The organism is Streptomyces griseochromogenes (assembly GCF_001542625.1).
Classification (GTDB): Bacteria; Actinomycetota; Actinomycetes; order Streptomycetales; family Streptomycetaceae; genus Streptomyces; species Streptomyces griseochromogenes.
Genome location: NZ_CP016279.1, coordinates 4340299 through 4569436 on the forward strand (window position 1 = coordinate 4340299; position 229138 = coordinate 4569436).

General features: G+C 69.8%; 188 protein-coding genes, 27 pseudogenes and 1 riboswitch (2 of these 216 running past the window's edge). Of the genes and pseudogenes, 105 read left to right on the plus strand and 110 right to left on the minus strand.

Annotated elements, in window-relative coordinates; translation table 11 throughout:
* Positions 1 to 883: the 5' portion of a LysR family transcriptional regulator gene (locus AVL59_RS18400; RefSeq protein WP_067305596.1), read on the minus strand. The gene continues 119 nt to the left of window position 1, outside the view; only the first 883 of its 1002 coding nucleotides appear in the window; the start codon lies at positions 881 to 883; its stop codon lies off the left edge, out of view.
* Between the two features lie 130 nt (positions 884 to 1013).
* On the opposite strand from AVL59_RS18400, the gene bla reads away from it, so the two are divergent.
* A complete protein-coding gene (gene bla / locus AVL59_RS18405) occupies positions 1014 to 1931 on the plus strand; it encodes a class A beta-lactamase (RefSeq protein WP_067305598.1) in 918 nt (305 codons plus the stop codon).
* Between the two features lie 176 nt (positions 1932 to 2107).
* A pseudogene (locus AVL59_RS48270) lies at positions 2108 to 2746 on the plus strand (hypothetical protein); the annotation flags it as partial.
* Positions 2747 to 2982: 236 nt separating this feature from the next.
* Here AVL59_RS48270 and AVL59_RS52200 read toward each other — a convergent pair.
* Positions 2983 to 3077, minus strand: a pseudogene (locus AVL59_RS52200).
* Positions 3055 to 3759 carry an amidohydrolase family protein gene (locus AVL59_RS56425; protein ID WP_107407370.1) on the minus strand — a complete coding sequence of 235 codons (705 nt, stop codon included), beginning with the start codon at positions 3757 to 3759 and terminating at the stop codon, positions 3055 to 3057. The pseudogene AVL59_RS52200 and the gene AVL59_RS56425 overlap by 23 nt, the downstream one beginning before the upstream one ends.
* Before the next feature lie 11 nt (positions 3760 to 3770).
* On the opposite strand from AVL59_RS56425, the pseudogene AVL59_RS54360 reads away from it, so the two are divergent.
* The 3 genes and pseudogenes from AVL59_RS54360 to AVL59_RS18425 all read left to right on the plus strand — a co-directional run.
* A pseudogene (locus tag AVL59_RS54360) lies at positions 3771 to 4211 on the plus strand (ATP-binding protein); the annotation flags it as partial.
* A 724-nt stretch (positions 4212 to 4935) separates the two neighbouring features.
* Positions 4936 to 5292, plus strand: a complete 357-nt coding sequence (locus AVL59_RS18420; RefSeq protein ID WP_067305604.1) for a DUF1330 domain-containing protein — start codon at positions 4936 to 4938, stop codon at positions 5290 to 5292.
* 76 nt (positions 5293 to 5368) lie between these two features.
* Complete coding sequence (locus tag AVL59_RS18425; RefSeq protein ID WP_067317428.1) at positions 5369 to 5557, plus strand: hypothetical protein; 189 nt, start codon at positions 5369 to 5371, stop codon at positions 5555 to 5557.
* Between the two features lie 22 nt (positions 5558 to 5579).
* Here AVL59_RS18425 and AVL59_RS18430 read toward each other — a convergent pair whose 3' ends face one another.
* From AVL59_RS18430 to AVL59_RS18460, 7 genes and pseudogenes are all read right to left on the minus strand, one after another.
* On the minus strand, positions 5580 to 7148 hold the full coding sequence (locus tag AVL59_RS18430) for a N,N-dimethylformamidase beta subunit family domain-containing protein (protein WP_237281541.1): 1569 nt from the start codon (positions 7146 to 7148) through the stop codon (positions 5580 to 5582).
* Positions 7149 to 7415: 267 nt separating this feature from the next.
* Complete coding sequence (locus tag AVL59_RS18435; RefSeq protein WP_067305606.1) at positions 7416 to 8414, minus strand: phosphotransferase; 999 nt, start codon at positions 8412 to 8414, stop codon at positions 7416 to 7418.
* Positions 8415 to 8524: 110 nt separating this feature from the next.
* Complete coding sequence (locus AVL59_RS18440; protein ID WP_237281542.1) at positions 8525 to 10327, minus strand: phospholipase C; 1803 nt, start codon at positions 10325 to 10327, stop codon at positions 8525 to 8527.
* Positions 10328 to 10530: 203 nt separating this feature from the next.
* Complete coding sequence (gene efeB / locus AVL59_RS18445) at positions 10531 to 11745, minus strand: iron uptake transporter deferrochelatase/peroxidase subunit (RefSeq protein ID WP_067305611.1); 1215 nt, start codon at positions 11743 to 11745, stop codon at positions 10531 to 10533.
* The gene (locus AVL59_RS18450) at positions 11742 to 12938 is read right to left on the minus strand and encodes an EfeM/EfeO family lipoprotein (RefSeq protein ID WP_067305613.1); all 1197 of its coding nucleotides are present in this window, start codon (positions 12936 to 12938) and stop codon (positions 11742 to 11744) included. Before AVL59_RS18450 ends, efeB begins: the two co-directional genes overlap by 4 nt.
* 199 nt (positions 12939 to 13137) lie before the next feature.
* Positions 13138 to 13953, minus strand: a pseudogene (locus AVL59_RS18455) (ThuA domain-containing protein); the annotation flags it as partial.
* 154 nt (positions 13954 to 14107) lie between these two features.
* Positions 14108 to 14869 (minus strand): polysaccharide deacetylase family protein, encoded by a 762-nt coding sequence (locus tag AVL59_RS18460; RefSeq protein WP_067305615.1) that lies wholly within the window; start codon positions 14867 to 14869, stop codon positions 14108 to 14110.
* Between the two features lie 965 nt (positions 14870 to 15834).
* On the opposite strand from AVL59_RS18460, the gene AVL59_RS18465 reads away from it, so the two are divergent.
* Positions 15835 to 17085, plus strand: a complete 1251-nt coding sequence (locus AVL59_RS18465) for a glycoside hydrolase family protein (protein ID WP_099053081.1) — start codon at positions 15835 to 15837, stop codon at positions 17083 to 17085.
* Here AVL59_RS18465 and AVL59_RS18470 read toward each other — a convergent pair.
* From AVL59_RS18470 to AVL59_RS18480, 3 genes are all read right to left on the minus strand, one after another.
* Entirely contained in the window at positions 17075 to 17473 is a 399-nt protein-coding gene (locus AVL59_RS18470; RefSeq protein ID WP_067305617.1) for an Imm7 family immunity protein, read from the minus strand. The two genes, AVL59_RS18465 and AVL59_RS18470, sit on opposite strands and share 11 nt — an antisense overlap.
* Before the next feature lie 38 nt (positions 17474 to 17511).
* On the minus strand, positions 17512 to 17901 hold the full coding sequence (locus tag AVL59_RS18475) for a RidA family protein (RefSeq protein WP_067305619.1): 390 nt from the start codon (positions 17899 to 17901) through the stop codon (positions 17512 to 17514).
* A gap of 396 nt (positions 17902 to 18297) precedes the next feature.
* A complete protein-coding gene (locus AVL59_RS18480; protein WP_067317435.1) occupies positions 18298 to 19068 on the minus strand; it encodes an isoprenyl transferase in 771 nt (256 codons plus the stop codon).
* Between the two features lie 102 nt (positions 19069 to 19170).
* On the opposite strand from AVL59_RS18480, the gene AVL59_RS18485 reads away from it, so the two are divergent.
* Positions 19171 to 20130, plus strand: a complete 960-nt coding sequence (locus tag AVL59_RS18485; protein ID WP_237281543.1) for a TAXI family TRAP transporter solute-binding subunit — start codon at positions 19171 to 19173, stop codon at positions 20128 to 20130.
* Between the two features lie 4 nt (positions 20131 to 20134).
* On the opposite strand, the gene AVL59_RS18490 is transcribed toward AVL59_RS18485, so the two are convergent.
* The 4 genes from AVL59_RS18490 to AVL59_RS18505 all read right to left on the minus strand — a co-directional run bounded on the left by AVL59_RS18490 (position 20135) and on the right by AVL59_RS18505 (position 24478).
* Positions 20135 to 21502, minus strand: a complete 1368-nt coding sequence (locus AVL59_RS18490) for a sensor histidine kinase (RefSeq protein WP_067305621.1) — start codon at positions 21500 to 21502, stop codon at positions 20135 to 20137.
* A complete protein-coding gene (locus AVL59_RS18495) occupies positions 21499 to 22209 on the minus strand; it encodes a response regulator transcription factor (RefSeq protein ID WP_067305623.1) in 711 nt (236 codons plus the stop codon). Before AVL59_RS18495 ends, AVL59_RS18490 begins: the two co-directional genes overlap by 4 nt.
* 70 nt (positions 22210 to 22279) lie before the next feature.
* On the minus strand, positions 22280 to 23659 hold the full coding sequence (locus AVL59_RS18500) for an MFS transporter (RefSeq protein ID WP_079146771.1): 1380 nt from the start codon (positions 23657 to 23659) through the stop codon (positions 22280 to 22282).
* A 219-nt stretch (positions 23660 to 23878) separates the two neighbouring features.
* The gene (locus AVL59_RS18505) at positions 23879 to 24478 is read right to left on the minus strand and encodes a TetR/AcrR family transcriptional regulator (RefSeq protein ID WP_067305626.1); all 600 of its coding nucleotides are present in this window, start codon (positions 24476 to 24478) and stop codon (positions 23879 to 23881) included.
* Between the two features lie 113 nt (positions 24479 to 24591).
* Between AVL59_RS18505 and AVL59_RS18510 the strand changes: the two genes are divergently transcribed.
* A complete protein-coding gene (locus AVL59_RS18510) occupies positions 24592 to 25440 on the plus strand; it encodes an alpha/beta fold hydrolase (protein WP_067305629.1) in 849 nt (282 codons plus the stop codon).
* A 28-nt stretch (positions 25441 to 25468) separates the two neighbouring features.
* Here AVL59_RS18510 and AVL59_RS18515 read toward each other — a convergent pair whose 3' ends face one another.
* Complete coding sequence (locus AVL59_RS18515; protein ID WP_067305632.1) at positions 25469 to 26218, minus strand: GNAT family N-acetyltransferase; 750 nt, start codon at positions 26216 to 26218, stop codon at positions 25469 to 25471.
* A 284-nt stretch (positions 26219 to 26502) separates the two neighbouring features.
* Positions 26503 to 26994, minus strand: coding sequence for a carboxymuconolactone decarboxylase family protein (locus tag AVL59_RS18520; RefSeq protein WP_067305635.1), 492 nt, complete (start codon positions 26992 to 26994; stop codon positions 26503 to 26505).
* A gap of 82 nt (positions 26995 to 27076) precedes the next feature.
* On the opposite strand from AVL59_RS18520, the gene AVL59_RS18525 reads away from it, so the two are divergent.
* On the plus strand, positions 27077 to 28057 hold the full coding sequence (locus tag AVL59_RS18525) for a pirin family protein (RefSeq protein ID WP_067317441.1): 981 nt from the start codon (positions 27077 to 27079) through the stop codon (positions 28055 to 28057).
* A 148-nt stretch (positions 28058 to 28205) separates the two neighbouring features.
* Here AVL59_RS18525 and AVL59_RS18530 read toward each other — a convergent pair.
* Positions 28206 to 29003: pseudogene (locus tag AVL59_RS18530) on the minus strand (FAD-dependent oxidoreductase); the annotation flags it as partial.
* Between the two features lie 2 nt (positions 29004 to 29005).
* On the opposite strand from AVL59_RS18530, the pseudogene AVL59_RS54365 reads away from it, so the two are divergent.
* Positions 29006 to 29581 (plus strand): annotated as a pseudogene (locus AVL59_RS54365) (TetR/AcrR family transcriptional regulator C-terminal domain-containing protein); the annotation flags it as partial.
* Between the two features lie 29 nt (positions 29582 to 29610).
* Positions 29611 to 30039 carry a DUF6234 family protein gene (locus tag AVL59_RS18540; RefSeq protein WP_067305641.1) on the plus strand — a complete coding sequence of 143 codons (429 nt, stop codon included), beginning with the start codon at positions 29611 to 29613 and terminating at the stop codon, positions 30037 to 30039.
* Positions 30040 to 30226: 187 nt separating this feature from the next.
* On the opposite strand, the gene AVL59_RS18545 is transcribed toward AVL59_RS18540, so the two are convergent.
* Positions 30227 to 31225 (minus strand): LysR family transcriptional regulator, encoded by a 999-nt coding sequence (locus tag AVL59_RS18545; protein ID WP_099053082.1) that lies wholly within the window; start codon positions 31223 to 31225, stop codon positions 30227 to 30229.
* Between the two features lie 62 nt (positions 31226 to 31287).
* Between AVL59_RS18545 and AVL59_RS18550 the strand changes: the two genes are divergently transcribed.
* Positions 31288 to 32196: an alpha/beta hydrolase gene (locus AVL59_RS18550; RefSeq protein WP_067305647.1), complete on the plus strand. Its 909-nt coding sequence runs from the start codon at positions 31288 to 31290 to the stop codon at positions 32194 to 32196.
* 94 nt (positions 32197 to 32290) lie between these two features.
* On the opposite strand, the gene AVL59_RS18555 is transcribed toward AVL59_RS18550, so the two are convergent.
* Positions 32291 to 32593 carry a hypothetical protein gene (locus AVL59_RS18555; protein WP_067305650.1) on the minus strand — a complete coding sequence of 101 codons (303 nt, stop codon included), beginning with the start codon at positions 32591 to 32593 and terminating at the stop codon, positions 32291 to 32293.
* A gap of 165 nt (positions 32594 to 32758) precedes the next feature.
* Positions 32759 to 34024, minus strand: coding sequence for a serine hydrolase domain-containing protein (locus AVL59_RS18560; protein WP_079146775.1), 1266 nt, complete (start codon positions 34022 to 34024; stop codon positions 32759 to 32761).
* Between the two features lie 218 nt (positions 34025 to 34242).
* On the opposite strand from AVL59_RS18560, the gene AVL59_RS18565 reads away from it, so the two are divergent.
* Both AVL59_RS18565 and AVL59_RS18570 read left to right on the plus strand, forming a co-directional pair.
* Positions 34243 to 35541: a sensor histidine kinase gene (locus tag AVL59_RS18565; RefSeq protein WP_079146776.1), complete on the plus strand. Its 1299-nt coding sequence runs from the start codon at positions 34243 to 34245 to the stop codon at positions 35539 to 35541.
* Positions 35526 to 36170: a LuxR C-terminal-related transcriptional regulator gene (locus AVL59_RS18570; protein ID WP_067305653.1), complete on the plus strand. Its 645-nt coding sequence runs from the start codon at positions 35526 to 35528 to the stop codon at positions 36168 to 36170. Before AVL59_RS18565 ends, AVL59_RS18570 begins: the two co-directional genes overlap by 16 nt.
* Before the next feature lie 193 nt (positions 36171 to 36363).
* Here the strand turns inward: AVL59_RS18570 and AVL59_RS54370 are convergent, their stop codons facing one another.
* Both AVL59_RS54370 and AVL59_RS55595 read right to left on the minus strand, forming a co-directional pair.
* Positions 36364 to 36522 (minus strand): hypothetical protein, encoded by a 159-nt coding sequence (locus AVL59_RS54370; RefSeq protein WP_237281971.1) that lies wholly within the window; start codon positions 36520 to 36522, stop codon positions 36364 to 36366.
* Positions 36523 to 36561: 39 nt separating this feature from the next.
* Positions 36562 to 36666, minus strand: a pseudogene (locus tag AVL59_RS55595) (MarR family transcriptional regulator); the annotation flags it as partial.
* Between the two features lie 13 nt (positions 36667 to 36679).
* Between AVL59_RS55595 and AVL59_RS48285 the strand changes: the two are divergent.
* Entirely contained in the window at positions 36680 to 37006 is a 327-nt protein-coding gene (locus AVL59_RS48285) for a hypothetical protein (protein ID WP_167549286.1), read from the plus strand.
* Here the strand turns inward: AVL59_RS48285 and AVL59_RS18580 are convergent.
* The gene (locus tag AVL59_RS18580) at positions 36983 to 37579 is read right to left on the minus strand and encodes a TetR/AcrR family transcriptional regulator (protein WP_067317445.1); all 597 of its coding nucleotides are present in this window, start codon (positions 37577 to 37579) and stop codon (positions 36983 to 36985) included. The two genes, AVL59_RS48285 and AVL59_RS18580, sit on opposite strands and share 24 nt — an antisense overlap.
* Positions 37580 to 37738: 159 nt before the next feature.
* Between AVL59_RS18580 and AVL59_RS18585 the strand changes: the two genes are divergently transcribed.
* The gene (locus tag AVL59_RS18585; protein WP_067305655.1) at positions 37739 to 38704 is read left to right on the plus strand and encodes an alpha/beta hydrolase family protein; all 966 of its coding nucleotides are present in this window, start codon (positions 37739 to 37741) and stop codon (positions 38702 to 38704) included.
* A 210-nt stretch (positions 38705 to 38914) separates the two neighbouring features.
* A complete protein-coding gene (locus tag AVL59_RS18590) occupies positions 38915 to 39826 on the plus strand; it encodes an SDR family oxidoreductase (protein WP_067305657.1) in 912 nt (303 codons plus the stop codon).
* A gap of 208 nt (positions 39827 to 40034) precedes the next feature.
* On the opposite strand, the gene AVL59_RS56430 is transcribed toward AVL59_RS18590, so the two are convergent.
* From AVL59_RS56430 to AVL59_RS18625, 8 genes and pseudogenes are all read right to left on the minus strand, one after another.
* A complete protein-coding gene (locus AVL59_RS56430) occupies positions 40035 to 40214 on the minus strand; it encodes a nitrilase-related carbon-nitrogen hydrolase (protein ID WP_067305660.1) in 180 nt (59 codons plus the stop codon).
* Positions 40215 to 40226: 12 nt separating this feature from the next.
* A pseudogene (locus AVL59_RS56435) lies at positions 40227 to 40397 on the minus strand (carbon-nitrogen family hydrolase); the annotation flags it as partial.
* 820 nt (positions 40398 to 41217) lie between these two features.
* Positions 41218 to 41730, minus strand: coding sequence for a DUF2231 domain-containing protein (locus tag AVL59_RS18600; protein WP_067305662.1), 513 nt, complete (start codon positions 41728 to 41730; stop codon positions 41218 to 41220).
* 379 nt (positions 41731 to 42109) lie between these two features.
* Complete coding sequence (locus AVL59_RS18605; RefSeq protein WP_067305665.1) at positions 42110 to 43474, minus strand: carotenoid oxygenase family protein; 1365 nt, start codon at positions 43472 to 43474, stop codon at positions 42110 to 42112.
* Positions 43475 to 43508: 34 nt separating this feature from the next.
* Complete coding sequence (locus AVL59_RS18610) at positions 43509 to 43949, minus strand: SRPBCC family protein (protein WP_067305668.1); 441 nt, start codon at positions 43947 to 43949, stop codon at positions 43509 to 43511.
* 75 nt (positions 43950 to 44024) lie between these two features.
* Complete coding sequence (locus tag AVL59_RS18615) at positions 44025 to 45437, minus strand: MFS transporter (protein WP_067305670.1); 1413 nt, start codon at positions 45435 to 45437, stop codon at positions 44025 to 44027.
* Between the two features lie 179 nt (positions 45438 to 45616).
* On the minus strand, positions 45617 to 47614 hold the full coding sequence (locus tag AVL59_RS18620; protein WP_208870398.1) for a DnaA/Hda family protein: 1998 nt from the start codon (positions 47612 to 47614) through the stop codon (positions 45617 to 45619).
* 598 nt (positions 47615 to 48212) lie between these two features.
* Positions 48213 to 49448 carry a cytochrome P450, cyclodipeptide synthase-associated gene (locus AVL59_RS18625; protein WP_067305672.1) on the minus strand — a complete coding sequence of 412 codons (1236 nt, stop codon included), beginning with the start codon at positions 49446 to 49448 and terminating at the stop codon, positions 48213 to 48215.
* 884 nt (positions 49449 to 50332) lie between these two features.
* Here AVL59_RS18625 and AVL59_RS18630 point away from each other — a divergent pair.
* From AVL59_RS18630 to AVL59_RS51390, 3 genes and pseudogenes are all read left to right on the plus strand, one after another.
* Positions 50333 to 50824, plus strand: coding sequence for a GNAT family N-acetyltransferase (locus tag AVL59_RS18630; protein ID WP_067305675.1), 492 nt, complete (start codon positions 50333 to 50335; stop codon positions 50822 to 50824).
* A gap of 730 nt (positions 50825 to 51554) precedes the next feature.
* Positions 51555 to 52799: an alpha/beta hydrolase family protein gene (locus AVL59_RS18635; RefSeq protein ID WP_067305677.1), complete on the plus strand. Its 1245-nt coding sequence runs from the start codon at positions 51555 to 51557 to the stop codon at positions 52797 to 52799.
* Between the two features lie 77 nt (positions 52800 to 52876).
* Positions 52877 to 53061, plus strand: a pseudogene (locus AVL59_RS51390) (IS5/IS1182 family transposase); the annotation flags it as partial.
* Between the two features lie 439 nt (positions 53062 to 53500).
* Here AVL59_RS51390 and AVL59_RS18640 read toward each other — a convergent pair.
* Complete coding sequence (locus AVL59_RS18640; RefSeq protein WP_067305679.1) at positions 53501 to 54241, minus strand: SDR family NAD(P)-dependent oxidoreductase; 741 nt, start codon at positions 54239 to 54241, stop codon at positions 53501 to 53503.
* A 282-nt stretch (positions 54242 to 54523) separates the two neighbouring features.
* Between AVL59_RS18640 and AVL59_RS18645 the strand changes: the two genes are divergently transcribed.
* Positions 54524 to 55063, plus strand: a complete 540-nt coding sequence (locus tag AVL59_RS18645) for a hypothetical protein (protein WP_067305681.1) — start codon at positions 54524 to 54526, stop codon at positions 55061 to 55063.
* A gap of 181 nt (positions 55064 to 55244) precedes the next feature.
* Here AVL59_RS18645 and AVL59_RS18650 read toward each other — a convergent pair whose 3' ends face one another.
* Positions 55245 to 55667 carry a winged helix-turn-helix transcriptional regulator gene (locus AVL59_RS18650; protein ID WP_067305684.1) on the minus strand — a complete coding sequence of 141 codons (423 nt, stop codon included), beginning with the start codon at positions 55665 to 55667 and terminating at the stop codon, positions 55245 to 55247.
* Between the two features lie 88 nt (positions 55668 to 55755).
* On the opposite strand from AVL59_RS18650, the gene AVL59_RS18655 reads away from it, so the two are divergent.
* Together AVL59_RS18655 and AVL59_RS48295 are read left to right on the plus strand one after the other, a co-directional pair.
* The gene (locus tag AVL59_RS18655; protein ID WP_067317449.1) at positions 55756 to 56577 is read left to right on the plus strand and encodes an NAD(P)H-binding protein; all 822 of its coding nucleotides are present in this window, start codon (positions 55756 to 55758) and stop codon (positions 56575 to 56577) included.
* Between the two features lie 156 nt (positions 56578 to 56733).
* Positions 56734 to 56874: pseudogene (locus AVL59_RS48295) on the plus strand (IS481 family transposase); the annotation flags it as partial.
* A 162-nt stretch (positions 56875 to 57036) separates the two neighbouring features.
* Here AVL59_RS48295 and AVL59_RS18660 read toward each other — a convergent pair.
* On the minus strand, positions 57037 to 57219 hold the full coding sequence (locus AVL59_RS18660) for a hypothetical protein (RefSeq protein WP_079146779.1): 183 nt from the start codon (positions 57217 to 57219) through the stop codon (positions 57037 to 57039).
* 195 nt (positions 57220 to 57414) lie between these two features.
* A pseudogene (locus tag AVL59_RS54380) lies at positions 57415 to 58254 on the minus strand (sensor histidine kinase); the annotation flags it as partial.
* A gap of 998 nt (positions 58255 to 59252) precedes the next feature.
* Between AVL59_RS54380 and AVL59_RS18670 the strand changes: the two are divergent.
* Positions 59253 to 59453, plus strand: coding sequence for a hypothetical protein (locus AVL59_RS18670; RefSeq protein WP_159399947.1), 201 nt, complete (start codon positions 59253 to 59255; stop codon positions 59451 to 59453).
* A 590-nt stretch (positions 59454 to 60043) separates the two neighbouring features.
* Here the strand turns inward: AVL59_RS18670 and AVL59_RS18675 are convergent.
* Positions 60044 to 60634: a hypothetical protein gene (locus AVL59_RS18675; protein ID WP_067317451.1), complete on the minus strand. Its 591-nt coding sequence runs from the start codon at positions 60632 to 60634 to the stop codon at positions 60044 to 60046.
* A gap of 87 nt (positions 60635 to 60721) precedes the next feature.
* Between AVL59_RS18675 and AVL59_RS54385 the strand changes: the two are divergent.
* Positions 60722 to 61087 (plus strand): annotated as a pseudogene (locus AVL59_RS54385) (hypothetical protein); the annotation flags it as partial.
* Between the two features lie 26 nt (positions 61088 to 61113).
* Positions 61114 to 61857 (plus strand): methyltransferase domain-containing protein, encoded by a 744-nt coding sequence (locus AVL59_RS18685; protein WP_067317453.1) that lies wholly within the window; start codon positions 61114 to 61116, stop codon positions 61855 to 61857.
* A gap of 136 nt (positions 61858 to 61993) precedes the next feature.
* Here AVL59_RS18685 and AVL59_RS18690 read toward each other — a convergent pair whose 3' ends face one another.
* Positions 61994 to 62836 carry a polyphosphate polymerase domain-containing protein gene (locus AVL59_RS18690; RefSeq protein ID WP_067305697.1) on the minus strand — a complete coding sequence of 281 codons (843 nt, stop codon included), beginning with the start codon at positions 62834 to 62836 and terminating at the stop codon, positions 61994 to 61996.
* The gene (locus AVL59_RS18695; protein ID WP_067305699.1) at positions 62833 to 63468 is read right to left on the minus strand and encodes a DUF4956 domain-containing protein; all 636 of its coding nucleotides are present in this window, start codon (positions 63466 to 63468) and stop codon (positions 62833 to 62835) included. The genes AVL59_RS18690 and AVL59_RS18695 overlap by 4 nt, the downstream gene beginning before the upstream one ends.
* Before the next feature lie 661 nt (positions 63469 to 64129).
* On the opposite strand from AVL59_RS18695, the gene AVL59_RS52210 reads away from it, so the two are divergent.
* Positions 64130 to 64465 carry a hypothetical protein gene (locus AVL59_RS52210; protein WP_159399948.1) on the plus strand — a complete coding sequence of 112 codons (336 nt, stop codon included), beginning with the start codon at positions 64130 to 64132 and terminating at the stop codon, positions 64463 to 64465.
* A gap of 524 nt (positions 64466 to 64989) precedes the next feature.
* Here AVL59_RS52210 and AVL59_RS18700 read toward each other — a convergent pair.
* Complete coding sequence (locus AVL59_RS18700) at positions 64990 to 65343, minus strand: VOC family protein (protein ID WP_067305702.1); 354 nt, start codon at positions 65341 to 65343, stop codon at positions 64990 to 64992.
* Positions 65344 to 65410: 67 nt separating this feature from the next.
* Between AVL59_RS18700 and AVL59_RS54390 the strand changes: the two are divergent.
* Positions 65411 to 65832: pseudogene (locus AVL59_RS54390) on the plus strand (NAD(P)H-dependent glycerol-3-phosphate dehydrogenase); the annotation flags it as partial.
* A 292-nt stretch (positions 65833 to 66124) separates the two neighbouring features.
* Here AVL59_RS54390 and AVL59_RS18710 read toward each other — a convergent pair.
* On the minus strand, positions 66125 to 66643 hold the full coding sequence (locus tag AVL59_RS18710; protein WP_308281811.1) for a hypothetical protein: 519 nt from the start codon (positions 66641 to 66643) through the stop codon (positions 66125 to 66127).
* A gap of 756 nt (positions 66644 to 67399) precedes the next feature.
* Between AVL59_RS18710 and AVL59_RS18715 the strand changes: the two genes are divergently transcribed.
* Both AVL59_RS18715 and AVL59_RS54395 read left to right on the plus strand, forming a co-directional pair.
* Entirely contained in the window at positions 67400 to 68089 is a 690-nt protein-coding gene (locus AVL59_RS18715) for a DUF6159 family protein (protein ID WP_159399949.1), read from the plus strand.
* A 10-nt stretch (positions 68090 to 68099) separates the two neighbouring features.
* Positions 68100 to 68231: pseudogene (locus AVL59_RS54395) on the plus strand (IS630 family transposase); the annotation flags it as partial.
* A 22-nt stretch (positions 68232 to 68253) separates the two neighbouring features.
* Here the strand turns inward: AVL59_RS54395 and AVL59_RS18720 are convergent.
* Entirely contained in the window at positions 68254 to 68793 is a 540-nt protein-coding gene (locus tag AVL59_RS18720) for a GNAT family N-acetyltransferase (protein WP_067317455.1), read from the minus strand.
* A gap of 284 nt (positions 68794 to 69077) precedes the next feature.
* Between AVL59_RS18720 and AVL59_RS18725 the strand changes: the two genes are divergently transcribed.
* On the plus strand, positions 69078 to 70304 hold the full coding sequence (locus tag AVL59_RS18725) for a PP2C family protein-serine/threonine phosphatase (RefSeq protein ID WP_067305709.1): 1227 nt from the start codon (positions 69078 to 69080) through the stop codon (positions 70302 to 70304).
* A 768-nt stretch (positions 70305 to 71072) separates the two neighbouring features.
* Here the strand turns inward: AVL59_RS18725 and AVL59_RS18730 are convergent.
* The 3 genes from AVL59_RS18730 to AVL59_RS18740 all read right to left on the minus strand — a co-directional run bounded on the left by AVL59_RS18730 (position 71073) and on the right by AVL59_RS18740 (position 73552).
* Positions 71073 to 72047, minus strand: a complete 975-nt coding sequence (locus AVL59_RS18730; protein ID WP_067305712.1) for a helix-turn-helix domain-containing protein — start codon at positions 72045 to 72047, stop codon at positions 71073 to 71075.
* Positions 72048 to 72329: 282 nt separating this feature from the next.
* Positions 72330 to 72554, minus strand: coding sequence for a translation initiation factor IF-1 (gene infA, locus AVL59_RS18735; protein ID WP_067305715.1), 225 nt, complete (start codon positions 72552 to 72554; stop codon positions 72330 to 72332).
* Between the two features lie 200 nt (positions 72555 to 72754).
* Entirely contained in the window at positions 72755 to 73552 is a 798-nt protein-coding gene (locus AVL59_RS18740) for a GNAT family N-acetyltransferase (protein ID WP_067305718.1), read from the minus strand.
* 345 nt (positions 73553 to 73897) lie between these two features.
* Between AVL59_RS18740 and AVL59_RS18745 the strand changes: the two genes are divergently transcribed.
* The 3 genes and pseudogenes from AVL59_RS18745 to AVL59_RS48325 form a co-directional block, all read left to right on the plus strand.
* Positions 73898 to 74482: a DinB family protein gene (locus AVL59_RS18745; RefSeq protein WP_067305721.1), complete on the plus strand. Its 585-nt coding sequence runs from the start codon at positions 73898 to 73900 to the stop codon at positions 74480 to 74482.
* 45 nt (positions 74483 to 74527) lie between these two features.
* A pseudogene (locus AVL59_RS48315) lies at positions 74528 to 75172 on the plus strand (IS5 family transposase).
* A gap of 704 nt (positions 75173 to 75876) precedes the next feature.
* Positions 75877 to 76218 (plus strand): annotated as a pseudogene (locus AVL59_RS48325) (transposase); the annotation flags it as partial.
* A 22-nt stretch (positions 76219 to 76240) separates the two neighbouring features.
* Here AVL59_RS48325 and AVL59_RS18760 read toward each other — a convergent pair.
* On the minus strand, positions 76241 to 77497 hold the full coding sequence (locus AVL59_RS18760; RefSeq protein WP_099053293.1) for an IS110 family RNA-guided transposase: 1257 nt from the start codon (positions 77495 to 77497) through the stop codon (positions 76241 to 76243).
* A 454-nt stretch (positions 77498 to 77951) separates the two neighbouring features.
* On the opposite strand from AVL59_RS18760, the pseudogene AVL59_RS18765 reads away from it, so the two are divergent.
* A pseudogene (locus AVL59_RS18765) lies at positions 77952 to 78416 on the plus strand (IS5 family transposase); the annotation flags it as partial.
* 5 nt (positions 78417 to 78421) lie between these two features.
* On the opposite strand, the gene AVL59_RS56030 reads toward AVL59_RS18765, so the two are convergent.
* From AVL59_RS56030 to AVL59_RS48335, 4 genes and pseudogenes are all read right to left on the minus strand, one after another.
* Complete coding sequence (locus tag AVL59_RS56030; protein WP_308281819.1) at positions 78422 to 78856, minus strand: Rossmann-fold NAD(P)-binding domain-containing protein; 435 nt, start codon at positions 78854 to 78856, stop codon at positions 78422 to 78424.
* Between the two features lie 101 nt (positions 78857 to 78957).
* Positions 78958 to 79293, minus strand: a pseudogene (locus tag AVL59_RS56035) (SDR family oxidoreductase); the annotation flags it as partial.
* A gap of 301 nt (positions 79294 to 79594) precedes the next feature.
* Positions 79595 to 79837: pseudogene (locus tag AVL59_RS48330) on the minus strand (IS701 family transposase); the annotation flags it as partial.
* Positions 79838 to 79876: 39 nt separating this feature from the next.
* Positions 79877 to 80190, minus strand: a pseudogene (locus AVL59_RS48335) (SDR family oxidoreductase); the annotation flags it as partial.
* A gap of 47 nt (positions 80191 to 80237) precedes the next feature.
* Here AVL59_RS48335 and AVL59_RS18780 point away from each other — a divergent pair.
* Positions 80238 to 80792 (plus strand): TetR/AcrR family transcriptional regulator, encoded by a 555-nt coding sequence (locus AVL59_RS18780; RefSeq protein ID WP_237281544.1) that lies wholly within the window; start codon positions 80238 to 80240, stop codon positions 80790 to 80792.
* Between the two features lie 69 nt (positions 80793 to 80861).
* Here the strand turns inward: AVL59_RS18780 and AVL59_RS18785 are convergent, their stop codons facing one another.
* Positions 80862 to 81584 (minus strand): TetR/AcrR family transcriptional regulator, encoded by a 723-nt coding sequence (locus AVL59_RS18785; protein WP_067305734.1) that lies wholly within the window; start codon positions 81582 to 81584, stop codon positions 80862 to 80864.
* A gap of 56 nt (positions 81585 to 81640) precedes the next feature.
* On the opposite strand from AVL59_RS18785, the gene AVL59_RS18790 reads away from it, so the two are divergent.
* Positions 81641 to 83263 (plus strand): FAD-dependent monooxygenase, encoded by a 1623-nt coding sequence (locus AVL59_RS18790; protein WP_237281545.1) that lies wholly within the window; start codon positions 81641 to 81643, stop codon positions 83261 to 83263.
* 404 nt (positions 83264 to 83667) lie between these two features.
* Here AVL59_RS18790 and AVL59_RS18795 read toward each other — a convergent pair whose 3' ends face one another.
* Positions 83668 to 83997: a hypothetical protein gene (locus AVL59_RS18795; RefSeq protein ID WP_237281546.1), complete on the minus strand. Its 330-nt coding sequence runs from the start codon at positions 83995 to 83997 to the stop codon at positions 83668 to 83670.
* Positions 83998 to 84505: 508 nt separating this feature from the next.
* Here AVL59_RS18795 and AVL59_RS18800 point away from each other — a divergent pair.
* Complete coding sequence (locus AVL59_RS18800) at positions 84506 to 85579, plus strand: sugar ABC transporter substrate-binding protein (protein WP_237281884.1); 1074 nt, start codon at positions 84506 to 84508, stop codon at positions 85577 to 85579.
* Between the two features lie 143 nt (positions 85580 to 85722).
* Here AVL59_RS18800 and AVL59_RS18805 read toward each other — a convergent pair whose 3' ends face one another.
* From AVL59_RS18805 to AVL59_RS18815, 3 genes are read right to left on the minus strand one after another with little or no spacing between them, the layout of a single operon-like run.
* Positions 85723 to 86685, minus strand: a complete 963-nt coding sequence (locus AVL59_RS18805; protein ID WP_067305743.1) for an antibiotic biosynthesis monooxygenase — start codon at positions 86683 to 86685, stop codon at positions 85723 to 85725.
* A gap of 5 nt (positions 86686 to 86690) precedes the next feature.
* Positions 86691 to 89408 (minus strand): molybdopterin-dependent oxidoreductase, encoded by a 2718-nt coding sequence (locus tag AVL59_RS18810; RefSeq protein ID WP_067305745.1) that lies wholly within the window; start codon positions 89406 to 89408, stop codon positions 86691 to 86693.
* Complete coding sequence (locus AVL59_RS18815; RefSeq protein ID WP_067305748.1) at positions 89405 to 90232, minus strand: FAD binding domain-containing protein; 828 nt, start codon at positions 90230 to 90232, stop codon at positions 89405 to 89407. Before AVL59_RS18815 ends, AVL59_RS18810 begins: the two co-directional genes overlap by 4 nt.
* Positions 90233 to 90696: 464 nt before the next feature.
* Here AVL59_RS18815 and AVL59_RS18820 point away from each other — a divergent pair, with 464 nt between their 5' ends.
* Complete coding sequence (locus tag AVL59_RS18820; protein WP_257785124.1) at positions 90697 to 90945, plus strand: NAD(P)-binding domain-containing protein; 249 nt, start codon at positions 90697 to 90699, stop codon at positions 90943 to 90945.
* A 124-nt stretch (positions 90946 to 91069) separates the two neighbouring features.
* On the opposite strand, the gene AVL59_RS18825 is transcribed toward AVL59_RS18820, so the two are convergent.
* The gene (locus tag AVL59_RS18825) at positions 91070 to 91651 is read right to left on the minus strand and encodes a hypothetical protein (RefSeq protein WP_067317458.1); all 582 of its coding nucleotides are present in this window, start codon (positions 91649 to 91651) and stop codon (positions 91070 to 91072) included.
* 449 nt (positions 91652 to 92100) lie between these two features.
* The gene (locus AVL59_RS18830; RefSeq protein ID WP_067305751.1) at positions 92101 to 93576 is read right to left on the minus strand and encodes a hypothetical protein; all 1476 of its coding nucleotides are present in this window, start codon (positions 93574 to 93576) and stop codon (positions 92101 to 92103) included.
* Between the two features lie 342 nt (positions 93577 to 93918).
* Between AVL59_RS18830 and AVL59_RS18835 the strand changes: the two genes are divergently transcribed.
* The 3 genes from AVL59_RS18835 to AVL59_RS18845 all read left to right on the plus strand — a co-directional run bounded on the left by AVL59_RS18835 (position 93919) and on the right by AVL59_RS18845 (position 97523).
* Positions 93919 to 94446: an RICIN domain-containing protein gene (locus tag AVL59_RS18835; protein ID WP_067305754.1), complete on the plus strand. Its 528-nt coding sequence runs from the start codon at positions 93919 to 93921 to the stop codon at positions 94444 to 94446.
* A gap of 177 nt (positions 94447 to 94623) precedes the next feature.
* Complete coding sequence (locus AVL59_RS18840; protein WP_079146784.1) at positions 94624 to 95535, plus strand: leucine-rich repeat domain-containing protein; 912 nt, start codon at positions 94624 to 94626, stop codon at positions 95533 to 95535.
* Positions 95532 to 97523 (plus strand): hypothetical protein, encoded by a 1992-nt coding sequence (locus tag AVL59_RS18845; RefSeq protein ID WP_067305759.1) that lies wholly within the window; start codon positions 95532 to 95534, stop codon positions 97521 to 97523. The genes AVL59_RS18840 and AVL59_RS18845 overlap by 4 nt, the downstream gene beginning before the upstream one ends.
* A gap of 159 nt (positions 97524 to 97682) precedes the next feature.
* Here the strand turns inward: AVL59_RS18845 and AVL59_RS18850 are convergent, their stop codons facing one another.
* Positions 97683 to 98768 (minus strand): helix-turn-helix domain-containing protein, encoded by a 1086-nt coding sequence (locus AVL59_RS18850; RefSeq protein ID WP_067305761.1) that lies wholly within the window; start codon positions 98766 to 98768, stop codon positions 97683 to 97685.
* A gap of 100 nt (positions 98769 to 98868) precedes the next feature.
* On the opposite strand from AVL59_RS18850, the gene AVL59_RS18855 reads away from it, so the two are divergent.
* Positions 98869 to 100059 carry an MFS transporter gene (locus AVL59_RS18855; RefSeq protein WP_208870399.1) on the plus strand — a complete coding sequence of 397 codons (1191 nt, stop codon included), beginning with the start codon at positions 98869 to 98871 and terminating at the stop codon, positions 100057 to 100059.
* 229 nt (positions 100060 to 100288) lie between these two features.
* On the opposite strand, the gene AVL59_RS18860 is transcribed toward AVL59_RS18855, so the two are convergent.
* Positions 100289 to 101500 carry an FAD-dependent monooxygenase gene (locus AVL59_RS18860; RefSeq protein ID WP_067317462.1) on the minus strand — a complete coding sequence of 404 codons (1212 nt, stop codon included), beginning with the start codon at positions 101498 to 101500 and terminating at the stop codon, positions 100289 to 100291.
* A gap of 178 nt (positions 101501 to 101678) precedes the next feature.
* Between AVL59_RS18860 and AVL59_RS18865 the strand changes: the two genes are divergently transcribed.
* Complete coding sequence (locus tag AVL59_RS18865) at positions 101679 to 102641, plus strand: TetR/AcrR family transcriptional regulator C-terminal domain-containing protein (RefSeq protein ID WP_067305764.1); 963 nt, start codon at positions 101679 to 101681, stop codon at positions 102639 to 102641.
* Positions 102642 to 102710: 69 nt separating this feature from the next.
* Here AVL59_RS18865 and AVL59_RS18870 read toward each other — a convergent pair whose 3' ends face one another.
* Positions 102711 to 102923, minus strand: a complete 213-nt coding sequence (locus AVL59_RS18870) for a hypothetical protein (protein ID WP_067305767.1) — start codon at positions 102921 to 102923, stop codon at positions 102711 to 102713.
* 326 nt (positions 102924 to 103249) lie between these two features.
* Complete coding sequence (locus tag AVL59_RS18875; RefSeq protein WP_067305769.1) at positions 103250 to 104128, minus strand: GNAT family N-acetyltransferase; 879 nt, start codon at positions 104126 to 104128, stop codon at positions 103250 to 103252.
* Between the two features lie 845 nt (positions 104129 to 104973).
* Here AVL59_RS18875 and AVL59_RS18885 point away from each other — a divergent pair.
* From AVL59_RS18885 to AVL59_RS18890, 3 genes are all read left to right on the plus strand, one after another.
* Complete coding sequence (locus AVL59_RS18885) at positions 104974 to 105672, plus strand: restriction endonuclease (protein ID WP_067305774.1); 699 nt, start codon at positions 104974 to 104976, stop codon at positions 105670 to 105672.
* 158 nt (positions 105673 to 105830) lie between these two features.
* Complete coding sequence (locus tag AVL59_RS52215) at positions 105831 to 105971, plus strand: hypothetical protein (protein ID WP_159399950.1); 141 nt, start codon at positions 105831 to 105833, stop codon at positions 105969 to 105971.
* A 483-nt stretch (positions 105972 to 106454) separates the two neighbouring features.
* Positions 106455 to 107111 carry a hypothetical protein gene (locus tag AVL59_RS18890; RefSeq protein ID WP_067305777.1) on the plus strand — a complete coding sequence of 219 codons (657 nt, stop codon included), beginning with the start codon at positions 106455 to 106457 and terminating at the stop codon, positions 107109 to 107111.
* Between the two features lie 580 nt (positions 107112 to 107691).
* On the opposite strand, the gene AVL59_RS18895 is transcribed toward AVL59_RS18890, so the two are convergent.
* A complete protein-coding gene (locus tag AVL59_RS18895) occupies positions 107692 to 108672 on the minus strand; it encodes a GlxA family transcriptional regulator (RefSeq protein ID WP_067305780.1) in 981 nt (326 codons plus the stop codon).
* A 128-nt stretch (positions 108673 to 108800) separates the two neighbouring features.
* On the opposite strand from AVL59_RS18895, the gene AVL59_RS18900 reads away from it, so the two are divergent.
* Positions 108801 to 109760 carry an NADP-dependent oxidoreductase gene (locus AVL59_RS18900; RefSeq protein ID WP_067305783.1) on the plus strand — a complete coding sequence of 320 codons (960 nt, stop codon included), beginning with the start codon at positions 108801 to 108803 and terminating at the stop codon, positions 109758 to 109760.
* Between the two features lie 160 nt (positions 109761 to 109920).
* Here the strand turns inward: AVL59_RS18900 and AVL59_RS18905 are convergent, their stop codons facing one another.
* From AVL59_RS18905 to AVL59_RS18915, 3 genes are all read right to left on the minus strand, one after another.
* Complete coding sequence (locus tag AVL59_RS18905; RefSeq protein ID WP_067305785.1) at positions 109921 to 110478, minus strand: hypothetical protein; 558 nt, start codon at positions 110476 to 110478, stop codon at positions 109921 to 109923.
* A gap of 13 nt (positions 110479 to 110491) precedes the next feature.
* Positions 110492 to 111004, minus strand: coding sequence for a hypothetical protein (locus tag AVL59_RS18910; protein ID WP_067305788.1), 513 nt, complete (start codon positions 111002 to 111004; stop codon positions 110492 to 110494).
* A gap of 750 nt (positions 111005 to 111754) precedes the next feature.
* On the minus strand, positions 111755 to 113143 hold the full coding sequence (locus AVL59_RS18915) for an MFS transporter (RefSeq protein ID WP_237281548.1): 1389 nt from the start codon (positions 113141 to 113143) through the stop codon (positions 111755 to 111757).
* A 107-nt stretch (positions 113144 to 113250) separates the two neighbouring features.
* Here AVL59_RS18915 and AVL59_RS18920 point away from each other — a divergent pair, with 107 nt between their 5' ends.
* A complete protein-coding gene (locus AVL59_RS18920) occupies positions 113251 to 113871 on the plus strand; it encodes a helix-turn-helix domain-containing protein (RefSeq protein ID WP_067305791.1) in 621 nt (206 codons plus the stop codon).
* 97 nt (positions 113872 to 113968) lie between these two features.
* Here the strand turns inward: AVL59_RS18920 and AVL59_RS48355 are convergent.
* Both AVL59_RS48355 and AVL59_RS18925 read right to left on the minus strand, forming a co-directional pair.
* Positions 113969 to 114199, minus strand: a pseudogene (locus AVL59_RS48355) (transposase); the annotation flags it as partial.
* Between the two features lie 92 nt (positions 114200 to 114291).
* On the minus strand, positions 114292 to 114834 hold the full coding sequence (locus AVL59_RS18925) for a MarR family winged helix-turn-helix transcriptional regulator (protein ID WP_372450362.1): 543 nt from the start codon (positions 114832 to 114834) through the stop codon (positions 114292 to 114294).
* 23 nt (positions 114835 to 114857) lie between these two features.
* Here AVL59_RS18925 and AVL59_RS18930 point away from each other — a divergent pair, with 23 nt between their 5' ends.
* The 3 genes and pseudogenes from AVL59_RS18930 (at position 114858) to AVL59_RS18940 (ending at position 118169) form a co-directional block, all read left to right on the plus strand.
* Positions 114858 to 115367 (plus strand): carboxymuconolactone decarboxylase family protein, encoded by a 510-nt coding sequence (locus AVL59_RS18930; RefSeq protein WP_067305796.1) that lies wholly within the window; start codon positions 114858 to 114860, stop codon positions 115365 to 115367.
* A 585-nt stretch (positions 115368 to 115952) separates the two neighbouring features.
* A pseudogene (locus AVL59_RS48365) lies at positions 115953 to 116413 on the plus strand (transposase); the annotation flags it as partial.
* A 226-nt stretch (positions 116414 to 116639) separates the two neighbouring features.
* Entirely contained in the window at positions 116640 to 118169 is a 1530-nt protein-coding gene (locus tag AVL59_RS18940) for a hypothetical protein (protein WP_067305799.1), read from the plus strand.
* Positions 118170 to 118750: 581 nt separating this feature from the next.
* Here the strand turns inward: AVL59_RS18940 and AVL59_RS18945 are convergent.
* On the minus strand, positions 118751 to 119140 hold the full coding sequence (locus AVL59_RS18945; protein WP_067305801.1) for a MerR family transcriptional regulator: 390 nt from the start codon (positions 119138 to 119140) through the stop codon (positions 118751 to 118753).
* Between the two features lie 116 nt (positions 119141 to 119256).
* Between AVL59_RS18945 and AVL59_RS18950 the strand changes: the two genes are divergently transcribed.
* A complete protein-coding gene (locus AVL59_RS18950) occupies positions 119257 to 120330 on the plus strand; it encodes an alkene reductase (RefSeq protein WP_067305804.1) in 1074 nt (357 codons plus the stop codon).
* Between the two features lie 350 nt (positions 120331 to 120680).
* Here AVL59_RS18950 and AVL59_RS18955 read toward each other — a convergent pair whose 3' ends face one another.
* Positions 120681 to 121595 carry a LysR family transcriptional regulator gene (locus AVL59_RS18955; RefSeq protein ID WP_067305807.1) on the minus strand — a complete coding sequence of 305 codons (915 nt, stop codon included), beginning with the start codon at positions 121593 to 121595 and terminating at the stop codon, positions 120681 to 120683.
* Positions 121596 to 121714: 119 nt separating this feature from the next.
* On the opposite strand from AVL59_RS18955, the pseudogene AVL59_RS18960 reads away from it, so the two are divergent.
* Positions 121715 to 122528 (plus strand): annotated as a pseudogene (locus tag AVL59_RS18960) (inositol monophosphatase family protein).
* 56 nt (positions 122529 to 122584) lie between these two features.
* Positions 122585 to 123232 (plus strand): NADPH-dependent F420 reductase, encoded by a 648-nt coding sequence (locus AVL59_RS18965; RefSeq protein WP_067305810.1) that lies wholly within the window; start codon positions 122585 to 122587, stop codon positions 123230 to 123232.
* A 514-nt stretch (positions 123233 to 123746) separates the two neighbouring features.
* On the opposite strand, the gene AVL59_RS18970 is transcribed toward AVL59_RS18965, so the two are convergent.
* Positions 123747 to 124130: an AQJ64_40280 family protein gene (locus AVL59_RS18970; protein ID WP_067317465.1), complete on the minus strand. Its 384-nt coding sequence runs from the start codon at positions 124128 to 124130 to the stop codon at positions 123747 to 123749.
* Positions 124131 to 124520: 390 nt separating this feature from the next.
* On the opposite strand from AVL59_RS18970, the gene AVL59_RS18975 reads away from it, so the two are divergent.
* From AVL59_RS18975 to AVL59_RS18985, 3 genes are all read left to right on the plus strand, one after another.
* On the plus strand, positions 124521 to 125003 hold the full coding sequence (locus tag AVL59_RS18975) for a WapI family immunity protein (protein ID WP_067305812.1): 483 nt from the start codon (positions 124521 to 124523) through the stop codon (positions 125001 to 125003).
* Between the two features lie 334 nt (positions 125004 to 125337).
* The gene (locus AVL59_RS18980) at positions 125338 to 125772 is read left to right on the plus strand and encodes a peptidoglycan-binding domain-containing protein (protein ID WP_067305815.1); all 435 of its coding nucleotides are present in this window, start codon (positions 125338 to 125340) and stop codon (positions 125770 to 125772) included.
* Positions 125773 to 125989: 217 nt separating this feature from the next.
* Positions 125990 to 126322: a hypothetical protein gene (locus AVL59_RS18985; protein ID WP_067305818.1), complete on the plus strand. Its 333-nt coding sequence runs from the start codon at positions 125990 to 125992 to the stop codon at positions 126320 to 126322.
* 26 nt (positions 126323 to 126348) lie between these two features.
* Here AVL59_RS18985 and AVL59_RS18990 read toward each other — a convergent pair whose 3' ends face one another.
* On the minus strand, positions 126349 to 126813 hold the full coding sequence (locus AVL59_RS18990; protein WP_067305821.1) for a hypothetical protein: 465 nt from the start codon (positions 126811 to 126813) through the stop codon (positions 126349 to 126351).
* A 188-nt stretch (positions 126814 to 127001) separates the two neighbouring features.
* On the opposite strand from AVL59_RS18990, the gene AVL59_RS18995 reads away from it, so the two are divergent.
* From AVL59_RS18995 to AVL59_RS19015, 5 genes are all read left to right on the plus strand, one after another.
* Positions 127002 to 128018, plus strand: a complete 1017-nt coding sequence (locus AVL59_RS18995) for an MsnO8 family LLM class oxidoreductase (RefSeq protein WP_067305823.1) — start codon at positions 127002 to 127004, stop codon at positions 128016 to 128018.
* 147 nt (positions 128019 to 128165) lie between these two features.
* Positions 128166 to 129107, plus strand: coding sequence for a YhjD/YihY/BrkB family envelope integrity protein (locus AVL59_RS19000; RefSeq protein ID WP_079146785.1), 942 nt, complete (start codon positions 128166 to 128168; stop codon positions 129105 to 129107).
* 440 nt (positions 129108 to 129547) lie between these two features.
* The gene (locus AVL59_RS19005; RefSeq protein WP_067305826.1) at positions 129548 to 129775 is read left to right on the plus strand and encodes a ferredoxin; all 228 of its coding nucleotides are present in this window, start codon (positions 129548 to 129550) and stop codon (positions 129773 to 129775) included.
* On the plus strand, positions 129772 to 131163 hold the full coding sequence (locus AVL59_RS19010) for an NAD(P)/FAD-dependent oxidoreductase (protein WP_067305829.1): 1392 nt from the start codon (positions 129772 to 129774) through the stop codon (positions 131161 to 131163). The genes AVL59_RS19005 and AVL59_RS19010 overlap by 4 nt, the downstream gene beginning before the upstream one ends.
* A 13-nt stretch (positions 131164 to 131176) precedes the next feature.
* Positions 131177 to 132397, plus strand: a complete 1221-nt coding sequence (locus AVL59_RS19015; RefSeq protein ID WP_067305831.1) for a cytochrome P450 — start codon at positions 131177 to 131179, stop codon at positions 132395 to 132397.
* A 112-nt stretch (positions 132398 to 132509) separates the two neighbouring features.
* Here the strand turns inward: AVL59_RS19015 and AVL59_RS19020 are convergent, their stop codons facing one another.
* Positions 132510 to 133484, minus strand: a complete 975-nt coding sequence (locus tag AVL59_RS19020) for a 2-hydroxyacid dehydrogenase (RefSeq protein WP_067305833.1) — start codon at positions 133482 to 133484, stop codon at positions 132510 to 132512.
* Positions 133485 to 133673: 189 nt separating this feature from the next.
* Here AVL59_RS19020 and AVL59_RS19025 point away from each other — a divergent pair, with 189 nt between their 5' ends.
* Both AVL59_RS19025 and AVL59_RS19030 read left to right on the plus strand, forming a co-directional pair.
* Positions 133674 to 134162 carry a gluconokinase gene (locus AVL59_RS19025; RefSeq protein WP_067317469.1) on the plus strand — a complete coding sequence of 163 codons (489 nt, stop codon included), beginning with the start codon at positions 133674 to 133676 and terminating at the stop codon, positions 134160 to 134162.
* Positions 134163 to 134185: 23 nt separating this feature from the next.
* Positions 134186 to 135136 (plus strand): DUF389 domain-containing protein, encoded by a 951-nt coding sequence (locus AVL59_RS19030; RefSeq protein ID WP_067305836.1) that lies wholly within the window; start codon positions 134186 to 134188, stop codon positions 135134 to 135136.
* Between the two features lie 29 nt (positions 135137 to 135165).
* Here the strand turns inward: AVL59_RS19030 and AVL59_RS19035 are convergent, their stop codons facing one another.
* The 7 genes and pseudogenes from AVL59_RS19035 to AVL59_RS19065 form a co-directional block, all read right to left on the minus strand.
* On the minus strand, positions 135166 to 136191 hold the full coding sequence (locus AVL59_RS19035) for a cytochrome d ubiquinol oxidase subunit II (protein ID WP_067317470.1): 1026 nt from the start codon (positions 136189 to 136191) through the stop codon (positions 135166 to 135168).
* An 11-nt stretch (positions 136192 to 136202) separates the two neighbouring features.
* Positions 136203 to 137669, minus strand: a complete 1467-nt coding sequence (locus tag AVL59_RS19040; protein WP_067305839.1) for a cytochrome ubiquinol oxidase subunit I — start codon at positions 137667 to 137669, stop codon at positions 136203 to 136205.
* A gap of 36 nt (positions 137670 to 137705) precedes the next feature.
* On the minus strand, positions 137706 to 138545 hold the full coding sequence (locus AVL59_RS19045; protein WP_237281550.1) for an SDR family oxidoreductase: 840 nt from the start codon (positions 138543 to 138545) through the stop codon (positions 137706 to 137708).
* A 210-nt stretch (positions 138546 to 138755) separates the two neighbouring features.
* Positions 138756 to 140579 carry a glycoside hydrolase family 15 protein gene (locus AVL59_RS19050; protein ID WP_067305842.1) on the minus strand — a complete coding sequence of 608 codons (1824 nt, stop codon included), beginning with the start codon at positions 140577 to 140579 and terminating at the stop codon, positions 138756 to 138758.
* A gap of 25 nt (positions 140580 to 140604) precedes the next feature.
* A pseudogene (locus AVL59_RS19055) lies at positions 140605 to 141279 on the minus strand (DUF2252 family protein); the annotation flags it as partial.
* A 32-nt stretch (positions 141280 to 141311) separates the two neighbouring features.
* Positions 141312 to 142898, minus strand: a complete 1587-nt coding sequence (locus AVL59_RS19060) for a GMC oxidoreductase (protein WP_067317473.1) — start codon at positions 142896 to 142898, stop codon at positions 141312 to 141314.
* 276 nt (positions 142899 to 143174) lie between these two features.
* On the minus strand, positions 143175 to 144107 hold the full coding sequence (locus tag AVL59_RS19065) for a cyclase family protein (protein ID WP_208870400.1): 933 nt from the start codon (positions 144105 to 144107) through the stop codon (positions 143175 to 143177).
* A gap of 442 nt (positions 144108 to 144549) precedes the next feature.
* A riboswitch (cyclic di-AMP (ydaO/yuaA leader) is annotated at positions 144550 to 144720 on the plus strand.
* 8 nt (positions 144721 to 144728) lie between these two features.
* Between AVL59_RS19065 and AVL59_RS19070 the strand changes: the two genes are divergently transcribed.
* From AVL59_RS19070 to AVL59_RS19085, 4 genes are all read left to right on the plus strand, one after another.
* Positions 144729 to 145946 carry a C40 family peptidase gene (locus AVL59_RS19070; RefSeq protein ID WP_067305845.1) on the plus strand — a complete coding sequence of 406 codons (1218 nt, stop codon included), beginning with the start codon at positions 144729 to 144731 and terminating at the stop codon, positions 145944 to 145946.
* Positions 145947 to 146465: 519 nt separating this feature from the next.
* A complete protein-coding gene (locus tag AVL59_RS19075; protein ID WP_237281551.1) occupies positions 146466 to 150098 on the plus strand; it encodes a hypothetical protein in 3633 nt (1210 codons plus the stop codon).
* A gap of 2 nt (positions 150099 to 150100) precedes the next feature.
* Positions 150101 to 154243, plus strand: a complete 4143-nt coding sequence (locus tag AVL59_RS19080; protein WP_067305850.1) for a hypothetical protein — start codon at positions 150101 to 150103, stop codon at positions 154241 to 154243.
* Between the two features lie 113 nt (positions 154244 to 154356).
* Positions 154357 to 154647: a hypothetical protein gene (locus tag AVL59_RS19085; protein WP_067305852.1), complete on the plus strand. Its 291-nt coding sequence runs from the start codon at positions 154357 to 154359 to the stop codon at positions 154645 to 154647.
* A 70-nt stretch (positions 154648 to 154717) separates the two neighbouring features.
* On the opposite strand, the gene AVL59_RS19090 is transcribed toward AVL59_RS19085, so the two are convergent.
* On the minus strand, positions 154718 to 155167 hold the full coding sequence (locus tag AVL59_RS19090; RefSeq protein ID WP_067305854.1) for an Lrp/AsnC family transcriptional regulator: 450 nt from the start codon (positions 155165 to 155167) through the stop codon (positions 154718 to 154720).
* A gap of 120 nt (positions 155168 to 155287) precedes the next feature.
* On the opposite strand from AVL59_RS19090, the gene AVL59_RS19095 reads away from it, so the two are divergent.
* Positions 155288 to 155731, plus strand: coding sequence for a hypothetical protein (locus tag AVL59_RS19095; RefSeq protein WP_067305856.1), 444 nt, complete (start codon positions 155288 to 155290; stop codon positions 155729 to 155731).
* 8 nt (positions 155732 to 155739) lie between these two features.
* On the plus strand, positions 155740 to 155979 hold the full coding sequence (locus AVL59_RS19100; protein ID WP_159399951.1) for a hypothetical protein: 240 nt from the start codon (positions 155740 to 155742) through the stop codon (positions 155977 to 155979).
* A 51-nt stretch (positions 155980 to 156030) separates the two neighbouring features.
* Here AVL59_RS19100 and AVL59_RS19105 read toward each other — a convergent pair whose 3' ends face one another.
* Positions 156031 to 157047: an AraC-like ligand-binding domain-containing protein gene (locus tag AVL59_RS19105; RefSeq protein ID WP_067305862.1), complete on the minus strand. Its 1017-nt coding sequence runs from the start codon at positions 157045 to 157047 to the stop codon at positions 156031 to 156033.
* Positions 157048 to 157635: 588 nt separating this feature from the next.
* Between AVL59_RS19105 and AVL59_RS56440 the strand changes: the two are divergent.
* From AVL59_RS56440 to AVL59_RS55600, 4 genes and pseudogenes are all read left to right on the plus strand, one after another.
* Positions 157636 to 157905: pseudogene (locus AVL59_RS56440) on the plus strand (MerR family transcriptional regulator); the annotation flags it as partial.
* 515 nt (positions 157906 to 158420) lie between these two features.
* Positions 158421 to 160061 carry an MFS transporter gene (locus tag AVL59_RS19115; RefSeq protein WP_067305865.1) on the plus strand — a complete coding sequence of 547 codons (1641 nt, stop codon included), beginning with the start codon at positions 158421 to 158423 and terminating at the stop codon, positions 160059 to 160061.
* A 180-nt stretch (positions 160062 to 160241) separates the two neighbouring features.
* On the plus strand, positions 160242 to 161204 hold the full coding sequence (locus tag AVL59_RS19120) for a hypothetical protein (RefSeq protein WP_208870401.1): 963 nt from the start codon (positions 160242 to 160244) through the stop codon (positions 161202 to 161204).
* A 135-nt stretch (positions 161205 to 161339) separates the two neighbouring features.
* Entirely contained in the window at positions 161340 to 161474 is a 135-nt protein-coding gene (locus tag AVL59_RS55600) for a hypothetical protein (protein ID WP_257785087.1), read from the plus strand.
* Here AVL59_RS55600 and AVL59_RS19125 read toward each other — a convergent pair.
* A complete protein-coding gene (locus tag AVL59_RS19125; RefSeq protein WP_208870402.1) occupies positions 161471 to 162358 on the minus strand; it encodes a maleylpyruvate isomerase N-terminal domain-containing protein in 888 nt (295 codons plus the stop codon). The genes AVL59_RS55600 and AVL59_RS19125 overlap by 4 nt on opposite strands.
* 180 nt (positions 162359 to 162538) lie before the next feature.
* Between AVL59_RS19125 and AVL59_RS19130 the strand changes: the two genes are divergently transcribed.
* The 7 genes from AVL59_RS19130 (at position 162539) to AVL59_RS19160 (ending at position 169727) form a co-directional block, all read left to right on the plus strand.
* On the plus strand, positions 162539 to 163840 hold the full coding sequence (locus AVL59_RS19130) for an ABC1 kinase family protein (protein WP_067305868.1): 1302 nt from the start codon (positions 162539 to 162541) through the stop codon (positions 163838 to 163840).
* Between the two features lie 16 nt (positions 163841 to 163856).
* Positions 163857 to 164483 carry a carboxymuconolactone decarboxylase family protein gene (locus AVL59_RS19135; protein ID WP_067305871.1) on the plus strand — a complete coding sequence of 209 codons (627 nt, stop codon included), beginning with the start codon at positions 163857 to 163859 and terminating at the stop codon, positions 164481 to 164483.
* A gap of 13 nt (positions 164484 to 164496) precedes the next feature.
* Positions 164497 to 165375 carry an SDR family NAD(P)-dependent oxidoreductase gene (locus AVL59_RS19140; RefSeq protein WP_067305874.1) on the plus strand — a complete coding sequence of 293 codons (879 nt, stop codon included), beginning with the start codon at positions 164497 to 164499 and terminating at the stop codon, positions 165373 to 165375.
* Positions 165376 to 165533: 158 nt separating this feature from the next.
* Complete coding sequence (locus AVL59_RS19145; RefSeq protein ID WP_067305877.1) at positions 165534 to 166790, plus strand: styrene monooxygenase/indole monooxygenase family protein; 1257 nt, start codon at positions 165534 to 165536, stop codon at positions 166788 to 166790.
* A gap of 66 nt (positions 166791 to 166856) precedes the next feature.
* The gene (locus tag AVL59_RS19150) at positions 166857 to 167495 is read left to right on the plus strand and encodes a winged helix-turn-helix transcriptional regulator (RefSeq protein ID WP_067305879.1); all 639 of its coding nucleotides are present in this window, start codon (positions 166857 to 166859) and stop codon (positions 167493 to 167495) included.
* A gap of 194 nt (positions 167496 to 167689) precedes the next feature.
* The gene (locus AVL59_RS19155) at positions 167690 to 169138 is read left to right on the plus strand and encodes an MFS transporter (RefSeq protein WP_067305882.1); all 1449 of its coding nucleotides are present in this window, start codon (positions 167690 to 167692) and stop codon (positions 169136 to 169138) included.
* 175 nt (positions 169139 to 169313) lie between these two features.
* Positions 169314 to 169727, plus strand: coding sequence for an SgcJ/EcaC family oxidoreductase (locus AVL59_RS19160; RefSeq protein ID WP_079146789.1), 414 nt, complete (start codon positions 169314 to 169316; stop codon positions 169725 to 169727).
* A gap of 197 nt (positions 169728 to 169924) precedes the next feature.
* On the opposite strand, the gene asnB is transcribed toward AVL59_RS19160, so the two are convergent.
* Genes asnB through AVL59_RS19175 form a run of 3 tightly spaced genes read right to left on the minus strand, consistent with a single transcriptional unit; the run spans position 169925 to position 174212 of the window.
* Entirely contained in the window at positions 169925 to 171760 is a 1836-nt protein-coding gene (gene asnB, locus AVL59_RS19165) for an asparagine synthase (glutamine-hydrolyzing) (RefSeq protein ID WP_067305888.1), read from the minus strand.
* Positions 171761 to 171815: 55 nt separating this feature from the next.
* Complete coding sequence (locus tag AVL59_RS19170) at positions 171816 to 173366, minus strand: GMC family oxidoreductase (protein ID WP_067305891.1); 1551 nt, start codon at positions 173364 to 173366, stop codon at positions 171816 to 171818.
* A 9-nt stretch (positions 173367 to 173375) separates the two neighbouring features.
* The gene (locus AVL59_RS19175; protein WP_067305893.1) at positions 173376 to 174212 is read right to left on the minus strand and encodes an SAM-dependent methyltransferase; all 837 of its coding nucleotides are present in this window, start codon (positions 174210 to 174212) and stop codon (positions 173376 to 173378) included.
* 251 nt (positions 174213 to 174463) lie between these two features.
* Between AVL59_RS19175 and AVL59_RS19180 the strand changes: the two genes are divergently transcribed.
* Positions 174464 to 176005, plus strand: coding sequence for a GMC family oxidoreductase (locus AVL59_RS19180; RefSeq protein WP_067305896.1), 1542 nt, complete (start codon positions 174464 to 174466; stop codon positions 176003 to 176005).
* A 66-nt stretch (positions 176006 to 176071) separates the two neighbouring features.
* On the opposite strand, the gene AVL59_RS19185 is transcribed toward AVL59_RS19180, so the two are convergent.
* From AVL59_RS19185 to AVL59_RS19195, 3 genes are all read right to left on the minus strand, one after another.
* Positions 176072 to 177352: a cytochrome P450 gene (locus AVL59_RS19185; RefSeq protein WP_079146791.1), complete on the minus strand. Its 1281-nt coding sequence runs from the start codon at positions 177350 to 177352 to the stop codon at positions 176072 to 176074.
* Between the two features lie 83 nt (positions 177353 to 177435).
* Positions 177436 to 178419, minus strand: coding sequence for a DUF1702 family protein (locus AVL59_RS19190; protein WP_067305901.1), 984 nt, complete (start codon positions 178417 to 178419; stop codon positions 177436 to 177438).
* Positions 178420 to 178520: 101 nt separating this feature from the next.
* A complete protein-coding gene (locus tag AVL59_RS19195) occupies positions 178521 to 179318 on the minus strand; it encodes a helix-turn-helix transcriptional regulator (protein WP_237281552.1) in 798 nt (265 codons plus the stop codon).
* 805 nt (positions 179319 to 180123) lie between these two features.
* Here AVL59_RS19195 and AVL59_RS55605 point away from each other — a divergent pair.
* Positions 180124 to 180255: a hypothetical protein gene (locus AVL59_RS55605; RefSeq protein WP_257785088.1), complete on the plus strand. Its 132-nt coding sequence runs from the start codon at positions 180124 to 180126 to the stop codon at positions 180253 to 180255.
* 9 nt (positions 180256 to 180264) lie between these two features.
* On the opposite strand, the gene AVL59_RS19200 is transcribed toward AVL59_RS55605, so the two are convergent.
* Positions 180265 to 180906, minus strand: a complete 642-nt coding sequence (locus AVL59_RS19200) for a TetR/AcrR family transcriptional regulator (protein ID WP_067305906.1) — start codon at positions 180904 to 180906, stop codon at positions 180265 to 180267.
* Positions 180907 to 180975: 69 nt separating this feature from the next.
* Here AVL59_RS19200 and AVL59_RS19205 point away from each other — a divergent pair, with 69 nt between their 5' ends.
* The 8 genes from AVL59_RS19205 (at position 180976) to AVL59_RS19240 (ending at position 196371) form a co-directional block, all read left to right on the plus strand.
* Positions 180976 to 182316, plus strand: a complete 1341-nt coding sequence (locus AVL59_RS19205; RefSeq protein ID WP_067305908.1) for a carotenoid oxygenase family protein — start codon at positions 180976 to 180978, stop codon at positions 182314 to 182316.
* A gap of 105 nt (positions 182317 to 182421) precedes the next feature.
* On the plus strand, positions 182422 to 184047 hold the full coding sequence (locus AVL59_RS19210) for an MFS transporter (protein ID WP_067305910.1): 1626 nt from the start codon (positions 182422 to 182424) through the stop codon (positions 184045 to 184047).
* Between the two features lie 428 nt (positions 184048 to 184475).
* Positions 184476 to 186314 carry an NAD(P)/FAD-dependent oxidoreductase gene (locus AVL59_RS19215; RefSeq protein WP_159399952.1) on the plus strand — a complete coding sequence of 613 codons (1839 nt, stop codon included), beginning with the start codon at positions 184476 to 184478 and terminating at the stop codon, positions 186312 to 186314.
* A 156-nt stretch (positions 186315 to 186470) separates the two neighbouring features.
* On the plus strand, positions 186471 to 188453 hold the full coding sequence (locus AVL59_RS19220) for an ASPIC/UnbV domain-containing protein (RefSeq protein ID WP_237281553.1): 1983 nt from the start codon (positions 186471 to 186473) through the stop codon (positions 188451 to 188453).
* Positions 188450 to 189475, plus strand: a complete 1026-nt coding sequence (locus AVL59_RS19225; RefSeq protein WP_067305915.1) for an enediyne biosynthesis protein — start codon at positions 188450 to 188452, stop codon at positions 189473 to 189475. Before AVL59_RS19220 ends, AVL59_RS19225 begins: the two co-directional genes overlap by 4 nt.
* A complete protein-coding gene (locus AVL59_RS19230; protein ID WP_067305917.1) occupies positions 189472 to 195309 on the plus strand; it encodes a type I polyketide synthase in 5838 nt (1945 codons plus the stop codon). The genes AVL59_RS19225 and AVL59_RS19230 overlap by 4 nt, the downstream gene beginning before the upstream one ends.
* Complete coding sequence (locus tag AVL59_RS19235; RefSeq protein ID WP_067305919.1) at positions 195306 to 195788, plus strand: acyl-CoA thioesterase; 483 nt, start codon at positions 195306 to 195308, stop codon at positions 195786 to 195788. Before AVL59_RS19230 ends, AVL59_RS19235 begins: the two co-directional genes overlap by 4 nt.
* Before the next feature lie 4 nt (positions 195789 to 195792).
* On the plus strand, positions 195793 to 196371 hold the full coding sequence (locus AVL59_RS19240; protein ID WP_079146795.1) for a flavin reductase family protein: 579 nt from the start codon (positions 195793 to 195795) through the stop codon (positions 196369 to 196371).
* A gap of 49 nt (positions 196372 to 196420) precedes the next feature.
* Here the strand turns inward: AVL59_RS19240 and AVL59_RS19245 are convergent, their stop codons facing one another.
* Together AVL59_RS19245 and AVL59_RS19250 are read right to left on the minus strand one after the other, a co-directional pair.
* A complete protein-coding gene (locus AVL59_RS19245; RefSeq protein WP_067305921.1) occupies positions 196421 to 197413 on the minus strand; it encodes an NADPH:quinone oxidoreductase family protein in 993 nt (330 codons plus the stop codon).
* Between the two features lie 551 nt (positions 197414 to 197964).
* A complete protein-coding gene (locus AVL59_RS19250) occupies positions 197965 to 199302 on the minus strand; it encodes a cation:proton antiporter (protein WP_067305924.1) in 1338 nt (445 codons plus the stop codon).
* Between the two features lie 252 nt (positions 199303 to 199554).
* On the opposite strand from AVL59_RS19250, the gene AVL59_RS19255 reads away from it, so the two are divergent.
* From AVL59_RS19255 to AVL59_RS19270, 4 genes are all read left to right on the plus strand, one after another.
* Positions 199555 to 199851: an inositol monophosphatase family protein gene (locus AVL59_RS19255; RefSeq protein WP_237281554.1), complete on the plus strand. Its 297-nt coding sequence runs from the start codon at positions 199555 to 199557 to the stop codon at positions 199849 to 199851.
* Positions 199848 to 200402, plus strand: coding sequence for an HD domain-containing protein (locus tag AVL59_RS19260; protein WP_067305927.1), 555 nt, complete (start codon positions 199848 to 199850; stop codon positions 200400 to 200402). The genes AVL59_RS19255 and AVL59_RS19260 overlap by 4 nt, the downstream gene beginning before the upstream one ends.
* A gap of 112 nt (positions 200403 to 200514) precedes the next feature.
* On the plus strand, positions 200515 to 200718 hold the full coding sequence (locus AVL59_RS19265; RefSeq protein WP_067305929.1) for an MmyB family transcriptional regulator: 204 nt from the start codon (positions 200515 to 200517) through the stop codon (positions 200716 to 200718).
* 122 nt (positions 200719 to 200840) lie between these two features.
* Positions 200841 to 201149 (plus strand): hypothetical protein, encoded by a 309-nt coding sequence (locus tag AVL59_RS19270; RefSeq protein ID WP_159399953.1) that lies wholly within the window; start codon positions 200841 to 200843, stop codon positions 201147 to 201149.
* Positions 201150 to 201284: 135 nt separating this feature from the next.
* Here the strand turns inward: AVL59_RS19270 and AVL59_RS19275 are convergent, their stop codons facing one another.
* From AVL59_RS19275 to AVL59_RS19280, 3 genes and pseudogenes are all read right to left on the minus strand, one after another.
* The gene (locus AVL59_RS19275; RefSeq protein WP_067305935.1) at positions 201285 to 202229 is read right to left on the minus strand and encodes an MBL fold metallo-hydrolase; all 945 of its coding nucleotides are present in this window, start codon (positions 202227 to 202229) and stop codon (positions 201285 to 201287) included.
* A gap of 267 nt (positions 202230 to 202496) precedes the next feature.
* A pseudogene (locus AVL59_RS52220) lies at positions 202497 to 202591 on the minus strand.
* An 85-nt stretch (positions 202592 to 202676) separates the two neighbouring features.
* Positions 202677 to 203654: a quinone oxidoreductase family protein gene (locus AVL59_RS19280; RefSeq protein ID WP_067317484.1), complete on the minus strand. Its 978-nt coding sequence runs from the start codon at positions 203652 to 203654 to the stop codon at positions 202677 to 202679.
* Positions 203655 to 203792: 138 nt separating this feature from the next.
* Here AVL59_RS19280 and AVL59_RS19285 point away from each other — a divergent pair, with 138 nt between their 5' ends.
* Positions 203793 to 204137, plus strand: a complete 345-nt coding sequence (locus AVL59_RS19285) for an ArsR/SmtB family transcription factor (protein WP_067305938.1) — start codon at positions 203793 to 203795, stop codon at positions 204135 to 204137.
* A 287-nt stretch (positions 204138 to 204424) separates the two neighbouring features.
* On the opposite strand, the gene AVL59_RS19290 is transcribed toward AVL59_RS19285, so the two are convergent.
* Together AVL59_RS19290 and AVL59_RS19295 are read right to left on the minus strand one after the other, a co-directional pair.
* The gene (locus tag AVL59_RS19290; protein WP_067305941.1) at positions 204425 to 205231 is read right to left on the minus strand and encodes an alpha/beta fold hydrolase; all 807 of its coding nucleotides are present in this window, start codon (positions 205229 to 205231) and stop codon (positions 204425 to 204427) included.
* A gap of 31 nt (positions 205232 to 205262) precedes the next feature.
* Positions 205263 to 206213 carry a LysR family transcriptional regulator gene (locus AVL59_RS19295; RefSeq protein ID WP_067317486.1) on the minus strand — a complete coding sequence of 317 codons (951 nt, stop codon included), beginning with the start codon at positions 206211 to 206213 and terminating at the stop codon, positions 205263 to 205265.
* 129 nt (positions 206214 to 206342) lie between these two features.
* On the opposite strand from AVL59_RS19295, the gene AVL59_RS19300 reads away from it, so the two are divergent.
* Positions 206343 to 207545: an acyl-CoA dehydrogenase family protein gene (locus AVL59_RS19300; protein ID WP_067305944.1), complete on the plus strand. Its 1203-nt coding sequence runs from the start codon at positions 206343 to 206345 to the stop codon at positions 207543 to 207545.
* Positions 207546 to 207806: 261 nt separating this feature from the next.
* Here the strand turns inward: AVL59_RS19300 and AVL59_RS19305 are convergent, their stop codons facing one another.
* Positions 207807 to 208175 (minus strand): winged helix-turn-helix transcriptional regulator, encoded by a 369-nt coding sequence (locus AVL59_RS19305; protein WP_067305946.1) that lies wholly within the window; start codon positions 208173 to 208175, stop codon positions 207807 to 207809.
* 120 nt (positions 208176 to 208295) lie between these two features.
* On the opposite strand from AVL59_RS19305, the gene AVL59_RS19310 reads away from it, so the two are divergent.
* Positions 208296 to 208946: an FMN-dependent NADH-azoreductase gene (locus AVL59_RS19310; protein WP_067305949.1), complete on the plus strand. Its 651-nt coding sequence runs from the start codon at positions 208296 to 208298 to the stop codon at positions 208944 to 208946.
* A gap of 521 nt (positions 208947 to 209467) precedes the next feature.
* Here the strand turns inward: AVL59_RS19310 and sbnA are convergent.
* The 5 genes from sbnA to AVL59_RS19335 are packed head-to-tail and all read right to left on the minus strand — an operon-like array spanning position 209468 to position 218504.
* Positions 209468 to 210493 (minus strand): 2,3-diaminopropionate biosynthesis protein SbnA, encoded by a 1026-nt coding sequence (gene sbnA / locus AVL59_RS19315; RefSeq protein ID WP_067305952.1) that lies wholly within the window; start codon positions 210491 to 210493, stop codon positions 209468 to 209470.
* Between the two features lie 37 nt (positions 210494 to 210530).
* Positions 210531 to 211601: a 2,3-diaminopropionate biosynthesis protein SbnB gene (gene sbnB, locus AVL59_RS19320; RefSeq protein ID WP_067305955.1), complete on the minus strand. Its 1071-nt coding sequence runs from the start codon at positions 211599 to 211601 to the stop codon at positions 210531 to 210533.
* The gene (locus AVL59_RS19325) at positions 211598 to 212602 is read right to left on the minus strand and encodes a TauD/TfdA family dioxygenase (protein WP_067305958.1); all 1005 of its coding nucleotides are present in this window, start codon (positions 212600 to 212602) and stop codon (positions 211598 to 211600) included. Before AVL59_RS19325 ends, sbnB begins: the two co-directional genes overlap by 4 nt.
* A 42-nt stretch (positions 212603 to 212644) precedes the next feature.
* Positions 212645 to 215896, minus strand: coding sequence for a non-ribosomal peptide synthetase (locus AVL59_RS19330; protein WP_067305961.1), 3252 nt, complete (start codon positions 215894 to 215896; stop codon positions 212645 to 212647).
* 13 nt (positions 215897 to 215909) lie between these two features.
* A complete protein-coding gene (locus AVL59_RS19335) occupies positions 215910 to 218504 on the minus strand; it encodes a Pls/PosA family non-ribosomal peptide synthetase (protein WP_067305964.1) in 2595 nt (864 codons plus the stop codon).
* Positions 218505 to 218844: 340 nt separating this feature from the next.
* On the opposite strand from AVL59_RS19335, the gene AVL59_RS19340 reads away from it, so the two are divergent.
* Together AVL59_RS19340 and AVL59_RS19345 are read left to right on the plus strand one after the other, a co-directional pair.
* On the plus strand, positions 218845 to 219135 hold the full coding sequence (locus tag AVL59_RS19340) for a DUF6400 family protein (protein WP_067305967.1): 291 nt from the start codon (positions 218845 to 218847) through the stop codon (positions 219133 to 219135).
* Positions 219122 to 219355 carry a hypothetical protein gene (locus tag AVL59_RS19345; RefSeq protein ID WP_067317487.1) on the plus strand — a complete coding sequence of 78 codons (234 nt, stop codon included), beginning with the start codon at positions 219122 to 219124 and terminating at the stop codon, positions 219353 to 219355. The genes AVL59_RS19340 and AVL59_RS19345 overlap by 14 nt, the downstream gene beginning before the upstream one ends.
* An 18-nt stretch (positions 219356 to 219373) precedes the next feature.
* On the opposite strand, the gene AVL59_RS19350 is transcribed toward AVL59_RS19345, so the two are convergent.
* The 3 genes from AVL59_RS19350 to AVL59_RS19360 all read right to left on the minus strand — a co-directional run bounded on the left by AVL59_RS19350 (position 219374) and on the right by AVL59_RS19360 (position 222119).
* Positions 219374 to 220198, minus strand: a complete 825-nt coding sequence (locus AVL59_RS19350) for a maleylpyruvate isomerase family mycothiol-dependent enzyme (protein WP_067305970.1) — start codon at positions 220196 to 220198, stop codon at positions 219374 to 219376.
* Positions 220199 to 220304: 106 nt separating this feature from the next.
* Positions 220305 to 220883: an AMIN-like domain-containing (lipo)protein gene (locus AVL59_RS19355; protein WP_067305973.1), complete on the minus strand. Its 579-nt coding sequence runs from the start codon at positions 220881 to 220883 to the stop codon at positions 220305 to 220307.
* Positions 220884 to 221045: 162 nt separating this feature from the next.
* Positions 221046 to 222119, minus strand: coding sequence for an NAD(+)/NADH kinase (locus tag AVL59_RS19360; protein ID WP_067305976.1), 1074 nt, complete (start codon positions 222117 to 222119; stop codon positions 221046 to 221048).
* 247 nt (positions 222120 to 222366) lie between these two features.
* Here AVL59_RS19360 and AVL59_RS19365 point away from each other — a divergent pair, with 247 nt between their 5' ends.
* Positions 222367 to 223074 (plus strand): DUF4232 domain-containing protein, encoded by a 708-nt coding sequence (locus AVL59_RS19365; RefSeq protein WP_067305979.1) that lies wholly within the window; start codon positions 222367 to 222369, stop codon positions 223072 to 223074.
* A gap of 46 nt (positions 223075 to 223120) precedes the next feature.
* Here AVL59_RS19365 and AVL59_RS19370 read toward each other — a convergent pair whose 3' ends face one another.
* Positions 223121 to 223942 (minus strand): serine hydrolase, encoded by an 822-nt coding sequence (locus tag AVL59_RS19370; RefSeq protein WP_237281555.1) that lies wholly within the window; start codon positions 223940 to 223942, stop codon positions 223121 to 223123.
* 321 nt (positions 223943 to 224263) lie between these two features.
* On the opposite strand from AVL59_RS19370, the gene AVL59_RS19375 reads away from it, so the two are divergent.
* The 3 genes and pseudogenes from AVL59_RS19375 (at position 224264) to AVL59_RS19385 (ending at position 227493) form a co-directional block, all read left to right on the plus strand.
* Positions 224264 to 225715: a purine-cytosine permease family protein gene (locus AVL59_RS19375; RefSeq protein ID WP_208870403.1), complete on the plus strand. Its 1452-nt coding sequence runs from the start codon at positions 224264 to 224266 to the stop codon at positions 225713 to 225715.
* 251 nt (positions 225716 to 225966) lie between these two features.
* A pseudogene (locus AVL59_RS54410) lies at positions 225967 to 226269 on the plus strand (alpha/beta hydrolase fold domain-containing protein); the annotation flags it as partial.
* A 333-nt stretch (positions 226270 to 226602) separates the two neighbouring features.
* Positions 226603 to 227493, plus strand: a complete 891-nt coding sequence (locus AVL59_RS19385) for an NmrA/HSCARG family protein (RefSeq protein ID WP_067305987.1) — start codon at positions 226603 to 226605, stop codon at positions 227491 to 227493.
* A gap of 431 nt (positions 227494 to 227924) precedes the next feature.
* On the opposite strand, the gene AVL59_RS19395 is transcribed toward AVL59_RS19385, so the two are convergent.
* The gene (locus tag AVL59_RS19395) at positions 227925 to 228716 is read right to left on the minus strand and encodes a YihY/virulence factor BrkB family protein (protein ID WP_067305993.1); all 792 of its coding nucleotides are present in this window, start codon (positions 228714 to 228716) and stop codon (positions 227925 to 227927) included.
* Positions 228717 to 228882: 166 nt separating this feature from the next.
* Positions 228883 to 229138 carry the 3' portion of an Lrp/AsnC family transcriptional regulator gene (locus AVL59_RS19400; protein WP_067305996.1) on the minus strand. It continues 203 nt past the right edge of the window, so the window shows 256 of its 459 coding nt (coding positions 204-459); its start codon lies off the right edge, out of view — the gene reads right to left on this strand; the stop codon is at positions 228883 to 228885.

The window sequence follows — 229138 nt, forward strand, 5'->3', positions numbered from 1 at the left end:
GCACGTCCACCGCGCCCCGCTGCCGCGGTGTCCCGCGCACGTCGTAGCCACGGTGCAGCGAGACATCGGCAAGCGGCGCCCACCTCGCGCCGTGCTGCCGTGCGAACGGCTCGGCACACAAGAGCACCGACCGGCCGGCCAGGGTCTCGGCGAGCGCGGTGGCCGCCGGTCCGGCCGACCGGATCAGCCCTTCGGGCAGCCCGGACCGAGCGGCGGCACGCGCCAGCCTGTCGTACGCGTACGGCACTTCGTCCTCCGCCGGGACCAGGAGCGGCAGAGCGGTGGGAAGGCCACCGCTCGCGGCCCGGCTCCGGCGCGGCCGCAGGTCCTCCAAGTGCACCGCCCGCCCTCGGCTCGTGCGGGCCCCGGCGTGCGCCGGCCGCGGTTCGTCGGGCGGCGGCGCCGACGCCAGGCCGAGCGGGACCCGCAGCGCGGCTTGCTCCGGGGCGACACGCACCAGCGCGTAGGCGAGCGAACCGTCGGCCAGCCCGGCCTCCCGTTCCTCCGGCGGCAGTTCGCGTACGCCGAGCGTGATCCCGCGTTCGGCACCGGAGCGGATCACGCGCGCCAGCGCCGCAGGAGCGCAGTCCGCGGGCACCCCGACGGCAAGCACCCGCGCCTGCCGGGCCGAGCGGGCGGCCCGGCCCAGCCGCTCGGCCCGGTCCAGCACGTCCCGCGCGTACGGAAGCAGCAGCATGCCGAACTCGGTCGTCGAGACCTGCCGCCGCGACCGGTCGAACAGCGGGCCCCCGAAGTGCGCCTCCAGCGTCTTGATACGGCGGCTGAGGAGCGGCTGGGCGATCCCGAGCCGCTCGGCGGCACGCGAAAAGCTCGACTCGTCGACGGTGGCGACGTATGCCTCCAGGTGCGCGAGGAGATCCATCCAGCAGTCATATCAATAAGTTATGGCGTCTTCAAAGTTCACTCTTGGACATGGATGGAGTCCTCCTGTTTCGCTGTCCCCGTCGAAGATCCACCAAGCCGACGACGGACGACCTGGGAGAACTCCGCACATGACCAATGCCACCTCGCTGCCGCGCCGCCGCCTGTTCAAGGCCGGTCTCGCCCTCACCACCACTGCCGCCGCCACGGCCGCCGGCATCGCCCCCGCCACGGCGGACCGGCGCCCCGAAACGGCCGATCCACACCCCGAGTTGAGCGATCTGGAACAGCGCTACGGCGCGCGTCTGGGCGTATACGCCCGGAACGTGCGCACCGGCCGGACCGTGGCGTATCGCGCGGGGGAGCGGTTCGCGATGTGCTCGACTTTCAAGGCGTTCGCGGCCGCGGCCGTCCTGGGCGGCCACGGTGACTGCGCGCCGCTGGACAATATCGTCCACTATCCGCCGAGGGACATCCTGGCGAACTCGCCGAAGACCGAGGAACACCTCGCCACCGGCATGTCCGTGGGCGATCTGTGCGCGGCCGCGATCCAGTACAGCGACAACGCGGCCGGCAACCTGCTGCTGCGCCAGATCGGCGGGCCGGACGGCCTCACCCGGTTCTTCCGGTCGCTCGGCGACCGGGTGAGCCGGCTCGACCGGTGGGAGCCCGAGCTGAACACCGCCGTCCCCGGTGACCCGCGCGACACCACGACCCCGCAGGCGATCGGCCGCGGCTTCGAGCGGCTGACGCTGGGGCGGGCACTGGACGACACCGACCGCGCACGGTTCATCGGCTGGCTGAAGGGCAACACCACCAGCGTCAAGCGGTTCCGCGCAGGGCTCCCGCAGGGCTGGGTCCTCGGCGACAAGACGGGTACCGGCGACTACGCGAGCGCCCACGACATCGGCGTCGCCTGGACGACCCGGAACACGCCGGTCCTGCTGGCCGTCCTGTCCGCCAAGGCGGCCAAGGACGCGACCGTGGACGACGCGCTGATCGCCGAAACGGCACGCGTGCTGGCGCGCACCCTCGCGCCCGGCGAGTAGACCGGAAGCCCTGTCGGTTCAGCGGGCTGAATTCCGATCAAGTATGCAGTAATTGACGCGCGCATGGCATCTCTCTACGGTTGAAACCAGCCATCGCGTGCGCCAGCCTGCTCGTCGGCGTACCCGCCACCCTGTCCGGCACCACGGCGCAGGCCGCCGCCGCACCCCCTGCCCTGGGGGGAGTGAATCCCGCGGCCGCGGCCTCCGTCCTGTACGTCTCCCCGAGCGGCACCGGCAGCGCGTCCGGCACCCGGTCGAACCCGACGACGCTCACCTCGGCGATCAGCCGTATCGCCGCCGGGGGGACGATCTACCTGCGCGGCGGCACCTACGCCTACACGAAGACCGTCACCATCCCGGTGGGCGGCAACGGCACCTCCGGCGCCCTCCGACAACCTCGTCGTCAGCGCCGAGTCGCACGACAACGCCGACTCCGACGGCGAGGACGCCGACGGCTTCGCCGCGAAGCCCACCGTCGGCACCGCCGACGTCTTCCGCCACGACGTCTCCCACCACGACATCGACGACCGCCGGGACCTCTACACCAAGTCCGACATCGGCGCCATCGGCCCGGTGACCATCGAGAACTCCCTCTCCTGCCACAACGGCACGTCGTCCGGCACTGCATCGCCTACCGCAACGGCCACCACGGGTTCACCTACAACAGCGACCCCGGCACGATGACCGTCTCCCACAACGTCGGTGTCGACAACGCCGAGCGCAACTACTCGTTCGACACCGGTACGTCGGTGTTCCGGAGCGACGCCTCGTGCCGGTTCTCCGTCAGCGGGTCGAACGACAAGACCGCCGGTGACCTTCGGGGGAAGGTCGTCACGCCATAGCCGCCGCTCGCGGAGCGGCACCAGGAGACCCGCTCGACCCCTCGCGGTGGCGTCGGCGTAGTGCTTCCATGGAAGTGGCGGAAAGTACGTCTATCCGACGCGGGGAAGCGGCCGCATCGATCGGCCGCGCACCGCGCAATCAGGATCCGCGAGAAGCGGATGTACTTTCCGCCACCGGCGTGCGCCTTCCGGTGCGCTCGTCCATCGGGCGGAGAGGGCAGGATTCGAACCTGCGTGGGCCTTGTGGGGCCCGACCTTGAGGCGTGCTCGCTGGTCCCCGATCAGCCACTCCGGGCACCTCTCCCTGCTCCCGGCTTCCGGTTTCCCGTGCCGTTCACAGGTATGAGAGTGCCGGGAGGCGCTGACGGGGTGCTGATGCGCCGCTGACCAGGTCTCCGTCGGGCGGCCCGGTGCACCACGTGGCCGTCGGTCACCGTCAACGTGACCGGCGCGTCCGTCAGTTCGTCGCACGGCGCGTGCACCGGGTCGACGGGCAACGCGGCCAGGTCGGCACGGTGGCCGGATGCGATGCGGCCGGTGATGCCCGCTGCACCGGCCGCCCCGCCCGCGTGACCGGTGCAGCGTTCAAGCGCCTGCGACGCCGTGAGCCCCGGCCGCCGCGCCGCTGCGCCCTTCGGACGGCGGGCCGTCGCCGGCACGGCCCGTGCGTCGTAGTGCGCGACGGGCCGGTTCGAGCCGAGGATGTGCGTCGCCCCGGCTCGCCCAGGTCCCGTAGCGGTCAGGCCCGGTCGGCCCGGTCGGAGCCCGGGCGCGACCACTCGTCGGTGCCGTCGTCGAGGGTGTGGCCGGCGTACGGCGGTTGGAGAGGCGGACACATCCAACTCCACGAATCGGGGCAGGAGTTCGTCGGGAGCCGTCTCGACGTGCTCGAACCGGTGGGCCCCGCGCCCGCCCGGCCAGAGCGTGGCGGACGCCGCGCGGACCGCCGTCCGGGTTGCCAAGCCGGCACCCGCCGTCCCTACCATCGGTTATGGCGATGCCCGTCGGTCATGCCGGGCCCGGGTTGCGTGGTCGTAGCCGCGAGTGCGAGGCGCTGGACCGTCTGGTGGAGGGGGTTCGGGCGGGCCGGAGTTCGGTGCTGGTCCTGCGTGGCGAGCCCGGAGTGGGCAAGACGGCCCTGTTGGACTACACGCGTGAGCGGGCGGCTGGGTGCGGCATCGCCCAGGTAGGCGGCGTGGAGTCCGAAATGGAACTCGCCTTCGCGGGGCTGCACCAGCTGTGCGCGCCGATGCTGGATCGATTGGAGGGCCTGCCGGGCCCGCAGCGGGAGGCGCTGCAGGTCGCGTTCGGGCTGCGCGCGGCGGGCGTGCCGAACCGGTTCCTGGTGGGGCTGGCGGTCCTGACGCTGCTGTCGGAGGCGACCGCACAGCAGCCGCTGGTGTGTCTGGTGGACGACGCCCAGCGGCTGGACCGGGCGTCGGTGCAGGCTCTGGCGTTCGCGGCGCGGCGTCTGCCGGCCGACCCGGTGGCCGTGGTCTTCGCCGTGCGGGAGCCGAGCGAGGACCGCGAGCTGCGCGGACTGCCGGAGCTGGTGGTCGAGGGGCTGGGTGATGCGGACGCGCGCCTGTTGTTGGCGTCGGTGATCCATGGGCGGTTGGACGAGCGGGTGCGGGAGCGGATCGTGGCCGAGGCGCGGGGGGATCCACTGGCGCTGCTGGAGCTGTCCGGGGAACTGACGCCGACGGAATTCGCCGGCGGGTTCGGACTTCCCGGTTCGGGGCCGGTGACCGGGCTGATCGAGGGGGGCTTCATCCGGCGGCTTGAATCGGTGCCGCACGTGACGCGCCTGGTGCTGGTGCTGGTGCTGGCGGCCGCCGACCCGTCGGGCGACGGGGCCCTGCTGTGGCGGGCGGCAGGACGGCTGGGGATCGACGCCGACGCGGGTTCGCCGGCGGAGGAGGCCGGGCTGATCGAGTTCGGGGCCCGGGTGAGGTTCCGCCACCCGCTGGTGCGGTCGGCGGTCTACCGGACGGCTCCCCTGCCCGAGCGGCGGGCGGTGCATCGGGCGCTGGCCGAGGCCTCGGCACCGTCGGCACGGCGGCGGCGATCGCCGACGCCGTCCACCACGCGACCGGCGGCCGTGTCCGGGACCTGCCGATCACCCTCGACAAGTTGCTGTGCCACGAACCGGAGGGATCATCATGAGCACGTATCTGATCAACCACCTGCGCATACCCGGCGACATCCCCAACGAGGCGGGCCTGTCGTACCTGGAGCAGGTCGAAGCGACCGCGAAGCCCTACGGCGGCAAGTGGCTCGCCAACGGCGAGGTCACGGTGGTGGAGGGGGCCTGGCCGGGTCTCGTCGTCCTCATGGAATTCCCGGACCGCACCGCCGCCCGGCAGTGGTACGACTCGGCCGCCTATCAGGACATCCGGCCCCTGCGTACCAACAACTCGATCTCCGACATCGTGCTGATCGACAGCCTCCCGCCGGACTACACCGTCAAGGGCTTCGCCCAGCAGGTCCGAGCGGCCGTTTCCCAGTACCGCAAGTAACATGATCACCTAGTTCCGGGTATACCAGTCAGTCAACTCGGCGCGTCCTGGAGACGCGCCCTGCCCGGAGATGTCCATGTCTTCTCTCGACGATGCGTTGGAAAACGCGCGTTTCACCTACGAGCAGCACGTGCGTACGTGCCGCCAGTGCCATGCCGATGCCGCGCCCTGTGCCGTGGCCAAGCACCTCCTGCGGATCTACAACCTCGCCCGCCGGGACCGGATGCGTGCCACGGGAGGCCAGGCACCGACCGCCGGCCCGTGACAGCGGAGCCCGGCCGGCATGCTCAGACCGTGCCGCCGTACACCTCCCGCACGTTCGCACGGGCCGCTGGAGCGTGCCGGCCCGCCGGGCCCCGCGCGAAGGTGCGCAGCAGGTTCTCCGTGGTACGGGTGACGAACCTGCGCGTACGGGCGTCCATGCCGTGGTCGCGGCCGAGTTCGTGCGTGCCGGCCACCAGGCCCTCCACCCAGCGCATCGTGCCGGTCGCGAAGACGCCCGCGCCGCCGGGCGCGGTGTAGTACGCGGAGTCGCTGTGGCTGGGCCGGCCGGCGCACGCCACGGGCGAGTGCGCGGTGATCTCCAGCGGGCCCGGGGTCGGGGAGGCGGGCGTGACCCGGTCGTACTCGACGCCGACGAGATGCGCGAAGCTGTCGCCCGCGCGTACGCCGGTGCCGTCGTACAGCCAGTGATCCGCGGCGTGGACGACATAGGGGGCGTCGACCGGATAGCCCTCGTAGAGCACGCCGGTGAGGGAGGACTCCGGATCGGCGGCGGGCGGGCTGCGGAAGTCGGTGGTCACCAGGTCGGGGTTGGACGAGTAGTACGGGTCGGAACGGTAGGCCGTCTTGTAGCAGACCACCGTGCGCTCGCGCGCCCCCTTGCCGTCCTCCAGCCGGACACGGCGGAAACAGCTGTTCGCGCCGAGGAAGGCGATGTTCACGCCGGCGTCCCGGGCCCGGGTGATGTGCGCCCGCTGCTCGGGCGTCCAGTACTCGTCGTGCCCCAGACAGACGACGGTACGCGCTCCGTACAGCACCGAGGGGTCACGGTGGATGTCGACGCCGGTGGTGTACGCGAGCGGGATGCCCAGGCGCTCGGCCAGCACCACCAGCGCCCGTTCGTAGACCAGGAACTTCTGGGCGCCGTCGCCGTCGTAGGGGCGGTCGAAGCTGACCGCGAGCGACCGCGTGGCATAGGCGCCCGAGGAGCCCGCGTAGAGGCTGTAGCCGCCCCAGCGGTTGTAGGCCTGCCAGGTGGCCGGGGCGTGCAGCAGGACCGTGCGGCCCGCACCCTCGGCGGAGCGGACGATCAGCGGGATGTGCCGCTGATGGCCGGTGTCCGACTCCAGACGCAGCAGGTACGCGCCCTCCGGCCATCCGGTGGTGTCCAGGGGCAGCGTCGCAGGCCAGTCGGCGCGCACCGTACGGGTGGCGGACAGCAGGCGCGGGGGCGGCTGGGCGCGGCCGGGTATGGAGGGTGACGTCCATATGCGGCGGGCCTGCTTTCCGCCGTACCAGCCGATACGGAACGCCGAGACCTGGAACGAGGCCGCGGTGGTCGACACATGCAGGCTGCACGCCTGGCCCGGCCGTACGCTCACCTGGTCGGTGTAGCCGGTGACCGCGTCCACCGCGCCCGAGGAGCGGATGCACCAGTCTTCGGTGCCCGGCGCGTCCCGCTCGGCCTCCGGCCGCAGCCGCCCGCCGTCGGTGCCGAGAGGGTGGAGGGCCACACGGTGCGGCCCGGGCGTACAGGCGGCGGCGCCCAGGCCCGCGCCCGCGCACAGGGTCAGGAAACCCCGGCGGGCCAGGACGCGGCCGTGCAGGGGTGGATCGCCGTGGGCTGGGGTCACTGCGCCTCCTGGATCCGCCCCTGTTCATGCCGCGTCCAGGCTCCCGATGCCGCTCCGCCCGCCGCAACCGCACCATGGCTCCGCGGCGAGGCGCGGGCAGGGGCCGGGCCCGGCGGGACACGACGACGAGGGCTCAGCGGCCCGGCAGCCGGAGGTTGTGCCGAACGAGTGAGGCCGCCGTACTCCGCACCGACCTGCGGAACCGCGTGGCTCCCGGCGCCGGCAGCGGGTCCCGAAGGCACCGTCCGGGCCTCGGCCCACGGTCCTTCAGGCCGGGGGCTCCTCGAACAGTTCGAGCAGGGACTGAGCGCTCTCGGTGGCCAGGAGAGCGCCGTGCGCCGCCGGGAAGAGGCGGCCCCAGGCGCGGGCTCGCCCCAGGGCGCTCAGACGCCACGCGAGCCGCACCGCACGCCGGAGTTCCGCCGCCGTGCGGCCGGCTCCCGTCCACGGCTCCAAGTAGGCGTCGCGCAGGCGCGGCAGCACGCCGGGCCCGTACCGGTCGCAGGCCTTCAGGGCCGTGACCCGAAGGCTGCAGAACGGATGCGAGACGGCGGCGTCGCCCCAGTCGAAGAAGGTGTACCGGTCTGGTTCCGGACGGAACAGCTGCCCGTCGTGCAGATCCGAGTGGTCGAGGGAGTCGGGGATGCCCAGGGCCGCGAGTTCGCCGCACCAGGCCACGAGGCGGGGCCGGAGGGCCGAGAGCCGCGCGCGTTCGTCCGGTAGCACCGCTTCGTTCTCCGTGAGCAGCTTGTCGAAGACCTCGGGCAGGTCCGGGGTCCGGGCGCTCGGGACACCCAGCCGCTCGATGTCCCGCGCGTGCGGGACCAAGGCGCACTGCATGCTCGCGTACTGGCCCAGAAGGCTCTCCCAGGCGCGCGGTTCGACCGCCGTCCGCTCCAGCACGGTCCGGAAGAGGTCACCCCCGTCGGGCAGCAACGACCAGCCGCGCTCGGCGTCGACCGCCAGCGGCCGCAGGACGTGCTCCGGCACCCAGCGGGCCAACGCCTCGGTCAGCGCGCCCTCGAAGCCGCTGGCCGGCGGATTCGCCTTGAACCAGACGGCTCCCCGGCCCGCCACGGGCACCCGCATCAGGACGGACCACGGCCGCAGCCGTACCCACGGCGCCCCTGTCGCCCGCAGACCGTGCGCGGCGAGCCGGCCGTGCACCCAGTCGAACGCCGCGCTCCGCCAGGACTCCCGCTCCCAGGGAGTCACCGCGTGCGGGTAGCGGCCGCGGTCCACGCTGAGCGATGCGTCATGTCCCATCACGCCATCCCAGCAGCATGACCTCGGCAGGACCAGCCGTTTTCCGACGCCACGGAGCAACGCGTACGCCCCCGGACGCGGTCCGGGGGCGTTGGCGGTCAGCGGTGCGGTCAGGCGTGCTGCCTGCGGCGCATCGTCAGGTACGTGCCCGTGACGCCGGCGGCCAGCAGGGCACCCACGCCGAGGCTGAGCGGCAGGACCGGGAGCCCCGAAGTGCCGGTGGAGGCGGCGGTGTTCTGCATCGCCGGGCCGGGGGTGATGCTCGTGGCCACCGCGGCGACGTGCTTGATCGGGCCGACGGACTTCACCGAACCGTCGGAGTTCAGCAGCACCTGCTTGTTGTTCGGGTGCCGGAAGTCGAACATGCCCGCCAGCGAGCCTGCCGACGCGTCGAAGGAGTGGTCGCCGATGCGGCCGGTGTGCCAGTTGTCCTCGATGAACCGGGTGAGGGACGCCTGGTCGGTCTGGGTGTGGTCGACCTTGTTGACCTTGCTGTAGGGCGAGATCACGAGCAGCGGCTGGCGGGTGCCGGGGCCGCAGCGATCGGCGTAACCGCCGGCGGCCTTCGGGCCGTTCTGGCAGGCCGGGCTGTCGGTGGCCTTGCCGTTGGAGCCGACCGAGGTGTCCTTCGAGCCGTTGCGCGGGGCGGCATAGGCGTGGTCGTACCAGCCGTCGGAGTCGTCATAGGCGACGACGATCGCGGTCGACTTCCACTGCGGCGAGCTCTGGATCGCGTTGATCTGCTTGACGAGGAAGTGCTGCTCGTCGAGCGGGTCGGAGTAGCCGGCGTGGCCGTCCTGGTACTCACCGGCCTTCACGAAGCTGACGGCCGGGAGCTTGCCCGCCTTGGCGGCGGCGGTGAAGTCGGTCAGGTCGTAGTTGTGGTTGGCCTGCCCGTTGTGGCCGATCTCGGAGACGCTCTTCGGCGGCAGGTGGTGCGGGTTGGCCGTCGACTCGTAGTACGAGAACGGGTTGTGGTGCGGGCTGTAGTCGGCCACGGCCGCGCCGCCCACGTTGGTGTGCGTGATGTCGCACTTGGCGTACGAGCCTGACGTGCCGTTCCACGCGGCCGACGGACGGAAGCCGCCCTGGAACCAGCCCCAGCTCACCTTCTTCGCGTTGAGCAGGTCACCGATGTTCCTGCCCTGCAGGGCCGCCAGTGCGTTGGTGCTGGTGTGGTCCTTGCCGGAGCAGTCGTCGAAGGCCGGGTCGGGGTCGTTGATCACCGTGCCCACGCCCTTCGCGTCGGGCGACTTGACCGCGTACGGGTCGGGGGTCGCCGTCTTCTTGCCTGTGGCCGGGTCGACGGAGATGACGCCGTGCGTGTTGCCGGAGATCAGGTTGAGGGCGCCGGGCGTGGACGGGCCGTAGTTCGAGCTGTAGGAACGGTCGCCCAGGGAGTAGTGCTGGGCGTAGTTCCACAGCGCGGTGACGGTGTTGCCGTCGTAGTAGTCCATCGCCAGGCCGGGCTCACCGAACAGGCCGCCGCTGCACTTGTCGACCTCGGTGTTCTGGACGAACTGGTCGGCCTTGCCGCCGTTGTAGGCGTACTGCTCCGGGCCGTAGGAGTGGTTCTGGTCGCAGGTCATCGCCTGCGCCGGAGACAGCCGCTTCGGCGCGTACTGGTTGGGGTTGTGCTTCAGCAGCCCGGCATGCGCGAGGGTGTCGATGTCCTTCGGGGTGTTCTTCGACGCCTTGAACTTCGTCCCGTCGCTGTTGGCGGCCTTCGGGTACGTGGCGAAGTAGTGGTCGAAGGAGATGTTCTCGTCGAAGAGCACGACGACGTGCTTGATCGGCGTCGTGGTCGAGGAGTGCCCGCCCGGCGCCCCGGCGGGCGCTGCCGCCCAACCGGGCGCGTTGCTGCCGAGCACGGTGAGCGCCGCGGCTCCCGCGAGCGCTCCCAGGCTCCGCATCGCGGCTCGTCTTCCCCTGCTTGCCATGGTGGTTTACCCTCCGGACAGAACGTCTGTGCGTCGTACGAGCACGGATGCTGCGCCCGTCGCGGGGCGCGACGGCGGAGCCATGATGACCTGCGAGTGAACACCGAGTCAGGGATGTTGGGGCAAAACTTGACGGTGTGTTGACCCTTTCCGCCCGCCGACTTGTCCGGACAGGCTCAGGCGAGCAGGGCCCGCCCGTACCAGTCCGACGCGTCCCGTACGCCGGGCAGCGCGAAGAAGTAGCCGCCGCCGAACGGGCTGATGTAGTCGGTCAGCGGCTCGCCCGCCAGCCGGCGCTGCACGGTCTCGAACTGCCGGGCCAGGTCCTGCTGGTAGCAGCAGAACAGCAGCCCCATGTCGAGGTTGCCGTTGGCGTCCATGCCGCGGTCGTAGTTGTAGGCGCGGCGCAGGATGCGCTGGTCCGCGGTGGCGGACGTACGCGGGTTGGCGAGGCGTATGTGGGCGTCCAGCGGGATGACGTCGCCCTTGGGATCGTCGGCGTACCGGGGGGTGTCGTGTTCGTGGTCGCCGTCCAGCGGCGCGCCCGAGAAGCGGGCACGGCCGAACATGCGCTCCTGCTCGCCCAGCGAGACCCGGTCCCAGAACTCCACCAGCATCCGGATCAGCCGGACGACCTGGTAGCTGCCGCCGACCGCCCAGTCCGGCTCGCCCATGCCCCTGCCCACCCACACCAGGCGGTCCATGTCGCGGGCACTGGCGGTGTCCGGGTTGGCGGTGCCGTCCTTGAACCCCATCAGGTTGCGCGCGGTGCCGGAGGGCCGGGGCGGGCTGGTGAAGCCGTCGAGGCGCCAGCGGACCTGCAGGCCGCCCCGGGTGTGCCGGGCGATGTCGCGCAGCGCGTGCAGGGTGGTGTCCGGGTCGTCGGCGTGCAGTTGGAGGCTGAGGTCGCCGTGGCACCAGTCGGCCCGCAGGTCGTCGTCCGGGAAGGCGGGCATCGCGGTCAGCCGGCGGGGTCTGCGGGCGGTCAGCCCGAACCGGTCGTCGAAGAGGGAGGCGCCCACACCGACGGTCACGGCCAGCCGTCCGGAGGGCAGCCGGTCGCCGAGGATGCCCGAGTCCGCGGGCGGCCCGGTGATGCCCACGGGGGACGGCGTCCCGCCCGAGGTCAGGAAACGGGCCCGGTCGGAGAGGGTGCGCAACAGGTCGGCCAGGTCCGCGCGGTGCTCCGCCGTCACGTCGAAGGAGACGAACACGCTGGTCCGCCGCGGGGACGCGATCACGGACGCCTGGTGGATTCCGTGGAAGGGGGCGACGGCCGCCGTGGGGGCTGCCGGGGCGGCGGCACCGGTGGCGAGTCCGGCGCCGGCGAGCGCGGCACCCCGCAGGAACCGGCGTCTGCCCACTCCGTCCGTCCGGTCGTCGCCGCTCATGCCGTCCTCCGGGGGTCACACAGGGTCGCCACCGACGCGAGCCGCTCCACCAGGTCCCCGAAGACCGAGTCGACGCGTTCGCGTCGGTCGCGGGGGAGGGCGGACAGCGCGGTCCAGCCCTCGCCGTGACGGAACCCGTCGAGCGTGTGCTGTGCGCTGCCCAGGTCCTCGTCCAGGCCGGACAGGTCGGCGTACCGGGTGGTGAGCAGGGGCCGCAGCCGGGACAGCACCTCCCGGGTGCCGTCGAGGTTGGCGCGGGCGGTGGCGAGGTTGCTGCCGCTGCCGTAGTCGGTCCGGCCGGTCAGCTCGAACTGCACGGTGTTCTCCAGGATCTCGTGTGCGCGCAGACCGAGCTGGGCCGGATCCATACGGGACTGCGACCAGCTGTCCCGCAGTCCGGTCACCGCCTTGACCAGCGCCGCCGCCGGCGCGCGCAGCCGGTCGGCGGACTGTCCGTGCCACAGCCCGTACTCGATGCGGTGGAAGCCGGTGAAGCCCTTGTCTCCGACCCCGTCGGGCAGTCCCGCGTCCGTGCCGTTGATCTGCCCGTCCGCGTCCCCGAACGCGTCGTACGCCGCTCCCAGGCGCTCGTACTCCAGATGGGCCGGCAGCCAGGCCGCGCGGGCGCCGGCGAGGTCGCCGCGGTCGACGGCCCGCCGCAGCTCCGCCGTCAGCCGGACCACCTCGTCGAGACCGCCGCCGACCCACTTCTGATAGGCGAGCGCCGGCGGGATGAGGTCGTGCTCGGTGACGGGGGCCGCCCCCGGGCCGCGCCGCCCCGACGTGACGTGGACGGTCGGCCCGGTGACGGCGTCGGCGTCGTCGGGCACGCACTTGAAGGCGTACGTCCCCTGGCCCAGGCGGACGGTCAACTGCCGGGTCGTACCCGGGCCGATGCCCTCGACCTCGCCGTACACGACCTGGTTTCCGGGGTCTTCGAGATAGACCTCGGCGGCCCCGTCGGAGGCGTTGTGCAGGTCGAAGGTCTGCACCCCGGGAGCGGGCCGGGTCCAGCCCCGGCCGCAGTGGCTCGGCGAGACCTCGACCGTGACGGGCCCCGCGGACCGCGGACGGTGGCCGCCGCCGAGGGAGAACCCCAGCAGGGTTCCTCCCACGGCGAGGGCAAGCACGAAGAGCAGCACTCCAGTCGCCCGGAAACGGACCGACCGCGTGCCGAGGCGAGGCAACGGCATGGCGAGCCCTTCCGGAACGACGTACGCAGCTGTCCCCGCGGCGGTGCACCCGCCGACGGGACGGCTCCATGCTAGTCAGCCGGACGCACCCGAACAGCCGTCCCAACGATTCATTGACCAGGATTTCTCTCCTGGTTCACCGGCCGTCGGCGTCGTGCGAGCGGCCACCGGCCGAGCCCGCCGGGACCGCCCGGCCGGCGCCCGTGGCCCCGCCCAGCCACTTCAGGCCGTCGAGGACGAACCGGTTCTGCGTGGCGCTGGCGAAGGTCGAGGACAGGGGCGTGTCGGTGGCGTAGTCCATGGCGTTGTGGCCGAAGTTCGCGTACAGCATCCGGTACTTGGTGTTCGTCCACAGGACCGGGTAGTAGCCGCTGTACCAGGTCTGGTCGGGGTCCGTGCCGAGCGGGAAGCTGCTCGGGTCTATGGAGGCCAGGATCCTGATGTCGGGGTTGCGGCGCAGATCGTCGGACCAGCTGTACCACTCGCTGACCGACGAGGTGAACGTGGCCGGCAGGCTCCTCGTCGCGGGATGGGTACGGTCCTCCACCCGCAGGACCGCGGTCGTCGGGCCCCAGGTGTTGGAGGTGAAGTCGCCCGACCCCAGGAACTGGTCGTGGTACCAGGACCAGCCCGAGGCGTTCGTGGTGAACGCCGAGACATGGAAGCCCATCCAGGCGCCGCCGGAGCGCATGTACCGCTCGAATCCGGTGCGCTGGGCCGCCGTCTGCGGCAGATCGTCGAGGAAGAGCACCACCTGGTACGCGTTCACGCCGTCGCCCGCGAGCACGTCCCAGTTGTTGCTGGCGGTGTAGGTGAACCCGTTGGCCGCGGCCTGCTTCGGGAACCACTCGTTCGCTTCTTTGACGAAGCTGATGTGTGCCGCGTCCCAGGTTCCGTTGTACAGGGCCAGCACCCTGAAGGGCGCGGCCGTCGCGTGCGCCGGGGCGCCGACCGTGCCCAGGAGCACGGTCAGCAGAAGCAGCAGCCGCAGGCACAGGGAAGGGATCGAAGGCAACGCTCTGACACGGGGCACGGGGCGCTCCTGACGTGTGGGGGTTGGTGCAACGTAAAGGTCTGCACCAAAGGCGTCAAGAGGTGAAGTAACCCTGGAATCGGGTGTGTTGGAGCATCCACTGGTTGAAGGTGCGGCGCGGGCGGCCCCGCCCGTCTCAGCGCACGGGGAACCCGAAGGAGTACCCCTGCTGCTTCAGCCACGGCAGCAGGGTGCTCAGCGCGGCCACGGTCTGGGAGCGGTCGCCGCCGGCGTCGTGGAAGAGCAGGGTCGGGCCGAGGTGCAGCTCGCGCTGGACGGTGGCGACGATGGCACTGGTGCCGGGCCGCTCGAAGTCCTTGGAGTCGACGTTCCAGCCCAGCGGCCGCATCCCGTGCGAGGCCGCGAGGTTCCGGCTGTACGGGGTGAACGCGCCGCCCGGGGCCCGGTAGTACATCGGCTTCACACCTCCGGACGCCTTGGTGATCTGGCGCTCGGCGTCCAGGATCTCGTGCGACTGGTAGTCCTGGGACTTGTGGTCCATGGTGGTGTCGTGCGAGACCGAGTGGTCGCACAGCCGGTGTCCGGCCGCCACCACCTGCTTGACCATGTCCGGGTGGGCCTCGGCCTGGGTGCCGACCATGCAGAAGGTCGCCTTCACGCCGTTGTCCCGCAGCACCTTCAGCACCTGCGGGGTCCAGACCGGGTCCGGGCCGTCGTCGATGGTGATGTTCACCGCGTGCGCGCCGGCGTCGGAGGCGTGGGCGATGGCCGCGGAGACGGGCGACACCTTCGGCGGGGCCGGGCTCGCCGGAGCCTGGTGCCCGCCGACGGAGCCGGCCTGCGCGGTCCACACCGACGTGGCCGCGGCGACCGCCGTGACTCCGACCGCCGCCGCGATCACCCGGCCGTACCAACCCCGCCCGCCATGCCGTGCCATGTCCGCCTCGTTCCTCGCCGTGTTGTCGGGTCCCCGTGCACCTGTCAGGACGGGCCGTACGCGCCGGAGGATCCGGCTGTTACCGTTCGCGGACAATTCCGCGGTGTTTCTGCGACAGGACCCGGGAAGTCCGCTTTTTGGAACCTCTAGTTCCACAGGGCCGGAATGCGCCTGTCGTCCCGTTCGCCCGGTTGATGTGCCGCCGTATCACCGCTTTCATGACCCCTGCACGGCGGCGGCCCGCCACCGGTACACGCGGGCAGCTGTGGGGGGTTGGGGGCACATGTGTCCTTTCGGGACGGGCTCGAGGCGCTCGTCGGCGCCATCGAGACAACGAAGACACGGATGATCCGGTGCGGCGGCGCCTGTGGGCGCCGCCGCACTCGTCGTATCGGCCGTGCCCGCCCACGCGATGCCGGCGAGCACGGCACCGCCGCCCGTCCCGGGCGAGCTGATCGCTGGACGGCGGGGCCGTCGAGCTGAACATCACCCACGACGACGCGTGCGACGCCTATGTGCTGCGCGACCGGACCCGGATCCGCAGAAGGCCCGACAACGTCCTCGCGACTTGGGACGTGCGCGGCCGCTGGGCCGGTGAACTGGTGGGCACTCGGCCTGAGGCACTCAAGGGGCGGTGTCCAAGCTCTGGCAGTTCGAGGTCCAAGCTCTGGCAGTTCGAGCCGGAGCACAAGGGGGACGGCCTGCGCGGGAGCAGGGTCTCCTGCAACCGGGGCGAGCGGCTCTCCGCCGCTGCCACCGGCACCCAGGATCTGCCTCGACGCGACGGCCGGCGTGAGGCGACGGGGTCACCCGCACCCGCCCGGCCGGCGCCGCGGCTGACACGCCCGTACGGCCTGCGTGTTCACATCACTGAACTATGCTCACATGGGTGTACATGGCGAGGCTGGCTGTGCAAGGCTCCATCACCTTCCGTTCTTCGATGCCGAGTTGGAGGATGCGGGCCGATGGAGATCTCCCGACGTACCGTGCTGACCACGACGGCCTCGGCCGCCGCGCTGTACGCGGCGCCGCCGACGACGGCCCGGGCGGCCGAGCAGACCCCCGCGGCCGTCGTCCGCACGCTCCGGAGTGCCGCCGACTACGCGATCGGCAAACTCCGCGCCGTCGCCCCGGGAGTGACGGCCTTTCCCGTCGGCACGAAGTCCGAGAAGTGGGTGTACGCGCAGAACGGCGACTGGGTCGGCGGGTTCTGGCCGGGCACGCTCTGGATGGCCTGGCTCCACAGCGGCGACGACACTTTCCGCACCCTGGCGCTCGCCTCCGCGCGAAAACTCGCCCCCCGCCAGTACGACACCACCACCCACGACCTCGGTTTCCTCTTCTACCCCTCCTGGGTCACCGCCTGGCGCCTGACCGGCGACGACACCTGGCGCGCCGGTGCCGTCCAGGCCGCCGACTCGCTGAGCCGGCGCTACAACCCGAACGGCCGCTTCATCCGCGCCTGGGGAGCGCTGAACGACCCCGACAACGCGGGCCGGATCATCATGGACACGATGATGAACCTCGATCTGCTGGCCTTCGCGACCGAGCAGACCGGCGACCCGAAGTACCTCGACATCGCGACGGAACACGCGAAGACCGCGCAGCGGGTGTTCCCGCGTCCGGACGGCTCGACGCCCCACGTGTACGACCTCGACCCCGCCACCGGCGCGCCGATCGGCCCGAACACCGTGCAGGGCTACAGCCCCACGTCCTGCTGGTCACGCGGACAGGCCTGGGGCGTCTACGGCTTCACCACCATCCACCGCCGCACCGGCGACGACCAGTTCCTCACGACCGCCCGCAGACTGGCCGACTACGCGCTCGGAGTCCTGACACCGGACCACATACCCGTGTGGGACTACCGGGCACCCCAGCAGCCGTACGACGTCAAGGACGCCTCCGCCGGGGCGGTCATGGCCTGCGGTCTGCTGGACCTGTCCGCCGCCACGGGTCGCCCCGAGTACCGGCAAGCCGCCCTGCGGCTGCTGACCGCGCTGGCGCAGACCTGCCTGACGCGGAACTCGTCCCGTGCCGAGGCGGTCGTCGCCCGTTGCACCCGCAACCGGCCCGCCGAGGACGGCATCGAGATCTCCCTCCCGTACGCCGACTACTACCTCCTGGAAGGCATCCTGCGCGTGCTGCGCCCTCAGGACGTCGACCGGGCGATCGACCTGTCCGGCCCGGAACGAGGCCACCGGGGCCCTACTCGTTGAACGGGTCTTCCAGCGCGGGCACGCACGGGGACAGCAGCGGTTCCGTGTGCTCGGTGAGGCCGCCCCGGGCGAGCCTGAGCACCCGGACCTCGTTCTCGTGTCCCCGGTCCTCGTCGTCGCGCACATGGAGAAGCCCGTAGGAGCCGGGAGCGATCACCGCCACATGGCCGAAGAGTTCGAGGACGTCGGGCGTGGAGCGGTGGTTGGAATGCCCTCCCAGGTGGATGAACGGCTCGCCGTTCATCCACCTCAGGTCGAGCAGGTACGGGCTGTCCATCAGGGAGATACGCTCTCGGAGTTCCTCGACGATCTGCCGCAACCGGGAGTCGTCCTCCCCCTCCTCGCCCGCGCTCTCCCTGACCGTGATCCAGCCGTGGTACTCGAACATGCCGGAATCCTAGGGCGCGAGGGACGGCCAGGGCGCTGTCAGCCGGTCGGCCTCCGTGCGTACACCTCGATCTCGATCTTCATGCGAGGGTCGGCCAGCCCGCACACGAGCATGGTCGCGGCCGGGCGGACCTCACCGAAGCAGCGGCGCAGGACCGGCCAGCAGGGCTCGAAGTCCGCACGGTCGGGGAGCAGGTAGCGCACGCGTACGACGTCCGCGAAGCCGCAGCCCGCCTCGGTCAGCGCCGCCCCGATGTTGCGCAGGCACTGCTCGGCCTGTTCCACCACGTCGTCCGAGATCGTCATCGTGGTGTAGTCGAACCCGGTCGTCCCGGACACATGCACCCAGTCGCCGTCCACCACGGCACGGGCGTAGCCGATCTGCTCCTCGAAGACGGATCCGCTGAGGACCGCACGTCGCTCTGTCATGTGCCGAACGCTAGGTGGCCTGCGCCGATACGTCCAATACGGCGTGTGGCGCGAACCGATGTCCCGGCGCGTAGGGAGCGAGCGTCGGTGCGCCTTCCACGACCGTCCGAGACCGACTGTCGGTCGCTCGTGGCACGCTCACACGCGGACAGTCCCAAGAGAAGGCGGCGACATGACCGGTCGACCCCTGGTGGACTCCGAAGGACGGGCCCTGCACCCCTGAGTTCGAGCCGGTGCACGCGGGACTGGATCGCCTGAGGACCTGGAGCGGTGAACGCCACGACCGCGGCCGCCGTCTGATCCTCGCCCTCCACACCCACGGCCCCGCTGAGCGCACCACGTCGCAGTCGGCCCGCGGTGTCACCGCGGAGCCCCTGCACGGCCTCTGCCGCACCGTCAACGGCCGTAACGGCGCTCCCGGGCGGCGTACGAACGCAGGGCGCGCAGCAGGTCGATCTGGCGGAACGCAGGCCACAGCACGTCCACGAAGTGCACCTCCGCGTAGGCCGACTGCCACAGGAGGAACCCGGACAGCCGCTGCTCGCCGGAGGTACGGATGATGAAGTCGGTGTCGTGCCCGGCCGGCGAGTACAGGTTGTCGGTGATGTGCTCCAGATCGAAGTCGGCCGCCAGATCGCGCGGGTCGCCGCCCGCGCCGATGTGCTTGTCGAAGGCCGTCTTGACGGCGTCGACGATCTCGCGGCGACCGCCGTAGCCGACGGCGACGTCGACCTTCAGCCCGCCACGGCCGTGGGTCGGGGCGGCGGCCTCCTTGAGGACGCGGGCGGTGTTCCCGGGCAGCAGGTCGAGGGCGCCGATGATCTCGATCTCCCAGGGTTCCCCGGGGTCGCAGATACGCCGCACGGTCTCCTCGATTATGTCGAGCAGGGGCCCGAGTTCGTCGGCCGGCCGGTGCAGATTGTCGTCGGAGAGCATCCACAGCGTGACGTGCTTGATCCCGGCATCGGTGCACCAGTGCAGAAAGTCCGTGACCTTGGCGCCGCCGACGCGATAGCCCTCACGGACGTCCTGATGCCCCGCACCCCGTGCCCAGCGCCGGTTCCCGTCCAGCATGATCGCCACATGGCGTGGCCGGGGCAGGCCCTCCAGCTTGCGGTTCAGGCGCCGTACGTAGACCGCTTCCAACGCCGAACGCAAGGCCTTCATCGCCACACCGACATCCCTTCTCCTACCCGTCTTTGAGGGCGCAACGATAGTGCCACGCCGTCCCCACGGGCCAAGCGGGAGCTCAGCGGCTACGCTGCGGACGTGACCGGCCGACCGATGAGCCGCCGGGGCCTGCTGGAGGCCGCGCTCCTCGCCGGCCCCGCTGCCGCCCTGGCCGGATGCTCCGCAGACGCCGCGGCGGTATGGCGGCTCAGGCTCGCGACGGGAGCGCCGGGCGGGCCGTACAACGCCTTCGGCAAGGCACTGGCCGCCCAGGCCTCGCCTCGGCTGCGCATCATGCCCCTCAGCACCTCGGCGAGCGTGGACAACCTCCGCAGACTCGGCGACGGATCGGCCGACCTCGCCCTCGCCATGGCGGACGCCGCCGAGGACGCCGTCCGTGGGCGAGCGCCGTTCTCGCGCCCGACCGCCGTGACGGCCCTCGCCCGTGTCTACGTCAACTACACACATCTCGTCGTACCGGCGCACGGTCCCGTACGGTCGGTGCGGGATCTGGCGGGGCGGTCGGTCGGGACCGGTGCGACCGGCTCCGGCGGGCAGGTGCTCGCGGGCCGGCTGCTCGTAGTGAGCGGGCTGACCGGTGAACGGGCCGTACGGCAACGGCCGCTCGGGCTCGCCGACTCGCTCCGGGCGCTGCGCACCGGCACCGTCGACGCGCTGATCTGGGCCGGGGGAGTACCCACCCCCGCCCTGTCGGACCTGGCCCGCGAACTCCCGTTGCGCTTCCTGCCGTTGGACGAACAGGCCGCTGCTCTGCGAGACACCTACGGCCCCGTCTACACGGCGGTCACCCTCCCGGCCGGCGTCTACGGGCTGACCGAGCCGGTCGGCACCATCGGCGTCGGCAACTACCTGCTCGCCCGCCCCCAGGTGCCGCGGGAGGCGGTGCGCGCGGTGCTCCGGGTGGTGTTCGACCAATGGCGCCCGCTGCTCAGGGAGGTGACGGCGGGCGCCCGGCTCGAACCCAGGTTCGCGGTCGCCACGGGGGACGTACCCCTGCACCCGGGCGCGGTGGCCTACTACCGCTCGGTCTACGGCTGACCGGTCAGGCGGACGGCAGCCGCAGCTCCACCACCAGGCCATGGGGTGAGCATCCCGCCGTGCCGAGCCGGCCCCCGCTGAGCCGGGCGATCTCGTCGGCGATGGCCAGTCCCAGCCCGCTGCCGGGCACGTTCTGGTGCTCGGGCGCCCGGGCGAAACGGCGTGTGAGCAGCGGCAGCTGATCGTCCGGCACTCCCGGTCCGTCGTCGCGCACGCGCACCACGGTCTCGCCGTCCGCGCGCTCGGCCGTCACGACCACGCTGCCCCCGGACGGGACGAACTTGACCGCGTTGTCCAGGACCGCGTCGAGGATCCGGCCCACCGCGTCCGGCACGGCCCGCGCCCACGGCCCCTCCGGTGGCAGAGCGGCGGTCAGCGTCAGGTCCGAGGCCTCGAAGACCGGCTCCCACGCGGTCACCCGCTCGCGCACCGCACGCGCCACGTCCTGCACCGTCCGCTCCACCGCGGCGGCCTCCACGCGCGCGAGCGCGAGCAGCCCGTCGAGCAGTTCCTCCAGGCGCTCCGCCTCGTCCAGGGCGCGTGCGTGCTCCTTGCGGCCCGGCCCCGGGGCCAGGTGCGGCTCGACGTTCTCCAGCTGGAGCACCAAGGTGGCCAGCGGGTTGCGCAGTTGGTGCGAGGCGTCGGCGACGAAGGCGCGCTGGCGGCCGAGGGAGTCGGCGACCGCCTCGGCCATGCCGTTGAAGTGCCGACGCAGACTGCGCAGTTCGGGCGGCCCGGTGTCGGAGACGGCCCGCGTCTGAAGGCTGCCCGAGGCCAGCGCGGCGACGGCCCGGTCCAGATCGCGTACCGGGCGCATCAGCCAGCGGGTGATGCCGGCCGCGACCAGGGCGGCGGCCGCGAAAGCGGTGAGCGCGCCGCCGGCGATGAGCGCCCAGCGCACGGTCACGTCCCGCCGGGCGGCGGTGGTCGGGACGGCCAGCAGGACCGCTCCGCTGACCCGCTCGTCCCGGCCGACCGGCTCGGCGAGCACCACCCGGTCCGGCCCCCACGGCCGTACGGTCGGCAGCCGCTCGGTGGACCGGCCGGTCAGTGCCCGGCCCAGTACGTCGTCCGCCGAGGACCGCGCGACACCCGGCCCCGCCCGGGCGATCACTCGCCCCGACGCGTCCACCACCGTCACCCCGGCCCCGTACAGCTGCGCGTACCGGCGGATCTCGGTGGAGAGTTCGGCGCGGTCGGCCGCGGTGCGCACCCGGTCGGCGAGGTCGGCGAACCGCACCGCGTCGGCGCGCCGCTGCAGCAGCAGGTGCTCCGTCCGCCCGCTCGCGTACGATCCGGCCAGGGGCAGGGACAGCAACAGCGTCGCGGCCCCCATCAGCACCATCAGGACGGCCAGCAACCTGCGCCTCATCGCCCGCCCCGGCCGTCCGTGCCCGGCGCCGGCGAACCCAGCTGGTAGCCGAAGCCCCGCACCGTGCGCACCAGTTCGGCGCGGCCCGTCTTCGCGCGGATGCCCGCCACATGCACATCCAGGGACCGCGAGGCGGCGAGGAAGGCGTCGCCCCAGATCCGGTCCAGGATCTCCTCGCGGGAGTGCACCTCGCCCGGCCGCGCCGCGAGGAACGCGAGGACGTCGAACTCGCGCCGGGTCAGCCGTACGTCCGCTCCGGCGACCCTCACCGTACGGCCCGCGATGTCGATCTCGACATCGCCGCTGCGCACGGGGCCTCGGCCGCGGTCCGTGCCGTCCGCGCGGTGCGCCGCCGCCCCGGTGCGGCGGCGCACCGTGTCGATCCGGGCCATCAGCTCGTTCATCCGGAACGGCTTGACCACATAGTCGTCGGCCCCGGCCCGCAGCCCCTGCACGATGTCGCGCTCCTCGCAGCGGGCCGTCACCACGATCAGCGGCGCGTCGCACACCGTCCGCAGCCGCCGCAGCAGCTCGAGCCCGTCCAGATCGGGCAGGCCGAGGTCGAGCAGCACGAACTCGGCCTCATGCACCCATCGCAGGGCGTCCAGGGCCCGGCCGGCCCTGCGGACGGTGTGCCCGCGCTGGGCGAGGGCGGTGATCAGGGCCTGGGCCATACGGTCGTCGTCCTCGACGAGCAGCGCGTGCATGGGAAGTCCTCGTGCCGTGGTGACCTGGGCGGCAGCTTACGCAAGCGGCACGGCCCCGGTCAGCACCGCGTCAGCGGACGGCGTCCGCGGCGGCCGCACCGGCATCGGGACCGGAAGCGGCCTCCTGCGCCTCGGCGCGGCTGAGCGCCGCGTCCCGGGTGTCCGGCATCAGCACGTAGGTGACCAGCGAGATGAGCGCGCACCCCGACACGTACCAGAAGAACGTCTTCTCGTGACCACTGTCCTTGAACCACAGGGCCACGTACTCCGCCGTGCCGCCGAACAGGGCGTTGGCGACGGCGTACGGCAGAGCCACGCCGAGGGCGCGGACCCGGGTGGGGAACAGCTCCGCCTTCACGGCCGCGTTGATCGAGGTGTAGCCGGTGACGATGACCAGGGCCAGCAGGGACAGACCCAGCGCCGACCAGTAGGAGGACGCCGAGCCGAGCGCGGTCATGATGGGATACGTGCCCACCGTGCAGCCGACCGCGAAGGTGATCAGCAGCGGCCGGCGGCCGATCCGGTCGGAGAGCATCCCGGCGAACGGCTGGAGCAGCGCGAAGACGCTGAGCGCGGTGAAACTCACCAGGGTGGCAGTGGACTTGGCCAGGCCGGCGCTGCCGATCAGATACTTGGTGAGATACGTGGTGTACGTGTAGTAGGCCACCGTGCCGCCCAGGGTGAGCGCCATGACGAGCCCTGCCTCACGACGGTGCTCCCACAGCGCGGTGAGGCTGCCGCGCGCGGTGTCCGTACGCTCGTCCGTGCCGGACTCCTCGGTGAAGGCTTCCGTCTCCGTCAGCCGGCGCCGCAGCCAGAACACCACCACGGCGAACACCGCGCCGAGCGCGAAGGGGATCCGCCAGCCCCAGCTCTCCAGCTGATGCGTACTCAGGGTGTGCTGCATCGTGATCAGGATCGCGAGGCCGAGGAGCTGTCCGCACGTCATCGACACGTACTGGAACGAGGAGCCGAGACCTCGCCGGTCGCGGGCCGACGCCTCGGTCAGATACGTGGCGCTGGCCGCGTACTCGCCTCCGATGCTCAGTCCCTGCAGCAGCCGGGCCAGGAGCAGGACCAGCGCGCCGAGGTAGCCGGCCTGGCCGTAGGTCGGCGCGACGGTGATGAGCAGGGCGGCCACCGACATCATGCTGACGGTGAGGGTGAGCGCACTCTTGCGCCCGTGCCGGTCCGCGGCCCGTCCGAGGATCCAGCCGCCGACCGGCCGCATCAGGAAGCCGACCGCGAAGATGCCGGCCGTGTTCAGCAGCTTGGTGGTCGGGTTGTCGCCGGGGAAGAAGGAGTCGGCGAAGTAGATCGCGAAGCTGGCGTAGACGAACCAGTCGTACCATTCGACGAGATTGCCCAGCGAACCGCCGACAAGGGCGAGGCGGCGGCCGCCGCGGGAGTCCGCCGGCGGTTGTCCGGGCAGGGCGGCAGAGGGTGACATCGCGGCTCCAGGTGGGGAAAGTCCGGTGGGAACGGGAGCGGGAAGGTGCCCCCGGAACCTGAGTGCGCCGAGCATGCGGGCGCCCGCAGTACCCGGACAAGGGCCGCCGCGCAGATCTAACATGCCGCTAAGAAAAGCCGCGCTACCGGGTACTTCTCGCCCGGCGCGGCTCCACACGCGAGCCCCTCACACGCGCCTCGACCGCCCCTCGCGCGAGCGTCATTCACCCGCCAGCGCCGCCCGTACGATCGCCGCTGCCGCCTTGGCCGCCGCGAGGACCGGCGTCGTGCTGCGTGCCGCGCGGCCGAGCATGAAGGCGCCCTCCAGCAGGGCGATGACCGAGCCCGCCGTCTCCCGGGCGGCGGCCTCGGGGATGCCCCCTGCGGCGTAGTAGGCGGCGAGGTGGTCGGTCCAGCTGTCGAAGACCTCCGAAGTGGCCCGGCGCAGCGTCTCGTTGGTGCTGGCGACCTCCATCGCGACGGTGGCGATGGGGCAGGGGTCGGCGAAGTCGAGTTCGGCGAGGGTCCCGGCGGCCGCGGTGAACGCGTCGGCGGTGGCCGCGACCCGGTCCTCGTACGGCGTCATCAGCGCGGTGATGAGCCCCAGGTAGACGGCGCCCGAGGTGCGGATCACCTCCTCGCCCAACTGGGCCTTCCCACCGGGGAAGAAGTGGTAGATCGAGCCGAAGGGGGCACCGGCGGTCTCCGCGATCTGCTTCATGCCGGTACCGGTGTAGCCCGTGCGCCGGAACAGCTCCGTGCCGGCGCTCACGATGCGCTGTCTGGTCTCGTGCGTGCTGGGGGCCTTGCTGTCACTCACGGCTGAAGCCTCCGGTAAGCCGCTGGTGCTGTGTGGTGTTCGGTGCCTATTCTGTCACTAGAACGATCTATCAAGTAGCTGCCGCGGCGGCCGACCGGATCGGAGGCGGGACCATGCCGCAGATCGAACTGAGTGCGGGAACCATCGACTACGAGGACACGGGAGGCGACGGTCCGACGGTGGTCCTCGTCCACGGGCTCGGCTTCGACGCGTCGGTGTGGTCCGAGGTCGTATCGGACTTCAGGCCGGACTTCCGTGTGCTCGTGCCCGTGCTGCCCATCGGCAGCCACCGGCGCCCGATGCGGCCGGAGGCCGACCTGTCCGCACATGGCATCGCCCGGCTCCTGGCCGAGTTCATGGACCGTCTGGAGCTGACCGGCGTCACCCTCGTCCAGAACGACACCGGAACGGCCCAGCTCCTCGTCGGCGTACGGGACGAACGCATCGCCCGCCTGGTCCTCACCTCGTGTGAGGCCCTGGACAACTACCCGCCCGGTGTACAGGGAAGGCTGCTGCACCGGGCCAGCGGGATCCCCGGCGGCCTCTTCCTCCTCATTCAGTCCTTCCGCTTCCCCTTCCTCGCCCGTATGGAGACCTCGCTCGGCGGTATGGCGAAGAAGAAACTCCCGAAGGACCTGATCGCCCGCTGGTACGGCCCCCTGCTGACGAGCCGTGACATTCGCCGCGACTTCGCCAAGTTCTGCCACGGCGTGGACCCGGAGTGCTACGTCAAGGCGGCCCGGAATCTGCCCTCCTTCACCCGCCCGGCCCTGGTCGCCTGGGGTGCCGAGGACCGCATGATGCCGCCCGCCACCGGCCGCCGCCTCGCCGAACTCCTGCCGCGGGCGCGCTACGTGGAGATTCCCGACGCCCGCACACTGGTCCAACTGGACAACCCCGCCGCTCTCACCGCGGAGATCCGCCGCTTCGTCAAGGAGCACCCGCTGCCCGGCGAGGGCTGAGCTCGGCCAGGCCCCCGCCGGGCACGTGTCACCCTTCGAGCGTCACGTACAGGCGGGTTCCCGCGGGCCGGAAGCCGACGCGTTCGTACACGCGGCGGGATCCCTCGCCCGAGTACTCCAGCCAGACGGACAGCGTCCCGCAGTCGAACGAGGCCTGCGCCAGGGCCGCCGTGACCGCGGCCGCGATGCCCCGGCCGCGGTACGCGGGCCGGGTGCCCACGCCCGCCAGCTCCGCGGTGCCCTCGGCCGGTGCCGAGCAGATGGCCGCACCGGCGCAGCCGCCGTCGTCGGCACGGACGAACCGGACGGCTCCACCGCTTTCCTGGGTGCGCCGCAGCCGGGCCGCACCCTGAGGGGAGGGCGGGAACTCTCCGCCGAACGCCTCGGACAGGGCGGTGTCGATCGTCACATAGTCCTCGTCGGTGTCCGGAACCTCCACACAGGTCTTCCCGGCCGGTATCGCCAGTGTGGCGGGGGTGCAGACCAAGTACTCGTGGACCGCCTCGGTGTCGAACCCCGCCCGGCGCAGCGCCGGTTCGACGGCGGGCGCGGTATCCGGGGCGAACTCCAGACGGGGCTTGAGTCCGCGCTCGCGGAATGCCTCGATCAGGGCGCTGACGTCCCGGTCGGTCGGCTCGGCGCCGGGTACCGGGGTTGCGTAGTTGATGTACGGGCTGGTCGTCGTGGGATCGAAACCCGCGACGAAGCCCGCGATTTCGACCGCCGCCGGGCGGCGCAGCAGGTTGGCGACGGCAAAGCTCTGGACATCGGTGTACACGATGATGATGACCTCACGTTGGTGGGCAGCCGCGAGGGCTGCGGGACCGGCGGGAGCCGGGAGACACGGGACGTGCGTGGGGCCGCCGTGAGGAGACGCGAAGGCACCGATGAGGTCCGCCGACGGAGAGGCAGACGGTGTCAGTGCCGACGGCGGCCGCTGGGGGACGCCGTGGTCAAAGGCTTCAGTCCTTCATCATGCAGAGGCAGGTGTAGATCAACTCGCTGAACCTTGCCACAGGGTGCGAGAAGCCGGCAAGCCATTTAAAGGCCGGCAAGCGCCCCTCAGCCGGACACGGGCCGCCGTCGTACCGGATGCTTGCTCATGATCGAGACCCGGTTGAAGGCGTTGATGGTGATCGCCACCCAGATCACGGCGGAGATCTGATCGTCGGTGAGCACTTCACGGGCGGTGTCGTACGAGCTCTGCCGGCCGGTGGTGTCGGCGGGGAGCGTGGTCGTCTCGGCCAGCGCGAGCGCCGCGCGTTCCTCGGAGGTGAACAGTTCGGTGTCCCGCCAGGCCGCGAGCACGCCGAGCCGCTGCGTGGTCTCGCCCGCGCGCAGTGCGGCCTTCGTGTGGACGTCGAGGCAGTACGCGCAGCCGTTGAGCTGGGAGACGCGCAGGTTGATCAGTTCCACGACCGTGCGGTCGAGCCCCGCCTCGGCGGCGACCGCACGCACCGCCTCCGAGGTCTGTATCAGCGCCTGGTACGCGGCCGGGCTCTGCTTGTCGACGAAGATCCGCTGGACCGTGGACGGACCCGTGTAGGTGCTCAACCCGGAACTCCTTCGGAAGGGTTTATGATCAGGCACAATAGTTGAACATAAAACAAGCGTGCGGGCTGGAAGGCGGTCCATGGTGAGCAACACCGAGACGAAACCCACGGAACTGCGCTGCGGCACCCCGGCGAACGGCGACCGGCCGTCCGCCGTGCCTCACGTGGAGATCCTGACCGCACGGGACGTCCCCCTGGGCGGCCCGCGAGCCATGACCGTGCGGCGCACGCTACCGCAGCGCTCCCGGTCCTTGATCGGCGCCTGGTGCTTCGCCGACCACTACGGCCCCGACGACGTCGGGCGGACGGGCGGCATGGACGTCGCTCCGCATCCGCACACCGGGCTCCAGACGGTGAGCTGGCTGTTCAGCGGGGAGATCGAGCACCGCGACAGCCTGGGCAGCCACGCCTTCGTACGACCCGGTGAGCTGAACCTCATGACCGGCGGACACGGCATCGCCCACTCCGAGGTCTCCACCCCCGGGACCACCGTCCTGCACGGCGTCCAGCTGTGGGTGGCGCTGCCCGACGCACACCGGGACACCGAACGCGACTTCCAGCACCACGTACCCGAGCCCCTCCGGGTCGACGGCGCCGTACTCAGGGTTTTTCTCGGCTCCCTCGCCGGTGCCGTCTCCCCGGTGCGGACCTTCACCCCGCTGCTCGGCGCCGAGATCCTCCTGCCTGCCCACTCGTCCCTGACCCTCGCGGTGGACCCCGGCTTCGAGCACGGTCTCCTGGTCGACCGGGGCGACGTCCGTCTGGCCGACACCCTCCTGCGCCCGGCGCAGCTCGGTTACGCGCCCCCGGGCACCGACATGCTGACCCTCACCAACGAATCGGACGACGCCGCCCGGACGATCCTGCTCGGCGGAGTTCCGTTCGAGGAGGAGATCGTCATGTGGTGGAACTTCGTCTGCCGGTCGCACCAAGAGGTCGTACAGGCCCGTGAGGAGTGGATGACGGGAGACCGCTTCGGTTCCGTGAACGGCTACGACGGCGATCCGCTGCCGGCGCCCGAGCTTCCCATGGTCCCGTTGAAACCGCGGCCACGATCCCGCTGACCTGCCGAAATGCAGTGAGCCAAGCGGAGCGGGGCTGAGTCTGCGACGGGCCTGCCCCGTGAGTGTGCCTGAACTTGCGGGCTGCCTGCGCTCAGGCCCCACGGCTTGTCGAAGGGGAGCCCGCCGCACACAGCCGCACTCTGGGGCTTCACACGCACTGCTCGTGTCCGGTGAACATGTTGATCAGGCTGTGGGGTGCGTTGTCGCCGAACATGCGCTCGTGGAGGCGGACGGCTTCGGCGGCTTCCGCGGCGCTGCGGGGGAACAGGGCCTGCTCGTACTCGGTGAGCGCGGCCTCGACGTCATCGGGGTGCGCGGCGATGGCCTTGCCGAGTTCGACGCCGTCGTACATGGCCAGGTTGGCGCCTTCGCCGGACGGGATCATGAGGTGGGCGGCGTCGCCGAGCAGGGTCACCCCCGGCACCCGATCCCACCGGTGCTCGATCGGCAGGGTGTTGAGGGTGCGCAGGACCGGTGCGGTGTCACTGTCGGTGATCAGCGCGGTGAGTTCCGGTGCCCAGCCGTCGAATTCCCGCGCGATCTGTGCGGTGGACGCGGCGCGATCGGTGAAGTCGATACCGGCAAACCATTCCTGCGGCTTGGAGAGTGCCGCATAGGTGTGGAGAGTCCCGCCGCTCTCCCGGTGAGCCTGGATTCCCTTCCCCGGTGCGAGCGCGAAGAACGACCCACCGCCGACCGCTTTCGCGCCGGCCGGGTGCCGGGCGTCGCCGTCGAAGAGGTAGGTCTCGATGACCGACGTGCCGACGTATTCGGGTACCGCATCGCAGAGCAGCGGCCGGACCCGTGACCACGCTCCGTCAGCGCCGACAAGCAGACCCGTGACGGCGGTGGTGCCGTCGGCGAAGGTCACCTCATGGCGGCTGTTGCCGAGGGCACGGACGCCGGTGACCTTGTGGCCCCACCGGACGGTGCCGACCGGGAGCGTGGGCGCTGACCGAGCGACTCGCCACCGGGCCCGGGGCGATCTATTGGCATGTGGCGAACAAGAGTGAGCTCCTCGTCGCCGCGACCGACGCCGTCGTCGCCGCCGCTCTCGCCATCGAGCCCGCCAAGTCACCGGAGTCGCTATCGCAGGACAGGATCCGCGCCGTCGCGCTCGGCCTGTTCGACGCGATCGACCAGCACCCGTGGGTCGCAGCGCAGCTCACCGCCAGCTCGTATCAGTCGACGACACCGCGGATTTTCGAGAGCATCGGTCGGCAGGTCTGCGCGCTGGGCGTGCCCGAGGACAGCCGGTTCACGGCGGCCTCGGTGCTGGTGGAGTACATCCTCGGCGCGGCCGGCCAGAACGCCGCGAACGCCCGCGTTCTCTGGCCCGACATCGACCGCGTCGAGGTCCTCGACGCCGTGTCGAGGGCATGGGAAGAACTCGACCCCGACGACTACCCGTTCACCCGGGCCGTCGCGGACCAGCTGCGGGAGCACGACGACCGCGAGCAGTTCCTCGGCGGCATCGATCTCGTCCTCACCGGCATCGCCGCTCTCCACCTGCCCAGCGGATAGGCGCACACCCCACGCGCCGCCTGAGCGGGGTGAGGTCCCTCGGCTCCGGCCGCCGGCATGGATTCCCACCGGCCTTCGACGCCGGCACCGGCACGCGGCCGCGCCACCGTGGAGACCTGGGCGCCGACATCGGAGCCGGGTGCGGTCTGGTCTTCCTGGAGCTGATCACCTTGGTGTCGATCTTTGGGGTCTGGTTCCTGTCCGGGCTCAACCTCGATCCGGCCAAGACCTTGCACACCGATTCGTTGTGGGGGTATCTGGTCGCCGCTGGTGGAGCAGGAGTCTTCGCCATCGCCGCGACAGCGATCGCCGCGCGGGCCGGGGCCGTCGTGACGGTTGTCGGCCAGGGCGTCAGGGCCACCCTGATCTGCCTCATCGTCCGTAGTGGGGCTACGGCACAGTCTCACCGGGACGGGTTCTGCCGTGACATGCCGTCAGCGGCGGGGTGCAACGGCTAGGAGCTGTCGTCAAGACGAGGGCCCTGGCTCGGCTCACTTCAAGCAGGAGTGTCCGCCGCCTGTTTGGCCGACGTTTCCGTGATCTTGAAGCTCACGGCTGTTCACGAGAACGGCATCGGTACGGACCGCTCGCCCCTCATGAGGGCGGCACGCCCCTCCGTGCAAACCGCTGGGCGGATCACAGTTCTCACGACATCCCGATGGACCGGTCCGATGCCGTCGTCAAGGCGATCGAGGAGATGGTGAACCAGGTCCGACGTAATGGGTCCGCCGCCGACCCGCGCGTGGCTCCGTTGAGCGTGGTGATGATCGTGTCGCGGAGCCAGCGTTGCGCGGCGTCGTCGTCCAGGCGGGGGTGCCAGGACATCGCACAGCTCATCGGGCCGATCTCGCCCGGTGCCGGGATGACGGTGGTGGTCCCCGGCGATGCGTGCCGGATCGCGAACCTCGCCGGCAGAGTTGCCACCAGCGAGGTGCCCGGCACCGCGGCGGCTGCCGCCGCGTGATACGGCACGGTCACGCTCGCCCGCCTGGGACTGCCCAGCAGTTCGAGACACCGGTCGACGTACCCCTGCCGTCCGTCCGCGACGTCGACCACCATGTGCGAGCACTCCAGATACTCCTGCAACGACACGGCAGAGCGCCCGGCGAGCGGGTGGTGGCTGGAGACCAGGCAGGCGTAGTCCTCCTCGAACAGCACCTGCGAGCGCAGTGGCGGTGGGGCCGAACCGCCGTGGATGAGCAGGTCCACCATGCCGTGCTCGGCGTCGCTGAACACGGCATGGTGCCAGCGGGAGAAGCGTACGGTCGAGCCCGGCGATTGCTCGAACACCCGGGCGAGCAGCGCCCCGCTGAGTACCGAGACCGTGTAGTCGGTTCCGGCCAGGTGGAACGAGCGTGCCGCTGTCGCCGGGTCGAACGCCTCGCCGGAGAAGACGTGTTCGAGTCTTGGTAGCGCGTGCTCCAGTTCGGCCTGGATGCGCTCGGCGCGGGGGGTGAGCTGGTATCCGCCGGGCCCGCGCACGAGCAGTTCGTCGCCGAGGGTGGCGCGCAGGCGCTGGAGGGCCCGGCTCATCGAGGGCTGGCTCATGTGCAGCCGGTCCGCCGCGCGGGAGACGTGCCGCTCCTCGAGCAGCGCGTGCAGCGGCGCCAGCAGGTTCAGGTCCACCGACTCTATACGTGGCACGCATACAGCGTATGCAACATATGGCATGGCCGCATAGTCCCTGGAAGAAGGAGGCTGAGGGCATGAGTAAAGAACAGCGCGAAGCGCTCGACACCCTCTTCCGTAACGGCCCGCTCGACGTCGGCGGCGACCCTGCGCGGCAGCGCGAGGTCTTCACCCGGATGCTCACCTCCCGGCCGCTGCCCGAGGACGTGGTGCTCACCCCCGCCAGGCTGGGCGAGGTCCCGGTGCTGGAGATCGGCATCGACGGCGTGACCCCGGAAGGCACGCTGCTGTGGTTCCACGGCGGCTTCTACGTGTTCGGTTCGGCACGCACCTCGGCAGGTCTGGCCTCGGACGTCGCCCGCCGGACCCGGATGAAGGTGATCTCGGTCGACTACAGGCTCGCGCCCGAGTACCCGTTCCCGGCCGCGTTGGATGACGCCCTGGCCGCCTACCGGGCCCTCCTCGGCGAGACCGGAAGCGGCAACCCGGCGCGGATCGCCGTGGTCGGCGAGTCCGCCGGTGCCGGCCTTGCCACAGCCCTGCTGGTGCGTGCGCGTGAGCTGAGCCTGCCGATGCCCGCCGCCGGCGTGCTCTTCTCGCCGTATGCGGACCTGACACTGAGCGGCGCGAGCATGACGACCAAGACCGCGGTCGACCCGTCGTTCACCCCCGATGCCGTCGCGGTCCGGGCCAAGGACTACATGGGTGTCGCGGACCCGGCGGATCCGCTGATCAGCCCGGTGTTCGCGAACCTGCGCGGCCTGCCGGCACTGCTGATCCAGGCCGGGTCGAACGAGCTGCTGCTCGACGACGCGGTCAGACTCGCGGCGCGCGCGGCCGCGGACGACGTCCCGGTCACCCTCGAGGTCACCCCGGGTGTCCCGCACCTGTTCCAGGCTTTCGCCGCGATGCTCGGGGAGGGCGATGCCGCGCTCAGGCAGGTGACCAAGTTCCTGCACGCGGCAGTCACGCCGGGAGGCTCATGATGACCGCGATGACGCGTGCGGTGCGATTCGATCAATACGGCGGCCGGGACGAGCTGTCTATCGCGGATGTCGATGTACCTGTCCCGGCCCCGGGTCAGGGCAGCGACTTCGCCGGTGTGGTGGTCGGCACCGGGGCCGAGTTGCTCGGCTGGACGTGGGAGCGGGCCGGCCACGCCGAGTAGGTCCTCGTGCCCGAGACACAGGTGGTGCCCAAGCCGGCGGCGCTGAGCTGGGAGGCGGCCGGGTCGCTGTACGTCGCCGGCGCCACCGCGTTCGCCGCGACCGAAGCGGTCGCCGTGAGCGAGGGTGAGGTGGTGGCCGCCTCGGCCGCGGCCGGCGGAGTCGGCATCATCCCCGTCCAGCTGCTGCGCCGATCCGGCGCCACGGTCGTGGCCATCGCGTCCACCGCGGCCGGACCGACCGGTGGCCGCGCCTCGGGGCGCCCGCCACTGAGGCCGCCGTCAACCGACGCGCGGGGCTGGAGGGTGCGACGGGGAGCGTCACCGAGGCCGGCACGTCCGACGTCCTGGAGCGCGGCGGTCAGCGTTCGTCTTCGCCGGGCTCAGCCGGCAGCCGGCGACGGTGAGGATCCGGTGGGAAGGCGCTTGCCGAGCATGGCGCAGACGGCGGCGTTCACGAGGGCCTGATGGGCTGCGGCCGCCCGGGGCCGGGCCAGGTCGAAGACCGTGCTGGTGAGGACGGCGACCGTGCGCTTGCCCTTGGGGTCGGTGTAGGTCTCGCTGGAGTAGCCGGCTGCCTGACCGTCGTGGCCCCAGACCGTGCCGCACGGGAAGACGACCTTGCGCAGACCCAGGCCGTAGCCGTCGCCGTTCGGGGCGGTCGGGTCCTCCGGGACGGTGGTGCGCATCTGTGCGAGCTGGGCGGCGGGGAGCAGCTTGCCGGAGAGCAGTGCGGTGTCGAACCGGGCCCAGTCCGCAGCGGTGGAGACCACGCCGCCGGCAGCCCACAGAGTGCTCTGGTTGACCGCGGTGGTGTCGACGTCGGCGGTGCCCCGGTGCGGGCCGGCGAACGAGGTCCCCGGAGGGGTGCCCGCAGGCAGCAGCAGGGCCAGGTGGGCCGCGTCGGGTTCGTATCCGTGCGCGAGCCGGCGACCGACGGCGGGGCTGCTGGGCAGGTGGGTGTGGCGTAGGTGCAGCGGCCGGGCGATGCGCTGCTGGATGAGGTCGGCGAGGCTCTGGCCGGTGGCTCGTTGGAGGATCAGGCCGAGTGCGATGTAGTTGGTGTTGCTGTAGGAGAAGCGGCTGCCGGGGGCGAACAGCGGCGGATGGGCGGTGCCCGCGGCGAGGAGCTCCACCGGCGTCCACCGGCGGGTGTCCCGGCCGGTGTAGGCGGCCAGGACGGCGGGGTCGTAAAGGTAGTTGAACAGGCCGCTGGTGTGGTTGAGCAGCATCCGTACGGTGATTGCCCGCCCGTTCGGGACGAGACCGGGCAGTCGCTGCTCGACCGGGTCGGTCAGGGCGAGGCGGTGTTCGGCCACCAGCTGCAGGACCAGCGTGGCGATCATGGTCTTGGTGTTGGAGCCCATCCGGAACTCGTCGTTCGCCGTAAGCCGGTGGTCGGCGGTGGTCCAGCCGGCCTGGTCGGCGATCGAGGTGGCCGGGTGGCGGCCGTCGTCCATACGTACGATCACGCCCGAGGCGCCGGCGTCGACGGTCTTCTGGGTGAACTCGGCCAGCGGGCCGCGGGCGGAAGTGGGGGCAGCGGATGCCGCACCACACGCGGTGAGCGTGGCGCCGAGCACCGCGGTAGAAGCCAGGGCCAGGGCCGTCGCCCGATACCGGCGCGGTGCGCTCGTGTGGGTCGTCATGGCAGGGAACTCCTCGCAAAGTCGGGTGACAGGTGTTCGGGACGGCATCAGCCTCCCTTCGGCGAGCCGGGCTGACACTGGAGCTGGGGAGCCGTTCGGAGGTGGAGAAAACCCCACCGGGGGTGGAGAAAACCCCACTGTGCGGGGCTGGGATGATCGGCCACGCTGGAGGCGAGAGAGGGAGGTGGTTTGTGATGGCCGGAACGGGCCGATGCCACATGGCTGCGAGTTCGGGACTGGTGGGTCCTGCCACGTCCGTCGCGCGCTCCGGGCCGGTGGCCCGCTTCGAGTTGCTGGTTCACTCAGTGCTGCTGTCGCTCGCCTCGGTGCTCGGCGCCGTCCTGTGCTGCCTGTGGATCGCCGGGGTGGCGCTGGTCCCGTTCGGGCTGGGGCTGCCGATGACCCTGCTCTGTGCGGTCGCGGTGCGCTGGTTCGCCGACCGGCACCGGCAGTGGGCCGGACAACGGCTCGGGACGCCGATAGCCCGCCCCTACCTGCCGACGCCGCCGGGAAACCGGCTGACCCAGCTGCAGGCGGAGTTGCGCGCCCCCGCGAGCTGGCGCGACTGCGCGTGGCTGCTCGCCAACTCGGTGGCCTGCTGGCTCACTTCCGGCTTGTCACTGGTGCTCTTCCTGGCCGGATGGTTCTACAGCGGCTACCCGCTGCTGGTCGCGGTGACTCCGCCGGAGGTGTTCCGCGAACCATTCGGCTTCTTCCCCGTGCACGGCCTCGGGCAGACGCTCCTGGTCGCCCTCGCGGGATCGGTCTTCCTCGCGGCCTGGTACTTCTCCGCCGAGCCGCTGGCGCGGCTCAACGCCCGGCTGATGCGCTCGCTGCTCACCCCGACCGACAAGGCTGAACTGCTGGCAAGAGTAGGGCAGTTGACCCAGACGCGTGCCGAGGCGGTGGACGCCGGCGCGAGCGAGCTGCGGCGGATCGAGCGTGATCTGCACGACGGCGCGCAGGCCCGGCTCGTCTCGCTCGGTATGAACCTGGGCCTCGCCGAGCGAGTCGCGGACGATCCCGAGGCAGTCCGCCGACTGCTCGCCGAGGCCCGCGCCTCCACTGCCGGCGCGCTGGAAGAGTTGCGCGACCTGGTGCGCGGCATCCACCCGCCGGTACTGGCCGACCGCGGCCTGGACGGCGCGGTCCAGGCCCTCGCGCTGGCCAACCCGGTACCCACCACGGTCGAGGTACGCATACCAGGAAGGCTGCCCGCGCCGGTGGAGTCGGCGGCCTACTTCGCGATCGCCGAGACGCTGACCAACGCGATCAAGCACGCCGGGGCCCGGCAGGTCCGGATTTCCGTCGAGTTCACCCGCGAACCCGGCCGGGTCTCCGGCGAGCTGCGGATCACGGTGGCGGACGACGGCCACGGAGGCGCCACAATCGACGACGGCGGCGGACTGCACGGCATTGCCAGGCGCCTCGCGGCCTTCGACGGCACCCTGACCGTCGACAGCCCCAGCGGCGGCCCGACCGAAGTGAGGATGTCGTTGCCATGCGCGTTGTCATAGCCGAGGACCTCGCCCTGCTCAGGGACGGCCTGGTGCGGATCTTCCAGGCGTACGGCGACGAGGTGCTGGACGCGGTCCGCGACGCTCCCTCGCTCTCCCGCGCGCTGGTCACGCACCGCCCGGACATCGCCGTGGTCGACGTCCGGCTGCCGCCCACCTTCACCGACGAGGGCCTGCGCACCGCGATCGAGGCCCGCAAACGCGTTCCCGGCCTCCCGGTGCTCGTACTGTCCCAGTACGTCGAGCAGCTCTACGCCCGTGAGCTCCTCTCCGACCAGGCAGGCGCCGTCGGCTACCTGCTCAAGGACCGGGTGATGGACGTCGATCACTTCATCGGCGCGGTGCGCCAGGTCGCCGCCGGCGGCACGGTGATGGACCCGGACGTGGTCAACGCACTGCTCGGCCGGCGTTCCGCCGACCCGCCGCTGCGGACGCTGACCCCTCGCGAGCGTGAGGTGCTCGCCCTGATGTCCGAGGGGCGGTCCAACGCGGCCATCGCCGGCCGGATGTTCATCTCCGAGAAGGCGGTCAGCAAGCACAGCAACAACATCTTCATCAAGCTCGGCCTGGAGCAGTCCGAGGAGGACAACCGCAGGGTGCTCGCCGTGCTGGCCTACCTCCAGGGCTGACCGTGAGAGTGCAGGCACCCGGTCCGAGGACCCCGCCGTGCCCGGCTTCCCACCCCCGACGGGCTGTGGTGTGCGTGGCCTGACAGCGGACCGTTCCGCCCAGGCCGGCGTCAGAGGCCCGGGAGCCGTGAATGGGCGGGCCGACCCGCCTTGCCGGACTCCGCCTCCGCGCCTCGATGATCTGTGTCGGCGCTCATCCTGTGGGCATGCCGATCTGTTCCCGCTCCAGTACGGAGCGGAGTTCGGAGAGGGCCTGTGCGGCGGTCGACAGCGGGGACCTGTCGAAGGCGTCTCCGATCAGCTCGGCCAGCCGCTCGGTGAAGGTGCCCTCCCCGGCTTCGACCAGCTTCAAGCCGTCGTCGGTCAGGGCCGGCAACGATGACCGGCGATCCGAAGGATCGGGTTGCCGGATCGCCCACCCGCGCTTCTGAAGACGGTCAATGCCCTTGCTGGTCGCGCCGACTCCGATGGCGAACTCGGCGGCGAGGTCTCCCACCCGGGAGCCGGGGATGAGCAGGGAACAGCGGGCGGTGGTCGACGCGATGCTGCGGCAGCCCCGGCCCAAGGGTCCTCGATCGGTTGAGGAGATCCGAGCCGGTTTCAGGGCGATGATGGCCAAAATGATCATCCCGAACGGAATCCGCACCGCGGCTACGACCTGGGGTGCCCGCCCCGCGCTGCTCGTCGAGCCGGTCGACGGGCCATGCGCCGGGACGATCCTGTACTTCCACGGCGGCGGCCGGTTGGGTGGGTTCGTCGTGGAGGGCACGGGTTCCGGGCAGCGGCGATGGATCCATCGACCGTCGTCGGCTTCAGGACGACTGCGGTCGCTGTAGTCCCTGGACCAGCAGGTCGATCAAGCGGCGGGGATCGTAGCGGGGGTCGCCGTCATGTCCGATGCAGAGATTTCCGATGCCGCGCATCAGCTCATAGGGCTGTGTACCCGGCCTGATTTCCCCGGCGTCGACCGCGGCATCGAGCAGCTGCGCACAGACGGGCTCCAGGCGGCCGACGAAGTAGGTGTGCAGCGCCGTGAAGCCGCTGCTGTCCGACTGCAGCGTGTTGGCGAGTCCGTGCTTGGTGACCAGGAAGTCGACGAAGAGGTCGATCCACTGGCGCAGCGCTGCGAGAGGGGAGTCGGCGCGGGCCAGCAGGCTCGGGCCGGCCTCGGCGCATGCCTCGACCTGGTGGCGGTAGACGGCGACGACGAGATCCGCCCGCGTCGGGAAGTGGCGGTAGATCGTTCCCAATCCGACGCCTGCCTTGGCCGCGATCTCACGGATCGGCGCATCGACGCCCGAGGTCACGAAGACCTCGGCGGCGGCGGCCAGCAGCGTCTGCTGGTTGCGTACCGCGTCGGCCCGCTTGCTCCGGGCGGGCACCCGCCCGGACTGGCCTGCAGTGGGCACCACAGTCTCCTTCCGATGACCATTGACTAAGCGGAACAACGTTCCGTATGTTTTAAGTGGAACGGCGATCCGCTTCTCACCATAGCTGACGCCGGACGCTCCTGCGCGCCTCACCTGTCGCTGGTCGGCAGCAGGTGCCATCGAAGGGACAAAAACATCATGAGTGGCTCCACCTCCCTAACCGACGCCTTCGACTCGCCCGCTCCCGTCCTCTCGTTCAGCCCGCTGGTGCTGCACGTGCCCGGACGCCCCGTGGACCTTCGGGCGCGCGTCTCCGCACCCGTGACCGGAACCGATCTGCCCGTCATCCTCCTCTCCCACGGTCAGGGCCCCTCGAACAACCTCTCCTCACTGAACGGCTACGCACCGCTCGCCGACTTCTGGGCGGCACACGGCTTCGTCGTCATCCAGCCCACCCACCTCAGCTCCAGGACCCTGAGTCACCTGCACACCGACACCGCCCCCGGAGCATCCCTGTTCTGGCGCTCACGAGCCGAGGACATGACACATATCCTCGATCGGCTCGATGTGATCGAGGCAGTTGTGCCGCAGCTCGCCGGGCGCATCGACCACGGCAAGGTCGCCGTTGCCGGACATTCGATGGGCGGCCACACCGCCGGCCTCCTCCTGGGAGCCCGGCTCACCGACCCCGATGACGGGCAGGAAGTGAACCTCATCGAGCCCCGGATCAAGGCCGGTGTGCTGCTGGCCGCACCTGGCAGGGGCGGCGATGCCCTCAACGGGCCATGGGCGGCGAACGTGCCGTTCTTCCGAACCACGGACTTCTCCACGATGACCACACCCGCGCTGGTCGTCGCCGGAGCCAAGGACGACTCCCGGCACTTCACGGACATGGGCCCGGACTGGCACGCCGACCCCTACACTCTCGCCCCCGGCCCCAAGGCCCTGCTCACCCTGTACGACGCCGGGCACGGACTCGGCGGGATCTCCGGATACGACGTCGCCGAGACCACGGACGAGAACCCCGAGCGGGTTGCCGCCGTAGCGCGGCTCACCTGGGCCTACCTCCGCACCCAGTTCTGTCCCGCAGACTCCGCCTGGCAGTCGGCGTGTGACGCGGTGACGGCTGGCCGCGACCCGCTCGGACGAGTCGAATCCAAGTGAGCCAAGCATGGGTCGTCTCCACAGCGGACCGACAGCGCGAAATGGCCGTGTGGGGACGCGTGAGGGCGTGGATAACGGACGCCGTCGCACACTCTGTTCCATAACAACCGCGCCGGGCCTCGCTGCCGACCGAACCGCTCCTCGTTGCTGCGCAGACGAGGAGCGGTCAGTGAGTGACATCAACACACCATCAGCCACAGGAGGTCTGCTATGCGCATCTTCGTAACCGGCGCGTCCGGCTGGATCGGCTCCGCCGTCGTCCCCGAACTGCTCCAAGCAGGCCACGAGGCGGTGGCGCTCGCCCGCTCCGACGCCTCGGTTGACGCGCTGAAGGCCGCCGGCGCCGAGGTCCACCGCGGCTCGCTCGACGATCTCGACGCCTTGCGCGACGCCGCCGCCGCGTCCGACGGCGTGATCCACCTCGCCTTCAAGCACGAGGAGGCGTTCTCCGGCGACCCCGCTGCCGCAGCGGACGCGGACCGTCGTGCAATCGACACGTTCGGGCAGGCCCTGACGGGCTCCGACCGGCCGCTGGTCATCGCCTCCGGCCTGGCCGGGCTCCGGCCCGGCCGGCTCGCGACGGAGGACGACGTGCCGGACGCCGCCCTGCCCGGCGGCGGGCGCACCCTCTCGGAGCGGGCGGTGCTCGCCCTCGCGGACCGGGGCGTGCGTTCCTGCTCAATACGCCTCCCGCCGACCGTGCACGGTGACGGCGACCACGGCTTCATCGCGACCCTGGTCGGCACGGCCCGAAAGCACGGCACCTCCGGCTACATCGGCGACGGCGCCAACCACTGGCCCGCCGTGCACCGGCTCGACGCCGCGCGCCTGTTCCGGCTCGCGGTGGAGGGCGCCCCGGCGGGATCGGTGCTGCACGGCGTCGCGGAGGAACGTGTCCCGACCCGGGCCATCGCCGAGGCGATCGGCCGGGGCCTCGGCCTGTCCGCCGTGTCCGTCGCTCCAGGCGCGGCGGCCCAGGAGTACTTCGGGTGGATCGCCCTCCTCTTCGGCCTCGACGTGCGGGCGTCCAGCACCCACACCCAGGAACTGCTCGGATGGCACCCCACACACCAGCGCCTCATCGAGGACCTGAACGAGGGCCACTACTTCAACGGAAACTGATCGACTCGGTGGCCGTCGCGGCGGTCTGACGCCCCGTCCGGTGCGGTGCCGCGAAGTCGTGATCTCGTCGAGCCGGACCACGCTCGCGCGACGAGGCGTAGGGGACAACCGGACCGCCCGCGTTGCCTTTGGCGTTCCTGGCCGTCCCGACGCTCCAGCCGCAGGCGTGGTGGCCCCCAGAGTGTCAAGGGCGGCTGCCGGTGGTACCTCACCGTCTCGCGGGTGTCTCGATGCTGAGGACACGGTCGCGCAGGACCGGGAGTTCCGAGCGGATCCGGGCGACTTGGGTCATGTCGCAGTCCACCGTCACGGTCTCCTCCGTGGTACCGGCCTCGCCGAGGACGGTTCCCCATGGGTCGACGGCCACGCTGTGCCCGCCCTGTTCCATGCCGTCGACTCATTCGGCGTCGTGTCCCCAGCGGTCGTACGCCCAGGCGCCGGCCGTCCACAGCTCCGGCAGGACCACCAGATCGTCGCCCGCCCGGTCGCGGACCAGTGATGCCGCCCTGCGCCTGCGGTCGTCGGGGGAGTCCGACGAGTCCACGGAGAGCTGGATCAGTGAGGCTCGCATGGCTGTCACCTCCAGGACCGTCTCTGCACGGTCCGAGAAGACCCCTTCCCTACGAGCGTAGGGAGCCTCGTCCGCATCGCGCTTCCCGTGCGGGAACGGCCTCAGCCGGTCTGCCGGGCATGCAGGAGGTTTGTGCACGGCCGGGGCCATGCGGCAGGGCGCGGTGCGGCACGGACGCGCACCAAGGCGTTGCCCGCTCCGCACCCTCGGGGTGTGACCGATTTCGCGCGATTTCTCGATGCGTGTTCTCCGGCCGCGATAGGTGGGCCTTGACGATCAACGGCAGGTACGTGCCGCCCGCGCTGCGTCTCCTGCGCCGGGGGAGCGGACGGAGATCTCCTTCGAGAAGAAGCTCGACGTGCAGATCTGCACGTAAACGACCTGCACGTCTCACCCGCCGGTCGTCCGGACGACGTCTTCACTGGCCGGACCGCCGGCGGCATGGCCGCCTCATCACCCACCACGCGCACCGTCCACGGGCAGTTCGACCCGAGGATCGGGATCAGGCCCGGTGCAATCGGCCGGGGGGCAAGACCGTCCTGCTCTGCCGCATCCATGAGCCTCAGGGTCGGGCTGCTCGGAGCAGCCGCCATCGCACCGAGCGCACTGATCCAGCCGGACCCATGACCCGCCGGGGGGCCGAGCCCTTCACCATCCGCGCCGCCTGCCTTCCGGCCCGCGCAACGGCGTTGTCGCGGTCGGCTTCGCCGCGCAGGGCGCCTCGGTACCGTAACGGATATCGCCTGCGCCCGCCTGACCGTTGCCCCGGCCCCGGTGCTCCTCTCCTGGGAGAGGCAGGGATGAGCGGGATCGTGCCGGATCAGGAGCCGTCCTTTGAGTCCGTCGCCGTCTTCGTGTAGGCGTCGTGCCAGGCGGCCTTCGCCCCCGAGTCTCCGATCCGGTAGACGTCCACCACCGCGCCCACCGCAACGGCGAGCGAGGCCACACCCACGACGATCCGTACCGGGAGGGCGGACCAGCGCCTGCCACCGCTCTGTCCAGATTCCGCCGCGGCGCGTCTCGCCGCCCACCATACGGCCCCTGCCAGCACGAACAGCCCGAAGGCCCACGGCAGCAGTCCGTCGCCCAGCTCAGTGTGCCGACGTACCAGGGCGTCGTCGTCCACGTGCCGTTCGAGCCACTCGCCGGCGTGTGTGGTCAGCGGCACGCTGATCAGGGCGACGAGAGCCAGAAGCGGCAGCAGCGGACCCAGTCGCCGGGCTGCGCGCGGCCACAGCGCGGCTGTGACCAGGGCCAGCGCGGTCAGGGGTATCAACACCACGACCACGTGGACCAGCAGGACATGGGCGGGCAGACCGTTGACCAGATTCATCGAGGCCCTCCTGAGGGGGTGGGGGCCGTCAGCCTGGCACAGGAAACTCTCAGTTGCCTCTGAGGCGGGAAGCCGAGGGCGGCGGGGAGTCCGGCCGCCCCTTCCGGTCGGTGCGGCGGAGCAAGTGCAGCGAGGGCGACAACGGGCGCGGACAGATCGGCGGCGGTCCGGCCGGCGTACGTCCGTTCTCTTGTCATGTCGGCTTTCCTGGGGCGGGTGCCTCGGCCTGTACGGATGCGAGGCGTTGTCCGGGGTGCTCCGAGCACGAGTGGGGCCAAGGGGAACGGCTGTGCTTGCGGAGCCGCGGACGATGCCGGGTCCGCGAGTGTTTCGCGGACCCGGCGTCCGGCTCGGCGGGGCCCATCGGCCGGGGAGGCGGTCAGCTCTCGGTGGCCTCCAGAGCGCTGTCGGGGACCCAGGAGCCGTGGAGTCCGGCGCTCACCCGGTGGGGCAGGTGGACGGTGGCGATCCGGTCGAAGCCGGAGGCATCGAGGACCAGCAGTTGCGAGGCGTCCTGCTTGAGGTCGGAGACGACGGTCAGCAGATAGCCGTCGTCCTCGCCAGTGGCTCCGGCGGCGGGGACGAAGACGGCTTCACCGGGCATGCGGGCGTCGCCGACCTGGTGGATGCGGCGGGCGCCGGTGGTGCGGTCGTACTTGACGACGCCGTAGCCGCCGTAGCCCTTCTCGTCGGGGAAGGAGATGGCGTACTGGTAGCGGTTCTCGGCGCCCAGGTACTCCTCGTTCAGGGTCGGGAACTCCACCGCGAGGTCGTCGATGATCTGCTCGCCGACGCTGCCGGCGGTCATGTCGATGACCCAACGGCGGGTGTAGGAGCGGGCGACGGGCTCGGTACCGCGCCCGGGCGCTCCGACCCACCAGTTCCAGGAGAGCCGGAAGCCCTCGCGGTCCACGGTGGGGCCTTCCAGGACGATGCGGCCCTGGCCGTCCTCGTAGGCGTTGGCGACGTGCAGCATGTTGCCCGGTTCGATGGAGAACCAGCGGACGTGCCGGGCGCCGTCGCCTCCGCGCGGCATGACACCGATGCGGGCGGGCTGCCGGTCACTCCAGCCGTAGGGGATACCGGAGGGTTCGGCGGGGTCGAAGGTGACGTTGCCCTCGGCGAAGACCACGTGGTGGCGGGTCACGGCGAAGTCGTGCTTGAGCGAGGCGGTCGCTCCCGGGACCTCGGCGCTGTGGATGATCTCGCCCTTGGCGTCGGCGACGTAGTACATCAGGTAGGGCGGGAACGGCGAGGACCCGAAGAAGTGGAGTTCCCCCGTGACCGGGTCCTCCTTGGGGTGTGCGGTCATCGCGCCGCGCAGCTTGCCGTCGAAGTCATGGGCGCCGACCGTTTCAAGGTCCCCGGTGAGTTCGAAGGGCACGTTCGCCTCGCACAGGGCCAGGAGGCGTCCGGCGTGTTCGATGATGTGGGTGCCGGCGGTGCTGGCGGTCAGGTCGGGTCCGTGTTCGGTCATGTAGGGGGCGCCGTCGAGGGCGGGGGTGTGCACCCAGCGGTTGCGGTACCACTCGGCACGGCCCTCGCGCAGGCGGATGCCGTGGACCATGCCGCTGCCCTTGAACCAGTGGGTGGGAGTGACACCGGGCTTGGGGTTGTGACCGTTGCGGAGCAGCCGGCCGGTCAGCTCGGGGGGCAGGGAGCCCTCGACGGTGAGTCCGGTGGCGGTGATCTCGTCGACGACGGGGGTGTAGTGACCGGTCAGGTACGGCTTGGCGGTAGTCATGGCAGGAACCTCTTTCTGTGGAAGTGATGGTCTGTCAGGCGACTTGTTCGGCACGTGCCTTGAGGTGGCGGAGCCAGTTCTCCAGTGAGTCGTGGAGGGCCTTGCCGAGTCGGTCGGGCTCTGCCTCTACCGGCGCGCCGCTCCAGGACTCTTCGGTGCGGACGGTGACGTGGTCGCCGTTCTGCTCGAACGTCCATACGTGAATGCCGGTGACGCCGTCGGCGGGGCCGCCCCACACGATCCGCTCGCCGGGGACCAGCTCGCGCACGGTGGAGGTGATGTCCAGGCCGTGGGTTCGCCAGCTGAAGGAGCTGCCGAGTACCAGCGGGCCGTTGAGCTGTGCCTGTTCGACGTCCGTGTTCCAGCTGGGCCAGGCCGCGATGTCGGTGTGCAGGCCCCACACCGTCGAGAGCGGGGCGTCGATCACGGTGCTCAGGCGGACGATGACGGGAGCGATCTCGTCGATGGTCACCATGGTGGGTTTCCTCCCTGGATGACATGGGTGGTGGTGCGGCTGATCCATCGGTTCGGCCAGCCGGATTCAGGAGATTCAGACGGTTTGCGGGTCGGGAGCCGGTCGGGCGGCGGTGGTTACGGTCCTTGGGCCGGTGCGGCGGGTGAGGAACAGCGCGAGAAGCGCGGTGGCGGCCAGGACCGCCGCCGAGACCGCGAAGGCGGTTCGGTAGCCGGAGGTGAGGGCCTCCAGCCGGGGCTGGTGGGTGGCAGCGTGGGCGGTCACGGTGCCGGCCAGGGTGGCCAGGGCGGCGAGGCCGATCGCGCCGCCGACCTGTCGGGTGGTGTTCACCAGTCCACCGGCCAGACCCGCGTCCTGTCGCGGTACGCCGTCCACGGCGAGCGCGGTGAGCTGGACGAAGGCGATGCTCAGGCCCAGGCCGACCAGGATGCTCGGGCCGAGGACGTCGGCGAGGTAGCTCCCGTCGGCGCTGATCCGCGACAGCCACAGCAGCCCGGCCGCTTCGGTGAGCAGAGCCGCGGTCACGGTCGTGGAGGCGCCGATGCGCCGGGAGATACGCGGTGCCAGGGAGGCTCCGAGCATGTTGGCTCCGGCGAGCGGGAGTTGTCCCGCTCCCGTGGCCAAGGGGCTCGATCCGAGGACCTGCTGCTGGTAGAGGGGCAGGAAGAAGAACAGGGCGATCCAGACGGACCCCAGCAGGGCCATCAGCAAGTTGCCCGCGGCCACCCTGCCGGTGGTGAACAGCCGCGGCGGGATCAGCGCGTTCGGCCGGCGGAGCTCGATCACGGCGAAGACCGCGAGCAGCGTGGCGGCGGCGCCGAGGGCGCCCAGCACCCGGGCGTCGGTCCAGCCGTCGGAGCGTGCGGTGGTCAGGCCCCAGACCAGACAGGTCAGGGCGAGGGTGACGGTGGCGGTGCCCAGCAGGTCGAACCCCTCGGCCTTCCGCCCGGCCGCCCGTGGCACGAGCGCGGCCACGGCGGCCAGGACCAGTGCCGCTCCGAGCGCGACCGAGTGGAAGAGCCAGGGCCAGCCCCATGCCTGGGTGAGGGCACCGCCCAACAGGACGCCGGCCGCTCCACCGGCACCGGAGACCGCACCCCATACGCCCAGCGCCCTGCCGCGCCCGGGGCCGGAGGGGAACTGGTCCATCGCCAGGGCGAGCGCGGCCGGTGCGATCGCGGCGGCACCGAGGCCCTGAACGGCACGGGCCGCGATCAGCACGCCCGAGGTGGTGGCCAGTCCGGCCGACAGCGAAGCCGCGGCGAACAACGCGAGCCCGGCCATCAGCACCCGGCGGCGGCCGAGGAGGTCGGCCGCCCGCCCACCCGCCAGGAGCAGTGCCCCGAACGCCAGGCCGTAGGCGTTGACCACCCAGGTGGTTCCACCGTCCGAGAGGCCGGTTCCGGCGCGGATCTGCGGGAGCGCCACATTGACGATCGAGGTGGCGAGCATGACGGTGAACTGGGCCGCGGCGAGTGCCGCGAGCACGGCTCCCGGCCGGGGAGCTCGGGGTGCTGCCTGGTCTGTCTGCGTGCTTGCAACGTTCATGGCGCACAGACTCGCGTCGGGCCGTGTCCACTATCCAGGTCCGACAGGGGCGGGCACTGTCCACTCCTGTCCGCGCCTGTCCACCCTGTCCTGCCGAAGGCGTGCGCCCGCGGTTGCTATCAGGGGCCGTGCAGCTCCTGCTGCCACAGGGATTCGCAGAGCAGGTCCAGGCCCTGACGCAGATGGCGACGGTAGGTGCCGTACGGAAGGCCGAGGCGGCGGGCGGCGGCCTCCTGGGTGGGCGCACCGGAGAGGTAGCCCGCCGTCAGGGCGTCGCGGGCGCGTACTCCGCGCGGGTCACGGGCGAGGTCGTCGACGGCTTGGCGCAGCAGGGTACGCAACTCCTCGACAGGATCGTCGAAGTCGGCCGCGATACGGGTGCGTACCAGGCCACAGGCGGCGAAGGCGCCCGCATCGCGCCAGTGCCCCAGCGCTTCACGCACGGCCTGGTCGAACGCGGTCCGTGAGAGGGGCGACGGCCCGGGGCGCACCGGCACGTCGGTGGCCGATATGAAGCGGAGAAGCCAGGTCTCCACGGGTATCTGACGCCAGTCGACGCTGAACAGCCCGTAGGTGTGCTCGCCGACTCGCGGGCGCGCCCCGGTGTCGCCGAGGGTGCCCTTGACGCGCTCGGCCCAGGTCTCGGCGTCCCGGTAGACGGCGAAGCCGTAGGCGCGACCGCGGGCACGGGCTGCCTCCGCCTGGGCCCGGGAACTGCTCAAGTCGATGACGCGCGAAGGGACCTGGTACCGCTCGGGGTAGATCGAGAAGCGGCTTATGCCGATGTGTTCGCCGGGACTCACCGGCGCGGTGGCATCGGTGTACCCCCACGCCGCGGCGACGACAGGATCGGTGGCCAGATCCCGGGGGTCGGGAGGGAAAGGCAGGGCCAGCCGGGCCGTGAACGCCACGATCCGGCCCGTGCTCACGAGGCGGTAGACGCTGAAAGCCTGCGGCTGGCGCCCCGCCCAGTAGCGGACCAGTTCGGCGGAGGCGGCTCCCTCGGTCTCCTCTGCCATGCGCAGCACATCATCGAGGTCACCCGGGTCCAGAGGACGGTCGTGCACCTCGTCCTCACGGGACCAGGTACGCAGTCGGGCCAGGGTCTCCCCCTCTCGGAAGAGGTAGAACAGCTCGTCGGTGACGGTCCACATCCGCTCCTCGGGCGCCTCGCGCAGGATGCGCAGGTATTCGTCCGCCAGGCGCTGGCGCATCGTCTCGAAGGCGTTGGGCGCTCGCCAGCGCAGGTCGGCGGCCAGCGTCTCGCGTGCGGCGTCGTGCGGGTGGAGCCCCCGATGAGTGGACTCCATGAAGGGCAGGTCCCTCAGCCAGGAGAAGAGCAGATGGGCATCCTCCCCGGGCAGCACCGCGGCGAGCAGTTCCTCGGACGTCGAGTGCGCCTGTGCCGCCACCTCCAAGGCGCGACGGTGGGCCGCCGTCGGCACCTCACCGATCAACCCCGCCAGCAGGGTGCGCAGGACGTCCGCCGAGGGCGCCCAGATCTCCTCGCTGCCGCAAACCGCCGATCCGGCCGCGGCCGCGAGGGACAGAGCCAACGGGTTGCCTCCGGCGAAGCGGAGCACCCGGTCCCGTAGTTCGGGCCGGATCTGCGCCGCGACCAGCAGGCTCCGGGCCTGTTCCTCGGAGAACGGCTCCAGTTCGGTCACGTGCAGGAGCCGGGACCAGGCGGGGTCGGCGGTCCACTGCGGTTGCGGCGCGCGTCGGCCGGCCAGGACGACCAGGGTGTCGTCCGCGGCGCGAGGCAGGAAATGGTGCCACAGCCAGCTCTCCAGCCACTGGCAGTGCTCGAAGGAGTCCACGAACAGGACCGTCCCCGGGACGTCCAGGAAAGGACCGGCAGCCTGCTCGAAATCGGCCGGGTCCCGGCTGACGAACCGGCCGTCGAGTTCGACGAGCAACCGGCCCGCCGCGCGAGCGTGGTCCGCCAGGCGCCGCAGCAGCGTCGACTTCCCGATGCCGCCCGGCCCGCACACGTAGAACGCGAACGGCGCCTGAGGATCGCCGACCAAAGCCTCCCCGAAGCGCCCGAGTTCCTCGCCCCGGCCGATGAAGGCCCGTACGCGCGCTCGGCTCAGTCTCTCTCCCACGGACGCCATGGCGGCTCCCATCACCCTTGAACCAGCATTGGACAGCCACGCCCGGAGACACCCGTCGGGCTTCGCATCGACAACCACCTGCACGACGTACGTCCGGCTGTGCTCCGGGCCCCTTGTGCACCACCTGGCGACGACCGGTCAAGGCTGTGGCGTGTGCGCGTGTGACGAGGTGCCGCATTCGGCGCCTCGGAGGCCGATTCTCCTGCAGCACCGCTACTCCTTAGAGATGCTAACAAAATGGCCGGGCGAGTCAGTTGAGCGACAAGTGCCTTATGGGCCCTTCGGAAAGCAGCGCTCCTCGAAGGCCGGGTCCGTGTCACGTGACGAGTCCGAGGTCCAGGTCGTCGGGGTGGCCAGTGATCAGGAAGGTGCTTCCCTTCGACGCATGGGAAGCGGCGGTCGAGGGCCGACCGGGCGGAGAAGTAGGCCTCGATGCGGGGGGTGAGGCCGTTTTGGAGGCATGCCATGTGCTTGTCATCGCTGTCTTCGTCTGAGGAGAGCAGGGGTGGTTGTGGATGAAGGTCCTGGCTCCTGGAGCCCAGGGCGTCGGCTTCCGGCGACCGAGCGGCCCGGTAGAGGCCGGGACGAGAGACGGTTGTCAGCCGCGGCCGCTTTCGTGGACGGGAGTGAAGTCCAGTGACAGGGAGACAGGGCCTCGGGTGTACAGGCCGGTCTCCCGGTAGCGGAAGCCTGGACTGTAACGGACCTGATCGAGCAGGGGCAGGAGCATCGCGGCGACGGTCTCGATCTCGGCGCGGGCGAAGGCCGCGCCGACGCACTGGTGGAGACCCGTACCGAAGGCCAGGTGCTGGGCGGCCGCGGTGAAGGAGCGGGCGGTGCCCAGGTCCGGGCGGTGGATGTCGAAGGTGTCCGGGGCGGCGAAGGCCTCGGGGTCGCGGTTGGCCGCGCCGATCATGCAGAAGACGGTGGCACCTGCCGGGACGGTGGTACCGGCGAACACGGCGTTCTCCTCCGCCTGGCGGGGAATCAGCTGGACCGGCGGGGTGTAGCGCAAGGTCTCCGCGATCGCGGCGGGCAGCAGGTTCGGGTCCTGGCGGACCTGCGCCAACTGCTCGGGATGGTCGATCAGGTGCTTGAAGAGCAGGGCGAGAGTCTTGTCCGCGGGCTCGGTGGCGGCAGCCAGAACATTGATGATCAGAGCGGTCACGTCGCGATCGCTCATGGCGATGCCGTCGAACTCGGCGGTGCACAGCTTCGATATCAGGTCCTCGCCGGGACGGCGGCGCCGCTCCTCGATCACGGGGACGAGGTAGGCCTCCAACTGCTCGGCGCAGTCCATGCAGTGCCGGCGACGCTCGGGGGTGAGGGTGATGCTGGTGATGAACTCGGCGACCCCGCTGTGCCAGGCGGCCACCTGCTGCCAGTCCTTTCTGTCCAAGCCGAGGACATCGAGTGTCACGTGGACGGCGAGAGGCTTGCCGAAGTCGTTGACCAGGTCCATCCGCCCCCGAGGAAGGAACGGGTCCATGAGCTCGGCGGTGTTGGCGCGGATGGCGCGTATCTGGTCCTGCAGGGCCTGTCCGGTGAAGCCCCGGACGACGATCTTTCGCTTGGCGGTGTGCTCGGCCCCGGTCATCTGGGCGAGGACAGGCCCGCGCATCACCGGCTCGGCGCGCACCTGCAGTGTCTCGGTGGTGAACGTCTCATGGTCGGTCAGGACCCGCTTCACATCCCGGTAGTGGGAAAGGAAGTAGCTGTCGATCGCCGGCTCGTAGTGCACCGGAGCCTGCTCCCTCAGCCATGCGAAAGAGCGGTACGGGGAGGCGGCGAAGTCCTCGGACAGGACGCTGAAACGGGGATTGACCACGGGCATGGTGAAGACCTCTCAACGTGCGCAGTGCGCAGTGCGCGGAAAGAGCAAGGGCCGGGGGCGAGATACGTACGTCAGCGAGCCGTGGCGAACCAGGGCGACAGGCCGCAAGGGAGAACGTGGTCGGCGCCGAAACGCTCGCGGGTTCCCGGGCTGCCGGTGGGCGAGGAACGACTCACCGGTGCCGGCGTCCGCCGGGTACCGCGGGAAGGAGAAGTACGCGCGGCTACCAGGAACCGAGCGCCACGGTCGGCAACGCCCGTAACCTGGCCGGGACGCGCGACCTGCCGTGAGCCAGGGACGCGGGCAGACACCTCACAGCGCACGGCCCAACCGCGGCTTCCGGCGCTCGCCGGCACCCCTTCGCACATGGACGTCGCCTCGGTGACCCACTGGGCCGGGTGGAGCGGACATCCATCGTGTTCTCTCCTTGATCGCAGAGTGAGGAGGCATCACCGAGGCGGCGGTGGCAGCCGGCAATTCTGATCATGGCCGAAGGGATTCCGGCCATGACGCAACCTCCGCCTACTGCGTCCGCGAGAGAGCAAGCAGACCCACCTGGCGTACAGGACGAGCGAACGGCGACACAGGTTCCGCGTGCGGGCAGGGCTTCTCACGGCCCGGAATCACTCGACCCGTCATCCACGAAATGAGGAGCCGTCGTCGGTGACGATCGATCCGCTCGATCTGTTCGACTCGATCCCGTGCGCAGCGGACCACACCCTCGCCCGGCGCAGGCTCCTGGCAGGGACGTGACCCTTCGACTGGAGGAGACGGAGGGCGGGCCGCGATGGCAGAACCCGGTGATCGGAGGCCGGAAGCCCGAACCGGTCCGGTCCCGCGGAAACTCAGGCGGCCTCGGCGCACCGTCCGGGTAGAGTCGGGCGATGCCCGAGTTGCAACGGCTGCGCGCTGACCACGCCCCGGCGGTCCTGGCCTTCGAACTGGCGAACCGCGCCTACTTCGCGGCCTCCGTCTCCGACCGCGGCGACGATTTCTTCGACCAGTTCACCGACCGGTACAACACCCTGCTGGCTGAACAGGAGGCAGGTATCTGCGCCTTCCACGTGCTCGTCGCGGAGGACGGATCGATACTGGGCAGGTTCAACCTGGTCGACATTGAGGACCGCGCCGCGGAACTCGGCTACCGGGTCGCGGAGCACGTCGCCGGCCGTGGCGTGGCGACCGCGGGCGTCCGAGAGCTGTGCCGGCTGGCGGCGGCACGACTCGGGCTGCGCATCCTCAGGGCGGCCGCCGCCCACGAGAATGCCGCGTCCCAGAAGGTACTGATCAAAGCCGGGTTTGTCCCAGTCGGCCCCGCTGATCCGGCTGATCTCGGGGGTAAGCCGGGAACCTGGTATCAGCGCGACATCTGTTGATCCGAAGCGGCTGGGTTCTGGCTCGTCGATCACGATGTCAGTGATCTGGTGGGGAACGCACGGCACTTGTCGTCGTCGGCGCGGAAAGCGTCGCGGGTGAGGGCCGTGTCCGTTGTGCGGACGGGAGGCGCTCGCCGCGCGCTCGCGAGGGGAACCGACGGGTGCGCATCAGCTGTTGGTGGAGGCTGGGCAGCAGACGGTGCGGCAGGCCGTCGTAGAGAACCGGCCCTGCGATCTCGGGCTCGCCGTCCGCGTCGACCAGGTCGCCGGCCGCACCTGGGATGAGCAGGGCAGACCCTGCGACCGTGCACCGCACCGGAAACCCGTTCTCGGTCAACGCGATGGCCGCGATCATCACGAAGGCCCGGATGCGGGTTTGACATCCCCGGCAACCCTGCCGACGCGGGCGTTCCCGCTGCTCCGAGTGCAAGTGGACAGCAGTGGACAGCTACCGCCCCTGTCCGGCCTGGAAAGTGGACACCATCCGCGGGGAGCCTGTGCGCCATGAGCCCTGCATGCGTGCGGACGGATCAGGCAGTGTGCCGAGCTGTCCGGCGGGCCTGCCACCCGCACCGATCAGGACAACCGCGGAGCTGACGGCGGCCGGCAGCTGTTCGGTGGCGCTCTGCCCCGGCTGCGGAGGCTGAACCGGACTCGCGGGCACGCAGCTGCCACCGCGCCTGACCGCCGACCGTCCCCCACGACAACACCGACGCCTAGGAGAAGTTTCATGGAACGCCTGCTGTTTCCCGGCGACCCCCAGTTCTGGTACGAGACCCTGCGCTCGTTCGGCCATATCGCCTACGGAGGGGCCGACTTCGGCGAGGTGGTCGCCACCAGCCGACGTATCACCGAGGGCGACTACGGCAGTTGGCACGACGAGTGGCTGACCACGGCCGACCGGTTGGCCGGCGAGGCCGCACAGGCCCTGGCGGCGGGCCACCCGGTGAGCGCCCGGGACGGGTTCCTGCGGGCCTCGAACTACTACCGGTCGGCCGAGTTCTTCCTGCACGGCCACCCCTGCGACCCCCGGCACGAGCACGCCTACGAGCGCTCCGTGGACTGCTTCCGGTCGGCGGCAGCCCTCTTCAGCCCCCGGATAGAGCCGGTCCAGATCCCGTACGAGGGCACCACCCTGCCTGGCTACCTCTACCGGGCCGACACCTTGGGGGAGCCGCACCCGACCGTGGTCATGCACAACGGCTTCGACGGCACCGCGGAGGAGATGCACTTCTTCGGAGCGATGGCCGGCGTCGAGCGCGGCTACACCGTGCTCGTCTTCGACGGTCCCGGTCAGCCAGGACCGCTGCACCGCGAGGGTCTGGTCTTCCGCCCCGACTGGGAGAACGTGGTGGGTCCGGTGCTGGACTTCGCCATGAAGCTGCCCGAGGTCGACAGCCGCCGGGTCGCCCTGCTCGGCAACAGCATGGGCGGCCTCCTCGCCCCCAGGGCGGCGGCCTTCGACCACCGTCTGTCGGCGGTGGTCGCCCTCGACGGCGTCTACGACCTGGGCCCCGCGGTCACCAACCTCCTGCCCGGCGAGCGCAGCGAGACGGAGCGTCGGCTGCGCGCCGACTCCGACCCGGAGTTCGATGCCCTGCTCGACCGGCTGACCACCGAGAACCCCGTACTGCGCTGGGCGATCAACCACGGCATGTACGTGATGGGCGCGGCCACCCCCCGGGCGTTCGGCGCCGCCTACCTCGACTACCACCTCCGCGACGGCATCGCGTCGCAGATCCGGTGCCCGGCCCTGATCTGCGACGCCGCCGAGGACCTGTTCTTCGGCGGCCAGGCCAGGCAGCTCTATGACGACCTCACCTGCCCCAAGACCTTCCTGGAGTTCACGGCGGAAGAGGGTGCCGACGCCCACTGCCAGGCCGGCGCCCAACGGCTCGCCCTGGCCCGGATATACGACTGGCTGGACGACACGCTCGCAGCCACGCGGGACTCGGTGCGCGCTCTGGCCGACTGAGACGGAAACAGAGACGGACCATCGTAGGGCGGCACCTCTCCAGGGGGTGCCGCCCTCTCGTTCTGCCTGGCCGGCAACTGCCCGTGCTCGATGCCGTCTCGTATACGAGGGCTGCGGGGGCGCCCATGCAGGAGGTCCAGGTGCCTGTTCGCCGACCGCGGCAACGACTTCGACAAGTACCGCTGTTGTCGAGCGGAGGTTCGCCTGGCTCCACCCGTTCAAACGCCTGCGAACCCCCTACGAGCGCCACGCTGACCCGCATCACGAGCCACGGACCGCTCCGTTGATCACGGTTGTGCCACTTCGCTTGGCAATGAACGACGGCCGGATCGATGATCTGGTGCACCTCGGGAGGCATCATGATCGGCAGACGACGCCTTGGGCACCAACCCCGGCGGTGTCTACAGCGACCGTCACAGTTCGATCAGCGACCAGCCGCCCGTCGACGGCCCGTTCGGGATCATCTTGAACGCGGACACACAGCCGTTCCCTCGCTGTTCCGGCACGAGCTGTGGCCTGATCCTGTCGTGGGGGTGGTGGTCTGTTGGGGCCGTGCCGGGTCCCGGAGCCCGTGCAGGTACTGCAGGAAGACCGAGGCGCGAACGACCGCACGTGACTCGTCGCGAACGGGGGCGATCAAGTGGCACGTCAACCGCAAGGCGCTCCAACGGGCCGTGTTCGGTCGCGTCGGCCTCGCGCTCCTAGACGATGTGCCGCCCCCCGTCCACGGTGAGCACGTCACCGGTGGTGTATGCGGCGTTGGCGAGGTAGTACACGGCCTCGGCCACGTCGGCGGGCGAACCTACGCGATGCAGCGGTGTGTTCGCGGTGATCCACTCGCGGGAGTTCTCCCACACCTCCTCGGCCCCGTCGTACCACGACGTGTCGATGAGGCCGGGAGCGACCGCGTTGACCCGGATTCGCGGACCGAGCTGGGAGGCGAGCAGCCGCGTCATGTGGTTGAGTGCGGCCTTGCTCACCGCGTAGGGCACCGAACTTCCCAGGGCGCGGGTGGCCGAGACCGACGAGACGTTGACGATCGCCGCGGACTGTGACTGCTTCAGGTACGGGACCGCGGCCGTGGTCAGCTGCCACACCCCGAAGACGTTGACGTCGAAGATCTCCCGCCAGGCGGCGGCATCGGCCGCCTCCAGGTCCTCCAGCGGGATGAAGCGGGTGGTGCCCGCGTTGTTGACCAGGATGTCGAGCCGGCCGTACGCCTCGATCGTCTCCGCCACGATCCGGCCCGCGTCCGCGGTATCGGCCACATCACCCTGGACGTAGACCGCGTCGGAGAGTTCGGCGGCGAGTTCCTTGCCCGCCGACGCACTCCGCGTGGAATTGATGACGACCCGAATGCCGTCGGCGGCGAGACGTCGGGCAACGGCCGCCCCGATTCCGGATGACGAGCCCGTGACCAGTGCTACTCGGCTCTCGCTCATGTCGCCCCTCGTGGAACTGATCGTCGACGTGATGGGAGTCGGAGCATACTCTATCGCTAGGCGGAATCTATATTCCATAATGCGGAATCATTGCCTGTCGACATCATGGGGGAGTGTGCGATACGCCCCGAGGTGCCGGCTGTGTGAGAGGCGCTCGCCGGACGTGAACTGAGCTATCGCGGGCCGTGGGGGTGTGTGGGCTGCGCGGCCGCCCGTCGAACGACCGAACTCGCGCGGAAACTCTAGTTGTCGCTCGGACACTCTGTGAACTAAAGTTGTCGCATGACGGCCCCTGAGATCACCCCAGAAGAACAGGTAGAGCTCGACAAGGCTCTGTACGACGCCTTGAATCCGCTGGTCGCAGCCGTACGCTCCCGAGAGACCGGACTCCCCGCGGAGCGTATGTGGGACGCGGACCCCATTGAAGTGGCTCTGTCCGCCCTTGCCGCTTGGAAGGTGGTGGATGTCGAGGTCAGGCGGTTGACCGCGCAGGCGGCAGCAACCGCTGGCTCCTATGGCGCAAGTTATGAACAGTTGGGGGCAGTGTGGGGCATCACCCGGCAGGGTGCCCGTAAGAAATGGCCCGACGCCGTCAGGCGGCCGACGCCGGTGACAGCAGACGCGAGAACGCTTGCGCTCTTCGGGGGGACTGCTGAGCTGGTGCAGGCGTCTTCCGGTGACTGGAGCTGGACGGGCAAGGGCGCTGATGGGGCATCCAGTATGGCTGGCGATGGGGCGCGTTATGCGACCGCGGAAGAGGCAGCGGCCCATGCGGGCGCCTTCCTCAAAGGCCATGCCCTCGACACCTCCGGCCGGCCCTGAAGCTTCCCTATCGGGTCATCCGCGGGCCCGGATGAGGATGGCCGTGAGGTGGAGTGCACCCTGGTGGGCAACGGCTGGCTTGTCGGGGTGCATTGCCGGGCACCGCCACTGTTTCAAGGTCACGTCGTTGTCGACAGCCCCCTGGCCGTAGGTGTCCGGCATGCGGCGATAGCTGCTCGTGTCAGCGGATGTCGTGGTCGGGGTGGGCCTGATCGTACGCATGCCGCGCCTCGGCGATAACGGCACGATGCGCGAGGGACCAGTCGGCGAGTGCCTTGACCAGGTGGGTCAGGCCGGCCCCGGTCTCGGTCAGGCGGTAGTCGACCTGGGCCGGGACGGTCGGGTACACGGTGCGTAGCACGAGGCCGTCACGTTCGAGCCTGCGCACGGTGAGGGTGAGCATGCGCTGGGAGATGCCGTCGATGGCGCGCTGGAGTTCACGGAAACGGCGTGTCCCGCCGGCGAGTTCGACGATCACGAGCACCGACCACTTGTCGCCGATGCGATCCAGGACATCGCGGATGCCGCAGTCGGGGTGGTCTTCGCGCCCGCACGGGTCGAGTTCGGCAGGGGTGGTGGTTACCCCGGTGTGCGTGAGTGACATCAGACTGCCTTCTTGTGGCCGGTGAGCGTGCGGTCGAGGATCAAGCGTAGTTACTGATGAGAACCACTACGGAAGACTGCGATTGATCATGATTTTGGTGACCGGAGCGAACGGGAATCTCGGCTCGGCCACTCTTGCGGCGCTGCACGCCCGTGGTGTCGTTGCGATGGGTGGCAGCCGCGCGCCGGGCGAGGGGATGCGGCGACTCGACTTCGACGACCACGTGAGCCTTGACCTCACTGGTGTGTCGACTCTGGTGCTCATCTCCGCTGGATATGCCGAGGACGACCAGGTCGTCGCCCGGCATGCGGCGGTCCTGGATGCCGCCGTCCGTGACGGCATCGGCCACGTCGTCTACACAAGCCTGACCACTGCCGGCGATCATCTCGGTTTCGCTCTGGCTCACCGTGCGACCGAGCGCCTGGTGCGGGCGAGCGGGTTGCCGTGGACGATCCTGCGCAACGGCCTGTATGCCGAACTCTTCGGCGGTCTGCTGATGTGGGCCAGTGACGGTGTGGAGTCTGCGTTCGGGGATGGTGCCTTGGCCGCGGTCTCGCGAGAGGATCTGGCCGAGGTCGCGGCGGCGGTGGCGTCGGATCCCGCACCTCATGGCGGGCGCGTCTATGACCTTGTCGGCACGCCGATCACGGCTGGGCAGGTGGCCGACGAACTCGGCGTCGCGTATCGCGCCATCAGCCTGGGTGAGTACCGGCGCAGGCTCCTTGAGGAGACGCCGGGGCTGCTGCCGTTCCAGCCGCCGATGCTCGCCTCGATCGCCACGGGCATCCGGCACGGCTTCCTGGCCGGTACCGCACCCGACCTCACCGATCTCCTCGGCCGCGCGGCCCGCGCTCCACTGGCTACGGCCGTTGCGGCCGCGTCCGCTGCCAGGCCGGAAGCGAGCGCCTAGCGGCGACAGCGACACGCGCTCAGCGGCGAAGTGAGTCCTCCCTGCGATCGCGTCGGGAGGACTCACTTGTGTCACCAGGCTGCCTGTCCCGCAGGACCGATCGACATCCGGCAGCCCCTGACCGCCCATGGGTGTCCCTGACGAGATAGACCATCCGTGCACCACCGCAACGCGCCCCTTTCCGTCGAGGGCCGCCGATGCCTCGTGGAACGCTGTCAGAGCCGTCCGATCGCGCGTGTCGCCGCCGAGTGGGGCATCTCCCGGGCGTGTGCGTCGAAGTGGGTGAACCGCTGTCGCCGCTGAGGAGATCGTGCGGGACAGCGGTCACGCCTGGACGATCGTCCGGCCTGGCGGTCCCGCCCGGCCGCCGTCACTCTTGCTCAGCATCCGGGCCCGGATCGGCAACACCGCTGCTATGCCCAGAGCCGCGGTCGGCGGAGCGGGAACCCCGTTGGTGGTTCAGTTGCGTTCGATGAGGTTGTTGAAGAAGGGGATGGCGGCGGCGAAGGCGGCGGTCCCGGTGAGGACGGCGTAGGGCAGGGGCGCCGCGGCAAGGAGAGTCAGCACGGTAGCGCCAATACCGGTCAGGACCGCCAGGAGCAGAATGAGGGCGGTGCGCAGGGTGATCAGAGACGGGTCCACGGGTGTCATCCTCCGGTCGGTGTGGTGCCCCTGGGGCGGTGGCCGACCGCGCTGTGGGGTGATGGACAGGATGGTGTGACCGTGGGGGCGTTGGGCAGCGGAAACGGGGGTGTTTCCGCAGGTGGGAACACTTTTCGGGCGGTTGCCAGTGGTTGGGGGCGGTCGCCGTCAGGCTGCCTGTGCCAGTGAGCGCTGGGGGAGCATGACGAGAGCGGTGGTGCCGCCCGTGTCCGACGGGCGCAGCTGGATCCGGATGTCGTGGCGCTGCGAGAGCCGGCCGACGACGTACAAGCCCATACGCCGGGAGACGGCGACGTCCACGACCGGAGGCGAGGCGAGACGTTGGTTGATGCCGGCGAGGTCCTCGGGAGACAGGCCGATTCCGGTGTCATGGATCTCCACCAGGACGCGGCCGTCGGGCAGCGCGTGCGCGGCGACCCTGACCAGGGTCTGTGGGGACGAGAAGGAAGTGGCGTTTTCCAGCAGCTCAGCGAGCAGGTGGACAAGGTCGTTGATCACGGGACTTGCCACATCCGCCGCCGGGAGCTGGCCGAGTTGGATCCGCTCGTACTGCTCCACCTCGGCAGCTGATGCGCGCAGCACGTCCACCAGAGCGGCCGGGTGGCTCCAGCGTTGGCCTGGCTCTTCTCCGCCCAGAACCAGCAGATTCTCACCGTTGCGGCGCATTTTGGTCGTCAGGTTGTCCAGCCGGAACAGGTGCGCCAGCTGGTCCGGATCGGACACCCTCGACTGCAGATGGGTCAGCAAGGACAGCTGACGTTGCACCAGACCCAGAGTGCGCCGGGACAGGCCGGTGAACATCGCGTTGATGTTGCCACGCAACAGGGCCTGCTCGGCGGCCAGGCGCACGGCCTCCTGCTGGACCTCGTCGAAGGCGCGGGCCACCTGATTGATCTCCGTACGGTCATGGACACCCAGTGAGGCGACGGAGGTGTCGACGTCGAGCGGGTCGGGCGAGGACAGTTGGGCGACGATCTCGGGCAGGCGCCGGCGGGCGACGTCCTGGGCGACCTCCCGCAGATGCTCCAGTGCCGCCGCATCCTGTGCCGCGGTCAGGCGCAGCGCCTCTGCCGCGCGGTACGCGCGTGCCAGCTCCTCCTGGAAATTCTCCGGCGCCCCTTGAGCGGCGGCACGCCGCAGATGCTCTTCCTCCTCCGCACGTTCCTGCGCGGCACGCTCGACGTCAGCCTCGATCCGCGCCAGTTCCTCCTCCAGTTCCCTGCACAGTTCCCAGGCGGCATCGCGCTCTGCCTCGGCGCGGCGGACTGCCGCCTCAAGGCGTGCGATCTCGGACTTCAGCTGCCCGCACTGCGCCCGCCAGGCTTCCTCCCGCTCGTGCTGCAGCGACAGCTGCACACCGTGCCGGACGCTGTCCCGGCTGCGTGCGTCCTGGACCTGCCGCAGATGCAGTTCCAGCTCACGCAGCTGGCGTTTCTGGTCGGAAACACCGCGCCGCAGTTCCGTGATCGTCAGCTCGGCCTGCTCCTTCTCCAGCACCGCGACTTCCAGTCGGTCGCTGGCCAGTTGGGCGCGGTAGCGCTGCGGGTCCTGCGCCAGCAGGACATCACGGTGCAAGCGGTAGATGTGAGCCTGCACCTCAAGCGTCGCCTCTGGACCGCAGGCGCGGCACGCAGACTTCAACAGGGCGTCAAGGAACGCCTTCTCGGGGATACGCACACCGGACAGGTACCGCGACACCGAGGGCGCACTGACATGGTGATACACCGAGAACTGCCGCAACGACTTTCCTGTCGCCCGAAACAGACTACGCAGCGCGACGACGAACTCCCGCAGTTCAGGCGATAACCCCTCGGGGAGCGGCTTGAGTCCGGGAACCTCGCCACTGCCGTCGAACCCCCACGTGCGCAACGCGTCGCCTACGCCCACCGGGTGCGATTCCTCCTTCACCGGCCCCTGCCCTCACCCTCGCCCACGACCCTCGTCACGGAGTCAACTGCAAGTGAGTGTAAGCAAGTTGATGGAGAAAAATTCGCGACATCCGGGTGGTGGGCGTGGTCGGTTCGGTAGTCGGTGGGGTCGTCGTTGCGCAGCGCGCCGCCCACGGAGTCTCCGCCTCCCTGGACGCCGGCACCCCCAACGGCCGGATCCACAACGCGCTCAAGAACACCGACGGCACCGCCGACCTGAACATCCACGCGACCACCGCCTACGGCGACATCACCGCCGCAGCTTCTCAGGAGCACCCGTCATGACCCACGAGTCCGTTGCCGGGGTAGGGACGCCCGGAGTTGCAGAAGGCCATCCAGGAGTTGGTCGACTTCAGTTTCGCCGGGACGCAGATGCGCGTGCGCGATGAGCGGGGCGAGCAGGCCGGCAGTGCCCGGGTGCGGAAGCTGGGCGAGACCACCAAGCCCCCGACGAACGGACTGTTCTGCGAAGATCCACGGATACGAGCCGGTCGGCGCGTCACTGGACGTCATCCGCCGCGGCGGAGAACCAGGAGTACGTCGATTGGCCCAGAGACTACCGGCAGCGGGAAGCACGATCGAGCTGGTCGTGGGTGAAGTGCGCTCCTGGCACCACGCCCCGTGGATATGGGTCGACCTCACCAGCACCCCCCGGTAGCGGATGGGGTCTCACGACCCCGAAACGGTGTCCTCCCGTTCGGCGAGGAATCTGTCGAAGAGTTCGAACAGCACGTTGAGGACGTGCGCTTCCTGCTCCGGTGTCAGGCCCCTCCGCCTTCCCGTCCTGGCAAGACGATCTGCCGGATCTGGGCTTCCCAGACGAGGTTGCCGCCGACCTGGTAGTGCGTCATCAGCCATGCGCGCCAGGTTCGTTTCTAGGCAGCGGGGGCGGCAGGAGTCCGGACCTCCAGGACGACAGCTGTTCCGGCCACGGTTCGGTCCTCGTGCATGGTGATCACTTGGCCGGCCCGAAGGTGCTGCCATTGCGAGGTGTCGAGCGGGGCGAGTCGAACCGTGGCTCGTCCACCGGGCTCCAGGAAGGGCATGAATTCCACCCAGAGACCGGCGATGTTGAGAGCCGGCTCGCCATCCGGGGCTCGATTGCCGATATTCCACATCGGTCGCAGGGCACCGGCTCCCGACAAAGGCGTCTGCCGACGGTTCTCACCGGCAGGCCGAAGGGCGAGGTCGGCTCGGATGATTCCGTTGCGGGTCTCGTAACAGCGCCAATGACACCAGGCCGTGCTCTTCCCCAGCCGCATCCGTTCGGCGGCGGTGGCCAGGGTCTCCCAGAAGCTGAGCGGAAGCGGGCGGACGTCGCCGAGTTCCTCCAGCAGCCCGAGGGCTACTTCCCACTCGTCGAGGGCGAGGTACTCCCGGACGTCGTTCACCGTGAAGTCGTTCTCGGTGGCGATCTCTTCGGGGACCAGCAGGGAGGCGGTTTCCAGCAGCTCGGGAACGTCCATGTGCTGATTCTGCGCCACAGCCCGGCACCGGCCGCAGCCGGCACGGCACCCGGAGGTGCCGTGCGGGATCTTGTACGTGCTGCGCACCGGGATTCAGTGGGAGTACCTGCCGCAGGATCTCGTAAGGCGGACTCGGTACTCGCCGACCTCGGCCACGACCATGATGTCTACCGCGACCAGGTCCGCGAGCGAGGCATCATGCCCGTGATCGCCCGCCACGGAACACGACACGGCACCGGGCTGGGCGCCTACCGCCGGGTTTTCCGGCGGAACTTCGCCCGGCTGCGCGGCTTCCGCCGCCTGCGCATCCGTTGGGAACGAGGAGCCGACATCCACGAAGCGTTCCTCGGACTCGACGACTGCCTCATCACCCAGCGACAGATCCACTCACCACGCAGACGAACCCGAACTTCCACGGCAGGAACGCGACTTCACCGAGAAATGGTCCAGTGATCACGTCGACTTGCATACTGACTGTCATGGCTACCTATGACACGATCGGTGCGACGTATGCCCGGACACGACAGCCTGATCCGCGGATCGCCGCGCAGATCCACGCTGCGCTCGGGGATGCCACAGACGTGATCAACGTCGGAGCGGGCGCTGGTTCCTATGAGCCGCCGCAGACCGTCCTCGCGGTTGAGCCCAGCCAGGTCATGATCACCCAGCGCCCGCCGGGAGCGGCGCCGGCAGCGCAGGCCGTCGCAGAACACCTCCCTCTGCGGGACAACGCCGCCGACGCCGTCATGGCGCTCCTGACCGTCCACCACTGGGCTGACTTGGCGGCCGGAATCAGAGAACTGCGCAGGGTCGCCCGCCGCCGCGTTGTCATCCTGACATGGGACCAGCACGTCTTCCGCGAGCGGTTCTGGCTCGTACGCGACTACCTCCCTCAGGCCGGCGCCTTCGACGACACCCGTGCCGTTCCTACTGACCAGCTGATCGACCTGCTCGGCGGGGGACGCCAGGAGCCGGTCTGCATCCCCCACGACTGCATCGACGGATTCGGCGCCGCATACTGGCGCCGCCCCCACGCCTACCTCGACCCGCGCGTGCGCGCGGGGATCTCCATGCTGGCGCAGACCGGCGACGACGCACTCGCGCCGGGGCTGGCCCGCCTCGCCGCCGACTTGGCGACCGGCAGTTGGCATTCCCGACACGCCGAGCTGCTCGCGCTCGATTCCATCGATGTCGGTTACCGGCTACTCGTGACCGAACACTGACCCACGCACGTCGCCCCGGGAACGGCCGCCAGGGGCGGTGCAGGCGGCAGCCGCTGGGCCTCGGCCGGGAGGGCGCATGTCACCTCCCGACCGCAAGGCTCTCACCGGCAGCGGGCGTTGACCTAAGGGCAGACTTTCACCGGTCGTTCAGCAGGTCGGCTCCCGGGGCCGCCTCACCGAAGGCGCGGCGGGCGGCGCGACGCCACCGATTGGCGGGGAGCGCCGGGCGCAGTGCGGCGAAGGCACTGCAGTACTTGGTGAACACGGCGGGGCGTATCCCGTGGGCGTGCAACAGACGGTCCGCCTCGGTGAGGTGCCCGGTGGTCTTGGTCTCGACGAGCACGAGGTCGTCCGCGCACCGCACGGTACGCCCAGTGCGCAGGTCGTCGCAGACCAGTGCCGCGTCGCAGGTGATGCGCTCGCCGTCGGCCACGAAGGTGGCGCGCATGTAGTCGGTGCTCAGAGACGGTTCGATGGCGGCCGGGGCGCCTATGCCGTATGTGGTTCGCAGGGTGTCGGCGAGGAACCCCCGGCAGTCGGGGTCGAGCGGGGTGCCGGCTCCGGTCAGCGGACAGCGGCGTTTGACGGTGTCGCCGCGCGGCCCCTTGAGCTTGATCTCGAACTGCCGCTCGCCCGTGTCCGTGTAGACCCGTTCCCGGATCTTGAAGCGGAGCCGGCGGCCCTTGCGGTGGTCGTGGAAGGAACGGAGCTCGGGGGTGTCGTAGTAGACGGAGTGGTAGCGGAAGGCACGCCGACCGTCGATGGCCAGGGCGCGGAAGGGGCCCCCGGGCCGGTGCCGGTCGGTGAGCCGGCCGACAACGCACAGGAAGGTGTCCGAGGGCACGAGGTAGCTGTGGTCGAAGCGGGCGAGAAGGGCGGCCCGTTCGTTGAGCTCGTCGAGCGAGATGGGGTCGGCACCGTGGGCGGCGTCGCCGATGGCACGCACCGCGGCGGCCGAGTGGACCGGTGCGGTGGTCATACGGTCTCCCAGGCGGGCGTGGTCCGCGAGGTGGATCCGTCGGCGGGCGCGGGGTCCCGGTCGGCCGGGACCGCCGCAGGCTCGCGGTAGCGGACGTCGACGACGGTGAGGTCACGGACGAAGTCGACTTCCATGACCGTCCAGTGGAGGGGCTCGCCCAGGCGCCGGACGAGGTCGGCGCGGAGGGCGGCCGGGTCCTCGTGGACGGCGTCGAGGGTGACGACGGCGCGGCGGGTGCCGGCGAGGAGGCGGGGGCTGTCGGCCGCCCAGACGACGAGGAGCAGGGTGGCGCACAGCCCGGCGGTGAGCGCGAAGGGCAGCCTCGGCAGTCCGCAGAGCAGGCCGAGGACCAGGGTGGTGAAGTAGTAGGCGACTTCTTCGTGTTGCACGGCGTCGGAGCGGAGTCTGACGATCGAGAGCACGCCGAAGAGGCCGAAGCCCAGGGCCGCGCCCCCGGCGCCGCGCATCTCGGCGAGGGCGGTGACGACGGTGAAGAGGCCGGTGTTCAGGGCGAGGTAGGCCGGCACGAGGTCGCGCCGACGGTGGCGCGGATAGTAGATGGCGAAGGTGAGCATGCCGACGGCGGCGAGGTCGAGTCCGAGGTGGGCGGCGAGGTGCCCTAACGACTCCATGACTGCACTCCCTGTAGGTGCGAAGGCCGGAAGACTCGGAAGAACTGGTACGAGAGACAGACGATAGGTAAACGGATGGCGAACATACTTCCGCCTACGGAGAAACAATGCGCCTCCTTGATGGCCCTCGGCCCCAACTGACCGGAAGCACACATCTCCTGACGCATTCCCCGCTCTTGCCAGCGGCTTCTCCCTCCACAGAGGGCAGACCGGACCCACCCACTGCCGACGTGTGCGCCTTCGCCGCCTACGATCGGCCCCCCGAGCCCGGCGCCCTCGTCAGGGCCGCGGTCGCCCGCGGACACCGGGCCCACAGCAGGGGAGAAGGCCTACTTCGCAGATCATCGCCTGGTGGGCTTGCGGATCATTGACGGTGTCGGAGCGTCACATTTCGGCGTAGTTCGCGCGCCATGGTGACGAGCGATGCCACCGACTCGGAACCACTGTCGACAAGTCGTGGCGTTGGGTCGGACTCATGGCAGCCTCTGGGCGACCATCAGCGATCCGCACCGGTGGGTGATCCGGCGCCGTGACACCCACCAGTTGCGCACCAGACACCCAAGCACCATTCGAGCAATCCGTTCGGGTGAGTCTCGTTTCATGTGCAATATCGGGGGAAACGCCTTTCCGGGGGCTCGACTCAGTACAAGGAGACGCACCTATGCCACAAAAATCCACGAGATTACGCCAGACAGGACTGGCCCTTGGGGCTACCTTGCTTCTGCTCGGCTGCCTGACCTTCAGCGCGCAGGCGGCACCCGGCGAGTTCGAATACCTCAGGGCGGACAACAACAAGCCGGACACGATTTCTGACCCGTCATTGGGCTGTCGTTCCATTCCAGGCGGGGCTGCCAACGCCAGCAACCGCACAAGCTTTACCGCTACGGTCTACACGTCTCTCGGCTGTGGTGCCGGGAAGATCAAAGACATTGCCCCCAACGGCGGGACCTGGAACGGCGCTCCTCTCACTGTCGCCGGGTCGGTGAAGTTCAGCTGAGACGGTGCGGATCGCTGGAGGCGCTGCCAACGCGTGTCCCGGCACTGCAAGAGATCACCATTTTCGCGGCGGCTCCCGGGGCGATGAGCGTATCGCCTCCCGGGAGCCGTCCGCTGCTGTGCGCGACCGCTGCACGAGCGCATTCGCGTGTCTCGCAATAGCCGTCAGAGGCGGCGAGGGAATCGGCATTCCGGGACACCGAACCGGAGTTTACGTAACTCTCGAAGATCTCCTGTGGCGTTCGGGACAAGGGGGCCTCCTTGGACTCGGACACGGGAGGCAACATCATCACAATGGCGCTTCCGTGGGAGGCGGTTTCCGGGAACGATCACGTTCCGCCGTATCCGTTGCCCTTCTGAGAGCGAGGTGGAAGAAGCCGGGACGAGTGCGACTCGTCTCTACCAGCCGGTCAGGTCAACGAGGAGATCGCGGTGAGGGTCGTCCGGGGCCGGCTGTTGCCCAGGTTCACGCCTCGGTAACCCAGTGGGCCACCAGCACGTCACCGCCTGCGCGAAGACGCGCGGTCAGGCGGGCTGCCACAGCTCGACCCGATTGCCCTCAGGATCGGTGACCCAGCCGAATCGACCGACACCCTCCATGTCCTGCGTCTCCTTGGCCACGTCCGCTCCCTTGGCGCGCAATTGCGCGAGCATCGCATCCAGGTCGCGGACCCGGAAGTTGAGCATGGCCTGTTGGGTGCGGGACCCGAAGTAGTCGGTCTCGGACTCGAATGTCGCGAACACCGTTGGCCCGGTTCCCTGACGCCACAGGCCGTTCTCGTCGGCATCCAGGCCCAGGCAATCGCGATACCACGCGCTCAGGGCCGCCGGGTCGGCGGCCCGCATGAAGTAACCACCGATTCCAAGCACACGTTCCATGCCGCCATCTTGCCAGGACGCCGATCGCGCGGAAGGGCACCACACCACGGCCCGCTTCCCCCGCCGTCTGTCCGTCCCCGCCCAGTTCCTGCGGGCCGGCCTCACCACGTGGACTCCGCACATCGGGCCCGGCACCATGATCGTGTCGCTGATGAAGGGCATCGAGCGCGACACCGGCAAACGAGCGAGCGAGGTCATCGCCGAGGTGACCGGCGTGAGCGCGGACCGGATCGCGGTGCTGTCGGGGCCGAATCTCGCCCGGGAGATCATGACCGGGCAGCCCGCCACCGCGACCATCGCCTGTCCCGACGAGGACGCCGCACGCCGTTTTCAAGCGGCATGCCACACCCCCTACTTCCGGCCCTACACCAGCACCGACGTGATCGGCCGCGAGCTGGTGGCGCGGTGAAGAACTTCATCGCCCTCGCCACAGGCGTCGCAGTCGGCATGGGCCTGGGCGACACGCGGCAGCCCTCCGCTGCTCCACGAGAAGATCAGCCTCACAGGGGCCGCAGCCGCGCTGATGCAACGGCCCCCCAAGCCCGAGCGCTGACCCAGGAGCCCCTGCCCCGGGGCGCGCCTCCTGCGCCGTTCCCGGTAAGCGTGCCGCACGAGGCCAGGGTGCCGCGCGGCGCCGGCAGGCCCGCTACGAGGATCAGAGCCTGACGTGATCTTCGCAAGACCGCCGTGCGGCGGACGGCCAACGGCCGAATGCGGTCAACCGGGGCGGGAGAGGTGCCCACGCGCCGGGTACAGCGCGCAGACGCGGCCCGCGCAGGCTTCAGGACTCGAGTCGTTCCCGGTCTCCCATCACCACGACGGGGTGCTGTGCGGGATCCAGGACGCGCAGAAGGATCTTCATGCCGGTCTCCGGGACGGTGACGCAGGCCGACGTGCCGTCACCATGGTCCGTGTGCAGCCAGATTCCGCCGCCCTTTTCCACCCCGTCGGGGCGGCTCCAGTCGAAGGGCGGGGCGCTCTTGAGCCGGTTGTAGTCGATGGCGATGACGTAGTCGAAGTCATGGGCGTGGGCTTCGTCCGGATTCAGCATGGCCGCGTAGGCGTTGTCGTCCTGCCAGTACTCCAGCCGGCTTCCGGGGTCCTCGAGCGTGCCTCCCGCGTCGGTGAGGGTGAACACGCCAACAGGACTGCGCTCGTCGTCCATGTGGTGGTCCGTCGTCCAGCCCAGCCTGCCGTTGTGTGCGGGCCAGCTGGCCGTTCGCTCCCAGGTCGAGGACCGCCTCTGGTAGAGAACGGCGAGGCTGTCGGGTGAGTCCCAGCGTTCACCGTAAACGACCACCGCCTGTCTGGTACTGGCCGGTACCCGACTCCACATCCGGTCTCCGACGCCAGGAAGGCGAGTGCCCACAACCTCGCCGGGAGAGGCGGACGCGGCACCGGGTGCACCGCCAGGGACCTTTCGCACGGCGCCTTGGTCACACCCCGTGCCGACCGCGAGCAGCACGCCACAGACAAGAGCCGTACCTATGCCATGACGCACACCGCCGCGCCGCGTCGGCCGACGAGGGAACGGAGACACCGTGGATATCCGCATGATGACGATCTTGTGGGGGAACGGACGCGAACCGCACCCGGACGCGGCATCCGGCCCAATGGATTCCTCCGCCAGGCCAGTGCGGCCGGCCTCGCTCACCGCCCCGTCTGCCGGGTGCATCCGCTGCTCAGGCGTATCCGGCCCGTGCGCGGCGGGACCGCCCCGTCCAGCCGTCCCCTACATCGGCGGGCGGCTGTCCTACAGGACACGCTGTTCTCGCCGGCACGGACAGCCGGTCGGCGGGGCGGCGCCGTATGAGTACGCCGGTGCCGGCACTCCCGCAGGACGGCAGTCGTGATGATCAGCAACGCCTCCACGGGACGGAGCCGAGAACGCAGCGGCTCTCGGTCCACTCCCTCGGTCGTGCTCGAAGCCCGGGCCCGGATAGTGTGCGCCGTACCCAGCAGACGAGAGGCCACGATGAAGCACGGGATCATACGAACGGCCGCACGCGTGTTGCGCCAGCGCCCCGGTCTGCTCTGCTTTCCCGCTCTCGGCCTCTTGACCGTCGCGTTGGTCCTGGCGGCCTCCTGGCCGCTGCTCCTGCAAGAGGTCTGGCACCGGGCCGGGCGCGGCCAGGCTCCCACCCAGGCTCAGTCGGCCGGGATGGCACTCGTGGTGTGGACCGCCTCCGCGCTCAACAGCGTCTTCACCGCAGCCCTGCTCCACTCCGTACACGCGCTCCTCGGCGGAGAACGCCTCCCGCTGGGCGCCTCGCTGCGCGCGACCGGCCGACGTGTGCCCACCCTGCTCTCCTGGAGCCTGTTCTCGCTGGTAGCCGGTTCGCTACTGCGGACCGGAGAGTCCCTGGCCGGTCTTTCGACGCTCTTCGAACTGCTCGGGTTCTCCTGGTCATTGCTGACCTTCTTCGTACTCCCCGTCATCGTCGTCGAGGGAACCGGACTCGTGACGAGTCTGCGCCGGTCGCTCGCGCTCGGGCGCCACTCGCTCGGCCGGTGGGTCGCGGGCGGTCTCAAGCTCTTCATCACGACCGCACTGGTCGTCATCGGCGCGATCGTGGTGCTGATCCTCGCGGTGGAGTCCGACAGCCTGGCCGTCCTCTTCGCCACCTTCGCGGTGGTCGTGGCCTTGTTCCTGCTCGTCGCCGTCGTCAACTCCGCCGCATCCGGCATATACCGGACCTCCCTCTACCGCGAGGCCGTCACCACAGGCGGCCCGACCGGTCGCTAGTGTTGTGACCGCGAAGCTTCGCCGGTGTAACGCCAAAGCCCGCCACCCCGACGTACTCGCCGCCCAGCGCAAGGAATGCGCCCGCATCCCCAGCGACAGGGGCATCCGTCGGGGCGGACGCCCCCTCGTACCCGCGGCCTGATCATGCGATCCAGCCGAGAACGTCAAGTCCTCGTACTACGACCGATTCGGTACAGCACGTTCGGACGCAGTGGCCCTTCGGGTGCGGTGAGGTCGTCGAAGTCGTCGGCCGGGTCCCGGGTCATGCCGATCCGTCGCATGACGGCCTGTGAACGGAGATTGGTGGCCGTTGTCACAGCGAGCACCTCGGGAAGCTCAAGAGTGTCGAAGCCGTAGGCCAGTACTGCCAGCGCGGCCTCGGTGGCGTAGCCCTGGCCCCAGGCGGATCGGGCGAGCCTCCAGCCGATCTCCACTCCAGTGAACGGCATGCCGTCATCCACCTCGTCCAAGCCCGCGAAGCCGATGAACTCGCCTGTGGCCTGCGCCTCGACCGCCCACCACCCGTAGCCTCGCTGGTCGAACTCGGTCTGGAACCGCGCCACGGAGGCATCGCTCTGTTCACGGGTGAGTACGTCGCCCAAGTGCTCCCGAACCTCGGGATCGGCGTTCATCGCCGCCCATGGTTCAAGGTCTGAGTCACGCCATCGACGAAGGGTGAGGCGATCGGTGTGCAGTTCAGCCATCTGGCCAGCCAACGTGAGATGTCCCCCTGAGGCAATCCATTTTCCTTCAGGACGACACCACCACGCGGAATGGACATACACAGCTCGCTCCCAGGCCTGAACCGTCCCGTGCCGCCTCTCTGAGCCGCCTCGCAAGCTCGGTCGGTAAGGAGGCCTGAAACGCGGAACGCATGCGGCCGACATGCCGCACATGGCGTAATGAACCGCTCCGGCGGGTTCCCAGGTCACGTTGTGCGGAGGCGGTGATCAGTGCGGAGGCGGGAAGGCGGGTGGCAAACCGGGCCATGGGCACGGAGAGCATTGACCGATCGGAAGGTTTCGGCGAGCGGCTGCTAGGCCTGTTGCTGGACAGAGCGCGGCTGCTGCCGCCCCAGATGATCGCCCCGCTGATCGCGGAGGGAGTGGCCAGGATCGGCGGTCGTGACGTCTCCGTGCTGCTCCAGGACTACGCGCAGGAGCTGCTGGTGCCACTGCCGGGCAAGAAGCTGCACGTGGCCCAGCCAGAGTCGGTGGCCGACTCCCCGGCCGGGCGGGCCTTCCTGCGCGGGGACGTTGTCGAGGTACCGCAGGCCCCGGGCGGTGTCCGGATGTACCTGCCGCTGCTGGACGGCAGCGACCAGGTGGGCGTATTGGCTCTCACCCTGGACGCAGTCGGCGACGACGACCGGCGCCTGCTGACCAGGCTCGCCAGCCTGGTCGCCGACATGCTGGTCACCAAGAACGCCTACACCGACCAGTTCTTCCAGGCCCGGCGTCGGGAGCCCATGAGCGTGTCCGCAGAGATCCAGTGGAGCCTGCTGCCGCCGCTGACGATGTCCGTGCCCCAGGTCGAGGTGGCCGGCGCGCTGGAGCCCGCCTACCGTGTCGCCGGCGACAGCTTCGATTACGCCCTCAACGGCAACATCCTGCACATGGCCGTCATTGACGCGATGGGCCACGGCTTGGACGCCGCCACGATGGCAACCGTGGCCATCGGCGCTTATCGGCATGCCCGGCGCGTGTTCATCAGCCTGGACGAAAAGTACGCGTTCATGGACGATGCCATTTCCCGGCAGTTCGGGCCCGACCACTTCGTCACGGCGCAGCTGATGCACCTGAACATCACCACCGGTGAGATGGAGCTGGTCAACGCGGGCCACCCCGCGCCGCTGCTGATCCGCGACGGCCGGGTCGTGGAGCAGCTGGAGAGCGCGACGACGCTGCCCGTCGGCTTCGGCGGCGAAATGCCCCGAGTCAGGGAACACGTGCTCCAGCGAGGCGACCGGGTGCTCAGCTACACCGACGGCATCATCGAGGAGCATGTCGTCGGCGGGGAGACGTTCGGCGAGGAACGCCTCATCCACTGCGTCAACCGCCTGGGGGAAGTGCCCTCAGAGGGAGTGCGGGCGGATCTGCGCCGACTCTCCCACACGCTGAGGAGGGAACGGGGCGGGCGCACCACCGACGACGCCACCCTTTTCATGGTCGAGTGGCACGGGGGCACCGCCGACCACCTCATGACCCTCGACTGACCTCTCGACATCGACCGAGTCCGCACCCGACACCGCCGCCCAACGCCGACGACGACCCGTCCCCAGCGGTGTCGCATCGCGACAGGGGGGGGGACCTGCAAGCGCGCCAGGGGCAAGGGTGCCGGGGACACCCCGGTCGTGCAACGGTCTCATCCGGGGGCGTCCGTCTGGCACTCTCTTCCGGCCCCAGACCGTATGCCGTGGCGAGACCCCGCACACCGTTCGGAAGGCCTGCCCTGCGGCGACGGCAGATGATCCGGTCCGAACAGCCGAAGCCGCTGACCTCGCATCACGGTGACGGGAAGGCCGTGGGCACCCCGTCACCTTGCATATCCGGCACCAGCCGTAGGACGTCGTTGACTCCATGACGTTCACACGGTCGTGCAATGTCCGACCGGGCTGGCCTTGCGGGGGCGATTTCTCGAGAACCGCCATACGGCGTCGGAGTTGTTCTTCACACCCCTCGGGTTGTTGCAGTCATCGGATGCGCAGGCAGTCCGCGCTCGCGCGGAGACAACTGACAACGTGGACAGGGCGGTGGCCGCCACGAGCGTCGCGATTCGCTTCTTCACCCGCGTGAAACCCCTCTGCTTTCCCGTGCGACCGTGAGCCGCGTTGGCATGCCACTGCCAATTGCGAGTTGTCGACGTTCCTGCGCGGACCCCCGTGCCGCGCAGTCCGATCGAGTCGGTGAACGTCCCCTTCAGGATGCAGCAACGCGGCCGGTGAGTCGTGAGCGCTGAGTGCACAACCGTGTTGGCAATGAGTTCACCCGTGCCCGTGGAACGCCTGCTGCCGGTGTTCCTGCGGGGTGGTGCCGTAGGCGGCGCGGTAGGCGCGGCTGAAGTCGGTCGCGCGGGGGAAGCCCCAGCGGGTGGCGATGGTGTGGATGCGGGCGGCGCGGAGCGCGGGGTCGGCGAGATCACGACGGGCCGCCTCCAAGCGCAGGCGGCGGATCCATGCGGCGACCGTGATCTCCTCGTCCCGGAAGAGACGGTGCAGGTAGCTGGTGGAGATGTGGTGCGCGGCCGCGATCGTGGCCGGGGCGAGGTGCGGGTCGTGCAGGTGCTCCCGGATGAACGCCTGGATGCGCAGCGTGAGGGTCCGCCGGTGGGTCTCCGAGGGGAGACTGTCGTCGGCATCGAGGACGTGGGCGAAGAGCGCGGCGACCAGATCGGTGAAGACGGTGCCCAGTCTGGGCCCGTCGGCAGGCTGATACGCGGTCGTGTCCGCGCTCAGCTGGGTGAGGAGCCGTGCCAGCAGGGCACCGATCCCTTCCTGTGTCGACACCGGTGCCCCGACTATCCGGCCCACCGCGCTGCGCGGCAACGGCAGCACGGCCTTGGGAATCTCCAACGCAAGGGTTGTGCCCAGGTCCTCGGTACTGTGCACGTCGTTCGTCAGCGAAGTCGAGTTGATGAGCAATCCGTGCGGCTTGTACTCGGTCTCCCGGTGCTTCCACACACCTCCTCCGGCCCCGCGTAGGACGAGTGAGAGGTGGTACGCCTCAGGGTCGGACTGCCGGATCAGCTTCGGTGTGCGGCGGAAGACCAGCGGCTGGAACGTGGCAGTCCACATGGTGACAGCACCGAGGCCCAGCACGCGCTGGGAGGCCCGGAAGTCGTCGGCGTAGTCGCTCCGCAGTTCCATGGGGGCATGGGTACGGCCCAGTAGCTCGGCCCAGTAGCCGAACCGGTCCGGCGCGGGTACATCGTCACTCCGGAACACCAACTCGTCCAGCAACCGTCTTCCCCTCTTTCCCTGCAACCGCTGGTCAACGGCTCCCACTCAGGGATACACGGTGAAAGGGATGCCGCAGTTCCATTGCACCACGGTCGAACGACACGGGCAGGACAGCCCGGTTGCACGATCCGTCGGACATCGCCCGGCCCGTACCGTTCCCAGGGAAGACGTTACTGATGGTCACCCGGGTGGTCTCGAATGCAGATTGGAGAGCCGACCGTGCCGGGCCGGCCGTCCAGCACCGCGCGTATTGCTACGGGCTGTCACGGCCGGCCCCTATCGCTACGCCCTGTACCGATAACGGATCCGGCCGCGGGTGAGGTCGTAGGGGCTGAGTTCCACGAGCACCCGGTCGTACGGAAGGATCTTGATGTAGTTCTTCCGGATCTTCCCGCTGATGTGGGCGAGCACTGTGTGCCCGCTCTTGAGCTCTACCTTGAAGGTGGCATTGCGCAGGCACTCGATGACAGTGCCTTCGACTTCTACGCCCCCTGATGTTTTTGACATGGTCTCTCGGTTCTCCGGTTCTGTGACGGTGTAATTCGATGGGAAACGAATGCGGTGCGCGGTCGGGTGGGGCGCTCTCTGCCCTCCGCCGTACGCAGCCGACCCGTGGACGACGGCCGTCTGGCGCCCGCCCGTGGGAGCGGCCGTCACCACGCCTGCCTCGGACTCGATTTGGTCGTTCGATGCGGTGTGACGGATCGTCAGCTGCGGATGAGCTCCAGGGTGCCGGCCGCGCGCCGGGCACCGATGTTCTCGAACAGGGCGGTAGCCGCCGCGTTGGACTCGTTCACCTCAGCCCACGCCGAAACGGTCCCGGAGCGGTGCAGTGAACCCAGCGCGTGGGCCAGCAGCGCCCGGGCGATCCCGCGGCGGTGCCTGTCGGCCCGGACGGCGATCAGCCCGATCCGTGGCTGCCGGGTAAGCGGCGCCACCCGGATCAGCCCCACGTACTGGTCCAAGTGCCGCGCCACCGCGTACTTCGCCGGGTCGACGACGGTGGTCCCCGCCGGGCGGGGCAGCACCTCGGCCGGCATCGTCTGCCATCCGACGGCGGCCTCGACCTCGTCGCGGATGATGCGGTCCAGAGCCCGCAGCGGGGCCTCCTCGGCCTCACCGGAGGGCACGATGGTCACGCCGGACGGGGGCCGCACCGGGTCGAGACCGGTGATCTGTGGGTCGGTGGGCACGAGATAGCCCCATTCGCGGCGTGCGACGGCGAAGCCGGCCCGCTCCCAGGCGGACCGCGCGTCATGGTCGGCCTCGTCGACGACCGTGGACAACGGCGTCGGCAGATCCGTCAGCATCGCGTCGGCGATGCGGTCGAAGACCGCGCCGTGCCATGCGTCGATGCTGATGAAGAGCCGCCCGTCGGGTCGGCGTGAAGCGTCGCCTCGGCCGACCGTCCGGTCGTCCTCCACGGCGTGCCACTGCATGTTCGACACCCGCGTGACCACGACCGCGTGATTGCCCGTGCCCGAAGCGGAATGCGCAAAGTTCATAGCTGTTGCCTCTCAGGAGTGCCTTGTCTGAGGCGCTCCCGGCGACACCTACGTCAATCGCCCACCGTGACGAAAAGGGGGAGCACCCACACGGATACAGCCTTCATGGGTCTCACCTCCTCGCTCTCTCTCACGGCTGGCCAGACGCTACCAGCGGGGATCGGTCGGCCCAACCCATTTGATGCCGGCATCCCCGGCCTAAGAGGTTGTCTCACGTGGCAAGTTTCGCGAGCTTCTTGTAGCAGGTCAGGGCGGCGGCCATGGCCAGGCCTCGGCTCTGTCAGTCGTTGCGGACCACGTACGGGATCTTGAGACCACGAACAGCCCATGGCAGGCTCATGCCGCATGATCGATGAATTCGCGAAAGACAACTTGCACGGGAGACTGTGGCGGGACCGCAAGGCGCTGCTCTGGAAACTCGACGGCTTGTCCGAATACGACGCCCGCCGGCCTTTGACAGCGACCGGGACCAACCTCCTCGGCCTGGTCAAACACGTGGCCACCGTCGAGGCCAGGTACTTCGGCGAGGTCTTCGACCGCCCTTCCCCGGAACCGCTGCCCCGGTGGCAGGACTCCAACGGCAGCGATCTGTGGGCAACCGAGGACGAGACCCGCGATCAGATCATCGGGTTCTACCGGCGCACATGGCAACACTCGGACGCGACGATCAACGAGCTTCCCCTCGACGCCCCCGGCCACGTGCCGTGGTGGCCGGAGCCTTATGCCGACACGAACCTGTTCGCCATCCTGGTCCATGTCCTCGGCGAGTCCAACCGGCATGCCGGACACGCCGACATCCTGCGCGAGAGCCTCGACGGCCGGACCGGGTTGCGCGCCGAACACGAGAAGCAGATCGACGAGGAAGCCCGTGCAGCCTACTGCGCGAAGATCGAGCAGGCCGCCAGGTCGGCCGCACCAATCAAGGCTTAGAAGTTGTCTCACGTGACTTGATGTTCGTGCGTCATGATGCCGGTCGTGGGTGCTGATCTATCGAAGCGTCTGGTTCCTGATGAACTCTGGGAGCTGGCCGCCCGTTGCTGCCGTCGTTCGCTGCTCGTCCGCAAGGTGGTGGAACCGCTCCGTGTGACGAGCGGGCCGTGTTCACGGCAGTGGTGTACGCGCTCACCAGCGGCTGTGCCTGGCGGCATCTGCCGCCGACGTTCGGCACGTCGCCCGCCACCGCGCATCGCCGCTTCACGGTATGGACCGAGGCCGGCCTGTGGCGTCGGCTGCACCGGGCGGTGCTGGACGAACTCGGGGCCCGGGGCGAGGTGGACTGGACCTCGGCGATCGTCGACGCGGCCTCCGTTCGCGCCAAAAGGGGGATCGCTGACTGGGCCGAACCCGGTCGATCGCGGCAAGAAGGGCAGCAAGCTGCACGTGCTGTCCGATGCCCAGGGCATCACGCTCGCCGTCGGCGTGTCCGGCGCGAACATGCACGACAGCCTCGCCCTCAAGCCGCTCATCCGCGGCATACCCATCGAACGGTCGATCGCCTGGCTCTTCGGCTACCGCCGCCTCACCGTCCGATACGAACGAAAGGGCTCGCACTTCCTCGCCTTCCTCGGCCTGGCCGCCGCCCTGACCTGCTACAAGAAGCTCGCGAAACTTGCCACGTGAGACACCCTCTAAGCTTGTTCCTCGACGTCTGACTTGGTCTCGTACGTAGAGCGTGCTCGGGTGTTCGACGGTTTTGCCCACGTCGTGGCGGGTGGCGGGGTGTCGGTTCTTGGAGCCGGGACAGCTGCTTCTCCCAGGGCTTGCGCTGGCCGGTGGCGAGCGGAGCCGGGTTGCCGTATCGGAGCGTGTCGTCGACCGTCGCCACCGACGGTTCCGTCCAGGTCTGCGGCCTGCCAAGGCTGAAGGCGGACGTCGCAGGGCACGGTGCGAACGCAGGCTGCCCACGAGTTCAACTGGCAGGTCCCTCAGCAGCCAGGCCAGGCGCATCACCTCATAGCCGACGTCCAACACGATCAGCGTGCTCCGGTCGCCGGGCCGCCACTGCCCGGCCGCGATCAGCCGGTCGGTCACCCGCAGGAACTGGTCGGCCGTGACGGCTGCCGCGTCGTCGGTGGGCCCGGGGCGGATCGCGTCCAGCACCGCGGTCCACGACGTGCGGTCCGGCGTCAGCAGCTGGTGGTGGCCGGGTCCGGATCGGGCGAGGTCGATGACGGCCCAGTCGTAGTGGCGATGGCCCTTGGTGCCCGCGTCGGCGGACAGCGTCTGCCAGGCGCGCGTCGGTGCTTTCTCAGTAACAGATCGTTTCAGAATGAGTTGAGACCGGTGGTCTTGCGCTTGGTGATCTTGTTCGGCAGGGTGTCCGGGTGCGTTCTGACCTTGTTCCGGATGACCTGTGGGAGCGTGCGGCTCCGCTGCTGCCGCCTATTCCTGAACGGCGCCGCCGCTATTCTGGTCGCTTGCGTGTTGCAGACCGCACGACACTCGCGGGCGTGCTGTACGTGTTGCGGACCGGTGTCGCATGGCGCGACGTTCCCGCCGAGACCGTGGGCTGCTCGGGGGTGACGGCGTGGCGCCGACTGCGGGACTGGACCGAGGCTGGCGTCTGGCCCCGCCTGCACGCCGCCCTGCTGACAGAGCTGCGCCAGGCGGAACTTCTGGAGTTGGACGACCGTGCCGTGGACGGGTCCCACGTTCGGGGTCTCAAAGACATCTCAGGGAGCCAAGAAGTCAAGCCGCCTGCTCCGTCGGAGGTGACAGGAGCGGTGCGAAGGCCGCCTGTTCGTCAAAATGCTGCCGGGTCTTGAGGCAATAGTGGAGCTGGCCGAGGAAGCGGTTCAGCAAGTGCCGTTGCGCGGCCGCATGCCAGTCTCCGTGTTCTCGTCGGCGCCTGTAGTGCGCGTTCGCTCCTGGTGAGGCGGTGAGAGCGGCGAAGGCCCAGAGGAACCCGGCGTTGATGAGGCGATTGTTCTTGACGAAGCGCCGGCCGACGAACCGCTTCTTGCCGGAGGCCCGGGTGATGGGCGCGGATCCGGCGTACGACTTCAGCGCCCGGGCATCGACGAACCGCGCCCGGTCGTCGCCCAGCTCGGCGAGCACGCGGGCGCCGAGCATGGGCCCAAGTCCCGGGAAGCTGAGCAGGATCTCGCTGTCGGCGTGCTGGTGAAAGGCGGCTGTGGCCGCCTCCGCGAGATCGTCCGCGGCCTGGCAGGTGGCGTCCAGTTGCTTGAGCAGGGCCAGGAGCTGGTGACCGAAGGCGTCCTCGACGCCGGGCAGCTGGTGAGCGTACTCGGCACGGAAGACGTCCCGCAGCCGCTCGGCTTCCGCATCGCAGCCGCGGAGGCGGCCACTGCGTTTGAGGGCAGCCCGCAACTGGGCGAGGGTGAGCTTCGCGGCCTTGGCCGGGGTCGGGGCCAGAGTGAGGATGACACGGGCGTCAGCCCTGGTCAGACCGCCTTGTTTCCCCTGGAAGGCCAGCAGAGCGGCGGGGTAGTACTCGCGTAGAAGCGAGCGGACCTGGTTGGCGACCTGCTGCCGAGTCCAGACGGCGTCCTGCTGTGCTCGGGCCAGGACTGTGATGGCCTGGGCGAGTTCGGAGTCTGCCGGCAGGGGCCGGTGGGCGTGCATGTCGGTGCGCAGGATGTTCGCCAGGACCAGGGCGTCGCCCGGGTCGGACTTCTTTCGGCTGACGCCGTGGCGGTCGCGGTAGCGGGCAGCGGCGAGCGGGTTGATCGCGAAGACCCGGCGACTGCCGGTGCGCAGGCTCGCGACCAGGAGGCCGTGGCTGGTCTCGATGGCCACCGGTATCGGATCTTCTGGGCTGTCACCGTGCTCGGTCAGGAGGGCCAGGAGCTGGTGGTATCCAGCCGCATCGTCGGTGATACGGGCCTTGGCGAGCAGAGTGCCGGCTTCGTCGACGAAGGCGACGTCGTGGTGGCGCTCCGCCCAGTCGATGCCGCAGAACACGGTCAAGCGATCCTCCCAGATCCGTCCGTTTACGCAGGTCACGAGCACATGCGGGTCACGCGGCGCCCTAATCCAAGGACTCGTTGGTCCGCCATCTCAGTAGCCGTTCGCGACACCAGCGGACTCCAGGGGCTCGATCTTTCTGCAGAGCTCGCGGGCTCGCGGATGAATAAGAGGTCGGCCCTGGAGAGGGCTCGCGCCGTGACGATCAACGTCCGAGCAGTCGCCGCGAATTTCGCGGTGATCACGGAGGCGCCGGGCTGCGCCGCTCTTGACAGAGGCCTCAAAGGGCCCGGGGAAACGGAGGCATCAGCCCGGCGCCCGCGTCATCACCGCGAGCTCCACAACGGACAGCGATGCCGCTCTTTGAGGAGGCCTTGACGGCCAGGGGGGATCCAGGCATTCGCTGTCCTGTCATAGCAGTTGCCCGGGCCGTTGCATGAGCCCGGGCCATCTGCTTACGCACTGGATTAGGGGGGATTGCGTCGGGCCTTCCCCGGTCGACCGCGCCCGTCTGGGCTCGAAGCATCATATGGTAGTCGACCGCTACGGAACTCCGCTTGCCGTCACGCTCACCGGCGGCAACCGCCACGATGTCACTCAGCTCCTGCCGCCGCTCGACGCCATCCCACCGATCCGGGGCCGACGTGGTCGCCCCCGCCGCAAACCTCGGCGCCTCTACGCCGACCGGGGCTACGACTTCGACAAGTACCGGCGCCTGCTATGGAAACGCGGCATCAAGCCGGTGATCGCCCGACGCGGCGTCCCTCATGGTTCGGGGCTCGGCAAGGTGCGTTGGGTGGTCGAGCGTGTCTTCGCCTGGCTGCACCAGTTCAAACGGCTCCGTGTCCGCTACGAACGACGCGCCGACATCCATCGTGGGTTGTTGACCCTGGCGTGGAGCATCATCTGCCTTCGAAAGCTCCGGTTCGCCGAATGAAAACCTCAACCGGGGAGAAATTCCCGGGCATGGTCGTGTGCCCACTGGGCGAAGGTGCGAGCCGGGACCCCGGTGGCCTCCTCGGCTGTGGACACCGGGCCCGTCGCCGTCGGATCGAATTCCTTGAGTGCCTGTAGGTCTGTCTCGCCGCCTGAATAGTCCTTGAAACCGAGCAGGAAATCCGCGTTCGCCGCCGCGAAGCCTCCCTGCTTACGGTAGTTTTCCCGTGCCTCGTCCCGGCTCACGACTTCAAAACGGATCGGCCGCCCGATGGCCTCGGCGATGAGTTCAACCTGTCGCCGATGCGACAACATTTCGGGGCCGTTGAGGGTGTACGCCCGTCCGCAGTGTCCGTCCTCCAGCAGAGCCAGGGCCGCGACATCGGCGATGTCCTGCTCGTGCACCGGGCACCAGGCCGCGTCGGGGTTGGGGTCGCGCACACGCCTTCGACACGGATGGACGAGCCCCACAGGGCCAGCTTGTTCATCGCGAACTCGCCGGGGCGCACGTGAGTCCACTCCAGCCCCGACGCCTCTACGGCCTGCTCGACCGGCAAGTGGAAGTCGCTGTCGAAGCCCGTCGTGACAGCCCCTGATGACAGCACCACAATGCGTCGCACGCCAGCCTGCCGTGCCAAAGCAGCCACTTCCCATGCCGTTTCGGCGACTGGGAAGAGATACATCCGGTCGACGCCCTTCAACGCTTCGGCGAGTGATTCCGGTTGCATGAGATCCCCCGCAACCACGCGCACGACTTCCGGGAACCCCGCCGTGTGTGGGCTGCGGGTCAGAGCCCGCACCTCCGCGCCGGCCTCAAAGAGTTGCCGGACCACGTTCCGACCGACATTACCGGTGGCTCCGGTCACCAAGATCGCCATGATGCTCCTTCTGATCGTCACTGCTCAGGGGAACGCCTCACCACGAGAGGACAACCCCGTCCCACGTTGAGTCGACCGACGAACGCAGTTGTCCAACGACAGACTGTCGGCCCAAGCGGCGAGGATGGCAGGCAGCGCGGAAGCGGCTCTAGTCTCCCGTCGAACGCATTTTGAAACCGTCAGTAAGTGCGTTCGCGCGGAACTTCCGTGCAGCGGTGGCCACTTCGTGAGTGCGGGCCACCGCGAGCACATAGCCGATGCCCCGTTCTTCCAGTGCGGTCCGCAGAGTGGTGTTGCCGCCGCGGACCTCGTCGCGGACCTGGTCCGCGCCCCATTCGGCACGGCACAGCAGGTGCCGGATCCTGTCCGGCGTCGCCTCCGCAGCCCACTCCGCGATGGTCCAGCAGTTCTGGCGCGGCAGGTCGGACAGCAGCCCGAGCACCAACCGTGCAGCGTGACGCCGGGGTTCGACCCGGGCAGACCCGCCCGCTGTCCGGCCCGTCAAGGCTTCGAATGCCTCCCCGCCAGCCGGCCCCCTCGGCAGGGAGGTCACCGCCGGGTGCTCCCGCCCGAGGGAGAAGGCTCACAGCCCGGAACCACCCGTCGCGTCGATCACCCGTCCGGTCACCCAGCGCGCATCGTCCGAGGCGAGGAAGGCCACGATGTCGGCCGCGTCTTCCGGCTGCCCGACCCGGCCCAGCGCAGCCAGGGAGGCCGCATGGGCTTCGGCTTCCCGCGTAGCCGGCCGGCGTTGACGTCCGTGTCGATCACGGCGAGACGGGCCGCACCGCTGGAGATGTTGATGATCTGTCCCCCGTCGCGCAGCCGTTTCAGTCCCTCCTGCACGATGAATAATGGCGCGCGCACGTTCACGGCGAAGACCTCGTCGAAGCTCTGGTGCCAAGCGAGGGCGGCCACGGGCGTTCGACCGCACCGCGGCGCTGATGGCGGCCACCCGGCTGTTCTGGGAACGCGGCTACGAGGCCACGTCCATCGGTGAGCTGACGGCGGCGATGGGCATCAGGCCCGGCAGCTTGTATGCGGCCTTCGGCGACAAGAAGTCCCTGTTCCAAGAAGTCGTGCGCAGCTACGGCCGCTCACCCGTCGGCGCATTCATGGGCGTCGCCCTGGAGGAGCCCACGGCCTACGGCGCGTTCGCCCGCATCCTGCGGGAGGCAGCGGCCATCTATCCCGACCCCTCCCATCCGGCCGGCTGCCTGACGATCAGCGCAGCCACCAACGTCACCCCACAAGACGCCGAGATCGAGGTGTCTCTGCGCACCCTGCGCAACGAGAACCTGGCCACCTTCGAAGCCCGCCTGCACAGGGCGCATCAGACGGGCGAGCTACCCCCTGCGGCCAACCCCCGCTCGCCGGCCGCGTACTTCGCCGGAGTCATCCAGGGCATGTCGCAGCGCCCCCGCGACGGAGCCACGGCGGCCGAACTGACCGAAACCGCCGAACTGGCACTCACCGCATGGCCTGCGGCACAACACTGATGTGTGGTTCGACCGCGAACGTCGCTGCGGTCCACCCCTGACACCGACGTCGCACATCATGACGTCGGACTACCGGTGTGCCAGGCCGTCGATCATCAGGGCGAGCGTGAAGTCGAACCGGTCGTGGCCCTCGCCGGCGGTGAGCTCGGCGGCGTGGCGGGTGGTGTGGGGGAAGGTCTCGGCAGGCAGGGCGGTGAATCGGCGTCGCAGTTCGTCGCGGTCGAGGACCCAAGCGGCGTCATCTTGCGCTGATCGCTGGCGCGCGATCGACACCTCGAGGCAGTAGGCGGCCACGTACAGCAGGACGGCGTCGATGGCCCAGGCGGCGGCCTGCGGGGCGACGCCGCCGGCGAGGAGGATCGCCAGCATTCCTTCGGTGACACGCACGGTCTCCAGGTCGCTGGGGGCCATGGCCAGTGCGGCACGGGAGATTCCGGGGTATTTCAGGTACTGGTCACGTATCTGGGCGCACACGCCGCGGATCTGCTCCCGCCAGGCCGCGGGGTCGGGCTCGGGCAGTACGAGCTCGGCGCACAGCCGCCCGATGAGCAGCTCGTCGAGGTCGGCCTTGTTGACCACGTGGGCGTAGAGCGAGGCGGGTCCCGTGTCGAGCGCGCCGGCCAGTCGGCGCATGGTCAGTGCCTCGTAGCCCTCTGTAGCGACGACGCCCAGCGCGGTGTCGACGACCTGCTGCACGGTGATCGGGGCCTTGCGGCGCCGCGGCCTGGGGTCGGCTTCGGCCTCGGGGTTCGGCGGCTGGTGACGCGCCGCGCGTCGCTCTCTCGGGTTCACGCAACCATCATAGCTTGACGCGAACGCCGTTCGTATATAGAACACTGTTCGTGTCAATGGACGTGAGTAAGGACGTGATGGATGTGAACCAGAACGTGGACGTGACCGTGGTCGGAGCCGGGCCGGTGGGCCTCGTGCTCGCCGCGGAGCTGGCGCTCGCCGGGGCGACGGTGCAGATACTCGAACGACGGGCCGAGCCGGACGAGGCGGTCAAGGCGGGGGCGATCAATGTGCCGGCGGCCGAGGCGCTTGACCGCCGCGGGCTGCTGTCCGCCGCCGAAAAGGTGCAGCGAGAGACGCTCGAGCGGGTGGGGCCGTTCGCTCGCAAGGTCGACGACCAGCAGCCCGGTGGCGGCCGGCGAGCGCGCGAGCCGCGCTTCACCGGGCATTTCGCGGGGATGATCCTCGACGCCGACCTCGTGGACTGGTCCGATCCCGACCTCGCCGCGCACACCGCGGTCGCCGGAGCGAGGATGGTGCCGCAGTGGGAGCTGGAGAAGCTGTTGGCCGACCATGTCGCGCGACTCGGCATACCGGTGCGTCGCGAGGTGGAGGTCACCGCGCTCGAAGACACCGGCGACGGCGTGCTCGTCGGCACCACTGCCGGCACGGTGCGCACCGGATGGCTGGTCGGGTGCGACGGTGGGCGCAGCACTGTGCGCCGCCTCGCGGGCTTCGATTTCCCCGGCACCGACCCCGAACTGGCCGGACTCCTGGGGATCGTCGACATCGCCGACCCGGAGAAGCTCGTGAACGGATGGGTGTGGTCGGCCCGGGGGGCGTACCGCTACGGGCCACAGCCCGGGCGGGTCGTCACCGTGGAGGCCGACGGCGCTTCCGCCCACGCTCGGCTTCGCTCGCGCGGGGGGACCCCCATGGCGCCGGTCACCCTCGAGGAGTTGCAGACCACTCTGCGCCGGGTCTCGGGCACCGACGTCACACTGACCGCGCTGCGCGGCGCCGCGACCCGCTGGACCGACAACGCCCGCCAGGCCGCGACCTACCGGTCGGGCCGGGTGCTTCTGGCCGGCGACGCGGCGCACGTGCACTCGCCGTTCAGCGGTCAGGGGCTCAATCTCGGGATCGGCGACGCGACGAACCTCGGCTGGAAGCTCGGTGCCGTGGTCGCCGGGTGGGCGCCCGAAGGGCTGCTCGACACGTACGACGCCGAGCGGCGTCCCCTTGGCGCCCGGGTGCTGGACTGGACGCGGGCGCAGACCGGGGTGATGCGCGGGGACGTCAAGTCGGCCGCGCTCCGGGAGGTCGTCTCCGACCTGCTGAGCACTCGGGAGGGCGCGACGTACGCGGTCAAGAAGATCTCCGGCGTCACGCAGCGCATCGACCTGCCCGGTGACCATCCGCTGGTCGGCCGGTTCGTCCCCGACCTGTGGCTGACGGACGGCTCCCGTCTGGTCGACCACGGTCACGGCGGCGGGTTCCTGCTGCTCGACCGCACGGCGGACGGCGCGTTCGCCCGTCTCGCCGCGGCCTGGGCCGGGCGAGTGGGCAGCGTGACCGACGACCATGCAACGCCGACCGGGGTGTTGGTGCGCCCGGACGGGGTGGTCGCCTGGGCCTCCGACGCCACCGTCATCGCCGCCGTCACCGGCCTCGAAGCCGCCCTGCACCGATGGGCCGGCGCGCCGTCGTCCTCACCCGAGCACGAGCCGGTGAGCTGAACCCCTGTCCGCTGCGAGACCCGGACTGCCCCCGCCGCGCACAGTCAGTGGCTACCTCTGATGAATTCCGTTCCGATACTCCAACTCCCCATGGATCGCCATGTGGTCATCCTTCCGGTCGCCGGTGCAGCGCGCACCGCCGTTTTTGACCGACACGGGGAAAGCGGGCGTGACATCCGACTGTCCAGAATGTGGAAGGTACTGGACGGTCGGGTCGAACGGCCCGGATGGGCAACGTACTTGCTCGTCCGGCTGCCACAAACGGGCCTGGCGCAGTCGGCGGACGGGGCGGGTCCGGGATATGAGACCGCGCGTCCAGTGGCCATGAGGCCGCGTCACGCGCGGGGTCACATGCCCTCATAAGGGCATCGCGATGCCTGGAACGCCGAGAACCGTGCATCGGCTCAGGCAGCGAACCATGGAACCCGGCAGGTGTGGGGCGCCATTCCTTCCGGGCACAAAGTCTTGATCACTTCCTTGCGGATCGCTCGCCAGGCCCGCAGGGAACACGCCAGGTGGACGCGCAGCTCAACCGCTTCCCGCTCACCGCTGCTTTGGCCAGGATGCTCGAAGGCCCACTGTTCCGCCAGAAAATCGTACATTTCGGCAGTCGTCAGGTCGCTGTCAGGATAGGTACGCGCAACGTCCGCCTTGACGATCCGGGCGCTCCGGAACCCTGCCGTGCGGTCGACGAGTTCCCTGACCCATGCCAGTCCCTGCTCGTCCGTGTACAAACCGAACCTCAGAATACGCATCCTCATGACGGAACGAACCTACTGATCATCAGCCTTCGGCGACAACGATTAACCTTCAACGGCACAGGGCATGCGGCGGGCATTTCGTTGGTCATCGCGACATGAACGATTCCCCGACCTGTCTCCCTCGGACAGGACGGAGCCGACTGCCTGGCCAGGTGCGCTGTGCGACCTTTTCCCCGGGTGGCGAGGTGCGGGGTCGGGAACGGTCTGCGCGGCGTCGCCCCGAGTTTGGATCTCGGTGGCTCCAGTGGCATCGTTCTGGTCTGCGCGAACTGACGTCCGGTCACGTCATCGAGGGCGATGCGAACGACATGTCTTAGCCGTCTTGTTGTCCTTACATCTTGACGTTTCTCGTTGTTCCGCGTTTTGTTTCCGCCACATGGGTTGTCATGATGCTCCCTCATTACGGAAGGCACCTGACGTGAGCGCTCTTACCACCTCCAGGCCCCCCGCGCGTCAAATCGCGCTGGCCCTGGCCACCTCCATGTCGGCTCTCACGCTCACCGCGTGCGGCGCCGTCGACAACCTTGGCGGGAGCGGCGATTCCGCATCCCCGAAGAAGGGCGACGACATCACGGTGGGGCTGCTCCTGCCCGACAAGGACACGGCTCGCTTCGAGAAGTTCGACTACCCCATCATCAAGAAGGAGGTCGCCTCCCTCACGCACGGCAAGGGCAAGGTCGTCTACGCCAACGCCGAGGCGAGCCCGGCCACCCAGAGTCGGCAGTTCCGGCAGATAGTGGACAAGAAGGTCGACGTCATTCTGGTGGACGCGCTGGACGCCAAGGCCATCGCTCCGGACGTACAGAAGGCCAAGGACGCGGGCATACCGGTCATCGCGTACGACAGGCTCGCGCAGGGCCCGATCGACGCGTACGTCTCCCACGACAATGAGCTCGTCGGCGAGGTGCAGGGCCGCGCCATCATCGAGGCGCTCGGCTCGAAGGCGTCCAGCAGCAAGATCGTGATGATGAACGGCGACCCCGCGGACCCGAACACGGCGAAGTTCAAGGAGGGCGCTCTCGGCGAGCTCAAGGACAAGGTCCAGATCGCCAAGCAGTACGACACCGACAAATGGTCGCCGGTACTCGCCAAAGCGAAGATGAAGAAGGCGATCCAGGCCATCGGCCTCAACAACATCGCCGCCGTCTACTCGGCCAACGACGGCATGGCCGGCGCCGTCATCGACGCGCTGAAGGAGGCCGGCGCCACCAAGGTCCCGCCGGTGACCGGGCAGGACGCGAATCTGGACGCGGTGCAGCGGATCGTCTCGGGCGAGCAGTACATGACCGTGTACAAGTCGTTCCTGGACGAGGCCACCAACGCCGCGAAGATGGCGGTGGACAAGGTCCAGGGCCGTGACATCTCGTTCGACGCGCTGACCCGCGACACCGTCGACAGCCCGACGACGAAGAAGATCCCCGCGATGCTCGTGCCGGTGGTCGTCCTCACGAAGGACAACATCAAGGCCACGGTGATCGCGGATGGCGTCTACTCGGTGAAGGACATCTGCACCCCCAAGTACGAGGCGGACTGCGCTGCCGTCGGGCTGAAGTAGCACCGCTCCTCCGCCGCGCGTCGACGCATGGCCTCCTCCGGGCAATCAAGGTCCCTGACCTCCGTGGAGGTCTGACCTGCCTGCAGCGGTACGGCGCCGCGCCGTACCGGCCTTCGGTGTGGCGCGACGACTCGGGGGAGTGTTCAGAAACGGACTGTGACGAGGTAGAAGACGGCCGCCCAGAAGACCATCGCCATCGCCACGATGCCCAGGCCGCGGGCGTTGGATCTGGCCGCCGGTTCGTCCGGGGGCGGGCGCAGCCAGCGTCCGAGAAGCGGGTTCACGTAGTAGGGCATCGTGAGGAAGCTCATGATGAAACTCGACAGCAGGTTGCCCACGAGCAGGCCGATCCAGAGCGGCATGTGCAGGGGGAGCAACGCGAGCGTCAGCAGGACGACGGTCGGGTACAGACCGACCCAGACGGCGAGGGAGGTCTTGGTCTCGGAGGGCGGTGGCGGTGCCTGCTTGCCGTTGCCCTCGAAGGCGAACCAGCTGCCGAACGAGTTGTCGATCGTGCGCAGTCTGAAGTCGTTGAACTTCTCGCCCTGGGCCAGGACCTCCTGCCGCTGCGGCGACGTCAGCCAGGCGTCGAGATGTTCGGCGCTGTCGTAGCGGTACAGGGTGGTCCATTCCTCCTGCAGTCCCTCGATGGGGCGGAACAGCTCGGTGCCGCGAAACCCCTCGAACTTGCGCTCCTCCTCGGCCATGTGGTGCTGCCAGTCGAGGAAGTCGTCGACGTGGTTCGGGGGGACACGGTGGGTGACCACCACGGTCACCAGCGGATCCAGCGACCGTGTGCCGCTGCTGACCACCTGCTGCGTCGCCGGACCGTCGAAGTACTTGGCGCCGACATCGAGATACGTCTGTCTGGTCGCGCTGTTGATCCATGCCTGCAGATGCGCCACCGAGTCGAACCGGTATACGACGACCCAGTCGGGCTGCAGGGGTGTCGGCCGGGAGATCTCGGCGCCGAGGAAACCGGGGTAGTAGGCGGCCGCGGTGTTGAGGTCCTCCTGCCACTGCTCGTACTCCCGCTCCATCCCGGGCAGGACCTTCTGGCCGATGATCGCCGTCGCCGCGGAGGCTACGTTCTTTGCGCTGTTCATGGTGCTCAGCCTGTCGACACCGACTGCTCCGAAGGGAGTCGGCCGTAAATGCGTTCCGGAGTCAGCGGCAGCGCGCGGTAGCGGACGCCCGTGGCGTCATGCAGCGCGTTCGCCAGCGCGGGGGCCACCGGGTTGATGCAGCACTCCGCCATCCCCTTCGCCCGCATGGGACCCACCGAGTCCGACGAGTCCACCAGGAGGACCTCGGTGCGGGGGACGTCGGCGTAGGCGGGGATGCGGTAGTTGCGGAGGTTCGGGTTGACCATGACGCCGTTGTCGTCGACATGATGGTTCTCGGTGAGCGCGAAGCCGATCCCCTGGGCGACTCCGCCCTCCACCTGGCCCCGGACCTGCGCCGGGTTGATGACCACCCCGGCGTCCGCCGCCTGCACGCTGTACAGGATCCGTATCTCACCGGTCATCCGGTGGACGGCGATCCGGAACCCCTGTGTGTTGGAGGTGACGCTCCGGGGCGAGCCGTACGCCTTGCGGGCGGCCATGAACCGGATGCCTCGCGCCCGGGCCAGTGCGACCAGCTCGGCCAGCGACACCCGCCGGTCCCCGCAGACGACACCGTCGTCGTCCATCGAGCACATCACGAGATGGACGCCGGTGTGGGCGGCGGCGAACTCCAGGATGCGGTCGCGTACGGCGTTGGCTGCGCGCAGGACGGCGTTACCGGCCACGAAGAGGCCCGCGCTCGCGAACGCGCCGGAGTCGAATCCCGTGCGGTCGGTGTCGGACTGCACCAGCCGGATCCGCGAGGGTGTCGTGCCCAGCTGGTCGGCCGCGATCTGAACATGGGCCGTGGAGGTGCCCTCACCGAACTCGGCCGTCCCGACGGCCAGTTCGTAGATGAGGTCGTCACCCAGCGTGACCCAGGCCTCGGAGAGGTGCTCGGTCGGGGGTGCGGTCTCGTGCAGGGAACTCGCCACGCCGGTTCCGATGAGCCACTCGGGCCCCGGAGGCGGCTGGCCGGCCGTACGAGCCAGGGCGTCTCCCACCCGGTCGATGCACTTCGCGAGGCCGTCCTCGGTGAAGAGGACGTCGTCGGGGCCCTCGTGCAGGGCGACCAGTGGCTCACCCGGCCGCACGATGTTGCGCCGGCGCAGTTCGAGGGGGTCGAGGTGCAGGGCGCGGGCGAGTTCGTCCATCGCCGACTCGACCGCGAACGCAGGCTGGGTCATTCCGTAGCCACGCAGGGCGCCGCTCGGCACGGTGTTCGTGTAAATGGAGTAGGCGTCGTACTTCTTGTTGGGGCAGCGGTAGAGCATGACGGCGGCACCGCCCGCGTACACCGTTTCGCCGCCGTGGTTGCCGTAGGCGCCCGTGTTGGAGACGTTGCGCACCTGCACGGCCGTGAGCGTTCCGTCCGCCTTCGCGCCGAGCTTGACCGTCAACGTCATCGGGTGCCGTGGCGAGGCCGTGGTGAACTCCTCCTCGCGGGTGTACTCGAGACAGGTGGGCCGCCCTGTGTCCAGGGTGGCGAGGGCGACCAGATCCTCCGCGATCACCTCCTGTTTGCCGCCGAATCCGCCGCCGACGCGTGTGCAGAACACCCGCACCTGGTCCGGGCGCAGTGCGAACAGGTACTCCAGTTTGACCTTGGCGATCGACGGCGACTGCGAACTGGTGCGGACGTTGAGCCGGCCGTCTTCCATCCAGGCGATCGAGCCATGGGTCTCCAGGTGCGCGTGCTGCACCCGCGGCGAGAAGTACGTGCCCTCGTGGATCACGTCGGCCGCGGTGAATCCCGCCTCTACGTCGCCGATGTGCGAGTGGAGTTCGAGCAGGACGTTGTGGACGGGATCGCGGATGAACGGATCGTCCGAGCCGTGCAGTTGGGGTGCGCCCTCGGCCATCGCCTCCTCGGGGTCGAACACCGCCGCCAGCTCCTCGTACTCGACGACCAGGCGCCGGCAGCCCGCCTCCGCCGCCCCGACCGTGTCGGCCAGGACCGCGGCGACGCGCTGGCCGGCGAAGCGGACCGTGTCGTCGAGGATGAAGGTGTCGTCCGGATCGACCAGGTGGTCGGTGTGGATCGCCGTGGTGAACCGTTTGCGGGGTACGTCCTGCCAGGTGTAGACCCGGTGCACGCCGGGCACCGCGAGTGCGGCGCTCTTGTCGACCGAGACGATCCGGGCGTGTGCATACGGTGAGTGCAGCACCTTGAGGTGCAGCAGGCCGTCGATGTGCGTGTCCATGGTGAACTCGGCGCGACCGGTCACCACATCGTGTCCCGCGGGCGCGCCGACGCTCGTCCCCACAGCCTTTCCCGGCGCGGCCGTCTCCACCGCGCGGACGCCCTTCACGGCGTCCTCGATGGCCCGGTAGCCGGTGCAGCGGCAGAGGTTGCCCTTCAACGCCCGTGGCAGATCCGCCTTCTGCTCCTCGGTGAAGGTCGCCGACGTCATGATCATCCCCGCGGTGCAGAAGCCGCACTGGAAGCCCGGGGCGTCCTCGAACTGCCGCTGCATGGGATGCGGGGCGCCGGGCCGTCCGAGGCCCTCGATGGTGGTCACCTCACCGCCGTCCGCGCGGAACGCGGGGGTGATGCAGCTGTGTACGGGTTCGCCGTCCAGCCACACCGTGCAGGCGCCGCAGTCGCCGGCGTCGCACCCCTTCTTGACACCGAAGTGGCCGAGTTCGCGCAGGAAGGTGCGCAGGCACTGCCCGGGGGCCGGTTCCCGGTCGAACTTGTGGCCATTCACCGTGTAGGTCATGCCAGGTCCCCAGCCGTGAGGTCGCGGCGAATCTCTTCGGCGAAGTACCGCGTGAGGTGGAGGCGGTGGTCGGGGGTCCCGTTGGGATCGGCGAACCAGACGTCGGCCGGCAAGGCTTCGATGCTCTGCCGCAGGGTCCGGGCATCGGGCAGAGAGTCGAAGGCGATGCGTATCGGCCGTACGGTGCCGGCGGTGATGGTGAGCAACAGGTCGTTCGCTCCGGGCCGTTGGGTGCCGATGAGGAACACCGTCGAACGGCCGAGCCGGGTCAGCGTGAAGCGGCGATGCGCGGTGCGTTTCCGCAGGGCGTGCGCCGGAATGACGACGCGCCGCAGGATCTCCCCGGGAGCGAGGATGTTCTCGTGGTCGCCCGTCACGAAGTCGAGGGCGTCGACCATCCGTACCGAGCCGTCGGAAGCCCACAGCTCGTACTGCGCCTCGAGGGCGACCGTCAGCGTGATCATCGGGCCTGCGGGCAAGGACATACAGATATTGCCCCCGACCGTCGCGGCATTCCACACCTTGAACGAGGACAGGAATGCCTCGCAGCTCTTAGGGAGAAGAATTCCAGCCGTCCAGTCGTGCGGCGGGGCGAAGGCATACAGCTCGCGTATGGTGCAGGTGGCGCTGATCTCGAGGCCCGCTTCGCCCGGGACGAGGGGCGCCCAGCGAAGCGCCGTCAGATCGATCAGTCGGCGCAGGTGCGGCTGCTCCGTGGAATAGAGCCATGTTCCGCCTGCGAGCCAGGCATCGCCCTCGTGCCAGTCCGTGCCTGGCCGGTCGGACGGTCGCCGGACGACTTCGGTGATGGTGTTCAGGTCCATGGGAACCGACCTACGGAGACGACTCGCCCGTGGTACTGGTCGAGTTCATCTTCCGCCCACGGACATTCGGCTTGAGATTCCGGCGTATTCGTCGAATTCTGAACGTTTTTCTCAGCGTATCGCAGCACGCCGGTGGCGGCCCGAGCAGGCGAGAACGGAGGGCAGTCACCACACAGGCGGCTCGGGATCTGTGCTCCGGTCTGCGGATCGGCGATCATGCGGACGACATCGCAGTCACCTGGAAGGGGCTGGCCTCGATGCCACCGACATGCCCCCAGGGCGCCTGCGGGAACCGCGCGTGGTGTGGCGCTGCGCCGCAGGTGACAGGATGTGTACCCCGGCCGTGTCCCGGCAGCGGCCCCCGTGACCGGACAGCGCCTCCCCGTAATGGGAACTGCCCATCCCGATTTGGTTACTGCCAATAGACGCAAAGTGAATAAGGCAAACTAAATACGCTGGGTCGGATACACCATGAGGTGGTCATCGGCAATAGCCGGGGCTCGGAAACCCTCGAAGCCGTCATGGGCAGGTCGGGGTCGATGGCCCGCGCGGCAACGGCCGAGGGAGCGGCGAAACCGGAGCTCGTGTTTCTCTCGGTGCCGTTCTTCGCCGTGCCGGAACTGACAGACCTCGCCGACTGGTCCGGGAAGATCGTCGTCGACACTACGAATCAGTTCGCTGCGGCCGACCCCTGGCGGGGCCGGACGCCCTGATTCGGCAGGGATCTTCAGCTCGAATCCCTTGCCAAGCCTCCTGGGTGCCGGTGCCGACACCGCAAGGCACACCGTTGCCCCTCACGCGCACGGCATGCCGTCCAGCGATCGGAAAGGAAACACCCTAGTCGTCGACCCCCAGATCGGCGCGCATGGACCGCTTGAGTGCTGCCAGGTAAGGCCAGACCTCCTTGTGGAATTCATCCTCCAGGGTGGCCAGTTCCTCCGCGTATGTGGAGGGCGCCGCTTCATACTTCCTGAGCTTGCCGTACGCGGCGTTCAGACGCGTCTTCGCCGTACTGGAGGCGCGCAACACCGTCTCCGGAACGATCATCTGGGATTCCGCGTAGCTGTCCCGATAAGCCTGCCTGCCCGCCTCCAGATTCTCCAAGGACGTGGCAATGTCCTCGCTGCGTTGAAGCGCGTAGAGGTAGTTGGTCATCGCCGTCAGGTACTGGCGTGAGGCAGTGTTCAGTGTGATGTAGCAGGTGCGCCGCCGTTCAAGGCTCTCGCGCTGCCATTGTCTGGCTTGCTCCGCCCTGAGCAACTCCTCTGCATGACCGCGTTCCTCGCGTCGTTGTTCCGCGGCGGCCTCAAGCTCCATGCGCTTGGTGCGGTCCGCGCGGGTCTGTGTCAGCAGCGCGGCTCCCAGCGTTCCCGCTACGCCTACCATGGCGATCAACAAACCCGTCCAACTGGCGTCCATGAAGCCCCCCTTGTGTGAAGTCGGCAGACCTCGCCCCACGGCAGACACACCCCGGTACGCCTCTGCGGAACTCTCGGATTCCTCAGGCCGCCGCCGGTAGCCGTGAAGCGGGGTCTCGCTCATCATTTTGACCGGGCCGAGCACAGGACACCGAGCAGCGGGCCGACCACGACCAGGCTCCCGAGGACGAGCGCGACGACGACATCGCGGAGGCGGGGCCAGGGCGGGTTTCAGATGTGGCTCGACGGACTGCTGGTTCGTTACTGCCGACGGAGAGAGGCGGGCCAGCTGTCGTCCCGGAACTCGGCGGGGATCTCGTTCTCCCACGGTTCGATGCCGCGGCGCTCCAGCTCGTCGAAGAGAGCGGACGGACGCGCGGTGGGCGGTGCTGGAGACGTTGGTGTCGAAGGACAAGCATCCCGGAGGGCCAACGGTTTGCCGGGCCGGCTTCACCTCAGGGCTCGCGTGATGACCCGTTCCATCACTGTCTCGGGCAGTGCCGGGTTGTTCGCGGCGGCACGGGCGAGGGAGCTGTCGGCGGCGTCGATCAGGGTTTCCAGGACCGGGAGGGCCAGAGCGGGATGAGCGGCCGCGCGGCGCCGTGTGTCGGAATCCCGGGCGGCCAGGCAGAGCAACAGTGTCTCGGACCGTGCCGCCGGGTGGCGCGCGATCTCTCGCAGGGCGCGGCTGGTGCCGGCCGGGTTCGCCGCCATGCGGTGCAGCAGGGCGGCGGGACAGCCGGGGTGGCGGGCGACCGCGGCGAAGACGGGCGGCCCGTGCCGTTCGACCAGTTCGGTGAGCCGTTCCGGAGCCAGTTCCGGGCGGGCGGCGATCCGCTGGGCCACTGCGATGTCAGGGTCGGTGGCGAGCTGTTCGGCGAGATGGCCGGGCAGCCGTGTCCGGTCGGCGGCGAGCGCTCTGGCCTGCGCCACCCGACTCGTGGCCAGCGTGCGGAGCTCAAGCTCGGTGGCGGACTCGACGCGGGGTGCCGGTTCGCCGGGCAGTCGTTCGCGAGCGGCGAGAGTGGTGAGCAGGCCGAGCGGGACGGCCGGGTTCTCCGCTGTGGCCCGGCGGACCTCAGGAGCGGGGTCGGCGGCGAGTGTGCGCAGCAGCGCTTCGGGGACGGCGGGATTCGCGGCGATCACAGCGCGGACGTCGCAGGAGGGGTGTGCGGCGAGACGGTTCAGGAAGTCGGCCGGCAGGTCGGTGCGGGCGGCGAACGTCGTGACCGTCCAGATCTCGGGGGCGTCCAGGAAATCAGCGAGCCCTTCGGGCGGCACGGCCGGATGGCCGGCGGCCGCCAGCCGGACGCGCCGGATGCCGGGTGTGTGGTCCGCGCACTCCGTCTCGCGGCGGTGGCATGCACCGCAGCGGGTCGGGGCCGGCCACCCGCCGTCGGCGAGGAGGGCGGCGAGCAGCGAGGGCGGCGCGTTCTCGTTGCCGGCGACGGCCTGCCGGACGACGGTGCTGGGGTGCCGGGCGAGGTGGGGGAGCAGCTCGGGCGGAAGGTGTGGGCTCCCGGCGGCGCCGGCGACCACCGCCGGGTCCGGGTCATGGGCGAGGGAGGCGATGACGTCGGCGGGTGCGTCGAGGGCGTAGGCGACCTCCTGCCGTACCTCGGGGTCTGCATCGGTGGCGGCCTTTCGCCAGGCGGCGACCGGTGCCACCCCACCGAGAACCGCGTCGAGTAGACGTCCGGGATGGTCCGGGGGAATCTCGGGCCACGGAACCAGCCCGCCCCGGACCAGCGGACAGGTGAGCGACGGGTTGCCGACGGTGAGCAGGAGTCTGATCTGCGGGGGCGTCAGCCGCTCACGATCGGCCAGTGTGAACAGGACCTCCTCGTCGCCGCTCGCCACGAGCCGGGCGAACAGTCCGGCGGGCAGGGCCGGGTTCTCGGCCAGTCCCAGCAGCGCTTCACGCAAACGGTCCCACCCCCCACGACTGGCTCTGCCGGCCGCCTGGTGGCTGCCAACGGCAGGTTGATGTAACAGCAAGGGCCGCTCGACCGTCCATCGCATATCGCGGGGGACGGACCATGGTGGACGGCCAGGACGGGAAGGCGTCGGCATTCATCTGTAGCGGTCAGACCATATGGAACCGGCCATACCGGATAGTGCGTCGCACATCGGATTGAAGTGTTCATGTCCGACCCATAGCGTGTGCGAGGCACGCCGGCCGGGTGACAACCGGTACCACGGCACACAGCCGCACACTCGTGCCCGCCCCTCGACCAAGAGCGGGCCGCCACCAAGGGGAGGACCATCATGAACCTCCGCACAACTGCCCTCACCACCCGCATCGCGAGACCGGCGGCAGTCGTGTTCGCCACCGCGGCGATGCTGCTGGCCGGCACCACGGCCGCGCACGCCGTCACACCCACGCCCACACCCAAGGGTCCGGCCATCGCCAACGGGCAGACCTACTACTACGCGCTCAAGAACCAGAACACAGGTCGCTGCGTGGACGACTCCTGGGACTACGGTCTGCGCGCGTTCACCTGTAACGGGCTCAACTACCAGAACTTCAACTGGTACAACCAGTCCGACGGCACCTGGGTCATCCAGAACCAGAACACCGGCCGCTGCATCGACGACAGCACTGCTTACGGCCTGCGTGCCTTCAGCTGCAACTACCAGTCGTTCCAGCGGTGGACGATCGTCTATCAGTCCGACGGCACGAAGACGTTGAAGAACCAGAACACCGGCCGCGTCATCGACGACAGCACCGACTTCGGCCTGCGTGCCTTCGGGTACAACGCACTGTCCTACCAGCGGTTCACGTTCGTCGGCTGACACATCAGCTTGCCAGTGCCGGTTGCGCCGTTGCCGACGTGTCCGGCACTGGCGCTTCGGACAAGGCCTGCTCAGACCATGCGGATGGACGCCAGGACTACCGACAGGTCGTGGACGCCACGCCTTCGCTGAGAGCGGCCCGGTCGATTGTCAGTGGCCGTCCCTAGAGTGCTTGGCATGGGAACAACGCCGTTGGAACAAGTACTGCGCGAGGATCCGGACGACCTCGCCGCCTGGCGTGCCTACATCGACGTGCTGCAGGAGTGGAACGACCCCCGGGGCAGATTGGTCGAGCTGGAACTGCACCTCGCGCGCGAGGTGCGGCATGACGAACGCGAGGCACTGCAGCGCGAGATCGACCAGCTGACGCAGCGGCATCAGGAGAGCTGGGACGCCGAACTGCCGGAAGGCGTGAAGGCCGTTGCGCGCCGGTACGGCTTTGCCACCAAGGTGGCCGTCGACTGGTCACAGCAGGCGCCCGCACGCATAGCCGAGGCCCTGCGGAGCCGTTTCGTGACCGCGCTGCGCATCCGGCCGGGCACCGCTGCGGAGGAGGCGGACGCCGAGTATTGGAGCGACGAGCCCGACTACGACGAGAACGACATGCCGCTCCCGCCGCCACCCCATGAAGCCGGTGCTCTCGCGGACGTTGACTTCGGAGGGATCCGCGAGCTGGACCTCTCGTACTTCCGTATCGCCGATCCCGGTGCCAAGAGCCTTGCCGCCGCGGCCTCGGCCGGGCGGATCGAGACGCTCGACCTGCGCTACTGCGCCATCGGCAGCGACGGCGCGGCAGCCCTGGCCACCTCCGGGAACTTCAGCGACGTCCGGCGTCTGCACCTCCAGTACAACCGGCTCACCGGCGACGGTGTGCGGGCGCTGGCCCGCTTCGGGCGGCTTGAGGAGCTCGACCTGCGATACAACCGGATCGGCGCGGACGGCGCACAGGCTCTGATCGAGGCGCCGTTCACCGGTTCCCTCAAGCGCCTCCTGCTCTACCGCCACGACGTCTCCGACGCCGGTGCGAAGAAGCTGGCGTCCGCCCCTCAGCTCCCGACCACCCTGCGCAGCATTTGGAGGAGCGTATGAGCATCGACCTTCGTGACCGCTTCTTCGCCCTGTCGACCGGCTCGGCCCCCGAGGACGAGGTCGCCCGCTTCCGCGCCGAGGTCGACGAGACCGACACCGAGGCAGCGGCCGCGATCGACGGGCTGGCGGTGTCCTGGCACCCGACGGCCCGTTTCAAGGCGGTGCGATTCGTCGACGCGGAGCACATCGACGAGGCAGCGCGCGCGCTGTTCGCCCGGCCCAGCGAGGACGCGCCGCACCTGGCTGCCGTGTTCGTGGACCCACGCGAGTTGTCGTTTCGTACCTTCGAGAACATCGTGCCTCTGGACCGGCTCTTCGCGAACGTCTCCTTGGACCTCACGCTCGCCGAGCCCGTGGAACTCGCACAGGACGCCTACGCGGCACAGCTGCGCCTGCCCGACGTCGCCCGCGCCCGCATCGAGGGACTGGACGAGCTGAACCTCTACGTCCCGCCGCTCAACTCCGGCTCCCGCGGTGGCGAACGCTTCATCTTCCACTCGGCGTTGCTGGCCGATGCGCTCACCAAGGCGCTGTCCGAGGCACTGCCCGAAGCGCTGCTCGACGGCTTCTCACACGTCAACCCGGTGTTCCGCTGCAACCGCTTCGAGCCCGGAGATGCCAACTTCCACCAGCACCGGGACACCCCTTACTACGACGCCGCCCGCGGACACGTCTCCCGGTTCACGGTGCTGCTCTACGTCACCGGCGGCTCGGGCGACTCCACACTCGACCTGACCGGGGGTACCACGGTCACCGACATCGAGGCCTTCACCTGCGTCATCTTCGACCAGCGGTACGAGCATGAGGGTGCGCCATACCGTGACGGCCGCAAGGTCTTCCTGCGCACGGAACTGATCTTCCACCAGGCCGAGTGCGAGGTCGCACACGACCCGGGGATCGGCGCGCTGTTCAGCAAGGCCTGCTACCTGACGGGCGAAAGTGTCTTCGCCCCGGAACTCGCCCGTCACGCCGACACCTACTACAACCAGGTCGCCGCCGCGCACTGGAAAGGCCTGCCCGCCGGTGATCTCACGAGCGAGCCGTTCGTCCACAAGCGGTTCCGTGGCGTGGACTTCGTCGCGAACGGCTACGACTTCTGGTTCGCCAAGAACCAGGGGCTCTCGCTCACCGAGTGCGCCGCGATCACCCTGCTCGACTACTTCAACTGCAAACTCGGCGAGAGAGCATTCCGCGACGCATGCGAGTCGTCGGTCATCGAGGCCCAGGGAATGGACTGGATCCCCGGCTTCCTCGCCCGTCAGCGAGGCGAGGGCAGCAAGCGCGCAGCGGAGGAGGCCGTCGCGGCCTTCGACAAAACCCTGCTCTTCCCCGAGTCGGAAGAGACGAACAACGCCTGCTGCCCGTTCCACGACTGGGGCGAGTTCGACGCCACGCGCTTCGACGAGATCATCGAACTCCACGAGGCGGCGCAGACCTTCGTCAAGGCGCACATCATGCCGGCGCCCATCCTCATGCTCGGCCAGGACGTGGTCCTCGACCCGGAGAAGTTCATGGTCCGCGGCAACCAGATCCACGTTCTCGGCAAGCGGTCACTCACCCCGGTGAACTTCGCGGCCTGCTGGAACTCCGGTGGCGCGCCCCCGAATTACATCGACGTGGCCGCCACGGTCGATGCGGCTCACTTTCTTGTCCCACCGATCGTCTTCTCCGAGACGGACGACTGCTACCACCTGCAGTTCGATTTCTTCCGCAACACCTGGATGGTGAAGCACCAGCAGCTGCCAGTGCCCGTCCCCAGGATCCGCGACATCGACGAACTGGACTTCGACCCCGACGACTGGGACACACGCGTCGAAGCGGCCGTGGCCTACCCCTGGATGAGCGCGGTCGCCCCTTCCCTGACCGAGGAGCCGTGCGGGAGGGCCAAGGCCGCCCACTGGTGGGCCGAGGAAGGCGCCCTGGACGACGAACTCCGCGGCCACCTCGCGGACATCGCAGAGGAGTACGAAGAATACGACGAGGAATGAGAGTTCCACGAGGCGGAGGGCGATCCCTGAGTACCACCGCAGCCGCGACACCACATGGAGAGCGCCCGCTTCTCGGTATCACGCGGCGTATCGACCAGCCAAGGGATGCCCTCCTCGCTCCGCACGAGCGTCGGACTTGTGGACCAGGGCGGTAGTTGCTCAGCGCAGTACGGCCGCCAGCAGGTCGGCGCCCAGTGCCGTCAGGTCGGTCAGATGGAGGGTGTAACGGACGTAACGACCGTGCCGCCGGGCCGTGAGCAGGCCCGCGCGGCGCAGGACAGCGAGGTGGCGGGAAACCTCCGGGGGTGACAGTTCCCAGGCGTGCGCCAGCTCACGGGTGGTGTGCGGGCCCCGGGCGAGGGTGCGCAGCAGCCGTAGCCGTACCGGATGTGCCAGTGCCTCCAGCCGTAGCGTGACCGTTTCCAGCGAGACCGGTTCCGATGGACTCGTCTCGGCCACGGGGTACTGCACCACCGGCTGCCACCCGGGCGTGTGGACCGCCACCAGGTGCGGGCGGCCGAAGACACTGGGGACGAAAGTGACCCCGGTGCCGTGGGCGGTGGTCGCCTTGTCCTGCAGCTTGTCCACGATGATGCAGTCGCCGTCCGGTGCCAGGGTGACCGCGCCGGAAACCGATGCGAGTGCCGGCCCGATGCCCTGGCGCTTCAACAGGTCGTTCTTCAGGCGCAGGTCGGTGGCCAGTCGCACGGTGACATCCGTCCAGGCGGCGTCGAAGAAGGCCTCGGCGCACTGTTCGAGGGTGTGGCGCAGCCGCGCCCGCACAGCGGCCGGGTCCGCGAGCAGCCGTTCCGCGAAGGCCTCTTGCCGCGCGCCGCGGGCCTGGGCCAGGTCCAGGGCCCGCTCGCGCGCGGTGGAGTCGGCGAGCGGCGACCGCGCGGCGAAATGGACCCGGCTGCTGCCGCACGTGGTGACGAGCGCGGCGGTCACGTACCTTTCGTCGTCGATCCGGTCCACGTCGTCCAACTCCTCGGCGAGGGTCGGCCGAGGCCGGGCGGGGATCAGGAAGTCGGCTTGTGAGGAACGCCAGAGGAACTCCGCCTCCCGCAACCGCTCGGCCAGCTCCGGCCGCAGTCCGGCCCAGACGTCCCCGGCCCAGTCGGCGAGCTGAGGATGATGCCCGGGTTCGGCCAGCACGTGCAGCATCGCGGTCAGTTCGGCCAGTGGCGAGGCCGCGAACCGCAGCCGTTCGGAGGGCGGGCCGCTGATGTCGATGCGTAGCGTCATCCGCTCATCATCCCTGGCAGGACCGGTCGACGACGGCGTCGGTTGACGGTATCCGTCAACCCACGTGCCCCGCGCGGTGGCCGCACGCAGCGTGGGCGCCATGGCAACCACCACCAGGATCCAGCCCCGTACCCTCGTCGGCGCCTCCGGAGGCCCTCGCTATGCCGTCGCCCTGGCCGTGGACGCGCTCGGCACCGGTCTGCTGCGGCCCTTTCTGCTGCTTTACGGAGTGACGGTGCTCAGTCTGTCCGCACCCGTCACCGGCACGGCCATGACAGTCGGCATCGTCGCGGGTCTGGTGTGCATGCCCGCGGTGGGCCGATGGCTGGACCGGGGCGCTCGGAGCACGGTCGTGGCGGCGTCGATGCTGGTGCGGGTACTGGGGGTGGCCCTGCTGCTGGCAGCCCCGGCGGGGCACGTCTCGCTGTTCGTGGCGGCGGCGCTCTTCCTCGGCATCGGCAACCAGGCATGGCCTGCCGCCCACGCCGCCCTCGTGGCCACGGTCGCCCACGGCCGGGAACGCGACGCCGCTCTCGCGGCGAGCCGTGCCCTGCGCAACGCCGGCATGGGCGTCGGCGCACTCGTCGCCACCGCCTGCCTGGCGGGCGGCACCACCGCGCTGCGGGCGCTGGCCGCCGTCACCGGGCTCACCTACCTTGTCGCGGCGGCCCTGGTGCGGTCGGTCCGTGTGCACGCGCCTGCGGCCGCCGACTCGACCGAGGTCAGAGGCACGGGCCATGAGCCCGCACCCCGGATGCGCACGCTGCTGATCGCCAACGTGGTCTACGTCTTCTGCCTCAACGTCCCCGAAATCGCGCTTCCGCTGGTTCTGGTCACACAGTTGCACGCGTCCCCGGTGTGGTCGGCTGTCATCTTCGTGGCCAACACGGTGTTGGTGGTCATCCTCCAGGTTCCGGTCACTGTCATGATGTCCCGGTTCTCCCAGCGGACCGCGCTTGTCCTCGCCGGCGTGGTGCTCAGCGCGTCCTACCTGGGCTTCCTCGTGGCCGCCTCGTTGGGGCACGGCTGGGGTGCCCCGGCCGTCGCCGTGGTGTCCGTTGTCTGCACCCTCGGCGAAATCGTCTATGCGGGCAGCGCCACCGCACTCGTGACACATCTCGCCCCGGCACACGTCCTGGGACGGGCCCTCGCCCGCTTCCAGCTCTCCACGGGGTTCGGTCTCGCCGTCTCCCCGGCGGCCATCACCACGCTCGCGGCCCACGGCCCGGCTGCCCTCTGGGGCGGTCTGGCGGCGGCGACGCTCCTCTCCGCCTCCGTCGTCGCCCACTGAACTTGATCCGGCCTGTCAGGCTCAGCCGAAGAGCGGTTGCCACACAGCACGCGGACAACGGCTTCGACTACGACGACCTACGCCGCCGGCTCAGCGAGCGCGGCATCCGCCACCGCATCGCCCGCGAAGGCATCGAGTCCTCCTCCTTGCCTTCGTCGCCGTGGCCGGGGCTCTCATCGGCTGCCGCACCGCTGACCCAGCGGGAACGACTGCCCGTGGTTGAGCCCGTTCACCGTATGGCCGCGGCGAAACCGTACTTCGGCAGCGCGATGTCCCCGGCCTTGGCGAACTGTGCGGCGAGCAGGTTCCGCATCGGCCAGCGGGTCATCTGCCGCATGGAGAGGTCCCGCAGGCGGATGCCGAGCCTGCCCGAGGGCGCGAATCCCGAGGCACCGCCGGGCGGGAGCTGCTGGGCCTGGCTCACGTACGGGCGCATCACCTCGTCGTACTTGCGGAAGGCGATGCGGTGGTCGCCCTTGGCAGCGGCGATTTCGCCGGCCAGGACGTAGGCGCCGACCAGGGCCAGGCTGGTTCCCAGGCCGGTCAGCGGGGTCGCGCAGTAACCGGCGTCGCCCAGCAGCGCCACACGGCCGCGCGACCAGCGGTCGAGGCGGACCTGGCCCATGGAGTCGAAGAAGAAGTCCGGGGCGGTACGCATCGCCCGCAGCAGGCGCGGGGCCTCCCAGCCGACCTCGGCGAAACGCTCGGCCACGAGGACTTGCTGGGCGGCGATGTCGCGGCGGTCGTAGTCGATCGGTGCCGATCGGAAGCTGAGGCCGGCCTTGATCTCGCCGGGGACGCGGCCGGGGCGCGCGGAGGCGACCAGACCGCCGGGCGCGTTGTGCATCAGGTACCAGCCGTCGAGATCCAAGTCGTCGGTGGCGGTGAACCAGGCCGTGTAGAGGCCGAGCGGGTGGACGAACTCGGGCTCCGGGCCGAAGGCCAGCGCACGCACCACGGAGTGCGGCCCGTCCGCGCCGACGACCAGCCCGAACCGGCGGGGGGCAGCCTTCTCGAAAGCGACGGTGACCCCGTCCGCGTCCTGAGCGATCCCGGTGACGGTGTCGTCGAACAGGTACTCCGTGTCCGGCAGGGTGGACTCGTACAGCAGACGGGCCAGATCGCCACGGAGGATCTCGATCTCGGAGACGATCCCCTCGCCGCCGAAGCTCTCGGCGGGCACCCGCGCGGTGGTGCGGCCGGCGGCGTCGACGAGCGCGAGGCCGCGTTGGTCCACGCTCTCCGCCCTGGCCCGGTCCATCAGGCCCATGCGCTCGATCACGGTGCGGCCGGCCCCGCGCAGATCGACGGTCTGCCCGCCCGGCCGGGGTGCCGGCGCACGTTCCACGATCGTGACCGTGAAGCCTCTCTTGCGTAGCCAGTACGCCAGCGCGGGCCCTGCGATACCGGCACCGCAGATGAGTATCTCGTTGTTCGGCATGCTCTGAACGTACGCCGTACGCATGGTAGTGCGCAACCGCGAAACCGCCTTTCATTGCGCGGTGTTCGCAGGTACTGCACTAGTACGGAGACCGGCGGAAGGCGCTCGCGTGCAGGTATCGCCCGGCGTCGGCGGCTAGGATGTCAGCTGTCCAGGTGCACTAGTGCGGAGGGTGTCGGTGAGCGGACAGGCGGTACCTCGCTACAGGCAGATCGTCGACGAGCTGCGGCGGCAGATCGAGACGGGCGAACTGGCGCCGGGCGATCGCGTGCCCTCGACCCGCGAGATCACCAAGCAGTGGGGCGTCGCGATGGCGACCGCGACCAAGGTGCTCACCGAATTGCGCCGCGAGGGCATGGTCCACGCCATGCCCGGTGTCGGGACGGTCGTGGAGGCCCCGAGCCGCCGGGTACGCAACGCCCGCCCCACGGCCGCCCCACGCCCGGAGGGGCCGCCCGATGCGTCATCGGGCCAGGCGGCGCTCACGCTCGAACGGATCGTCGTCGCCGCCGTCACGGTCGCCGACACGGAAGGTCTGGCCGCTGTCTCGATGCGCCGGGTGGCCGCCGAGCTAGGGGTGGCAACCATGTCGCTGTACCGGCATGTGGCCGACAAGGACGACCTGTTGATGCGGATGATGGACACGGTCATCGCGGAGCACCCGCTGCCCGCAGACCCGCCGGCGGGCTGGCGGGAGGCGATCGAGCTGGCGGCCCGGCAGCTCTGGGACCTCTTCCGCCGCCACCCGTGGCTCGCACCGGCCCTGTCGGTGACCCGCCCTCAGATGATCACCTCGGCACTGCCGTACAGCGAGTGGATGCTCGGCACCCTGCACGCGCACGGACTCGACCTGCACTCCGCTTTCACGGCGCACCTCATGCTGCTCAACTACGCCCGTGGAATCGCCGTCAATCTGGAGGCAGAGCGGGAAGCCGAGGCGCACAGCGGTCTCGACAGCGAGGAGTGGATGGACACGCAGGAGCCCGCGCTCCTGGCGATTCTGGCCACCGGCCGGTTCCCCGCGCTCTCCCGCCTCGCCACGACCGGTTACGACTTCGACCTCGACGCCGTCTTCGAGTTCGGCCTCCAACGCCTCCTCGACGGCCTCGCCCCACTCGTCAACGAGAGCTCCGCCGGTTGAACGGAATCGATGTCTGCGGTGAGGTGCCGTGGGGCTCGCTCTGTCCCCAGGAGGCGACGACACCAGCAGTCAGGATGTGTCCTGGTGTGAGAGGCCCTGACAAAGGCGTTTCACGTGGCGGTGGGTGATCAGGCGGACGGCGAGGCCGAGGAAGGCCTCGTGGATGTCGTCGCGCCGTTCCCAGCGGATGCGCGGGCGTCGGAAGCCGTGGAGCCCGGAGGAGTCGATCACCGCCCGCGACCAGTCCAGCTTGTTCTTCGCCCGCAGCTTCTTCAAAAGCACCGCGTGATCAACAAGATTTGTCAGAGCCAGTTACACCGGCTTCCAAGTCTTCCGGCGGTGGCTCGCGCAGGCCGAGGGATTCGCGCTCGACGAGATGCACGGCTTCGGTGGACGTCGCTCCCGGAACGACACACCGACCCGCTTCTCCGAGGACACATCGACGACGCTCGCCAGTTGGTGATCGTCCTGCAGCTCTGCAACGAGAGGGGCGTCGACCTCCTCGTCGGCTGAGAGGAGGTGTGTTTCCTCTTACCGGCTGGAGCCGGCAGCGCATTGTCGGCGGATCAGCTTCCTGGCGGCGGCCGCGACTTGTGTCGGTCGCGTCCCTAACCGGCTTCCGGTGCGCCGTAGGAGAACTTGTATCCGGTGAAGTCGGAAACCGGGACGTACCCGATTCGCTGGTAGAGGGCATTGCTGGTGGGGTTGGCAGGGTTTGTGAACAGTACGACCTCCTTCGCGCCTGCGGTCAGCGCGGCTCTGCTCACCTCGACCGTCACGGCACCCGCGTAGCCGCGACCCCGGAGGAGGGCCGGGGTGTAGACGGGGTCCACCCGGATCATGCCTCCGACCATCGAGGTCGAGCCTGCCATGGAGACGGGAGTGCCGTCCGGGGTCTCCCAGAACGTGAAGTGTTTGTCGGCGAAGCGCGAGCCGGCCCAGGAGCCGGCGTCCAGGATGGGGGCCTCTCCGACGTCGGCCGAGAACTCATTGCACCAGCGGATGAGTTGCTCACGGTCCTGCGCGTCCACGACACGGCCCTGACCCGGTGGACGCGGCTCCGGCGCGGTGAGGTTGCCGAGACGGTAGAGCCGCCCCCACCAGTGGGCTACTGGCGCTGCGCCCGTGCACCGCTGCCATGCCTCGGCGAAAACCGTGGCGGTGTCGTGGTCCGCGGTGACGCCGGAGGGGGAGTGGCCGAGGTCGGCCAGGTGGGCGGCAAGGGTGTCGGCCTGCTCGGTGGAGAGGGGGGTGAGGGTCAGGCGGCGGGACGGAGGGCGGTAGAAGACGGCGCGGACCATGCCCCCTGACTCCAGTCGGCCGAACACGGTGGCTTCGGCGTCGTGTGCGTCCGCCTTACGTGTTCGCATCTTCTCGATCACCGTCAGCGGCGTGTTGTGCAGAGCCGGGCGCGACCGCAGGAAGTCCCCGGCCCGGGCGAGAAACTCGTCGACGTCTTCGGTGAGGTGCCAGTCATCCGGGCGCATGCTTCATCGTCCCCGATGCACTCGGCTCGGGGGAGCATTTGCCCAGAGACGAGCCGTCGCCGCTCCTGGTCCAACGTCTGCCGGCCACATGAGGCGACTGCCGCCCGTCGTGGCGTGCGGGGTTGCGGTGACACGCGCGGCGCTTTCTTCGCATTCCTCGTCGCTCGGACGACGGGCTTCAGAGAAATGGCTTGACCGGAACGGCCGTTGGTGCGGATCACCCGCCCGGTGCAGGGGGGGGCGAGGGCGCTGCCCAGGGGGTGTGAGGACCGAAATCCGCTGGTCAGAAGACCGATCCCTCGGCATGCGCCGTCTCCCGTGCACGGCTGTTCGATACGCGGCGGTCACGCTGATGGATCGGGAACCTGAACGTCCGGTGTCTTGAACCTGCCCAAGTTTCACCCCAGTTGAGGTGCCCGGACCGATCGATTGTCAGTGGCCGCAATCAGCATGGACGTCACTCGGGGACCATGACCATCGATGGGGGAGGGCTCAATGCCTTTTGTCCGGCCGTACGTGCGCGCGGACGGAACACAAGTACGCGGGCATGTCCGGTGGGCGCCGGGCGCGCGTCGGGAGATGACGATCCTCGCCGTCTTCGGTTTGGTCGTTCTTGGCTTCGGCCATGCCGGCGGCCGGAACGAGAACGGTGCCGGACCACAGCCCCGGCCGACCGTCTCGTATCCCATCCGTTTCGACCAGATCACGCCCCATGCTCCGAGAGGTGCCGAGCCGCGCCCGACGGTGTCGTACCCGGTCAAGTTCGGCACCCCCATGCAGCGGAAGGCAGCGCCCACACCGAGCGTGTCGTATCCGATCGGTTTCTCCGCCATGGGAGGTGGGCGATGACCCGGCGCCCGCCCGCCAGGCGAGCCGCTACCCGGCGTCCTGGCCGCCGATGCGGCAAGCAGGATGCCCACGTCGTCCGGGGCGTGGTCGCCATCGCGGCGGTCGGTCTAGTGGTGATGGTGGTCAACTGGCTGATCGTGCACTGGTGGCTGCTGTTGATCATGGCCGTGCTCGCCGTCCTGGGACGCATCGCGTGGTGGCAGCGGCGGACACGGCGCGCGCAGTGGGAAGAAGCCCAGGCACGCGCCTTGCGCTACGGACTGGCCCAGCTGGACGCTCTGTCCCACCGGCAGTTCGAATATGCGGTCCGTGACCTGATGAACCGGGACGGCTGCGCTGATGCCGTCCAGGTCGGCGGGCGGGGCGATCTGGGAGCGGATGTGAAGGCGACCGACCCGTTGGGGCGGCGCTGGGTGATCCAGTGCAAGCACCGCAGGCACGGTGAGCGGGGTGCAGCCGTGGGCACGCCGGAACTGCAGGTCCTCAACGGCACGGGACGCCCGGTGCACAAGGCGGATGTCGTGGTGATGATCACCAACGGCAGGATCACTCAGCCCGGCCGCGTCTTTGCCCGGCAGCAGCGGCTGCACCTCGTCGACCGCCAGCTGCTCGGTTCATGGGCCGCGGGATCACGGCCGCTGTGGGAGCTGCTGCCCGCGCTTCCCCCGCCCCGCAGACCCTCACAGCTGTCCTGAGCCCCACCTCGTGCTGCTGCCGATGAGCGCGTGCGTCCGGCCGCTCGTCGTAGTCCCACCACCGAGCGACTGAATCCCCAGGCCGAGCAGCGTGTCTGGACGGGTGGGGCTGCTTGCTCGGTCCAGGGTTGTCAGTGCCGTCGTTGTCAGGAGGAATCGTGAAGCGTCGAGTACTCGCCGTCTTGGCCGTCGTCGTTTCTGGGCTGGTGCTGTTCGCGGTTCCGGCCGCGGGCCAGGACGGTCGTGACGACATGGAGAGAAACGACTGGAATTTCCCACTCACCAACATCGGCCTGTAGAGCGTAGTCAGGTCTTGGGGAGCGACGCAGAGCGGTTGCCGACGCGCTGCGTGCCACGGTCTACGACTCCTACCGGAGCGGCAACCGCCGGCGGTCGAGAAGGACGACGATCGCCACAGCGGGTCCAGGCGCCGTCTTCGCGCCGGAACCTCCACTTCCCGACCAACCTGCTGACCCGCGACGACGATCCGGACTCAGCCCGGAGCCGTGGAACCCGGGGTCAACCCGGCGCGACAGCCGGGCCGCCAGCCCGCGACGACCGCACTGACAAGCAGAAACGACCTGCCGAACAAGCCGACGGACCGTCACGAAACATGCAGGCCGGCAAAGTAGGCAGGTTCAACAGGCCGCGGTGGTGCATACGCGGATCGGTGGGCTGGGTGAATACCTCCATCGATGCCTCCAGTCGCAAACCCTCAACGGGCTGCGAGGCCCACAACAAAGTGAGGGCGCGACTCCTTCCGGTCGAGGTACGGTCCTGCCATGCCCCGATCAGCAGAATCCGGCCGTTCCCCGTCCCCTGTCACTGCGAACGACCTCGACCTTGCCGTTCAGCTCGCTGTGACGGCCCTTCGCGAGGCGCCCCCGGCCGCGTGGGACGGTAAGGCGGGTTCGCTGGAATGGGATTGCTGGGAGACCGTCGAGCATCTCAGCGATGACCTCTTCGCGTATGCCGCGCAACTGGGCCTCAGGAAACCGCCCTTGGACGGCGAGGTGCCCTTCGTGTGGGAGAGCCGACGGCCAGGCGGTCCGGCGAACGCCATTCACGCGGACCGCAAAGCGGGGCACGTCGGCCTCTTGCAGGTGTTGGAGGCGAGCGGTGCGCTGCTGGTCGCCATGGTGCGCACGACACCCCCACAGACCCGCGCCCACCACGTCTTCGGCATTTCCGATCCCGAGGGCTTCGCCGCCATGGGAGTCGTGGAGACCCTGGTGCACACGAACGACCTGGCCCAAGGGCTCGGGCTCGCCTGGAGCCCACCCGCCGATCTGTGTGCCCGAGCGCTCGCCCGGCTGTTCCCAGACGTACCGGAATCCACGGACCCCTGGCTCACCCTGTTGTGGGCCACCGGACGCGCCGAACAGCCCGGACGTCCTCGTCTGACCACATGGCGCTGGGACGGCACCCCCCGGTCCTGAGAGCTCTGCCGCTTTTGCCTGATCACCGCCTGGCCTGATCAATGAGTGACCTGTGAACCTGCGCGGCCCGGCTGCACGAACTACGTCCTGTCAGATGTCGACGGCACGTTGACCGACGTGGTGCGCAACCAGGGGCGGCTCTGGGGAACTTGGGCGCGACTGCAACCACCTGCAACGTTGGTCAGACGGTCGCGGCAGCACGCCCCGGACCGCTCGCAAAGGAACGGGTTCCATCGGCGTCTTCCGCACGGCCATGCCCTGCGCGGACAGCAGCGCCATCTGGGCACGCCGTCAGGTCACCACCGTCCCCGTACCCCGGCGGACAATCCTCAGCAGCCGCTTGCCCGCGTCGTCGTCGGTCTCACGCACGCGTACTCGTTCTGGCATCCGCACAGCCTGATGGCCACGCGCCACCCAGGACGCGACCGGATGCGGCAAGCTGGACCAGTTCCCAAGCGGTCGCCTTCTCCCGCCACACTCGCGTGCGGCCTGCTATGCACTCCACGGGGTTCATAGGAGGGCACCACTGGACTACGCCGGAAACGTGCCCCAGGCAGGCCGAACGGCGAGTTGCTCGTCGCTACTGCGCTGAACCGCCGACGAGTGTGGGGCGGAAGGTGCGGCGGTATGCGTGCGGTGTGACTCCGATGGCGGCATGAAGGTGATGGCGCAGGGAGACACCGGTGCCGAATCCTGCGCGGTTGGCGATCAGGTCGATGGGCCAATCAGTGGTCTCCAGCAGGTGCCGGGCCAGGTCGACGCGCTGGCGGATGAGCCACTGGCCGGGGCTGGTGCCGACCTCGTCGCGAAAGCGGCGGGTGAAGGTACGCACACTGACGTTGGCGTGGGCGGCCATGTCAGCCAGCGTGATGGGTTCAGCGAGGCGCTCCATGACCCATCCCTGTGTGGGGGCGGTGCCGGGGGCGGAGGGGTCGGGGACGGGGCGCCGGATGTACTGGGCCTGGCCGCCGTCGCGCCAGGGCGGTACGACGCAGGAGCGGGCGACCTCATTGGCGATGTCGCTGCCGTGGTCGCGGCGGACGATGTGCAGGCACAGGTCGATCCCGGCGGCTACTCCGGCGGAGGTGAGGATTTCGCCGTCGTCGATGAAGAGGACGCCGGGGTCGATGCGCGCGGAGGTGAACATGCGCTGCAGGCGGTCGGCCTCGCGCCAGTGTGTGGTGGCGGGGCGGCCGTCGAGGAGTCCGGCGGCGGCCAGCACGTACGTGCCGGTGCAGATCGCCACGATCCGGGTCCCGGGCCGGATGGCAGCCAGGGCCTTGCGCAGGGTGTCGGGCAGGCGGCCCTCCTCGCGGATGGGGCCCAGCGCGTGAGTGGGCGGGATGACGACGGTATCGACGGTGGCCAGCAGAGAGGCGTCGTGGGAGACGGTGAGCTGGTAGTCGGCTTCGGTTCGGACGGGGCGGCCGTCCAAGCTGCATGTGGTCACGGAGTAGAGCCGGTTGCCCGTGGCGTCGCGGGCGGCGCCGAAGATCCGCGCGGGGATGCCGAGCTCGAAGGGGACGACGCCATCCAGGGCCAGAACGCCGATGTGGTGCATGGCCTGATCCTTTCATTCCGCGACCATCAGGCCACTACTGGGAGGCTGTCCACCGCGGGAGTCTGAGGGCGTGCCCAGGAAAACCGGCACACGCCACAAGAAATCCACTGCTGAAAAGAGCACGTCATATGGGCCAGGCCACTACTCCCGAGACAATGCGCGCCATCTCCCAGAACATCGCCGGGGCACCGGATGTCCTCAAGCTCGTCGATACGCAACGGCCGGTCCCAGCCCGGGGCGAGATCCTGGTCCGAGTGCACGCGGCGGGCGTGAACCCGGCTGACTGGAAGACCCGCGAGCGGGGGGTGTTCGCCAACGGCGCCACGCCGCCGTTCACGCTCGGCTTCGACGTCGCCGGGGTGGTCGAGGCGGTCGGCGACGGGGTGACACTGTTCCAGGCCGGCGACGAGGTGTTCGGGATGCCGCGCTTCCCGCATCCGGCGGGTGCCTATGCCGAGTATGTCGCCGCCCCGGCCCGACACTTCGCCCTGCGCCCCCAGGGCCTGACCCACATCCAGGCCGGCGCTCTGCCATTGGCCTCGCTGACCGCCTGGCAGGCCCTGGTAGACACCGCGAACGTCCGGCCCGGCCAGCACGTCCTGATCCACGCGGCCGCCGGAGGAGTCGGTCATCTGGCCGTGCAGATCGCCAAGGCCCGCGGCGCGTACGTCATCGGCACGGCCACCGCCTCCAAGCACGAACTGCTGCGCTCGCTCGGCGCCGACGAGCTGATCGACTATCGCACTCAGGACTATGCCGAGAGCCTCCGCGACGTCGATGTCGCCTTGGATCCCCTCGGCGGCCCCAACTGGGCCCGGTCCCTGCGAACACTGCGGCCGGGCGGCACGCTGGTCTCGATCCTGCCGCCGGACGACACCTTCCCCGCCGAGGAGGCCGGAGTGCGTGCGGTGTTCATGCTTGTCGAGCCCGACCACGCGGGGTTGCGCGAGATCGCCTCCCTGGTCGAGGACGGACGCCTGCGTGTTGTCGTCGACCAGGTCTTCCCCCTCGAAGAAGCGGCGCGGGCCCACACACTGGGTGAGACCGGCCGCACCACCGGCAAGATCGTCCTCACCGTCGCTCCCTGACCCACCTCGCAGCTTCCCTCGGACAGATCCCGCCGAGGAGGGGTTGACCGGCCCAGGTTGCAGGAGGCATGGCGGTGCCCGTGCATGTGTGAGACCGCGGTGCGGCGGCGGGCGAGTCGTCTGCAACCCGACGAACAGCGCCTGGCTGAACCGGACGTCGTCAGCCAGGGTTTCGTGGGCCGCGTGCGACGAGCGGGCGGCCGCCGTCCTCGGGCAGGACGACCAGGAAGCTCCAACAGCTGTGTTCGACGCGGGCCAGGCCGATTGTCGTGGCAGCGCCGAATGCCTCAGCCGCTGGTTCTGCGCCCTCTGTCAAGGTCTCGAGTCCCGCGTAGTGTTGGGCCAGGGTCGCGGTTGGACCGTGGAGCCACAAGGCCACCCGAGCACCCCGCGCAAGCCCGGCGATGAGGTCGTCGCGGACATCTCCGGGGGCGGCGGTCTGCACCAGGTGGTGCAGTCGTTCCTGCGCACTTGGCTGCGTCGGAGCGGCGTCAGCCTGCCGGCGGCAGTCCGGGCATGCCCGAGGGCCCTGAGGGACGAACAGGTGCCTGTAGCGGGTGACATGGTCTTCCGGAATCCCGCACAGCGTTCCGCTGGCCGCCATCGCGTGCTTGACGTCGGCAACCCCGTTGCGCTCGCCCGCGCTGAATCTGGCCGGCTCTCGCGCGGTTGCAAAGGACCAGTCGGGGTCAGGAGCATCGATCATGCGCACGAGCATGTCATGGTCGTCGTTACTGCCTGGCAGGGCGGGCGGCGCTTGTGTCTGTGGGCCGGCGCCACATGTCGATCACGTACGACTCCAGGTCGGTGGGCATCTCGATGTCCTCGCCGTCGCCGATCCGTCTGACCGCTTCATCCCGCCGGTCCCGCGCGGCCGGGCCACCCCCGAAGCGGTACACGCGCACCCCGTACAGCCCCGGCCCCTCCAGTTCCAGCGACTGCCCTTCAGGCCCTCCCATCATGGAGTGCACCGAGATGCGGCCGGACTTGGAGAACAGGGTGACCTGCCCCAGCAGTTCGCCTTCGGCGCGTTTCGGCGGGACGCCCGCCCACATGTGCACCTGTGCCTTCGTCTCGTGTTCCTGGACGGTGGAGGCGGCGTAGACCACTCCGCGGGCCACCGGGAGGTAGGCCATCCCGATACCCTCCGGCGGATGGGAGTCGTAGTCTTCCTCGTCGTGAACGAGGAACAGGCTGTATTCGACATGCAGTGTGAACGTCCGGCTGCGCTTGGGCTCGGTCATCGGTTCCCCTCGGTCGGTGCGTTGTGACACCCGAACGTATGTAGAGGGGTTCCGGCGAACAACGGCTTTCGCCGACCCCTTGGTGCTCCCCTTGTGGAGGTGACCTCCTACTGAATCGGCACGACCCGCAAGTGATCGGCGCGGGGATGGAGTTCTGCCGGGGCTGTCACACCTGCCGCCCAGCCGCGCGCGCCCACATCCGCCGGCACCGCGACTCTCACCGGGACCCGAGGCCACTGCCGAAGCTGTTCGGGGACCGGGAGACCGGGACCATATACGCCTGCGGCCGACGCCGCGCCCACAGCCCGGGGCCCGGGCGTGCCGGCCGGCGGCACTCCGCACGAATCCGATGGCCTGATGGAGCCCCGACGGTGGCCGCTGCCGCCATCCCACTCCGACCGTCGATGGCCGGCAGCGACTCCCTGGTACCGCGCCGGTCAGGCAAGCCCATCGGGTTGGAGCGGAGGGCCGAGGATGTTCGGGAGCGTATGCGGCGCCGCGGTGGCGGTATTCCACCGCGGACCAGCCGAGGTGACGATGGGGCGGAAGGTCTATTCCATGGGTGAGTACGTCGAAGTCAACGGAACCACAATCTGGACCGAGGGCCGTGGCCAAGGCCCGACGTCCTGCTGATCGCGGGGTTGGGAGATCCGGCGGAGGCATGGCAAGGGCAACTCGACGGGCCTTCGGGCCGGTACTGGGTCATCGCCGAACCGCGCCATGCAGCTCATGAGTTCCGACGGCGCCTCGTCACTTCTTCGATCTCGATGTGTGGGCCATGAAGCCCAGCAGCAGTCCGCAGCCGACAACCAGGATCCAGCCCGGCCGGGATGCGTGTGCGAGTTGGGCTGGAGTGGTGTTCGCCACCAGGCCGCCGGCGAGGGCGATGCCGAGCGCCGAGCCGACCTGTCGTGCGGTGGATGTGATCGCTCCGGCCACGCCGGCCCGGGCGGGAGGCAGCCCGCTGACCGCGGTGTTGGTGATCGGCGCGTTGGCAAAACCGAACCCGATGCCTGCGAGCAGATAGGCGAGCAGGAGGACGGTCGTGTTCGTGTGACCGTCGAGTCCGACCAGGCAGAGCCCGCCTGCCATGGTGAAGCCGCCGGCCAGGGTCAGCGGCAGCCGGGGTCCCCTGCGCCCGACGAGACGACCGGACCAGGGGGCGCAGACGGTTGCTCCGACGGCCATGGGCAGGGTCGCCACTCCGGCGGCCAATGGCGTGAATCCCCTGGTGTGCTGCAAATAGAGGGTGTTGAGCAGCAGCGTCACGTTCAGGGCGACGAAGACCGCCACGGCGCCCAGGACCGCATTCCTGAACGCGGGGCTGCGGAAAAGCCCAAGATCCATCAGCGGCTCGTGTCGACGGGCCTCGACCCACACGAATCCGGCTGTCGCCGCGGCGGCCACCCCGTAGGCGGCCAGCGCCGCGGGGGACGTCCAGCCGATGTGCGGCCCTTCGATGAGGGCACCGACCCAGACTCCGATGACCACGGTCAGCAGCAGCTGACCCGGAACGTCGAGGCGTCGTGCCCGCGGCCCACGGGATTCGGGTACGAACACGGCGCTGAGCACCAGGGCGGCCACGATGACCGGTGCGTTGATCCAGAACAGCGCCCGCCAGCCGAGCCCTGCGAGAAGTGCGCCGCCGGTCACCGGTCCGACGGCCATGCTGAGCCCGAAGACGGACGCCCAGACACCGATCGCCTGTGCCCGCTCTTTCGGGTCGGGCATCGCGTTCACCACGATGGCGAGAGCGACCGGACTGAGCATCGAGGCGCCGATGCCCTGAACGGCACGGGCTGCGACGAGCGCGCCGACCGAAGATGCGGTCGCGCAGAGCAGCGAGGCCGCCCCGAACACGACCAACCCGGACTGGAAGATCCGTCGGCGTCCGAACCGGTCCGCCAGTGCGCCGGAGGAGATCAGCAGACCGGCCAGAGCGATGGTGTACGCGTCAACGGTCCACTCAAGACTGCGCGTCCCGACGCCCATGCCGCGTCCGATGGCGGGCAGGCCCACATTGACGATGGTGGTGTCCAGGCCCACCAGGAACATGCTCAGGCAGCAGACGGCCAGCACCGTCCAGCGCCTGCGCGCGCTCAGAGCGGGCAGAACAGGATGAGTCGTTGTCGCGGTCACGGGTCGCCTCTCACGTCCGGGAGTACCTGCCCGGCAAGGCTCGGTCAGGCCCGCAAGCACCGACCAGCACTTTTGCGAGGACCGCAAAGAACGGCACACTGAGCCACGTGGACGCAGAACTGGAGCAGATCCTCGACAGCATCGGGCCCAGGCTGCGTGCGTTGCGCCGGGACCGGGGACTCACGCTGGAGGCGCTGGCAACCACGACCGGGGTCTCCGTGAGCACACTGTCCCGTCTTGAGTCGGGCAGCCGGCGCCCGACCCTGGACCTGCTCATCCCGCTCGCGCGGGCCCATCGCATCGCGCTCGACGACCTGGTGGCCGCACCGGCCACCGGTGACCCCCGGGTGCATTTGAGGCCCTTGCGCAAAGGAGACGGCAGCATCCTCGTCCCCCTGACCCAGTACCCGGGCCGCGTCCAGGTGTTCAAGCACGTACTGGCTCCCCGCGAGCGGAAGCTGGTAACCCACGACGGCTACGAATGGCTCTACGTCCTCGCCGGCGAACTGCGGCTCATCCTCGGAGAGCACGAATGCACGCTCCGCCCCGGGGAAGCTGCCGAGTTCGACACCAGACAACCGCACTGGTTCGGTCCCGCGAACACGAGCGCGGTGGAGATCCTGCATCTGTTCGGACCACGAGGCGACCAAGCCGTCGTACGCACAAAACCGTCGGCCAACAATCCCACACCGGCGGCCACCACACCGCTACCGCCGGCCGCATCCTGACCCGCGATTCCTCTTTGGAGACGCGCTGAGAGTTGTCCCGCAATGATCTTTGAGTCGCCACCGGACGCGACTGCGTGCTGTGTGGCCCGCTTCTCCATCCGACGAGGCTGAGATCGGGCAGCCGGGCGCTGCCCAGCATGGCGCGGTCGGCGCCGTCGCCCTTGCGGCGGCTGTCGCGCAGGATCTTCCAGCCCTTCAGCCGGGCGACGATGTGCTCGATGCGGGCCCGGATTTGCCTGTGCGAGCGGTTGTGTTCGTCCTTCCAGGCTGGGAGTTCGGTCTGGCCCCGCTCGCGGCGGTGCGGCATGACCAGGGCCGTGCCAAGGTAATTGAAGGGAGAAGCCTTCACGACCCGGTTCAGCGTCTATCGACTCGATTCCGTTGCTCGTGCCGAGGAGGTCGTAGCCGAGGGACTGCTGGTCAGCCCATTCCGCCGATCCACCCTGCTGCGTCGAGCCGGAACGCTCCCGGCGCCGCTACCGCGCGCAGGTCGTCCTCGATTGCGCGCAGGCGTTCCTCGCCCAGGACGGCGGCCCAATCCGCCCGCAGCTGGTCGAAGATCGCAGCTGAGCGGGCCAGCAGGTCATACCCTCGCTCGGTCAGCCGCACGAGCCTGCGCCGGGCGTCGGCGGGATCATCGGCGCGTTCGGCGTAGCCGAGGGCGACCAGGCGGTCGACGGTCTTGCCCGCCGCCTGTTTGGAGATTCCCAGGCGGCGGGCGATATCGCTGGCGGCGCTGCCTTCGAGGCCGATCGCCTGCAAGGCGAAGCCGTACGCCGGACGCACATTCGGATGGCCCTGCCGGGCCAGTTCGGCGTGCACTCCGTCGATGAGCGTGCGGAATCCCGCGAACAGCAGCAGCGGGAGTTCGTAGCCGGCCCTGGGCCGGCCAGGGTCCCCGCCCGTCGCTCCAGCTCCCTTGGCCGGAAAGACAACCTGGTTTACCATCTGATCGTCAACCATATTGACCATCCTAGGAGGGTGCCATGTTCGCCGCACACAGCGTGGAGAGCGCTCCAGAAGCGTCGCGACCGGCGATGCAGGCCGTGGCTGGCGCATCGGGTGGCACGGTGCCGGACGCGGTAGCGCGGCTGGCTGCATCACCTGAGTTGCTCAACGGATTCTTGGCCCTGAGCGCAAGTTTCGAGCGTTGCACGCTCGATGCGCTGGCCAGGGAGGTCGTCATCATGACGGTCGCCGTGCGCAACCAGTGCCACATCTGCGTCGCCATGCACACCGGCAAGCTCCGCAAACTCGGCGCGGAAACGGAGCTGATCGCCGCCCTGCGTGAGGAGCGGGCGCTGACCGACGAACGGCTCGAAGCGCTCCGGATGTTCACGCTTGACGTACTGTCCACCGCCGGCGGGGTGGACGATGACGCGCTCAAGGCCCTGAGGGCACACGGGTACACCGAGCGCAACGCACTGGAAGTCGTCCTGGGTATCGGTACATACACGATGTCGACATTCGCCAACCGCCTTGTCAGGGCGGCGTGAAGGCGGAGCCTCGTCGAGCCTGGTGAGCCGGCGTTTCGATACGCCGGCGCGCAGTGGGTCCGGCGGCGGCGCGTTCGCCGAGCCCGGTAGTGGCGGACCCGCAGGAGGCGTCTCACCGCCGCCGGCAAGGACTGCCCAGGTTCGAGGCCGATAGCGCAGTCCGGTTCTTCGCCCGGCATCTCGACCGAGGGGTCGCCGGGTCGTCGACGGCACCTGGAGCGGGTGCTCACCGCGCTGACGGCCCAGCCCGACGTCGACGAGGACCTGGCCTGGGCCGTGTCGGTGGAATCCACGATCGTGCGAGCTCCTCAGCACGCGGCCGGGGCCCGTAAAGAGGGCTCCGGCCGACGAACCGGTCCGACACCGGGGCGTCCGGGCACCATGCCGGACATGCACCTGGCGGATATGGCCCACTCGCCCCGCGCGATCCGCGACCACTGGCGCAAGCGCGGTGCCCGGGCGGTGATCCCGTTCCCGGCGGGCCACCGGCTCCGACGGGGCAGCAGGCCACCAGCCTTCGGCCGCGAGACCTATAAGCAGCGCAACACTGTCGAGTGGTGCTTCAACCGCCTATGCGGTGGGACGGACACGGTGCTGACCGTGGACGGCACTCTAGTCCCTACCCGCGACCACAGCATCGCCGAGCAGTCGAAGAACTACAGGTACTCCACCGATCACCAGGTGGTCGCAGATGCTGACAGGTGTCTGGTCGTGGAGATCGGGCGGCCGGTGCCGGGCAACCGCAACGACTGCACGGCATGAGTCGAGTCCGGCGCCAAGGCCGCCGTCGGGAAGCCGACAACAATCGCCGATGGCGGTTGCCCGGGCACCGGACTCGTGATCCCGCATCGACGCCCCGCCGACGGTGACCTGTGTGACGGGAAGAACACAACCGCTACCACAACCGCGTCCGAACTCGGGGCGAGCACGTCGTCGTGCGGGTGAAGGTATGGAAGAAGCTGCGTGACTGCCGGCTCAAGGGCGACGGCGTAGACCACGCCATGCTTGGCGTCGCCCGCCTGCGCAACCTCCTTCAGCCCGAGTAGACGTACCACCGGCTCGGCTACCTGGGATGCCTCGGCGTACCTGAAGAACGATAACGGACCCTCAGGAGTGCGGTTCCGAACTCGGGCTTCGGCCCAGCTTCTGTGGTACCGCCACTGCAAGTGATCCGCGTCCAGGCTTGCCGAACTCTGCACGAGCGCACCGCAGTTCGGGTCTTTCATGTGATGTGCGGTGGCACGCATCGGTGTTGAATGATCTGATTCCCGGGTGTTCATGATGACCTTCCTGTGTGAGTTCCAGTCCTGGTACTGGAACTGCGATTTCGACGATGCCGAGCTGCAGGCCGCGTTCGATGCCACCGACGCGGTGACGACTCCCGACGAGTTCCAGCGGGCGTTCCTGGTGCTACTGCGCAGCAAGGACACCGTCGCGCGCGGTACCGCCCTCGACTACTTCGACCGTGCCGCCGCCACCAGCCGGTTCGGCGAGGCCAACCCGTTCGAGCCCCACCGGGAGGAAGTCCTCGCGACCGCCCGCGAGATGCTCCGTCGCCCGCCCCGGCCCGGCGACGACATCGCTTTCGAGGGTGCCGATCACGCCAGCGCCCTGCTCGCCCTCAAAAATGACGCGGGGCCCGAGGACGCCGAGGTGGTCCTCACCGTACTGCGGCGCCGCCCGGACGGGGCACTGCTGTACAACGCTCTGGGCACAGCGGGAACCGCCCTGGCGAACTCGGAGCCCCCCGATCCCCGGCTGGTTGCACTGATCGGTGAGATGGCGTTCGACCACTCGCTGGACATCGACGACCGCCGCGAAGCGCTGAGGGCGCTGCGCGGCGCAACCGGCGCCGAGGCGACCGCGCTCCTGGTGCGCGCGACGGGCGAGGACGACTACCGCTTCCAACAGGAGGCGGCACGGGCGTTGTCGATCGGTCAGCGGTTCTACGGCCACCGCGCCCTGTTGGAAGACCTCGACGCCTCCTGGCCGTACGATGAGCGCAGTTTCGCGGCGAGCGAGGTCCGCGAGGCCCTCGGCCCCGGCCCGCACAGCACCTACTGGCAGGGGGTCGATCCCAAGAGTTCGGGGTTGCTCCAAGCCCACCGAGAGATGCGCGCCCCAACCAGCCGACGAGCCCACCGGCAGGCATTTCGGACCATGCTCTACAGCGGTCTCGTCCCGATGGTGGCCATCGCCCTGGACCACTTCTGCGACAACGAGGGGCTCACGCGTTTCGATCTGGACGTCCAGGCGCTCCGCCCCAACGTCCTTGCTCTCGCTCGCCATCTCCTGACGCTGTCGCCATCAGCGGCGAGGGCTGGCCGGGAGACCAGCGCCGGAGCCAGCCACGCCAGCGCGCTGGACGTCCTGGCGCTGCTCGCCGGCCCCGAGGACGTCGTGCTGCTCACCGCTGTGCTCCGACGCCGTGACGCCGAAGCGCTGGTACGCGAGCGCGCGATCCGCGCGGCGCGAGAGTGCCTCGACCGGTGGAAAGAGCCGGACGCCCGAGTCATCGCCGCCCTGGAAGAGCTCGTCTTCGACCCCTCGGCTGCCGTGGACGACCGTGCGCTCGCCGTCATCGCCCTGTTCGACGTGCCCGGGCCGCAGGTCACCGCCGTGCTGCTGCGCGCCGCTCACTCCGACGTCCTGCCCGTCCAGGTCGAAGGCGCACTCGGCCTCACTTACGACCACCTGATCGACCAGCACCGCGACTTCGTGCGCGGCCTCGTCGCATCCTGGCCCGACGGCGATGACGAACCCGACCGGGCCTGGCTCGTCCGGCACGCACTCAGGGACTGACACTCAGTGGGAATGATCGTGTCGCTGTGTCCCAGCCCCGAGTGGCAAGACACCTCAAGGAGAAGAGCCCGCTGCGAGGTCCCAGGAGCGGGGATGGAGGTCGGCGATTGAGGCAACGGCTGGACGTCTCACGGCGCGGTGTCCGGGTCGGCGGGACCGGGCCGTCCCAGGCCGAGGACCAGAACTCGCCGGGCTCGGGGTCCTCCAGGACAGACCCGATCTTGGTTGCCGTCCAGTCGCGGGCTTGGATCACGGGTGACCGTCGGTGTTGACGTTGCGGGTCACGTCCGGGACCCGGTCCGTGCTGGTGAACGTCACGTCGGCGATCTTCGCCACCGGTATGCCCTGCGCGGACGGCAGCACCATGTGTCCTCGCGGTCAGGTCACGACCGACCCGCCGCCCCGCGGATGATCCGTGGCGGGTGCCGCCCTTCGACGTCATCGATCGCCCGGACGCGTACACGTTCTGCCACCTGCCCCGCACAGCCTGGCGACACCCCGCCGTCCGGGCTCCGCCGCCGCGCAGTCCATCGACAACCTCAGCAGTGATCCTGACCTCGGGTGGGAACCACCGTGCGCGTTCAGTACTTTGGGCCCGTGCCGGCCGGAGTGCGCAGGCTCTCGCGATGGGCGCGGGCCGTGGCCATCAGACCGTCCAACGCGTCCCGCGTCCGCACGAGTTCGTCGATGTACCCGGAGAGCCGGTCGCGCTCCTGCGCCATCCGATCGAGAGCGGCATCGGAGTTGCCCTCACTGGGCGCGTCGACGCAGGGCAGCAGCTCGGAAATCGTACGACTGGACAGGCCCGCCGTGTACAGGCGCTGGATGAAACGCACGCGCTCCACCTCGGCGTCCGTGTAATGCCGCTGCCCACTGGCGCTACGGCTGCTGGTCAGCAGCCCCTGTTCCTCGTAGTAGCGCAGCGACCGGACGCTGACCTCGGTACGCGCCGCGAGCTCGCCGATCCGCACGACTGCCTCCCATGGTGAACCACACCACATCGCTTGCCTCTGACATCAATGTCAGGTTTTAGCGTAGCGCTGTGCCCGGCACCCGGGCACGCGATGTACGGACTGAGGAGCCCGACGTGACGACTTTGTTCAGCGATTACGGACTCGGCGACCTGACCCTGCCCAACCGGATGGTGATGGCCCCGATGACCCGTGTCAGGGCCGCGGCCGGCGGCCTCGCCACACCGTCCATGGCGATGTACTACGCGCAACGTGCGACGGCCGGACTGATCGTGTCCGAGGGCGTGCAGCCCAGCCTCGTCGGGCAGTCCAACCCGGGCACGCCCGGACTGCACACCGATGAGCAGGCCGCCTCCTGGCGTGCCGTGACCGACGCCGTGCACATCAACGGCGGGCGGATCTTCGCCCAGATCATGCACGGCGGCCGGGTCTCGCACCCCGACACGACCGGCCACCAGCCGGTCGGCCCCTCGGCGATCGCCGCGGTGGGCGAGGTCTTCACCCCGACCGGCCCGCAGCCCGCACCCGTGCCCCGCGCACTGGACACCGCCGAGGTGCCCGAGCACGCCCACGCGTACGCCGAGGCGGCCCGCCGCGCCATCGACGCGGGCTTCGACGGAGTCGAACTCCACGGCGCCAACGGCTACTTGATCTCGCAGTTCCTTTCCTCCAACGCCAACCTGCGCACGGACCGCTACGGCGGCACGATCGCGGGCCGGATCCGGTTCGCCGTGGAGGCCGTGTCCGCGACCGTAGACGCGATCGGGGCGGTCAGGACCGGCATCCGACTGTCCCCGGGAGGCGGCTTCTGGGGCGTCGAGGAGACCGACGCACTCGCCCTCAACACCGCGTTGCTTACGGAACTGTCCCGTCTCGGACTCGCGTACATCCACCTGGAAGCGACCACGGACGAGGAGGTGCTCATGGGGCTGCGCCGCGCCTGGCCCGGGACCTTGATCGTCAATCCGGTTCTCCCGATGGGCCCCAAGCAGACCGGCCGCGAGGAAGCGGACCACTGGCTGGGGCTGGGCGCGGACCTGATCAGCTTCGGACGCGGCTTCCTGGCCAACCCGGACCTCGTCGAACGCCTCCGCGTCGGCCTGCCGATCGCTCCCGTCGACGAGAGCACGTACTACCAGGGCGGCGACGCCGGCTACCTCACCTATCCGGCCTATCAGTACACGGTCTGACGCCCGTGTGGCGGCTCACGCCTCCGCGAGGTGGACGACAGCGCGAACGCCGCCCGATGCGGCACCGGCCGTTCCGCCGGATCGGGAGTCCGGCCATGTCGATCTACGTCGCTGCTGTCGCCCGCCATTTCGAGGCGTGGCTGCCGTGACTGAGAACGCGCGTACCTACGTTGCCCAGTGGAATCCGAGGCCGGTGAGTGCGGGCGTTTGCCGGGGGTGAGTGTGAGCGGGGGCCGCCGCCCCCGCTCGAAGGTTCCAGAGGCCCGGCGGCTTGCGGGCGCGCGGCGGGCATCTCCCGCTCCGGTGGTGTCGGTACGACGTGGATCACCGGCCTCGAAGGTGGCGGTCTGTCAGGAGCCGGTCGGTGGCGCGAACAGTGCCTGGACGGTCTCGGTCGCCAGGTCGCGTAGCCAGGTATGGGCGCGGTCGTCGTCGTAGCGCTGGTGCCACAGCAGGTACAGCGGGACGTCGGGCAACTGGAGTGGCAGCGGCAGGGTGATCAGGCCGAGCCGGTCCCGGGCCGCGCGGGTGACCGCGTCGGGAAGGGTGACCACCAGATCGGTGCCGAGGGCGAGTTGCAGCGCGAAGGCGGTGGTGGGCCCGGCGGCGATGACGCGACGCTCGTGGCCGCGTGTGGTCAGGGCGTCGTCGATCGGGTCGCGCAGGCGTCCGCGCCGCGAGACGGTGAGGTGTTCGGCGGCCGCGTACCGCTCGACACTCAGGGGGCCTTCGGCGAGCGGGTGGCCGGGGCGGACGGCGACGATGAGCCGATCGCGGCCGACGAGGCGGTGGCGGATGTCGGGCAGCGTCGGCCGGCCGGAGCTGGATTCGAGGTCGACCTCACCCCGGCGCAGCTCGGGGGTGTCCGTGCCGGGTTCGCCGGGCAGGCGTAGCTGGACGCCGGGCGCCTGGCGGTGGACGGCGGCGATCAGTGCGGTGCCGCAGGCGGCGATCAGGGCGTCGTGCCAGCGCACGGTGAACACCCGCTCCAGGGCCGCCAGGTCGAGCTCCCGCTGCGCGGACAGAAGCCGGTGGGCCTGCTGCACGAGGGCGTGGACCTGGGCGCGCATGGCCAGTGCGCGGGTGGTGGGGACCATGCTGCGGCCACTGCGGACCAGGATCTGGTCACCGGTGGCCTTGCGGATACGGCCCAGGGAGCGACTCATCGCCGGTGCGGTGACGTGGAGGCGGGCCGCGGCACCGGCGACACTGCCCTCTTCCAGCAGCGCGTCCAGGGCCGTGAGCAGGTTCAGATCCAGTTGCATGAGAGTAACTCTATGAGTGAAGAGCATGCACTTGTTGTTAATCGTCGGTCGACCTACCGTCGAAGTGCGGGCGTGAGACAAGCCGCCCCGGACTTCGGCCGAACCCCAGGGAGCCAGCCATGAGCACAGCCGTGCCTTTCGACGCCGACACGACGCTCATGTCCGACGTGACGGCCGCGATGAAGACCGCCGGCCTGACGCTGCGAGACCGCTACACCCCGCACGCCCGAGGCGTGAGCCTGAGCGAGGTCGTCGACGAGATCCACGCCAACGACGCCGCGGTGCTGGACGTGCTGCGGGAACCGCTGCTGCGGGCCCGGCGAGGATCGCAGTGGACCGAGGACGAGTTGGCCGGCGGCGCGCTCCCGCCCGGGGGAGTGGTGGGTCGTCGACCCCGCCGAGGGCAACATCAACCACGTCCACGGCATGCCGGACTGGGCCGTCACCGCCACCCTGGTCCGCGACAACCACCCGGTACTCACCGTCGTCCACCTGCCGCTGGCCGGTGACACCTATACCGCCGTCGCGGGCGGCGGTGCCTGCCTCAACGACCGACCCCTGAAGGTGTCCGCCAGGACCGACCTGGGCGCCGCGCTCATCGGCACCGGCCAGGCCAAGCCCGGCGAGGACGAGGACACCTTGCGGCGGATCGGCGAGTCGGTCACCGCCATGCTCGTCAACGGCCTGGTCGTGCGTGTGTCCGTGCCCGCCACGATGCAGCTCATCCACGTCGCCGCCGGACGCGTGGACGCGTTCTGGCAGTTCTCCGACGTCCGCTCCGGCCTGGTCGCCGGTGCCCTGCTGGTCTCCGAGGCCGGAGGCACCGTCACCGACCTGGCGGGCGGACCCTGGAGCACCGGCAGCCGCGACTTCCTGGCCGCCGCCCCCGGCATCCACGCCGGCGCCCTCGAGGTCCTGTCGCCGATCGCCTGACCGCGGAAGCGCCCGCGCTCCCGTTCGTTCCACCCAAGACCGCTAGGAGCACCACAATGACCAGCATCGGCATCCTGGGCGCCGGCCGCGTCGGCGCCAGCCTCGCCGGCAAGCTCGCCGCGACCGGACACCACGTCGTCCTCGGCCGCCGGAGTCCGAAGGAGGAGACCATAAGGTCCGCCGAAGGCTTGGACCCCCGCATCTCCTTCGTCGACCAGCGCACCGCCGCCCGCACCGCGGACATCGTGATCAACGCGACGCCCGGCGACAGCGCACTGGACCGCCTCACCGACCTGCGCACCGAACTCGCCGGAAAGATCCTCGTCGACGTATCCAACGCCACCCGCGACTCCGATGACGGCCTGCCCGGCGACCTGTGCTATCCCGGCAGCAGCCTCGCCGAGCAACTCCAGGCCGCCCTCCCCGACACCCATGTGGTCAAGACCCTCAACACCATGCTGTTCATGGTCATGGCCGCCCCCGAAACCCTGGCCACCCCGCCCGTCGTCTATGTCTCGGGCAACGACGAACATGCGAAGAAGACCGTCACCGGTCTGCTCGGCGACCTGGGCTGGCAGCCCGGATGGATCGAGGACCTCGGCGACATCACCACAGCCCGTGCCACCGAGGCCATGATCCTGGTGGTTCCCCATATCCTGCGCCGCCACGGCTTCCAGCCCTTCGCGGTCTCCCTCGCCCGCTGACCCGCCAGGGCCGGCACCGCGGAGCGGGAGCCGACCCGGATGAGGAAGCTGCCCGCGACTTCGCCCGGTTCGCCGAGGCCGGACACCGAAGCCCTCGCATGGGCCTTCGACCTGTCCTGACCGGCCCCTGGCATGCCACGGGCCCCGGGGGTCGGTCGTGACATCCCCGGGGCCCGGTGTATGGACTCGCACCGTTCAACGACGCCGCGCCAGCGAGGTCACGGCGCCGCCTTGGTAGGTGAACTTGCCGATGCTCGGCGGCTGTTGCCGATCACGGTGTTCTTCGCCCGGACGGTGGCCGACCGCCGTGGGGGTTGCACCTGGCCGGCTCGGTCCGGCCGGCTGTGCACACGGAGGTTCGTGGCCGCGGCCGGCTGTGGTCGGACGACCCTGGCCACGCCGGGGAACTCCTGACGGGGGAGGCGACGCCGGTGCGCGGTGACCGGCGCGGTGTGCCTGTACCTGCGGCGCGGGGGAGTGGCGGGATGCGCGGTACGGGGCCGAGCAGGCTGGGTCAGGTGACGGGAGGAGCGTCCCAGGCGTTCTGGAGAGCTGACCGCACGTCGTCCCCGAGAACGATGTGCGTCATCCCGCCTGGCAGGGTCGGCAACTCGGCCCAGTGAGTCACGGTTTCATCGCTGTCAAGGCCGTAGGGCAAACGGACAATCCCGTCGGAGTCGACGAAGCAGTCCCTGTGCTCTGCCCCGTCCTCACTCCAGTGCAGGGTCGTGAAGTACATCGGCCTCACCAGCCAGAATTCCTCACCCAACGCCGTATCGGACTCAGTGGCGCTGTCGGCTGGATATCGGCCCGTGATCGCTGCCGCCACTGGTGTACCGCTCCGGGGCAGCCTCTCGCGTGCGTCAACCCACGTCACCACGGTGTTCAGATTCGTCATCTCCACCCTCATTCGGGCACTCGGCAAGTCGTCTTCCGCCCGTATGCCGGCTCATGCATGGGCAAGGGCGCTGCCCCGACCTCGGCATCCGGGAAGACTGCCCGGCGCTCACGAAGGTTGCTCGAGCCGGAACGAGCACGGCACCGGGCGATCCACGGGAATGGGCCCTCGCCCGCGACGAGTGCCTTGCCGCCATGGTCGACGGCCACGGACACCACCGGCCGCACGGCCCCGTCTTACCCAGCGCCGTCAGGCCGGTTTCCACGATGTGTCGAGCCTCGCTGGTGGCGTTCTCCTCGGATACCTCCACCACGCGAAACCCACCGCGGCATCGCTCCGATCACCCGCCCGTGACCTGGAGCCTCTCGAGGGCTGTGACATCCTGGTGCAGTGCTCTTGACTGACCATGCCAACCGTGTCGAACTCCGCCCGCTGCGGTATGAGTTCGCTGCGGTGCGGGGCAATCGCTACGACGACAACTGGCTGGTCATCAGCGGCGCGGTGACAAGTCCCGAGGGAAGCTGGTCCTTTGCCGATCCAGCACTGCTGACCGACGAAGCCCGCCAGGTCGGCGCTTGGCTGCGCGGCGTGGCCGCAGGGACAGTGGCCGTCACCCGACGTGATGCCGGGGGCTATGTGTCCCCGGACACATGGTTTATCGAACCGGTCCTGGCCTTCAGCCTGGCTGACCGGAGCGAAGCTGGGGCGTTGATTCGCCTGCACCTGTCCCTGGAGGCGGCGCCCCCTTGGAACCAGGGAGATCGCAGGGTGGACATCTACCAGTACTTCGTGGAGGTGCACGTGAATACGGCCGCGCTGGTCCACGCAGCTGACCAGTGGGATCTTGCTCTGGCTTCCTTTCCCGCCCGCTGATCAACGCCAGTTCCACGTGCAGGTCGACGCGCGCTGTCATACGGAAGTACGGCACGCGGCTCGAACCCATCGCCCTCGGACATCGGACGGAGTGGGCGAACGAACTCGGCGGACACCCGCACCCCGGTTGTAGGCGAGTACCGCAGCGGTTTACCAACCTGGGTTGGATGATGCGCCTGCCGGCCGGCCGTAGTGTTCACATTGATAGAGGCGGACTTATCGATGGCCGTAGCCGAGGTGTACGTCCGGAACCGGGCTGACGCGGCCGGGATGCTCCCAGGATGGATCGTCCGGCCTTGATCCAAAGCATCACGACATTCACGGAGGTACATCCATGTCCCTCGTCACCGGCGTCCGACGCCTGGCCGTCGCCGGGTGCGGCTCGGTCCTTCTCGCGTCCGGCTTCGTGGCCCTGACGGCCGGGCACGCCCAGGCCGCCACCCCGATCTGCACCAAGACCGTGACGAAGTGGTATCAGGACTTCTCGGGTCCCGTGGCCGCGGCGTCCAATGGCTCCCTGAACTGTCAACTGGGCCCCGGCAACAGTAGCTCTGCCGTCAAGGCGCTCCAGAACTCCCTCAAACGCTGCAGCACGGCAAACCCCGGCGGCGTCGACGGCATCTACGGCCCCGGCACCAAGGCAGCGGTCGCCAAGCTGCAGCGGGAGAAGCACGTTTCACCCAGCGACGGCCTCTACGGCCCCAAGACACGGACCGTCTTCAACTGGATCCTGACGGGGCCCAGGGGAGCCGCCTGCTCGACCTTCTGATTGGTAACGCCCTGCGCCATCGAATCGGCGAGGGACTGGGCACCGGCGGCCCGGACCCTCGCCCTATGATCCCGTAGGCGAGACCCTCACCAAAGCGCGCACCGGCCGCCTGACCAAGTGTCGCAGAGGGAACGTCAAGATCCACGGCGGTGAGTCCCACGTTCGCGGACTACACGGCGTACTGGCCGGGCTCGTTGTCACCGCAAAGAGCAGCGCGGTGGCGCATGCGGCGCAGGACCAGCCGGCGCGTGCGGACCGTCTTCGCGACGAAGACACCGTCCGGCGCTTCTGCGAGCGCTGCTACGGGATGATCCATGTGCTCTTCGGGCTGGGCGTCGGCCGCTGCCCGGGCGCCAGTGACGGCCACTACGCGGCCGGACACCAATTCCGCCTTCCCTGCAACGTGCCGGAGACGCCGACCGCACAGGCCGACTGGCGGTACTGCGAAAGGTGCCTGGGCCTGTCCTGCTTCGGCTACCCGGAAGGCGGCTGGTGCCCGGCCGGCGACGCCCACGAGGCGGCGGGGTACGACTTCGTCATCCCGCACTGAAGCCGAGTCGTTGCCGTGGACCACCGTCAGCCGGTGTCGCCCCACACCGCCTCCAGATCCTGGCAGCGGACCGTGATGCTCGCGTCGGTCAGCACGATCTCGTGCAGGCAACCGCCGTCCTCGGCGGGCAGGATCTCGTCGAGGAGCACGGTGTCGACACCCATCCAGTCGATGGAGTGTTCGTACTCGATGGAGAAGTGCCGCACGCCCGAGTAGGTGATGCGCAGGCCTGAGCCGTGCTTCCACTTGTTGGGCGCGAACTCCAGGACCAGTCCGCCGCTCTTGTCGACGGCGAGGTGGACCCCTGCCAGCTCCAAGTCCTTCACACAGCGGGTGGCGCCTCCGATGTCGTAGTGTTCGGGGTCGGAGGCGAAGGATCGGGCACCGGGCGGCAGTTGGGGCCGTAGGCGCGGCAGCTCGGCCAGGTAGGCGCCCGCATCCAGACGGAACCCGTGCAACTCGGAATCCCAGTCCGCCTCGACGAATTTCATGGACAACCTCTCTGACCGCTGCCGGGCCTGGAGCCGGCCGCCAAGACCGCCGTCGCCCGGAGCACCGCCATCGCTGACGGCGCGTAGCTGGGTGCCAACCTACTCATCCCGCAAAGCGCCGCCGCGGCGAGCCCGCCGTGCGGCTGGGCGGTGGGCATGTACAGGTCTGGTCCGCCTATGCTCGTGGTGTGATCGATGTCCCGTTGTCCATCCTGGAAGTTGCGGCCGTCCAGGCCGGTACGCAGGCCGTGGACTCTCTGCGTCAGACGGCCACCTTCGCGCAGAAGGCCGAACGGCTTGGTTATCGGCGGATCTGGTACGCCGAACACCACCATTCCCCGGCCATCGGCGCGTTCCCACCGGTAGTGCTGACGGCCCACGCCGCCGCTTCGACCTCGACGATCCGTCTGGGCTCAGGTGGGGTGCTGGCCCCCAACCACCCGCCCCTCGGGCTCGCGGAGCAGTTCGGCACTCTCGCCGCCCTTCATGGCGGCCGTATCGACTTGGGAGTGGGCCGCGGTCCCGGGACGCTCGACGCGGCCACCGCGCGGGCGCTGCGCCGCGACGCCGAGCCGGCCACCGATGCCGAATACCAGGACGATGTGGCCGCGATCCTGACCTTCCTGGTCGAGGAAGTGGCACTGGAACCGCTCCCGGAACCCTGGCTGTTGGTCTCCAGCACCGCAGGTGCCGCACTGGCCGCGCGGCTGGGGCTGCCCATCGCCGTCGCGCACCACATCCGACCGGACAACACACTCTCGGTGCTGGAGTGCTATCGCGGCGCGTTCACGACGTCCCGCTGGTGCGCGAAGCCGACGGTGCTGGTGTGTGTGGAGACGATCTGCGCGGATTCGGAAGAACAGGCGGAGCGGCTCGCCGGACCGATGAACGTGATCAAAGCGGGGCTGCTCAAGGCGACGGCCGAAATCCCCTTCCCGACGCCCGAGGACGCCGCGGCCCACTCCTTCACCCCGCAGGAACAGCAGGCGCTGGACGCCTTCCGCGCTCACCAGGCGTACGGAACACCGGACGTCGTGGCGCGCCGCCTGGCCGACATAGCCGCCATGACAGGCGCGCAGGAGCTGATGCTCACCACACCGGTCCACGCCCTCGACGACAGGCTTCGCTCCTTCGAGCTCGTCAAGAAAGAGGTAGGGGCGATGGGCGGTACGGCGGCGTTGCGCATTCCGGACACCTCACGCTGACGCACTGCGCAGGGTCGATCGCCTTCTGCGCCACCGGCCGGCCTGTGGCTACTGGCGCGGCTGCCCGTCTCGGTGCCGGTGGGGCCCATGGCTGACGTGCTGCGGAGCGCTCAGTCCGCCACTCTGGGGGGAGGAAGGAGCGACGTCATGCCCCGTACCGGGAGGGTGCCGCCGGGGGGTACGCTCCGTCTGCATCGACGTGCCGCCGACGCGTCCCGTCGGCGGAGCTGGGCACGCCGGGTGACTGCCTCGGCCCGGTCCGCGCACGCACGGGCGGCGACCCGGTTTCCGGTGGTCACCCACCTCGCGGACCGCATGGTGTCGGTGAACATCTTCGATTCCGCCACTCGCCTGGCGGCGCAGTCCTTCCTGACCGCGGTTCCGCTGCTCTTCGTGGTCGGCGCATACGCTCCGCCGCCGGTGCGGCACCAGCTCATCACGTCCGTCCGTACCGTCTTCGGGGTCACTGGCGCCGCGGACGCCCAGCTCGTACAGGCGCTCAGCCCCACGACCGGAAGTCTGCGGCAGGCGACCGGTGTCGTGGGCGGGCTGATGGTGCTGCTCTCCGCCACTGCGGTCAGCAGGGCGCTGCAGCGGCTGTGCAAACGCGCCTGGGAGATTCCCCGGGCGGGGACCAGAATCGCCCCCTGGCGGTGGCTGGCCTGGCTCGTCCTGTGGCTGGCGGCGCTGCTGGTTCAGGGGCCCATGCGCGACGGGTTCGGCGTCGGGGCCTGGCTGGGGATCCCGATCACGCTGGTGGGTCTGACGGGTCTGTGGTGGTGGACGCAGCATCTGCTGCTCGGCGGCCTGGTCGGCTGGAAACCCCTGCTGCCCGGCGCGGTGATCACGGCTGTCGCCGTCACGGCACTGAGCGTGACCGCACGGTTGTATCTGCCACGGGCGCTCAACCAGGCCCTCTCCGAATACGGCTCCCTCGGCCCGGTGTTCATCCTGCTGTCGTGGCTGATCGTGGTCTGTGTCGCCGTCGCGATCAGCATCAGCGCGGGCGCCGTCGTGGCCCAGGAACCGGCGCCGGCCCGGCGCCTCGGAAGCCCGCCTCCGGTTCGTGGCCGGGCCGCACACCGGTGACACCGTCGGCCGCGGCCTTCTCTGCTGTCGGCGTCGGCCGGGTCAGGAACTCAGAACGTCGGCCATGACAGCCGTGTTGTGCCGCGCGGCCCATTCTTTCCAGTTGCCCAGCATGCTCTTCGCTCGCTCGCCCATGACCAGGAAGGCAGCTGTGCCTGCGTGACATCGGCAGGACACCCCTTTCCAGGGTGCAGGTGATGTACGCGGGGCATAGGCTTCTGACTGCCAGGTCGCGTTCTGTGGGCGGTTTCGCAGACCGCGATCACCTCTTCGCGACGATGAATTCTTCTGTGGAGACCCGACGAGCCTTTTGCACCCCTTCGCACTTCACAGGGGTGGGCAACGGCCGAATTCCTTCTCTCGATGCCTGTCTCACGCTTTGCGCGGCGGAGTGGCACAGACTTCAGGGTCCACAGCTTGCAGTCCCTGTGGAGGTCGGGATGAGAATTGTCGTGGACCTTTCCCGATGTGAGGGGTATGCGCAGTGCGCGTTCCTCGCTCCGGACGCGTTCCGGATGCACGGCGAGGAAGCGCTGATGTACGACCCGAGCCCCGACGACGCCCGGCGCGACCAGGTGCTGCGCGCCGCGGCGGCCTGCCCGGTCCAAGCGATCCTTGTCGACCAGCTGGAGGGACGGGACGCACCGGTGGAGGCGTCGCCGTCATGACCAGCGCGGACAACCTGCAAGCGTTCAAGCGCGACGGCCGCATCGTGATCGTCGGTGCGTCACTGGCGGGACTGCGGGCCGCGGAAGCTCTGCGCGGCGAGGGTTTCACCGGATCGTTGACCATGATCGGTGACGAGTTGGGCGAACCCTATGACCGGCCTCCCCTGTCCAAGCAGGTACTCACCGGGTGGGTGTCGGCCGGGGACACCACGCTGCCGCGACGTCGTGACGTCAATGCGGAGTGGTTGCTGGGGGTGCCCGCCACCGGGCTGGACCTGGCCACCAACATCGTGCGTCTCGCCGACGGACGCGAGATTCCCTTCGACCGGGTGCTGATCTCCACCGGGGTACGAGCCCGGCCGTGGTTCGTCGAGAGCGAGGCAGCCCTGGACGGCGTGTTCGTCGTGCGTACGCGCGAGCATGCCGAGGGCCTGCAGCGCGCGCTCGCCGCCGGACCCTCCCGCGTACTGGTCATCGGTGCCGGATTCACCGGCTCCGAGATCGCCTCCATCTGCCGCGAGCGGGACATCCCGTTGACCGTCGCCGAACTCGCGCCGGCCCCGCTGGTCGGGGCGCTCGGTGCCATGATCGGTGAGGTCGCGGCGGACATGCAGCGTGCTCACGGTGTCGACCTGCGCTGCGGAGTCAAGGTCACCCAGCTGGAGGGCGACGCGCAGGGGCACTTCCGCCGTGCTCACTTCGACGACGGCAGCACGATCGACGCCGACGTGGCGGTGGTGGCACTCGGGGGTATCCGCAACACCGAGTGGCTGCGGGGCTCGGGACTGGCGGCGGGTGTCTGGGGAATCGCCTGCGACACGGGCTGCCGCGCCCTCACCCTCAACGGCCTGATCACCGACGACATCTTCGTCGCCGGAGACGTGGCACGCTGCCCGAATCCGATCTACGAATACCGGCTCATCTCGCTGGAGCACTGGGCGAACGCCGTGGAGCAGGCCGAGGTCGCGGCGCACAACATGGTCAGCGGCCAGGCGGACCGCTGGCCCCACCTGTCCATCCCGCTGTTCTGGTCGATCCAGTTCGGTGTCAACATCAAGTCCGTCGGTGTGCCGACCTTCGCCGACGAGGTGGCCGTCACCCAGGGGTCGGTGTCCGACCACCGTTTCGTCGCCGCATACGGCTATCGGGGCCGCGTCACCGCGGCAGTGAGCTTCAACAACGCGAAGTGGCTGGACCACTACCGGAATCTGATCGAGACGGCCGCGCCTTTCCCGCCGCCCTGCCCCACACCCGACCAACCCGCCGACATGAAACCGGTGCCCGTCGACTTCCCCGGCCCCACCCTGCTCGCACAGGGAGCCACGGTGGTCGTCACCGGCCATGACCCCGGTGAGCGGCGGGTCACGGCCGCGCAGTATCACCGGTAGGAGGGAGAGCGAGATGACCACGACCGAGACGCCCGACATGTTGCGCCGGATCCTCGACTACTCCTCCAGGGCCGACCCGTACCCGCTGTACGCCGAGCTGCGCCGGACGCCCGTGGCCCGGCAGGAGGACGGCAGCTACGTCGTCAGCACCTATCGCGAACTCACGGATCTGCTGCACGACCCGCACCTGAGTTCCGACGTCCGCAATCTGTCGCGTCCTATGCCGCAAGGCCAGGGAGACGCCACGCCGGCGTTCATCAACATGGACCCGCCCGAGCACGACCGCCTGCGGCGTATGGCGATGCGCCACTTCGGCCCTCCGCACACCCCGGGGCTGGTGACTGGCGTGGAACCCGCCCTGACCTCCGCCGTCGGCAGTCTGATCGACGACTTCGCAGGCAAGGAGCAGATCGACATCGTCGACGACTTCGCCTACCCGTTCCCCGTCTCGGTGATCTGCCACCTGCTCGGCGTGCCGCGCGAGGACGAACCGAGGTTCCGCGTGTGGGTGAACGACCTCATCAACTCGATCGACTACGACCCCAAGACCGACCCCAAGGAAAAGCTGGAGAAGGGCGTGCAGGCCCGCAAGGACCTGCGCCAGTACCTCGGCGGGCTGCTGGAGCAACGCCATGACCGACCGGGTGACGACCTGCTGTCACGCATGGCCAACGATGACGGGCCGGACGGGCGGATGGCCGACGACGACATTGTCTCCACCGCCAACCTGCTGCTGATCGCGGGCCACGAGACCACCGTCAACCTCATCACCAACGGCATGCTGACACTGCTGCGCCATCCGGACGTGCTGCAGCGACTGCGCGACGAACCGGGCCTGGTCGTCCCGCTGGTCGAAGAGCTGCTGCGCTACGAGCCTCCCGTGCACATCATTCCGTGGCGGGCGGCGTACAGCGACATCACCGTCGCCGACACCGTCATCCCCAAGGGCTCGCAGATCATGCTCATGCTGGCCTCGGGCAGCCGCGACCAGAACCGCTTCCACGATCCCGACCGTTTCGACCCCGACCGGCGAGACAACCAGCACCTCGGCTTCGGCAGCGGCATCCACCTGTGCTTCGGCGGCCCGCTGGCCCGGCGGGAAGCCCAGATCGCGCTGGGTGAGCTGGTACGCCGCCTGGACCGGCCCAGGCTGGTCGCCGACCCGCCGCCGTACCGGCGCAGCCCCGTTCTTCGTGGTCCGATCCATCTGCACGTCGAGCAGGCTGCAGGTTGACGCGACGGCCGAGGCCACCGGCAAGGTCACAGGCTGCCGCGGACGGGCTCCACGCCGGCCGGCACATCGACGGCCCCGAGGGGCTGGACAGGTGCCACCCGCTCCGGGCGTGTCACGCCGGCCGGTCCCTCCCATGGTCCTGGGACGCCACCACCACGTTGGCCAGGGGCTCTCCGGCCGTGTACCGGGCCAGCTGGGCACGGACCAGCGCCAGCGCACGGGGGCGGAACGCAGAGGTGGTGGCGGCCGCATGCGGGCTGATCAGTGTGTTGGGTGTCGTCCACAAGGGATGGCCCGGCGGCAGCGGTTCCGGGTCCGTCACATCGAGTGCCGCGCTCAACCGCCCGCTGCGCAAGGCGCTGACCAGGGCGGTGGTGTCCACGATCGGGCCACGCGCGATGTTGACCAGCAGGGCTCCGTCCCTCATCCGCGCCAGAAACCGCGCGTCGACCGCTCCTCGGGTCGCGTCCGTGAGAGGCAGGGTCAGTACCACCACGTCGGCCTGGGGGAGCAGAGACGGCAACTCGTCCATGGAGTGCACCGGCCCTTGGGGCAGCTGTCGCGCGGTGCGGGCCACGCGCAGCACGTCGCAGTCGAACGCCGTCAGCCGAGCTTCGACGGCGACACCGATGGAGCCGTAGCCGAGCAGCAGAACGGTTCGGTCGGCCAGCGCGGGCCGGAAGCCGGGTGTCCAGCGCTGCGCGTCCTGGGAGCGGACGAAGTCGGGGATGCCACGCAGTGCGGCGAGTGTCAGCGTCACCGCGTATTCGGCTGTGCTCGCCGAGTGGACGTCTCTGGCGTTGCAGAGCGTGACTCCGGCGGGCAGGTGGGGCAGCAGGTCGTCGACGCCCGCGCTCAAGGACTGCAACACGCGCAAGGCCGGCAGGGCCGGCAGCAGGGGCAGCGCCGCACGGTTGAAGGTGTACGGGATGGCAAAGAACTCGACGGCGTCCAGTAACCGGCCGTCGGGGGCCCGGCCGGTGCCGTCCCAGACGAGCGCAGGCCATCCCGGAGGGAGCCCGCCGAGGTCGGCCGGCGTGAACGGCAGCAGGAGTCTCACCCTGTCCGGGCTCTTGGTGGACGTCATCGGGCGGACTCCTGACGCAACGGCCGGCTGTGGTCGGCGGACAGAGCGAGTGGGACGCGCCCGGCCAGGAATCGCGTATACGGTACGTCCTGGAACGACGGGTGATAGTGGATGTGCACCAGTGTTCCACCGCCACCAGAGGGAGGCACGTTGACCAGCGTGGCCAACGGTTCACGCGTGGTGATCGTGATGGGCGTGTCCGCGTCCGGCAAGTCCACTGTCGGAGCGCGGCTCGCTCAACGACTCGGCGTGCCGTTCCTGGAGGGCGACGACCTCCACCCCGCGGCCAACCGGGCCAAGATGGCGTCCGGGCACCCACTCGACGACGCCGACCGCAAGCCTTGGCTGGCGGTTTTCGCGCAGTGGATTCGAACGGCTGCGGCAGGTGGACGCGGGGGTGTTGCCACGTGTTCCGCACTCAAACGCGAGTACCGGGACCAGCTCCGGCGCACGGGAGCGGACCTGTGGTTCGTCTACCTCGCTCTGGACCGAGCGGTGGCCGCGGAGCGGATCGCCCGTCGCAAGGGGCACTTCATGCCCCCGCGGTTGCTCGACTCCCAGTACGAGGTTCTGGATCCGCTGCAGGCCCAGGAGCCGGGCGTCACCATCGACGGGTCCGGCGACCCGGAGCAGGTCCTGGCGGCGGCGCTGCGCGCGGTGACCGGGCCGGACCGGTAGTTCGCGCCCCACGGGAGGTTCGGATGGACTTGATCCACTTCCGGATGGTCATGCCGCCCGCGCTCACCCAGCGGGCCGTCGACCTGCTGGCCGGGCACGACCGGGTCCTCAATCTGGTGGTCGTGAAATCCGCCCACGTTCCGGACGGCGACGTGCTCGAGTGCGACGTGGTGAAGGGAGCCGCGAACGGCGTGCTCGGCAGCTTGCGCACACTGGGCGTCGACCGTATGGGGGCGATCGCCGTCGATGACGTCGACCTGATGTTCTCGCACCGTGCGCAACAGATCGAGGACGACCAGCCGAGCGCCCTCGTCCACGCCCCGCTGTGGGCCGCGCTCGAGGCCCACATCCGGGCCGGGGGAACGTACCCGCCGTCCTTCTACCTGTTCCTGGTCATCGCCGGTCTCATCGGCTCGGTGGGCATCATGACCAACTCGCAGATCCTGATCGTGGCAGCCATGGTGGTCGGCCCCGAATACAGCGCGATCACCAGCGTCGCGCTCGGCCTCGACCGAAGCAGCCGTCGCCGGGTCTGGGAAGGGACGCGCGCGCTGACGACCGGTTTCCTGCTGGCCATCGCGGTCACTCTGGGTTTCTCCGTGCTGGTGCGGGCTGCCGGCCTGCAATCCACGGCCTTTGAGCTGGGCCTGCGGCCCGTCTCCCACCTCATCGACACCCCGGACGTCTTCTCTGCCATCGTCGCCGTCCTCGCCGGCGTGGTCGGAGTCGTCTCGCTCACGGAGGCACGCTCCAGTGCGCTGCTCGGTGTCTTCATCTCCGTGACCACGATTCCCGCCGCCTCGGACATCGCCGTCTCGCTCGCCTTCGGCGACTGGCGTGAGGCGAGGGGCTCGCTGGTCCAGCTCCTGCTCAACGTGGTCGTTCTCGTGGTCGTGGGCTTCCTCACCCTGCGTCTGCAGCGAGGCCTGTGGCGCCGCGCGGCTCGTCGTGCCGCCATGCGGCCGCAGGGTTAACGGTCCGGCCCGGTGGACCGGCCACGAGGTCACCCCTCGTCACGTGCGCCACCGCGCCGCAGCTCAGCGTCGGTGAGCCCCTCCAGCTCGCCATGGGTGTCCAGCCAGTACAGCAGGACGACCGCGGGCAAGACCAACACGACGGCGACAAGGGTGACGAGCCCGAGCCAGCGCAGTGTGGTGTGCGCGCCCGCCCCCTCGGCCACGGTGAGTGAGGTCGGGATCAGGTACGGGCGCTGCGCCATGCCCCAGGCGAGGACGGCCGACGCCACCACGCCGACGGCCGAGACCCGGGACCGGTCCGCGGAGGGACGGGTCAGCAGCCATACGGTGGCGAGCGTGGCCACCGCTGCCACGATCACGAAGACGAGTCCCACGCCATGGGTGAGCCCGTGCCACACATGGGGGGCGTCCTTGTGCGTGACGACCAGCGTGATCACGGCGAGCACGGCGACGACCGCCAGTGCCGCCAGTGCCCGCCGCCGGAAGTAGCCGTCGAGGTCCGGCGCCGAGAAGCGCCGGGCGTCAGCGGCCAGGAACACGGCACCGAGCAGGGCCGTGGCGGCCACGGCCAGCAGGCCGAACAGCAGCGAGGTGGGGTTGGCCCAGGCATCCGTCGACGCCATCGTACCCGCCGTCACCCGGCCCGAGGCCACCCCTCCGGCCGCAGCGCCCAGGAAGAACGGCGTCAGCAGCGAGGAGACGGCGAACATCGCACCGTACAGGCGCCGGCCTGCCAGCCTCGTCAGAGGCTTGCGCAGGGCGAAGCCGGCCCCGCGGAGCACGGTGCCGACGGCGGCCAGCGCCAGCGGCAGCCACATCGCCGTGAACACCCGCTGGAAGAACACGGGAAAGCCCGTCCACATGATGACCAGCACGAAGATCAGCCAGACGTTGTTGACCTCCCACACCGGAGCCATCGCGTGGTCGATCAGCCATCGGGCGCGTTTGCCGCGTTCCGCCCCGCCTGCGATCAGATCCCAGAAGCCGGCTCCGTAGTCGGTGCCACCGCCACAGGCGTACGCGGCGACCGCGAGCAGCAGGACGACGGCCATGACTCCGGCGATCACGTCCGGCTCCCCGTGGACGAGGCGCTTCCGTCGCCTCCGGGCCCGACCGTGGAGCGCGGCCCGTACGGCGTGTCCGCCTCCGGTGCCTCCTGCGGAGCCTGCGGTCCGCCCTTCTCGTCGGCGAGCCGCCAGCGTGCGCGCATCTTCAGCAGCACCACCAGAAACGACCCGAAGACGAAGACGTACACCACGACGACCAGCCCGAACATGATCCACAGGGTGGTGGAACGCGTCGACGTCACCGCTTGCGCGACCCGCATGCTCTGGTAGACGATCCACGGCTGGCGTCCCACCTCGGTGGTGATCCAGCCGCATTCGACGGCGGCGACGGAGGCCACGCCCGCGCACGCGGCACCGCGGTAGAACCACGGGGAGGCCGGCAGCCGGCGGCGGCGCAGCCACACGAGGGCGTACCAGATCGCGAGCAGGAGCAGCAGTGAGCCGATGCCGACCATGGCGTCGAACGCGAAATGGGTGATGGTGGCCTCGACAGCCGTCGGCCGGTCACCGGCCGGCACCGACGTAAGACCGGTGACCTTGGTGTCCGGGCGGAAACCGGCGAGGATCGAGTCGAGCTGGGGGATCTTGATGCCGCCGGAGATGGTTCCGTCCGGATGCAGCCGGCCGAACAGGTATTCCGGGACATGGGTGTCGGTGTTCCAGACGATCTCCATGGCCGCGAACTTCACGGGCTGCTTGTGGAAGACCTGCCGGGCGATGGAGTCACCGAGCATGAACTGCACCGGTGTGAGCACCGCGGCCAGCGTGAAGGGGATCGTGAAACCGAGCCGGTGATACCGGTCCCGGCGCCCGCGCAACCAGCCGACGGCATAGACACCGGCGACGACGTAGCCCGCCGTCACGAACATCGCCACGACGAAATGCCAGTACTGCGGTCCGAACATGGGCGTGAAGATCGCCTTCCAGATCTTCACGTCGACGGGGTTGCCGGCGGAGTCGAGGGTGAAGCCCCGCGGGGTGTTCATCCACGAGTTGGCGGCCAGGATGCCGAAGGCGCCGAGCAGGGCCGCGAAGGGCAGGGGCAGTCCGAGCAGGAAGTGGGTACGGGCGGGAAGCCTTCGCCAGCCGTACAGATAGATGGCGATGAGAACGGCCTCCAGGAAGAAGGCCCACGCCTCGACCCCGAAGCCGATGCCGAAGACATCGCCCCACCGGCCCATCATGCCCGGCCACAGCAGACCGAACTCGAAGGACAGCACGGTGCCGGTGACGACGCCGATGGCGAACTGGACCGCCATCACCGCCGACCACCGGCGCGCCAGCAGCAGGGCGGTCTCGTCGTCGCGACGCAGACCGTAACCGTGCATGATCAGTGTGATCAGCGGCAGCGCCACGCCCAGAGGCACCAGGATGATGTGGGAGGCGAGGGTGAAGGCCATCTGAGATCTGGCCGGGAGCATCTGCGCCGGCGCGTCCGCCAGCAAAGGGACCGTGAAGTGCATGGGTGTCTCTCTGGGGGCCGACGGGAACGGGGCGAGTCAGCCGCCGGTGGCGAAGCCGGGGAAGAGGGTCATCCCGCCGTCCACGTAGAGGGTGGCTCCCACGACGTAGTCCATGAGGTCGGAGGCGATGCCGACGACCGCGTTGGCGATGTCCTCGGGATCGCCGACACGGTCGTAGGGGATCAGCCGCAGGAGGTCCTTCTGGGCCTCCGGGGTCTCCCAGGCGCTGCGGTTGATGGGGGTCTTGATGGCCCCGGGGGCGATCGCGTTCACCCGGATCTTCTTCGGGGCGAGTTCCTGGGCGAGGGTCTCCATCATCATCTGGACGCCGCCCTTGGAGGAGGCGTAGTTCACATGCCCGGCCCACGGGATGATCTGGTGCACCGAGCTCATGCAGATGATCTTCCCGGCGGCACGTGAGACCTCGGGCACGACGCCGCGCCGGAGGAACTCCTTCGTCGCCTCGCGCGCGCACAGGAACTGCCCGGTGAGGTTGACGTCCAGCACCTTCTGCCACTGGGCGAGGGTCATCTCGGTGAACGAGGCGTCGCGTTGCAGTCCGGCGTTGGCGACCAGGATGTCGATCGTGCCGAACTCCTGGACCATCCGGTCCATCATCGCCACGACCTGGTCCTCGTCGGACACGTCCGCCTCGTAGGCCGCGGCCCGAACCCCGAGGGCCTTGATCTCCTCGACCACCTGCTCGGCGTCCTCACGCCCGGCCACGTAGTTCACGACCACGTCGGCTCCGGCCCGGCCCAGGGCGACGGCCGTGGCCCGGCCGATCCCGGAGTTGGCGCCGGTGACGAGCGCCTTCTGCCCCTTGAGCAGATGCGCGGGGATCACGTTCTGCGGTGCGCCCTCGGTGGCACTCACGATGTCTGTCTCCTCCACTCCTTGGCCCGGATCAGCCGGGCCACGGCCCGGAGGTTCAGGCGCCACACAAACACCGTGGACGAGGAGCCGCACCGTGATCGAGCCCGCGTTGGGCTGACCGGCTGAGGATCTTCGCCCGATCAGTGGCGAGCCCGTCGGCCGGGGGGCGGCCCGACCGCGCCGTGGGGTGATCGTCCTCGCGCTGTGGTGTCACACTCGCTGCCAGAGCCGGTCGAGCGCGTCATTGAGCGTCGTGGCGGCCATGATGAGGGAGAGATGGGTGAAAGCCTGCGGGAAATTGCCGAGTTGTTCTCCGCTCGGACCTATCTCCTCGGCGAACAGGCCGACGTGGTTCGCGTAGGTCTGCATCTTCTCGAAGGCATAGCGGGCCTCGGAGAGTCGTCCCGCGCGGGCGAGGGCGTCGACGTACAGGAACGTACAGAGACTGAACGTTCCTTCGGTGCCGCGCAGCCCGTCGGGAGACGCCTGGGGGTCGTAACGGTAGACCAGGCTGTCGGAGACGAGGACGCGGTCCATGGCGTCCAGGGTGCTGAGCCAGCCGGGGCTTCGGGGGGAGATGAATCCGACCCGGGGGGCGAGCAGGAGCGACGCGTCCAGGACGTCGCCTCCGTAGTACTGGACGAGGGCCTGCTCCTTCTCGTTCCAGCCGTGCTGCATGACCTGTTCCAGGATCTCGTCCCGGGCACGGGTCCAGCGCACGGTGTCGGCCGGCCTGCTGAACTCGGCCGCCAGCTTCAGCCCGCGGTCGAAGGCGGTCCAGCACATCACCCGGCTGTAGGTGAAGTCCTTGCGCCCGCCCCGGGTCTCCCAGATCCCTTCGTCGGGCCGGTCCCAGGAGTCGGCGAGCCAGTCCAGGGTGGCCGCAAGGCCCTTCCACCCGTGATAGCCCGCCTGCTCGCCGACCACACGGCCCTCGGCCAGGCCGTACAGAGCCTCGCCGTAGATGTCGAGCTGCAGCTGGTCGGAGGCGGCGTTGCCCGCCCGGACCGGGTAGGAGCCGCGGTAGCCCTCGAAGTGCTCCAGGATCTCCTCCGTCAGATGAGGGTCACCGTCCACCCGGTACATGATCTGCAGGGGTTCGCCGTCCGGTCCCTCGTGGGCGTGGAGGCGGTCACCGAGCCAGTGGATGAAGCGGGTCGCCTCCTCCACGAAACCGAGATCGAGCAGGGCCCGGATCGACAGGGATCCGTCCCGCACCCAGGTGTACCGGTAGTCCCAGTTGCGCTCACCGCCGACCTGCTCGGGCAGCCCCATGGTGGCCGCGGCGACCGGTGCGCCCGAGGGGGCGTAGGTGAGGAGCTTGAGGGTGATGGCGGAGCGGTACACCATGTCCGTCCAGCGGCCGCGGTAGCGCGAGGTGCGCACCCACAGCTGCCAGAAGTCGATGTTGCTCCAGGCGTCTTCGGCGATCCCCTCGGTGGTGGGTGACGGTGGCGCCTGTCCGCCGGGCGGGCCCACGGTGAACACCGCGACGGCCACCTCTCCCGCGTTGAGCGTGACGGCGCCCCGGACGTCCTGCCCGTCCTGTTCGAGCGGGACGCTGCTCTGGAGGTGGGCGGTCGCGCCCGGGGCGTGGAACGTCGCCCGCTCAGGCGTCAGGTCGAGCCGGTGGCCGGCCCGTGCGTAGTCGAACCGCGGCCGGCATACGAGCTCGAACCGCACGGTGCCGCGCACCGTGCGGGCGACACGCACCAGTTGGTGCCGGTCGGCCGCTGTCGTGCCCGGCTGGACCGGCATGTAGTCGACGATCTCGCCGACTCCGTCCGGAGACATGAAGCGGGTCACCAGGACGGCGGTGTCCGGGTAGTAGAGCTGTTTCCAGGTCCCTTCGGGGTGCTCCGGCGCGAGCAGGAAGTAGCCGCCGCCGTCGTGGTCGAGCAGGGCGGCGAAGACGCTGGGCGAGTCGAAGCGCGGTGTCGCGAACCAGTCGATCACGCCATGGGACGACACCAGAGCCGCGGTCTGCAGGTCCCCGATGAGCCCGTGGTCGGCGATGGGCGGGTAGCGATCCATGGCGGTCTCCTTGCTGGTCCCCTGCTCAGGCCGCTGCCGCTGTGACCCGTCCCGTACGGACGGCATCGACGAGTGCCTGGTGGTCCCTCTCGTTCTGGTCGGCGTAGAGCTCGGCGAACGTCACCAGCGCCCGGTCGAAGGCGTCACCGCTGCCCAGATACGAGGCGATGGCGATCCGGTCACCCGACCTCGCGTGTGCGCGAGCCTGCGTGGCACCGCACATCCCACCGAAAGTCTCCAGTCCGGCCGGCGGCATCCTCTCGGGCTCGGCGATGCCCTTCCAGGCGCGCAACTGCCTGACGTAGAAGTCCCGTCGGCGGCCGTCGATGCCGTCGATGCCGTCGATGCCGTCGATGCCGTCGACCCGCTCCCAGCCCAGGAAGATGTCACTCGTGGTCCGCATGAGCCGCTGGCCACAGACCACCCGCTCGCCCTGCGACCGGAAGCGGCCCGCACCGGCGAAGGGCGTCGGCACCGATGCGTCGGCCTCCTTGGCCTGCGGGAACAGCGGGTCCTCGGCGTCCCTGCCGAGCAGCAGCGCGATCCAGCAGCGGGTGCCCACATTCCCGACTCCGACCACCTTGCGGGCCACGTCGACGATCCGGTACTGCTCCAGCAGTCGGCGTATCTGTTTCTCCAACTCGCCGCGCTCGGCGTTCGCAAGCAGGTCCTGGAGCGGTGTGATCAGTGGTGGATCCGGCAGGGTGCTGCCGTCGGCCGGTGGGTGGGAGGTCATCGCAGTCGCTCCGCGATGTGGTCACCGACACGCAGGGCGTTGGCGATGGCCGTCAGCGAGGGATTGACCGCTCCGATGCTCGGGAAGAAGCTCGTGTCGACGACGTAGAGGTTGTCGAGGTCGTGGGCCTTGCAGTTGACGTCCAAGGCCGAGCTCGCGGGGTCGCCGCCGAAGCGGACCGTGCCCGCCTGGTGCGCCGTGGCGCCGATGGGCATGCCCTTGTGCAGGTAGAGGCTCCGCGACAGGAGATGGTGTTCGTGCATGCCCAGGTGTTCGAGCATGCCCTGCAGTTTGTGCCGCAGGCGCTCCAGCCCGGCGATGTTGTTCTTCTCGTCGAGGGCGAGGTGGATCCCGTCGTCCCGGTCCAGGGTGACACGGTTCTCCGCGACCGGCAGGTCCTCCCCGCACAGCCAGAAATCGACCGCGTGGTGGGCCAGCACCTCGAACGGCATGTCCGGGGCGACCGCCCCGGCCCAGCGGGGCGCTTCGCCGTGGATCTGCTCGGAGTCGGACTTGCCGAGCATCTGGATCCCGCCCAAGGGGTAGTCCCAGTCGTCGGATCCCAGGTACCAGTCGTGCAGTGCCAGAGTCTTCTGGAACTTGGTGTCGTTCGGTTCCCGGGACACGGCCATGAGGGCCATGTTGTTGTGACGCATGTAGTACCGGCCCACCACGTCCGAGCTGTTGGCGAGCCCCTGGGGGTGCCGGTCATCGGCCGAACGCAGCAGCAGGACGGCGGAGTTGACGGCACCGCAGGCCACGACCACGATGTCGGCGCCGAACTCCACGGTGGAGGGGTCTCCGTCCCCCACGGTGGCGACGACCTTGGTGACACTCCGGCCGGTCGTATCCGTTTCTAGGCGCCGAACGTCCGCATGGGTGATCATCTCGACATTGGCGTGGCGCAGGGCGGGGTCGACACAGATGACCTGGGCGTCGGACTTGGCGCCGACCAGACAGGGGAAGCCGTCGACGCGATCGCAGCGGATGCAGGCGCTGGTGTGTACGGCCCGGCCCCGTTCGTCCTGGGTGAGATTCACCCCGATCGGGAGGTGGAAGGGGTGCAGACCCTGCTTCTCCAGGTCGTGGCTGAGCTGCTCGATGCGAGGCTCGTGCTGGACCGGCGGATAGGCGTACTGGGCGCTGGTAGGACCCTCGGTGGGATCTTCGCCGTGCCGGCCGTGCACGAGGTAGAGATGTTCGGCCTGGGTGTAGTAGGGCTCGAAGTCCTCGTAGCGCAGCGGCCAGGCGGGCGAGATGCCGTCGTGGTGCCGGAGCTCGCCGAAGTCCTCCGGTCGCATGCGGAAGAGCGCGGCTCCGTAGAACTTGGTGTTGCCGCCCACGTAGTAATTGACCTCGGGCGGAAATTGATTTCCGTTCTTGTCGAACCAGAACTCCGGAGCGCGGTACTTTCCTTTGACGAAGACCGCGGTGGAGTCCCAGTTGTCGCGTTCACGGGGCAGATAGTCGCCGCGCTCGAGCAGAAGGATCCGTTTTCCCGTGTCCGCCAGCCGGTGGGCGATGGTGCCACCACCCGCACCTGTGCCTATGACAATGACGTCGTAATGCTGCGCTTCGGTCATGCCGGCCACCACCCTCGGAGCTTTGTCCGGTCCTTCTGGGGTGAAGGAGACGTCAGCCCCAGCCACCGTCCGGCCCCGTTCCCCAACGTATCTCCGGGTGCTGTGCCCGGCGAGTCGGGCTGTGCGGGTGAGCCTGGGCGGCGGCGCGCGGTCGGTTTCCGGTCGACGACCGCACCGGCCGGCGACAGCCGGGGACCCCATGCGCACGGACGTGCGCGCGGGGTCACCGCCGGTAGCTCGTTTCCCGCGGGGGACCCGTACGAGGCGGGTCACCCGTCACAGTATGGCGAGGGGATTGACCGGGGAACCGGTGGCCGAGGGCAGCAGGAGCGGGGCGATCACGCAGAGGAACGTCCAGCGGCCCTCCCGCGCGCAGACCGGTGCGAGGTCCTCGAACCGCAGATAGTCGAGCAGCGGCAGTCCCATCGCGTGGACAGCGAGTACATGCACCGGGAAGCCGACCTCCCGCACGGCGCTGGGGGCCGTGTCGTTGTTGCCGTCACTTCCGAGCACGGACACCTCCCGCTCCGCCACGAACTCCATGGCGCCCGGATGGAGCCCGGCACGAGCGCCGGACACGTCCCAGGGGCCGAGTTCCTCGCGCCGCAGGCGGTGGCCGACCCGCACGAGGAGAATGTCGCCCCTGCCCACTCGAAGCCCTTGCTCGGCCTCCGCGGCGGCGAGGTCGTCAGCGGTCACGTGCGACCCGGGTTCGAGCCAAGGGACGCCGTGCAGCCGGGGAATGTCCAGGAGAACCCCACGGCCGACGATGCCGTCGCGGGCCAGGTCGACGGACAGGGCGTCGGCGCCGTCCGGTGAGAGCACGTCCGCGGCCGGCAGGCCGCCGTGCAGTGTGCCGTCGTAGATGACATGGCACAGCGCGTCGAGGTGGGAGTCCACGTCGCCGTGAATGTTCATGGCGAAACGATCGCGCGCGAAATCCAGGCCGCGCGCACGAGGGTGACCACTGGCCGGAGCGGTCAGCCGGTGCTCGGCCGGATCGGCGTCGTCCGGTGCGATCCGCGTGTTCACGGGGGCCGCGAGCGACACCGCACGTCCGGACCGCACCTCGCGGACGGCCGCCAGCACCTGCGTCCCGGTGATCGTCTCCAGGGCGCCCCGGCCCGCGCGGCCGCCGGGCGCCTTGTCCCTGAGCCGCCGGTGCAGGGACCGGAAATCGGCCTCGCTCATCGCATCGGACGTCCGCATCTCCCCACCATCCGGCAGCAGCCGGATTCCCGCACACCGAGTCGCCCGCGCCGGAACCACCACGCTGCGGCTTCCCGCTTCGGCCCTGCCCTGCCTCGCGAAGCCACACTTTTCGGACGGCTTGCCGACGGTCTCGGGAGGAGGGACCCGCCTCCCGCCCCGGAACTGCTGGAATCGCCCCTGAAAGGGCGGGGAAGGGCGTGCCGACTTGTGGCCATCCGCGGGCAGCTCCGGCCGGACGAATACTGACCCGATTACAGGCGTTGCAATTCAGGACAACTCATACGGCATCGAGGCGGATTGACTGCACTCAACGACGCCGCCGGGAAAAGGTCACGAAAATGTATCGGGCATATCGCCCACCAGCCTTCACAGGGGCCACACGAGTTGGCTAGCGTTCCCGCCAGGCCGCCCGACCCCCACCGGCGAACGTCGCCGGGCCGAGCGGCCTCCGCCGAGTCCGGCGCGCCCGTACGGCAGCCGGAGCCGGGGACCCACCGACCTTGGGGTGAATCGGCCCAACTCCCTTCCGGGGAAAGGGTCGTAGGGCAACCCTTCCGAACCACCCGCCCGAACCCGACAGCTAACTCGGTAGGCGGAACATGGAAGGAGTCGCCTCCCTTGGCGTCGCACCGCAAGTCGCGCCCGACGGGTACGCGCGTAGTCGGCATACGCACCCCCGTGCTCGCCACGGCCGCTCTCACCTCGGTGGCCCTGCTGTCCCAGACCGCCGATGCCGCCCCCGCCGCCGACGGCAAGCCGAGCCTCGAAGAGGTTCAGAAGAAGGTCGACGACCTGTACCGACAGGCCGAGTCGGCGACCGAGAAGTACGACGCGGCCAACGAGAAGACCGCGAACGAGCGTAAGCGCGTCGACACCCTGCGCGACGACTTGGCCAAGCGCACGGCCAAGCTCAACAAGGCGCGGGAAGAACTGGGGATGTTCGCCGCGGCCCAGTACCGGACCGGGGACGCCGCGCCCGACACCGCGACCTTCCTGCTCGCGGACTCCCCGCAGGACTACTTCGACCAGTCGCAGCTGATGAGCCGGCTGACCTCGCGCCAGAAGGGCGCCGTCGACGACTTCGTCACCGAGCAGTCCGCGACCCTGAAGACGCGGCAGGAGGCCGGTAAGAGCCTCGCGACGCTGACTCGGTCGCAGAACGACCTCCGGACCGCCAAGTCCACCATCCAGAAGAAGCTGTCCACAGCGCGGGAGCTGCTGTCCAAGCTCACGGCGGAGGAGAAGGCGCGCCTCGCGGCGATCGAGAAGCAGAAGCAGGAGGCGGCGGCGCGGAAGGCGGCGGAGCTCGCCAAGCGGCAGGCCGCGGCCGCGCAGGCGGCGAAGCAGGGGAGCGCGTCTTCGGGCTCGACGTCGAGTTCCGGCTCGGCCTCGGGCTCGTCCTCCGGCTCCGGCTCCTCCTCGGGGTCCGGTTCGTCCTCGGGTTCGGGCACCTCCACCTCGTCGGACTCCACCTACGCCGCCAAGGCCGCGAAGGTTCTCGCCTTCGCCCGCGCGCAGATCGGCAAGCCGTACGTCTGGGGCGCGACCGGGCCCGGCTCCTACGACTGCTCGGGCCTCACCCAGGCCGCCTGGAAGGCCGCCGGCGTCTCCCTGCCGCGCACGACCTACGACCAGGTGAACGTCGGTACGACGGTGTCCCTGACCAACGCCCAGCCCGGCGACCTCATCTTCTTCTACGACGACATCAGCCACGTCGGCATCTACATCGGCAACGGCATGATGATCCACGCCCCGAAGCCCGGCGCCTACGTCCGCGAGGAATCCATCTACTACGGCGGCGACTCGATCATCCACAGTGTGGTCCGCCCGGCCTGACGACCGGTGGCGATGAAAGGCCGGACGCGCCGGCGTGGCGAATGATCCGCCGGCGCGCCTGAGCCTGTTCGCGACCGCTCATATCGCGGTCGACCGGCGCGGAGGCGTGTGCGCGCCCACCTCGCACGCCTCTCACCCCACCCCGCGCGGCCAAGCGCCCTCCCTTCCGGAATGTGCGCCGCCACGGGAAATTCCCTGGCTGATCAATTTCAAGGGAAATTCGAACGGATCGGATGGTATGGAGTATCGGCCCGTCCGGCGCGTAGATGACGTGCTGCCGATCGAAGCGCACGTACGAAGAATCGGTACACCGGCGGGATGCTCGGATCCGATTTCGCATTTTGCGACATGCCCGAACGGCTTCTGCAACACTCATTACTGACACCTGACCAGTGTCTGGAAGACCCGGGGACTCAGTGACGGGGGAAGCGCATGGGCGCGCCGCAACCGCCAGGCCCGTACCGTTTGTTACGGGCGATCGATCTGCTTGATCTTCAATTCGGCTTTCCGGGCCTGCGCTTGGACCGACCGCTGCTCGGTGCGCGGCGTCTGGTCCGACAGGACCCGGACCGACCTGCCTATCTCGTGGTCACCTTCGGACCGCAGCACGTCACCGAACAGGCCTTCCTCGAGGTGAGCCCGGGCCTGCCGGAGCCCGGGGCGCAGGTATCCGGCAGCGAGCCGCACAAGCCGCCGCCGGTCGCCTCCCGCATCAGCGGCCACAGCGTGCTGGTGTTCGCCGTGGGAGCCGGGGACGTCATCGAATACACCGAGTCCGGGCTGCTCACCGCGATGGGGAAGCTTCCGCCGCGCGTGGTGGACGCCGCGCGTGAACCGGCCGTGGCGGCCGGGCTCCGGCAGATCCAGGCCGGCCGGCCCGCCGATGCCTTCGAGGCGCTGCGCCTGGCCCGGACCGTGGCGGAACTGACCGCTCGGCACGGTCCGCACGGTCCGGCGGACGCCGGTCTGCTCGCCGGGCTCCTCCCCGCCACAGCCGTGGGACCGGGAGCGAGAACCGTCGAGCCGAGGGCCACCCCCGCCGCGCCAGGGACCATCACTCCCGGACCCGGCCCGGAGAACCCCCTCGCGGACGCCGCGAATCCACGGACCGGTATCGAACTGCCCTACCGTCTCCTGCTGTCACCGCCGCAGACGGCCTCCTGGACGCACGCCACCGCGCCTCCGGATCCCGACGATCGCATCGAGCTCTGGCACACCCGGCTGCTTGCCGCCCGGGCCCGTGCGGTGTGGACACGCGACCCGGGCTTCAACCCCGCCGACCCGCACCCACTGCCCGCCGGGGGCAGCGAATTCGTCATGGCCTTGGACGGAAACGACCGGTCCTCGGTGGTGCACCTCAGCTCCAACACCAATCTGCCGGACGGCTTCCGGCCCGCGCCGCTGCAGGTGGACAACCTGATGCTGTCCGCGATGGGCGGTTGGCTGGACTCGCTCGGCAGGTGGGAGCGGCCGCCCGTCGGTTTCGACGTCACCGAGTGGCGGCACCGTGCCGCGCTGGGCCGCGACCATTACGTACGGGTCATGTACCGGGGCAGACTCTTCCCGTTCGGCCATCTGGCCGACCTGGTGAAGGTCACCGAGCGGAAGTTCGACCACGGGCGGCCGGACCGCGCCGCCTATCTCAACCAACGGTTCTTCATCATGGTGCGGGAGCCGGTACGCAGTTACGGGCGGCTGGAGGAGAACGAGGACCAGAAGCGGCTGCACCGGCTGTTCCCGTTCGGCAGCGTCCGGCTGATCACCCCGGTCACACCCGATCTCGAAACCCCGCAGACGATTCCGGGGCTTTCCGACCCCGGCGGCGAACCCCATGACAGGCTCGCGTTCTTCCCGGTGACCGCAACCGAGGATCCGTTCCAGTTCCAGGTGAGCATGATCGATCTGGAGGGCCGCGCGGTCGAGTTCCGCACGCCCATGGCCTTCCTCGGCAAGAAGGTGCACGAGAACGCGGCCGATGTGCAGCAGGTCGTCCAGCACTACCAGGACCTGGGGTCGGACCCGACGCCGGAGCCACCGGACACGGGCAGAGCGGGCGTCGACCGGGTCGTCGCGGACGTGCGGGGACAGGACGTCGCCTACGCGCCCAGCCGGAAGCCGGGCGACACGACCCTGTCCACCGGGCAGCTGATCTGGGGTGCGGCCACCGCCCCGTCCATTCTGGACCTGGATCCCACCGACAACCCCCGCTTCGTGCCGACCGTACGGTGGGCACGCGCCGTGGTCCCGGCGTTGAGCCGGTTCGGCACCGGGTACGGCGGCGACCAGGCACGATCGGTGTTCTACCCCGACCCTTATGTGCGGAACGGCTTTTCCGAGGCGAACAAGGGCCAGGTGTTCATCGAGCTGGCCGAGCCCTTCGACCTGACCTTCCGCGACGGCGGGCAGACCGCCGGAGCGCTGGCCCAGCCCAACTTCCCGGTCGCCGGTCTCTCCCGGCTCACCGGGCCGGTCGCCGCGACCCCCGCCCGTCCGTTCGCCGACGACGCGGCGGACACCGACAAGTGGGCCAAGCTCGCCCAGGGAAGGTTCAACCCCCTCGACTATTTCGGGGAGTTGGCCGGAGCCAGGCTGTTCGGGATGTTCCCGCTCACCGAGATCCTGAGCGAGATCGGCCTGGACAACCTCAAAGCGCCGAACTTCTTCACCGCGACGGTCGACGCGGTCACCGGATTTCTCGGCGACCTGCGCGGGCTGCGCGATCTGCTGACCGGGATCGAGGAACAGTTCCCGGAGATCGCCGATGCGGTCGTGCGGGTGACGGATGCCGCCGCGGCATTCGCGCAGCTGCTCGTCGACTTCATCACCAGCCAACTGGAACAGTCACCCGACCCCACCACCATCGAAGAGGTGGAGAACGCCTTCACGGCGTTCTCCGACGCGCTCACCGCGCTGCGCAGCGCGCTGCCCGCCGCGGTGGACGTCGCCGTCCGGCAGCTGCTCGGCCGCATCGCCGAACAGGTCGCCACCTGGGACAGGGCGGTGGGACAGGCGCTCGCGTTGCAGAAGGCGGTCGAACTCGCCGCACTCGGCGCCAAGTTGCCCGATGTCGTCAACTCCCGGCTGGAATGGCAGCCGGACATCAAGGCGTGGACGCCCGGCGGACCGACACCGACCAGGGCGGAGGACGCGGTGTTCTGGCCGGTGGGCAAACTGACGCTCGTCGCCGACCTGCGCGGCTCGCTGCACCCGGAGCAGCCGCAGGCCGCGGACATCACCTGCACACTGGGCAACTTCGAGCTGCGCATGGTTCCGCACTTCGAGGCGGTCGTACTGCACTTCGACCAGATCCGGTTCAGCATGCGCGCCGGGCAGAAACCCGACGTCGAGGTGAAGTTCACCGGTGTCGACTTCGTCGGGCATCTGAAGTTCGTCCAGACACTGCGCAACCTCATTCCACTCGACGGCTTCAGCGATCCGCCGGCCATCACCGTCGACGGCGCCGGGATCCACGCCAACTACTCGATGCAGTTGCCCAATGCGGCCGTCGGCGTGTTCAGCCTGGAGAACCTCTCGCTGAACGCCGGCATCTCGGTGCCGTTCATCGGCGACACCCCACTGCAGGCCGGGTTCTCCTTCTGCCGCCGCGAGGCACCCTTCCGGCTGACCGTCTCGATGCTCGGCGGCGGGGGCTACTTCGGGATCGTGCTGACTCCGCAGGAGATCGCCGTCCTGGACGCCGCTCTGGAGTTCGGGGCCGCGGTGTCGATGGACTTCGGGGTGGCCAGCGGCAGCCTGTCCGTGATGGCGGGCATCTACTTCCGCCTCGACCTGGCCAAGAAGAGCGTCAAACTCGTCGGCTATCTGAGGGCACGCGGCGAGGTCGATGTCCTCGGCATCGTCTCGGCCTCCATCGAGCTCTACATGGAACTGGGCTACGAGGACGGCTACGCCGTCGGCCGGGCCACCCTCACCATCAGCATCGAGATCGGCTTCTTCGAGGAATCGGTGACGATCCACTGCGAGAAGAGGTTCGCAGGCAGCGGGCCGCACACCGCGTTGCTCGCGGGCGCGGGCGCGGCCATCGCCCCGCCGTCGTTCGTCGACCTCATGTCGCCGTACGTCGATCCCACGACCGGTACACACATCGACCCGGTCTTCGACTACTGCACTGCCTTCGCGGAAGTGGGTTGATCATGGACAGCATTCGGTGGACCGTGCTGCCCGACGGTGTGGTCGACGGAGACACCGTGCGGGTGTCCGTCCTGGTCAGCCCACGTCTGACCGAGATCGGCAGGCTCGGCGACTCCGGGTACTTCGCGAGCTGGCCGCAGCGGCTCGCCGCCCTCCTGCCCTCGCTGTGGCTGGAATTCGACGCCCCGCAGAACGCGATCGTCAAGGAACTGCGGCCGACCGGCCGCTACCCCGCCGCCGACCCCGTCCTGTGGACGACCTTGTTCCCGGGCGACACCTTCGTCCGCCCGCCGAAGACACCGCCCTCGCCGGACGGCACAGCCCCACGGCGCACCCTGCGCTCCTATCCGGGCAGACTCGTGCACGACGAGGTGACCGGGGTCTACCAGGCGGTCGCGGTGGACACCACGCGGAACAGGCTCCGCCGGGAGTGGGCCCGCCAGGAGCGGTTGCTGTGCGAGGAACCGCCCACCGACCATCGCGGCTGGGAACACCCGGCGCTGTACCGGCTGGTCGACATGATCTCCGAGCGGGTGCTGGACCTCGGCCGCGATCCGAACACCGGCTATGAGGCGGTGCGGCTCGCGCTGGAGGCGCACGGCGGCGGTTCCACGCCCCGCGCGGCCGACGACCACACACCGGTCTACATGGACCGTACGAGCTCCGTGTACACCGGTGCCGACCGGCGGATCCTGCCGCTCGCCGAGGCGGCCCGGTTCTACGACCGGGGCAAGGCGCCGACCGCACGCGCCGCGGTGCCGGAGCACCGGGTCGACTTCCACGAGGCCTGTGGCCTCCTGGGCGACTATCCGGAACTGCAGCGCCGTTTCGGTCTCGTCCTCGACCTGCGGTTCGCGGTGCCCGCCGGAGTGACCGACGGGGCGAAGATCCGGGTGCGCTTCGACGACAGGATCGCCGACGCCGCCCAGCTCAACGCCGCGGACAGGTGTCCCTGGACGAGGATCGGCTTCACCCGGGGCAGCGTGTTCGAGTCGGCCGGCGGCACCGGAGACGTCATCACCGGCCGCATGCTGAACCTCGGCGCCCCCGATACCTGGCACCTCACCGAACTCGACGTGGACGGGGCGGCCCTGAGGCACGTCGACTACGCCCGCACCATCGACACGATGTGGTGCTCCACGGTGCCGTCGGGCATCGGATCGCTCGCCGACCAGGTGGTGGGCACCGGCACCCCGGCCGCCCGCGGTGGCGGGATCACCCTGCTGCACAACGACCGTGACCAGCACCTGGCCGGGCTGATCGGCACCGACCTCGGCCGCCAGACGGCCACCGAGGGCGTCGTACTGGCCGCCAAGGACCTGGTGCGCGGCTACCGCGTGGACATCGGGACCGTCGACCCGGCCACCGGCAAGGTCACCCAGTGGCGGTCGCTGCTGCGCCGCAGGGGCAGCTACACCATTCGCAGGCCGGGACAGCAGCCCGTCGCGATCCAGGTCGCCGCGGACGAGGGCATGGTGCGCGGCAGCTCGGTGACCGTCGACGCCGCGGACGACCAGCAACTGTACGGACACCAGGCGGTGTTCGGCTGGGACGGTTGGAGCCTCGCGGCCCCTCGCCCCGGCAAGACCATAGGCTTGGACAACCAGCCGCAGGCCCCGGCCCCGCCGGTGTCCCGGGACGTACCCCTGGACACCGCATTCGCCCCGGAGCCCGGCTCACTGCCCGCTCTGCGCTACGGCCGGACCTACCGGATGCGTGCCCGCGTCGTCGACCTGGCGGGCAACAGCCTCGACCACACGGCGAGCACCCCCGACACCGTCCAGTCCGACGCCCTCACCTACGGCCGCTGGGAGCCGGTGCCGCAGCCCGTGGTGCTCCCGCTGCTGCCGTTCAACGAGGGAGAGTCCACCGAGCGCCTGGTCATCCGCAGCACCGTCACCGACGACGACCGGCCGGTGTCCACCGACGCCTACGCCCTGCTGCGCTCGGACGTTCCGGACCACAAGGCGCACTCCGATGTGGACGGCCTGGACCGGAGGTACAAGCCGATCGCGGAACGGCACATCGCGCCGCCCAAGACCGCCCTGCAGATGACCGAGGAGCACGGCGTGTTCGACGCCGCGTTCGGCGCGGAGAAACCCGCCCGGCTGCGCGAGCAGTACTTCGCCGCCGCATCCCGCGAATCCGGGTCCTTCCTGGACACCGTGGTGCGCGAGGCGGACTGGCCGCACACCGAGCACGATCTGCTGCGCGAGGGCGAGATCCACATCGCCAAGCACGATGTGCACGACCCGCTGCCGCTCACCCGACTGCCGCTGCCCCGGCGCGGAGCGGACCTCCAGCAGGGCGAGTACGTGCTGCACAGCGGCGACCGGCTGATCCTGCCCTATCTCCCGGACGTGCTGGCCGAGGGCGTCATGCTGCGCGGCCTGCCCGGTGACACCGAGAACCGCAAGATCCCCTTCCCCGGACCGTGGCCGCAGGCGAAGCCGTTCAAGGTGCGCGTCAAGGAGGGCACCGGTGAGCCGCACTGGCACGACGGCCTCCTGGAGCGGGTGCTGGAGGTGTTCCTGGCCAAGGGCGAGATCGCCACCGTACGACTGAGCTGCTACCTCGATCCGAAGAACCTGCCGCTGCTGCGCCAGTGGAGCCTGCTGACCTCGTCACCGTTCTGGGCGGAACTCCCCGACCAGGACAAGGCCTTCGTCACCCGGGCCGGCGCGGACGGCGAGAACTGGATGCTCACCCCGTGGGTCGAACTGACCCTCGTGCACGCCGTGGAGAAGCCCGTACACCGGCCCGAACTCAGCCGGCTCGCCTTCAGCCGCACCGCCGAGCAGACCGCGGTGCAGGTCACCGGCCTGCTGACCAGCCACGCCGAGAGCAGCGGGCACGTCGAAGTGGACGCGAGCTGGAGCGAGTGGCTGGACGACGTCACCCAGCCCGCGCCCAGCCGGATCGACGGACACACTCACCTGGAGGACATCAACCTGCGCTACACCGACGAGACGGCCGACGTCGATCGCCGCCACGAGTTCGGCGACACCAAACACCGCAATGTCCACTACACGCCGACCGCCGTCACCCGGTTCCGCGAGTACTTCCACCCCAGCATCACCCAGGACCGGGCCAACGTCACCCGCATCGGCCCGGCCACCGACGCGCTGCCGGTGCCCAGTTCACGCCGCCCCGAGCCGCCGGTGGTGGCCTACACGGTGCCGACCTTCCACAGGGAGCGCACCGTCGACGACGAGAGGGACACCGTCACGCAGCACCGCGGGCCCGGCGGCCTGCGGGTCTACCTGAAGCGACCGTGGTTCTCCTCCGGCGACGACGAGATGCTCGCCGTGATCCTCGATCCGGGCACCGCCATGCCCGACACCTTGGCCACCCGCTGGGGCGTGGATCCCGTCTGGGGTGACACCACCCCCTTGCCCACGCCATCGGCCGCACACTTCCCGAACGCCGCGCAGACCCTCACCGGCCTGCGCCTCGCCGAATCACCGGACACGGCACCGGTGCTGGTGAACGCCGTGGCCTTCGCGCCGACGTACCACCAGGAAAGGCGGCTCTGGTACGTCGACATCGACGTGGACCTCGACGGCGGCACCGCGGGGCCCCAGCCGCACTATTTCCCCTATCTGCGGCTCGCCCTGGCCCGCTACCAGCCGTACTCGGTCGATCCGCTGCACCTGTCGAAGGTGGAGCGAGCGGAGTTCGCACAGCTCGTCCCGCCGCGCACGGTCACCGGTCACCGCGAGGGCGACCGGCTCACCGTCCGGCTGACCGGCCCGGCGACGTACAACGAACTCGGTCGGATCGGCGGCACCGGTGTGACCGCGGCCGCCGCGAGCCGCCGGGTCACCGTGACCCTCCAGGGCCGGGCGACCGTGGGGGAGGACGACATGGACTGGAAGCAGGTGGGCATCCCGGTGGAGCTCACCTGCCAAGCCCACGGGAGCGGATTCACCTGGGCCGGAGGCGTCACGCCGCCGGCCGGGCGGTTGCTCACGCTGTACCGGCTGCTGGTGCAGGAGTACGAGCTCTACCGCACCGACCAGGACACGGCCACCGACACCGTCACGGTGAACGGTACGGCGATGCCCGCAGCCCGGCGTCTGGTGCACGCCGACTACTTCGGCCTGACCGTCGGCCTGCTCGGCCGTATCGACTTCGAGCTCTAGGAGACGGGCATGTGTCCGGCAACGAGTGCAGCTCGGGTTTCGCCGTGCGCGGGGTCGATGACGGCAAGCGCGCCATGGCCACGGCGTGACACTGTTCGAACGGAACGACCGGTGTGGCGGCGACCTCGGGGGAGTACCGGTTCGGCACGTTCGTCCGGTCCCTCTACAACACCGAGGTGGATGCCGCGCTGCTCGGCGGAACGCCTGCCAGGCCACAGGTGTACGCGCCCACCATCTGGGTCGACGGCGGCACCCCGAGCACTCCCGTCGCACGCGTGAAACAGGTCGAGTGCGCACTGAACGCCAAGGTACTGACCACCACCGACGCGGAGTCGGGGGACACGACACCGCCGCCTCCGCGCACGGACTGCCGACAGCCCGGACTGTCCGGCCCGGTGTCATGAGCCGGGTTTCTCCCTCGCGGGCGAGGACGGGTGGCAGTCTCAGCGCACGCCTGGGCCGCCATGACCTTCGTCAGGGTTCCAGGAGGCGGTCCGGCCCCAGCGGCACCTCGTGCAGGAGGAGCCGGCTGCGCAACTCCCGTACCCCGAAGTCCGCCTTGAGCCGGTCGATGACCGTTTCGAACTCGTGGGCGTCGGTGCAGGCCATGCGCAGCTGGTAGTCGTAGTCCCCGGTCAGGCGCATGGCGCCGACGACCTGCGGCACTTGAGGCAGGTGCTCCTCGAAACCCTTGCGGTCCACGCCCTCGCGCAGGCGGACATCGCTGAGCAACTCCATCCCGCGCCCGAACGTCGCCAGATTCAGGTCGGCCCGGTATCCGCGGACGACTCCGGAAGCCTGCAGCCGACGTACGCGTTCGGCGACGGTGTTGGCCGACAGCCGGACCTGACGCCCCAGCTCCTGGTACGTCGCCCGGCCGTCGGCAAGGAGGATCGTGAGGATCTGCCGATCGATGCGGTCCATAACCCCATGCTACAAATACTCGGCCAGACATCGATACAGCCGAGTTTTCCGCGGCGTTTGTGCCTTGAATGCCGAGAAGTCCGAGCCAAAATCGGCGCTATCGGTGCCAGGCTCGCAGGCATGGAGATCCTGCTCCTCCGAACCGCCCTCGCCCCCTCTCTTGTGTTACTCGTCTCCGTCGTCGCGCGGCGCTCGGGCCCGCGCCGAGGCGGGCTCCTCCTGGGCGCACCGACGACCTCCGGCCCCTTTCTGGCACTCATGTGGCTGGACGGCGGGAGCGCGGCGGCCGCGCGTGCCGCGCACGGCAACGTCGCGGCACAACTGGTCGTCGTGTCCTTCTGTCTCGCCTACGGGCGGTTCGCGCCCGCCCTGCGTCCGTCACGGACACTGACGGCGGCCCTGGCCTGCGCGGCCGGAGCCGGTCTGGCCGCGGCGGTGTGCCCGAACGTCTGGCTCACGGCGGCCCTGGCCCTGGCCGTGATCTTCGCCGGCCTGCGGAGCTGGCCCGCCCGACACACGCGGACCGGCCGCCGGACCGCGCCCGGAGCTGGGAGATCCCGGTGAGGATGGCGGTGTCGGCCACGACCGTCCTGTTCGCGGTGAACGCCGCGGACGCCCTCGGCTCCTTCACCGGCGGCATCCTGGCCGCGCTTCCGGTACTGCTGGCCGTGATGGCCCCCTCGACCCACCACTCGACCGGCGCGAACGCCGCCGCCGCGATGATGCGCGGCGCACTGACCGTCGCGCCGGGCACCATCGCCTTCCTACTGGCGCTCTATATGGCCTTCGCCGCTGCCAGTACGCGGAATTGACCGGCGCCCGCCGATGTCCCGCAAGCGCCGGCCGGGCCGTGCACCTCTCGATCACCCACTGGTGGGTGCCCAGGCCGGTGCCTGGAATCGTTGCTGTCGATAGGCGCCGGGCGCCAGCCCGTACCGCGCTCGGAATGCCCGGTTGAAAGCGGATGGATCGACGAATCCCCACCGCCTGCCGATCTCGTGCACGCTGCGCGTGGCCAGCCGGGCGTCGGCCAAGTCTGCTCGGCAACGTCCGAGTCGCTGCTCGCGGATGAACTGGCCGACCGTCATGTCATCGTGGCCGAAGAGATAGTGCAGGGAACGCAGCGAGATGTGGTGGGCAGCGGCCACGGCAGGCGGGGACAGGGCGGGGTCGCCCACGTGGCGACAGATGAAGGACTTGATCTCCAGTAACAGTGCGGCCTGCCGTGTTTCTGCGCTCAACCGGTCCGGTGAGTCGACGAGATCGGCGAGGAACGCCGACGCCAGGTCCCACAGTGCTGATCCGACTCGTCTCGCATGCGCCGCCTTGAGCGCCGGTGCCTGCTCGACCAGTCCGGCGAGCAGCTGGCCGAGCAGCGCCCCAACCCCTGTCCGGGCCGGTAGTCGCGTGGCGGTCAACCGGCGTAGCGTCTGGTCCGGCACAGGCACGGCACAGCGGGGCAGGTGCAGGACCACCGACCTGGCGTGGCTGCGGGTGGCGACCGCGTTGGCGATGTACGGCCGGGAAGTGTCGTAGAGCACCAGGTCGCCGTCGGTCGGGTAGAAGTGGTTGTCCGCCTGCTCGATCTCCATGTCACCCCGGGCGGCCAGGGCCAGTTCCAGCAACTCCGGGTCCGAGCGCCTGATCAGCCGCGGGGTGCGCATTGATCTCAGCGTGGGAAAGTCGATCGCCGAGACCCGCACCCGGTCCATGTCCACATGGAGCAGGGAGGCCTGGAAGTCATGGGCGTGGTCCGAGGTGACGAGGTGCGGCGCCAGGTCGTCGGCCACCAGCTCGCAGAACATGTCGAACCGGTGGGCGGGCGGCGCGACACGGGTGTCCCATGTGTGTACGAATGGAGGCGTCGTTGCCTGGCTCATTGCGTAGTGCCCGTTCGTCTGCTCAGGGGCTTCATCCGGAAGTCATCGGGCCTGCTGGCGCAGAAATTCCTGAACGGCCTGCGCAAGTCGATATTCGACCTTCATTTTCACTATTCGGCATCCGCTGCACATTATGTCAACTCCACTGCATGATCCGTCAACGGCGGGCCCTGCAAAGGCTGAAATCCCTTGTCTACGCGTCCGGTACGAGACAGCGCTGACGCAGAAGGAGAGAACTCATCGCCTCAGGCAGCTCGCGGCGCCGCGAACCAGGGCACGGCATCTGTGAAGAAGCCTGTTCGGTGGGGAGGTGACATCGTGGGGGAACCTGCTGCCGGCCGCGCCGCTGCCGCGGGCTTCGGCCCGGCAGAGCGACTCGTCGCGGAGGCAGAGCATGAGTCAGACGTCAACGGCGTTCCCCACGTGTTCCAGAGGCTCCGCGGAGGGCTCTTCCAGGGCCGGCGCACGGGACGCCTACAGCAGCGCCACAGCACGCGTCGCCGCCACCGCCCTCGTGGCGCTGATCGTCAAGGCGGTGATCGGGAGCCGGCGAGACGACGCCGACGACATCCGGCGACGGAGCGAAGAATGCGGCTGTCGGAGCTGAGCGAAAGAGCCGGGGTTTCCCTCGCGACGATCAAGTACTACCTGCGTGAGGGGCTGCTGCCCCCTGGTGAGCGGGTCAGCGCCACGCAGGCCGACTACGGCTCGGGGCATCTGCGACGACTGCTCCTGGTGCGGGCGTTGATCCAGGTCGGCCGTGTCCCGGTGGCCGGGGCCCGGGAGGTGCTCGCGACGGTGGACGACGACACCCGGTCTCCGAACGAGCGGCAGGCCACCGCCGTCCGGGCGTTGCCCTTGCTCCAGGGGTTCGGTTCGCAAGAGGAGAGGATGGAGGCTGCTGTGGCGCTCACCGTGCTCGGTGAGCCGCTGCTGCTTGCGCTGCGCAGGCTTGCGGTCGCCGAGAAATGTGAGCGCAGGGGATGGCGATGTCGGAGAAGTCGGTCGGGGTGTCCCCCCGCTCTCCGGAGAGCTCGCCGCCTGGATCACGTCCGTGTCGTGGCCAGGAGGGGATGACGAGCCGATCGCGAGAGCGGTCGTGGTGATCCGTCAGTGCTACAGCGAGCGCTGTTCGGCGTCAGCCGGTCGCCTCGGCGATGCGCAGACCGCGCCCGGCGATGCCGGCGGTGTGGTGACGGCTGTGACGGCGGCCGTCGTTGGTGAGGGAGAACCCGGGAAGACGCCACGCAGGGTGATGGGGTCGTCGGCGCCGGGCAACTTATGAGAAGTCAGACGTTGTCGCTGCCTGAATGATGTCTCGCACGCCGGTGTGTGACTGCGCATCAGGCCGACTGACCACCGGGAGACCAGCGATGGCGACGGACCGGACGTACGCGCACCCCTCCACCAGAGGGTTCGAGCATCCGCTGGCGTTCTGGGCCGGGGCAGCGGCCTGCACCATCGGCGTGCTGCTGCACCTGCCGATGTACTTCTCCGCGCGGGGCATGGGCTACCACATGGCCGGCATGAAGCCGGATGCCGCCATGATCACAGGCATGGCGCTGATCGGGGCCGGTCTGCTCGCGGCGCTGTACGGGGTCGTGCCGCGTGGCAGCGGCGCGATCCGTGCCGCCGGCTCCCGGATCACCGTCCGCACCCTCGACGACGCCCCCATCACCCGTCGGCACGTAGCGCTCGTGCTGATCATGGCCCTCGCCGTGACCATCGACGTGATGAAACCGACCGCCCTGTCCTTCGTGGCGCCCGGCGTGGCCCAGGAGTACGGGCTGAAGTCACCGGCAAACCCGCACGGCCACATCCCGGTGTCCTGGCTGCCTCTGTGCGGCATCACCGGCACGGTCGTCGGTTCGTTGGTGTGGGGTTGGCTCGGGGACCGGATCGGCCGACGAGCGTCGATCATCGTGGCCGGGATGCTCTTCGTCACCACCTCGATCTGCGGAGCGATGCCGGGGTTCACCTGGAACCTGGTGATGTGCTTCGTGATGGGTATGGGCGCCGGCGGCATGCTGCCCATCACCTTCACCCTGATGGCCGAGACGATCCCGGCTCGCCACCGCGGGTGGCTGATGGTGCTCATCGGCGGCGACATCGCCGGCGCGTACGTCATCACCAGTTGGCTCGCCGCCCGGCTGACCCCGACCTACAGCTGGCGCATCCTGTGGCTGATCGGCCTGCCCACCGGTCTGCTGTTCCTCGCGCTCAACCGCTGGATCCCCGAGTCGCCGCGCTACCTGCTGGCCACCGGACGGCGTGAGCAGGCAGAGGAAGTACTCCGCCGCTACGGCGGCACGGCCGAAGTGGCCGACCCGCAGGAGGACACCGCACGGCGGGTGGTGGATCGCGGCGGCTGGCTGATGCTGCTGCGCGGCCGACTGCTGGGCCCGACGGTGGCGATCACCGTGCTGGGCATCGGCGTGGGCCTGATGACCTACGGCTTCCAGCTCTGGGTGCCGACCAACCTCCAGCACCTGGGCTACTCGTCGGTGAACTCCGACTACGTCATCCGCAACGCCGCCATCCTCGGTCTGCCACTGACCGTCCTGTGCGCCTGGATGTACGGGGCGTGGGGGAGCAGGCGGACCATCGTCACCGTCACCGCCGTGACGGGACTGACCCTGGTGGGCTTCGTGATCGCCGGCGACTCGCTGGCACACGACCACACACTGCTGTCCCTGCTGCTGGTGGTGCCGCTGTCCGGCGTCAGCTCCGTGGTCGCGGTCGTCGCCGGGTACGCGGCCGAGGTGTATCCGACGCTGGTGCGTTCGCGGGGGACCGGCCTGGCCGCCGGTATGACCAAGGCCGGCGGCGTGCTGATCCTGTCCCTCACGGTGGCCGCCGCGTCGGTGCCGTCGATCGTCACCACCGCCGTGCTCGGCGCGGTGCCGCTGCTGCTGGCCGCGGTGATCTTCCTGTGGATCGGCCCGGAGACCCACGCCCGCGCACTGGAGGACATCAGCGACGAACTGTTCCACGAGCGCAGCCCCGTGGTGTAGCCGCCCGGCGCACCGCACACCCCAAGTCGCGTGCCCGGCGTAGCGGTCTCCCCGTGCCGTCTGCCGGGCACGCAGTCCCTCGGTGCGCCCCCGGCGCGGCGGGCGTACCGAGCGAACTGCGTGGTCCTGTGCGACCCGCTCAAGTCCTGTGCGCGCGTACGGCCGAGGAGGCAATCGACTGTGACCGACATCAACGCGGCGGCGGTCCGCACCGCCCCAGCCCCGCAGACGTCCCTGTTCGTCACCGGAGACTTCCCCCGCCGCCGGTGGCTGCTGCTCCTGCTGAGCGTCATCGCCGGCCTCGTCGTCGCCTACGCCTGGTCCGCGGACCTGGTGGACGACCAGATCGGCGTCAACACGGCGGACTCGATGCTGGGCCACGACGCCCAGGCACCCATCGGCGGCATCGCCTCCGGGGTGGTGTTCGCCTTCGTCTCCGGCATGGCGGGATCCTTCACCGCGTGCAACATCGCGGCCTTCGGGGCGGTCGGACCGCTGGTCGGCGGCCAGTCCACCCGGCGCGCGAGGCTCGCCGGCACGCTGCGGCCGCTGGGCTGGGTGGCGGCCGGCATGATCCCGGTCTCGGCCGCCTACGGCGTGGTGGTGGCCTTCGCCGGCACGCACATGCCGCAGTTCTCCATGGCCAAGGGCCCCGGCATCACCCCGCGCATCGCCCAGGCGATGATCGCATTCGGCATCGTCGGTGTGGTCATGGTGGTGCTCGGCCTGGCCGCGGCCGGGGTGGTCAAGGACCCGCTGGCCGCGCTCTCGCGGCGCTTCCCCAACGCGCCTCTGGTGATCATGGGCGCGCTGATCGGCGGCTTCCTCATCGGCCGCCCCTACCCGCTGTTCCGCAACCTCTTCCGGTCCGCGGCCAGAACCCACAACCCGCTGTACGGAGCGGTGGCCTTCTCACTGCAGTCCATCGGCAACATCGTGGTGATGGCCGTGCTGTTCCTGCTGCTGTCCTACGGCACCGGCGGCCGACTGCGGCGCTGGCTGGGCGCCAAGGCGGGCCGTATCAGCACCGTGACCGCCACGGCGTTCCTGGTCGCCGGCGTGTTCACACTGGCCTACTGGGAGCTGCGCCTGCTCGGCCGGCTGGGCTACCTGTGGTGGCCGACCGCCCCCTGGAACGCCTAGCGGCGCGGCGGAGCAAGACGACAGGGTCCCCTGCGGCGCGGCCGCCGGGGTCCCCTGCGCGCCCGCCTCATCACCTGCGCCCCGAAGCAGCAGTCCATATCCGGTGGGCCACGAACCGCGTAAGACGGTTACCGTTTGACCGGCAGCCAGGTGGGCACCACCGACCGCGGCAGCGACTTCGAGCGGGACGCCGCCCGGACCGAACGACCACGTGCGGGCGCGGGCACCGACGCCTCCTGGCTCTGGCCCTGTAACGCGGGCACGGTCTAAGGGAGACGGACCTTGCGGAGGAATGGGCCGAGGAGCCAGGGGCGGCGGCCCCAGATGCGCAGTGAGCCGGTCATCGCCGCTCTGGCGCGGGGAACGCGGTGGAAGAGCACGAGGCTCAGGGCCGCGGGCTTGAAGTAGACGCGGACGTCGTTGTCGCGGCTCGGCTCTTCGATCCAGACTTCGCCGGTGTCCAGGACCATCGTGACGGGAGATGTGTAGGCGGAGCGGAATTCCACCGCGATGCGCCCCTGGTGCACCCGCCTGACGTCGTCCAGGATGTGACCGACGCCGTTGCGGGCGATCTCGATGAGAAAGAGCTCGAAGAACTGCGCCGCGTACGCGTGCGGAATACTCCAGGGCACATCGACGGCGCGGGCGATGTCGCGACCGTGCAGGAGCAGCTCGTTGGTCAGGTGAGCCACCAAGCCGGCGACGGGGATCCTCGACTCGCCGAGCCAGCCGATGGTCCTGGTGGGGTCCGCGGTGGCGGTCAGACGCAGGATCTCGTCGATCGAGGAACGCAGTCTGGCCACGACCTCGCCGGGATCGCGTTCCGGGTAGACGTGGAAGAGCGCCGAGTTCAGGCCGGTGTGGATGTTGTCGACCGTGGCCGCGGCGATGTGCTCGCGTATGCCCGGCATCGGTAACGGCGTGTCATCGGACACCACCGCGGAGGTGTTGAGCCAGGCGATGGCGGCGACGTGGGCCGCGGTGTCCATCACCGTCCAGTCGTCCGTCGCCATGGCCCGCGGATCGGCGCACTCGACGAGAGAGCCGAAGCGGTCGACGACGTCCCTGACCGCGTCGCGCGCCGCGTCCCACTTTTCGGACGTGATCCTCGTCGCCGCGACGGCCCGGTGTGTCCGATACCGCGATCCCGCCACCTCTCACCCTCCGGCCGCGTGAGGCTCGCCAGTTCGTGACGTCCAGTGTGGCGCGTCGACAGACGTCGCGGTTCTTCGAACGTGCCGTCGGGCGCTTTCGGCAGGGCACGCTCGGAGTAGTCGCCCGCCTCCTCTCACACCGACGATTTCCTACGTCGGCGATCGTTCGGGAGGACGGACATGGCGAGAGCGGCGGGTGGAATTCTCTCGGAACTGCCGGGCACGGCCCTTCGCGTCCTCCGGGTCGGTGGCACCCTGTTCGGCTATGCCGTGGTCTTCGGTCCCGCCGTGCTCGGTGCGCGCCTGCGGCGGCGACGGTGGGCGCATGCGGGCGAGCGTCTGTCCGCGTTGCTGACCTCGCTGGGGCCGTCCTACATCAAGATCGGCCAGTTGCTGAGCACACGACGCGATCTCCTGCCGGAGCGTGTGCGCGCGGAGCTCGGCCGGCTGGCGGACGCGACGCCTGCGCCCCGGCGGGCCCGGCTGGAGGGCGTTGTGCGCGGTGCCTACCAGGGCCGGTCGTGGCCGTTCGCCGAGTTCGGGTGGACGCCGATGGCCACCGGGAGCATCGCGACGGTCCACCGCGCCGTCACCCTCGACGGCCGCAAGGTCGCGGTGAAGGTGCGCAGGCCGGGCATCGACCGGGTGATGCGCCGGGACTTCCGGCTGACCGCGCTGGCCATGGGCGGCATGCAGCGGCTGCCACGACTGCGGTCCATGCCCTTCAAGGTCATGCACGCGCAGGTGGGCGGCGCGATCCTGCATCAGTTGGACTTCGCGGCGGAGCGCTCGGCGCTCGGCGACCTCCGCACGAACCTGAGAGAGTTCGCCTGGATACGCATTCCGGCGCCGATGCCCGACCTCTGCACCGAGGACGTGCTGGTGATGGAGTACGTGGAGGGGCTGGCCCGCACCGCATCGGAGTCGCTCTCCACGGACGCGCGCAAAGCCGCCGCGCGCCGGGTGATGTCGGCGGTCTACGAGATGCTCTTCGTGGACGGACTGGTGCACTGCGACCTGCACCCGGGAAACCTCTACATCGAGGGCGACGGCTCCCTGGTGATCCTCGACGCCGGCTTCGTCATCAAGCTCTCGGAGCCGGTGCGCGCCTCCTTCGCGGACTTCTTCATCAATATGGCCATGGGCAACGGACCGCTCTGTGCCGAGATCATCATCGAGAGCGCGGCGAGTATCGCCGAGGGCTGCGATCTCGGCGGATTCCGCGCGGGCCTCGCCGAACTCGTCACGGAGTCGACCGGAGCCCGGTCCAGTGAATTCAATCTGGCGAAGTTCGCCGGACGGCTCTTCGATCTCCAACGGCGCTTCGGTCTGTATCCGGTGCCCGAGTTCGCGTTCCCGCTGCTCTCGCTTCTGGTGGTCGAGGGAATCGTGCAGAGCCTCGATCCGGAACTCGACTTCCAGGCGGAGGCGATGCCCGTACTCCGCCGCAGGAACATGCCACGCGCTTCGGTCGGCTCATGAGAGGAAAGGTGTGCAGATGGATGTGAACTCGGGAGTCCGCGTTCCGCTGATCGACGAAGCGGACGCGGCCGGACATCTGGCAGAGCTCTACGAGCGTGCCAAGAAAGTCACCTCGCTGGACTTCGTGCCCGACATGTTCCGGCTGGTCTCGTCCCGGCCGGCGCTGCTCGAGACCATGCTCGCCGGCTACGACGGCGTCTTCAACCACGGACAACTGCCCCGGCAGACCAGGGAGTTGATCTCCGCCTGGACGTCGAAGGTGAACCAGTGCCCGTACTGTGTCGGCACGCACAACTTCTTCCTGCAGGTCTTCGGCGGCAGTGAGGAACTGGCCCATGCGATCGAGGTCGCCGACTCGCCCGACGACCTTCCGGTGGACGAGCGCACCCGCGTGCTGCTGCACCTGCTGACCAAGCTCAGCCGCAGTGCCTACAAGATCACCGACGAGGACTGGCAGGTCGCGTTGGACGCCGGCTGGAGCGCCGACGACCTGCTCGAGGCGTTCTTCTGCGCGGCGCTGTTCAACTTCATCACCCGCCTGGTGGACGGTCTCGGGCTCGGCACCACGGTGACCAGGAGCCGTATCTCCCAGCAGGAACTGCCGGGCGACTCCGCACCGGCCTCGACCGCCTCGGCCGACTGAGGCGGGACCGGCCATGAATCCGTCCCGCGCGGTTCTGATCACCGGCGTCTCCTCGCTGAGCGGGCTCTCCTCGGGCACCGGCAGGGCCCTCGCGCTCCGGCTGCACCGCGCAGGATGGCCGGTCTACGCCAGCGGCCGGAGCCTGGAAGGCCTCAAGGACCTGGCGCAGGAGGGCATCACCACCCTGCGGGTCGATGTGAGCGACGAGGAGTCGATGATCGCGGCGGTCGACCGCATCACCGCCGAGCACGGCGCGGTCGGCGTGCTGATCAACAACGCCGCGTACAGCCTCAACGGCACGATCGAGCAGACCCCCATGGACGAGGTCCGCCGCCAGTTCGAGACGAACGTCTTCGGACTCTCCCGGATGACGCAACTGGTTCTGCCGGGCATGCGGGAGCAGGGGGCGGGCCGCATCGTCATCATGTCCTCGATCTTCGGGCTCTTCGCGACCCCGGGGCGCGGCTACTACGAGGCCACCAAGCACGCGCTCGAGGCGATCGGCGACTCGCTCCGGTTGGAGGTGCACCGCTTCGGCATCAAGGTTGTGATCATCGAGCCCTCGCCGATCCTCGGCGCGTTCGTCCCGACCACCGTGGGCGACCTCGGCCTCGCTCCCGGTTCCACCGACAATGATCCCTACGGCGATTTCTGGGAGCGCTTCGTCGTCTGGCACGGCGCCTATCGGGAGGTCGAGCATCCGAAGGGCCGCGGCCGCATGTCGCTGCGCTCGGGCGATGTCGCCGCCCTCGTCGAGAAGGCGATCACCGTGCGCCGTCCGCGGATCCGCTACCGCCTCGGCATACCGGTGCGGCTGCTGCGGCCACAGCGCGTGATCTTCGGCGAGCGGGCCTGGGAGAAGTTCGTCCGCACGTTCTTTCCGACGCCGTAGCCGACGCTCCTCGCAATTTCGGAATTCCCCTTCACACGCAGTGGCCCTCGTGAGCAAAACAGGAGAAGGCGGCGGCGCTCGGCATGGGGACACTTGAGACACGGACGGACCGTACCTGGGAATCGCTACGTCACCGCGAGAAAAGAGGGTGGCTCGGTATGCGCAAAATCCTGATCGTCGGCGCCGGGCAGTCTGGGCTGCAACTCGCGCTCGGGCTGCAGCGGCACGGCTACGACGTGACCGTGATGTCGGCGCGCACGGCCGACGAGATCGAGCACGGCACCATCATGTCGACGCAGTTCCAGTTCGACAGCACGCTCAAGTTCGAGCGCGATCTCGGAATCCACTTCTGGGACGGACAGGCGCCTCGAACCCCCTTCACCCGTTTCATGGTGGGCGCCGAGGGCCCGACTCCGGTCGTCGACTGGACCAGCCCGCTGAAGAAGCCCGGCGCCGACGTCGACCAGCGGCTCAAGATGTCACGCTGGCTGCGGCTGTTCGTGGAGAACGGCGGCAACCTGATCATCAACAGCGCCACCGTCGCGGACCTCGACACGGCGGCGAGCGCGTACGACCTCGTCATCGTCGCCGCAGGCAAGGGCGGACTGGCCGAGGTGTTCGGGCGCGACGCGTCCCGATCGCCCTTCACGACGCCGCAGCGGATGCTCTCGGTCGTCTACGTCAACGGCTACCAGCCCGATCCGGCCGACCCCGGCGACCACACGGTCGAGTTCCACATGCTGCCGGGCAGGGGCGAGATGATCGTGATGCCGGCGCTCACCGTCTCGGGGCCCTGCCACATCCTGTTCTTCGAGGCCATACCCGGCGGGCCGCTGGACGTGTTCGGCGACGTCCGATCCCCCCAGCAGCACCTGGAGCGCTTCGTCGATCTGCTCGAACTGCACGTGCCGTGGGCACGCGAGCAGTACAGCAAGCTTGAGCTCACCGACGCGGGCGGCACGCTGCACGGCGGGTTCGCGCCCGTCGTCCGTCATCCGGTCGCGACGCTGCCTTCCGGCGGCCGCGTGCTGGGCATGGGGGACGTCGTCGTGGCCAACGACCCCATCACGGGCCAGGGGGCGAACATGGCCGCCAAGTTCGCGGCCGTCTACCTCGACGCCATCCTGGAGCACGGAGACCGGCCGTTCGACGGTGCGTTCATGGAGCGCGCCTTCGAGACGTTCTGGACGCTCCACGGGCGCGCGACCACCGAGTGGACGAACATCATGCTCCAGCCGCCGCCCCCGCACATGCTTGAACTCCTGGGGGCCGCAAGTCGGTTCACCGCGATCGCGAACCGATACACCGAGGCCTTCGACGACCCCAACGACTTCCTGGAGTGGTTCACGGACCCCGACAAGGCCGCCGCCTACCTCGCCGAGGTCGTCGGTGCCGCGGCCGGATCGGACCACTGAGACATGGGTGTCAGCCCAGCGGATACGCGCCGTGGGCGCGAAAGTGTAACGGAGTTATGGTAAAGCATGAACAAGAAGCGCAGTTACAACGAAGGCTGTCCGGTCTCCCACGCGCTGGACCTCGTGGGAGAGCGTTGGGCCCTTCTGGTGGTGCGCGAGCTGCTGCTCGGGCCGAAGCGCTTCAGCGACCTCAGGGACGGCCTCTGCGGTGCGAGTTCCAACATCCTCACGATCCGGCTCCGCGACCTCGAAGAGATCGGTGTACTGCGCAGATACCGCGCGGGTGCGCCGGTGAGCGGCCCGGTGTACGAGCTGACCGACTGGGGCCGGTCCCTGGAGCCCGTTCTGTTCGCGCTGGGCGCCTGGGCGATGGGGTCGCCCTATTGGGACCGGCACGCCCCTTCGACCGTGGACTCGCTCGTGCTGGCGCTGCGTGCCCAGGCCGGGTTCGCATTCGCCGCCGGGGCGCCGGTGGCCGGCACCTGCGACATGCGCGTCGGCGACGATCGGTTCACCCTGCGCTTCGGGGACGCCGGGTTGGATGTCGCCCGCGCCACCGCCTACGAGCCCGACGCGGTCGTCAAGACCGACGCCCGCACCCTCCAGATGCTGATCACCGGTGACGAGACGCTCGACGACGCCGTCGACGCGGGGCGTGTGACGCTCGGCGGCGACGAGCGGTTGATCAGGTCCTTGATCAAGTAGCAACGCCTGCGCGCTTTCGGCGCCGACCGGCTGACGAAGTTTCATATCCGCCTGGCAATCGGGCGAATCGGTTGCGCGTGCTCCAGGGCACCCCTAGTCTTGCTGGTGCAAAAATTGAACCAGATGCTCCAAAGAAATCGAGTGGTTGATAGCTGTCGCCGCAGGCCGCAGACCCTCCAGAAGGAGTGAGCACCATGCAATCCGCCGAATCCGGGGCAGCCGCACCCCATAAGGGCTGGACACTGGCCCTCAGCTCGGTGGGCGTCTTCATGGCCGCCCTGGACGCCCTCGTCGTGACCACCGCCCTGCCGGTGCTGCGCACCAGCCTCAACGCGGGCCTCGGCGACCTCGAGTGGACCGTCAACGCCTACGTCCTCACCTTCGCCTGCCTCCTGCTGCCCGCGGCCGCGCTGGCCGACCGCTTCGGGCGCCGCCGCGTGTTCGCGGTCGGCCTCGTCGTCTTCGCGGCGGCGTCGGCGATGGCGGCGCTCGCCCCGAGCGTCGGCGTGCTGATCGCGGCCCGCGCCGGCGAAGGGCTGGGCGCGGCCGTCATCATGCCCATCTCGCTCACGCTGATCAGCGACGCTTTCCCGGTCGAGAAGCGGGGCGCGGCCATCGGCATGTGGGGCGCGGTCTCGGGCGTCGCGGTCGCGATCGGGCCGGTCGTCGGCGGTGCGGTCGTCAGCGGGCTCAACTGGCACTGGATCTTCTGGTTCAACGTCCCCATCGGCGTGGTGGCCGCCCTGCTCTCGCTGTCGCGGCTGACGGAGAGTTACGGTCCGCGCCAGCCCCTCGACCTCTACGGGCTGGCCCTGGCCTGCGCCGGCTTCTTCCTCCTGGCCTGGGGGCTGGTACGGGTCAGCAGCGTCGGCTGGGGCAGCGCGCAGGTCATCTTCTCGCTGCTCGCCGGAGCGGTCGTCGTGGCGGCGTTCCTGGTGGTCGAGGGGCGCAGGAGCAGGCCGATGGTGCGCCTCGACCTGTTCCGCAACAGGGCCTTCAACGCGGCGAGTTGGGTCACCTTCTTCATGTACGCGGCACTGTTCGGCGCGCTGTTCCTGATGTCGCAGTTCCTCCAGACCGGGCTCGGCGACAGTCCGCTCAAGGCGGGCCTGCACCTGCTCGCCTGGACGGGTGTGTCCATGTTCATCGCCCCGGCCGTCGGCCCGCTGGCCGACAAGTACGGCAACCGTCCGTTCATGGCCCTGGGCATGGCCCTGCAGGCGATCGGGTTCGGATGGGTGGCGATGGTCGCCAAGCCCGGCATGGGCTTCGGCGAACTCATCGGAGGGCTGCTCGTCGCCGGAGCGGGCATCGGCATCGTCTTCCCGACCGTCGCGAACGGCGTGATGACCTCGGTGGGCCCGGACGAGACCGGCATCGCCTCGGGCACCAGCGCGACGCTGCGCGAGCTGGGCGGCGTCTTCGGTGTCGCGTTCACCGCGAGCGTCTTCTCCCACGCGGGCAACTACACGTCCCATCAGACCTTCATCACCAACTTCAGCCATGCGCTCTGGCTGTGCGCGGCGCTGTCGGCGGTCGCCATCGGCGTATCGCTGGCGTACCCGAGGCACCGCGCCCTCACCGATGCCCCCGCCCCGGCCGTGCAGCCTGTGGGAGCGGCCGTTCCGATGGTCAACGACTGACTTGCGGAGAAAGGAGACGAGGCCTGCGCCTTCCCCGTACCGGCAACGCGAGTCCTCTCCCACAGATCGCCGGTGCGCACGATCCCGTTCCACGCGTCAGTGGAGCCGCGATCGGTTCACGTTGAGCCGGCGACCGCGGTGATCCGTAGCACACGAACGAAACGAGGTAAGAATCTTGACTACCGAAGCCCAGAAGCAGGAAGAGGCCGCCATCCTCGACGTCGTCAAGGGCGTCTACGAGGCCTGGAACAACGCCGACCCGGACGCGTTCGTCGCCGAGTACTTCGATGACGCCACCGCGATCCTGCCCGGCTCGTACCTGAAGTCGCGCCAGGAGATCCACGGCGCCATGGCGTTCTCGTTCAACGGGCCGCTGAAGGGCACGAGGTCGTCCGACAAGGTGCTGAACGTCCGGTTCCTGAACGACGAAGCGGCCGTGGTCATCAGCGAGACCGGCATTCTGATTCCCGGAGAGACCGAGGCCCCGCCCGAGCGGACGGTGTACGCGACCTGGGTGCTCGCCAAGCGGGACGGCAAGTGGCTGCTCGCGGCCTACAGCAACAGCCCCTCGGTCGCGCCCGGACAGTAGGAGTCATGGGCTGATACGCCTGTGCCCCGTCCCGGCTACGCGGGACGGGGCACCACGTTTACCCAGCGCCTTCCGGCGCCGGCGCCATCGAAGTCAGGGTCTCGCGCGTTCTCGTCGTCGCCGAGGCGACCAGGATCTGCGCGGAGACCCAAGCGGCGCGCAGATCCTGGTCGCCTCTCCGATCGCCTCGACAGGCGTTATGGAAGCCTGAGTTCGGGGTGGTAGACGTCCAGCCACATGCCCAGGTCGAGGGCCCGCTCCAGGCCCAGCCGCGTCAGCCGGTCCATCGCGGCCGGCTCGCGCTCCGTCGCGGCCTCGAGCCAGCCACGGTCCACCAACTCGAACACTTCGTGATTCCGGCGCGTCAGCAATTCCTTGCCCTGGAGCTGGAGTTCCCGGCTGTAATAGGGATCCTGAGTCGACGGATACGGGCTCTTCGGCCGCCAGGCGACCGATTCCGGAAGCATCCCCTCGACCGCTCCACGCAGCAGGCTCTTCTCTCTGCCGTCGTAAGTCTTCAACGACCAGGGCGCGTTGTAGACGTATTCGACGAGCCGGTGGTCGCAGAACGGCACCCGGACCTCAAGCCCGACCGCCATGCTCATCCGGTCCTTGCGGTCGAGCAGGTAGCGCATGAAGCGGGTCAGGTGCAGATGGATCATGATCCGCATGCGGTGCTCGAAGTCGTCCTCGGAGCCGAGCCGCTCGACTTCCCCGACTGCGCTGTCATACCTGTCCAGCCGGTACTCTTCGAGTTTCAGTTGCGACACCAGTTGCGGGTTCAGCCCGGTGGCGTCCTTGTCGAACGGGCCCACGCTGACGGCTATCCACGGGAACGCGCGTGCGCGCTGGATGGCGGGGACATGCATGTGCTTGTACCCGCCGAATATCTCGTCCGCCGCCTCACCGGACAGGGCGACGGTCGATTTCTCGCGAATCGCCTTGAAGAGCAGGTACAGCGAGAAGTCCATGTCGCCGACCCCCACCGGCGTGTCTCGCGCGATGAGCGCGGCCCTGCGGACGTCGGGGTCGGCCAGCGTCTTCGGGTCGAGCACGATGTCGGTGTGCTCCGAGCCGACATGCTCGGCGACATCGTGGATGAACGGTGTGTCCGGGGTGTCGCGCAGGTCGTCCGGCTTGAAGTTCTCCGCCTGGCCCATGAAGTCGACCGCGAACGTAGGCACCCGCTCGTCGCCGAGGTGGGCCGCGGCCAGCGCGGTGAGTGTGCCGGAGTCCAGCCCGCCGGACAGCAGCAGGCAGCGCGGCACGTCGGCGACGAGCTGCCGCCGCACGATGTCGTCCAGGAGCTCGCGAACCCGTCCGACGGAGGTGTCCACGTCGTCGGTGTGCGGCCGGGTCTCCAGCCGCCAATAGGTGCGCTCGCGCACGCCGGCGGCGTCGACGGTGACCATCGTGCCGGGCTCGACCTGCTGTATGCCCGTCCAGATCGCGTGTCCCGGCGTAAAGGCGTACGAGAGTGCCTCGCGCAACCCGTCCGCGTCCAGCACGCGTTCGGCGAGCGGGTTGGCCAGGATGGCCTTCTGCTCCGAACCGAAGAGCACGCCGTCAGGCGTTCGGCAGTAGTAGAACGGCTTGATCCCCAGCCGGTCGCGGATCATCACGAGCTTCTGGTCCCGCGCGTCCCAAATGGCGAACGCGTACATGCCGTTGAGCCGGTCGGCCAGCGCCGCCCCCCAGCGCAGGTAGCCGCGCAGGACCACCTCCGTGTCGCTGGAAGTCGTGAAACGCTCTCCCAACCGGGTCAGTTCGTCGCGCAGTTCGACGAAGTTGTAGACCTCGCCACTGTAGACGAGCGTCACATCGCCCTGTTCGGTGTGCACGGTCATCGGCTGCGCCCCGCCGACCGGATCGATCACGGCCAGCCTCCGGTGGCCGAGGGCGGCGTGCCGGTCGATCCACGTGCCGCAGGCGTCAGGTCCCCGACACGCCATGGTCTCGGTCATCGTGTCCAGGACTTTCCGCTCGTGCGTGAGGTCGCGGCCGAACGAGACCCAGCCGGTGATTCCGCACATCTGCCCGCCTCCTGTGGCAATCAATTGGATTCGGTCGGTTCGTTCTCGTCTCGGTTCACACGGAGCCGCGCAGCATCGAGGCCGCCCGTTCGCCGATCATGACGACGGACAGGTGCGTGTTGGCGCAGACCATGCTGGGCATGATGGACGCGTCCACGACATGGAGGTTCTCGACCCCGTGTACCGCGCAGCGCTGATCGACGACCGCCCACGGGTCGTCGGCCGGCCCCATGCGCACGGTTCCCACCGGGTTGTAGGCGCTGTCGACGGCCCTCTCGATGTAGTCGCGCAGGGCCTCGTCGTCGTCCATGACGCGCTCGTCCAGCGCGACCAACTGCTCGCCCTTGTTGAAGATCTTCGGTGAACTCGCCAGCTCCCAGCAGCCCCTGACGCCGTCCGCGAGCAGACGGTAGTCGCGCTCGTCGGAGAGGTACCCCAGGTCGACCCGGGGAGCGGCGTACGGGTTGGGCGCCGCGAGGGTGACGCGGCCGCGCGAGTGCTGCCGGCGGAGGACGACCATCACGCCGAACACCGCCCTGGCCCCGGCGACCCGCCGCAGTTCGGGGAAGTGGAGGGTCAGGTCAAAGCGGTTGACCATCGCGTAGTACTGGTCGTTGAACCGGCTGTCGGTGGTGCGGGTCACGATCTGCCCGGTCGACTTGCCCTCGTTCTCGTAGCCCGGTTTGGGGGTCATGAACACGCCGATGCGCGGCTGGTCGGTCAGCCCGGCGCCCACGCCGGCCAGGTCCACCCGCACGGGGATGCCCAGCGTGCGCAGGTCCTCCGCGGGCCCGATCCCCGAGCGGAGCAGGATCGCCGGTGAGGCGACCGCTCCGGCCGACAGAATCACCCGCCGTGCGCGGATCGTCTCGTACGGGCCGCCGTCCACGGAGAGGACCACGCCCGCCGCGCGTTCACCGTCGAACACGACCCGGTCGACGAGGGCGCGGGGCAGGACCGAGAGATTCTCCCGCGCACCGGCCGGCCAGAGATACGACATCGCCGTCGACACGCGGATTCGGGGATCGCGCCGATTCGACGGGATCGGTCCGACGCCGGTCGACTCGGGGTGGTTGTGGTCCTCGGCCCACGGGTGGCCGGCGGCGAGGCAGACCTCTAGGAACGCCTGCTGAACCTCCGTCAGTTCCTCGGGGCGCCACCGCCTGACGGGCACCGGTCCGCCGCGGCCGTGGACGTCGCGGTCTCCGAAGTCCAGATCGTCCTCGAGCGCGCGGAAGACCGGCAGTACGTGCTCCCAGCCCCACAGCGGGTTGCCGTGCCGCGCCCACTCGTCGTAGTCCTGCGGCGTTCCCCGGATCACGACCGTGTTGCCCACGGCCGAGGAGCCGCCGGTGACCTTCCCGAGCGGGAACATGACGCGGCGGTCGTGCGTGAGCTGCGCGGTGAACCCCCAGCTGTGCTTCACCAGTGACATCGTGTTGGCGTCGAGGAGGTCGTCCGGGGTCGTCGCCCGGGTGGCGTAGTGCCGTCCGGCCTCGACCAGCAGCACCCGCCGGCCGGGGTCCTCGCTGAGGCGGGCGGCCAGCACCGCGCCGGCGCTGCCCGCCCCCACGATGATGTCGTCATAGTTCTCCGGTGTCGGCATGCGCACCCCTCACCGCTTGCGGGCGAGGCCGCACCACATGGGCAGCGGCTTGGGTCCCGAGGCGCCCTCCGGCGGCCGCCAGAGCTCCGTCTCCACCACCCCGGGCGGCACGACGTCCATGCCTTCGAAGAACCGCGCGACCTCGGAGCGGGTCCGGCGCACCACGGACTCGCCCGTCTGCTTGTCCATCTCCGTCAGCATCGCGTTCATCGCCGTGTCCTCGTCGTCCTTGGCGAAGTGCGAGAGCGCCAGGTAGCTGCCGCGGGGGACGGCGTCGAGCAGGTCGGCCACGATTCGCTCGGGCCCGTCGGCGTCGTCGACGAAGTGGAGCACGCCGAACAGGACGAGCCCGACAGGCCGGGAGAAGTCGAGCGTCGCGGCGGCCCTGCCCAAGATGTCCTTCGGGTCGCGGAAGTCCGCGTCGAGGAAGACGGTGTCCGGGTCGGAGGCGAGCAGGTACTGTCCGTGGGCCGAGACGGAGGGCTCGTTGTCGACGTAGACGACGCGGCAGCCGGGCGCGACCGCGCGTGCGGCCTCGTGCGTGTTCCCCATCGTCGGCAGCCCGGTGGCCAGGTCCAGGAACTGCCGTATCCCGCACTCGCCCGCGAGGTGTCCGACGATGCGCCGGAGGGCGTCGCGCGCGGCGTGGAGGTCGACACGCACTCCCTCGATGCCGCCGGTCTCGCCCGGCCAGTTGACGAAGGCGTTGTCGCCGACGGCGCGGTCGGACGCGAAGTTCGCGGTCCCGCCGAGCAGGTAGTCCATGATCCGCGCCGTGTTGGGGATCATGGCGTTCACCCCGACCGGCGCTTCCTCGCGGCGCGTCGTCGATGGGTTCTCTGACATGCTGCAGCCTCCTTCGCGCCGCGGCACCGGAGCTCGCGGCATTCACCACACCAGCGTGACGCCGCGGGCGCGCCGGGGCTTCTCGCTCCGTGCCCGGCGCGCGGACGCCGCCGGGCAACGCCGGAGTAGCCCGCCCGGGCCGCCGCTGCGACGCTTCGTGAGAGGGACCCGGAACTCCACCGCGTCCCCGGCGACGTGTGCCTGTGTCGCGTCGCGCTTCCCGCAGCCCAGGTCAGCGAGGATGATGTTCGATGCCTCAGTACGATGACATTGTCGTCGGCGCCGGCTCGGCGGGCGCCGTGCTCGCCGCGCGACTGAGTGAGGACGCGTCGCGCCGTGTGCTTCTCCTCGAAGCCGGCCCCGACTATGTGACGCCGCAGGAGACACCTGACGACATCCGCACCGGCAATGCGATGTCCTTCCAGGACCACGACTGGCAGTTCAAGGCGGACATCCACGAAGGACGCAGGATCCGTTTCCCGCGCGGGAAGGTGACCGGCGGCTCGTCGGCCGTAGGCGCCACGGTCGCGCTGCGCGGTGTTCCCGGGGACTACGACGAGTGGGCGCGGGCCGGGAACCCGGCGTGGTCCTGGCAGGAGGTGCTGCCGTACTTCCGGCGCCTGGAGGACGATCTCGACTTCGGCGGCGAGTACCACGGCCAGGGCGGCCCGTACCCGATCCGCCGCTGGCGTCCGGACGAACTGGTGCCGGGGCAGCTCGCCTTCGTCGAGGCCTGCCTCGCTGCGGGCTTCCCCGAGGCCAAGGACCACAACCACCCCGAGGCGACCGGCGTCGGCCCGATCCCGTCGAACCGGCGCGACGGGCTGCACAGGGTCACCACCGCGATGGCCTATCTGACACCGGCTCGGGAACGCCCCAACCTGGACATCAGGGCCCATACGGTCGTCGACGGGGTCGTCTTCGAGGGGACGCGCGCGGTCGGTGTGACGGCCTCCGTGGTCGGCGGCGCGTACGAGACGATCAGCGCGCGGCGCGTGATCCTGGCGGCCGGTGCCGTGGCGTCGCCGATGATCCTCATGCGGTCCGGTATCGGCCCCGCCGCGGAGCTGCGGCGGCTCGGCATCGACTCCCGCGCCGACCTGCCGGGCGTCGGCGCGAACCTCGTCGACCACCAGCGGACCGGCGCGTTCCTCGCGCCGCGTCCTGGCGCCTGCGACGCGTCGGGCCCGTTCCTGCAGGAGATCCTGCGCACGACCGCGCCGGGCTCGGACGAGACGAACGACCTGCAGTACTACATGGTGAACCACTTCGATCTGGCGCACTTCCCCGAGCTCCAGATGCTCTCCGGAACGACGATGATCCTCGGCGTCATGGTCGTGTCCCAGCGGCCGCGTTCCCGCGGCACACTCGCGCTGACCTCGACGGACCCGCTGGCGCCGCCGCGGATCGAGCTGAACTTCCTCGGAGACGGCGGCCGGGAGCTCGACCTGCTCGTGGAGGGCGTGCGCACCTCCTGGCGGCTGGCCAACCATCCGGGCATCCGGGAGCTGGCGCAGGGCTTCGTCGTCCTGCGCGAGGCGGTGATCGAGAACGACGACATGATCCGGCAGTACGTCAAGACGAGTCTCGACAGCGCCTACCACCCGGTGGGAACGGTGCGCATGGGGCCGGCGGAGGATCCCTCGACCGTCGTCGACGAGCGTTGCGCGGTGCACGGGCTCGAGTCCCTCTTCGTCTGCGACGCCTCGGTGATGCCCAACACCGTTCGCGCGAACACGAACCTCAGCTCGATCATGATCGGCGAGCGCACGGCCGACTGGCTGCGCGCGTAGCCGGATGGCACGAACCGGCCGGGGCGGATGTTCCGCCCCGGCCGGTCCCTTGTCCGCGAAGCCCCGTCAGGTCACCGGGCGCACCGTCATCGGCAGGCCGCCGCGGATCCGCAGGGTCAGCATCGCCTCGCCGGCCACCTCGTATCCGGGCACCTTCGTCAGACGCAGGTCACGCGCCACCGTGGCGAGCACGACGGTGGCCTCCATCATGCCGAGGCTGTTGCCGACGCAGAACCGAGGTCCCGCGCCGAACGGAATGTAGGAGTAACGGTTCCTGCCCGCCGACGCGGCGGAGGTGAACCGCTCCGGATCGAAGCGCGTGGGCGAGGCCCAGAACGCTGGGTGCCGGTGCAGCAGGTACGGGCAGAGCAGCACGTCGGCGCCGGCGCCGACGGGGAATCCGCCGATCTCGTCGTCCGTCCGGGCGATACGGGGGAGCAGCCAGACCGGGGGACAGAGGCGGATGACCTCGTCGAGGACCTGCGTCGTGTAGGTGAGCTCGTGCAGGCTCTCGATGGTCAACGGCCCGTGCCCGAACACCGCGACCGCCTCGTCGTGCAGCCGCTCCCATACATCCGGATGCTCGTCGAGCAGGTGGAACGCCCAGCTCAGTGTGGAGGCGGTGGTCTCGTGCCCGGCGAGCAGCAGGGTGACCAGCTCGTCGCGCATGCGTATGCGACCGACGCGCTGGTCGGGTTGCCGGCGGACCGACTCGATCAACCGCGAGACGACGTCGTCGCCGGCGGGCCCGGCAGCGCGGTCGGCGGCAAGTCGGTCGACGATGCGCTGGAGATCCCGTCGGGCACGCCGGAAGCGCGTCTGCAGGGGCAGCGGAAGCCAGAGCGGCACTTTGCCCAGCGTGATGGCGTCGAACATGGCCTGGTTCTGGACGGCCTCGAACGACCCGCCGAGCGACTCGAAGACACCGAGGTCGGCGTCGATCAGCGTGCGCCCGAGCACGCCCAGGGTGAACGCGGTCATCTCGGCGCGCATGTCCACCGGGCCCTCGCCGATGCGGGAGCGCAGCCGTGCGGCCAGCCGCTCGGCCTCGTCGCCGATGGCGCCGAGCTGACGGGTGATCCGTTTCGCCTGGAAGACCGGCTGGATCGTTCTGCGCTGCCTGCGCCACAGCTCGCCTTCGCTGGTGAGCAGGCCGTCCCCGAGGGCGCGCCGGGCGTGGATCATGCCGAGGCCCTTGGTGTAGTTCTCGGCGTTGTCGGCCAGCACGTGCTTGGCGTGGTCGGGGTGGTTGAAGAAGTAGAGCGTCTTGGGGCCCAGCGGCAGGCGGACCGCGTCACCGTATTCGGCGGCGGCCCACACCATGACGTCGAGACGGCTGCGCACCATCCTGGCGAGGACGGGGAGCGTGGAGATACGCGGCGGCCCGGGGATCCGACGGGCGCCCCGCGCGACCGGAGAACTCGCGGTCGTCACGGAACGGCCCGCCGGAACTCGGCGAGCCCCGATGCGATGCGTTGCCGCCAGATTTCGTAGGCGGGAACGGCGGAGTCGCCGGGAGTCTCGGTGCGGGCCGCGTCGGCCAGGTCCGCCGCTCGTGTCGGCGTGACACCGCAGAGCAGGCCGGTCGCCAGCGTGGTGTGCGGCGTCACGAGACCGGCTCGCAGCCGGGCCGTCGCGGCGAACACGGCGCCCTGCGCGACCTGCGGCAGGTGCTTTCCGGCGCGCCGCATGAAGGCCCGCAGCTCCTCCTCGTTCACCCCGCCCGCGTAAGTCGCGGCCAGGCCGGCGCCGCTGTAGAGGTCGGCCCGCCGCGATGCGTCGAACGCGTCGATCAGGTCGGCGGCCAGGTCGGGGTCGGTTCCGCCGACGAACCAGATCGCGCGTCCGATGCCCTGGTCGATCACACGGCTCGCGTACGAGGCCGGGCCGCCGGCCGGCCAGGGGAAGTCCGGCTCCTGATACTGGCGGCGCACGTACCGGTCGGTGTGGAAGTAGGCCTGGTGGAATCCGTACCCGTCGAGGACGAGCCAGCGCAGCAGCGGATCCGCGGCGGCGGCGGACGCCTTCGCCCAGCGGAACCGCGGCAGCCGGGCCATGGCCCAGCCCAGCCCGACGTAGATCATGTACTCGTGGTCCCTGGCCCTGCCGTCGAGGAACCCGCTCACGTTGCGGCCTCCGAACGGCAGGCCGTCGCGTATCGCGAAGCCCATGCCGGCGCCCTCGTAGGCGAAACCTCGGAACTGCCACGGCAGTTCCTCGAGACGCTCCTCGGCCTCCGCCGGCACGCGCGCCTCGGCGGCATACGCGTACCCCGTGAGGAAGGTCTCGCCGATCGTCTCCAGCGTCTCCCGCGCGGCGGGGTTCTTCACATGGAAGCCGCGGACCGAAAGGCTCGCCTCCGACGTGCTCGGCGTCAGAACCCGGCGCCTAAGGGCTCGCCAACCACTGGCCATCGTTCTCTCCTCTCGGCGGATCGAAACCCGGAGATCTGAGTGGGAGCGTGCCGACCCGTAGGCCGGCACGCCTGCTCTCTGCTTACGGTCATGACACCGCGTCAGCGCGCCGCGAGCTCCGGGGTCCGCCGCGCGGCCAGCATCGGCTCGGGAAGGAACCTGTTGTCCAGCTCCGGTAGCGCCAGCAGGATCGGCAGATCGGTTCTGTCCACGGCGCGCATGGGGATGCGGAGTTCGACGTTGTGGTCGGCCCGCATGTCGACGGGTTGGCCCGCGCCCACGAAGAGGGGATGGCGGGCCCACGGGCGCGGATCGACGTCGGCCCGGCGCACCGCCACGGCGGCGGCACGGACGTACCACTCACCGACGGGCACCGCGCGCAGCCGGTACTCCCGCACACGGCAGCCATCGGTGGGACTGTCGAGGATGTCGCAGGAGACCGGCATCCCCTCGACGATGGGGCTGCCGAACGCGCCGACATAGATGCGCAGCGGCGTGCCGCTCGGTGGCAGCACCACCGTGCCGTGCACCGCGCCGGACCGTCGGTACGTGTCCGTCTCGGAGTGCGTGAACGGCGGCAGGCCGCTGTGTGAGAGCGACCGGAAGCGGGTCGGTGACACGCCGACGCTGCGAGTGAACCGGGTGGTGAACGTTCCCAGGCTGTTGTAACCCACCATATAGGCGATGTCGGTGACGCTCAGCGACGTCTCCAGCAGAAGGTTCTTGGCCCTGTACAGGCGAATCGCGGTCAGGAAGCGTCCCGGCGACGTACCGGTGACGGACCGGAAGACCCGCGAGAAGTAGAATTTGCTCAGTACGGCAGTGTCGGCAATTTCATCGAGGGACAGTGGTTCACTGTAGTGGTCCCACATCGTCGTTATCGCGCGTTCCACCGCCACTCTCGATAACTGCACTTGAGCGCCCCCCGGTTCTCTCGATGCGCCTAGCCCATGATCGGCAGTTGATGCTCTTCATGGCAGCCTCTTGAGATGCTGCTCGACATACTTGCCGCACCCGGTCGACTACACTTCTTTGAAGTTGCCCGTACCGAGTTTGTACCGGCCGGTGTCGCGTGCCGGGTGTCGTGCGTGACGGCTGGTCAGGCTGATGCGGGATGGAAGGGGGGTGACAGCTGAGTTCAGGCTCGCGGTTCGCGCTCCTGCCCGGAGACCAGGAAGAACAGCGGCCCGGCTCCATGCGCCCCACCAGGTGTTCGGACACACCCCCCCCACCGCCCGACAGGCACCCGGGCCTGCCGCCGCAACCGCCGACGCGCGTATATCCGGCAGCGATCATATGCGCGCCTCCGAATCGCGATCAGCACGTTCCGCGAGTAAAGCAAATTGCAAGAGGTTAATAGCACGGTCGAGGTGATTCCGAATGCGTGATTCCGGCACCGTGAATCAGCGCTCGGCTTGTGCCCATTCACGGATGGCCGTGAGCTGTCTGATCTCGTTGTCCTGACGGTCCGGTAGGTTCCGGTCGGGGTGATTCCGAATGCGTGATTCCGACGCGGTGAATCAGTCTCCGGCTCGTGTTCGTTCGCGGGTGGCCGAGACCGGCTGATCCGCAGGTCGAGCAGGCCGCGCCACCGGGCCGGTTCGAGGCGCGGACGACCTGGACCTCGGCCGCGCCGACGCTCACCGAGACAGCGGGGAACCTGACGGCCTGTGAGCGCATCGAGCCGCTGCCCGACGAGGGCTCGTGCGCCGAGCTCGAATCCCGCAGAGCGGCGTCACCCTCGGACCCCGCGCCGGCGGTGCCGCGTACTCGCCGGCCCCGCGCGGCAAGCGCGTCGGCATGGTCGAGCGCGAGTACGGCAGCCAGCCAGGCTGAGCGCGCCGTTCAGCCGCGGCGCGCGCCGGCGGCCTCCAACGACGCCGCCGCCTTGGCGCTGTCATCGCCGGCGCCCATCAACATGCCGCACACCACCGTCTGGAAGCAGGCGTCGGCGTCGTAGGGCTCGATGAGGTATCCGCCGAGTTCCAGCGTGACGAGTCCGTGGACGCCGATCCACATCTGATGCGCCACGCGCGCCGGGTCGTCGGCGCGGAACCGGCCTGCCATCATGCACCTGTCCACGGCGCCCACCAGGGTCTCCAGCGTGTAGCGGCCGTGCTGCCGTTCGTCGTCCGAGAGCGCGAAGCCGCCGAGGCTCGCTCCGCCGAACATGACCGAGTACAGGTACTGATGCTCGATCGCGTTGGCCCGGTAGGCGTATCCGAGCGCCGCGACGTCGGCCACGGGGTCGTCGGTCTGCGGGACCGCGGTCATCCGGTCGTTCAGGCGCCGGAAGCCCTCGTGGACCATGGCCCTGACCAGATCGTCCATGCCGCCGAAGTAGGTGTAGACCGCGGTGGTGGAGGTGCCCACGGCGGCGGCGAGCCGACGGGTGGACAGCGCGCTCGGTCCCTCCTCGTTCAACAGGCGCGCGGCGGCCAGGATCAGATTCGCGCTGACTTCGGGGTCGGCTTGTCGGGGGCTCACCCTTGACATGGTCGCACAGGAGGTCGAGCATAACAACGTTACGTAACGCTGGTATGTGACGGAGGCGGGATGGGCGGCGCACCGTATACCCAGACAGGCGGCTACCGGCCGGTCTCCCGTGAAGTCACCGTCGTCCAGCCCGAGGTGGAGGGCGCACTGCCGCCCGAGCTGAACGGTACGTTCGCCCGCATCGGACCGAATCCCCTGGGCGCCCCCGACGCGCGCCGCCACGCGTTCGAGGGGGAGCCCATGGTGCACGCGATCCGTATCAGGGACGGACGCGCCGAGTGGTACCGAAACAGATGGCTCCGGACCGACCGGGTCTGCGCCCATCTGGGAGAGCTGCCCGCGCCGGGACCGCGCCACGGCCTGTCCGACGACGCCGGGGGCAACCTCGTCCGGCACGCGGGCCGAACCCTCGCGCTGGGCGACGGAGGCGTGCTGCCGATCCAGATCGGCCCCGATCTGGCCACCGCGGCCCGCGTCGACTTCGACGGGACGCTCTCGGCCGGGTTCTCCGCGCACCCGGAGATCGATCCGTTCACCGGGGAGATGTTCGCGGTCGCCTACTATCACGAGCCGCCGTACGTCCTCTACCTCGTCATCGGCGCGGACGGCAGGGTACGCAGGACGCTGCCGATCGCGGTGAAGAGTCCGCCGATGATGCACGCCTTCTCACTGACCGAACGTTACGCGGTCCTCTACGACCTCCCCGTCGCCTACGATCCGGCCGCCGCAGCCGGCGGCTCCCGCGTCCCGTACAGGTGGCGACCGGATCACGAGTCCAGGATCGGCGTGCTGCCGCGCGACGCCGATGCGCCCGATGTGCTCTGGATGGACGTCGATCCCTGCTACGTCTTCCATCCGCTCAACGCCTACGAGCGTGCGAACCGGATCGTCATCCACCTCGTCCGCCACGCACGGGTCTTCGACCGCGAGCCGCTGCGGCCGGGCGAGTCGGCCCCCACGCTCTGGCGGTGGACGGTCGACCCGCGCGGCGGCACGGTCGTCGAGAAACAACTCGAGGAGTACGTCGAGGAGTTCCCCAGGATCGACGACCGGTTCAAGGGCTCGTACAACCGGTACGGTTTCGCGGTCGCCATGTCCCCGTGCGGGAGCGGGGGGTACCTCGCCGGCCCCGGGCTCCTCCGCCACGACCTCGTCGGCGGCCGTACCGAGACCCACCGGTTCGGGCCGGGGCACGAGACCGGCGAGGCGGTGTTCGTACCGCGCGGCCCCGACGCCGCCGAAGCGGACGGCTGGTTGCTGAGCCTCGTGTACGACTCGGCGGACGACCGGAGCGAACTGGTGGTTCTGGACACGGCCGACTTCACCGGAGAGCCCGCGGCGGTCGTACGCCTGCCGGTGCGAGTGCCGCACGGTCTGCACGCGGCGTGGATCGCGGACTGACGGACACCGCGGCTCCTTGCGCGATCGGGTCAATTTGGAAGAAGGCGCGCGCCGTCGAGATCCTTAGTCTGGTCGGGAGTGTCCGACCGGACGAGAGGAATGCTCATGGCGCCGAGGCTTCTCGGTCGTGCCCGGGGGGAGTTCGAACACCCGGTGGCGTTCTGGTGCGGCGTGCTCGCCTGCAGCGTGGGCGTCGCGCTGCACCTGCCGATGTACTTCGGCGCGCGCGACATGCACTACGCCATGGCCGGAATGCGGCCGGACGCCGCCATGATCACGGGAATGGTACTCATCGTCGTCGGACTCGTCGCGGTGGTCCACGGCGTGCTGCCCGCGCGCGGGGGCGAGATCAAGAAGTCGGCGGAGCGTATCCGCGTCACGGCCATCGACGACGCGCCGATACGAGGTCAGCACATCGCCTTGCTCATCGTGCTCGCCATCGCGATCACCATCGACGTCATGAAGCCGGCGACGCTGTCGTTCGTCGCGCCCGGTATCGCCCATGAGTACGGCCTGAAATCGCCGGCGAATCCACACGGTCACATTCCCGTCTCGTGGCTCCCGCTCGCGGGGATCAGCGGAACGGTCGTGGGCTCGTGGGTGTGGGGCTCGCTGGGCGACCGTATCGGGCGGCGCTCCTCGATCCTGCTGGCCGGAATCCTCTTCGTCACCACCTCGATCTGCGGTGCGATGCCCGGCTTCTACTGGAACCTGCTGATGTGCTTCATGATGGGGATCGGTGTCGGCGGCATGATCCCGATCGCCTTCGCGCTCATGGCGGAGACGATCCCCGCGCGCCACCGCGGCTGGCTGATGGTGCTCATCGGGGGCGACATCGCAGGCGCGTACGTGGCCACGAGCTGGCTGGCCGGATGGCTGACGCCGACCTACAGCTGGCGCATCCTCTGGCTCATCGGCCTGCCCACGGGGCTGCTGTTCATCGCGCTGAACCACTGGATCCCCGAATCACCCCGCTACCTGATCGCCCGCGGCCGGGGTGAGGAGGCCAGGGCGATCATGGCCAGGTACGGCGCGGCGGTGCGGGAGGTCCCGTCCGGCGCGGAGGTGCCCGAAGGGCCGGCCCGCAACGGCTACCAGCGGCTCTTCCGGCGCCCGTTCGCCGGTCCCACCCTCGCGATCACGGTCCTCGCCATCGGCGCCGGCCTCGTCACGTACGGCTTCCAGCTCTGGGTGCCGACCAACCTGCAGCACCTCGGGTACTCGGAGGTGAAATCGGACTACGTCGTGCGCAACGCGGCGCTGCTCGGGCTCCCCTTCACCGTGCTGGTGGCCATGGCGTACGGGTGGTGGGGGAGCCGTAGGACGATCGTGACGCTCTCGGTCACGTCGGCGCTGACGCTGGGCGGCTTCGTGGTGGCCGGCAACTCGCTCGCGCACCACCGTCTCGCGCTCTCGCTGCTGCTCATCGTGCCTCTCTCCGCCATCAGTTCGGTGGCGGCGGTGGTCTCCGCGTACGCCGCCGAGGTCTACCCCACGATGCTTCGCTCGCGCGGTTCCGGCCTCGCGGCCGGCATGACCAAACTGAGCGGGGTGCTGATCATCGCGACCGTCGTCGCCGCCACGACCGTTCCCTCGATAGCGGTGACCGCGATCGTCGGCGCGGTGCCACTGCTGCTGGCGGCCGCCCTGTTCCTGTGGATCGGACCCGAGACCAAGCGCCGCAGCCTCGAGGAGATCACCGGCGAGCTATTGGCCACCGAAGCCGCCTAGCCCGCCCACCGAGAGCCGGCAGCCGAACGGCCCGACGCCTGAGGGCGCCGGGCCGTTCGGCGTGCCGAGCAGGGCGTCCCCGCTGTCGAATCCGATCCGATTGTCCGCCGGGAAGACAGGCCGTTTGCCTCACGCACAGGGAGGTTCCGGTCCGGGAAATCGTCGAGGGCTCGGCGGCGTTGGTCATGTGTTCCTCATGGAATTATGCATAACGGCCGCGCGACGCGATCGCCAATCGCGAGTACCGGATTCGGCATCTTCAGGATTGCGCTGATTCGGTGCCGAACCCTTTAGCGACGGCAAGGCAAGAGAAGCCCCGACACAAGCACCGGGGTCATCCTGGTCGTGGCGATTGGCAGGCGCTCTCACGGATGCTCATCCACGGACAACCGCGATTTTGGGGAACCATGGGAACTCAGCGATATGAAGTGGCAATCCTCGGGTCGGGAATTGGCGGCTCGATGCTCGCGTGCATCCTCGCCCGGCACGGGGTCTCGACTCTTCTGCTGGAGGGAGCGAGCCATCCGCGATTCACCATCGGTGAGTCATTGATACCGGAGACCGGCCTGCGACTGCGAATCGTCGCCGACAAGTACGGCGTCCCGGAGATCGGGTGGATCGGCACATTCCACAAGCTACGCAAACACGTGAGCAGCAATTGCGGTGTCAAGCGCTCCTTCGGCTTCATGTATCACCGCGCAGGTGAGGAGAACCGTCCCGAGGAGATCAACCAGTTCGGGACGCTGACGCCGCCCGCCGGACCCGACTCGCATCTGTTCCGCCAGGACACCGATGCCTTTCTCGCGGCGCTCTCGGTCAAGTACGGGGCGACGTTCCGCTCACAGACGCGCATCTCCGACATCACCTTCGGAGACGACGAGGTCGAACTGCGCGCGGCCTCGGGCGAGACGTACCGCGCCAAGCTCCTGATCGACGCCTCGGGCATGCGGTCGATGGTCTCGGACCAACTCGGCATGCGCGACGAGGTGCCGCGCTTCCGCACCGACACACGCACGATCTACACCCACATGATGGGCGTCAGAAGCGCCGATCTGCTGTTGGACCCCAAAGGCCGGCGCAATCTGATCTCGCCGCTCGGCCAGTCCACGATGCACCACGTCTTCGACGGCGGCTGGATGTGGGTCATCCCGTTCAGCAACCACCGGGACGCCACCAACCCGCTCACCAGCGTGGGGCTGATGCTCGACCGGCGCAAGCACCCCGATCCGCAGGGGACGCCGGAGCAGGAGTTCCGCCGGGTCATCTCCGCCTACCCGACCGTGGCGCGGCACTTCGCCGAGGCGAACGCCGCACGGCCGTGGGTCAGGTCGGGCCGCATCCAGTACTCCTCGCCGCACCTGATCGCGCCCCGTCTGATCCAGCTGCCGCACGCGGCCGCGTTCATCGACCCGCTCTACTCGAGCGGTATGTCGGTGCTCGTCGTCGCGGTCGACCTGATCGCCGAGTCGCTGCTCAAGGCCGTCGCGGAGAACGACTACGCGACCGAGCGATTCAAGTTCATGGAGGACGTGGTCAACCGCGGGTTCGACCACTACGACACGATCGTGTCAGGGTCCTTCGACTCGTTCGCGAGCTACGACACCTGGAACGCGTGGAACCGCAACTGGGTGATGGGGAGCCTGCTCGGCACGTTCGGCCCGCTGTCGCTGCTGATGCACTACCACAAGACGAAGGACCGCTCGTACCTGGAGAAGACCACCGAGCCGAGCCGCATGGGCGTGCTCGGCAGCCACCTGCCGGGTGTCGTCGACATGGCGCGGGCCTCGCGCGCGGACATGGACGCCGCGATCGCGGGCCGGATCACCCACAAGGAGGCGAGCGAGCGCATCTTCGCCCGGTTCCGAGCGACCGACTTCCTGCCGCCCTACATGGGCTTCGGCGATCCCAGGAAGACCGCCACGGCGACGTTCACGCTGATCCCCGGTGCCCGCCACGTCACGTGGTACCGGATGCACGGCGACCCGGTGTACCGGGACAACTGCACCTTCCCGCTGATGACGTACGCACGCGACGGTGCGACCTTCGTGCTGGGTGAGGCGCGGGACGCGTGGCGGCGCAGCTTCTCCGCCCTGCGTGACGTCTTCTTCGCCCACAACAGCGACTGGCGCCACATCGCGCCGGCACTCGCTGAGCACGGAGAGCTCGTGACGCCGGTTCCGGCGTCCGCGCCCTCCGCGGAGGAACCGGCCGGACTCGACGGCGCCGAGGCCCCCCGGAGCGCGGCCTCGGCGACCGGAGTCGGCTGAGCGGGCCGCGCCGGGGCGTGGGGCCGCGTGCGACGGAGCACGCCCGCGGCCCCGCGCCCCGCCCTATCCGCCTCCCCGGTGCTCGGGCCACGCCTCCGGCCGCCCGTCCGATGAGACGCCCGCACCTTCATGACGTTGTTTCGAGAGGAGATCGCAGTGAGGCTGAGCAAGCGTCTTCGTCGGCTGGTGCCGGGAGTGCTGGCCGTCGTGGTCGGCGCATCGCTGTACGCCGTCGCGAACAACGCGGTCGCGGTGTCCGGCGGTCCGCAGACCGCCGCGCAGTACAAATTCCAGGAACTGCCCATCGCGCTGCCGCCCGGTTACGACAACCAGCACATGAACACGATCCGGGAGGTGAACCCGGCGTACAAGAAGATCCGCTCCTGGATCTCCGCGGTCGGGGCCAGTGTCGCCATCAACGATGTCACCGGCCACGGCCGCGCGGACGGCATGTGCATCGTGGACACCCGGACGAACAAGGTGATCGTGACGCACACGCCCACCGCGCCGGCGGCCGACCGGTTCACGCCGTTCCTCCTGAACCCGGCGCCGCTGCCGTACGACGACACGATGGCGCCGACCGGCTGCGCGGCCGGCGACTTCACGGGCGACGGCCGCATGGGCTTCCTCGTGACGTACTGGGGACGGACGCCGATCCTCTTCCTGCCGAAGTCGACCGCCACGACGCCCTCGCCGAGTGCGTACGTGCCGCGGGAGCTCGTGCCCTCGCACTCGCCCGACGGCAAGTACCACGGCCCGCGCTGGAACACCGACGCCGCGTACGTCTCGGACCTCGACGGCAGCGGGCACCCCTCGATCATCATCGGCAACTACTTCCCCGACTCGGACGTCCTGGACCCGAAGGGCCTGAAGAACGTCACGATGACCAACAGCCTTTCGTCCGGGAACAACGCCGGCGGCGACCACGTACTGCGCTGGAACGGCGCGACCTCGGGCGCCCGTCCGAGCGCCGCCTACGTCGAGGAGGAGGGGGCGATCCCGTTCCAGATCTCGACCGGTTGGACGCTCGCGATCTCCGGGGCCGATCTCACCGGCGACGGCCTGCCGGAGCCCTACCTCGCCAACGACTTCGGCCACGGCCACCTCCTGTACAACGAGTCGACCCCGGGCCACATCAGGTTCACCGAGGCCAAAGGCCGGCGCACGGGGACGACTCCCAAGTCGTTCGTGCTCGGAAACGGCTCCTTCAAGGGCATGGGCGTCGACTTCGCCGACCTGAACAGCAATGGCAAGTTCGACTTCTACGTCAGCAACATCAACGTCGCCTGGGGCCTGGAGGAGAGCAACCTGCTCTTCATCAACCATGCCGCGGACGACGCCGACATGACGAAGCAGCTCAGCAAAGGCGTCGCCCCCTTCACGCAGGAGGCGCAGCAGTACGGCCTGGCGTGGACCGGGTGGTGCTGGGACGTCAAGGCGGGGGACTTCCTCAACCACGGCGAACAGGACGTGATCCAGACCGACGGCTTCATCAAGGGCACCGTCAACCGGTGGAACTGGCTGCAGGAGGCGGCCACCGAGAACGACGACCTGCTGATCAACCCGGCGATGTGGCCCAACTTCCAGCCCGGCGACGACGTCTCGGGCCACGAGGCCCTCGCCTTCTACGCCAAGAATTCCAGCGGGAAATACGTGAACATCAGTTCCAGGCTGGGCCTCGCGGTGCCGACTCCGACCCGCGCCGTCGCCACCGGTGACACGACCGGCACCGGCACCCTGGACTTCGCCGTGGCCCGGCAGTGGGGACCGCCGGCGTTCTACGCCAACCGGGCGCCGGACCGCGGCAAGTCGCTCGAACTCGAGCTCTACCGTCCGTCCACCGACCCGGCCCACGCCGGCAAGGGCCTGGAGGCGATCGGCACGCCCGCGTACGGCGCCACGGTCCGGATCACGACACCGCAGGGCACCCAGGTCTCACAGCTCGACGGCGGCGGCGGACACGCCGGTTTCCGCAGCTTCGACGTCCACTTCGGGATCGGTTCGTACAGCGGCCCCGTGTCCGTCCACATCCAGTGGCGTGACGTCGACGGAGGCCTCCACCAGCAGACGCTGAAGCTCAAGCCCGGCGTCCACACCCTCATGCTCACCGGCACCGCCCAGGAGGTTTCGAGCCGATGACCGCCGTCGCGCACCCCTCTCAGGCCGGCAGCGCTCAGCCGAGCGCGACGGCCGAGCCCACGAAGCCGAAGCCCGATCCGCGGTATCTCGCGCTGCGCAACTTCGCCATGTCGATCACCGTCTTCAACGTGTTCGGCTACACCCTGCTCGGCTTCGAGCAGCCCTACCTGTGGCCGGTCTTCGCCCTGTTGACGGGGTACGCGACCGAGATCACCTTCGAATTGATCAGCGCGTGGGCGTACCAGCGGCGGCCGCGGTTCCTCGGCGGGGGAGTGCGCGGTCTGTACGAGTTCCTGCTGCCGGCGCACATCACCGCCCTCGCCGTGAACATGCTGCTCTACGCCAACAACCAGATCCTGCCGGTCATCTTCGGCGTGTTCGTCGGTGTCGCCGGCAAGCACGCCTTCCAGGCGCCGATCAACGGGCGCATGCGGCACTTCATGAACCCGTCCAACTTCGGCATCACGTTGTCCCTGGTCTGCTTCGGCAGCTGGGTCAGCATCGCGCCGCCCTACGAGTTCACCGAGAACGCGAACACGTACTTCCGGGTGATGATCCCGATCATCATCGCCACGGCCGGCACCGTCCTCAACACCATGCTCACCCGCAAGGTGCCGCTGATCGTCGGCTGGATGGGCGGCTTCGCCATCCAGGCCTTCGTACGGCACGGCATCTGGGACGTCGCACTGTTCTCCGCGCTGGGCTCGATGACCGGCGTCGCGTTCGTGCTCTTCACCAACTACATGATCACCGACCCGGGTACGACGCCGATGAAGGGGCGCGCCCAGTTCATGTTCGGCGGCTCCGTCGCGTTCGTCTACGGGATCCTGATGCAACTGAACATCACCTACACCCTCTTCTTCGCGCTCGTGATCGTCTGCGGCTTCCGCGGCCTCGGCTGGTGGGGCGCGTCCTTCGTCCAGCGCCTGCGGTCCGGGCGCACACCCGACGCCACGGCGGGGAACGGAGAGGTCCCGGCCCGGGTGCCCGAGACGACGGATCTGGGGGCGATACGGGCATGAACGGCCACCGGATCGCCGTGGTCGGCGTCGCCTGCCGCTATCCCGACGCGGACTCGACCGAGCAGCTCTGGCAGAACGTTCTCGCCGGCCGGCGGGCGTTCCGCCGGCTGCCGGACGAGCGCATGAACCTCGACGACTACTACTCGCCCGATCCGGCGGCGCCCGACCGCTTCTACACGCGCAAGGCCGCCGTCCTGGAGGGTTTCGAGTTCGACCGCGTCCGGTACCGGGTCGCGGGCAGCACCTTCCGGTCCACGGACATGACCCACTGGCTGGCACTGGACACCGCGGCGCGCGCTCTGCGGGACGCGGGCTTCCCCGGCGGCGAGGGGCTGCCGCGTCCGGCCACCGGCGTCGTCATCGGCAACACCCTGACCGGCGAGTTCAGCCGCGCCAACCTCATGCGGCTGCGCTGGCCGTACGTGCGCCGCACGGTCGGCGCCGCCCTGCGCGAACAGGGCTGGGACGACGCCGCGCTCGGCGCCTTCCTGGCCGGGCTCGAGACGCGCTACAAGAGCGCCTTCCCGCCGATCGACGAGGACACCCTGGCCGGCGGCCTCGCCAACACCATCGCGGGACGCGTCTGCAACCACTTCGACCTCCACGGTGGCGGCTTCACGGTCGACGGCGCCTGCTCGTCCTCGCTGCTCTCGGTGGCGACGGCGGCCAACGCCCTGGCGAACGGCCAGCTCGAGGTGGCCATCGCGGGCGGCGTGGACCTGAGCATCGACCCGTTCGAAGTCATCGGCTTCGCCAAGACCGGCGCCCTCGCGACCGGCGAGATGCGCGTGTACGACCGCGGCTCCAACGGGTTCTGGCCCGGCGAGGGTTGCGGCATGCTCGTGCTCATGCGCGACGAGGACGCGGTCGCGCGCGGCTTGCGCCGGTACGCCGTACTCGCCGGCTGGGGCTACTCCTCCGACGGCAGGGGCGGCATCACCCGGCCCGAGGCCGCCGGGCACCGGCTCGCGCTGCGGCGCGCCTACGACCGCGCCGGGTACGGCATCGAGACCGTCGCCTACCTCGAAGGCCACGGCACCGGCACCGCCGTCGGCGACGCGACCGAACTGCGGGCGTTCGGCGAGGCGCGCCGCGCCGCCGACCCCGCGGCGCCCGCGGCGGCGATCAGCACCATCAAGGGCAACATCGGCCACACCAAGGCGGCCGCCGGCGTCGCCGGCCTCATCAAGGCGATCCTCGCCGTGTACCACGAGGTCATCCCGCCGGCCACCGGTCATGTAGACCCCCACCCCGAACTGACGGGGGACCGGCCCGCGTTGCGCGTGCCGCTCGAACCGGAGCCGTGGCCGGCCGGCCACCCCGTCCGCTCCGGCGTCTCGTCGATGGGGTTCGGAGGCATCAACGCACACGTCGTCGTGGAGCACGCCGACCGCGCTCCGGACGCGGGGCTCGGGCCGGAGGTCGAGGCACTGACGCGGTCACGGCAGGACGTCGAACTTCTCCTGGTGGACGCGGAGAACCTCTCGGCGCTGCGCGGACGGATCGCACAGCTGGCCGAGCTCTGCGGCAGACTCTCCTTCGCCGAACTCGGTGACCTCGCGGCCACACTCGAGCACGAGCTGGCCGACCGTCCGCTCCGCGCCGCGATCGTGACCGGTGATCCCGAGGAGGCGGGGCGGCGCTTCGCCACACTGCTGACGATGCTCGACAACGGGGCGCGATCCGTGGTCGACATCGCACACGGTGTCTTCCTCGGCACCTCCGCGCGGCCACCGCGGATCGGATTCCTCTTCCCCGGCCAGGGAGCGGGGCGGCGCGGAGACGGCGGAGCACTGCGACGGCGGTTCGCCGAGGTCGACGAGCTCTACCGCACCCTGCCGATGCCCCCCGGCGCCGACCTGGTCGCGACCGAGATCGCCCAGCCGAGGATCGTCACCTCGTCCGTCGCGGGCCTGCGCGTGCTGGCCCTGCTCGGCATCGAGGCCGTCACGGCCGCGGGCCACAGCCTGGGCGAGCTGACCGCGCTGCACTGGGCGGGCGCGATGGACGAGGCCGGCCTGCTCCGCACGGCCGCGGCGCGCGGCCGCGTCATGGCGCGGGCGAGCGACGGCGGCGGCACCATGGCGAGCGTCGTCGCGCCGCCGCAGGCGGTCGTCCCGCTTCTCGTCGGCGAGCCGGTGGTGATCGCCGGATACAACAGCCCTGAGCAGACGGTCGTCAGCGGACCGGCCGACGCTGTCAAGAGGGTCTGCGCACGGGCCGCCGCCCAGGGCTTCTCGGCGAACGAGATCCGGGTCTCGCACGCGTTCCACTCGCAGGCCGTCGCCCCGGCGGCCACCGCGTTCCGCGACCACCTGCGGGGCGAACGCTTCGCTCCGCTCGCCCGGACCATGGTCTCCACCGTCACCGGCGGCACCCTGCCGGCCGAGACCGATGTGCCCGGCCTGCTGACCCGTCAGGTGCTCGACCCGGTGCGATTCACCGAGGCGGTCCGGACGATGGCCGAAGAGGTCGACCTCTTCATCGAGGTCGGGCCCGGCAGGATCCTGCGTACTCTCGCCGGAGAGATCGCCCCCGGAGTGCCCGCGGTGTCGCTCGAGGCCGACAGCATGTCGCTCTCCGGCCTGCTGCACGCGGTGGCAGTCGCGTACACGCTCGGCGCGCCCGTCCGCCACGGTGAGCTCTTCCGCGACCGCTTCACGCGGCCGTTCCCGCTCGACAAGGAGCTGCGCTTCCTGACCAGCCCCTGCGAATCGGCACCGGTGCACGATCTGCCGATTCTCCAGACGCCGGCAACTGTTCGGACTCCCGAAGCGCAGACTGCTGCGGCACCGGTGGCGGTGGACGGTGCCGACACGCTGGACGTGCTGCGGCGACTCGCCGCCGAGCGGGCCGAGCTGCCCCTGGAAGCGGTGAGCGCGCAGAGCAATCCCATCGACGAACTCCACCTCAGCTCGATCACGGTCGGCCAGATCGTCACCCAGGCCTCGCGGGAACTCGGACTGACGGCGCCGCTGGCGACCTCGGCGTTCGCGACGTCGACGCTGGCGCAGCTGGCCGAGATGCTCGACGAACTGGGCGAGACCGCGCGCTCCGGAGACGAGCGCGCCGCGGCCGACGTCGCCGGCGCGGGATCCTGGGTGCGCGCGTTCTCCGTCGAGCTCGTGCCGGCCGAACCCGGGCCGGCGGTCGCTCCGCCCGCCGACGGCGACTGGCAGCTGTTCGCCGCCGACCGGCACCCGCTCGCGGCCGCCCTCCACACCGCGCTGCGGCGGGCCGGACTAGGTGGCGGAGTGCTGCTCTGCCTGCCGCGCGGCTGCGACGAGAGCCACACACCGCTGATGCTCGCCGCCGCGCGCGCCGCCCTCTCGCCCGGCGCGCCGGGACGCTTCGTCGTCGTCGGCGACCGGCGCGGCGCGGCGGGTCTCGCCAAGACGCTGCACCTGGAGGCGCCCGCTGTCGTCACCACCCTGGTCACCCTGCCCTTGGCGGAGTCGATGCCGGCCGAGCTCGTGGCGCGGACGGTGCCGCGGATCGTCGCCGACATCGCCGCGACCGCGGGCTTCAGCGAGAGCGTGTACGACGAGGCCGGAGTGCGCCGCGTCCCGTTGCTCCGGCCGCTGCCGGCGCGGCGCGGGCCCGGCGGGCCGTCCGCCCTCGGCGCGCAGGACGTGCTGCTGGTGACCGGCGGCGGCAAGGGCATCACCGCCGAATGCGCGCTCGACCTGGCGCGTACCACCGGCGCGGCGATCGCGCTCATGGGCCGCTCCGCCCCGGACTCCGACCAGGAACTCGCGGCGAACCTGGCGCGCATGGCCGCCGCGGGCGTGACCCACCGGTACGTGCGCGCCGACATCACCTCCGCGGACGAGGTCAAGGCGGCGGTCGAGGAGGTCCGCCGGACGCTGGGGCCGGTGACGGCGATTCTGCACGGCGCCGGCCGCAACGTGCCGCAGGTGCTCGCCAACCTCGACGAGTCCTCCTTCCGCCGCACCCTCGCGACGAAGATCACGGGGCTGGAGACCGTGCTCGCCGCCGCGGACCCGGCCACGCTCCGGCTCCTCGTCACCTTCGGCAGCATCATCGGCCGGGCCGGCCTGCGCGGTGAGGCGGACTACGCCACGGCCAACGACTGGCTGACCGACCTCACGTACCGGATCCGGGACGAGTACCCGAACTGCCGCTGCCTCGCGCTGGAGTGGTCGGTGTGGTCGGGCACCGGTATGGGCGAGCGACTCGGCGTGCTGGAGTCGCTGATACGAGAGGGCATCCGGCCGATCCCACCGGACGAGGGCGTCGCCGTCCTCCGGCGGCTGCTCACCGACCCCGATGCGCCCACCTCGGTCGTGGTCATGGGCCGCGCCGAGGGCCTGCCCACCATCATGCTCGAACCGCGCGAACTGCCGCTGTTGCGCTTCGTCGACCGGCCCCGCGTGCACTATCCCGGCGTCGAACTCGTCGTCGACGCGGACCTCTCCGCCGACGACGACCTCTATCTCGCCGACCATCTGCTCGACGGCGACCTGCTCTTCCCGGCGGTGTTCGGCATGGAGGCGATGGCCGAGGCGGCCATGGCGCTGACCGGAAGGTCCGGCCCACCGGTGCTCGAGGATGTCGAGTTCCTCCGCCCCGTCGTCGTCCCCGTCGACGGGAAGACCACGATCCGGATCGCCGCACTCGTCACCGAGGAAGGCACCGTGCAAGCGGTGATCCGCAGCGACGAGACCGCTTTCCAGGCGGATCACTTCCGCGCCACGCTCCGCTTCGACGTGCCGCCGCCGGACGACAAGGCGCCCGCGGCGGCGGTCGAGGAGGTCCGGGTGCCGCTGGCGCCGATGGAGGATCTCTACGGCCCGGTGCTCTTCCAGGGTGACCGGTTCCAGCGCCTCCTGGGCTACCACGACCTGGCCGCCAAGGGCTGCGTGGCCGAGATCTCCACTGTGGCGGCCAAACCGTGGTTCGGCGGATTCCTGCCGTCCGACCTCGTCCTCGCCGACCCGGGCACCCGCGACGCGCTCATGCACGCGATCCAGTGCTGCGTGCCCGACGCGACCCTGCTGCCCGCCGCGACAGAGCGCCTGTACCTCGCCGATCCGGCCCGCGTGCGTGCGCTCGACCGGGTCACGCTGCACGCCGCCGAACGCTCCCGCGACGGCGACACGTACGTGTACGACCTCGAGGTCCGCGATCCGGCGGGCGCGCTCGTCGAGCGCTGGGAGGGGCTGCGGCTCCGGGCCGTGCGCAAGCGGGACGGCGCGGGACCGTGGACGCCGGCGCTGCTCGGCCCGTACCTGGAGCGCCGGTCCGAGACGGTGCTGCCGACCGCGCTCCGCATGGCCGTCTGGCCGGACGGCCAAGAGTCCGCCGGCGACACGGCCGGCCGGCGCGAGCGGACCGCTCGGACGCTTGGCCTGGCGCTGGGCCGGAAGCCGAACCTCAGCTACCGGCCGGACGGCAGGCCCGAGGCCGACGGAGGGGTCGAGGTCTCCTCCTCGCACGGCGCGGGCGTGACGTTCGCGGTGGCCGCGGACCGGGCCGTCGGGTGCGACGTCGAGCAGGTCGTGGCGCGGTCGGCGCAGGAGTGGACCGACCTGCTCGGCACGGAGGGATTCGCTCTGGCCACGCTCGTCGCCGGCGAGCGCGACGAGGACCTGTCGGTCGCCGCCACGCGCGTCTGGGGAGCACAGGAGTGCCTGCGCAAGACCGGCCACGCGCGCGCCGGGCTGGTCGAGATCTCCGGGCCGAGGGCGGACCGTTGGGTCGTCCTGCGCTCGGGGGCCGCGCAGATCGCGACGTTCCCCACGACGCTGCGCGGGCTCGCCGCACCTGTGGTCTTCACGATGCTGACGGAGTCGAGGGAGAACGGGACATGACCGAGCGACCGTACTACGAGTACCTGCACCTCGTCGGGTTCGAGGAGACCAACCTCGTCGGCAACGTCTACTACGTCAACTATCTGCGCTGGCAAGGGCGGTGCCGCGAGATGTTCCTGCGGGAGCACGCCCCAGAGGTGCTCGACGAGATCCGCGACGATCTCAAGCTGTTCACGCTCAAGTGCGAGTGCGAGTACCTGGCGGAGATCACCGCGTTCGACGAACTGTCGATCCGGATGCGCCTTGAGGACCTGACGCAGACCCAGATCGGGTTCGCCTTCGACTATGTGCGGTTGCGCGACGGGCTCGAGGACCTGGTCGCACGGGGGCGGCAGCGGGTCGCGTGCATGCGCGGCCCCAACGCCGACACCCGTCCGGCCAAGGTGCCCGCCTCCCTGCGCAAGGCGCTGGAGCCCTACAGCGCGGCCGCTCCCGCGGCCCGGCCGCGGGTTCTCGCCGACGTCGTGAACGGTGACTGACGCCATGGCCCACTCCGATCAGGCGTCCGTCACGGGACTCGCGACACCGGCCGGACGAGTTCCGAGTGACGGGCTGGACCGGAACGCCGAGCTGGACCGAGACGGCATGCGCCGCGTCCTCGGCCGGTTCACGACCGGTGTCACCGTCGTGACGACCGGCGGTACCACGCCGCACGGCATGACCGCGAACTCGTTCACGTCGGTGTCGCTGAGCCCGCCGCTCGTGCTGATCTGTGTGCTCCGTGGAGCGGCCATGCACGAGGCCGTCCTCGATCGCAAGTCGTTCGCGGTGTCGGTGCTTTCAGCGCGCCAGGAGGACCTGGCGCGCTACTTCGCCGACCGCCGCCGCCCCCGCGGCATCGCGCAGTTCGCCCCCATCGAGTGGTCACCAGGCCGTTTCACCGGATCGCCCGTCGTGGCAGACGCTCTCGCCTGGCTGGAGTGCTCCCTCACAGCCACCCACGACGGCGGCGATCACTCCATCTTCGTCGGTGAAGTCCTCGACATGGGCTTCCGGGAGGATCACGACGCCCTGCTGTTCCACGACGGCGGCTTCCACAGTCTGCGTACCGACGAGGCGTGAGACCAGCGGCCTGCGGAAGACACCGCTCCGCCCGAGGCCTGGGGGCTGCTCAAGGCAGCAGGGCCAGCTTGCCGACGGTGGCCCGTGCTTCCAGTTCCGCCAGTGCCTTCGGCCCGTCGGCGAGATCGTAGACAGTGGGGTGGCCGGGGGTGAGCACACCGGTGGCGATGAGCGCGAACAGTTCGCCCATCACCTCGCCGAAGATCTGCGGCGTGGATCGGATCAGCACCCCGATGTTCAGGCCGATGACGTGGACCTGATGCTGATAGACCAGATCCCAGTTGGTCACCTCGGCCTCGCCGGCGGGCAGGCCGGTCACCACGACCCGGCCGGTGACCCGCTTGGCCACGGCCAGGCTGGCGTCGAAGGCGGCGCCGCCGACCGACTCCAGCACCAGATCCACACCGTCGCCGCCGGTCAACTCCAGTACCTGGGCGGCGAGGTCGGGGCCGCGCGAGTCGAGGACGTGATCGGCGCCGAGGGCGCGCACCGTCTCGTGCTTGCCCGGCGAGGCGGTGGCGATCACCCTCGCGCCGTAGTGCTTGGCCATCTTCACCGCGGCCTGGCCGGTCCCGCCGGCGGCGGCGTGGATCAGCACGGTCTGCCCTTCGGCGATGCCGCCCAGCGGCTTGAGCGCGGCGAGGGCGGTGGGCCAGCTCACCACCATCCCCAGTGCCTGCTCGTCGGCCCAGCCTTCCGGCACCGGCACCGCCGCGGCCGCGGGCAGCACCATGTATTCGGCGAAGGCGCCGTGTCCGACGCCGATGACGTGGGCGCCGGGCTCCAGCCCGGTCACCGCCTCGCCCACTGCGGTGATCTCGCCGGCGGCCTCGAAGCCCGCCAGGTACGGCGGCTGCGGGCCGTCGCGGAAGGTGCCGTGGGCCTGTGAGATGTCGGCGAAGTTGACGCCTGCGGCGGTGACGCGGATCAGGACCTCGCCCGGGCCGGGCGACGGCACCGATGCGTCGGTGATCAGGCGGAGGTCCTGCGGGCCGCTGAGCGACGTCTGCTGCAAGGCGCGCATGGTGGCGGGAACACTCATCGAAATCGGCTTCCTTGTTCAGCTTGCATCATCAAAGCCGGGAGATTTATTGGCGGATGGCCGAGGGATGATTGCACGACGTCCCGGAAATGGTCAAGCTTGACTGGCCCAATGGGAAACCGGGTCGATAAATGACGTCTGGCGGCGCGATATATCAGATAGCCGATCGGCGGGTTTCGTTCACCGGGCAACTCTCACCATGCTTCGAAAATTGATTCGACAGGTGGAATCGGCGAGGAATTCCAGGAACTTTTCGAGGGCGCGTGGTAGGGCCCGACTCCCGGCTCCCGTGCGTGCGCTGGAGAGCGGGGTGTCAAACGGCGCTGCGTGCTGCTCGGATTGCTCGGATGAAGGTGGGCGCCGGTTTTCGAGTACGGCGCACATGGGCGTCGATGCGCAGGCTGCCCACCCCGATCAGGGCACAGATCAGGCGCAGCCGTGCGACGTGGCCTCGGGCGCGTCCGCAACCGCCGACAGCTCACCGGTTCGCACGGGGAACCCCTCTCCGCCAGCTTCGCTCTGACATCGCGTCAGGTCAGGCGGGTCGCGATTCAGGCAGGTTCGGAGTCGGGGTCACGGCTCGGGAGCGGGCCGCGGAACGCGGCCATGGTTCGCCGCCGCTCCGTCTCCTCCTCGGTCAGCAGGATGTGCGGCATTGCCCGGCGCAGGATCGGCGGTGCCATCAGCGACGTGGTGATCGCCACCAGGATCACGATGGTGTACGTGGTCGTGTCGAGGACCCCGACGTTGAGCCCGACCGTGGCCACGACGATCTGGATGACTCCGCGGGCGTTCATCCCGCCGGCCAGGGCCAGCGCCTCCCACCTGGTCAACTTGCTGGACAGCGCGCCGACGTACGCGCCGGCGAACTTGCCGGCCACCGCGATCAACAGGGCGGCCACCGCGGTGAGCAGCGGGACCGGACGGGTGAGAACGGTCAGGTCCACCCGTAGTCCGGCGGTGGCGAAGAACAGGGGGGCGAACACCGACACCACCACAGCCCGCAACGGCGCCAGTCGGCCGAGGTCCGCGGTGTTCGCCGAGCCGATCAACAGGCCGCCGAGGAAGGCGCCGAACGCCGCTTCGAAGCCCATGGCCTGGGTCGCGGCCGCGCTGAGCACGATGACCAGGACGGCGGTCGCGATCGTCGGCCCGTTCTCGGGCGACCGCCCGCACCGTGCGAAGGCAGCGCGGACGAGCGGGCGGGCGACGGTCGCGGTCACCAGAACGGCGATCGCGAGCAGGATCACCGACGACGCCACCGTCCTGCCGCGCACGCCTGCCGTGGCCATCGCGGAGACGATCGAGAGAAGCAGCCATCCGACCACGTCGTCGACCACGCCCGCGGCAATGGTCAGCTGCCCGATATTCCGGTGCAGCAGATTCATGTCCGAGAGGGTCTTCGCGATCACCGGCAGGGCGCTCACGCACATCGCCACACCGACGAAGAGTGCGAAGGCATCCCGATTCATCGAGCCGGCCAGCAGCGAGCGCGGGGCCGCCAGTCCCGCGATGACTCCGGCGGCCAGCGGGATCGCCAGACCGGCGACACCGACCCGGAGCGCGACGGTGCCCTTGCGCCGTACGAGCCCGAAATCGACCTCGATGCCGGTCACGCCGACGAAAAGCACCACGCCGATCTGACCGATCGCGTCCAGGAGGTGGAACTGCGGGGCGGTGCGGGGCAGCAGCCACTCGGACACGCGCGGCGCCAGATGGCCGAGCACCGTCGGTCCGAAGAGCACCCCGGCACACAGTTCGCCCACGACGGCCGGCGTACCGAGGCGGTTGGCCAGGCGGCCGAGCAGTAACGCGGCCGAGAGCAGCAGGCCGACCTGCAGGAGGAAGACGAGCAGCGCGTGCGCGGCGATCGGCGGGGGTGGGGCCACGGTGGTCTCCCTACGCGGCGGGGTTCGGACGAGTGGTCGATCCTGGTGCCGGGACCGTGGCCGCGCGCGGCTGCCGTATCGAGCGTCCCAACCCCCCAGCGTGCACTACGGCGTGCGGCCTCACTTCTCACTGTGTGCCCAACCGGAGCAGGGACGGTGGCGCCGCCGAGCCGCCGGTCCACCGCCGACCCTCACAGGCCCCGGGGTCCGGAGGGAGTCGTCCGGTCCGGTGGGCGCAAGACGTGGTGGCGGGTGGCGACGCGGGCCTCCAGGATCCGCATCCTGTCGACGAGTTGTCTGGAAGCGGTGCTCGTGGCCGAAGGGTCGACGGACGCGTTCGCCGACGCCGGCTCCGACACGCACCGGATCGTCGACCTGGCGGCCGCGATGCTGACCGTCCCCGCGGCGGGCGGCGCGGTGATCGATGTGCACGGCCGCCCGCTGGAGATCGACCCCGACCTCACCCGCCGCTGGTCCGGAGTGGTCGCGGCGACCCCGGAGCTCGCGGAGGAACTGGCGGACGCCATCCGCGGAACGGAGCGGCGATGACCGCCCTGGCCCCGCTCACGGACGCGGAACTGACCGCGCTGATCGACGGGCTCGCGGGCCTGCCGTACGGCGGTGAGGCCGTCGACCAGCGCACCCACGCGCTCCAGACGGCGTGGCTGGCGACGGACGCGGGAGCGGACGACGAACTGGTGGTGGCCGCGGCGCTGCACGACATCGGCCGCGCCCGGCCGGTCCGGGCCGAGCACCCCGGCCTGCCGCACGAGCTGGCGGGCGCCGCGTTCGCCCGGCGCCGGCTGGGCGGGCGCGCGGCGTGGGTCATCGCTCAGCACGTACCGGCAAAGCGCTACCTGGTCGCGACCGACCCGGCGTACCACGCCCTGCTCAGCCCGGTGTCGGTCGCCTCCCTGAAGGCCCAGGGCGGCCCGATGGACGAGCACGAGGCGGCCCGGTTCGCCGCGCATCCGCTGGCCGCGGACGCGGTGGCGCTGCGCCGCTGGGACGACGCGGCGAAGGACCCGACCGGCCCGCTGCTCCCGATACCGGCCCTTCTGTCGGCCCACGCCCGCTGCGTCGCCGCGCGGATGGGCTGACAGGAGGGGGAGAGGGGTGCGGGTGCCGGCCGACCGCCGCGGCGATCGTCGTCCGGCTCCGCGAGATCGTCCAAGTACCGTCACCGGCGACCTGGTTCATGCCACATACGAGGTGCGGCCGCGTACCGGCGAGGACAAGCGGCTGTGGCACCGCGAGGTCGGTGAGATGTGCCTTCACCACGAGGCGTTCACGGCCACCGGCGCCCCCGGGCGGCAGCTGTCCGCCTGCTCCGCCGGACCGGGCACCTCAGCGCCGACGCACTGGTCCTGCCGCGCGCCCTGGCCGTCGAAGCACCTGCCCACCGTCCGTCCGTGAGGGCGTCCAGCGGTCCCGCCCGCTCGGTGGACGGCAAGGCACACGACTCGTCGTCGGCGCCGTGCCACCCAATCGGCTGCGCCCGAGGTGAAATTGGCCGCGACGGCATGCACGGTGATCACATGAACACTGCACAGCTGAACGCCAGCAATCACCACGACCAGCCCAGGAAGTTCTCGCTCCGGATGCCGCGAATAGTCGCGGTGAGTGCCGCCCTCGGCCTCGCCTGTGCGGCAGGGGCGGCAACCGCGACATCCGCCGTGGCCGCGACGCCCGCCCCGCACGGCGGCACAAAGGCCGCGGCTGCCCGGCCGATCCAGGCCCACCACCACGACGAACGTGGCCAGTTCGGTCGGCACGGCGGTCTTCGCGGCGGCGACTACGGCGACGATGACGACTGCGAAGGTCTCATCGTTCTCCTTTGCGTCTGACGGGTAACCGTCGGCATTTCCTGTCCGCCGCCCGGCGCGATGGCAGGCATGGGTCAGGGCAGGCCGGAGACGGCCTGCCCTGACCCATGTTGGGCCGCGTCCGGCGCCGGGTCGGCCCGAAATGGTCGGCCGGCCTCAGGCGAGGCAGGTAAGAGGGCGACCGCCGTTGTAGGTGACCATGTCGCCGAGGGCGGCCGCGGCGTCGATGCGGCGGCCGAGCGGGCCGCCCTCCAGGTCCGCGTAGGCCCTGTGCAGATTGCCGACGATGCGTTCGGAGTCCAGCAGGTCGGCGTAGGGGCCCAGATCCGTTTCGCGGGCCGTCTCCAGAGGGGTGAGCCCGGCGTCGCGGCCCGCTCGGGCGGTGGCCTGGACGAACCGCAGGTAGCCGAGCACGTCGTCGATGAGCTCGGGGCCGGCGACGGCACCGTGCCCGGGAACGATGGTCGTCGCCCCCAGCGGCTTGATCACTTCCTCCAGGACCTGGACGGCACCGGCTACGGACCCCTGGAGGAGGAAGGGCGTGCCGCCGTTGAACAGGACGTCGCCGCTGAAGAGGAGCCCCCGTTCGGGCAGCCAGACGATGGAGTCGTTGGTCGTGTGGGCGGGCGTGCCGACGTGGCGGACGTCGGCACGCAGGTCGTCGGACCATACGGTGACGCCGTCGGTGTAGGTGAGGAAGGGCGGTTCGATTTCGACGTCGCCCCACTCGACCTCGGTCCAGAACGCCGCCGCGGCCCCCGGCCCGCCCCACTCGATGATGCTCGACCGGGTGGCCTCGTGGCCGACGATGGTGGCGCCGCCGAAGAGGTGGTTGCCGAAGGTGTGGTCACCGTGGTGGTGAGTGTTGATCAGGGTCCGTACCGGCTGTGGAGTGACGGTGCCGATCGCGTCCAGGTACGCCTGCGTGCGCCGTACGGTCGAGCACGCGTCCACGCTGATCACGCCGCGCCGTCCGACGAGGAAGCCGGTGTTGTTGATCCACCAGCTGCCGTCGGGCTGTATGTAGGCGAAGACGTCCTCGCTGACCTCCTCGACCCGGGGCGGAGGAAGAAGGCCGACGTCGTGGTGGACACTGCTCACCGCGAACTCCTGTCGTGACGAAGGGGATCTCTCGGAGGGACACCGCACTGCCGTGCCGCGGCGGGCTCGTCGAACGCCGCCTGGATCATCGCACGGGCAATGCACCGGCCGGTGCCCCGGCACCCGGCCGCCGGGCACGGTGGGACGCCGTGCACCCTCGGCGCGGCGCGCGTCGGCCTGCACGCCGTAACGGGCCCATGTGCGTCCCCGGTTCGTCCGCCCGCCGGACACGAGGGGGAGGCGGCGGGCGACACGGCTGACGTACGGCGGAGAGGGCAGGATTCGAACCTGCGTGGGCCCCTGGGGGCCCGACCTTGAGCCGTGCTCGCTGGTCCCCGATCAACCACTCCGGGCACCTCTCCTTGTGCCCGGCCCCGGTTTCCCGTGCCGTTCACATGCATCAGAGTGGCAGCGCCCGCTGACACCGGCCTGACACAGCGCCGTCGCTCAGTCGGCCGTACGCAGCAGCAGCTTGCCCATCGATGTGCGACCGCCCATCAACCGGTGGGCCCCGGCCGCGTCCGACAGGGGGAACTCGGCGGTGACCGGAAGGCTCACGGTGCCGTCGGTGACCGTGCGGAAGGCACGCTCGGAGAGCGCGCGCAGCGCCTCGGGCGCGGATTGCGCGAGGGCCAGGACGGAGAGGCCCGCGACGGAACGACCCTGCGTGTAGAGCTCGGGCTGGCCGACATGCCACGGCTCCGCCCCGCTCGCGTTGCCGAAGGACACCAGGCGTCCGAAGACGGCCAGCGCGTCGAGGCCGCGGCGAAGGGTGTCGCCGCCCACCGGGTCGAGCACCAGGTCGACGCCCCTGCCGTCGGTGGCACGGCGGACGTCATCGGAGAAGGTGTCGGCGGTGAACACCTCGTCGTAGCCGTGCTTGAGGGCGTGCCCGGCCTTGGCCGGGGAGGAGACCACGCCGTACACGGCACCGGCGCCCGCCGCCCGGGCCAGCTGTCCGGCCACCGTGCCGACCCCTCCCGCCGCGCCGTGCACAAGGACGCTCTCTCCGGCGCGCAGCCGCCCCACCTCATGGATCAGGGCGTGCGCCGTCGGCAGCACGGTGGGCAGCGCGGCCGCGGTCCGCGGATCCAGGCCCTCGGGGAGCGGGAAGACGGTGGCGGCCTGGGCGACCACCACCTCCGCGTAGGCACCGTGGTTGACGAGCGCGACGACGTCCTGCCCAGGACGCAGTCCCTCGACGCCGTGGCCGACGGCCCGGATCCGTCCGGAGACCTCCAGGCCCGGACGGAAGGGCAGCGACTCCACCCGGTATCCCGCGGCGCGGGCCTTGAGGTCCGCGAAGTTCACGCCCGCGTAGGCGGCGTCGACGGTGACCTCGCCGGGGCCGGGCTCGGGCGTCTCCACCTGCACGACCTTCAGTACCTCGGGGTCGCCGTACTCCTGGAATTCGACTGCACGCATCAGCGGAAGCACCCTTCGCACAAAGTGTTCAATGGAAAGCGAACACTGGCACTGTAAGATCTGGATCGAACACTAAGCAAGTGGCCGGGATGTTCGCCGGGGTGTCACGGCGAGGATGCACGGGGCGAGGAGAGGGTCATGGCGAAGCACGCCACCGGCGGCAGTCACCGTGCGGCGCCGGTGCACACGGATCCCGAAGAGGTCTCCGTCCTGGCCGCGCTGTCCGCCGTCGCCGATCCGGTGCGTATCCGGCTGATCCGTGAGCTGGCGGGCTCAGCCGACTGGACGCGCAGCTGCGGCAGCTTCGACGTGCCCGTCGGCAAAGCCGCACTCAGCCACCACTTCGCGGTCCTGCGCGGCGCCGGCCTGGTCGAACAGCGCGACGAGGGGCCGAGGAGGGTCAACCGGTTGCGCCGGGAGGAGTTCGACGCGCGATTCCCCGGGCTGCTCGATCTGCTCCTGCGCGCGGACGGCACCGACTGAGGACCCGCTCGGCCGGTTCGCCCAGGCGCAGTGGCTCGGTGATCTCGCGGCGTCCGCCGGCGAACATCCGCCGCCGCTCCGGGACGGGCGGCAGGAAGCGCGCGTCGCGCGGACGCCCGTCGGGACCGAGCTCCCGTTGGGCGGGCCAGTTCAGGAAGCAGAACCACTGCCACAGCGGCGGCAGGGGATCCCCGGACCCGGATGCAAGGCGTCCTCGTCCGTGACCGGTCCGGGGCGCCATGACGCGACGCGGGAGCCGAGCGGGAGGAAGGAAGGAGACCTGGTCGCTACACCTCACCACCGAGGAAGGCCACAGCCAACGCACTCGCCTCGGTGCGGCACTCCTCGAAATAGGCGTGCCGGGCGCCGGGGAAGAGATGCGTCCGGGTGTCGGGGATGCGGGAGACGAGCAGGGAGACGTTGTCCGGCGGAGCCATACGGTCCTGGTCGCCGTGGAGGATCAGCGTCGGCGCGGTGATCGCGGGCAGCGCGTCCCAGGCATCGTGCCGGTTGCTGGCGAGCAGGTGGCCGCGCCGGGCGTGCGGGGGCATGGCCGGGTCGCCGAGGGTGTTGTAGGGGCCCGGGTGGGCGGCGCGCCAGGCGGGGGAGTACATGAGGTCGATCAGGGCCCGCCGGGCGGCTTCCGGGTCGGGCTGGGCCAGGGCCCGCCGCACCGAGGCGTCCCGCTCGACGGCGTGCGGGCCGCCGGGCGTGGTGCAGCCGAGCACGAGACGGCGGACCCGCCGCGGATGCCGGGCGGCGACCAGTTGCGCGACCCGGCCGCCCATGGAGGTGCCGTAGACATCGGCACGCCCGATGCCGAGGTGGTCCAGGACGGTGATCACGTCCTCGGCGAACTGCCGGGTGGAGTAGCCGCCTTGGGGCTTGTCACTCGCTCCGGTGCCCCGGTGGTCCAGGGTGATGGTGCTGTGGGTGCCGTGGAAGTCCTCGCGTATGCCGTCCCACCAATGGTGGTTGTTCGCCTGCCCGGCGAGGAGCACGAGCGGGAAGCCCGCTCCCCGGCGCTGGAACGCGAGGGCGGTGCCGTCCTCCGCGCGGGCGAAGGTGCGGGGCAGCGGCTCGGTGTCGGTCATGACAGCCCTTCAGCGCGGGTGCGGGTGGGGGTCACTGGGCTTCGGCGGCGTCGGCTCCATCGAGCTGGGCGGAGAGCCAATGGCCGCCGGCCACCTCCACGCGGATCCGGCTCACCAGCTCGCCGGCGACGGCCTCCACGGCGGGCGGCGTCCGGCCCGGTCTCGGGGTGGCGAGGACGATCGAACGCCATACATCCGGCTCGGTGAGCGGCGCCGCGCTCAGCCTGCCCGCGGCGACGTCCTCGGCGATCCCGACGCCCGGCAGGACGGTCCAGCCGTGCCCCGCCAGGACGAGCCTCTTCTGCACGGGCATGGAATTGGTCTGGACGGCGACGCGCAGCTCGGCTCCGGCCCGCGCCGCGGCGGCGTCGATCAGGGCGCGCAGCGCGTGACCGGGGGCGGGCATGACGAGCGGACGGACGGCGGCCTCGGCGAACGGGACCGGGCGGTCGGCGCGCAGGCCGGCCGCCGCGGGGGCGACCACCCACAGGTGTTCGCGCACCAGAGGACGGGTGCTGAGCGACGGCGTGCTGTCCAGGTTGTACAGCAGGCTCAGATCGAGGTCGCCGTCGTCGAGCCACTGCCGCAGATGTCCGGAGTAGGCGGTCATCACCCGCAGCTCGATGCCCGGGTGGGCACGGGCCACGGCGGTCACCAGCGGCTCGGCCAGCAGCTCTGCCGTGCTCTCCAGCAGACCGACCGTGACGATCCCGGTCACCACGCCGGGGGCGGGCCGTACCTCGGCGCGGGCCCGCTCCAGTTCGTTCAGGGCGCGCCGGGCACGGTCCGCCACGATCGCGCCGGCCTCGGTCGGCCGCATGCCCTGACGGGTGCGCTCGAAGAGCGGAACGCCCAGGTCCTCCTCCAGTGCGCGGATCTGCCGGGTGACCGCGGGCTGCACCAGGTGCAGCAGCTCGGCGGCCCGCGTGACACTGCCCACCTCGGCGACGGTGACGAGTGCCTTGAGCTGTTTGACGTCCACGGCCGCTTCCTCCGATGCCATCCGCGACACGCATGGCTCGATCACACTTTGCTATTTCACTCTGCCGGTCATGAATATCCATGATGGTATCGGCCGGTTCGGGGCAGCGTCCTCAAGGAGCGTCATCACATGAGCACCCTCGACATCCTGTCCGGAGAGGAACGGTTCGTGGTCAGGACGGTGCGCGCTTTCGTCGACAAGGACGTCAAGCCGGTCGTCCGCGAACTGGAGCACACCGACACCTATCCCGAGGCCCTGATCGACCGGATGAAGGAACTCGGCGTCTTCGGCCTCGCCGTCCCTCAGGAGTACGGCGGCACCCCGGTCTCCACGCCCTGCTACGTCCTGATCACCGAGGAGCTGGCCCGTGGCTGGATGAGCCTGGCCGGCGCGATGGGCGGTCACACCGTGGTCGCCAAGCTGCTGCTGTGCTTCGGCACCGAGGAGCAGAAGCGCCGCTATCTGCCGAGGCTCGCCACCGGAGAGATCCGGGCGACGATGGCCCTGACCGAGCCGGGCGGCGGCTCCGACCTCCAGGCCATGCGCACGGTGGCCCGCAAGGACGATGGGGGCACCTCCCGTGCGAGCGGAGCCGAGCGCGCGGGAGGTTACGTGGTCAACGGCGCCAAGACGTGGATCACCAACTCCCGCCGCTCCCGGCTGATCGCTCTGCTGTGCAAAACGGACCCGGAGGCGAGCCCCGCGCACCGGGGCATGTCCATCCTGCTGGTGGAGCACGGTCCGGGCCTGACCGTCTCCCGTGATCTGCCCAAACTCGGCTACAAGGGCGTGGAGAGCTGCGAGCTGTTCTTCGAGGACTACCGGGCGCCGGCCGACGCCGTACTCGGCGGGATCGAGGGCAAGGGGTTCGCGCAGATGATGAAGGGCCTGGAGACCGGCCGGCTCCAGGTCGCCGCCCGCGCGCTCGGGGTGGGCCGGGCCGCGCTGGAGGACGCGCTTGCCCATGCCCAAAGGCGCGAGTCGTTCGGCAAGCCGATCTGGCAGCACCAGTCCATCGGCAACTACCTGGCCGACATGGCGACATCACTGACCGCCGCCCGTCAGCTGACGCTGTACGCGGCCCGGGAGGCGGACGCCGGCCGGCGGATCGACATGGAGGCGGGCATGGCGAAGCTGTTCGCGTCCGAGACCGCCATGCGGATCGCGCTCGACGCGGTGCGCATCCATGGCGGTTACGGCTACTCGACCGAGTTCGACGTGGAGCGCTACTTCCGCGACGCCCCGCTGATGATCGTCGGTGAAGGCACCAACGAGATCCAGCGCAATGTGATCGCGCGCCAGCTGGTCGAGCGAGGCGGCCTCGACGTATGAGAAGCGCATGAGCAGCGCGTGAGGAGCCCGTCGCCGCGCGGTGAGCGTGGCCGCACACTCGGGGCACGCACCGTCCAGTGGCCGCTCTCGGCCCGATCCCTGTCGTCGGCCGGCACGTCGGCGCTGGTTTTCGCAGGCATGCCGGACAAGCTGAGCGGTTGCCCCTGCGTCAGGGCCGACCACTGTGGGACATGACCGCCCCGAGCACTCCGGGAACGCGGCCTCGCGCGCGCCCTGGGCGACCATCCCGGGATCAGGCCCTCAGCGGGCCGTCTCCGTGCAGGGCGGGGCGTCCGGCAGATGCCTCATCGCCCACTCGCCGAGTTCCTTGAGCGAGGGCTCCAGCGCGGCTCCCGACTCGGTCAGCCGGTACGAGACGCGCAGCGGTGGTCCTTCGTCGACCTCGCGCACCACGAGTCCCGCGGCACCGAGCTCGGCGAGCCGGTCGGAGAGCATGCGCTCGCTGATGCCGGGGATGGCCCGGCGCAGGTCGGCGAAGTGGGTCGGCCGGCCCATCAGGACGGCCAGGATCGGGCCGTTCCAGCGTTTTCCGAGCACCTGGAAGACGCGCGTGATGCCGTCGTCGACGCGCCTGCACTCTGCCGTGCCATGGGTCTGCTCCACCGCCATGGGATCAGGGTACTACTCCGCCGTATGGGGGTGAAAAAAAGTAAGTACCTATGCTAGAAGTAGTTGGGTACGAAACCTTAGCCCGCGTCTCGCTCCGGGCTCTTTCTTCTGGAGACATCCATGGCCACCTTGCTCCACATCGACTCCTCCCTCTTCCCGGGCGAGGCGTCCGCCTCCCGCGCCGTCACGGACGCCTTCCGCAAGGCCTGGCAGGAGCAGCACCCGAGCGGCACGGTGATCTACCGCGACCTGGCGGCGAACCCGGTGCCGCACATCACCGCGGCCGCCCACACCGCCGGTTTCGCCGATCCCGCCACGCACACCCCCGAGCAGGCGGCCGAGTTCGCCGGCCGTGTGCAGCTGATCGAGGAATTCGAGCAGGCGGACGCGGTTCTCATCGGCGCCCCGATGTACAACTACACGGTCCCGTCGACGCTCAAGGCATGGCTGGACAACGTGATCCTGTTCGGTCGTACGGCGGGCGAGACCCCCTCCGTCAAGGGCACTCCGGTCACCGTGGTGGCCAGCCGCGGTGGCTCCTACGCGCCGGGCACTCCGCGCGAGTCCTACGAGTACGTCCAGAACTACCTGACCGCGGTCCTCGCCGACGCCCTCGGCATGGAGCTCGACTTCATCGTGCCGGAGCTGACCATGGCCCCGCAGAACCCGGCCATGGCCGAGCTCGTGCCGCTCTTCGAGGCCTCCCGCGAGCGCGCCCTCCAGGAGGCGGCCACCAAGGCGAAGGCCCTGGCGGAACGACTCGCCGCGTAAGGAGAGCGGCGGGAGTCGGCGAGGCTTCTTGCCCTGCCCGACAGGTCCGCAGGGCAGGGGAAAGACCGCTTCTGGACGCCGATTTGCCGGTGGCGGGGGCGGACGAGGATCTTGCGGGCCTCGCGTCGGTCCATCGCGGTAGCCGTCGGGGATCTCGGCGAGGCGGATGGCGCGAGTGACGAGGCGGCCCGGGTCGGCCGTTCCGCCCAGGACGCCGGGCAGGAGTTCCTCGATGCAGGCGCGGACCGGTGCGGGGGCGGGGGCGGAGCCCGACTTCGGCCGTCCCGCCTGCTCAAGGAGTCGTCGAGGCGCTCGGCCGAGCGCCTCGACGGCGACCGTCCCGGCAGCCGGCGACCGTGCCGTGGCTGCCGGGACGCCCCGCGAACGCCCTCACCGAATTCCCGTCGCGCGCGGCGGAAGACCGCGGACGACAGGTGGCGCGGCGATGGCCTGGACCTCCGCCGAGCCCGCACACGGGCCCGGAGCGCATCACTCCCGGCCCTGCGGCGGCCGAAGCACACCTAGGATCTCGGCCGTCGCTCCGGTGCCGGTGACGCGGGCTTGGACCTGCGGGATGTGGTGCTCACCTGTTCGGAGTCGAGTATGTGATCTCCGTACAGATCCTGCAGCCAGTTGGTCTGGTAGATGGTGTCGAGGTAGCGCTCGCCGAGGTCCGGCGCGATGGCCACCGCGGTGGTGCCCCGCATGTTGTGCCGGGCCAGCCAGTCCGTCGCGCCGCTGACCACCGTCCCGGTGGAGCCGCCGAACAGGAAGCCGCGTCTGGCCATGCGGTGACAGGTGCGGATGGTGTCCGCCTCCTCCACCCGGATCACCTCGTCCACGAAGGACTCGTCGAGCAGCGGGGGAACCATGCTCATACCCAGGCCGGGGATCATCCGGCGGCCGGGCTTGCCGCCGAAGGCCACCGAACCCACGCTGTCCACGGCGACGATCCGCACCGGCCGGTGCCACTGCCGGAAGTAGCGCGCGCAGCCCATCAGGGTTCCGGCGGTGCCCGTCCCGATGAACAGCACGTCCAGCCGCGGGAAGTGGCGGGCGATCTCCGGCCCCGTCGTACGCTGGTGCGCCCGCCAGTTGCCGGCGTTGGTGTACTGACTGAGCCACACATAGCGCTCGTCGGACGCGCACAGCGCACGGACGTACTCGATCCGCGTGCCCAGGAACCCGCCGTTCGAGTCCAGGTCGGCCACGACGTGCACCTGACTGCCGAGAGCCTCCATCAGCAGTCTGGTCGACAGGTTGCAACGGGAGTCCGTCACACACAGGAACCGGTAGCCCTTGCTCGCGGCGATCATGCTGAGCGCCACGCCGAGGTTCCCGGAAGAGGACTCGACGAGGATGGAGTCCGGCGTCAGGACTCCGTCCCGCTCGGCGCTCTCCACCATCTCGTTCGCGGCCTTCATCTTGATGGAGCCGGCGAAGTTGAAACCCTCGCACTTCAGGTAGAGCGGGCATCCGAAGATCGACTCCAGATCGACGAAGAGACCGCCTTCGTTGAAGTCATGAGGAGCGGATATGACGGGCACGGTGAGCCTCCTGGTGCCAAGGCTGAGGACAACGGCCTCAGCCGTATCGGCGCAGGTCGTGGAAGAAGTCTTCGATGAGGCGGAGGTTGCCCGCCCCTGCTGCTTCGTCGTAGACGTACTTGCCGACGGCGAGATCGAGGACGCCGAGTCCGAAGGGCGAGAAGATCACGGGGCGGTCGGTCGGCGGGGCCGCCCGTCCGAGCATCACGTCGTTGAGGGTGCCGTTCAGGAAGTCACGGTTGCCGGTGCGCTGCTCGACCAGGTGCGGGGACGTGTCGGCCTTCAGACAGTGCTCGACGTCGTCGACGAAGTTTGCCGAGGCCAGCAGGATCTCGGGCGCGAGGTCGCGCAGCGAGATGTGCAGGACCAGGGGGTTGTGGGTGAACCACGCCGGGTCGGTGACATGGGGTTCCCCGGCCACGGTGGCGAAGACCACGAGGTCGCTGGAGCGGATGAGGTCCTCGGCGCTGTCGTGGACCGTGACCTGCGCGGTGGTGCCGGCCTGCTTCAGATAGCCGCTGAAGCCGGCGCTGCTGTCGGCGGACACGTCGTGCACGCCGATCGTGTCGAAGGACCAGCCGGTCCCGGCCAGGAAGGTGTGGATGTACCGGGCGATCAGCCCTGTGCCGAAGAATCCGACACTGGCGGGGCGGGGCCGGCCGCGGCTGAGCCAGTCGGCGGCCAGCGCGGCGGACGCCGCGGTTCTGGTCGCACTGATGATGGAGCTCTCCAGACAGGCGAACGGGTAGCCCGTGCCGGGGTCGTTGAGGATGAGCACCCCGGACGCCCGGGGCAGCCCGGTTCGCACGTTGTCCGGGAAGCTGGAGATCCACTTGACGCCGTCCACATGGACCGACCCGCCGATCGAGGCCGGCAGCGCGATGATCCGCGCACTGGGGCGGTCGGGGAAGCGCAGGAAGTAGGACGGCGGGTTGACCGAGTCCCCGGCGCCGTGCAGCCGGTAGGTGGCCTCGATCAGTTCCACGATCTGTTTCTCGCGCCCGCTGAGCGCGTGCTGCACCTGCGTTCCGGTGATCACCGCGAACGTCGGCGCCGAAGGCTCGTGCGGCACGGCCGGCTGGGTGTCGGTGGACAACATACGGTTCATCGCTGACTTGCCTCCGGGGTCGGGCAGCAATCGGCCAGGCGGCGGGGCTCGGCCATGCCGACCAGTACCTGCCGCTCTCCGGTGAAGGCCTCTCTGCTGTGTGCGGTGCGGATGTTGTCGACGAGCATCAGGTCACCGGCCTGCCAGGGCTCGCGTCGGGTGTGCTCTTCGTAGGTGGCGTTGAGCAGCTGGACTACGTCCTCGCCGATCGGGCTGCCGTCCCCGTAGCGGGTGTTGAACGGCAGTCCGTCCTCGCCGTAGACGTCCAGCAGGTACTCGCGCACCTCCTCGGCCAGCGTCCACTCGTTGAGGAAGGCGATCTGGTTGAACCAGCAGCGCCTGCCCGTGACCGGGTGCCGCACCACGGCGCTGCGGCGCTGCTCGGTGCGCAGCGAGCCGTCGGCCAGCCAGGTGAAGTCGATGGCGTTCGCCCGGCAGTAGTGTTCGATCTGGGTGCGGTCGGCGGTGCCGAACGACTCCGTCAGGGTGGCCCCGATCTCGTCGTTGTAGGTGCGGGTCAGCAGCCAGCCCTCGCGTTCGAACCGTTCCGTCAGCCCGGTGGGCAGCGCCTGGAGGACCTGTTCCGCGTCCGCCACCGCGGTCGCCCCGCCCTCGCCGGGCGCGGTCAGGCACGCGAACAGCATCAGGCCGGGCACCTCCAGCAGATAGCTGAGTTCGTGGTGCATGCACATCGGCTGGTTGGCCGGCCAGGTCGTGGAGGAGTACAGCCCGGGGCCGTACGCCTCACGCGGGGCGAACGCCTCTCGCTCCGGTATCAGAGGCCCGGCGAGCCCCGCGAAGACGGCACCGGCCTGGGACGCCTCGCGCAGCTCCAGGCCGCGGACGAGCAGCGCCCCGTGCTCGGTGACCTGCGCGCGCAGCGACTCGCGGTACTGGGCCGCCCAGCTCGGCGCGTCACCGGGTGAGCCCACGTGCAGGACCGCGGGTCTGTCCGGCCGCAGCTCCACATCGAGAGGTGCTGCGAGGGGTGAGGACGACATCTCGGTTTCCCTTCGGTTGCCCGTCTGGAGGCTCTACGGGGTTCAGGAGGAGGCCAGTGGTGCCACGACGCCCAGGACGGCCTGTGCCGCCGCGGCCGGACGGGTGCGCGGGAAGTAGTGGCCGCCGTCGGTCAGCTCGTGCAGATCCACGTGCTCGGTCAGGAGCAGCCAGTCCCGGTGGTGTTGGGCGTGACCGGCCGTGTGGGGATCGTCGGCGGCGACGACCACCGAGACCGGCGCGGCCAGCTTCACCGGCGCCGGGTTCTCCAGGACGGCGCAGAAATAGCGGTGCGCGGACACACAGTCGTGCCGGTAGGCCGCCCCGATGTGCTCGGCGTGCCGCGCGTTCAGTTCCGCGAGTTCCGTGTAGCCGTTGTCCGCGGTCAGCCGCGCGGCGATCTCGGCGTTGCTCAGGCTCGTCAGTTCGCCGATGGCCGAGCGCCGGTCGGGGACGGTGCCGAGCAGCTGCGCGCCGAGGAAGACCCGTGGCACGTCCACACCGTGTGCCTGGAGCCGTCTGGCCGTCTCGATGGCCGGCGCGGTGCCCGAGGAGTGGCCCCACAGCAGGACCCGGGTCAGGCCACGGGCGACGATCTCGGAAGCGACCTGCTCCGCCACCTGGGTGATCGAGGCGAACGGCTCCTGATGGGCGGCCAGGTCGTGACCGGGCAGGTCCACCGCGAGGACCGCCACGCCGCTGCCCGCCAACGCGCTCGCCATCGGCTGGTAGTTGACCGCGTTGCCGCCCGCGTAGGGGAAGCACACCAGCGCGCACTCCGGCGCACCATCCGCCTCCGACAGCGGCTGGAGCAGCTCCGTGCGCTGGCGTGCCGTGCCGTCCAGCAGGCCGGCCAGGTCGGCGAGCACCGGGTGCCGGGTGATGTCCTTGAGGGACACCGCGCGGTCGAGCGCTACGGTGAGTCTCACCGCCGTCAGCGAGGTGCCCCCGGAGTCGAAGAAGTGGTCCTTGCGGCCGATCTGCGGCTCGGGGACGCCCAGCAGATCGGCCCAGACGACGGCCAGCTTCCGCTCGGTCGGGGTGAGCGGAGCGTCGCCGTCCGCGCTGGGTACGGCGGGCTCCGTCGTCTCCGCGAGTGCGGTCAGCGCCTTCCTGTCGATCTTGCCGTTGGCGGTCAGCGGCAGGCCGGGCTGCCAGTGGAAGGCCGACGGGACCATGTAGGCGGGCAGCCCGGCACCCAGCGCCTCGCGCAGCTCGTGCGCCTCCAGGCACCGGCCCGTGTAGAAGGCGATCAGGTGCTTGTTCTGCCCGGGCCGGTCGGCGACGACCACCGCGCCGTCCCGCACCCCGGCCACTCGCAGCAGGGCGTTCTCGATCTCGCCGATCTCGATGCGGAAGCCGCGGATCTTGACCTGGTTGTCCCGGCGGCCGAGGAACTCCAGCTTCCCGCCGGGGTGCCAGCGCCCCCAGTCACCCCCGAGGTAGAGCCGCTGACCCGGACGGTACGGGTCCTTCCGGTAGGCCTCCCGGGTCCGCTCGGGATCGTTGACGTACCCGCGGCCCACGCAGACGCCGGAGAACGCGATGAGTCCGGGGGCGCCCAGCGGCACCAGCGACAGCTGCTCGTCCACGACGTAGACGTGCACGTTGTTGACCGCACGCCCCAGCAGCACGCGCTCGGGCACCGCGTCCATGACCTCGTGGTTGGTGTCGTCCGACGTCTCGGTCAGTCCGTAGGCGTTGACCAGCTTGATCTCCGGCTGGATCGCGAACCAGCGCTGGACCAGCTCCCGTTTCAGCGCCTCACCGGTCACCGACACGCACCGCAGGTCCGGCAGCGCGCGGGGGCGCTGCTCCAGATACGAGACCACGACCTCCAGATAGGAGGGCACGACCTGCGCCACACCCACCCGGCCGTGCACCAGCGTGTCGACGAACCGCTCCACGTCCACGATCACGTCCTGCGCGACCAGCAGGGTCCGTCCGCCCGTCAGGAGCGAGGACACCAGCTGCCACAGCGAGATGTCGAAGCACTGCGGGGCGGTCTGCGCCACCACGCATCCTTCGTCGATCCCCAAGTCGTCGATCTTGGCGTAGAGATGGTTGAGCAGACCCGCGTGCTCGCACATCGCGCCCTTCGGTTCGCCGGTGGAGCCGGAGGTGAAGTAGATGTAGGCCAGCTGATCGGCGTCGACCCGCACCCCGAGATCGGCCTCGCTGTGCGGCTCGGCGTACGCCGTCTCGATCAGCAGCTTCTCGGTTCCCGGGACGGCGGCGAGCGCCCGGTCGAGGGTCCGGGTGCTGCCGGATGCGGTCAGGACCAGCCGGCATCCCGCACGTGACAACGTTGCCGTGATGCGGTCCGCCGGGAAGTGCGGCTCGATCGGGAGGTAGGCGCCGCCCGCCTTGAACACCGCCAGCGTCGCGGCCAGCCAGTCCAGATCGCGCTCGGTGACGACGGCTACCACGTCTTCCCGGCCCAGTCCCCGCTGCAGCAGCGCCCGCGCCAACCGGTTCGCGCGCGCGTTGAGCTCGCCGTACGTCCACTCCCGCTCGCCCTGCACGGCCGCCACCGCGTCCGGATGCGCCCGTGCCCGCTGCTCGAACAGTTCGTGCGCCCGCGCGTCCGGCAGCGGACGGCGGGGCCCGGCCAGCCCTTCCAGCTGCTCGCGCACCTCGTCGGCCGACAGCAGACTCTGCCGGGTGTGCTCGGCGTCCAGATCCGCCGTCATCAGCCCGAGCGCCGCCACGTGGTAGTCGCCGATCCGGGCCGCGCCCGCGGCGTCCAGCACGTCCGTGCGGTACCGCAGCCGCAGCCGCAGCCGTCCGTCCCGGTCGGACCAGCGCACATGCACAACGCCGTCATCGGCATGGGTGTCCTCGGCCCCTCTGGGACCGAACACGACCTCGTAGGAAGGCTCCGCCGCGCCCAGCTCCCGCCGCAGTTCGTCCACCGGGAACTCCCGGTGTGCCAGCACCTGCGCCTCGGCGTGCTGAGCGGCCGAGACCAGTGCGCGCCAGGAGCCCGGGGGCACGGCAAGGCGGCACGGCAGCGGTTCGCCGCGCACCCCGGCGGCGTAACCCGTCACCACCTCCGGTTCACCGGACAGCGTGGCCAGTACCTTGGCATGCGCCGCCAGCAGTAACGCGCTCACCGGTACGCCCAGCTCCCGCACCAGCCCACGCACCGTCTCGGCCACGTCGTCCGGCACCGCCGCCTCGTGCTCGGCCGCTCCGGGAACCGGCTCCCGGACCCAGCGTGGCACCGTGGTGGTACCACCTTCGGCCAGCACACGGCTCCAGAACTCCCGGTCCGCTTCCACGCGCGCTCCCATCGAATGGCCTTCCTCAACTCACGGTCGCCGCAGTGGCGTCGGCCGAAGACGGTGACGTCTCGGGGCCGCAGCCGCGGGGTTGTTCGGCGGCATCCGGCAGGTCCACGGCGGGGTTGCCGCCCCACCGTGCGTACGCGGGGACTTCCTCGCCCTTCATGAGGAAGGAATCGGGTGCGAGCACCGCGCCGTCGCCCAGCGTCACGCCGTAATGCACATGGGCGGCGACGCCCAGCGTGCAGCCGGTACCGAGGGTGGTGCCGTCGGACTTGAAGGTGCCGTCCTCCTGCGAGTGGCACTGGATCTTGCTTCCGGCGTTGAGGGTGCAGTCGTCACCGATGGTGGTCAGCGACCGCTCCGTCAGATAGCAGCCGTCGTCGAAGACCCTGCCGCCGATGCGCACGCCCAGCAGCCGCCATACCAGGGCCTTGAAGGGCGTTCCGTTGAAGATGTTGAGGTAGTGGTCCGGCACCTTCCACAGGCGCTCGTGCCACCAGAAGTAGGGGTCGTAGATGGAGCACAGCCGGGGCCGCAGCGCGCGGAACGAGGCGATGCACCGCTCCAGCAGGATGAAGTAGAGGGTGCTGAACGCGAGCGTGATGGCCAGGTATCCGCCGATCACCAGGTGTCCGAGCACTCCGTACAGATCCACGGACGCGAGCCCGAACAGCGTGAGCGCGAAGGTGTGCAGCCACCGCACGCACAGCATGAGGGCCATCGAGCGAATGTTGTAGCGGTTCTTCGCGGCGAGATGTCGGTGGAGTGCGTCACCGGTCCTGAGACCGTCGAACCGTGAGTCACGCTCCACCGACCGGGGTATCTCGAAGCACGGCGAACCGAGGAGCCCTACGTTCTCCCGGACCTCGCCGTCCAGGGGAACCATCACCTTCGTCGCGAGCAGACAGTTGGCACCCGTTCTGCCGTCCGCGGGATAGGCGATGTTGTTGCCGAGGAAGTTGTGCGGCCCGATCGACGTCCGGGACAGCCGGAAGGACGTGCTCGAATAGTCCGCGTTGATGACGGAGAGCCCGTCGGCGACCATCGTCCCGCTGCCGACGGAGACCAGGAAGGGAGTCTCGTGCTGCACTTCGGTGCCGAAGTTCGACCCGGTCTGCTCGACCCGTGACAAGTCGTATCCGAGTCCCTGGAGATAGTGCACGATGTAGGAGCTGTCACCGAACAGCCAGGCGAAGAACTTGATGTTCGTCATGCGCGCCGTCGCCCGGTGGACCGCGTAGTGGAATCCGTAGAGCGGATAGACCCGGTCCGGCTTGACGGCCAGCCTCAGCAGACGCGGGACGGTGCACAGGGCGACGAGGCCCAGGACGACGAAGCCGAAGAACAGCACGAGCGAGATCTGCAGCGCGTCGGGGATCAGTTCCGACCGCTTCACTGCGGCCATCTGCGGGTCCAGGCGCTTGCCGATCGCCGGTAGTTCGGTGAACAGCATGTACACCCCGCCGACGGCCAGCGGTATGTACAGGAAGAACAGCTGAAGGAGCGTGACGAGGCCGAACCAGGCCCGCCGCGGGGTGCCGCAGGCGGCCGGTGCGACCCGCAGGTAGTCGATCTCGGTGGGCTGTGCCGGGGACCCGTGCCAGTGCTCACCGTCCGGGACCGCCTGGCCGCGGTACAGGGCCGAGGAGTGGCCGAGCTGGGCACCGTCGCCCATCGTCGTGTCGATGTCCAGGACGGTCTTCTCGCCGATGTACACGTCACGGCCGAGGGTGATCCGGCCGGTCTGGATCCGTCCGGCGTGGGCCCGGTAGCCGAGGAAGAACGAGTCCTTGCGGATGACGGTGCCGGAGCCGATGGTGAGCAGGTCCGTGCAGACCGGGACGGAGGGGGAGAGGATCGTGACTCCCTTGCCGATCCGCGCGCCGAGCGCCCGGAGATACAGCACGAACAGCGGATTTCCGACGAAGAGAATCATCGGATTCGCGTGGAGCAGTACCTTGACGAGCCAGAAGCGCAGATACGTCAGGCCCCAGACGGGGAACTCACGAGGTTTCCAGCGGCCGACGAGAAGCCATTTGGCGACGACCGGGAAAAGGCACAGAGCCACGAACCCGATGCCACCGAACAAAAGCGACCGCAGATAGATGTCGGCCAGCCCGGAACCGGTGGCTATCCAGCCGTATCCACTGTCCGCGACAAATCCCGCGACCAGCGAGTATCCCAGGAATACCAGCAACTGGAGTGTTCCGCAGAGGACGTGGTTCAGCTTGCCCGGGGGCCTGAGCGGAGCGGCCGTATTCACGGGTACCGGTGGGGGGACGGCGGTCGGCGCATCCACGGGACCGGGAGCGGGCTGCGGGAAAGCCGCTGCCAGACTTTGGACCGTGGGGTGCCGGTATATGTCCTTCATGGACGGGGACGGCAGGTCCGCCCGCTTTCTCAGGCGCGCACAGAACTGGGCCATGACCAGGGAGTTTGCGCCGAGGTCGGTGAAGAAATGGCCGTCGACCGGAACGCGTTCCGCGCCCATGACGTCTGCCAGCGCATCCGCGAGTTTCCTCTCGGTATCCGCCGTGGGGCCGGAGCCGCTCAGTCTGGTGACGGCGCCTTTGTCCCGCCCGGATAGAGGGACCTCGGAGGACTGCTCCACCATTCGATCTCCTGGAGGACGTCTGGATCGCCGACTGCCGCCGATGGCGGGTTGGGGCCCTCGGACTTCGAAGAAAAGGCCCGCCGAACCATCGGAAGCTCAAGGCGCGTGCTCTTTCCTGATCACGAACTGACGGCTTCAGTTTCGGCCCGCCACCGGCAGGCTGCCACTTCGAATCGACGGCGGCGCGCGCGAGGAATGCTCGCAGGGCCCGTGTTCCTTGGAACTCCGCAGAACTGGGGCGCGTCACTGATCACCCGAATGGCCGCCCCTCCGGCAGGCCGCTGTGACTTCCCCCACCTGCTCTTGCCTCGGCGGGTAAGGCTTACCTACGTTCGGTGCCATGTCCCCCCATGACCCCACCCTTCCTGGCGAACCGGATGAAACCCCCGCTTCGGGCGGTTCCGTGCCGGTCGACTTCTCCTTCGACCTGAGCTCGCACGAAATGCTCCGGCGGACGCACACCCTTGCCGCTCTGGGACCCGACTGGGACCCCGTCGCGGCGCTGCGTGGCGAGGAGGAGGCGTACGACCTGCTGTACTCCGGCCTGAGCGAGGAGCAGCAGCGCGTCTACGAGGAGCTGGTCGAGGCCGGAGTGCTCCCGGCGCGTGGGGGCGGCGATGCTGCCGCTTGACCCGCAGGCCGACATCGGCCGCCGGGCCTGGGTGGCGTGTCCGAACTGCGACGACCGCACCGCGTGCGCCACGTGCCGACAGGGGCTCACGTGCCACGGACACTGGCGCTATCTGCTGTCCAACACCGGCAGCCTGCTCCACCTGCAGTGCCCGTCCTGCACCCACGTCTGGACCCACGAGACCGATTTCGGCGCCACCCGCTCCGGCCCGGAGGCGTGACGCGTCCGCCGAGCCGCCTCAGGGCGCGGTGAACAGGGTGGGGAAGCGGGGCGCCAGCCACGGTTTGGGGCCCCAGGCGAGGATCTGGCCCTGAGCCATGGCACGCCAGGGGTTGCGCCGGCCCAGCGCGATGAGCAGGAAGGCGGTGGGCTCGATGAGGATGGTGCAGTCGGCACGGTCCGGCGGCTCCGGCGTCACCCGCATGTCACCGTCGGTCAGGGACACGCCGAATGCCTCGCCGCCCCGCAGCCGGATCCGGTAGCGGGCCGTGAGTCCGGCCGTGGCCGCGGTGTCGGTGCAGCGCGCCATGACCCTGTACATGAACGGCATGCAGAGGCTCGTCCGGGCGCCGTCGACCATGTGCGGGCGCTTCAGGGCGCGAGCGAGGTCGTATCCGTGGCCCAGCATGTGCGTGAGCAGGTACGACGCGAGATCGGACAGGTACATGGGGCCCAGGGGTGTGAACGGTGCCGGGCCGTCGGTCGCGCTCCGCGTCATGGCCTCCAGGAACGCCTCGGCCTGGTCCCTGATCATGGCCGCCAGCGGTTCCGCCCGCCGCTCCCCGAAGCCGGCGAGGGACTGTGCGTTGGCCTCGGCCAGACTCTGGGGGGTGCCGTCCCCGTAAGGACGCTCACGCCCGGACGCGAGGTCGGCCATCAGCTGATTGGCCAGCGCCAGATGGGCCGCCGCCTCGCCGAGGGTCCACTCCGACCCGGGCAGGGCGAGCGTTGCGTCGGGTGCGCCGCGCAGGAGCGTGGCGATCTCCTCGGCGGTCTCTCGTATCGCCTGGTCCAGCCCTGCGGGCAGCGGCCCTGAGCCGTCCCGTCGTTCCGTCGAGTGCACGCCGCCCGCTTCCCTTCCGTCCGGCACGCCCTACGCGCCGGTGGCGCCGGTACCCAACCAGACTCGGAGGCGCGCGGCAAGTCCCCGCGCGCCCCGGTCCTCGGGCTCAGCGGCTGCCCGTCCAGTTGTGGGCCACGTCGACCACCAGACGGCCGGGCAGCTGGACCACCCGGAACGGCAGCCGGGCGCGGACGCCGAGTCCGATCTGTGTCTCTCCCTCGAAGCTGCCGGCGAACCGGGTGTCCTTGAAGGTCCGGTAGCCGGCGAGGTTCACGCCCGGAAGGGGTCGTCCCGCCCGTCCCGGGTACGTGGCAGCGCCGCTCGCCGGGTCGTAACTCGGCGCGCCGATGTGGACGTCGAGTACGGCCCCGCCACCGACCGGTATGTACTGGCCCGTCGCGGTCTGGCGCAGACGGTCGACGTATCCGACGTAGAAGCCGATGCCGCTGCCGCCGCCGGGGACGTCGAACACCATGCGGTCGAAGCAGTCGTGCCGACCGGTCCTGATGTCCTCCAACGGCACGGCACCGCTGGCCGCGCCTCCCTTGGTGCCGCTGCCCCAGCCGGTCGGGCAGGCCGTGGCATGCGTCGCGGCCGCCGGCGCGGCGCCCGCGGCGGTCGTCGCCGCGCCCCAGCCGGCCCCCGCGAGAACGAGCGCCGCCACCGATGCACCGATTCGTCGCATGATGTCCCCCTTGTTCGAGTCATCCTGTTATGGGATTAGACATCCGGGTGCGGCGAAGGGTTGCATGCCGGGGCGGGGGAGTTCCGGGAATTCCGGCCGTCCTGGCGCAGATCCCTCTCACATGACGGTGACGATGGCCTTCCGCGGGGTGACCGTCAGGGGTCAGGGCAGCCGAGGCGGCTCGTGGGGAGCGGGAGGCAGCGCGAGGTGCGCGAGATCGCTCGGCGGCGGAGAGGTGATGGGCCACAGCGGGGCGGCGGTCCCGTCGGCGAGCGCGGCCGGAGCGTCGGTGAGGTTCATGCGCTCCCGCAGACGGCCGTAGAAGTCCATGGGGCCCAGCCGGACGGCCTTGAGCCGTCGGGGAGCGGCATAGACGCCGATCCAGTCCCCGGGATTGAGTACACCCCGCAGCTGGCCGTCGATGCTGACGGCGGCCTGGCCCGACCGTTCGAGGATGCGGAGCGCGATGGGCTCGTCGGGGGCGGCCACGACCGACCGGTTGAACGTCATGTGCGGGGCGACCGGCGTGAAGACGAGACCTTCGGCACGGGGCGAGACGACCGGACCGCCGGCGGCGAAGCTGTACGCGGTCGAGCCCGTGGGCGTGGCCACCAGCAGCGCGTCCGCGGAGTAGGACGCGAGGAGCCGGCCGGCCAGATAGACGCCGACCGACACCTGCCTGTCCCGGGCCAGCTTCTCGACGACGATGTCGTTCAGCGCGGTGACGTTCAGGGCGACACCCCAGTCATCACCGGTCTGGCACTCCGGGCGTACCCGGGGCGGGGGCAGGAGGGGCCCGCGGCCGTAGCGCACCAGCGCCTCCATGCCCTGCGGCACCTCCAGCCGGCACGACGCGCGCATGGTCAGCAGCATCCGGTTCTCGACGGTGATCCGGTCCTCCCGTACCGCGTCCAGTGCCGTGCGCACCCCCGCGGCGGGTACTTCCGTCAGGAACCCGACCCGTCCGATGTCGACACCTAGGACCATGACGTCGTTCTCGGCCGCCAGCCGAGCGCCCCGCAGGAAAGTCCCGTCGCCGCCCAGCGTGACGATGAGGTCCGGATCGCCCGCGGCATCGATCTCCTCCCGGGCGCTGTGCCGCTCGCCGGCCTGCCACACGTCGATGTCGGCGCACTCCACGCCGTGCTCGGCGCACCACTCGCGGACGACCCTCGCCGCGGCCACGGCCTCCGCCCGTCCGCTGTGCACGACCAGGCCGACACGGTTCACCGTCATACCCGCCTCCCAGCCCGCTCGCCCGGACAGCCATCTTCGCCGTGAACCGATCCGGCACCTCGCGCGCCACGCCGCCGGGCCCGGACCCCGCCCCCGCCCGGTCGTGCGTGTCGATCCGGCCAGGTTTCCGTCACCGGAGTGTCACAGGTGATCAACAGCGGAACCCCTGGTCCGGCGGCTCTGTCTCCGTCGATGAACACCGGCCCGGAGCAGGCCGGCCCTTACCTTTCGGACATCGGGGGATCCCATGCAGTACGGAAGCACCATCCGCGTCACCGCGTCGGCGATGGCCGTGATCGCGGGCGCACTGTCGCTGTCGGCGTGCCAGTCGGGCGGCGGCGATTCCGCGGCGGACAATCCCTCACCCGCTCCCACCGCCGCGTCGGCTTCCCCCACGGCCTCCTCCGCGTCGAGCGGCCCGGGCACCGCGACCTCGCGGCCCTCCGGCGGATCCACGTCGACCGGCTCCGGCACCCCTGCCTCCACCGCGTCGGCCACTTCGGGCGGCTCGGCGTCGGCGTGTACGGCGACGGGCCTCAGGGTGAGCGCGTACCAGGCCGCCGACCGTCCGCAGGGCACGGGCACCGGAGCCGCCGTCGTGGAGTTCACCAACGCCGCCGCGCAGCCGTGCGTCCTGAGCGGTTACCCGTCGGTGGCCGGAGCGGGCAACGGCTCGCCCGACCACAACAGCCCGCTGTCGGTGACCCGGACGGGCGCGGCGTCGGCGGTACGGGTCGCGCCGGGCGGCAAGGCATGGGTGAAGCTGACCTTCGTCCAGGTGCAGGGAGAGGGCGACGGCTACTGTGCCTCCGGCGCCAAGCCCGTCGTGTACCCGACGCTGGTGGTCGGCCTGCCCGGCGCCGGGTCCCATCAAGTCGCCCTGTCCGACGGCGAGTTCGCGGAGTGCGACAACAAGGTCACGGCGACCGCCGTCTCGGCGGTGAAGCCTTCCTGACCCCGTGACGCGCCGCCCCCGGCCGCATTCCGGGGGCGGCGCGAGGTCAGCGGACGGCCGTGCTGGAGACGGCGGACCGGGCCGCCCGTTCCACCAGCGCGACGCCGTCCTTCATCGACTTGTTGCCGTCCGAGAGCACCGCGACGAGGTAGTGGTGACCGCCGGTCGTGATCCGGCCGACGCTGTTGATGTCCCACAGTCCCGTCGTGTTGCGCTGCAGCCAGCCGTTCTTCAGGGCCCAGCCGGACCCCGCGGCCGCGGAGACGCCCCAGGACTGGTCGTCGGCGACACCGCTCATCAGGGTGCGGATGTAGGCGCGGGACGTGTCGTCGAGCGCCGGCTTCGCGCCGGCCCCGGTGGCCGCGCCGGTGTCGAAGACCGCGCGCAGCAGTCGTATCTGGTCGCTCGCCGTGGTCCGGGTCAGCCCCCACCTGACGTCAGGGCCGCCCGTGGTGGAGGTCAGCCCCAGCCGCTTGTTCGCCGCCTGAAGGCCCGGTGCGAGTCCGATCCGCCGCCACAGGGCGTTCGCCGCCGTGTTGTCGCTGTGCTGGATCATCTTCTCCGCCTGGGCGCGCTCCTGCGCGGGCAGGCCGTGCCCCGAGTCGTGCGCCTGGAGCAGCCTCGTCGCGAGGATGTCGACCTTGATGATGCTCGCGGTGTCGTAGGCGGTGTCGGCGCCGTACAGCGCGGGCTCCCGGCCCGTGCCGTCCAGGTCGAGCACCGCGGCCGTCACCCGCGCCTTCCCCCCTGCCCGCACCGAAGCGGGGAAGTCCGTCGAGGCGGAACCGGACGGCCCCGACGCCGCGGCCGCCGGTACCGGATCGAGCGCACCGGCCGCGAGCAGCGCCGCCAGTGCGGTCGCGAGCACGCCGGGGACCGCCGCGCGCCTTCCAGGGATCCACGGGCGCGACAGGAGACGGGTTCGGTACGGCATGGTGAGCGGCCTCAGCAGGTCGAAGGGCGAGAACACAGCACAGCGAACGTAAGCAAAACGCCCGCTCGGCGAAGTGACGGCTGCCACGACAAGGGCCCTTGTGCGCCTTTTGTGAGGAGCGCAACACAGTGACCGGCCCTCGCGCTGCGTGGCCCCCCGGCCGCTGATTCCGTCGGCCGGCGCCGCTCTGGTGTCCAGCGCATCGACGCGGGGGAACAATGTGACCGGAGGGGCGGACCGGTCTCGGGAGGCGTCATGAGCACATCAGCTGAGCCAAGAGTGTCCGGCCTCGAGGTTCGGTCGATCGACTACGTCCCCCTCGACGAGCGCCACGGCAAGCTCTGGCATCTGGGCCCCCTGTGGTTCATGTCCAACGCCCAGATCGCGACCCTGGCGGTCGGGCTGATCAGCATCACCGAGGGCGGCAACCTCATCTGGTCACTGCTGGCCATCGTCGCCGGAACCGTCATCGGCACCTTCTTCATGGCCTTCCACTCGGCCCAGGGCCCCCAGTTGGGGCTGCCGCAGATGATCCAGTCGCGGCCCCAGTTCGGCTACGTCGGCGCCCTTCTGGTGTGGTTCTTCGCCTATGTGCAGTACGCGGGATTCAACGTCTTCAACAGCATCCTCGCCGCCGACGCCCTCCACACCACCCTGCACGGCAGCGTCAAGCTCTGGGTGGTCGTGGTCACCGCGGTAGCGCTGGTCGTCGCGCTGGTGGGCTACGACATCATCCACAAGGCCGAGCGGTTCCTGACGTACACCTTCCTCGTCGTCTTCGGGATCTTCACCGTCGGCGTCCTGGTCACCCTGCACTACCCGGCGGGCTCCTTCGACCTCGGTGCCTTCAAGTGGACGCCGTTCCTCGCCCAGTTCGGCGTGGTCGCCGGCTACCAGATCAGCTGGGCCATCTACGTCTCGGACTACTCGCGCTACCTCCCGCCGGACGTCACGGTCAGGAAGACCTTCTACTGGACGTACTTCGGCTCCGCCCTCGGCGGCATCTGGCTGATGGCGCTCGGATCGATGCTCGCGGCGTGGGCCGGCAAGGACTTCGAGACGATCGCGTCGATCAACGCCGCGGGCGACAAGGTCTTCGACGGGTTCGGCGCGATCGTGCTGCTCTTCGCCACCCTGGGCCTGGTGTCCGTCACCGCGCTGAACATGTACGGCGGTTCACTGACCCTCATCGGCGCCATCGACTCCTTCAAGCGGGTCCGGCCGACGCTGGGCGTACGGCTGCTGACCCTCGGGCTGACCGCGGCGCTCTCTCTGGTCGGCGCGCTGGCCGCGACCTCCAACTTCCTTGAGAACTTCAACAACTTCCTGCTGCTGGTGCTCTACCTGTTCATCCCGTGGACCGCGGTGAACCTGATGGACTACTACGTCGTGCGCCGCGGGCACTACGCCGTCGCCGAGATCTTCAACCCGCACGGCATCTACGGGCGCTGGGGCTGGCACGGCATCATCTCGTACCTGGTCGGCTTCGCCGTCATGGTCCCGTTCTTCTCCGTCGGGACCCTGTACGTCGGCCCCGTCGCCAAGGCGCTCGACGGAGCCGACATCTCGCTGTTCATCGGGCTGCCGGTCTCGGCGCTGCTGTACTGGTGGCTGACGCGCTCGATCGACGTGGCGGCCGAGACCCGTGTCGCCGAGGCGGAGGCGGCGGCCCTGGAGCAGGCGGCGCACGAACACCGCGAGCCCTGACCGGGCCCGGGGCCGCGCCCTCGCACGGTCCGCCGGATACCGTGCCGGGCGATCCGTGCACGGTGGGTACACCGGCGGACGCGCAGGGGCCGCTTGCCTCCGCCCGTCGGACCTACGGCGGCGACGCCGGAGCACCCGGCAGAGGGCCAGGGCCGGCAACGCCCACGCCCACGAGCGCCTGGTGCGCGAAATGGCGCCTCCGAGGACCGAGACGGGACAGGGCCGGCCGTGGCCGGTCATCCCGTCGGCGGCAACACGCGACCGACGAGGCAGACCGCGCCCGGATCGCCGCCTCGCCGCCGAGCGCCACCACCGAGCAGCCCAAGGATCTGTCGCCGGCGCTCGTCGTCACCGGTGCGGCCGACGTCCGGCGCGACGAGGGCGAGACGTACGCGAACAAGCCGGGCGAGGCCGGCGTGCCCGTCACCTCGGCGCGCTTCCGGGGGATCGTCCACGACTTCGTGATGCTCGACGCCCTGCGTGACACCCACGCCGCCCTGGCCGCGATCGCCCTGGCCGCCGGCACCCTGCGGGCGGCCCCGCACCCCGCCTGAGGACGGGGCGGGCCGCCGACCGGATCCGGGCCGACGCGCCTGCCGGCCGCCACTCGCCGAGCACGGCGGCAACAAGGCTCGGCGGTGCACCCGTCGTCCGTGGCGGAGTCCAGGGGCCGGGTCGACCGCACGTGACTGTGCGTCGTCCCCCCCCGCCGCAGCGTTTTGCTCATACGGCCACGCCGGGCGATCGAGGGGTGATCCACCTCACGCCCTAATTAACTGTGCGGCGCAGGGGAAAGTAGGGCTATTCTTCTTCGTGACGCAGTCAATGCGTGACGCAGGTGCAGTGCATCCGCGTGCCATACCGAAACTCTCCCTTCAGGAGGTCCCATGCTCACCGTCGCCGTCACCGGCGCGACCGGCGCCCAGGGCGGTGCCACGGCCCGTGCCCTGCTGGCCGCGGGCCACCGGGTCCGCGCCCTCACCCGCACCCCCGACGCGCCGGCGGCCGAGGCTCTGCGCCGGCTCGGTGCCGACGTCCGACACGCCGACTTCGACGACAGCCTCTCCCTCGACGCCGCCCTCGCGGGCGCCGACTCCCTCTTCGCGGTGACGACCCCGTTCGGCACGGACATCGCGACCGAGATCCGCCAGGGCAAGGCCCTGCTCGACGCGGCGGCGGCCGAGGCGCTCGGCCACGTCGTGTTCACCTCGGCCGCACACGCCGACCGGGACACGGGCATCCCGCACTACGACAGCAAGGAGGAGATCGAGCGGCACCTCCGGGAGACGGGCATCCCCTGGACGGTCATCGCCCCGGCGGCCTTCATGGACAACTTCGCCTCCGGCTGGACCCTGGAGGGCCTGCGCGAGAACACCTTCGCCTGGCCCATGCCGGCCGACCGCCCCCTGACCCTCATCCCCGCCGAAGACATCGGCGCCTTCGCGGCCCTGGCCCTGGGGCGCCGGGCCGACTTCGCCGGCCGCCGGATCGACATCGCCTCCGACGAACTCACCGCCGACGGAATCGCCGCGGTTCTCTCGCTCGCCACCGGCCGTCCCGTCACGCATCGCGAGGTGCCCCTGTCCTACGTCCGCACCCACTCGGACGACCTCGCCGCGATGTTCGACTACTTCACCACCAGCGGCCTCGACGTCGACGTCACCGGCCTGCGCCGCGCCCACCCCGAGGTGGGCTGGCACACCTTCGACGACTGGGCAGCCGCCCAGGACTGGCCCGCCCTGCTCGACCCGACCCCGAAGGAACCCGCACTGTCATGAAACCCATCGGATACTGGCTCAACCGCACCGACCAGGCCCTCACCCGGCACATGGACGCCATGCTGGCGGAGCACGGCCTCACCCGACTGACCTGGCAGGTTCTCAACGTCCGTACGCTCCGCGCCCGCAGTCGTCGACGCCGAGGTCCACACGGCCCTGGGCGCCAACGCCAATGCCACAGCCCTGGCCGCCGCCGTCCTCGCCGTCCTCGACGACGGCTGGGCGACGCGGCCGGCCCCAGGGCTTCTCGCCCTCACCCCCGACGGCCATGCCCGTCTGGGGGCCGTCGCCGAACGCGTCGCCGCCTTCCGGGAGTCGGTCACCGCCGGCATCTCGCCGCAGGAATACCACACCGCCATACACGTCCTGGAACGCATGACGCGCAACCTCGAAGGGACGCCGAGCGCGGCCGTATCCGGCTGACGGGACGCTCATTCCTTGTGGGACGGCGTCCAGTGGTGTTCGCAGAACCAGCGCCCGAACAGCGCGCCCCCGTACACCACGAACCCGACGCCGATCAGCCACGACTCCACCACCAGTACGGTCCCGACCGCGCCGTAGTTCAGTGCGTTGGTGACGATCAGCGGGGCGAAGACGAGAGAGGAGAAGGCTCTCAGGCCGGCCAGGCCGCCGACGGTGGCGAGCGCGCCGGGCAGCAGGGTGCGCCAGTGGACCTGACCCCCCAGCAGGAAGCGCTGGCCCCACCAGAAGAACAGCACCGCGCTCACCACGGACACCGCGGCCCGCTCCGTCCCCTGCAACGTCGTCCGGGTCTGCACCTCCTGGTAGAGATAGGCGGTCAGCGCCGCAAGCCAGGTCACCTGCCGCCAGACCCGGTGCCAGGGGCCGGCCGCGAGGCCCCAGACCCGCTCGTAGCCGTTCTGCACGCTGCCCGCGAAGGACACGCCGAACACCGCGAGCAGGATCAGGCTCAGCACGCTCGTGGTGCCCACGACCTCACGCGGCGGGCTGATGATGCCGGTGAGCGCTTGGGCGGGCCGCCCGGACAGTCCCATGCCGTCGGCGAGCCACGAAGCGAAGCCGCCCCGCACCAGCGGGTCGGCCGCGGCGACCACGATCAGCAGCGGAGCCAGCGTCACCAGGGCCAGCGTGGCGAACCCCATGGCCCGGTGCATCAGCTCCAGCTCGCGGCCGCGCCGGAACAGGACGCGCACACCGAGCCACTCCCAAGCGCGGTGGAGGCCGCGCCGCCACTGCCTCACGGGTCCCTCCCGTGCTCGCCACGCCGTGCTCGTCGCCGGCCGTCGCACACCGCCGACCTCGCGCGGGCGGTCGTCGACGAGTCTCTGCTGACATGATCGGACGAAAGACGCCCGTTCGCCCGGCCGGACATGCCGCAGCACAGGCCGGTCCGGCACATGACCGGACTCAGGGACCCGGCTTGATCGTCTTCATGGTCAGGTGGGAGTCGATGCGCAGGACGCAGGGCAGGCCGCTGAGCTTGTGGGTGAGGAAGGACTCGTAGGCGGCGTGGTCGGCGACGGCGACCCGGACGAAATAGTCGGGGCGGCCGTACATACGGCGGAACTCGATCACCTCGTCGTAGGAGGCCACGATGTCCTCGAACTCCAGGAAGGTCGTACGGTCGTTGGCGCTGACCTCGACGTCGATCAGGACCTCCAGC

What these genes read in the sequence shown, in the direction of transcription:
- bla (WP_067305598.1), top strand. Translation starts at nt 1,014, where the DNA reads ATGACCAATGCCACCTCGCTGCCGCGCCGCCGCCTGTTCAAGGCCGGT.
- AVL59_RS56425 (WP_107407370.1), bottom strand. Translation starts at nt 3,759, where the DNA reads ATGGTAGGGACGGCGGGTGCCGGCTTGGCAACCCGGACGGCGGTCCGC.
- AVL59_RS18420 (WP_067305604.1), top strand. Translation starts at nt 4,936, where the DNA reads ATGAGCACGTATCTGATCAACCACCTGCGCATACCCGGCGACATCCCC.
- AVL59_RS18425 (WP_067317428.1), top strand. Translation starts at nt 5,369, where the DNA reads ATGTCTTCTCTCGACGATGCGTTGGAAAACGCGCGTTTCACCTACGAG.
- AVL59_RS18435 (WP_067305606.1), bottom strand. Translation starts at nt 8,414, where the DNA reads ATGGGACATGACGCATCGCTCAGCGTGGACCGCGGCCGCTACCCGCAC.
- AVL59_RS18440 (WP_237281542.1), bottom strand. Translation starts at nt 10,327, where the DNA reads ATGCGGAGCCTGGGAGCGCTCGCGGGAGCCGCGGCGCTCACCGTGCTC.
- efeB (WP_067305611.1), bottom strand. Translation starts at nt 11,745, where the DNA reads ATGAGCGGCGACGACCGGACGGACGGAGTGGGCAGACGCCGGTTCCTG.
- AVL59_RS18450 (WP_067305613.1), bottom strand. Translation starts at nt 12,938, where the DNA reads ATGCCGTTGCCTCGCCTCGGCACGCGGTCGGTCCGTTTCCGGGCGACT.
- AVL59_RS18460 (WP_067305615.1), bottom strand. Translation starts at nt 14,869, where the DNA reads ATGGCACGGCATGGCGGGCGGGGTTGGTACGGCCGGGTGATCGCGGCG.
- AVL59_RS18465 (WP_099053081.1), top strand. Translation starts at nt 15,835, where the DNA reads ATGGAGATCTCCCGACGTACCGTGCTGACCACGACGGCCTCGGCCGCC.
- AVL59_RS18470 (WP_067305617.1), bottom strand. Translation starts at nt 17,473, where the DNA reads ATGTTCGAGTACCACGGCTGGATCACGGTCAGGGAGAGCGCGGGCGAG.
- AVL59_RS18475 (WP_067305619.1), bottom strand. Translation starts at nt 17,901, where the DNA reads ATGACAGAGCGACGTGCGGTCCTCAGCGGATCCGTCTTCGAGGAGCAG.
- AVL59_RS18480 (WP_067317435.1), bottom strand. Translation starts at nt 19,068, where the DNA reads ATGAAGGCCTTGCGTTCGGCGTTGGAAGCGGTCTACGTACGGCGCCTG.
- AVL59_RS18490 (WP_067305621.1), bottom strand. Translation starts at nt 21,502, where the DNA reads ATGAGGCGCAGGTTGCTGGCCGTCCTGATGGTGCTGATGGGGGCCGCG.
- AVL59_RS18495 (WP_067305623.1), bottom strand. Translation starts at nt 22,209, where the DNA reads ATGCACGCGCTGCTCGTCGAGGACGACGACCGTATGGCCCAGGCCCTG.
- AVL59_RS18500 (WP_079146771.1), bottom strand. Translation starts at nt 23,659, where the DNA reads ATGTCACCCTCTGCCGCCCTGCCCGGACAACCGCCGGCGGACTCCCGC.
- AVL59_RS18510 (WP_067305629.1), top strand. Translation starts at nt 24,592, where the DNA reads ATGCCGCAGATCGAACTGAGTGCGGGAACCATCGACTACGAGGACACG.
- AVL59_RS18550 (WP_067305647.1), top strand. Translation starts at nt 31,288, where the DNA reads ATGAGTAAAGAACAGCGCGAAGCGCTCGACACCCTCTTCCGTAACGGC.
- AVL59_RS18555 (WP_067305650.1), bottom strand. Translation starts at nt 32,593, where the DNA reads ATGGCCACGACCGTGGCGCCGGATCGGCGCAGCAGCTGGACGGGGATG.
- AVL59_RS18560 (WP_079146775.1), bottom strand. Translation starts at nt 34,024, where the DNA reads ATGACGACCCACACGAGCGCACCGCGCCGGTATCGGGCGACGGCCCTG.
- AVL59_RS18565 (WP_079146776.1), top strand. Translation starts at nt 34,243, where the DNA reads ATGGCTGCGAGTTCGGGACTGGTGGGTCCTGCCACGTCCGTCGCGCGC.
- AVL59_RS18570 (WP_067305653.1), top strand. Translation starts at nt 35,526, where the DNA reads ATGCGCGTTGTCATAGCCGAGGACCTCGCCCTGCTCAGGGACGGCCTG.
- AVL59_RS48285 (WP_167549286.1), top strand. Translation starts at nt 36,680, where the DNA reads ATGAGCAGGGAACAGCGGGCGGTGGTCGACGCGATGCTGCGGCAGCCC.
- AVL59_RS18585 (WP_067305655.1), top strand. Translation starts at nt 37,739, where the DNA reads ATGAGTGGCTCCACCTCCCTAACCGACGCCTTCGACTCGCCCGCTCCC.
- AVL59_RS18590 (WP_067305657.1), top strand. Translation starts at nt 38,915, where the DNA reads ATGCGCATCTTCGTAACCGGCGCGTCCGGCTGGATCGGCTCCGCCGTC.
- AVL59_RS56430 (WP_067305660.1), bottom strand. Translation starts at nt 40,214, where the DNA reads ATGGAACAGGGCGGGCACAGCGTGGCCGTCGACCCATGGGGAACCGTC.
- AVL59_RS18600 (WP_067305662.1), bottom strand. Translation starts at nt 41,730, where the DNA reads ATGAATCTGGTCAACGGTCTGCCCGCCCATGTCCTGCTGGTCCACGTG.
- AVL59_RS18605 (WP_067305665.1), bottom strand. Translation starts at nt 43,474, where the DNA reads ATGACTACCGCCAAGCCGTACCTGACCGGTCACTACACCCCCGTCGTC.
- AVL59_RS18610 (WP_067305668.1), bottom strand. Translation starts at nt 43,949, where the DNA reads ATGGTGACCATCGACGAGATCGCTCCCGTCATCGTCCGCCTGAGCACC.
- AVL59_RS18620 (WP_208870398.1), bottom strand. Translation starts at nt 47,614, where the DNA reads ATGGCGTCCGTGGGAGAGAGACTGAGCCGAGCGCGCGTACGGGCCTTC.
- AVL59_RS18625 (WP_067305672.1), bottom strand. Translation starts at nt 49,448, where the DNA reads ATGCCCGTGGTCAATCCCCGTTTCAGCGTCCTGTCCGAGGACTTCGCC.
- AVL59_RS18630 (WP_067305675.1), top strand. Translation starts at nt 50,333, where the DNA reads ATGCCCGAGTTGCAACGGCTGCGCGCTGACCACGCCCCGGCGGTCCTG.
- AVL59_RS18635 (WP_067305677.1), top strand. Translation starts at nt 51,555, where the DNA reads ATGGAACGCCTGCTGTTTCCCGGCGACCCCCAGTTCTGGTACGAGACC.
- AVL59_RS18640 (WP_067305679.1), bottom strand. Translation starts at nt 54,241, where the DNA reads ATGAGCGAGAGCCGAGTAGCACTGGTCACGGGCTCGTCATCCGGAATC.
- AVL59_RS18645 (WP_067305681.1), top strand. Translation starts at nt 54,524, where the DNA reads ATGACGGCCCCTGAGATCACCCCAGAAGAACAGGTAGAGCTCGACAAG.
- AVL59_RS18650 (WP_067305684.1), bottom strand. Translation starts at nt 55,667, where the DNA reads ATGTCACTCACGCACACCGGGGTAACCACCACCCCTGCCGAACTCGAC.
- AVL59_RS18655 (WP_067317449.1), top strand. Translation starts at nt 55,756, where the DNA reads ATGATTTTGGTGACCGGAGCGAACGGGAATCTCGGCTCGGCCACTCTT.
- AVL59_RS18675 (WP_067317451.1), bottom strand. Translation starts at nt 60,634, where the DNA reads ATGGACGTTCCCGAGCTGCTGGAAACCGCCTCCCTGCTGGTCCCCGAA.
- AVL59_RS18685 (WP_067317453.1), top strand. Translation starts at nt 61,114, where the DNA reads ATGGCTACCTATGACACGATCGGTGCGACGTATGCCCGGACACGACAG.
- AVL59_RS18690 (WP_067305697.1), bottom strand. Translation starts at nt 62,836, where the DNA reads ATGACCACCGCACCGGTCCACTCGGCCGCCGCGGTGCGTGCCATCGGC.
- AVL59_RS18695 (WP_067305699.1), bottom strand. Translation starts at nt 63,468, where the DNA reads ATGGAGTCGTTAGGGCACCTCGCCGCCCACCTCGGACTCGACCTCGCC.
- AVL59_RS52210 (WP_159399948.1), top strand. Translation starts at nt 64,130, where the DNA reads ATGCCACAAAAATCCACGAGATTACGCCAGACAGGACTGGCCCTTGGG.
- AVL59_RS18700 (WP_067305702.1), bottom strand. Translation starts at nt 65,343, where the DNA reads ATGGAACGTGTGCTTGGAATCGGTGGTTACTTCATGCGGGCCGCCGAC.
- AVL59_RS18720 (WP_067317455.1), bottom strand. Translation starts at nt 68,793, where the DNA reads ATGGCTGAACTGCACACCGATCGCCTCACCCTTCGTCGATGGCGTGAC.
- AVL59_RS18725 (WP_067305709.1), top strand. Translation starts at nt 69,078, where the DNA reads ATGGGCACGGAGAGCATTGACCGATCGGAAGGTTTCGGCGAGCGGCTG.
- infA (WP_067305715.1), bottom strand. Translation starts at nt 72,554, where the DNA reads ATGTCAAAAACATCAGGGGGCGTAGAAGTCGAAGGCACTGTCATCGAG.
- AVL59_RS18740 (WP_067305718.1), bottom strand. Translation starts at nt 73,552, where the DNA reads ATGAACTTTGCGCATTCCGCTTCGGGCACGGGCAATCACGCGGTCGTG.
- AVL59_RS18745 (WP_067305721.1), top strand. Translation starts at nt 73,898, where the DNA reads ATGATCGATGAATTCGCGAAAGACAACTTGCACGGGAGACTGTGGCGG.
- AVL59_RS18780 (WP_237281544.1), top strand. Translation starts at nt 80,238, where the DNA reads ATGGCGGCCACCCGGCTGTTCTGGGAACGCGGCTACGAGGCCACGTCC.
- AVL59_RS18790 (WP_237281545.1), top strand. Translation starts at nt 81,641, where the DNA reads ATGGACGTGAGTAAGGACGTGATGGATGTGAACCAGAACGTGGACGTG.
- AVL59_RS18800 (WP_237281884.1), top strand. Translation starts at nt 84,506, where the DNA reads ATGTCGGCTCTCACGCTCACCGCGTGCGGCGCCGTCGACAACCTTGGC.
- AVL59_RS18805 (WP_067305743.1), bottom strand. Translation starts at nt 86,685, where the DNA reads ATGAACAGCGCAAAGAACGTAGCCTCCGCGGCGACGGCGATCATCGGC.
- AVL59_RS18810 (WP_067305745.1), bottom strand. Translation starts at nt 89,408, where the DNA reads ATGACCTACACGGTGAATGGCCACAAGTTCGACCGGGAACCGGCCCCC.
- AVL59_RS18815 (WP_067305748.1), bottom strand. Translation starts at nt 90,232, where the DNA reads ATGGACCTGAACACCATCACCGAAGTCGTCCGGCGACCGTCCGACCGG.
- AVL59_RS18825 (WP_067317458.1), bottom strand. Translation starts at nt 91,651, where the DNA reads ATGGACGCCAGTTGGACGGGTTTGTTGATCGCCATGGTAGGCGTAGCG.
- AVL59_RS18835 (WP_067305754.1), top strand. Translation starts at nt 93,919, where the DNA reads ATGAACCTCCGCACAACTGCCCTCACCACCCGCATCGCGAGACCGGCG.
- AVL59_RS18840 (WP_079146784.1), top strand. Translation starts at nt 94,624, where the DNA reads ATGGGAACAACGCCGTTGGAACAAGTACTGCGCGAGGATCCGGACGAC.
- AVL59_RS18845 (WP_067305759.1), top strand. Translation starts at nt 95,532, where the DNA reads ATGAGCATCGACCTTCGTGACCGCTTCTTCGCCCTGTCGACCGGCTCG.
- AVL59_RS18850 (WP_067305761.1), bottom strand. Translation starts at nt 98,768, where the DNA reads ATGACGCTACGCATCGACATCAGCGGCCCGCCCTCCGAACGGCTGCGG.
- AVL59_RS18855 (WP_208870399.1), top strand. Translation starts at nt 98,869, where the DNA reads ATGGCAACCACCACCAGGATCCAGCCCCGTACCCTCGTCGGCGCCTCC.
- AVL59_RS18860 (WP_067317462.1), bottom strand. Translation starts at nt 101,500, where the DNA reads ATGCCGAACAACGAGATACTCATCTGCGGTGCCGGTATCGCAGGGCCC.
- AVL59_RS18875 (WP_067305769.1), bottom strand. Translation starts at nt 104,128, where the DNA reads ATGCGCCCGGATGACTGGCACCTCACCGAAGACGTCGACGAGTTTCTC.
- AVL59_RS18885 (WP_067305774.1), top strand. Translation starts at nt 104,974, where the DNA reads ATGACCCGGCGCCCGCCCGCCAGGCGAGCCGCTACCCGGCGTCCTGGC.
- AVL59_RS18890 (WP_067305777.1), top strand. Translation starts at nt 106,455, where the DNA reads ATGCCCCGATCAGCAGAATCCGGCCGTTCCCCGTCCCCTGTCACTGCG.
- AVL59_RS18895 (WP_067305780.1), bottom strand. Translation starts at nt 108,672, where the DNA reads ATGCACCACATCGGCGTTCTGGCCCTGGATGGCGTCGTCCCCTTCGAG.
- AVL59_RS18900 (WP_067305783.1), top strand. Translation starts at nt 108,801, where the DNA reads ATGGGCCAGGCCACTACTCCCGAGACAATGCGCGCCATCTCCCAGAAC.
- AVL59_RS18905 (WP_067305785.1), bottom strand. Translation starts at nt 110,478, where the DNA reads ATGCTCGTGCGCATGATCGATGCTCCTGACCCCGACTGGTCCTTTGCA.
- AVL59_RS18910 (WP_067305788.1), bottom strand. Translation starts at nt 111,004, where the DNA reads ATGACCGAGCCCAAGCGCAGCCGGACGTTCACACTGCATGTCGAATAC.
- AVL59_RS18925 (WP_372450362.1), bottom strand. Translation starts at nt 114,834, where the DNA reads ATGGTTGACGATCAGATGGTAAACCAGGTTGTCTTTCCGGCCAAGGGA.
- AVL59_RS18930 (WP_067305796.1), top strand. Translation starts at nt 114,858, where the DNA reads ATGTTCGCCGCACACAGCGTGGAGAGCGCTCCAGAAGCGTCGCGACCG.
- AVL59_RS18955 (WP_067305807.1), bottom strand. Translation starts at nt 121,595, where the DNA reads ATGCAACTGGATCTGAACCTGCTCACGGCCCTGGACGCGCTGCTGGAA.
- AVL59_RS18965 (WP_067305810.1), top strand. Translation starts at nt 122,585, where the DNA reads ATGACCAGCATCGGCATCCTGGGCGCCGGCCGCGTCGGCGCCAGCCTC.
- AVL59_RS18970 (WP_067317465.1), bottom strand. Translation starts at nt 124,130, where the DNA reads ATGACGAATCTGAACACCGTGGTGACGTGGGTTGACGCACGCGAGAGG.
- AVL59_RS18980 (WP_067305815.1), top strand. Translation starts at nt 125,338, where the DNA reads ATGTCCCTCGTCACCGGCGTCCGACGCCTGGCCGTCGCCGGGTGCGGC.
- AVL59_RS18990 (WP_067305821.1), bottom strand. Translation starts at nt 126,813, where the DNA reads ATGAAATTCGTCGAGGCGGACTGGGATTCCGAGTTGCACGGGTTCCGT.
- AVL59_RS19000 (WP_079146785.1), top strand. Translation starts at nt 128,166, where the DNA reads ATGCCCCGTACCGGGAGGGTGCCGCCGGGGGGTACGCTCCGTCTGCAT.
- AVL59_RS19005 (WP_067305826.1), top strand. Translation starts at nt 129,548, where the DNA reads ATGAGAATTGTCGTGGACCTTTCCCGATGTGAGGGGTATGCGCAGTGC.
- AVL59_RS19010 (WP_067305829.1), top strand. Translation starts at nt 129,772, where the DNA reads ATGACCAGCGCGGACAACCTGCAAGCGTTCAAGCGCGACGGCCGCATC.
- AVL59_RS19015 (WP_067305831.1), top strand. Translation starts at nt 131,177, where the DNA reads ATGACCACGACCGAGACGCCCGACATGTTGCGCCGGATCCTCGACTAC.
- AVL59_RS19020 (WP_067305833.1), bottom strand. Translation starts at nt 133,484, where the DNA reads ATGACGTCCACCAAGAGCCCGGACAGGGTGAGACTCCTGCTGCCGTTC.
- AVL59_RS19025 (WP_067317469.1), top strand. Translation starts at nt 133,674, where the DNA reads ATGGGCGTGTCCGCGTCCGGCAAGTCCACTGTCGGAGCGCGGCTCGCT.
- AVL59_RS19030 (WP_067305836.1), top strand. Translation starts at nt 134,186, where the DNA reads ATGGACTTGATCCACTTCCGGATGGTCATGCCGCCCGCGCTCACCCAG.
- AVL59_RS19035 (WP_067317470.1), bottom strand. Translation starts at nt 136,191, where the DNA reads ATGGCCGTCGTCCTGCTGCTCGCGGTCGCCGCGTACGCCTGTGGCGGT.
- AVL59_RS19040 (WP_067305839.1), bottom strand. Translation starts at nt 137,669, where the DNA reads ATGCACTTCACGGTCCCTTTGCTGGCGGACGCGCCGGCGCAGATGCTC.
- AVL59_RS19050 (WP_067305842.1), bottom strand. Translation starts at nt 140,579, where the DNA reads ATGGATCGCTACCCGCCCATCGCCGACCACGGGCTCATCGGGGACCTG.
- AVL59_RS19060 (WP_067317473.1), bottom strand. Translation starts at nt 142,898, where the DNA reads ATGACCGAAGCGCAGCATTACGACGTCATTGTCATAGGCACAGGTGCG.
- AVL59_RS19065 (WP_208870400.1), bottom strand. Translation starts at nt 144,107, where the DNA reads ATGCGGACGTCCGATGCGATGAGCGAGGCCGATTTCCGGTCCCTGCAC.
- AVL59_RS19080 (WP_067305850.1), top strand. Translation starts at nt 150,101, where the DNA reads ATGGACAGCATTCGGTGGACCGTGCTGCCCGACGGTGTGGTCGACGGA.
- AVL59_RS19090 (WP_067305854.1), bottom strand. Translation starts at nt 155,167, where the DNA reads ATGGACCGCATCGATCGGCAGATCCTCACGATCCTCCTTGCCGACGGC.
- AVL59_RS19095 (WP_067305856.1), top strand. Translation starts at nt 155,288, where the DNA reads ATGGAGATCCTGCTCCTCCGAACCGCCCTCGCCCCCTCTCTTGTGTTA.
- AVL59_RS19105 (WP_067305862.1), bottom strand. Translation starts at nt 157,047, where the DNA reads ATGAGCCAGGCAACGACGCCTCCATTCGTACACACATGGGACACCCGT.
- AVL59_RS19115 (WP_067305865.1), top strand. Translation starts at nt 158,421, where the DNA reads ATGGCGACGGACCGGACGTACGCGCACCCCTCCACCAGAGGGTTCGAG.
- AVL59_RS19130 (WP_067305868.1), top strand. Translation starts at nt 162,539, where the DNA reads ATGGCGAGAGCGGCGGGTGGAATTCTCTCGGAACTGCCGGGCACGGCC.
- AVL59_RS19135 (WP_067305871.1), top strand. Translation starts at nt 163,857, where the DNA reads ATGGATGTGAACTCGGGAGTCCGCGTTCCGCTGATCGACGAAGCGGAC.
- AVL59_RS19140 (WP_067305874.1), top strand. Translation starts at nt 164,497, where the DNA reads ATGAATCCGTCCCGCGCGGTTCTGATCACCGGCGTCTCCTCGCTGAGC.
- AVL59_RS19145 (WP_067305877.1), top strand. Translation starts at nt 165,534, where the DNA reads ATGCGCAAAATCCTGATCGTCGGCGCCGGGCAGTCTGGGCTGCAACTC.
- AVL59_RS19150 (WP_067305879.1), top strand. Translation starts at nt 166,857, where the DNA reads ATGAACAAGAAGCGCAGTTACAACGAAGGCTGTCCGGTCTCCCACGCG.
- AVL59_RS19155 (WP_067305882.1), top strand. Translation starts at nt 167,690, where the DNA reads ATGCAATCCGCCGAATCCGGGGCAGCCGCACCCCATAAGGGCTGGACA.
- asnB (WP_067305888.1), bottom strand. Translation starts at nt 171,760, where the DNA reads ATGTGCGGAATCACCGGCTGGGTCTCGTTCGGCCGCGACCTCACGCAC.
- AVL59_RS19170 (WP_067305891.1), bottom strand. Translation starts at nt 173,366, where the DNA reads ATGCCGACACCGGAGAACTATGACGACATCATCGTGGGGGCGGGCAGC.
- AVL59_RS19175 (WP_067305893.1), bottom strand. Translation starts at nt 174,212, where the DNA reads ATGTCAGAGAACCCATCGACGACGCGCCGCGAGGAAGCGCCGGTCGGG.
- AVL59_RS19180 (WP_067305896.1), top strand. Translation starts at nt 174,464, where the DNA reads ATGCCTCAGTACGATGACATTGTCGTCGGCGCCGGCTCGGCGGGCGCC.
- AVL59_RS19185 (WP_079146791.1), bottom strand. Translation starts at nt 177,352, where the DNA reads ATGGTGCGCAGCCGTCTCGACGTCATGGTGTGGGCCGCCGCCGAATAC.
- AVL59_RS19190 (WP_067305901.1), bottom strand. Translation starts at nt 178,419, where the DNA reads ATGGCCAGTGGTTGGCGAGCCCTTAGGCGCCGGGTTCTGACGCCGAGC.
- AVL59_RS19205 (WP_067305908.1), top strand. Translation starts at nt 180,976, where the DNA reads ATGGGCGGCGCACCGTATACCCAGACAGGCGGCTACCGGCCGGTCTCC.
- AVL59_RS19210 (WP_067305910.1), top strand. Translation starts at nt 182,422, where the DNA reads ATGGCGCCGAGGCTTCTCGGTCGTGCCCGGGGGGAGTTCGAACACCCG.
- AVL59_RS19225 (WP_067305915.1), top strand. Translation starts at nt 188,450, where the DNA reads ATGACCGCCGTCGCGCACCCCTCTCAGGCCGGCAGCGCTCAGCCGAGC.
- AVL59_RS19230 (WP_067305917.1), top strand. Translation starts at nt 189,472, where the DNA reads ATGAACGGCCACCGGATCGCCGTGGTCGGCGTCGCCTGCCGCTATCCC.
- AVL59_RS19235 (WP_067305919.1), top strand. Translation starts at nt 195,306, where the DNA reads ATGACCGAGCGACCGTACTACGAGTACCTGCACCTCGTCGGGTTCGAG.
- AVL59_RS19240 (WP_079146795.1), top strand. Translation starts at nt 195,793, where the DNA reads ATGGCCCACTCCGATCAGGCGTCCGTCACGGGACTCGCGACACCGGCC.
- AVL59_RS19245 (WP_067305921.1), bottom strand. Translation starts at nt 197,413, where the DNA reads ATGAGTGTTCCCGCCACCATGCGCGCCTTGCAGCAGACGTCGCTCAGC.
- AVL59_RS19260 (WP_067305927.1), top strand. Translation starts at nt 199,848, where the DNA reads ATGACCGCCCTGGCCCCGCTCACGGACGCGGAACTGACCGCGCTGATC.
- AVL59_RS19270 (WP_159399953.1), top strand. Translation starts at nt 200,841, where the DNA reads ATGAACACTGCACAGCTGAACGCCAGCAATCACCACGACCAGCCCAGG.
- AVL59_RS19280 (WP_067317484.1), bottom strand. Translation starts at nt 203,654, where the DNA reads ATGCGTGCAGTCGAATTCCAGGAGTACGGCGACCCCGAGGTACTGAAG.
- AVL59_RS19285 (WP_067305938.1), top strand. Translation starts at nt 203,793, where the DNA reads ATGGCGAAGCACGCCACCGGCGGCAGTCACCGTGCGGCGCCGGTGCAC.
- AVL59_RS19290 (WP_067305941.1), bottom strand. Translation starts at nt 205,231, where the DNA reads ATGACCGACACCGAGCCGCTGCCCCGCACCTTCGCCCGCGCGGAGGAC.
- AVL59_RS19300 (WP_067305944.1), top strand. Translation starts at nt 206,343, where the DNA reads ATGAGCACCCTCGACATCCTGTCCGGAGAGGAACGGTTCGTGGTCAGG.
- AVL59_RS19305 (WP_067305946.1), bottom strand. Translation starts at nt 208,175, where the DNA reads ATGGCGGTGGAGCAGACCCATGGCACGGCAGAGTGCAGGCGCGTCGAC.
- AVL59_RS19310 (WP_067305949.1), top strand. Translation starts at nt 208,296, where the DNA reads ATGGCCACCTTGCTCCACATCGACTCCTCCCTCTTCCCGGGCGAGGCG.
- sbnB (WP_067305955.1), bottom strand. Translation starts at nt 211,601, where the DNA reads ATGAACCGTATGTTGTCCACCGACACCCAGCCGGCCGTGCCGCACGAG.
- AVL59_RS19325 (WP_067305958.1), bottom strand. Translation starts at nt 212,602, where the DNA reads ATGTCGTCCTCACCCCTCGCAGCACCTCTCGATGTGGAGCTGCGGCCG.
- AVL59_RS19330 (WP_067305961.1), bottom strand. Translation starts at nt 215,896, where the DNA reads ATGGGAGCGCGCGTGGAAGCGGACCGGGAGTTCTGGAGCCGTGTGCTG.
- AVL59_RS19335 (WP_067305964.1), bottom strand. Translation starts at nt 218,504, where the DNA reads ATGGTGGAGCAGTCCTCCGAGGTCCCTCTATCCGGGCGGGACAAAGGC.
- AVL59_RS19340 (WP_067305967.1), top strand. Translation starts at nt 218,845, where the DNA reads ATGTCCCCCCATGACCCCACCCTTCCTGGCGAACCGGATGAAACCCCC.
- AVL59_RS19345 (WP_067317487.1), top strand. Translation starts at nt 219,122, where the DNA reads ATGCTGCCGCTTGACCCGCAGGCCGACATCGGCCGCCGGGCCTGGGTG.
- AVL59_RS19355 (WP_067305973.1), bottom strand. Translation starts at nt 220,883, where the DNA reads ATGCGACGAATCGGTGCATCGGTGGCGGCGCTCGTTCTCGCGGGGGCC.
- AVL59_RS19360 (WP_067305976.1), bottom strand. Translation starts at nt 222,119, where the DNA reads ATGACGGTGAACCGTGTCGGCCTGGTCGTGCACAGCGGACGGGCGGAG.
- AVL59_RS19365 (WP_067305979.1), top strand. Translation starts at nt 222,367, where the DNA reads ATGCAGTACGGAAGCACCATCCGCGTCACCGCGTCGGCGATGGCCGTG.
- AVL59_RS19375 (WP_208870403.1), top strand. Translation starts at nt 224,264, where the DNA reads ATGAGCACATCAGCTGAGCCAAGAGTGTCCGGCCTCGAGGTTCGGTCG.
- AVL59_RS19385 (WP_067305987.1), top strand. Translation starts at nt 226,603, where the DNA reads ATGCTCACCGTCGCCGTCACCGGCGCGACCGGCGCCCAGGGCGGTGCC.